General features: G+C 43.8%; 208 protein-coding genes and 3 tRNA genes (2 of these 211 only partly in view). 106 read left to right on the forward strand and 105 right to left on the reverse strand.

Features of this window, described 5'->3' with window-relative positions; all coding sequences use genetic code 11:
* The 3 genes from NIASO_RS05315 to NIASO_RS19890 form a co-directional block, all read right to left on the reverse strand.
* Positions 1 to 153, reverse strand: the start of a protein-coding gene (locus tag NIASO_RS05315) for a glycoside hydrolase family protein (RefSeq protein WP_008582864.1). The gene continues 960 nt to the left of window position 1, outside the view; 153 of the gene's 1,113 nt are visible here — the first part of the coding sequence; its start codon is at positions 151 to 153; its stop codon lies beyond the left edge, outside the window.
* A 438-nt stretch (positions 154 to 591) separates the two neighbouring features.
* Entirely contained in the window at positions 592 to 1,785 is a 1,194-nt protein-coding gene (locus NIASO_RS05320) for an MFS transporter (RefSeq protein WP_008582862.1), read from the reverse strand.
* A 597-nt stretch (positions 1,786 to 2,382) separates the two neighbouring features.
* Entirely contained in the window at positions 2,383 to 3,504 is a 1,122-nt protein-coding gene (locus NIASO_RS19890) for an AbiH family protein (protein WP_008582858.1), read from the reverse strand.
* Positions 3,505 to 3,918: 414 nt separating this feature from the next.
* On the opposite strand from NIASO_RS19890, the gene NIASO_RS05330 reads away from it, so the two are divergent.
* The 12 genes from NIASO_RS05330 (at position 3,919) to NIASO_RS05390 (ending at position 11,881) form a co-directional block, all read left to right on the forward strand.
* Complete coding sequence (locus tag NIASO_RS05330; protein WP_008582856.1) at positions 3,919 to 4,638, forward strand: hypothetical protein; 720 nt, start codon at positions 3,919 to 3,921, stop codon at positions 4,636 to 4,638.
* Between the two features lie 107 nt (positions 4,639 to 4,745).
* Positions 4,746 to 5,081 carry a helix-turn-helix domain-containing protein gene (locus NIASO_RS05335; RefSeq protein ID WP_008582855.1) on the forward strand — a complete coding sequence of 112 codons (336 nt, stop codon included), beginning with the start codon at positions 4,746 to 4,748 and terminating at the stop codon, positions 5,079 to 5,081.
* A 57-nt stretch (positions 5,082 to 5,138) separates the two neighbouring features.
* A complete protein-coding gene (locus NIASO_RS05340) occupies positions 5,139 to 6,077 on the forward strand; it encodes a toprim domain-containing protein (RefSeq protein WP_008582854.1) in 939 nt (312 codons plus the stop codon).
* A gap of 48 nt (positions 6,078 to 6,125) precedes the next feature.
* Positions 6,126 to 6,839: a hypothetical protein gene (locus NIASO_RS05345; RefSeq protein ID WP_008582853.1), complete on the forward strand. Its 714-nt coding sequence runs from the start codon at positions 6,126 to 6,128 to the stop codon at positions 6,837 to 6,839.
* Between the two features lie 4 nt (positions 6,840 to 6,843).
* Complete coding sequence (locus NIASO_RS05350; RefSeq protein WP_008582852.1) at positions 6,844 to 7,287, forward strand: hypothetical protein; 444 nt, start codon at positions 6,844 to 6,846, stop codon at positions 7,285 to 7,287.
* Between the two features lie 8 nt (positions 7,288 to 7,295).
* The gene (locus NIASO_RS05355; protein ID WP_008582851.1) at positions 7,296 to 7,634 is read left to right on the forward strand and encodes a hypothetical protein; all 339 of its coding nucleotides are present in this window, start codon (positions 7,296 to 7,298) and stop codon (positions 7,632 to 7,634) included.
* A 290-nt stretch (positions 7,635 to 7,924) separates the two neighbouring features.
* Positions 7,925 to 8,299: a plasmid mobilization protein gene (locus tag NIASO_RS05365; protein ID WP_008582850.1), complete on the forward strand. Its 375-nt coding sequence runs from the start codon at positions 7,925 to 7,927 to the stop codon at positions 8,297 to 8,299.
* Positions 8,296 to 9,105, forward strand: a complete 810-nt coding sequence (locus tag NIASO_RS05370; protein WP_008582849.1) for a relaxase/mobilization nuclease domain-containing protein — start codon at positions 8,296 to 8,298, stop codon at positions 9,103 to 9,105. Before NIASO_RS05365 ends, NIASO_RS05370 begins: the two co-directional genes overlap by 4 nt.
* Positions 9,106 to 9,272: 167 nt before the next feature.
* Complete coding sequence (locus tag NIASO_RS05375; protein ID WP_008582848.1) at positions 9,273 to 10,382, forward strand: Fic family protein; 1,110 nt, start codon at positions 9,273 to 9,275, stop codon at positions 10,380 to 10,382.
* A 139-nt stretch (positions 10,383 to 10,521) separates the two neighbouring features.
* A complete protein-coding gene (locus NIASO_RS05380; RefSeq protein ID WP_008582846.1) occupies positions 10,522 to 11,211 on the forward strand; it encodes an AbiV family abortive infection protein in 690 nt (229 codons plus the stop codon).
* A gap of 9 nt (positions 11,212 to 11,220) precedes the next feature.
* A complete protein-coding gene (locus tag NIASO_RS05385) occupies positions 11,221 to 11,460 on the forward strand; it encodes a hypothetical protein (protein WP_008582843.1) in 240 nt (79 codons plus the stop codon).
* Between the two features lie 22 nt (positions 11,461 to 11,482).
* Positions 11,483 to 11,881, forward strand: a complete 399-nt coding sequence (locus NIASO_RS05390) for a hypothetical protein (RefSeq protein WP_008582841.1) — start codon at positions 11,483 to 11,485, stop codon at positions 11,879 to 11,881.
* 99 nt (positions 11,882 to 11,980) lie between these two features.
* Here the strand turns inward: NIASO_RS05390 and NIASO_RS05395 are convergent, their stop codons facing one another.
* Positions 11,981 to 12,481, reverse strand: a complete 501-nt coding sequence (locus tag NIASO_RS05395; protein WP_008582840.1) for a hypothetical protein — start codon at positions 12,479 to 12,481, stop codon at positions 11,981 to 11,983.
* Complete coding sequence (locus tag NIASO_RS05400) at positions 12,471 to 12,650, reverse strand: hypothetical protein (RefSeq protein ID WP_008582838.1); 180 nt, start codon at positions 12,648 to 12,650, stop codon at positions 12,471 to 12,473. The genes NIASO_RS05395 and NIASO_RS05400 overlap by 11 nt, the downstream gene beginning before the upstream one ends.
* 304 nt (positions 12,651 to 12,954) lie before the next feature.
* On the opposite strand from NIASO_RS05400, the gene NIASO_RS05405 reads away from it, so the two are divergent.
* From NIASO_RS05405 to NIASO_RS20405, 3 genes are all read left to right on the forward strand, one after another.
* Positions 12,955 to 13,311, forward strand: coding sequence for a hypothetical protein (locus NIASO_RS05405; protein ID WP_008582836.1), 357 nt, complete (start codon positions 12,955 to 12,957; stop codon positions 13,309 to 13,311).
* 267 nt (positions 13,312 to 13,578) lie between these two features.
* Positions 13,579 to 13,797, forward strand: a complete 219-nt coding sequence (locus tag NIASO_RS05410) for a hypothetical protein (RefSeq protein WP_008582834.1) — start codon at positions 13,579 to 13,581, stop codon at positions 13,795 to 13,797.
* Positions 13,798 to 13,931: 134 nt separating this feature from the next.
* Positions 13,932 to 17,696: a YecA family protein gene (locus NIASO_RS20405; RefSeq protein ID WP_008582833.1), complete on the forward strand. Its 3,765-nt coding sequence runs from the start codon at positions 13,932 to 13,934 to the stop codon at positions 17,694 to 17,696.
* Between the two features lie 47 nt (positions 17,697 to 17,743).
* On the opposite strand, the gene NIASO_RS05420 is transcribed toward NIASO_RS20405, so the two are convergent.
* Complete coding sequence (locus tag NIASO_RS05420; protein ID WP_008582831.1) at positions 17,744 to 18,175, reverse strand: helix-turn-helix domain-containing protein; 432 nt, start codon at positions 18,173 to 18,175, stop codon at positions 17,744 to 17,746.
* Between the two features lie 146 nt (positions 18,176 to 18,321).
* On the opposite strand from NIASO_RS05420, the gene NIASO_RS05425 reads away from it, so the two are divergent.
* From NIASO_RS05425 to NIASO_RS05450, 4 genes are all read left to right on the forward strand, one after another.
* Positions 18,322 to 18,768: a hypothetical protein gene (locus NIASO_RS05425; RefSeq protein ID WP_008582829.1), complete on the forward strand. Its 447-nt coding sequence runs from the start codon at positions 18,322 to 18,324 to the stop codon at positions 18,766 to 18,768.
* Between the two features lie 2 nt (positions 18,769 to 18,770).
* Positions 18,771 to 19,655, forward strand: a complete 885-nt coding sequence (locus tag NIASO_RS05430) for a HEPN domain-containing protein (protein ID WP_008582827.1) — start codon at positions 18,771 to 18,773, stop codon at positions 19,653 to 19,655.
* A gap of 133 nt (positions 19,656 to 19,788) precedes the next feature.
* Positions 19,789 to 20,406 carry a DedA family protein gene (locus NIASO_RS05435; RefSeq protein WP_008582825.1) on the forward strand — a complete coding sequence of 206 codons (618 nt, stop codon included), beginning with the start codon at positions 19,789 to 19,791 and terminating at the stop codon, positions 20,404 to 20,406.
* Positions 20,407 to 20,931: 525 nt separating this feature from the next.
* The gene (locus NIASO_RS05450; protein ID WP_008582819.1) at positions 20,932 to 21,180 is read left to right on the forward strand and encodes a hypothetical protein; all 249 of its coding nucleotides are present in this window, start codon (positions 20,932 to 20,934) and stop codon (positions 21,178 to 21,180) included.
* Positions 21,181 to 21,189: 9 nt separating this feature from the next.
* Here NIASO_RS05450 and NIASO_RS05455 read toward each other — a convergent pair whose 3' ends face one another.
* The 3 genes from NIASO_RS05455 to NIASO_RS05465 all read right to left on the reverse strand — a co-directional run bounded on the left by NIASO_RS05455 (position 21,190) and on the right by NIASO_RS05465 (position 23,395).
* Positions 21,190 to 21,489 (reverse strand): hypothetical protein, encoded by a 300-nt coding sequence (locus NIASO_RS05455; RefSeq protein WP_008582816.1) that lies wholly within the window; start codon positions 21,487 to 21,489, stop codon positions 21,190 to 21,192.
* A 405-nt stretch (positions 21,490 to 21,894) separates the two neighbouring features.
* The gene (locus tag NIASO_RS20315) at positions 21,895 to 22,059 is read right to left on the reverse strand and encodes a hypothetical protein (RefSeq protein ID WP_008582815.1); all 165 of its coding nucleotides are present in this window, start codon (positions 22,057 to 22,059) and stop codon (positions 21,895 to 21,897) included.
* A 100-nt stretch (positions 22,060 to 22,159) separates the two neighbouring features.
* Positions 22,160 to 23,395 carry a DEAD/DEAH box helicase gene (locus tag NIASO_RS05465; RefSeq protein WP_008582813.1) on the reverse strand — a complete coding sequence of 412 codons (1,236 nt, stop codon included), beginning with the start codon at positions 23,393 to 23,395 and terminating at the stop codon, positions 22,160 to 22,162.
* 745 nt (positions 23,396 to 24,140) lie between these two features.
* Here NIASO_RS05465 and NIASO_RS05470 point away from each other — a divergent pair.
* From NIASO_RS05470 to NIASO_RS05505, 8 genes are all read left to right on the forward strand, one after another.
* Complete coding sequence (locus NIASO_RS05470) at positions 24,141 to 25,193, forward strand: fatty acid desaturase family protein (protein WP_008582811.1); 1,053 nt, start codon at positions 24,141 to 24,143, stop codon at positions 25,191 to 25,193.
* Between the two features lie 143 nt (positions 25,194 to 25,336).
* Positions 25,337 to 25,897: a helix-turn-helix domain-containing protein gene (locus tag NIASO_RS05475; RefSeq protein ID WP_071842255.1), complete on the forward strand. Its 561-nt coding sequence runs from the start codon at positions 25,337 to 25,339 to the stop codon at positions 25,895 to 25,897.
* 97 nt (positions 25,898 to 25,994) lie between these two features.
* The gene (locus tag NIASO_RS05480) at positions 25,995 to 26,216 is read left to right on the forward strand and encodes a hypothetical protein (protein ID WP_008582797.1); all 222 of its coding nucleotides are present in this window, start codon (positions 25,995 to 25,997) and stop codon (positions 26,214 to 26,216) included.
* A 297-nt stretch (positions 26,217 to 26,513) separates the two neighbouring features.
* The gene (locus NIASO_RS05485; protein WP_008582796.1) at positions 26,514 to 27,296 is read left to right on the forward strand and encodes an acyl-CoA desaturase; all 783 of its coding nucleotides are present in this window, start codon (positions 26,514 to 26,516) and stop codon (positions 27,294 to 27,296) included.
* Between the two features lie 11 nt (positions 27,297 to 27,307).
* A complete protein-coding gene (locus NIASO_RS05490; RefSeq protein ID WP_008582795.1) occupies positions 27,308 to 27,538 on the forward strand; it encodes a hypothetical protein in 231 nt (76 codons plus the stop codon).
* A gap of 250 nt (positions 27,539 to 27,788) precedes the next feature.
* Positions 27,789 to 28,067 carry a hypothetical protein gene (locus NIASO_RS05495; protein ID WP_008582794.1) on the forward strand — a complete coding sequence of 93 codons (279 nt, stop codon included), beginning with the start codon at positions 27,789 to 27,791 and terminating at the stop codon, positions 28,065 to 28,067.
* 223 nt (positions 28,068 to 28,290) lie between these two features.
* Positions 28,291 to 28,557, forward strand: a complete 267-nt coding sequence (locus NIASO_RS05500) for an RNA recognition motif domain-containing protein (protein WP_008582790.1) — start codon at positions 28,291 to 28,293, stop codon at positions 28,555 to 28,557.
* Between the two features lie 89 nt (positions 28,558 to 28,646).
* Positions 28,647 to 28,922, forward strand: coding sequence for a hypothetical protein (locus NIASO_RS05505; protein WP_008582788.1), 276 nt, complete (start codon positions 28,647 to 28,649; stop codon positions 28,920 to 28,922).
* A 34-nt stretch (positions 28,923 to 28,956) separates the two neighbouring features.
* Here NIASO_RS05505 and NIASO_RS05510 read toward each other — a convergent pair whose 3' ends face one another.
* The gene (locus NIASO_RS05510; RefSeq protein ID WP_008582786.1) at positions 28,957 to 29,181 is read right to left on the reverse strand and encodes a hypothetical protein; all 225 of its coding nucleotides are present in this window, start codon (positions 29,179 to 29,181) and stop codon (positions 28,957 to 28,959) included.
* A 103-nt stretch (positions 29,182 to 29,284) separates the two neighbouring features.
* Positions 29,285 to 29,539, reverse strand: a complete 255-nt coding sequence (locus tag NIASO_RS05515; RefSeq protein WP_245605231.1) for a hypothetical protein — start codon at positions 29,537 to 29,539, stop codon at positions 29,285 to 29,287.
* An 813-nt stretch (positions 29,540 to 30,352) separates the two neighbouring features.
* On the opposite strand from NIASO_RS05515, the gene NIASO_RS05525 reads away from it, so the two are divergent.
* Together NIASO_RS05525 and NIASO_RS05530 are read left to right on the forward strand one after the other, a co-directional pair.
* Positions 30,353 to 31,534, forward strand: a complete 1,182-nt coding sequence (locus NIASO_RS05525; protein WP_245605254.1) for a PAS domain-containing sensor histidine kinase — start codon at positions 30,353 to 30,355, stop codon at positions 31,532 to 31,534.
* Between the two features lie 33 nt (positions 31,535 to 31,567).
* A complete protein-coding gene (locus tag NIASO_RS05530) occupies positions 31,568 to 31,918 on the forward strand; it encodes a response regulator transcription factor (protein WP_008582779.1) in 351 nt (116 codons plus the stop codon).
* A 109-nt stretch (positions 31,919 to 32,027) separates the two neighbouring features.
* On the opposite strand, the gene NIASO_RS05535 is transcribed toward NIASO_RS05530, so the two are convergent.
* Positions 32,028 to 32,921 carry a helix-turn-helix domain-containing protein gene (locus NIASO_RS05535; protein WP_008582777.1) on the reverse strand — a complete coding sequence of 298 codons (894 nt, stop codon included), beginning with the start codon at positions 32,919 to 32,921 and terminating at the stop codon, positions 32,028 to 32,030.
* A 156-nt stretch (positions 32,922 to 33,077) separates the two neighbouring features.
* Here NIASO_RS05535 and NIASO_RS05540 point away from each other — a divergent pair, with 156 nt between their 5' ends.
* From NIASO_RS05540 to NIASO_RS05570, 7 genes are all read left to right on the forward strand, one after another.
* A complete protein-coding gene (locus tag NIASO_RS05540; RefSeq protein ID WP_008582775.1) occupies positions 33,078 to 34,061 on the forward strand; it encodes an aldo/keto reductase in 984 nt (327 codons plus the stop codon).
* 24 nt (positions 34,062 to 34,085) lie between these two features.
* Positions 34,086 to 35,183, forward strand: a complete 1,098-nt coding sequence (locus tag NIASO_RS05545) for an alpha/beta hydrolase (protein WP_008582773.1) — start codon at positions 34,086 to 34,088, stop codon at positions 35,181 to 35,183.
* 81 nt (positions 35,184 to 35,264) lie between these two features.
* A complete protein-coding gene (locus NIASO_RS05550) occupies positions 35,265 to 35,888 on the forward strand; it encodes a flavodoxin family protein (RefSeq protein ID WP_008582771.1) in 624 nt (207 codons plus the stop codon).
* Positions 35,889 to 35,957: 69 nt separating this feature from the next.
* Complete coding sequence (locus NIASO_RS05555) at positions 35,958 to 37,019, forward strand: alpha/beta hydrolase (RefSeq protein ID WP_008582770.1); 1,062 nt, start codon at positions 35,958 to 35,960, stop codon at positions 37,017 to 37,019.
* A gap of 13 nt (positions 37,020 to 37,032) precedes the next feature.
* Positions 37,033 to 37,479 carry a nuclear transport factor 2 family protein gene (locus NIASO_RS05560; RefSeq protein ID WP_008582767.1) on the forward strand — a complete coding sequence of 149 codons (447 nt, stop codon included), beginning with the start codon at positions 37,033 to 37,035 and terminating at the stop codon, positions 37,477 to 37,479.
* A 22-nt stretch (positions 37,480 to 37,501) separates the two neighbouring features.
* Positions 37,502 to 38,239 (forward strand): carboxymuconolactone decarboxylase family protein, encoded by a 738-nt coding sequence (locus NIASO_RS05565; RefSeq protein ID WP_008582765.1) that lies wholly within the window; start codon positions 37,502 to 37,504, stop codon positions 38,237 to 38,239.
* A 17-nt stretch (positions 38,240 to 38,256) separates the two neighbouring features.
* Positions 38,257 to 38,751: a cupin domain-containing protein gene (locus NIASO_RS05570; RefSeq protein WP_008582763.1), complete on the forward strand. Its 495-nt coding sequence runs from the start codon at positions 38,257 to 38,259 to the stop codon at positions 38,749 to 38,751.
* Between the two features lie 115 nt (positions 38,752 to 38,866).
* On the opposite strand, the gene NIASO_RS05575 is transcribed toward NIASO_RS05570, so the two are convergent.
* From NIASO_RS05575 to NIASO_RS05590, 4 genes are all read right to left on the reverse strand, one after another.
* Positions 38,867 to 40,240 (reverse strand): site-specific integrase, encoded by a 1,374-nt coding sequence (locus NIASO_RS05575; RefSeq protein ID WP_008582759.1) that lies wholly within the window; start codon positions 40,238 to 40,240, stop codon positions 38,867 to 38,869.
* A 196-nt stretch (positions 40,241 to 40,436) separates the two neighbouring features.
* Positions 40,437 to 40,510, reverse strand: a tRNA-Asp gene (locus NIASO_RS05580).
* Between the two features lie 13 nt (positions 40,511 to 40,523).
* Positions 40,524 to 40,596 (reverse strand) — tRNA-Lys (locus NIASO_RS05585).
* A 67-nt stretch (positions 40,597 to 40,663) separates the two neighbouring features.
* Positions 40,664 to 42,505 (reverse strand): glycoside hydrolase family 9 protein, encoded by a 1,842-nt coding sequence (locus NIASO_RS05590; RefSeq protein ID WP_157547203.1) that lies wholly within the window; start codon positions 42,503 to 42,505, stop codon positions 40,664 to 40,666.
* A 66-nt stretch (positions 42,506 to 42,571) separates the two neighbouring features.
* Between NIASO_RS05590 and NIASO_RS05595 the strand changes: the two genes are divergently transcribed.
* Both NIASO_RS05595 and NIASO_RS05600 read left to right on the forward strand, forming a co-directional pair.
* Positions 42,572 to 43,381, forward strand: coding sequence for an SDR family oxidoreductase (locus NIASO_RS05595; protein ID WP_008582756.1), 810 nt, complete (start codon positions 42,572 to 42,574; stop codon positions 43,379 to 43,381).
* A 60-nt stretch (positions 43,382 to 43,441) separates the two neighbouring features.
* Positions 43,442 to 44,269 (forward strand): SAM hydrolase/SAM-dependent halogenase family protein, encoded by an 828-nt coding sequence (locus tag NIASO_RS05600; RefSeq protein ID WP_008582754.1) that lies wholly within the window; start codon positions 43,442 to 43,444, stop codon positions 44,267 to 44,269.
* 84 nt (positions 44,270 to 44,353) lie between these two features.
* Here NIASO_RS05600 and NIASO_RS05605 read toward each other — a convergent pair whose 3' ends face one another.
* On the reverse strand, positions 44,354 to 44,737 hold the full coding sequence (locus NIASO_RS05605; protein WP_008582751.1) for an SET domain-containing protein: 384 nt from the start codon (positions 44,735 to 44,737) through the stop codon (positions 44,354 to 44,356).
* A gap of 289 nt (positions 44,738 to 45,026) precedes the next feature.
* Here NIASO_RS05605 and mgtE point away from each other — a divergent pair, with 289 nt between their 5' ends.
* Positions 45,027 to 46,424 carry a magnesium transporter gene (gene mgtE, locus NIASO_RS05610; RefSeq protein WP_008582750.1) on the forward strand — a complete coding sequence of 466 codons (1,398 nt, stop codon included), beginning with the start codon at positions 45,027 to 45,029 and terminating at the stop codon, positions 46,422 to 46,424.
* Between the two features lie 90 nt (positions 46,425 to 46,514).
* Here the strand turns inward: mgtE and NIASO_RS05615 are convergent, their stop codons facing one another.
* Positions 46,515 to 46,745, reverse strand: a complete 231-nt coding sequence (locus NIASO_RS05615) for a DeoR family transcriptional regulator (protein ID WP_008582748.1) — start codon at positions 46,743 to 46,745, stop codon at positions 46,515 to 46,517.
* Between the two features lie 255 nt (positions 46,746 to 47,000).
* On the opposite strand from NIASO_RS05615, the gene glmS reads away from it, so the two are divergent.
* Together glmS and NIASO_RS05625 are read left to right on the forward strand one after the other, a co-directional pair.
* Complete coding sequence (glmS, locus tag NIASO_RS05620) at positions 47,001 to 48,839, forward strand: glutamine--fructose-6-phosphate transaminase (isomerizing) (protein WP_008582746.1); 1,839 nt, start codon at positions 47,001 to 47,003, stop codon at positions 48,837 to 48,839.
* 82 nt (positions 48,840 to 48,921) lie between these two features.
* Positions 48,922 to 51,135, forward strand: coding sequence for a DUF4954 family protein (locus tag NIASO_RS05625; RefSeq protein WP_008582745.1), 2,214 nt, complete (start codon positions 48,922 to 48,924; stop codon positions 51,133 to 51,135).
* Between the two features lie 51 nt (positions 51,136 to 51,186).
* Here NIASO_RS05625 and NIASO_RS05630 read toward each other — a convergent pair whose 3' ends face one another.
* The 4 genes from NIASO_RS05630 to NIASO_RS05645 form a co-directional block, all read right to left on the reverse strand.
* Positions 51,187 to 51,399, reverse strand: coding sequence for a hypothetical protein (locus NIASO_RS05630; RefSeq protein WP_008582744.1), 213 nt, complete (start codon positions 51,397 to 51,399; stop codon positions 51,187 to 51,189).
* Positions 51,400 to 51,654: 255 nt separating this feature from the next.
* Positions 51,655 to 51,816, reverse strand: coding sequence for a DUF3175 domain-containing protein (locus NIASO_RS20170; RefSeq protein ID WP_008582743.1), 162 nt, complete (start codon positions 51,814 to 51,816; stop codon positions 51,655 to 51,657).
* Between the two features lie 83 nt (positions 51,817 to 51,899).
* Positions 51,900 to 51,972: transfer RNA gene (locus NIASO_RS05640), tRNA-Lys, on the reverse strand.
* A gap of 8 nt (positions 51,973 to 51,980) precedes the next feature.
* Complete coding sequence (locus NIASO_RS05645) at positions 51,981 to 52,607, reverse strand: DUF3347 domain-containing protein (RefSeq protein WP_008582742.1); 627 nt, start codon at positions 52,605 to 52,607, stop codon at positions 51,981 to 51,983.
* A 121-nt stretch (positions 52,608 to 52,728) separates the two neighbouring features.
* On the opposite strand from NIASO_RS05645, the gene NIASO_RS05650 reads away from it, so the two are divergent.
* The 3 genes from NIASO_RS05650 to NIASO_RS05660 all read left to right on the forward strand — a co-directional run bounded on the left by NIASO_RS05650 (position 52,729) and on the right by NIASO_RS05660 (position 55,862).
* The gene (locus tag NIASO_RS05650; RefSeq protein WP_008582741.1) at positions 52,729 to 54,684 is read left to right on the forward strand and encodes an ABC-F family ATP-binding cassette domain-containing protein; all 1,956 of its coding nucleotides are present in this window, start codon (positions 52,729 to 52,731) and stop codon (positions 54,682 to 54,684) included.
* Positions 54,685 to 54,946: 262 nt separating this feature from the next.
* A complete protein-coding gene (locus tag NIASO_RS05655) occupies positions 54,947 to 55,426 on the forward strand; it encodes a BON domain-containing protein (RefSeq protein WP_008582740.1) in 480 nt (159 codons plus the stop codon).
* A 16-nt stretch (positions 55,427 to 55,442) separates the two neighbouring features.
* Entirely contained in the window at positions 55,443 to 55,862 is a 420-nt protein-coding gene (locus NIASO_RS05660) for an SH3 domain-containing protein (RefSeq protein ID WP_008582739.1), read from the forward strand.
* Between the two features lie 52 nt (positions 55,863 to 55,914).
* Here the strand turns inward: NIASO_RS05660 and tpiA are convergent, their stop codons facing one another.
* The 5 genes from tpiA to NIASO_RS05685 form a co-directional block, all read right to left on the reverse strand.
* Complete coding sequence (gene tpiA / locus NIASO_RS05665) at positions 55,915 to 56,676, reverse strand: triose-phosphate isomerase (protein WP_008582738.1); 762 nt, start codon at positions 56,674 to 56,676, stop codon at positions 55,915 to 55,917.
* Positions 56,673 to 57,797 (reverse strand): putative sugar nucleotidyl transferase, encoded by a 1,125-nt coding sequence (locus tag NIASO_RS05670; protein WP_008582735.1) that lies wholly within the window; start codon positions 57,795 to 57,797, stop codon positions 56,673 to 56,675. The genes tpiA and NIASO_RS05670 overlap by 4 nt, the downstream gene beginning before the upstream one ends.
* 80 nt (positions 57,798 to 57,877) lie before the next feature.
* Positions 57,878 to 58,126, reverse strand: coding sequence for a type B 50S ribosomal protein L31 (locus NIASO_RS05675; RefSeq protein ID WP_008582734.1), 249 nt, complete (start codon positions 58,124 to 58,126; stop codon positions 57,878 to 57,880).
* Positions 58,127 to 58,307: 181 nt separating this feature from the next.
* The gene (locus NIASO_RS05680) at positions 58,308 to 58,799 is read right to left on the reverse strand and encodes a YajQ family cyclic di-GMP-binding protein (RefSeq protein ID WP_008582733.1); all 492 of its coding nucleotides are present in this window, start codon (positions 58,797 to 58,799) and stop codon (positions 58,308 to 58,310) included.
* A gap of 213 nt (positions 58,800 to 59,012) precedes the next feature.
* The gene (locus NIASO_RS05685) at positions 59,013 to 59,591 is read right to left on the reverse strand and encodes a TrmH family RNA methyltransferase (RefSeq protein WP_008582732.1); all 579 of its coding nucleotides are present in this window, start codon (positions 59,589 to 59,591) and stop codon (positions 59,013 to 59,015) included.
* Positions 59,592 to 60,076: 485 nt separating this feature from the next.
* Between NIASO_RS05685 and ppk1 the strand changes: the two genes are divergently transcribed.
* The 3 genes from ppk1 to panB all read left to right on the forward strand — a co-directional run bounded on the left by ppk1 (position 60,077) and on the right by panB (position 63,956).
* Complete coding sequence (gene ppk1, locus NIASO_RS05690) at positions 60,077 to 62,131, forward strand: polyphosphate kinase 1 (protein WP_008582731.1); 2,055 nt, start codon at positions 60,077 to 60,079, stop codon at positions 62,129 to 62,131.
* Entirely contained in the window at positions 62,132 to 63,013 is an 882-nt protein-coding gene (locus NIASO_RS05695) for a Ppx/GppA phosphatase family protein (protein WP_008582730.1), read from the forward strand.
* 127 nt (positions 63,014 to 63,140) lie between these two features.
* On the forward strand, positions 63,141 to 63,956 hold the full coding sequence (gene panB / locus NIASO_RS05700) for a 3-methyl-2-oxobutanoate hydroxymethyltransferase (RefSeq protein ID WP_008582729.1): 816 nt from the start codon (positions 63,141 to 63,143) through the stop codon (positions 63,954 to 63,956).
* A 76-nt stretch (positions 63,957 to 64,032) separates the two neighbouring features.
* On the opposite strand, the gene NIASO_RS05705 is transcribed toward panB, so the two are convergent.
* The gene (locus NIASO_RS05705) at positions 64,033 to 66,723 is read right to left on the reverse strand and encodes a TonB-dependent receptor (RefSeq protein WP_168128484.1); all 2,691 of its coding nucleotides are present in this window, start codon (positions 66,721 to 66,723) and stop codon (positions 64,033 to 64,035) included.
* 1,554 nt (positions 66,724 to 68,277) lie between these two features.
* Positions 68,278 to 69,588: a 30S ribosomal protein S12 methylthiotransferase RimO gene (rimO, locus tag NIASO_RS05715; RefSeq protein ID WP_008582726.1), complete on the reverse strand. Its 1,311-nt coding sequence runs from the start codon at positions 69,586 to 69,588 to the stop codon at positions 68,278 to 68,280.
* A gap of 438 nt (positions 69,589 to 70,026) precedes the next feature.
* Between rimO and NIASO_RS05720 the strand changes: the two genes are divergently transcribed.
* On the forward strand, positions 70,027 to 70,740 hold the full coding sequence (locus NIASO_RS05720; RefSeq protein WP_008582725.1) for a pirin family protein: 714 nt from the start codon (positions 70,027 to 70,029) through the stop codon (positions 70,738 to 70,740).
* 232 nt (positions 70,741 to 70,972) lie between these two features.
* On the opposite strand, the gene NIASO_RS05730 is transcribed toward NIASO_RS05720, so the two are convergent.
* The 5 genes from NIASO_RS05730 to NIASO_RS05750 are packed head-to-tail and all read right to left on the reverse strand — an operon-like array spanning position 70,973 to position 74,899.
* Positions 70,973 to 71,890 carry an SMP-30/gluconolactonase/LRE family protein gene (locus NIASO_RS05730; protein WP_008582724.1) on the reverse strand — a complete coding sequence of 306 codons (918 nt, stop codon included), beginning with the start codon at positions 71,888 to 71,890 and terminating at the stop codon, positions 70,973 to 70,975.
* A 55-nt stretch (positions 71,891 to 71,945) separates the two neighbouring features.
* Positions 71,946 to 72,866, reverse strand: a complete 921-nt coding sequence (locus NIASO_RS05735; RefSeq protein ID WP_008582723.1) for an alpha/beta hydrolase — start codon at positions 72,864 to 72,866, stop codon at positions 71,946 to 71,948.
* Between the two features lie 10 nt (positions 72,867 to 72,876).
* Positions 72,877 to 73,332, reverse strand: a complete 456-nt coding sequence (locus NIASO_RS05740) for a DUF4268 domain-containing protein (RefSeq protein ID WP_008582722.1) — start codon at positions 73,330 to 73,332, stop codon at positions 72,877 to 72,879.
* Between the two features lie 23 nt (positions 73,333 to 73,355).
* A complete protein-coding gene (locus NIASO_RS05745) occupies positions 73,356 to 74,096 on the reverse strand; it encodes a polyprenol monophosphomannose synthase (RefSeq protein ID WP_008582721.1) in 741 nt (246 codons plus the stop codon).
* 35 nt (positions 74,097 to 74,131) lie between these two features.
* The gene (locus NIASO_RS05750) at positions 74,132 to 74,899 is read right to left on the reverse strand and encodes a 3'-5' exonuclease (RefSeq protein ID WP_008582720.1); all 768 of its coding nucleotides are present in this window, start codon (positions 74,897 to 74,899) and stop codon (positions 74,132 to 74,134) included.
* Positions 74,900 to 75,144: 245 nt separating this feature from the next.
* Between NIASO_RS05750 and hisG the strand changes: the two genes are divergently transcribed.
* The 16 genes from hisG (at position 75,145) to NIASO_RS05835 (ending at position 93,586) form a co-directional block, all read left to right on the forward strand.
* On the forward strand, positions 75,145 to 76,005 hold the full coding sequence (gene hisG, locus NIASO_RS05755) for an ATP phosphoribosyltransferase (protein WP_008582719.1): 861 nt from the start codon (positions 75,145 to 75,147) through the stop codon (positions 76,003 to 76,005).
* A 110-nt stretch (positions 76,006 to 76,115) separates the two neighbouring features.
* Positions 76,116 to 77,396: a histidinol dehydrogenase gene (gene hisD, locus NIASO_RS05760; RefSeq protein ID WP_008582718.1), complete on the forward strand. Its 1,281-nt coding sequence runs from the start codon at positions 76,116 to 76,118 to the stop codon at positions 77,394 to 77,396.
* 26 nt (positions 77,397 to 77,422) lie between these two features.
* Positions 77,423 to 78,496: a histidinol-phosphate transaminase gene (gene hisC, locus NIASO_RS05765; RefSeq protein WP_008582716.1), complete on the forward strand. Its 1,074-nt coding sequence runs from the start codon at positions 77,423 to 77,425 to the stop codon at positions 78,494 to 78,496.
* Between the two features lie 52 nt (positions 78,497 to 78,548).
* Positions 78,549 to 79,688, forward strand: a complete 1,140-nt coding sequence (hisB, locus tag NIASO_RS05770; protein ID WP_008582714.1) for a bifunctional histidinol-phosphatase/imidazoleglycerol-phosphate dehydratase HisB — start codon at positions 78,549 to 78,551, stop codon at positions 79,686 to 79,688.
* Positions 79,689 to 79,760: 72 nt separating this feature from the next.
* Positions 79,761 to 80,345: an imidazole glycerol phosphate synthase subunit HisH gene (hisH, locus tag NIASO_RS05775; RefSeq protein ID WP_008582712.1), complete on the forward strand. Its 585-nt coding sequence runs from the start codon at positions 79,761 to 79,763 to the stop codon at positions 80,343 to 80,345.
* Between the two features lie 28 nt (positions 80,346 to 80,373).
* Positions 80,374 to 81,207, forward strand: a complete 834-nt coding sequence (locus tag NIASO_RS05780; protein ID WP_008582710.1) for a KilA-N domain-containing protein — start codon at positions 80,374 to 80,376, stop codon at positions 81,205 to 81,207.
* On the forward strand, positions 81,208 to 81,927 hold the full coding sequence (gene hisA / locus NIASO_RS05785) for a 1-(5-phosphoribosyl)-5-[(5-phosphoribosylamino)methylideneamino]imidazole-4-carboxamide isomerase (protein ID WP_008582709.1): 720 nt from the start codon (positions 81,208 to 81,210) through the stop codon (positions 81,925 to 81,927).
* A 38-nt stretch (positions 81,928 to 81,965) separates the two neighbouring features.
* Positions 81,966 to 82,364 (forward strand): four helix bundle protein, encoded by a 399-nt coding sequence (locus NIASO_RS05790; protein ID WP_008582707.1) that lies wholly within the window; start codon positions 81,966 to 81,968, stop codon positions 82,362 to 82,364.
* 39 nt (positions 82,365 to 82,403) lie between these two features.
* On the forward strand, positions 82,404 to 83,159 hold the full coding sequence (gene hisF / locus NIASO_RS05795; RefSeq protein WP_008582705.1) for an imidazole glycerol phosphate synthase subunit HisF: 756 nt from the start codon (positions 82,404 to 82,406) through the stop codon (positions 83,157 to 83,159).
* A 213-nt stretch (positions 83,160 to 83,372) separates the two neighbouring features.
* On the forward strand, positions 83,373 to 83,963 hold the full coding sequence (gene hisIE, locus NIASO_RS05800) for a bifunctional phosphoribosyl-AMP cyclohydrolase/phosphoribosyl-ATP diphosphatase HisIE (RefSeq protein WP_008582703.1): 591 nt from the start codon (positions 83,373 to 83,375) through the stop codon (positions 83,961 to 83,963).
* Between the two features lie 190 nt (positions 83,964 to 84,153).
* A complete protein-coding gene (locus NIASO_RS05805; protein ID WP_008582702.1) occupies positions 84,154 to 84,864 on the forward strand; it encodes a DUF4294 domain-containing protein in 711 nt (236 codons plus the stop codon).
* Between the two features lie 117 nt (positions 84,865 to 84,981).
* Entirely contained in the window at positions 84,982 to 88,530 is a 3,549-nt protein-coding gene (locus NIASO_RS05810) for a DUF2723 domain-containing protein (RefSeq protein ID WP_008582701.1), read from the forward strand.
* A gap of 1,127 nt (positions 88,531 to 89,657) precedes the next feature.
* Complete coding sequence (locus NIASO_RS05820) at positions 89,658 to 90,752, forward strand: vWA domain-containing protein (RefSeq protein WP_008585273.1); 1,095 nt, start codon at positions 89,658 to 89,660, stop codon at positions 90,750 to 90,752.
* Between the two features lie 208 nt (positions 90,753 to 90,960).
* The gene (locus NIASO_RS05825; RefSeq protein WP_008585271.1) at positions 90,961 to 91,350 is read left to right on the forward strand and encodes a GxxExxY protein; all 390 of its coding nucleotides are present in this window, start codon (positions 90,961 to 90,963) and stop codon (positions 91,348 to 91,350) included.
* Positions 91,338 to 92,924, forward strand: a complete 1,587-nt coding sequence (locus NIASO_RS05830; protein WP_245605232.1) for a sigma 54-interacting transcriptional regulator — start codon at positions 91,338 to 91,340, stop codon at positions 92,922 to 92,924. Before NIASO_RS05825 ends, NIASO_RS05830 begins: the two co-directional genes overlap by 13 nt.
* 179 nt (positions 92,925 to 93,103) lie before the next feature.
* On the forward strand, positions 93,104 to 93,586 hold the full coding sequence (locus tag NIASO_RS05835) for a DUF4822 domain-containing protein (RefSeq protein WP_008585267.1): 483 nt from the start codon (positions 93,104 to 93,106) through the stop codon (positions 93,584 to 93,586).
* 64 nt (positions 93,587 to 93,650) lie between these two features.
* Here the strand turns inward: NIASO_RS05835 and NIASO_RS05840 are convergent, their stop codons facing one another.
* Entirely contained in the window at positions 93,651 to 94,088 is a 438-nt protein-coding gene (locus NIASO_RS05840; protein WP_008585264.1) for an acyl-CoA thioesterase, read from the reverse strand.
* A gap of 97 nt (positions 94,089 to 94,185) precedes the next feature.
* On the opposite strand from NIASO_RS05840, the gene NIASO_RS05845 reads away from it, so the two are divergent.
* Positions 94,186 to 94,929, forward strand: a complete 744-nt coding sequence (locus NIASO_RS05845) for an FKBP-type peptidyl-prolyl cis-trans isomerase (RefSeq protein ID WP_008585262.1) — start codon at positions 94,186 to 94,188, stop codon at positions 94,927 to 94,929.
* Positions 94,930 to 95,013: 84 nt separating this feature from the next.
* Here NIASO_RS05845 and NIASO_RS19600 read toward each other — a convergent pair whose 3' ends face one another.
* Positions 95,014 to 95,520 carry an energy transducer TonB gene (locus tag NIASO_RS19600; protein WP_008585261.1) on the reverse strand — a complete coding sequence of 169 codons (507 nt, stop codon included), beginning with the start codon at positions 95,518 to 95,520 and terminating at the stop codon, positions 95,014 to 95,016.
* 26 nt (positions 95,521 to 95,546) lie between these two features.
* A complete protein-coding gene (locus NIASO_RS05855) occupies positions 95,547 to 96,053 on the reverse strand; it encodes an Lrp/AsnC family transcriptional regulator (protein ID WP_245605233.1) in 507 nt (168 codons plus the stop codon).
* A 115-nt stretch (positions 96,054 to 96,168) separates the two neighbouring features.
* On the opposite strand from NIASO_RS05855, the gene ahcY reads away from it, so the two are divergent.
* The 13 genes from ahcY (at position 96,169) to NIASO_RS05925 (ending at position 108,233) form a co-directional block, all read left to right on the forward strand.
* The gene (gene ahcY / locus NIASO_RS05860; protein WP_008585257.1) at positions 96,169 to 97,497 is read left to right on the forward strand and encodes an adenosylhomocysteinase; all 1,329 of its coding nucleotides are present in this window, start codon (positions 96,169 to 96,171) and stop codon (positions 97,495 to 97,497) included.
* Positions 97,498 to 98,062: 565 nt separating this feature from the next.
* Entirely contained in the window at positions 98,063 to 98,584 is a 522-nt protein-coding gene (locus NIASO_RS05865; protein WP_008585256.1) for a DUF4251 domain-containing protein, read from the forward strand.
* Between the two features lie 45 nt (positions 98,585 to 98,629).
* Entirely contained in the window at positions 98,630 to 99,553 is a 924-nt protein-coding gene (locus NIASO_RS05870) for a hypothetical protein (RefSeq protein WP_008585254.1), read from the forward strand.
* Positions 99,529 to 100,149, forward strand: a complete 621-nt coding sequence (locus tag NIASO_RS05875) for a hypothetical protein (RefSeq protein WP_008585252.1) — start codon at positions 99,529 to 99,531, stop codon at positions 100,147 to 100,149. The genes NIASO_RS05870 and NIASO_RS05875 overlap by 25 nt, the downstream gene beginning before the upstream one ends.
* 76 nt (positions 100,150 to 100,225) lie before the next feature.
* Positions 100,226 to 101,074, forward strand: coding sequence for a type 1 glutamine amidotransferase (locus NIASO_RS05880; RefSeq protein ID WP_008585250.1), 849 nt, complete (start codon positions 100,226 to 100,228; stop codon positions 101,072 to 101,074).
* Between the two features lie 438 nt (positions 101,075 to 101,512).
* On the forward strand, positions 101,513 to 102,370 hold the full coding sequence (locus NIASO_RS05890) for a transglutaminase family protein (RefSeq protein WP_025298742.1): 858 nt from the start codon (positions 101,513 to 101,515) through the stop codon (positions 102,368 to 102,370).
* A 134-nt stretch (positions 102,371 to 102,504) separates the two neighbouring features.
* The gene (locus NIASO_RS05895; RefSeq protein WP_008585247.1) at positions 102,505 to 102,867 is read left to right on the forward strand and encodes a hypothetical protein; all 363 of its coding nucleotides are present in this window, start codon (positions 102,505 to 102,507) and stop codon (positions 102,865 to 102,867) included.
* A 225-nt stretch (positions 102,868 to 103,092) separates the two neighbouring features.
* The gene (locus tag NIASO_RS05900; protein WP_008585244.1) at positions 103,093 to 103,479 is read left to right on the forward strand and encodes a BlaI/MecI/CopY family transcriptional regulator; all 387 of its coding nucleotides are present in this window, start codon (positions 103,093 to 103,095) and stop codon (positions 103,477 to 103,479) included.
* 4 nt (positions 103,480 to 103,483) lie between these two features.
* On the forward strand, positions 103,484 to 105,163 hold the full coding sequence (locus NIASO_RS05905) for a M56 family metallopeptidase (protein WP_008585242.1): 1,680 nt from the start codon (positions 103,484 to 103,486) through the stop codon (positions 105,161 to 105,163).
* 102 nt (positions 105,164 to 105,265) lie between these two features.
* On the forward strand, positions 105,266 to 105,637 hold the full coding sequence (locus NIASO_RS05910; protein WP_008585241.1) for a co-chaperone GroES: 372 nt from the start codon (positions 105,266 to 105,268) through the stop codon (positions 105,635 to 105,637).
* 258 nt (positions 105,638 to 105,895) lie between these two features.
* A complete protein-coding gene (locus NIASO_RS05915; protein WP_025298743.1) occupies positions 105,896 to 106,429 on the forward strand; it encodes an RNA polymerase sigma factor in 534 nt (177 codons plus the stop codon).
* Entirely contained in the window at positions 106,419 to 107,090 is a 672-nt protein-coding gene (locus NIASO_RS05920; RefSeq protein WP_008585238.1) for a hypothetical protein, read from the forward strand. Before NIASO_RS05915 ends, NIASO_RS05920 begins: the two co-directional genes overlap by 11 nt.
* Before the next feature lie 9 nt (positions 107,091 to 107,099).
* Entirely contained in the window at positions 107,100 to 108,233 is a 1,134-nt protein-coding gene (locus tag NIASO_RS05925) for a hypothetical protein (RefSeq protein ID WP_008585237.1), read from the forward strand.
* 1 nt (position 108,234) lies between these two features.
* Here the strand turns inward: NIASO_RS05925 and NIASO_RS05930 are convergent, their stop codons facing one another.
* From NIASO_RS05930 to NIASO_RS05975, 10 genes are all read right to left on the reverse strand, one after another.
* Complete coding sequence (locus NIASO_RS05930; protein WP_025298744.1) at positions 108,235 to 108,942, reverse strand: peptidylprolyl isomerase; 708 nt, start codon at positions 108,940 to 108,942, stop codon at positions 108,235 to 108,237.
* A 202-nt stretch (positions 108,943 to 109,144) separates the two neighbouring features.
* Positions 109,145 to 111,037, reverse strand: a complete 1,893-nt coding sequence (locus NIASO_RS05935; RefSeq protein ID WP_008585233.1) for a beta-N-acetylhexosaminidase — start codon at positions 111,035 to 111,037, stop codon at positions 109,145 to 109,147.
* A 30-nt stretch (positions 111,038 to 111,067) separates the two neighbouring features.
* Entirely contained in the window at positions 111,068 to 112,099 is a 1,032-nt protein-coding gene (locus tag NIASO_RS05940; protein ID WP_008585231.1) for an FAD:protein FMN transferase, read from the reverse strand.
* Between the two features lie 112 nt (positions 112,100 to 112,211).
* Entirely contained in the window at positions 112,212 to 113,402 is a 1,191-nt protein-coding gene (locus NIASO_RS05945; RefSeq protein WP_008585228.1) for an aldose epimerase family protein, read from the reverse strand.
* Positions 113,403 to 113,524: 122 nt separating this feature from the next.
* Positions 113,525 to 114,508: a glycoside hydrolase family 43 protein gene (locus NIASO_RS05950; protein ID WP_008585225.1), complete on the reverse strand. Its 984-nt coding sequence runs from the start codon at positions 114,506 to 114,508 to the stop codon at positions 113,525 to 113,527.
* Position 114,509: 1 nt separating this feature from the next.
* Positions 114,510 to 115,553: a glycoside hydrolase family 43 protein gene (locus NIASO_RS05955; RefSeq protein WP_008585223.1), complete on the reverse strand. Its 1,044-nt coding sequence runs from the start codon at positions 115,551 to 115,553 to the stop codon at positions 114,510 to 114,512.
* Positions 115,550 to 116,488 carry a glycoside hydrolase family 43 protein gene (locus tag NIASO_RS05960; protein WP_008585222.1) on the reverse strand — a complete coding sequence of 313 codons (939 nt, stop codon included), beginning with the start codon at positions 116,486 to 116,488 and terminating at the stop codon, positions 115,550 to 115,552. The genes NIASO_RS05955 and NIASO_RS05960 overlap by 4 nt, the downstream gene beginning before the upstream one ends.
* 117 nt (positions 116,489 to 116,605) lie before the next feature.
* The gene (locus NIASO_RS05965; protein ID WP_008585220.1) at positions 116,606 to 117,769 is read right to left on the reverse strand and encodes a cellulase family glycosylhydrolase; all 1,164 of its coding nucleotides are present in this window, start codon (positions 117,767 to 117,769) and stop codon (positions 116,606 to 116,608) included.
* Positions 117,770 to 117,900: 131 nt separating this feature from the next.
* On the reverse strand, positions 117,901 to 120,369 hold the full coding sequence (locus NIASO_RS05970) for a glutaminase family protein (RefSeq protein ID WP_008585217.1): 2,469 nt from the start codon (positions 120,367 to 120,369) through the stop codon (positions 117,901 to 117,903).
* Positions 120,370 to 120,374: 5 nt separating this feature from the next.
* Complete coding sequence (locus tag NIASO_RS05975) at positions 120,375 to 122,429, reverse strand: beta-L-arabinofuranosidase domain-containing protein (RefSeq protein WP_008585216.1); 2,055 nt, start codon at positions 122,427 to 122,429, stop codon at positions 120,375 to 120,377.
* A 271-nt stretch (positions 122,430 to 122,700) separates the two neighbouring features.
* On the opposite strand from NIASO_RS05975, the gene NIASO_RS05980 reads away from it, so the two are divergent.
* Both NIASO_RS05980 and NIASO_RS19605 read left to right on the forward strand, forming a co-directional pair.
* On the forward strand, positions 122,701 to 125,844 hold the full coding sequence (locus NIASO_RS05980; protein ID WP_008585214.1) for a ligand-binding sensor domain-containing protein: 3,144 nt from the start codon (positions 122,701 to 122,703) through the stop codon (positions 125,842 to 125,844).
* Positions 125,845 to 125,859: 15 nt separating this feature from the next.
* Positions 125,860 to 126,654, forward strand: a complete 795-nt coding sequence (locus tag NIASO_RS19605; RefSeq protein ID WP_008581768.1) for a response regulator transcription factor — start codon at positions 125,860 to 125,862, stop codon at positions 126,652 to 126,654.
* A gap of 495 nt (positions 126,655 to 127,149) precedes the next feature.
* On the opposite strand, the gene NIASO_RS05985 is transcribed toward NIASO_RS19605, so the two are convergent.
* The gene (locus NIASO_RS05985) at positions 127,150 to 128,388 is read right to left on the reverse strand and encodes a BaiN/RdsA family NAD(P)/FAD-dependent oxidoreductase (RefSeq protein ID WP_008585212.1); all 1,239 of its coding nucleotides are present in this window, start codon (positions 128,386 to 128,388) and stop codon (positions 127,150 to 127,152) included.
* A 116-nt stretch (positions 128,389 to 128,504) separates the two neighbouring features.
* Between NIASO_RS05985 and NIASO_RS05990 the strand changes: the two genes are divergently transcribed.
* From NIASO_RS05990 to NIASO_RS06000, 3 genes are all read left to right on the forward strand, one after another.
* A complete protein-coding gene (locus tag NIASO_RS05990) occupies positions 128,505 to 129,227 on the forward strand; it encodes a M15 family metallopeptidase (RefSeq protein WP_008585210.1) in 723 nt (240 codons plus the stop codon).
* A 117-nt stretch (positions 129,228 to 129,344) separates the two neighbouring features.
* A complete protein-coding gene (locus NIASO_RS05995) occupies positions 129,345 to 129,908 on the forward strand; it encodes a DUF5715 family protein (RefSeq protein WP_008585209.1) in 564 nt (187 codons plus the stop codon).
* 46 nt (positions 129,909 to 129,954) lie between these two features.
* A complete protein-coding gene (locus NIASO_RS06000; protein ID WP_025298745.1) occupies positions 129,955 to 130,965 on the forward strand; it encodes a GlxA family transcriptional regulator in 1,011 nt (336 codons plus the stop codon).
* A gap of 68 nt (positions 130,966 to 131,033) precedes the next feature.
* Here NIASO_RS06000 and NIASO_RS06005 read toward each other — a convergent pair whose 3' ends face one another.
* The 4 genes from NIASO_RS06005 to NIASO_RS06020 form a co-directional block, all read right to left on the reverse strand.
* On the reverse strand, positions 131,034 to 131,921 hold the full coding sequence (locus NIASO_RS06005) for an SDR family oxidoreductase (protein ID WP_008585206.1): 888 nt from the start codon (positions 131,919 to 131,921) through the stop codon (positions 131,034 to 131,036).
* A gap of 186 nt (positions 131,922 to 132,107) precedes the next feature.
* On the reverse strand, positions 132,108 to 132,965 hold the full coding sequence (locus tag NIASO_RS06010; RefSeq protein ID WP_008585204.1) for a sigma-70 family RNA polymerase sigma factor: 858 nt from the start codon (positions 132,963 to 132,965) through the stop codon (positions 132,108 to 132,110).
* A gap of 166 nt (positions 132,966 to 133,131) precedes the next feature.
* On the reverse strand, positions 133,132 to 134,418 hold the full coding sequence (locus NIASO_RS06015; RefSeq protein WP_025298746.1) for a prolipoprotein diacylglyceryl transferase: 1,287 nt from the start codon (positions 134,416 to 134,418) through the stop codon (positions 133,132 to 133,134).
* A gap of 226 nt (positions 134,419 to 134,644) precedes the next feature.
* Positions 134,645 to 135,061, reverse strand: coding sequence for a BrxA/BrxB family bacilliredoxin (locus NIASO_RS06020; RefSeq protein WP_008585200.1), 417 nt, complete (start codon positions 135,059 to 135,061; stop codon positions 134,645 to 134,647).
* Between the two features lie 293 nt (positions 135,062 to 135,354).
* On the opposite strand from NIASO_RS06020, the gene NIASO_RS06025 reads away from it, so the two are divergent.
* A complete protein-coding gene (locus NIASO_RS06025) occupies positions 135,355 to 135,801 on the forward strand; it encodes an Hsp20/alpha crystallin family protein (RefSeq protein WP_008585198.1) in 447 nt (148 codons plus the stop codon).
* Between the two features lie 163 nt (positions 135,802 to 135,964).
* Complete coding sequence (locus tag NIASO_RS06030; protein WP_044046286.1) at positions 135,965 to 137,239, forward strand: hypothetical protein; 1,275 nt, start codon at positions 135,965 to 135,967, stop codon at positions 137,237 to 137,239.
* A 213-nt stretch (positions 137,240 to 137,452) separates the two neighbouring features.
* On the opposite strand, the gene pdeM is transcribed toward NIASO_RS06030, so the two are convergent.
* Complete coding sequence (gene pdeM / locus NIASO_RS06035; protein ID WP_008585194.1) at positions 137,453 to 138,109, reverse strand: ligase-associated DNA damage response endonuclease PdeM; 657 nt, start codon at positions 138,107 to 138,109, stop codon at positions 137,453 to 137,455.
* Positions 138,096 to 140,564 carry a ligase-associated DNA damage response DEXH box helicase gene (locus tag NIASO_RS06040; RefSeq protein ID WP_008585193.1) on the reverse strand — a complete coding sequence of 823 codons (2,469 nt, stop codon included), beginning with the start codon at positions 140,562 to 140,564 and terminating at the stop codon, positions 138,096 to 138,098. The genes pdeM and NIASO_RS06040 overlap by 14 nt, the downstream gene beginning before the upstream one ends.
* A gap of 589 nt (positions 140,565 to 141,153) precedes the next feature.
* On the opposite strand from NIASO_RS06040, the gene NIASO_RS06045 reads away from it, so the two are divergent.
* Positions 141,154 to 142,065 carry a glycosyltransferase family 2 protein gene (locus tag NIASO_RS06045; RefSeq protein WP_008585191.1) on the forward strand — a complete coding sequence of 304 codons (912 nt, stop codon included), beginning with the start codon at positions 141,154 to 141,156 and terminating at the stop codon, positions 142,063 to 142,065.
* Positions 142,062 to 143,234 (forward strand): glycosyltransferase family 2 protein, encoded by a 1,173-nt coding sequence (locus NIASO_RS06050; RefSeq protein ID WP_008585190.1) that lies wholly within the window; start codon positions 142,062 to 142,064, stop codon positions 143,232 to 143,234. The genes NIASO_RS06045 and NIASO_RS06050 overlap by 4 nt, the downstream gene beginning before the upstream one ends.
* Here NIASO_RS06050 and NIASO_RS06055 read toward each other — a convergent pair.
* From NIASO_RS06055 to NIASO_RS06065, 3 genes are all read right to left on the reverse strand, one after another.
* Complete coding sequence (locus tag NIASO_RS06055) at positions 143,221 to 143,985, reverse strand: 4'-phosphopantetheinyl transferase family protein (protein WP_008581791.1); 765 nt, start codon at positions 143,983 to 143,985, stop codon at positions 143,221 to 143,223. The two genes, NIASO_RS06050 and NIASO_RS06055, sit on opposite strands and share 14 nt — an antisense overlap.
* Before the next feature lie 478 nt (positions 143,986 to 144,463).
* On the reverse strand, positions 144,464 to 146,863 hold the full coding sequence (locus NIASO_RS06060) for a glycoside hydrolase family 3 N-terminal domain-containing protein (RefSeq protein WP_008585188.1): 2,400 nt from the start codon (positions 146,861 to 146,863) through the stop codon (positions 144,464 to 144,466).
* A gap of 142 nt (positions 146,864 to 147,005) precedes the next feature.
* Positions 147,006 to 148,493, reverse strand: a complete 1,488-nt coding sequence (locus NIASO_RS06065; RefSeq protein WP_008585187.1) for a glycoside hydrolase family protein — start codon at positions 148,491 to 148,493, stop codon at positions 147,006 to 147,008.
* A 141-nt stretch (positions 148,494 to 148,634) separates the two neighbouring features.
* Here NIASO_RS06065 and NIASO_RS06070 point away from each other — a divergent pair, with 141 nt between their 5' ends.
* A complete protein-coding gene (locus NIASO_RS06070) occupies positions 148,635 to 150,824 on the forward strand; it encodes an HAD-IIB family hydrolase (RefSeq protein WP_008585185.1) in 2,190 nt (729 codons plus the stop codon).
* Positions 150,825 to 150,947: 123 nt separating this feature from the next.
* On the forward strand, positions 150,948 to 151,760 hold the full coding sequence (locus tag NIASO_RS06075) for an enoyl-ACP reductase FabI (protein WP_008585183.1): 813 nt from the start codon (positions 150,948 to 150,950) through the stop codon (positions 151,758 to 151,760).
* 312 nt (positions 151,761 to 152,072) lie between these two features.
* Here NIASO_RS06075 and NIASO_RS06080 read toward each other — a convergent pair whose 3' ends face one another.
* Complete coding sequence (locus NIASO_RS06080) at positions 152,073 to 152,474, reverse strand: VOC family protein (RefSeq protein ID WP_008585181.1); 402 nt, start codon at positions 152,472 to 152,474, stop codon at positions 152,073 to 152,075.
* Between the two features lie 314 nt (positions 152,475 to 152,788).
* On the opposite strand from NIASO_RS06080, the gene NIASO_RS06085 reads away from it, so the two are divergent.
* On the forward strand, positions 152,789 to 153,340 hold the full coding sequence (locus tag NIASO_RS06085) for an alpha/beta hydrolase (protein ID WP_008585179.1): 552 nt from the start codon (positions 152,789 to 152,791) through the stop codon (positions 153,338 to 153,340).
* A 114-nt stretch (positions 153,341 to 153,454) separates the two neighbouring features.
* On the opposite strand, the gene NIASO_RS06090 is transcribed toward NIASO_RS06085, so the two are convergent.
* Positions 153,455 to 157,207, reverse strand: coding sequence for a DUF3857 domain-containing protein (locus NIASO_RS06090; RefSeq protein ID WP_008585177.1), 3,753 nt, complete (start codon positions 157,205 to 157,207; stop codon positions 153,455 to 153,457).
* 519 nt (positions 157,208 to 157,726) lie between these two features.
* On the opposite strand from NIASO_RS06090, the gene NIASO_RS06095 reads away from it, so the two are divergent.
* Positions 157,727 to 158,251 (forward strand): helix-turn-helix domain-containing protein, encoded by a 525-nt coding sequence (locus tag NIASO_RS06095; protein ID WP_008585176.1) that lies wholly within the window; start codon positions 157,727 to 157,729, stop codon positions 158,249 to 158,251.
* 97 nt (positions 158,252 to 158,348) lie between these two features.
* Positions 158,349 to 158,762, forward strand: coding sequence for a helix-turn-helix domain-containing protein (locus tag NIASO_RS06100; protein WP_008585174.1), 414 nt, complete (start codon positions 158,349 to 158,351; stop codon positions 158,760 to 158,762).
* A gap of 258 nt (positions 158,763 to 159,020) precedes the next feature.
* Here the strand turns inward: NIASO_RS06100 and NIASO_RS06105 are convergent, their stop codons facing one another.
* The 9 genes from NIASO_RS06105 to NIASO_RS06150 form a co-directional block, all read right to left on the reverse strand.
* On the reverse strand, positions 159,021 to 159,998 hold the full coding sequence (locus NIASO_RS06105) for a PD-(D/E)XK motif protein (protein ID WP_008585173.1): 978 nt from the start codon (positions 159,996 to 159,998) through the stop codon (positions 159,021 to 159,023).
* Complete coding sequence (locus NIASO_RS06110; RefSeq protein ID WP_008585171.1) at positions 159,995 to 162,211, reverse strand: Z1 domain-containing protein; 2,217 nt, start codon at positions 162,209 to 162,211, stop codon at positions 159,995 to 159,997. The genes NIASO_RS06105 and NIASO_RS06110 overlap by 4 nt, the downstream gene beginning before the upstream one ends.
* Before the next feature lie 7 nt (positions 162,212 to 162,218).
* On the reverse strand, positions 162,219 to 163,754 hold the full coding sequence (locus tag NIASO_RS06115) for an ATP-binding protein (RefSeq protein ID WP_025298748.1): 1,536 nt from the start codon (positions 163,752 to 163,754) through the stop codon (positions 162,219 to 162,221).
* A complete protein-coding gene (locus NIASO_RS06120; protein WP_008585167.1) occupies positions 163,738 to 165,090 on the reverse strand; it encodes a DNA cytosine methyltransferase in 1,353 nt (450 codons plus the stop codon). The genes NIASO_RS06115 and NIASO_RS06120 overlap by 17 nt, the downstream gene beginning before the upstream one ends.
* Positions 165,091 to 165,149: 59 nt before the next feature.
* Positions 165,150 to 165,497 carry a type III PLP-dependent enzyme domain-containing protein gene (locus tag NIASO_RS06125; RefSeq protein WP_008581680.1) on the reverse strand — a complete coding sequence of 116 codons (348 nt, stop codon included), beginning with the start codon at positions 165,495 to 165,497 and terminating at the stop codon, positions 165,150 to 165,152.
* Between the two features lie 563 nt (positions 165,498 to 166,060).
* On the reverse strand, positions 166,061 to 166,837 hold the full coding sequence (locus tag NIASO_RS06135) for a DUF4262 domain-containing protein (RefSeq protein ID WP_008585166.1): 777 nt from the start codon (positions 166,835 to 166,837) through the stop codon (positions 166,061 to 166,063).
* A gap of 166 nt (positions 166,838 to 167,003) precedes the next feature.
* The gene (locus tag NIASO_RS06140; RefSeq protein ID WP_008585164.1) at positions 167,004 to 167,315 is read right to left on the reverse strand and encodes a hypothetical protein; all 312 of its coding nucleotides are present in this window, start codon (positions 167,313 to 167,315) and stop codon (positions 167,004 to 167,006) included.
* Positions 167,316 to 167,370: 55 nt separating this feature from the next.
* Complete coding sequence (locus tag NIASO_RS06145) at positions 167,371 to 167,907, reverse strand: hypothetical protein (protein WP_008585163.1); 537 nt, start codon at positions 167,905 to 167,907, stop codon at positions 167,371 to 167,373.
* A gap of 8 nt (positions 167,908 to 167,915) precedes the next feature.
* Positions 167,916 to 168,872, reverse strand: coding sequence for a hypothetical protein (locus NIASO_RS06150; protein WP_008585162.1), 957 nt, complete (start codon positions 168,870 to 168,872; stop codon positions 167,916 to 167,918).
* A 489-nt stretch (positions 168,873 to 169,361) separates the two neighbouring features.
* On the opposite strand from NIASO_RS06150, the gene NIASO_RS06155 reads away from it, so the two are divergent.
* On the forward strand, positions 169,362 to 170,804 hold the full coding sequence (locus tag NIASO_RS06155; protein WP_008585161.1) for an outer membrane protein assembly factor BamB family protein: 1,443 nt from the start codon (positions 169,362 to 169,364) through the stop codon (positions 170,802 to 170,804).
* A gap of 224 nt (positions 170,805 to 171,028) precedes the next feature.
* On the opposite strand, the gene NIASO_RS06160 is transcribed toward NIASO_RS06155, so the two are convergent.
* Positions 171,029 to 171,463, reverse strand: a complete 435-nt coding sequence (locus NIASO_RS06160) for a hypothetical protein (protein WP_044046287.1) — start codon at positions 171,461 to 171,463, stop codon at positions 171,029 to 171,031.
* A 797-nt stretch (positions 171,464 to 172,260) separates the two neighbouring features.
* Here NIASO_RS06160 and NIASO_RS06170 point away from each other — a divergent pair.
* Both NIASO_RS06170 and NIASO_RS06175 read left to right on the forward strand, forming a co-directional pair.
* The gene (locus NIASO_RS06170; RefSeq protein ID WP_008585158.1) at positions 172,261 to 173,268 is read left to right on the forward strand and encodes a S41 family peptidase; all 1,008 of its coding nucleotides are present in this window, start codon (positions 172,261 to 172,263) and stop codon (positions 173,266 to 173,268) included.
* A gap of 129 nt (positions 173,269 to 173,397) precedes the next feature.
* A complete protein-coding gene (locus NIASO_RS06175) occupies positions 173,398 to 174,663 on the forward strand; it encodes a hypothetical protein (RefSeq protein ID WP_008585157.1) in 1,266 nt (421 codons plus the stop codon).
* A 422-nt stretch (positions 174,664 to 175,085) separates the two neighbouring features.
* Here NIASO_RS06175 and NIASO_RS06185 read toward each other — a convergent pair whose 3' ends face one another.
* The 10 genes from NIASO_RS06185 to NIASO_RS06230 all read right to left on the reverse strand — a co-directional run bounded on the left by NIASO_RS06185 (position 175,086) and on the right by NIASO_RS06230 (position 187,351).
* Entirely contained in the window at positions 175,086 to 175,481 is a 396-nt protein-coding gene (locus tag NIASO_RS06185) for a hypothetical protein (RefSeq protein WP_008585156.1), read from the reverse strand.
* A gap of 49 nt (positions 175,482 to 175,530) precedes the next feature.
* Positions 175,531 to 176,382, reverse strand: coding sequence for a ferritin-like domain-containing protein (locus tag NIASO_RS06190; protein WP_008585155.1), 852 nt, complete (start codon positions 176,380 to 176,382; stop codon positions 175,531 to 175,533).
* Between the two features lie 19 nt (positions 176,383 to 176,401).
* A complete protein-coding gene (locus NIASO_RS06195) occupies positions 176,402 to 177,124 on the reverse strand; it encodes a ferritin-like domain-containing protein (RefSeq protein WP_008585154.1) in 723 nt (240 codons plus the stop codon).
* Positions 177,125 to 177,451: 327 nt separating this feature from the next.
* Positions 177,452 to 178,267, reverse strand: a complete 816-nt coding sequence (locus tag NIASO_RS06200) for an anti-sigma factor (RefSeq protein ID WP_008585153.1) — start codon at positions 178,265 to 178,267, stop codon at positions 177,452 to 177,454.
* On the reverse strand, positions 178,264 to 178,806 hold the full coding sequence (locus NIASO_RS06205) for an RNA polymerase sigma factor (RefSeq protein WP_044046288.1): 543 nt from the start codon (positions 178,804 to 178,806) through the stop codon (positions 178,264 to 178,266). The genes NIASO_RS06200 and NIASO_RS06205 overlap by 4 nt, the downstream gene beginning before the upstream one ends.
* 474 nt (positions 178,807 to 179,280) lie before the next feature.
* The gene (locus tag NIASO_RS06210) at positions 179,281 to 180,600 is read right to left on the reverse strand and encodes a hypothetical protein (RefSeq protein ID WP_008585151.1); all 1,320 of its coding nucleotides are present in this window, start codon (positions 180,598 to 180,600) and stop codon (positions 179,281 to 179,283) included.
* 99 nt (positions 180,601 to 180,699) lie between these two features.
* Positions 180,700 to 183,324 carry a DNA gyrase subunit A gene (gyrA, locus tag NIASO_RS06215; protein ID WP_008585150.1) on the reverse strand — a complete coding sequence of 875 codons (2,625 nt, stop codon included), beginning with the start codon at positions 183,322 to 183,324 and terminating at the stop codon, positions 180,700 to 180,702.
* A 205-nt stretch (positions 183,325 to 183,529) separates the two neighbouring features.
* The gene (gene metK, locus NIASO_RS06220) at positions 183,530 to 184,783 is read right to left on the reverse strand and encodes a methionine adenosyltransferase (protein ID WP_008585149.1); all 1,254 of its coding nucleotides are present in this window, start codon (positions 184,781 to 184,783) and stop codon (positions 183,530 to 183,532) included.
* 79 nt (positions 184,784 to 184,862) lie between these two features.
* Positions 184,863 to 186,395 carry a DUF4270 domain-containing protein gene (locus NIASO_RS06225; protein WP_008585148.1) on the reverse strand — a complete coding sequence of 511 codons (1,533 nt, stop codon included), beginning with the start codon at positions 186,393 to 186,395 and terminating at the stop codon, positions 184,863 to 184,865.
* A gap of 143 nt (positions 186,396 to 186,538) precedes the next feature.
* On the reverse strand, positions 186,539 to 187,351 hold the full coding sequence (locus NIASO_RS06230) for a glycogen/starch synthase (protein ID WP_008585146.1): 813 nt from the start codon (positions 187,349 to 187,351) through the stop codon (positions 186,539 to 186,541).
* 85 nt (positions 187,352 to 187,436) lie between these two features.
* Between NIASO_RS06230 and panC the strand changes: the two genes are divergently transcribed.
* From panC to NIASO_RS06245, 3 genes are all read left to right on the forward strand, one after another.
* Positions 187,437 to 188,291 (forward strand): pantoate--beta-alanine ligase, encoded by an 855-nt coding sequence (panC, locus tag NIASO_RS06235; protein ID WP_008585144.1) that lies wholly within the window; start codon positions 187,437 to 187,439, stop codon positions 188,289 to 188,291.
* Positions 188,292 to 188,337: 46 nt separating this feature from the next.
* Complete coding sequence (locus NIASO_RS06240; RefSeq protein ID WP_008585143.1) at positions 188,338 to 188,763, forward strand: OsmC family protein; 426 nt, start codon at positions 188,338 to 188,340, stop codon at positions 188,761 to 188,763.
* Between the two features lie 160 nt (positions 188,764 to 188,923).
* On the forward strand, positions 188,924 to 190,102 hold the full coding sequence (locus NIASO_RS06245) for a trans-sulfuration enzyme family protein (protein ID WP_008585140.1): 1,179 nt from the start codon (positions 188,924 to 188,926) through the stop codon (positions 190,100 to 190,102).
* A 347-nt stretch (positions 190,103 to 190,449) separates the two neighbouring features.
* On the opposite strand, the gene holA is transcribed toward NIASO_RS06245, so the two are convergent.
* Entirely contained in the window at positions 190,450 to 191,445 is a 996-nt protein-coding gene (gene holA / locus NIASO_RS06250) for a DNA polymerase III subunit delta (RefSeq protein WP_008585138.1), read from the reverse strand.
* A 194-nt stretch (positions 191,446 to 191,639) separates the two neighbouring features.
* Here holA and NIASO_RS06255 point away from each other — a divergent pair, with 194 nt between their 5' ends.
* On the forward strand, positions 191,640 to 192,635 hold the full coding sequence (locus tag NIASO_RS06255) for a coiled-coil domain-containing protein (RefSeq protein WP_008585137.1): 996 nt from the start codon (positions 191,640 to 191,642) through the stop codon (positions 192,633 to 192,635).
* A 175-nt stretch (positions 192,636 to 192,810) separates the two neighbouring features.
* Here the strand turns inward: NIASO_RS06255 and NIASO_RS06260 are convergent, their stop codons facing one another.
* On the reverse strand, positions 192,811 to 195,705 hold the full coding sequence (locus tag NIASO_RS06260; protein WP_008585135.1) for a TonB-dependent receptor: 2,895 nt from the start codon (positions 195,703 to 195,705) through the stop codon (positions 192,811 to 192,813).
* A 131-nt stretch (positions 195,706 to 195,836) separates the two neighbouring features.
* Here NIASO_RS06260 and NIASO_RS06265 point away from each other — a divergent pair, with 131 nt between their 5' ends.
* A complete protein-coding gene (locus tag NIASO_RS06265; RefSeq protein ID WP_025298752.1) occupies positions 195,837 to 196,757 on the forward strand; it encodes a phosphoribosylaminoimidazolesuccinocarboxamide synthase in 921 nt (306 codons plus the stop codon).
* A 110-nt stretch (positions 196,758 to 196,867) separates the two neighbouring features.
* Here NIASO_RS06265 and NIASO_RS06270 read toward each other — a convergent pair whose 3' ends face one another.
* The gene (locus NIASO_RS06270; RefSeq protein ID WP_008585132.1) at positions 196,868 to 197,305 is read right to left on the reverse strand and encodes a hypothetical protein; all 438 of its coding nucleotides are present in this window, start codon (positions 197,303 to 197,305) and stop codon (positions 196,868 to 196,870) included.
* 203 nt (positions 197,306 to 197,508) lie between these two features.
* On the opposite strand from NIASO_RS06270, the gene NIASO_RS06275 reads away from it, so the two are divergent.
* On the forward strand, positions 197,509 to 198,615 hold the full coding sequence (locus NIASO_RS06275; RefSeq protein WP_008585130.1) for a lactonase family protein: 1,107 nt from the start codon (positions 197,509 to 197,511) through the stop codon (positions 198,613 to 198,615).
* Between the two features lie 63 nt (positions 198,616 to 198,678).
* Here the strand turns inward: NIASO_RS06275 and NIASO_RS20320 are convergent, their stop codons facing one another.
* The gene (locus NIASO_RS20320) at positions 198,679 to 198,891 is read right to left on the reverse strand and encodes a hypothetical protein (protein ID WP_044046289.1); all 213 of its coding nucleotides are present in this window, start codon (positions 198,889 to 198,891) and stop codon (positions 198,679 to 198,681) included.
* On the opposite strand from NIASO_RS20320, the gene NIASO_RS06285 reads away from it, so the two are divergent.
* The 4 genes from NIASO_RS06285 (at position 198,879) to NIASO_RS06300 (ending at position 201,859) form a co-directional block, all read left to right on the forward strand.
* Positions 198,879 to 199,208, forward strand: coding sequence for an ArsR/SmtB family transcription factor (locus NIASO_RS06285; RefSeq protein WP_008585128.1), 330 nt, complete (start codon positions 198,879 to 198,881; stop codon positions 199,206 to 199,208). The genes NIASO_RS20320 and NIASO_RS06285 overlap by 13 nt on opposite strands.
* Positions 199,209 to 199,265: 57 nt before the next feature.
* Entirely contained in the window at positions 199,266 to 199,739 is a 474-nt protein-coding gene (locus NIASO_RS06290) for a DUF6428 family protein (protein WP_008585125.1), read from the forward strand.
* 186 nt (positions 199,740 to 199,925) lie between these two features.
* Positions 199,926 to 200,345 (forward strand): arsenate reductase ArsC, encoded by a 420-nt coding sequence (locus NIASO_RS06295; RefSeq protein ID WP_025298754.1) that lies wholly within the window; start codon positions 199,926 to 199,928, stop codon positions 200,343 to 200,345.
* A 179-nt stretch (positions 200,346 to 200,524) separates the two neighbouring features.
* Positions 200,525 to 201,859: a saccharopine dehydrogenase C-terminal domain-containing protein gene (locus NIASO_RS06300; RefSeq protein ID WP_008585121.1), complete on the forward strand. Its 1,335-nt coding sequence runs from the start codon at positions 200,525 to 200,527 to the stop codon at positions 201,857 to 201,859.
* Positions 201,860 to 202,000: 141 nt separating this feature from the next.
* Here the strand turns inward: NIASO_RS06300 and NIASO_RS06305 are convergent, their stop codons facing one another.
* From NIASO_RS06305 to hppD, 12 genes are all read right to left on the reverse strand, one after another.
* Positions 202,001 to 202,438 (reverse strand): DUF1801 domain-containing protein, encoded by a 438-nt coding sequence (locus tag NIASO_RS06305; RefSeq protein WP_008585119.1) that lies wholly within the window; start codon positions 202,436 to 202,438, stop codon positions 202,001 to 202,003.
* Positions 202,439 to 202,588: 150 nt separating this feature from the next.
* Entirely contained in the window at positions 202,589 to 203,086 is a 498-nt protein-coding gene (locus NIASO_RS06310; protein WP_008585115.1) for an SRPBCC family protein, read from the reverse strand.
* Positions 203,083 to 203,403 (reverse strand): ArsR/SmtB family transcription factor, encoded by a 321-nt coding sequence (locus NIASO_RS06315; protein WP_008585113.1) that lies wholly within the window; start codon positions 203,401 to 203,403, stop codon positions 203,083 to 203,085. The genes NIASO_RS06310 and NIASO_RS06315 overlap by 4 nt, the downstream gene beginning before the upstream one ends.
* 235 nt (positions 203,404 to 203,638) lie before the next feature.
* Positions 203,639 to 204,211, reverse strand: coding sequence for an SHOCT domain-containing protein (locus NIASO_RS06325; protein ID WP_008585112.1), 573 nt, complete (start codon positions 204,209 to 204,211; stop codon positions 203,639 to 203,641).
* An 80-nt stretch (positions 204,212 to 204,291) separates the two neighbouring features.
* Entirely contained in the window at positions 204,292 to 204,984 is a 693-nt protein-coding gene (locus NIASO_RS06330; RefSeq protein ID WP_008585110.1) for an SIR2 family NAD-dependent protein deacylase, read from the reverse strand.
* A gap of 20 nt (positions 204,985 to 205,004) precedes the next feature.
* Positions 205,005 to 205,856, reverse strand: coding sequence for a DUF4349 domain-containing protein (locus NIASO_RS06335; protein ID WP_025298755.1), 852 nt, complete (start codon positions 205,854 to 205,856; stop codon positions 205,005 to 205,007).
* Positions 205,857 to 206,079: 223 nt separating this feature from the next.
* Positions 206,080 to 206,889 (reverse strand): hypothetical protein, encoded by an 810-nt coding sequence (locus NIASO_RS06340; protein WP_008585106.1) that lies wholly within the window; start codon positions 206,887 to 206,889, stop codon positions 206,080 to 206,082.
* 85 nt (positions 206,890 to 206,974) lie between these two features.
* Positions 206,975 to 207,859: a flavin reductase family protein gene (locus NIASO_RS06345; protein WP_008585105.1), complete on the reverse strand. Its 885-nt coding sequence runs from the start codon at positions 207,857 to 207,859 to the stop codon at positions 206,975 to 206,977.
* A 90-nt stretch (positions 207,860 to 207,949) separates the two neighbouring features.
* A complete protein-coding gene (locus NIASO_RS06350; RefSeq protein ID WP_008585103.1) occupies positions 207,950 to 208,336 on the reverse strand; it encodes a GxxExxY protein in 387 nt (128 codons plus the stop codon).
* Positions 208,337 to 208,389: 53 nt separating this feature from the next.
* Positions 208,390 to 209,388 (reverse strand): fumarylacetoacetate hydrolase family protein, encoded by a 999-nt coding sequence (locus NIASO_RS06355; protein WP_008585102.1) that lies wholly within the window; start codon positions 209,386 to 209,388, stop codon positions 208,390 to 208,392.
* 10 nt (positions 209,389 to 209,398) lie between these two features.
* Complete coding sequence (locus NIASO_RS06360) at positions 209,399 to 210,625, reverse strand: pyridoxal phosphate-dependent aminotransferase (protein WP_008585100.1); 1,227 nt, start codon at positions 210,623 to 210,625, stop codon at positions 209,399 to 209,401.
* Positions 210,626 to 210,710: 85 nt separating this feature from the next.
* A complete protein-coding gene (gene hppD, locus NIASO_RS06365; RefSeq protein WP_008585098.1) occupies positions 210,711 to 211,841 on the reverse strand; it encodes a 4-hydroxyphenylpyruvate dioxygenase in 1,131 nt (376 codons plus the stop codon).
* Positions 211,842 to 212,249: 408 nt separating this feature from the next.
* On the opposite strand from hppD, the gene NIASO_RS06370 reads away from it, so the two are divergent.
* The gene (locus NIASO_RS06370; protein WP_008585096.1) at positions 212,250 to 213,407 is read left to right on the forward strand and encodes a homogentisate 1,2-dioxygenase; all 1,158 of its coding nucleotides are present in this window, start codon (positions 212,250 to 212,252) and stop codon (positions 213,405 to 213,407) included.
* A 195-nt stretch (positions 213,408 to 213,602) separates the two neighbouring features.
* Here the strand turns inward: NIASO_RS06370 and NIASO_RS06375 are convergent, their stop codons facing one another.
* The 10 genes from NIASO_RS06375 to NIASO_RS06420 all read right to left on the reverse strand — a co-directional run.
* Positions 213,603 to 215,708, reverse strand: coding sequence for a prolyl oligopeptidase family serine peptidase (locus tag NIASO_RS06375; protein ID WP_008585093.1), 2,106 nt, complete (start codon positions 215,706 to 215,708; stop codon positions 213,603 to 213,605).
* A gap of 104 nt (positions 215,709 to 215,812) precedes the next feature.
* The gene (locus NIASO_RS06380) at positions 215,813 to 217,756 is read right to left on the reverse strand and encodes a heparinase II/III domain-containing protein (RefSeq protein ID WP_008585091.1); all 1,944 of its coding nucleotides are present in this window, start codon (positions 217,754 to 217,756) and stop codon (positions 215,813 to 215,815) included.
* Positions 217,757 to 217,932: 176 nt separating this feature from the next.
* Entirely contained in the window at positions 217,933 to 219,333 is a 1,401-nt protein-coding gene (locus NIASO_RS06385) for a BNR-4 repeat-containing protein (RefSeq protein ID WP_008585088.1), read from the reverse strand.
* A gap of 12 nt (positions 219,334 to 219,345) precedes the next feature.
* Complete coding sequence (locus NIASO_RS06390) at positions 219,346 to 221,259, reverse strand: heparinase II/III domain-containing protein (protein ID WP_008585087.1); 1,914 nt, start codon at positions 221,257 to 221,259, stop codon at positions 219,346 to 219,348.
* A gap of 32 nt (positions 221,260 to 221,291) precedes the next feature.
* Entirely contained in the window at positions 221,292 to 223,307 is a 2,016-nt protein-coding gene (locus tag NIASO_RS06395) for a right-handed parallel beta-helix repeat-containing protein (RefSeq protein WP_168128485.1), read from the reverse strand.
* 123 nt (positions 223,308 to 223,430) lie between these two features.
* Complete coding sequence (locus NIASO_RS06400; protein WP_245605234.1) at positions 223,431 to 224,438, reverse strand: DUF4466 family protein; 1,008 nt, start codon at positions 224,436 to 224,438, stop codon at positions 223,431 to 223,433.
* 29 nt (positions 224,439 to 224,467) lie between these two features.
* Positions 224,468 to 224,866: a hypothetical protein gene (locus NIASO_RS06405; protein ID WP_008585081.1), complete on the reverse strand. Its 399-nt coding sequence runs from the start codon at positions 224,864 to 224,866 to the stop codon at positions 224,468 to 224,470.
* A 28-nt stretch (positions 224,867 to 224,894) separates the two neighbouring features.
* On the reverse strand, positions 224,895 to 226,745 hold the full coding sequence (locus NIASO_RS06410; RefSeq protein ID WP_008585079.1) for a RagB/SusD family nutrient uptake outer membrane protein: 1,851 nt from the start codon (positions 226,743 to 226,745) through the stop codon (positions 224,895 to 224,897).
* A gap of 11 nt (positions 226,746 to 226,756) precedes the next feature.
* Complete coding sequence (locus tag NIASO_RS06415; protein ID WP_008585077.1) at positions 226,757 to 229,873, reverse strand: SusC/RagA family TonB-linked outer membrane protein; 3,117 nt, start codon at positions 229,871 to 229,873, stop codon at positions 226,757 to 226,759.
* 116 nt (positions 229,874 to 229,989) lie between these two features.
* Positions 229,990 to 230,686: the 3' end of a tetratricopeptide repeat-containing sensor histidine kinase gene (locus NIASO_RS06420; protein WP_008585074.1), read on the reverse strand. 1,238 nt of this gene lie beyond the right edge of the window; the window shows 697 of its 1,935 coding nt (coding positions 1,239-1,935); the start codon falls outside the window, past its right edge — the gene reads right to left on this strand; its stop codon occupies positions 229,990 to 229,992.

Here is a 230,686-nt window from a genome sequence, read left to right on the forward strand (position 1 = left end):
ATTTTCCATCTCAAAGCCGCCGTCTTTTATTGCCGGCTGCAATTTATCAGCGAAGGATTCGCCGGCGTAAGACGACGAAAAAGACAGATTATTCACCAGGGCAGGCAATACCAATCCCGCCGATATATTTTTTATAAACTCTTTTCTTAGCATGCGTCCGCTTTATAGTATCAACAATTGAATAAATCCGGCAATCTATCGATATCCTGCCGGAGTAATATTTCACCTATTATCCGTCAGCAAATTTACCGTTGAAAAAACGAAGCAATAGATTTTATGGCTAAAACAATACTATATTTTATTAAGCGCCGATATGATCTGCAGTATCAACTCCTTGTCAATCACTGCTCGGCCTTCACCGGCCCCACTCAATACCCGAAAGGCGCGCTCATCATCGCGCTCAAAGGTTAGCTCCTTTCCATTTATTACTACGTTATCAAAAATCGAACAGCGCTTTCATTCTTTCCTTTCTAGTTTCAATATCAAAACCGGCCAAATAATTTTGGGTTGTTTATATATCGGAATGGCCGAGGCTTTCAGCAAGGTAAAGGGCCTCGTTGCGCTGTTGAATGCACGGGGAAAAGCATACAATTACGCAGACTCTTGCTGAAGCTCAGGATTAGTTTTGGAAATATACAAGCCGATATATATAATTACAAATATTGTTACAACTGATGCTGCTAAAAAGGCTGCGCCTGCACCAAATTGAAACCAGATCCAGCCGGTTAAAGAGCTCGCCAACATGGCGCAGATACTCTGAAACCCCGAATAGGTGCCAATAGCCGTTGCCGTATCCTTTTTATCAGTGATATTGCTGATCCAGGCTTTGGAAACTCCTTCTGTAGCCGCTGCATAAATACCATAAAGAAAAAACAATGCATAAAAAAGGTAAGGCCGACTGCTAAACCCTACGCCGGCATAAACAACAGAAAAAAGAAACAGTCCGAAAAGAAAAGTTCTTTTTAATCCTAATTTATCTGCAAGGCTGCCAATTGGAAAGGCGGATAAAGCATATACCAAATTATAAAAAATATAAACCTTTATAACACCCGCATCCGTCATGCCCGACTGACGGGCCTTTAGTAACAGGAATACGTCTGAGCTGTTAAATAAAGTAAAGACCAGCAACCCGGCAACCAGTTTTTTATAAGGAGCAGGACTATACTTCCAATAATGAAAAAAAGAAAAGAAAGATACCCGGCCTGGGGCCTCTTTCAGCCTGCGGTTTTTATCTTTTAACAGCAAAGCACATCCAACCGCCAGCAGCCCCGGCACAAGGGCAATAATAAAGAGGTTTTTGTATTGCTCCGGATGAAACTGCAAATAAATTAATGCCAACAGCGGCCCTATCACGGCTCCAAGCGTATCCATCGAGCGATGAAAACCGAACACTTTCCCTTTGGTAGCCGATGTGGCTTCATCAGATAAAATTGCATCTCTTGCTCCGGTGCGTAATCCTTTACCTAACCGGTCAATGGTCCTTGCAAAAAATATCCATACAGGGGTAATAAAGATGGCCATCATCGGTTTGGAAATCGCGCTTAAAAAATAGCCCCATTGCACAAAAGGCATCCTGCGCCCGCTATGGTCCGACAGTTTACCAAAGTATCCCTTGCTTAAGCCCGCAACCGCCTCCGCTACCCCTTCCAGCACTCCGATCAATACGATGGAGAACCCGATGCTTTTTAAATACAGCGGCATAACGGGATAAAGCATTTCGCTGGCGGTGTCTGTTAACAGACTTACCAGGGATAGAATCCAGATGGTGCGGGTAATGGCTTTCAACTATTTTGAGCAATTTATCTTGTAAAAATAAATAATTGCATATGAAATAGGTATCGGCCGCAATATTGAATAATAGTAAGGGTGCCGTATGGAGTACCTCTAAACAAATACTACCGATCTTAATACGAACCGCAGCGATCATTTACGATTAGTGATGTCGGTTTAGCTTAATTGGGAAAGACAATGCTTGAGCAATTTTTAATCGACGCTGGTGGCCTAAATTTTAGTCTACTTTTTGACTCGATCCTATTGAATCCTGAAAGTCAGTCGCTTAAAAGTAAAGTAGGGTAAAAAGCAAAAAGGATCACCATTACTGATGATCCTTTTTGCGGACCGGACGGGATAAGTCACAGGCCCATATTTCATTGATTATCAATTGCGATTCTTTTCTGGTCTACTTTTAGTCTACTTCCAAGCACGAAATCCTTCAAATCTTACTGCACTTTATAACGCTTAACGTTAACAGCATAAAGTTACACTTCTTTTGACACAAACGCTTACATAAAAGTATCTATTACCTATAGATCCTCTATTCTCTTACTACATCAACCACCGGATTTTAATTTTGCCATAAATTTGTTATGCCCAATTAAAAACCTAAGAGACCACTTGTGGCAAAAAGTTATTGACGTCATAAGGGACAACCAAATCCCTCATTCTTTGTTTTTTATTAAAGTGGCGCGATATATTCTGTGTTAGTTCTTTATAGTTAGTCTCATCAAGATGACTCCCCCGGCGACGATGAAATATCTTAATCGACCGGCAGTTGTCATGCTCAAATATACCGTTTAACATCACCCGGTCAGATAGCCCGCATGAATGTCCCATTATCTGAACCTGGTATTCACCTTCCATCAAAAATCGTGACAGTCTACGCAAGTTGTCGGTTCTAAAATAACCAAAGGATTTCATATTGTCGAGAAACCGATTATCGTTCTTTTTCTCTAAGATTTTATAATGATCATCCATCTCATCCCCAAATCCAAAGATCAGCGGATTCTCAACATTATATAGTTCTCCGTGAATATGAATAGAATCAATTAATGGATTGTTCGCAAATTTCGGATTTAGATCATGCATATAAAGATCCGGAGTATATGTATAATTGAAGTTAAGAATAAGAATATGATCACATCTGTCTAGCTCTGAAGGACCTTTTAGAAAGTCCGATTCATTAAATGGCTCTGCAAATACATCATACAAAAATTTATTCCGGGGAGGCTCAGGCAGTTTTTTCAGATAATCATGTAGGTTCTTTTTTATACTTTCAATACCGCTATTTAATGTATTCAGTTTTCTATCGTAGTTATTAGTGTCAGATGATGCAATGCGTATTAATTCGTCATAATATATTTGTTCAATATCCACCCACCCCAATGTCAAACATGAATTTATTGCTTTTTTTAATACTGGATTTAGGCACTGAACATCAAATTGTTGTTGAGACTTTTCGACACTTGTAGTAATCAAAACCTCATCTATCGAAAAGGCATTAAGCACTAATTGCCAATTACCGGGATCATTAATGGCCGTTTTAATATCTCCCGTCTCATAAAAACCGAACCTACTTGTTATCCTAAAATCGGAGCTTGAATGACTTTTTTTATCAAGCGCTTCGTTTGCACACCTTCTCAAAAAATCTATTAAAAAATCCTTATAACTGGTCTTCATCCCATGTGCTAAATCGAAACCATTTCCTATTAGTATTAGTTTATTCATACAGAATTATTGGAATTTCACTACAAATTCTATCCTCAGCTAACAGAATTACTATTTTATAACAGACGGCCAGACGGCTTAATTTATTACTGCCGGGTTTCTGTGCCAAAAAGCCAATCGCTGATAATTTATTGAAAATCAGCATCAATTTTTAAAAGATCTACTTTTAAGAACTAAATTTCACAAATCTTACTTCATTTTATAACTCTTGCTGATGGCTCTATAAAATTACCTCTCTTTTCATTTAATCTTTTTTATTTATTCTTTTCCAACCGAATTTATCCGATTTTGACCAGTTTGTGTTATCGACCCCGCCTTTGAATAAAGAGCGGAAAACTGACTATTTGGAACCTATTGAATATTTCGTAAATTTATATAGCTAATCGAATATTACTTACCTAAAAAACACAGAAAATGAAGCATATGAATATGAGGCGTCTGATTGATCAATTTACATTTGAACTTCCTGAAAGTCCGAGTTACATTTATACCCGGTTCCGTCAAATTCATGAGCGGAGACGTAGCGTTCATCGATATTGGCCTGCTATAGCTACCCGGTGTCAGCTAATAGACGGTTACTGGAGAAACGCTCTATTGCATTTTTGCTCATTAATTATTTTAGGCATTTTAATTACTTCGTTTTTTAGTCGTCCTTTAAATCTGTCTTACATTTTAAGCATTGCAATCTTCACTATTGGCGTTTTCCCACCACTATATTATTTTATTTACCGCCCAATATTTACGGGCAGGTTTCTTCCGAATTTGGAAAACGCTATAGCCACCTATGAACAACGCGAACTTTCACTACTCGAAAAGTGTAAGCAAGATCAGCTATCCAATCGCGCATTGGTATTGCTTTTTTACGTATTTGACAAAGCCAGCAAGGCAAACTACCTTTCTCCTAATGATAAATGCGCCGATCTGCTTCACAAATTCTTTGGCGTTAGCACTAAAGGGATGAAAAATGAACTTGACTTGGTTTTCAAAAAAGCCAAACGCGCAAAACTGGAATCCCGCCACCTTGTAGAAGTTGGCAAAAGTTTTGAAGACGCCTTCAAGGTTCTGGAGACAATGAAGTTCTCAGATGGCATAAAATTGTTAAAGCAATTAGAACAACAGTTTCTCAGGTCCTGATCATAGCAAGAAAAACAACTGAATAAGACTATTTAGCCAAAAACAAGTATACTTAGCCCGTATTTCCCTTTCCATAAATCCACTTTAGCTGTCTAATTCAGCTAATAATGGAAAAAAATGGAAATGGTGTGCATTCAGCAACACCAATGCTGTTCCCGATAGATCCGGAACAGTTTTGGCAGACACTTCGTGTATTGATACGCGAAGAAGTTGAACAGTTAGAAAAACGACCTCCACCGGCTACCAGTTATAACACCACCGGCCTCACCTACAAACCACTTTATAAAATTGGGGAGGTCTGCCAGTTATTCCAGGTTACCAAGCCTACTATTTACGATTGGATCAAACACGGCAAGCTAAAGCCGTACAAGATACGGTCAAGGGTTTATTTTCTTTGGAACGACATCCAGCAATTATTGCAACCTGATTCTGGCACACCCTAAAGCGCTGGCTTGGAAATCACCATCAGCAATTTTATTAACACTCAAACTCATGCAAATATGAATAGTATTAACTGGGAAACAATCAGGCAAATTGACCTTATAGACTACCTTGCCTTCCTGGGGCACCATCCGGACATCAAGATGAGCCGCAATCGGGAATATTGGTACTTATCGCCACTTCCTGGCAGAAATGAAAGAACACCATCTTTTAAGGTGGATCGGCAAAAAAATCTGTGGTATGATCATGGACTGGGAAAAGGCGGCAGTATTATTGATTTCTGTTTACAATATCATAGCTGCAATATTCACGAAGCGTTGGACAAATTACAGGGATTTCTTTCTTTTCACCGGGGCCAATCACAGGCTTTCCCGCTTTTCAGCGCAACACCATCGCCCGATGAAAAGAAAAAGATCAAGATAGTGGCAACCGGCCCTATTCAGGCCCCTGCTCTAATCAGTTACCTGGAACAGCGAAAAATCCCGCTCTCCATCGCGCGGAACTACTGCCGGGAGGTGCAATATGAACTGGGCGATAAAAAATATTACTCCATTGGATTCCCCAATAATGCAGGCGGCTTTGAGTTAAGGAACGCTCATTTTAAGGGCAGCGCTTCCCCCAAAGACATTACTTTTTTTGACAACTGCAAAAAAGATCTTTATGTATTTGAGGGTTTCTTCAATTTTTTGTCGTTCGCAGTTATCCGCCCCCAAACAGGTGCCGGTTTTTCAAATTGCCTGGTGCTAAATTCCCTTGCCTTTTTTGAAAAGAGCCGCTCCCTGATGGAGCAGCATCATAAAATATTCTTGTTTTTAGACAGGGATCTATCCGGCAGGCAGTACACACAAAAAGCACTTTCCTGGAATCAGGAAATGGGATCGGTAAAATACACGGACAGTAGCGAATTATATAAATGCCGTGACGATCTAAACGCCTGGCTGATGGACGGGGCCAAACAACAGGAACAACAAAGGACGCAAAGAGGCAGAGGGTTTTGATCTTTCCCCCTTTGCATCACTATTTATTTATTATAAAAGAATTAAAACATGCAGCAATTTCAATTTAACATTCAGGCTAAGGGCGGCGCCGGTAAATCAATGCTTACTTATTTGCAGGCATTAAAACAGCAAGGGAACGACCGGGCCTATTTTGTGGACTTTGACAGTTCTGTAAAATCAAGTTGTCAACAGTTAAGATTCCTCCAGGGCAAAACGCCGTCGCGTTTTGCGACAATGAGCCTGCTGGACAGCCGCGAAAAACTGGATCGCCAATTGCTTTTTGAAAACCTATACGAACTTTCGCAAAAGGACTACGACTGTTTTTATCTGGACTTTGGCGCTCCGGAAAGTGATCAATTGCCATCCCTTTTTTCAAAAGATTATACTATTGAAGAGTTTAAGGATGTGCAAGACCAATTAAACGCTCAATTTATTTTTAATGTTATTATCGCCGGGGGCAGCGCCTATGAACCCTGTACAAATTACCTGCAAAAGATTACCATATTGAATGGAGGTGTTTTTGAAACTAACATTTATGTTAATGAAAGTACGTTTGCAGGTACACCACAGCTGATTAGGGAATTGATGGCTTTCAGGTCTGCGACCGAAAACCATATAGGCGCTATTAAACTATATGGAGACTTTGATATCACCACAGCCCCGCACAGGAGCATTCTGCAAAAAATCAGCGAAGGGAAAGGGATTGAAGCCTATGCGTTTATCGAAAGGATAAAAATGCTCAAAGAGTTATCAAAAATTTAAGCCCATGCAACAATCGCGGATTGATTTAAAGAAACTTCGGTTACAGATTGCGCTTCAATATGGCATTGAGCTGGATGAAACTACCCTTACCATTCTAGCCATTTTATTACAGGAAGGTAAACACCTGTTTACACCAATGCATACAAAACTGGCTGAAATGGCAGAACAAATGCAGCAATCAAAAAAGACGTTGCAGGTAGACCCTGATCATCCCCGGTGGCAGGCGTTCTGGCACGGCATGGGGCAATGGGGCCTTGGCTTATGCCTGGCAATAATTGCCCTCCTGGTCGTTTTCTCCATCACCCTTAGCAATGACAAAAAGCAGCAGGACATGCAACAGGCGCTTGTGTGGTATAAAGAACATTACGAAGCGGCGCAAAAGCTAATTGATAAGGCGGGCGCGGGCACTGGCACTACTGGAAAAAAATCCAGGCAACGGAATAAATAGCGAAAATCATGTATAAAGAATTTATAAGAAAAGATCTGCTGGATAATGGGTACGGGGTGTACGGTAAAATATTGGATATCTACCGGGAACAAATGGCGTTCTTGGAAACCCCTTCCCGCTTTCGCCGGTGGCTATCTGTTGAACTCGATGTTCCTTTAGAAAAAATAAATCTTAGCAGCCTTAATTCGGCGCTGCAACAACAGCGGAAGAAAGATGCACAGAATAAGCGACGCAACCCACCGGTAGCCTTACCCCAGGCTGATCACTATGTAAACAAAGTGGAAGGATTTCAATTTTCAAAACCCGGATCGGGCGATAAGAAACAGCCACGGATCAATGAACTATAAAACGCAGCACAATAAGCGCACTCCAATTCCCTTTCATGGTATATAGGCGTCAATGAAGAAACTCCGGGCTTGAATAAGCCTCAACACATTTAATTAAGATCAAACAAGCCTGATCCTGCGGATCTAAGCCTGTTTGATCCGGTTTAGTACATCGATTTTTCGGGAGCCAGCTATGTTCTCGTAGGCTCGTAACCTCACCTACTTCGAACATGCTGGCCCATTCATGCCGCTTTGGGGCGGCATTCATGGGGGCGCAAAGCGCGGTTGTCAAACTTTAAAATTAATATAGTATGAATACACCAAATGAAAAAAACAAGGGCGGCAGGCCAAGGAAAGAAGTAAAACGTAGCTATCGGCTACGTGTAGCTTGCAGCGCATTAGAGCTGCAAATCATTGAAGCAAAAGCCAGACAGGTACGGCTTACTGTTTCCGAGTTTTTACGTGAAGCCGCTTTCAATAGTCATATTGATACCAGGCAGAAAACGTTGCCCAAAGAAGTTTTAGATTTCGCCGCCCAACTTAGCCACCTTGCGGCTAATATAAATTCACTGGCGTATAAAAATAATGCGGCGCAGGCTTTTAATGCCTTTGAGCGCACAGAATTAAGGCAACTGGCAGCACAGGTAAAAGAGCTGACTCTGGATATTAAAAACAATTTAAGATGATTGGTAAGGCGATTACAGGAAAGGGATTTGCCGGGTGTATCAAATACTGCCTGGAAGATAAAAAAATGGAGGTGAATAGGGATCAAACCATCGTGCATAACAGAGCGGAAGTTTTACTCTTTAATAAATGTTTCGGGAATAAAAAGGAACTGGTGCGGGACTTTAATGAAGTGAGAAAGCTCAACCCCAAACAATCCAAACCGGTGTTTCATTTTACACTGAGCTTTGCTCCTGGCGAGAAATTGACCAGGGCGCAGCTGATCTATATTGTCCAGGATTGTGCAAAAGAATTCGGGTTTATTGAGAATCAATTTCTGGCAGTAGAACATAAGGATACGCAGCATCAGCATATTCATATAGTAGCTAACCGTATTGGCTTTGCTGGCAAAACAAATGTATCGGATAGTAATAGTTATAAACGTATGGCGGAGTTCTGCCGAAAAATGGAACGCAAATATCAATTGCAGCAAGTGCTAAGCCCCAGGCGCTTTTTAGCAAAGCAGCAACAACTACTCCCGAGGAATGACCAGCGAAAGGAACAACTTAAATTACAGTTGAAGCAAGCATTACGATCCTCAAAAACGATAGAACGTTTTCAGCAAAAAGCAAAGGAATTACGTATTGAAATTATTAAAGGACGCGGTATTGCTTTTATGGATGAAAAAGGCATTAAAATTAAGGGGAGTGACATTGGCCTTTCGTTACAAACTATCGAAAAACAAATAGAAAGCAATAACCGGCAAGCCTTGCAAAAGCAAACAGCATTTATCCAAACCAAACAACGAGAAAATACCCTGGGGTTATAAAACTAAAGAATGCAGAAGCCAGGGAAATACAGAAATCTGTGGCGTGCTATAGCAGTTACATTATGATAGCCTGCGGAGAATAACACTATTATTCTCCGCGTTTTTTTGCGTATAAAAATTGATCATGCGGAGAATATTCGATATATTCGTTGCATAAAACGCGTAGAATGTACATCTATCAATTAGCCCAATGGCCTCATTTTCAATGTAATACGGAAGAAATAGCTTCCTTACTGGCAGGCGTACGCCATCAGCAGGGCCGGCTATTGGGACGGATGGAAAACCTGGGGTTTAGCCTGCGGGAGGAAGCTACCCTGCAAACCCTTACATTAGATGTGCTCAAATCCAGTGAAATAGAGGGTGAGGTATTGGATGCCGAACAGGTGCGCTCTTCTGTAGCCCGGCGTTTGGGAATGGATATAGCCGGTTTAGTTCCTGCCGATCGTAATGTGGAGGGCGTTGTGGAAATGATGCTGGATGCTACCCAGCAATACCAGGACTCACTTACTGAAGACCGGCTTTTTGGCTGGCATGCCTCTTTGTTCCCGGCGGGGCGCAGCGGTATGCACCGGATCGTAACCGGCAAATGGCGGGATAACCTGCCTGATGATCCCATGCAGGTTGTATCCGGCCCTATGGGGCGGGAAACGGTGCATTTCCAGGCACCGGATGCAGACCAGGTTCCCGCAGCAATGAAAGCATTCCTGGATTGGTTTAATGCTCCGGACAAAACAGACCCGGTATTAAGGGCAGCTATTGCCCATTTATGGTTTGTGACGATACATCCGTTTGATGATGGTAATGGTCGTATTGCCCGGGCAATAACAGATATGCAGCTGGCTCGTGCAGATGAAAGCCGCCAGCGGTTTTACAGCATGTCTACCCAAATCCGGGCAGAGCGCAAAGCCTATTATGATATACTGGAGGCAACCCAGAAAGGCCGGATGGATATAACTCCATGGATCCATTGGTTCCTGGGCTGTTTGGAACGATCCATAGATGCAGCAGGCACCACATTAGCCGGGGTAATAAGGAAGGCAACCTTTTGGAAACAGCCGGCTACGCATACTTTAAACGACCGGCAAAAGCTGATGCTGAATAAATTGCTGGATGGGTTTACTGGTAAACTCACCTCCTCCAAATGGGCAAAAATTGCCAAAACCTCACAAGACACTGCTATACGGGATATCCAGGACCTGATAAACCGGCAACTGTTGGTGAAAGAGCCAGCAGGCGGCAGAAGCACCAGTTACCTGTTAAATGATGCTTTGTTTTAGCAGAATCGTTTTCTGTTCAAGCAGTGGAATCACAGGTTTTAACGACCTGTGTATAACTTGTTTTGACCGCTTTCAATAAAACTAAGTATATTGGTAGGAAGAGATTTGCGTTAGAGAAGTTGACATAAATATCAAGGAATTGAAATTACCATACCGAAGATCTTTTTATAGAGAAGGTTACCAACTTGCACTTGAAAATGCAAAAGCCATTTCAAAAATTGCTGAATTGTCTGCAAAAAATGGTGAATATGGAATCGCTTGCTCATTAAATATACTTTCAGCGGAAGAAGCAATAAAAGCAGTTGTAATTCTTCTAAAACACTCATTTCCTAAAATGGATTCAGAACAGTTTAGAGAAGTATTTACTAATCATAAGAGTAAACATCGGCTAATTATAGCTGTTAATATCATTTTTAAAATTTTTATAGATCAGATTCTTAATCTTTACGAAAAGGACAAGTGGCGATTTGATTTTATTGAGAGTTTGCCACAGGAAGAGAACGCAAAATTTAAGGCAAAATTCTCTTTACTTTATAGAGTAATTCTTTGGGCAAAAAAGAAAAAAGAGAATTCAGAAAATTTCAAAAATGCCTTGGATTGGCTGCAACAAGCAAATTTGAAAAAAAATAAAGGCTTTTATGTTGATGTTAATAACAACAAATGGCATACCCCTAAACATTTTACAAAGCAGGATTTTGATAACGAAACAAAATATACACAGACACTAATTTCAAATATCGAAACCTTTAATTCACTATTGTCACCATTTAACCTTTTACGACATTTGGCAATTTTGAAAAATTTCAAACTCTTTAATTTAAAAATTTAATTATCAACTATGGCAATGACAAGTTATTATGAACTGATTTGCGAATGTGGTCATGAGGGTAAAATAAAATTAAGCGAAAATGATACTCCATATAGTAGTAATATGTGGGAAAAATATTCGTTGGAAAATATAGAAGGCAATAGCTTTAGTACGGATCGCTTGTCAGGTATAAAAGAAGCAATAGAAAATATGAAGCCAGTCTGCCCCGAATGTAAAACTCATCTTACGATTGAAAACCTAAAGCAGTAGATAATTTTAATATAAGTTACTTATGGATTATGGATTCTCTGGAAAGACTTTTCCTTTAAATAAGAAAACACCGCAGCACCATGCTGATATAAATGAAGATGATCTTCTTTTTGAATGTACGTTGTTAGCTGGGCACATTCTGGGAGTTGAATGTTGTGACACAGTAACAACCGGAGATAGGGAACTTGGTGTTGATGTTACCTATTTTCAAATTACGCCCGATCCTTATAAGGCGAAATCCGTGGAAGAGAAAAAGAACTATGAAGCGTTTAATAATTATTTCTACGCTAATTATGGTATACACAAGGATCGCTGTTATTTTTATACAGAATATGAAGCTTTCTATAGTATAGTTAAGGCATGGAAAATTTGGAAATATATTTTGTCAGAAGACGAAAAGGAGGAATTCTTTAGATATTAATAACAATTTGAAGAATACTTAAAATGAAAACTGATAGTATTGGATAAACAACCCTCCTAAAGCAAAAGCCATCTTAATATTAAGATGGCTTTTGAATTATTAATTTTTATTCTTTAAATTTTTAAGCTGCTGAACGTCATCCAGATCCTTTTTTCGCCCCAGGGCCTGTTTATCCAGTATAAGATCCGGGTAGCCTATTACATTAATTGAGATGCCTTCAATTTCAATGGTATCTTTTCTTTTATATGCATCAATAAACTTTACCGGTGCCTTAATTTGTGGGATAAGATCCAAAGAAAACTCATCAAATTTTAGTTTGAAAAAAGAAGAATGTGGGTTGGGGCTTTTTTCGTTTTTATATTCAGAAACATCATAGTCCAACTCCTCTATAACCCCGATCAGCTTAAAGTAATTTTCATAAGTAGGATTAAACCAAACGTCTATATCCGGTTTATCAGTTAATTCTCCTGAATCATTTATTGAAAGGCGGAAATACCCGTTTAACGCCACCGCAGTTCCGCCCACCAACAAATACAGCACCTGGTACTTTTGGAGCAATTTACAAACGGTTAATAAACTATCGGAAGTATTATTTGCCATTTAAAGTAGCGGCTTTGGACGCCATGCTTTTACCTGTTTTGGCTATATAGATCTTATTTACAAGCATCTCAAAGCTGGCATGCTTTTTCAAACTCGCTTTGGTATCCGAAGCGGCTTTTTCAGCAGCTTTTAGCTGTTCAAAAGTCGTGTATTTTTCAACTGTCTTCATCTTTGTAAAAGAAAATCTATATGATACAAAGTTAATAAAAATACCAGATGAAACTGATATTCAAAATTTTATCTAAATCCTTTATAGCCAGTACTTAGCATAAAAACTTGTATTCTTTCAGGCCATAGCATCCAATAATATACTTATAGTATAAACTTTTACGGGATCTGTCCCCTCGATAGTTTTTGATTTCTTCTTTTTAAAATTTATCTACGCACAATGGTAGCCTAAATACTACCCCTCGTTTTTTGTCCTTTTTGAAACGTTGGCTTCAAATTATCATTGCAGCAAAATATTTTTACTTATGACACAAAAACAGTATTCAGCAAAGGTGAACTACGAAAATCTTATCCGTATGAGCCTGGTGCAGCCTGATTCAGTAAATAATTTCAAGGCAATCAATGCGTATTACCATTATTGGAATATTATTAATGGTACAGCATTGATTGATAAGAACTCCGCCCAAAAGCAGTTTTTGTATTTAAAAAAGTGCCTTTTCAAGACTGTTTCACGTATCCTAAAGATGCGAAGCTCAAAAGATGTCAGAATAGAGCTGCAAATGTTGAATGAAGATTTAGCCGGGGTAGCTTCTCTCGGGCAAATAGACGGCATTGTCAGCGCTGCCTTGGATTTGATCGCAAACAACAGACAAAATCAATAATCGCCAATTAGAGCTCTTTGTTTCGGTAAAATCACTGTTTGGGGAAATTGATGCGGACAATTCTGCCAGAAATAAATTTTCGGCCTACTCCTGGAGCAGGTTTCAGCGGGCGAAATGGCCTTCGTGTCCGCCCGCTTCTGAAAAAGCTGAAATAGCTTTACACACAAATCCACAAAGGAGAACCATCCTGGTGCAAAAAATGACCATTACGGATGGGGATTTAGAAAAAAGGTTAGATTTTAAATAACTCGGTTAAACATACTGGCTATGCTCCAAAAAAGAAAGCTAAAAATAAAATTCCTGGGGATGGAGTTTGAAAGCACCTACTCAGAAAGGACGACAATATTGATCCTGGCAATGGTATTGAGCTTTTTTCTGGCGCTGGCAATTGTATTACGTAATTCTAATACACAAACAATTGATACTCTTAAAAGTGACAAATTACATCCCTTGAAGATTACTGAGCGGATGCATCATGAAACATAAAATGATATGCCAACTTGTTTTTCTAATCCAACAAAACTAAGTATTTTAGCAAAATGGTCTTGTACACATAGGAGTAATAATGATTTGCTCCATTATAAAAAATAAAAACTGGAAGACTAAAACTTACTGTTATTATGAAAATAGGTAGAAATGCTCCTTGTCCCTGTGGAAGTGGTAAAAAGTATAAAAGGTGCTGTTTAGATAAAAATGCGGAATTAGCTCAAATTCCTATACCAAATTATGAGTTTCCTAACCTCCAAAAATCAGGTGCCACATATACATTTATCAAAAGATATGATAAAATTGAGCTATTAAAACTATTTTCAATTCTTCAACTATATCCTCAAAATCAAGGAAAGTATATTCGAATAGAGTATGCTATAAGCAATATTTTAAAAACAGGAATAACTACAACTATCCAGTCAGACCTAGGAACAGTTAAGGAGGAGATTATTTCAAAATGTAAAAAACATTATTTAGAAGATCCGCCGGAAGATTTCTTTACGGGTAATATAATATTCTATAATGGAAACAATACGGTATTTAATGGGATTGCTGTTAATGGAGTTGAAATTGTTCAAACATTATTAGATGCATCTAATAATGAACATTTATTTTCAAGTCAATTCCGGAGAGAACTTTCTTCAGGAGTCATGTTTCTATTACATATTTTAAATTCAGTCGCAGATAAACTGGAATTGACATATAATGTTTATGAAGAGATTGTGTCAGATGATCTTTACTTTCCAGATGTGGAACAACTTAATATCCACAAAGAATTTTTAAAATTCACAAAACAGGAGTTGGAGCTGATTTGTTTAAAGCTTAATATACCCTATTCCATTATTTCTGAATTTTCTTGTGAACTTCCACTTAAAGATTTAGAATTTGATTCTTTAGATAATCCTTTGTATCGAGCGCCATTCGTAATTATTGAAAATTTTTATTACTTAATTGTCCCATCTGCAGAGTTAATATGTTTAAACGAGTTTATAATCAGAACTGCACAAAAGCACAATTGCTATGAAAAACTTGTTACAGCATGTACAAGAAGAATAGAAATCGAAACTGCTCCAAGATTTGGAAGGATGCATTGGAAAAAAGTCCAACTTGATTTATCTGATGTTAAACATGTTTCCGGTTTTATAGCTTATAATGATTCCCTATATCAATTTGATGAAGATAAGTTTTGCCATGTTTTTTTATGTACACCAAAAGAGGACAAAGAACTCATAGCAGATTCGTCAATGGAACGTAACATAAATGAAAGGTTCAACCAAGTTTCAAAAAAGATAAAGAGTGCTTATCCTCATTCCAAAGTTCTGCTGCTATTTATGTTAAATAAATGCAGAGTTTTATCTCAAATTAGTTTGGGATTTAAAAAGATGCCGAATGATACTGTGTTTTTATCTCTTTCGAGTCAAGAGCTTAAAATAATTTCATCAAATTACAAATTGGAAAGACTTAGCTTATGGAAATATGCCAAATATTATGACAGTGCTATGGATAAAATACACTTTTCACCCTATAATAGCCATATAGCAAAATATTATTGGTTTGAAAGAAATGGAGAATCTTTTTTAGACCCAGATAAAGAGCCATATAATTTTATTGTACTAGATTTAGATATTGAAGGGAACCAAACAAGAGAAGCATTAACCAAGATTGATAAACGTGGGATTAAATATTATTTGGAAGAAGGGAAAATGCTAACTGCCCCTTGCGTAAGAGCAGAGCAACATTATCCTGTCTATATTTCCGAAGAATATCAACAAGGAAAAATAAAAAAATGCCTTTTAAAATATAAATGTCCAATTTGGGTTATAAGTAGCAGATTAATCGATCCTCTTTCAGATGTTTATGTTAATGGTATTTTGTATTGGCTAAATGACATGTATCCAATTCTGTTTAAGTTTGTTAACAGCTTAGGAGCTGCTCCTATAACAATACTTATAGATCTTGAAGAAAAATTTTATGGCAAAAGAGATCTTGATGAATTGGGAGATGAATTGCCTGTATTTCAATCCAATGTTATTGCGGAAGACAGGGTAATGTATCTTTTTATACCCTATCAGATACTTAAGTTTATAGTTTCTCCTGATAATTCCGGCGAAAGAATGATTATCTCGTATTTATTAGATTTAATGGGCCAACTCATTGAGAAACTTAACTTGGGAACTAAACTGACGCTAACAGAAAAAGAAAACATACTAGAGAAAGGCATTCCTCTCGGAAACCGTAAAATGATTATTTCAGTTACAGGAGATCGTGATATAACTATTGCACAAACAGATCTTGTAGACGTAAGATATATTCCTTTGAGCGACTTGTCATTCGTTTTGGAAAATCAACTGAATTGGCTTAAGTCTTCAAAAAAAATACCCACAACCATAAAAACGTCCGAAGAAAAATGTAAGCTTTTTAACGATTTGGTCGGACTGCATTTCAACATAATTATTAACGAACTAAAAAAATATAATGGAGAAAAGTTGTTGATGTTTTTGATGAAAAAACATGAAGCTATTATTCAAAGGCAATCCTTTGGAAAGATTAGTTATCCAATGAAAGTTTCGTGTCTTGACAAATTTTATGATGTTCAAAAGGAATATGCAGAAGAAAATTCAAAGAGTATTGAGGTGGCATTATCCCTTAGAGTGTTGATTGAATTTGCTGCTTGTATTTTGCCACAAGGATCTAAAGAGTGCAATGACGATGATATAGACGTATTACTAGCACATGCAATAGAATTAATTACCTATGGGGCATATTCTGATTCCATTAAATTTGGAATATCAGATCCAGAAATGGGAAAGTTACCGTCTGGTCGACTAGGAATTAGTAGAGAATTTGAAAACGAAACGTTACGGGGATTTAGGGATGATTATAATTCTCAAGAGCTTTATTCGTATTCTGATCGCTTTAGTGAATATTTTGATGTAAAAAGAAAGGCTACTAATTCACGTGTGACGGGCCCATCAATGGAGCGCATTAATAAAATATTTCAAGAGGAATGGGGAGTTGGTTTAACAACAATTGATACAATTTCATACGGTATTGCTACAAGAATGATCCACAATAGTGTTTCTGTCGAAAAAATATCAGAAAAAGAACTGGCTAAATTCTTGTCTGCCAATTCCGATTTTTCAGATAGCGATATAGTGGCTTATTTTGATTTGTTGGCCTTTCCTGATCGAGAAGATATATTGAAAGCTCCCAAAGGATATGAGTCTTGGGAAGTTTACCCTTGGCGATATAATAGACGTCTTTCATATTTATTAAAACCCATTATAAAGTACAAATCTGGGGAGCATTTATATTATTTAATAAGTGCAAGACATCTTTTAATGGCTTCCGAAAACTATTTGTCACTGTTTTTTAAGGGAACCTTAAAAATAAATCGGAAAAATAAGAAATTGCTCGATTTGTTATCTGAAATAAATAATTATAAAGGTAAAAGATTCAGAGACCAGGTTTTAACCTGGCTTAATAGTAATACAAAGTTGCGAACTTTTTCCTATGAAGTTAAGATTAGCCCAAGTGGTTTCTTTCAGGCAGATTCAGACAGAGGGGATATTGATATTTTAGCGATTGATGATGAAAAAAAAATTGTTTACTCCATTGAATGCAAGAACACTTCTATGTCAAAAACCGCGTATGATTTTAAATCTGAAATAGATAATTACCTAGGCACTCCAAAAAAACAAGGGCTAATAAGCCGCCATTTAAAAAGAGATCAATGGCTACAGGATAATAGGAAACTGGTATATGAGAAACTGAAGATTTCCAATTACCAAATAAAATCATTAGTCATTTCAAAAAATATCCTGCCACTGAAATATATGAAGAGAAGTTCAATGCTTATATTATCCTTTCATGATTTGAAATTAAAGGGGTTATAGCAATCATTCCAAGATTTTCCATACATATAAAAACAAATGAAATTATCTTATTTCCCCACCTTCTCCAACAACTTCTGCAAAAGCTCCATCTTCTCCTTTTCAGCCTGCAATAAGCGTTCGTATAGTTTCCGGTTTTCGGCAATTTCCTCAGCCCATTTATCTATGGGATTGAAGGTGCAATGAAAGTTAGCTTGTGAATTTTCTGTAAAAGTGTTAGCTACCGCACTATCATGAAATGTATTGGCAATAATATTCACAGCTTGCTCTTCATCAAAATTCTTAATCGCTTCTACCGGCACTTTTAATAAATCAGCAATTTGTTTTAGCAAAGGTTCTTCAATTTCTTCCTTTTGCTCCAGCAGCGATATTTTACGCTGGTTCCAGTCATCACCTAAATCCAAAGCCAAGGCTTCCTGCTTTATACCCAGCATTTCCCTGAACCGCTTTACATTTCTGCCCTGATGTATTGTTTTCTCCATAAGATTTGATTTTTATGCCTTACAGCGTTTTTCAAAGATAAATAAATCGCCCCGCTAAAATACCTCATTTTTCCAATAAATTATCGCCTTTTCATTTAGGATAGCGGACGTACCGGGTGGAGATTGAGGACATAAATGCAGAAACTATGAAAAAGAAACCCACACCCATGCAAAAACGGCACAAACCCAAGCCGGAACTAAAGTGGCAAACCGGAGCCTACGAGCGCTTTGCTGACTTTAACTTCATTCTTCCATATCAATTTTTGCTGCTCTGCCGCCTGATGGACGTAACGCCCCAGGAGGCCCTAACCGACTTTATGGATAACCTGTCCTGCGGCAGCTGGAAGCGCGAGGGCCGGGACACAGAGAAAGAACACCTGATTAACTATTTTATTGCACACGGCTACGGGCAGGAGCATTATACGGAAGCAGACATCCGGGAAATTTTTAAGGAAATGGATGCCGTTGGCCTGCTATTTCCACGCGAAAGCAATGGTAAAATGGTAGACCGCTACGCCAAATGGAGGGATAAGCACGAAACCTGGTGGTTTAAAAAATGGTTCCGCAAACCCCGGCATATTAAAAACAGTTAACCATGAAAGAAGAAACCGTTGCTAACCATAAGGCGCTTTATCTGACCGAAGAAGATAAAGCCATAGCCACAAAGGTGGTGGCCACTATTACCAAAATTGTACAGGTGGACACCATCTTTGTTTTAGGTAAAAAAGAAGATACCGCTCACAATATATTTATAGAACCTTGTGCTGCCGGGGCGCACACCTCGGCTTTTTGGCTGCTGGTATTGATTACTGGCGATGATAAGCGGCATAAAATGTACCAGGATGAAATTGAGCAAAAGTGTAACCACTTCCATGCTGTTAGCAGCATTGTAATACAAACAAGTACTTTTGTACATTGGCTAAGTGCAAAGGATTCTTTTGGGTTAACTGTTTTATTAAACGCCCCGTTTATTTATAACACCAACCCGGAACTTGAAGAATGGAGCAAGGATATTATTGCGGAAAGCATTCCGGAAAAGATTAAATCGGGTTTCCCAAAATGTTTTAACCTTTTTAATGAATACATTGCCGGGGCAGAGCTTTTTACCGTTCGTAAACAGTATAAGCTGGCGCTTTTCATGTATCACCAAGCTACAGAGCTGCTACTGACGGCCTTTATTAAATCCCAAACCGGGCTGGAGCTGCATATTCATAACATCAACCACCTTAATCAATACTTTGGCTTTTTAGCCCCTGGCATTGCAGCAGATTTTTGCGGAGCAACACAAAAGGAACAAGAAGCATTCCGGCTGCTTCAAAAGTCCTATTGCTCGGCAAGGTATGATGCAGATTTTGAGGTTGGATATGCACAGCTGGAAATCGTGAGGCAGAAAGTGAGTCGGGCGATACAAAAATTAAAAGAGATTGGCTCTCTTATATTTAAAGAGGCAGGTCGCTTTCCGCGGCTAAATATAGTTTAAAATGGATGATTTTACGATTATTGCGCCCTTATATCGTGCTGTTACAATCAAATTTTGCCGTAAACAAAAATTTGTTTTATCCAAAAGAGAATTTTAAGTAGCTTTTCAAAGCAGTTTGTTTAACTAAAATCAAATGTTTAATCCCGAGGCACTAATTCAATATGGCGGGTTACTACTTGTTTGCCTGGCAATTTATGGGCAGGTAGGCCTTTTTTTCTGTTTCTTTCTTCCAAGTGGAGGGCTTCTTTTTATGGCAGGCGTATTGATTGCTACCAATGTGCTGGACCATAGCTTTTTTACGCTGTGCAGCTTAGGAATTTTAGCTTCACTAATGGGAAATATTACGGGTTATATTGTCGGTTATAAGACAGGGACTATTTTATATCGTAGGGAAGATTCAGCTTTTTTTAAAAAGCAGTATTTAACAAAAGCGGAAAACTTTTATAAAAGATATGGCGGCATGGCATTGATTGTTGGTGCATTTCTTCCTTTGATTCGCACTTTCACTCCCATTGTTGGGGGCATCATCCAACAAAAATTCAGCCGTTTTTTGTTATTTGCCTTTATTGGTTCTGTAGGATGGATACTTTGTTTTTCAATTGCCGGTTATGTAATAGGAGCCATGCCCTTTTTACGCCCTTACCTTAATTATGTAGTGATGGCAATTATTGTGCTGGTTACGGTGCCTGTTGTAATTAAAATTATACGAAGATTCAAAAAGGAAAAACAATCTCCTGATGCAGGTATTTAATCTTCTTTTTGTAAAGGGAACCATATTGAAGCAACTCCATCTGATATCTTCTAAATTTATACCTGATTTCCTTTTTTGAGTCCAGGTAATCCGGCAATATATTTTTTTTGTTGTAGTATGTTATTAATAGTGTATCTTCAGCAACGCAATAGCACATAAAGTAATTTAAATTTTCTACGGTTCTTATTTCTCTGACTTTTTGTATTCCTGTCTCTTTCCGCTTTCATTCACGCAGTTTAACCAAAATCAATCATAAATAACGGTTGGGTTTCAATAGGGAAGCCTGATAACAGAATTGGGGGAGTTGGGTATTTCTTCAGTCCTCCGAGTGTTTTGATCACTATTTGAATTTGATACCATGTATTTTTAAAAGACAGCACCGGGCTCACATGCAGTTTAGCTGGATGAATGAAGCCCATATTATCAGGCATAATCGTTGAACAATAATTATGCACTTATAAACCATTGATCATTATAAACAAACCTGTTACGTCACAAACCTTCCCGATAAATATATTTACTTATATGACATCCGAACAAATAGGCAGCGTCATAAAAAAACAAAACCGACCCGTATTCGAGATCTGGTTTAAAAGTCGTTCTTCAATTAAAGGGCTATTTATACAAACAACAGACTATAATGAATTAAAGCTGAAAAATTTTTGGCGGATTGTAGATGAAAGCAGGATTGCTGAATATGACAAGACCGGAAATAAAGATCTGGCCCGCGTTTTTTATGGAGATGGATTTACAAAGCTGGAGATTACCGGCTAATGGCGCCTTCTAAAGGCTACCGGCTTTTCTTTTAAACTCCAACAGGCAATACGTAATATGCTCAGTAAGCGATTGCTGTAACTGTAATATGTCGTTTCGTTTATAAGTGCGTATCAAATCTTTGGCCTCCAGGCCCAATTGGTATTGCAGCCGGCGCTCGTATCTTCCACACAACTGTTGAAATACATTTTCGTCTGTTTGACGGTCTAATTTCCCAGCCTGCTCTTTAAAATCGTGGTAAAGCTCTTCAAACAATCGAAACGCAGTTTTCCGGAAGCTGGTTATTATTAAAACAGGATCTTGTTCCATGTTGTTTCGTTCTGCGGTTAATAAACATAATAGCAAACTGACATCCATACCAACGCTTACCGGCACCAAAACGGACTGTGCCCTGTTGGAGATTTTAAGCCTGTTATTCAGTCCCGTATCCCGGGAAAAAAGCTGCCGAGCTAATCCCCTGGCTTTTCCTGTAATGATACCCAAAAATCCCTAAAAAAGTAGAACAGGTCATGGAAGTAATTTACAGTTCCTGAATATACCGCTTTTTTAGAGCAAACTCGTTAATATATTGCTGAGCTTTTTTAGCGTGTTTACTCTTTATACGAACAGTTCTCAAAGAGCGGCCCCAAAATTGTTAACTAATTTGGCTAAACAACCTGTTTTATAACCCGGTGCCATACAATTCATAAAAAAAATCGTCCCTATTCCTTAAATCTATTGTTTGCCTTTTATACACTTGATATAAATAACCAGGTTTTTGCGCTGCCCAGCCAGGTGCAGGGTAACATAATTACCATTTATTTCTAACACGGTATATTGTCTTTTAGAATCGAACGGAGACTGCAGTGTAACTGTGTCTCCGATTTTTACATTTTCCATTAATACATTTTTATGCCACTGTATTTTATGATGCAGGCTTATCTCCGGAAAGCTTTCACCTAAAATATGGTTAGGAGCTCTGGCACTACTGCATTGTTGATTAAATATGCTGCATAAACGACCGGCCCTTTCTTTTAGCCGGGCGGTTTGTTCGGCGCGGTATCTGCAACGAATCCGCTGCTTTAAAATCATCTCCGTGCATCAAGGGTACATCAAAAGCATGCCCCTTTATAACCGGTATGGTTTTACGGATCAGTTTTTGAATATCGCGTAAATACAATTTCTCCTCATAATCGCAAAAAGAAATGGCAATGCCTTCTGCGCCTGCTCTTCCCGTACGCCCGATACGATGTACATAGGTTTCCGGTTCATTTGGCAGCTCATAGTTGATCACATGTCCCATGTGGTCTACATCAATCCCCCTGGCTGCAATATCCGTGGCCACTAACACTTTTATTGCCCCTTTTTTAAAATTCAGTAGCGCCGTTTGCCTTGCAGACTGCGATTTGTTTCCGTGTATGGCAGCAGCTTTTATACCCGCACCAGTAAGATTTTGGGTGATCTTATCGGCTCCATGTTTTGTTCTCGCAAATACCAGCACTGTCTGAATGCGCTCATCTTTCAGTAACTGCAACAACAACGAAGGCTTAAACCGCTTTTCTGTGTAATACAACGATTGTTGTATACGGTCAACTGTTGTTGCCGGTGGCGTTACTGTTATTTTTATTGGCTGGCTTAACAGCGTACCGGCTAATTGTTGAATTTCCGTAGGCATGGTTGCAGAAAACAGGATTGTTTGTCTTTGCAAAGGTAATCTGGACAGGATCTTTCGCACATCATTCACAAAGCCCATATCCAGCATACGGTCAGCCTCATCCAGTACCAGGTATTGAATATTGCTTAAAGAAAGGCAGCCCTGGTTAAGTAAATCCAGCAAACGGCCGGGAGTTGCAATAAGAACATCAGCCTTTTGCCGCAATGCTTTCACCTGGTTATATTGAGATACGCCTCCAAAAACTGCCAGGTGTTTTAACGAAAGGTACTTTCCGTAAACACCAAAACTTTCCGCCACCTGTAGCGCCAGCTCCCGCGTAGGTACTAAAATTAAAGCCCGGCAATTATTTTGCTTTGTTGCTCCCTGCAGGTGCAACAGTTGCAACAGCGGAAGGGCAAAAGAGGCCGTTTTGCCGGTGCCGGTTTGAGCACAGGCAAGCACATCTCTGTTTTGCAAAATTACCGGGATGGATTGTTCCTGTACAGGAGTGGGTGTAGTATAGCATGTGTCGCTTAGCGCTTTTAGCAAAGGCGCAATGAGCTGTAAATTGTTAAATGACAAAATTAAGTAAATTAAAAAATGATAAAATAGGGCAAGGCTATTCACAAACAGTGCGAAGGCGATGCCTGTCTTACGTTAAGCAATCACTATATTTGAATGGAGGAAGGAAGACAAATCCAGTGTAGGATAACATACAAAGAACCGAAGGTAGTTCATTCAACCGGTATTGATCATTATATTTTCACAGCGGTGACGTTTCGTGCTTTTTCTGAAAAATAGAAATCATTCATTACCGGTGGGTTTTGGCTTTGTTTATAATCAATGTTTTATATAAACCCTGGTAGTCTATAAAAGCAAATCAAAGTCAGGTGCTTGATGAAAATTTCATCTTAAAAAAGGCCTGCATCCATCTCAGCCATTAGAGGTCAGCCAATTATCGAATACCGGCCGCAGCAAACAGGGTAATAAATACGTTGCCTTATTAACCTATTGCAAATAATCAGAACTATTACAATCCCGATAATGGCGATTCTTTAACACCGGCAGAGCCAGTAAATATTAATAATGCCGGTTTAAATAAGTATCTTACGAAAATATTTAACTACATATTTAAAATGTCTGCCTGAAACGGAGCACAATTATTATTCTCCACACAACACAATGTGCGAAATTCAAACCAGCTGCTAAAGTCTTCCATCAACGGCGAACAATAATAGAATATACGGATAAATCCGATGTGAGAGAGCTTTTCGAATCAAAGGTTACTCCAATACATCGGGCGTCTAAAAACAATAAAAATTTACGAATGAAAATTTTATCCGCCTTAACGGATCCCGTTTATACAACTAAAGCCCATTTTAGCCGTTACGAAAATTTCTGGCTCCGCTTTATGAATGACAAACGGGATCTTCCCTTTATGTATCTGCTTACTCGGATCCATATTTTCATATTGCCGGTTGCACTGCTGCTTTTTACCCCCCTGTTAAAAGGATGGGCATGGTGGCTGGTGGGGCTTATCTATTTTTACTTTTCTCAGTTTTATTTTAAGGGCCGCTTCGGGTTAATGTTCCATTGCCTGTGCCACAGGAAAATGTTCAAGCCCGGTCATCAGCAAAAAATTCATGGATACATCAGCTGGATTATTTGCCCGCTGTTTGGACATACTCCCGAAAGTTATTTCAGCCACCACATGGGAATGCATCATGTTGAAAACAATAACGAAGAAGACTCCAGCAGTACGATGCACTACCAAAGGGATAGTTTCAAAAGCTTTTTATCCTATTTTTTTAACTTTCTGTTTTTGGGAGTGATGCAAACCTTTCAGTATTTATATAGCCGCAAAAGGAAGAAATTGTACACTCGGTTAACCGTTGGAGAATGGTCATACATCATTTTTTGTATTGTGCTCTGCTTTGTCAATTTGAAGGCCACATTAATGGTATGTGTTTTTCCGTTGCTGTTTGCCCGGTTTGTAATGATGCTGGGGAACTGGGCACAACATTCGTTTATAGACGGCAGCAATCCTGAAAACATCTATACAAATTCAATTAACTGTATTAATACGCCCTATAATCACACATGCTGGAATGATGGGTACCATATCATACATCACTTGCGGCCGGGTATGCATTATACAGACATGCCGCAGGAGTTTTTAAAGCGGCAGGATGAGTTTGCACGGCAGAAAGCCATTGTATTTGATGGCATCCATTATCTTCATGTTTTTTATTATTTAATGACCCGGCAATATAATAAACTGGCCAGTAATCTGGTTAACATCAATAATACATTTGAAACCAGGGAACAGGCTATTTGCCTGATGAGGGAACGCACACAAAGGATCCCGGGTAAATCCTGATTCATGCCATTGATCTTTTCCTCAAAATGAGTCTTTTGATAACATGCCTCACAATCAGGCCCGGATAACAACTCTGTAAAGTGTGAGTGTGCGTACATGATGAAACCGGCCGGGGAGGAATTCTAGCCAGGTAAAGCGTAGCAATGAGGATATATATAAAATACATGGTAAGCCTCCGATGCAAAATGGTAGTACAGGAGGAATTGAAAAAACTGGGCATTCAGCACGGTTCTGTAGATCTTGGCGTGGTTGATCTTCAGGAAACAATTACCGAAGGCCAGCGCCATCTGCTTGGAATAAACCTGCTTAAATATGGCCTGGAATTACTGGACGACAAAAAGAGTATCCTGATTGAGAAAATAAAAAACGTTGTAACGGAAATGATCCACCATGCGGACGAATTACCTAAAGTAAACTATTCTGATTATATCAGTAAACAGTTAGGATACAGCTACACTTATCTTTCCAACACCTTTTCAGAGGTAAAGGGCATCAACTTGCAGCAATTTATCATTATGCATAAAATTGAAAAAGTAAAGGAATTGTTATTATATGATGAATTGAACCTGACAGAAATTTCTTACAGACTTAATTATAGTAGTGCAGCGCATTTATCTAACCAGTTTAAAAAGATCACAGGACTAACTCCTTCTTTTTATAAGCAATTGAAGCTAAAACGTAAGCAAAACCTCGAAAACCTGTGATATTTGTAAGTTTAATGAGCGCATGTGTAGTAATAGCGCCTCAAAAACACCTGACCTTTGTTGCGTAACAAATCCGTTACAAATTAAATAAAATGTCATGTACACAGGTAAAATCACAAACAATGAAAATTTTAAAATGATAGGAGATTGGACCAGTCAGTCAAAGACACTTAAAGAAAAATATCCACTTTTAGTGGATGCCGATCTGAAATTTGAAAAAGGAAAAGAGAATGACTTACTCACCAGGGTAGGAACCCGGCTTAACAAAAAAAGAGACGAGGTAATTAATATTCTCAGGAAAGTACAACCCAGCGCCTAACCCTTCATCTGTTTTATATACCAGTAAAGAAATCCATCTTATTGAAAACGTGGGGCAGAAAGAAATATTCTGCCTTTTTTTGTTGTTGCATTATAGCCATTAAAAAGGCGAAACGATCCATCGCCCATCGCTACAGCTATTGCATTCTATTTGACCATATGATCAAAAGGTTGTATCTTTAGCTGGTTACAGATACAGCGAAACATCCACGGGTTCCCGCTCCCCTTCTTCTTCTCATTCAAAAGCGGCTCCTTTTTATACCGTTTTCTGCATTCCTGTTTTACGCATCACAGTATTATGACGATTTTAATTTTTTTTGTAGCGTTGTGGTATCTTTCGCTATTCAGTCAGACTTTTTTTCAGCACCGGTATGCGGCGCATGGCTCCTTTACGATGAGCAGGTTCTGGGAGCGCTTCTTTTTCGTGTTTTCCTACCTAACCCAGGGATCTTCTTACATGAGTGCGCGGGCTTATGCAATCATGCACCGGATGCATCATGCTTATACAGATACGGAAAAAGACCCACACTCACCTAATTTTTCTTCCAATATGTTTAGCATGATGTGGCGTACTAAAAAAATCTATTCAGCGATCGTACACCAGCGATATCCTATAGAAAAACGATTTGAAAAGAATCTGCCCCACTGGCACGGTTTTGATCGCTGGGCAAACTCCCCGCTGTCACGTATACTTTGGGTAGTGATCTATATTTCATTTTTTTTGATTTTTGCTTCTTCGTTCTGGTGGTGGCTATTGCTACCTGTTGTTATTACGATGGGCGCTTTTCATGGAGCTTTGGTAAATTGGTTTGCACATAAATACGGATATATAAACTTCAGACTCAGAAATACATCACGCAATTTACTGGTGGTAGATGTGTTAATGCTGGGAGAATCGTATCATAACAATCATCATAAACATCCGTCTTCTGTAAATTTTGGTAACCGCTGGCACGAGGTAGATCCGGTGTACCCGGTTATCCTGTTATTAAAATGGCTACGCATTATACGCTTTGCCAAAAAAACCGGTAATGGCTTAAGGAAACGTATTTTTCTACCCGCTTTATTTACTATAATTTAAAAACAACTTTTATGTCCAAAAATCAATTTCATGCAGGCAACAAACTGAACATCCTGGGTGGGGATAAAGAAAACATATCGACGAATGTCTGTTTTACCGGAAACGCTATTGCATTGTTAAACAATTATGCAGCCACAGGTACGACGATACATTTAGACGATTGGGATGGCTATAATGAATTAAGAAGCGGATCGCTCTACTACATTGTTACCGATATTAAAAAAGTAGCTATTTCAGTTTAAATCGTTTATTCCTGGCTTTAAAGAATATTCAGCTACCAGAAGATTCTCGGAATTAATAAAGAAGCTTTATTCGTCTCAGTAAGGAATATAGTGTGCCTGGTTGCTCAAAAGAAAGCTTCCTTTATGTTTATACTAAGATATTCTTTTCTGCAGATCGTTTTCGGCTGTAGTGTCTTCCCTTTTGTACTACTTCCTTTCCGGTGCCTGCTTCAATCATCATTAAAATTTTTTATCTGCTAAACTGTTTGATATGACCAGCAAAAAGATCTCAACAGCACAGGTTCCGTTATTACGGAAAGGAGATATTATAAAAAGATTTCCTTCCAGCGGAGCTCCTGAAGAACAATTTGATGAGGAACGCAAAAAGGATACGGATGTATTTGAGATCTGTTCTATAAATTCCAAAAACGATATAATAGAACTCATAACACCAGGCAGCGCGCGTGGTATGTTTCCATCTCCAGGCGATGTCACTCATTTGTTTATAAAATCCTGCAACCTTGTGGCACAGGGCATTTGGTGGATATAGGATGCAAATGGCATCCCTACTTTAATTCTCTTAATCCCTTAAAAAGAAAAACTCACATTTGCCTAAAAAGCCTTATCTTTACAAGGATAGGCATAAATACTCCATCACTTCAAGTCAGGATCAGTTACATATCTACTACGCACCAATAGCATTTATTTTTCTCCTTCTTCTTTTTTTGCTGCCGCATTTAGCCTCTATTTTTTAAAAGAAAAATTTATTTACAATGAACATGTATGTTTCAAACCTGGGGTTTCATGCCTCTGACGATGATTTGCGCGAACTTTTTAGCAGCTTCGGACAAGTGTCTTCTGCCAAAGTAATTATGGATAGAACCACCGGGAAGAGCCGGGGCTTTGGTTTCGTAGAAATGGGCTCAGTTTCAGATGCCACACTTGCAATGAAAGAGCTGGACGGTAAGGATGTCGATGGCAGGAGAATTGCTGTTTCGGCTGCAAAAGAACGGGAAGAGCGGTCTAATAGAAAATGGTAATAAATGTTCGAAGGGGCCGTCCGGCCCCTTCTTTTTTAATAGTATAACTGTTGTGAGTACTCAGTGTGCTTCATTTTAAAACATGTACCATGCATTTCCAAAAACAAGATCTGTCGGGCACCCACTATACCTGGAACAACGAACAGCCTGCTTTTAGTGGCCAGCCCAGCCGCAGAAGATTTGATAAAAATAATGGCGATCAGGTGCTTTACCTGATCAACTTTTACGCATCATTGGCCGGGCGGGTAAGCCTCCTGGAAGGCAGGATCATTGAGCAGACCATTACGCGGGATCTGCCGGATGCTGCGAAAAGTGAGGTTTCCGCTTTTAACTGGATCAGGCGCAGCGCTTTCCCAACTCTGTAGAACTCAGGTGCCAAAATAACTGCAGCAATTTTTATCAGTCTTCTCTTTCATCCACATATGGCAATAGCTGCATGGCTATAACCGGAAAGTATCCCTGTTGGGTTGTATATTGCCATCCGAAACGTTCTGTTTTAAAAAATTCCCCCACTTCCCGGTTGTTAATATATAACCGGTAATGTCTGGAATTCATCTTCTTGCTTCTTCTCAGCTCACCAAAGATTTTTTTTCCTTCAAATTCAAATTGAACAGGAATATGCATAATTCCTTTTATTAAACCCTTAACTTTTTTGAAAATGTATTCAGACGCTGATTTTAAACGTCTTTTTTACATCCTCAGGTGAACAGTATGTTAACAACCGGCCTTATGTAAAGGCCCTCTTTTGAATGAATTTGTAGCACCTGCTAAAGGACGTCGTCTTAACGGCTATAAAATGATGGTTGATCCTTTGCTTTGCATTATTACACATTTGGAGTAGTACATCATTTGAAACATCTTCAAAAACAAAATCATCCGGCGCTTCTATTATAAATTGAGCCACTTTTTCGATACGTATAAAATTTACAGCCATTATTTTATACACCGTGCTCAGTTTATCTTTTGTATTAAATAAAGGCATTTTTTGCATAATGCAACCTTTATATAGGAAAAGGGTTATGGTTGACATTTGTTTTTATTAATAACAGATCTTCACCTGTTCAATAAATTTGCTACAGCTGTATGCTTCTTACAAATTTTAGAATCCGCTCACGCATTTTTGAATAGTTAGCTAGTACCCCCCGGGATGATCTCATCTTTTTTTCTTTCGGTTCAAGTATGAACCAGGTTTTTTTCAACCCGATGGTTCCCTTTTCCGTCTGTTTCAGATTTCCTTTTCCGTCCGTTGCCGGTTCAAAAAAGCGATTGCTTTTAGTAGCCATTATGTTCATAATTTGAAAACGCCTAAAATTAGATGCCTGGGAGGTCAATGTTTATAAAGATCTTCAATTTGTCGTTATTTGCGTTACATATTTATATGCCAGACTTACATATATCACAGGTTTGATGTGTATCTGCAATGACCGGTCCCCCACAAATGTTTTTTTATAAAGAGCGCATATAAAGAGCCGCTAACAGGCACTCTTTTTACAAAATCATAGCTCAGATATTATTTTTCATTTTCAAGAGAAAGAAGGGGTAATATTTTCCTCACCAGGAGTCAGCAGGCAGTACTGCGTCAGGGAAGAACAGCATTATAGAAATTAAACTATGCATGAAAAGGCATTACATTTGATTACTATTTCAATAGCTGTTAGGCAGGGCTAAGTACTAAAGAGTTGTTGTTAATATGCATAGAATAGGACTTTCGTTTATAAATTCACGTTCTAACAGGCGTATATTATAGGCACTATAGAGAATTTTTGCACAAAACCTTATTTATGGATTGAAAATTGTGGTTTTGCAAAGATTGTTGGGCTCCCTGGCTCTAAAAGGTTCCCAGCGCTTTACATACATACTTTATAAAATGAATAACCAGAGTTTGGGATTATTAGTAGAAGAGAAACAGGCATTACTGGCAGCGATTGTATCCTCTTCTCAGGATGCAATAATAAGTAAAACCCTGAAGGGTATTATAACAAGTTGGAACCCCGCTGCTGAACGGCTCTTTGGATATTCAGAAAAAGAAGTACTGGGCAAGCACATATCATTGATCATACCAGAAGACCGGATACACGAAGAAGATTTTATCATACAACAAATTTCCAAAGGCTTGCGTTTGGAACATTTTGAAACGATGCGTGTTACCAGCGATGGCAGACAAATCCCTATTTCTCTTACCTTGTCACCGATATTTAATGAGCGCCATGAAATTATTGGAGCATCTAAAATTGTGCGGGATATTTCTGAAAACATTACGGCCAAGCAGGAAAAAGAACAGCTTTATGAGGAGATTAAAATGTTGAACAAAAAAAAAGACGAATTTATCGCACTGGCAACTCATGAACTAAAAACGCCCATCACTTCTTTGCGAGGATTTTTAGAAGTATTACAAAAGAATGTTTCCCCGGAGGGCATTAATTTCAGTTTGCTTGAAAGATGCAGTCGGCAAGTGAATAAATTAATAATGTTACTGAACGATCTTTTGGATGTTTCCCGCGTTCAACTTGGAAAACTTCAGCTTCGTTATGAATACTTTAATATTGTTAGTATGGCAACGGAGGTCCTCTCCAGCTTTATCCACTTTGAAAAACACACCCTCAGCGTTAAAAACAGGGAGCCCATAATCGTTTATGCTGATAGAATTCGACTGGAGCAGGTACTTACAAACCTGGTTAATAATGCAATTAAGTATTCTCCATCAGGAGGAGACGTTGAAATAAAAATATGGGAATCACGTGACAACATTCATTTATCAGTCAGGGACGAAGGCATTGGCATTGATAATGAACATTTGGCTGAAATTTTTAGTCAGTTCTACCGGGCCGTTGATGATCAGTCAAATATTTCCGGGTTAGGAATTGGTTTATATATAAGCAAAGAAATCATTGTTCGACATGGAGGAACAATAGAAGCAAAAAGTCGGAAGGGCGGCGGATCTGTTTTTACCGTTTCACTCCCGCAAAAGAAAGATTAGAAACATTTTATTAAGTAATTTATTTTATTAGGTGTGAAAAAAGATGTTTTAATAATAGAAGATGATGATGATATACGCTATTTGATAGAATATATTCTTAAGGGCGCACTTTATAAGGTTAGAACGGGTACTTCAGCTAAAGACCTGAATGATGCCCTTGCAGTAAAGCTTCCCGATATAATCATACTGGATATTATGCTTCCCGATGGTAATGGTATTGATTTGTGCAAAAAGATAAAAGGAAACGGCTTAACAAACCATATACCAGTGATCATTATGTCGGCATATCAGTTTAGCAATGTAGAAGACGCCTGCGCTGAAGCTTTTATTAATAAACCGTTCGGCATTCATGAAGTTATCACAGCAGTGGAACAGGTTTCTTAAAAATAATGAACTGCTTAATGTCTGATTTTAACAATCTCCTGGAGCCAAACGGTTAGATTTGATACGTAATCATCGTTAATGCTTCAAATAAACGGAAGAACTATCCTCTTCAGTTCATGCTCCTGTATTCATTAGGAGTTACGCCGGTTTTTTGCTTAAATAAGCGAGTAAAATGTTGGGGATATTTAAAGCCCAGCTCATAAGCAATTTGATTAACGGTTTTGCCAGCATCATATATCTTATTCTTTGCTGTATCTATTATTTTATTCTGGATGTATTCCTGGGCCGATTTCCCAGTTTCTTTTTTGATTAAATCTCCAAAGTAGTTGGCAGACAAATGCAGTTCGCCGGCACAATAAGCAACCGAAGGTAACCCGATCAGCTGCGTTTTTTCAGAGACAAAGTAACTGTTTAGCAATTCTTCAAATTTTTCCAGTATGCCCCGGTTAACATTTTCGCGGGTAATAAATTGCCGGTCGTAAAACCGGGTACAATAGTTTAAAAACAGCTCAATGTTGGAAGCGATCAGCGTTTTGCTATGCTTATCGATGGACTGGCTTAATTCATAAGTAATTTTATCAAAACATTCAAGTACAATCTTCTTCTCCCGTTCAGACAGATGAAGTGCTTCATTTGTTTGGTAAGAAAAAAAGCTGAACTCATTCATTCGCTTGCCAAGCGGCGTATTTAGTAGCAGATCCGGGTGGAAGGTCAGCGCTGTTCCTGTAGGCTGATACACTTCGGGGTTCGTTACATCGATTACCTGGCCGGGAGAAAAAAACACCAAAGTTCCTTCCTGGTAGTCATAATAATGATTACCATACCGGATATCTCCGCACTTTATGTTCTTGAGTACAATACAAAAAATATTAAAGGTCATCCGGTGGCCGGACCTGGGGTCTGCCATAGAAAGATCCACAATGTTTACCAGCGGATGTAAGGTGGGGTTATTGTTGAAGACATTATAGTCGTGAACGGTATTAAAGGTGATTGCTCTTTCCATATCCTTGTTTTCTAATGTAAAAGTACAAACTCCCTGATAACAGAAGCTTTTCCTCACTTCCAATCAGTAATAATGGTAGTAAAACCAGTAATCTGTATACCAACTGCCTCATTTTCAGATCGGAACTTTGCACTATTCAATTAAAAAGCACAAAAAATGAAAAAAAGATTTTTGGGAAATAGCGGACTGGAAGTATCTGCATTAGGTTTAGGGTGTATGGGGCTAACATTTGGTTATGGGCCTGCTACAGCAGAAGCTGATGCCCTCTCCCTGATCAGGAAAGCTTACGATCTGGGCGTTACCTTTTTTGATACCGCCGAAGCCTATAGTCAGGGAGGAAATGAAGTTCTTTTAGGGAAAGCGGTGCAATCTTTCAGAGACCAGGTTGTAATTGCCACAAAATTTGGTTTCAAAGACGGGGATTCATCCAAGGGACTGGACAGCCGTCCGGAACGTATACGTCAGGTGGCGGAAAATTCATTGAGGTATTTGAATACGGATTATATCGATCTTTTTTACCAACACAGAGTAGACCCGGATGTGCCCATCGAAGAAGTTGCCGGAACCATCGGAGACTTGATCAAAGAAGGTAAGATTCGGTATTGGGGGCTATCAGAAGCCGGAGTGGAAACCATCCGCAAAGCGCACGCTGTGCAACCGGTTGCCGCCTTACAAAGCGAATATTCATTATTCTACCGTGAACCCGAAACAGCGATCATCCCCACGCTCGAAGAGCTGGGTATTGGTTTTGTACCGTTCAGTCCATTGGGCAAAGGGTTTTTAACTGGGGCTATTGATGAAAACACAAAATTCGATCCATCTGATTTCAGGAACATCGTTCCCCGTTTTTCTGAAGAAAACCGGAAAGCCAACCAGGCCTTGGTAGATCTGTTGAAAGCCATTGCTGCTGAAAAGCAGTCCACACCTGCGCAAATAGCATTAGCATGGTTACTGGCTCAAAAAACCTGGATTGTCCCCATTCCGGGCACAACAAAAATGCACCGGTTGCAGGAAAATGTAGGGGGTGCTGATATTCACTTGAATAATAGCGAATTGGCGGGTATCGGTGAAGCGCTGAAAGATATCGAAATTGTAGGGGCAAGGTATCCTGAACATTTACAAAAACGGGTAGGAAAATAAAATTGTATAGTAACTATTAATAAAATGAAAAGGAAAACAGCAGATTATAAACAAATGGGCAAACAGCGATCTGGTATTTATTTATTGGTAATTCTTGTATTTGGCATTGCATCTTGTGTGTCAACGAAACCACATTCAAGTGGCAATTTGATCATTAAAGAGCAAGGGGCGTTTTCGGCAGGTGGTACGGTGGTTAAAAGTGAAGGTGAATTCGATGCCTTAAAACCGTGGAATGTGCAGCAGGGCGGGCAAACCCGGCATGGCGACCATGCTGATGTTTTTTACCAGATTCCTGAAAATGCAAAACGCTATTCAATGGTATTCCTACACGGCTATGGTCAATCCCGCCGCAGTTGGCAAACTACTGCCGATGGCAGAGAGGGCTTTGCTGATATTTTCTTGCGAAAAGGATATGGAGTTTATCTTGTTGACCAGCCGGGCCGCGGCGATGCAGGACAAACCACAAAGCCGGGACAAATCACAGCAACACCTGATGACCAAACCTGGTTTACGCAATTTCGTATAGGTTTGTATCCCAGTTTTAACGAAGGTGTACAATTTCCAAAAGACGAAAAATCGTTGGATCAGTTTTACCGGATGATGACGCCTAACACCGGAAATGTAGATGAATCAACTATCGTCAATGCCATGTCGGCCGTTTTTGATAGAACGGGTGATGGCATCTTGTTTACCCATTCCGCCGGCGGTTCTCCCGGTTGGAAAACGGCTATCCAAAATAGCCGGGTAAAGGCCATCGTAGCCATAGAGCCGGGCGGATTTACTTTTCCCGAAGGCGAAGTTCCTGAAGGTAATCGTGGTGGTAAAGGTGTGCCGCTTAACGAGTTTTTGAAATTAACCAAAATACCTATCGTGGTTTACTACGGCGACTATATACCCAAAGAAGAAACCAACGCGGCTTCGCTTAACTTTTGGCGTAATGTGCTGGCCACTGCAAGGCAATGGGCAAAAGTTGTAAACGCGCATGGCGGTGACGCTACCATTGTTCATTTGCCGGAAATAGGGATTAGGGGCAATACACATTTCATCATGTCAGATTTGAATAATGGTCAAATCGCCGACCAGTTATCCAAATGGTTACAACAAAAAGGACTGGATAAGTAATATTGGTAGTAATTCCAGTAATCCGTCTACCATAAAACTTCTTTGTCCTTTAGAACTTTGTATCATTAAATGACAGCAGAAATGAAGCGGGTTAAATTATACGGGTTATTACTAAACATTTTTCTTTTAATGCTCACCTCCTGTTCAGGGGCGGAAGCACTGGCATCTGAGAAAGAAAACCCTTTAACTGAAAAAGGCGAATTACCGAAAGATAAAAAAGTGCTGATCGTTTACTTATCAAGAACAAAAAACACCAAAGCCGTAGCCGAAATAATTCATAAAAAAACAGGTAGCGACCTGGTGGCGCTGGAATTAAAAACGCCATACCCCGCCGATTATAAAAAAACGGTAGATCAGGTGGCCAGAGAAAACGAAACGGGGTTTTTGCAGCCACTAAAAACAACTATTGATAGCATTGAAAAATACGATGTAGTTCTTATAGGCTTTCCTACCTGGAGTATGCAATTACCTCCACCTATGAAAAGCTTTTTAAAGCAATATGACCTGAGTGGGAAAACAGTAGTTCCTTTTAATACCAATGCCGGATACGGTGTTGGCAGCAGCTTTGAAACGGTAAAGCAGCTTTGCCCGAAGAGTAAAGTTCTGGAAGGCTTTTCTACCAAAGGCGGTATAGAAAGAGACGGGATTTTATTTGTGATGCAAGGTGACAAAGAAAAGCAGGTACAGGGAGAGGTAAAAAAATAGTTAAGCAAAATAGACTTAGTAAAATGATAAATAATAAATGTGTTAACGCTTCAAAAGGATAAATATAAAATGAAAAAATTAACATCAATAATCGCAATAGCAACGTCACTCGCTGCTACTGATATGGCAAATGCGCAATCTACAGAAAAGAGGTATCAACAAAACCCCTTTACATTGGTATATGAGGGGGCAATAACGAAGAATGAAAAAGGGAAAGTAAATATTCACCCTGTAACCTATAAGCTGAACGGGATCGATATAGCAGCGAATATTTATACACCAGCCAATTATGATACTTCAAAGAAATATCCGGCGGTAGCGGTAGCGCATCCTAACGGAGGTATAAAAGAACAAACTGCCGGGTTATATGCCCAGCGCCTGGCAGAAAACGGATATATCACTATTGCTGCGGATGCTGCGTACCAGGGGGCGAGTGGCGGAGAGCCGCGCCATACAGACAAACCTCAATACCGGACTGAAGATATTCGTGGTATGGCTGACTTTATTGGCCAGTATGCAGGGGTTGATGCCAACCGCCTGGGTGTTTTGGGTATTTGCGGTGGTGGTGGTTATACACTGAAAGCTGCCCAATCGGATAAACGGTTTAAAGCTGTAGCAACATTGAGCATGTTTAATTCCGGTGAGGTGAGACGCAACGGGTTTCAGAATTCGCAATTAGCTACCATACAGGAACGTTTAAAACAAGCTTCAGGTGCGCGTGCGCAGGAGGCAGCCGGGGGTAAAATGCTGTATTCGGGAGTAGCGAGCATTACAGATGAGGACATTGCCAAAACCCCGACCGATCTGTATCGGGAAGGATTTGAATACTATTACAGAACCTATGCACATCCCAATTCAACCTTTTTGTACACCACGAGCAGCTTAATGGACCTGATGAGCTGGGATGCTACCGATCAGATTGAATTAATCAACCAGCCCCTCTTAATGATGGCGGGAAGTAAGGCCGATACAAAATACATGACAGATGAAGCGTTTAAAAAAGCAACAAATGCAAAAAACAAAGAATTATTTCTGATTGATGGCGCTACTCATATACAAACCTATTGGAAGCCGGAATATGTAAATAAGGCAGTTAATAAACTGGTTGATTTTTTTGGCAAGAATCTATAAAATCATTTTCAGTATGAAAAAAATAATACTTGGGCTGTTTTTAGCTATTGCAGGTACACAATGGTCAGCCGCACAAAATTCCACCGCAGACCAGGAAATTATTAAGCTATCCAGGGAAAAGTGGCGGTGGATGGCAGATAAAAATGTTGCCGTTCTGGACAGCCTTTTTGATGAGAAATCTATGTTTGTTCATATGGGCGGCTCCTGGGGAAAGCAGCGGGAACTTGAAACAATTAAAAGCGGCGGCATCTGGTATAAGAAAGCAGATATTCACGAGGTATCCGTGAAAGTAATTAATAATACGGCCATTCTTTTAAATAGAATAGACCTGTTGGCTGTTGTAGGTGGCAATGAAGTAACGAACCCGTTTATGGTCACCGAGATTTATGTAAAACAGAACGGCAATTGGAAATTAGGTGTATTATCGTTTACCAGGCTATTGACTCCCAGCGGCAGATAAAGCCATGGAAAACTTTTGAGGCATGAAAACAATTAAACTATTTATAGCACTGGCAATTGTATTAAGTATTGCTCCCTTTGCGTTAAAAGCACAGGACGATCCGGAAAAAAGAGCAACCTTGCCCCGCAGAGAACAAAGCATTATCAGGATAGCTACGGTTACGGCCAAAGGGGACTTGTTAAAGCTAAAAACTGAACTCAATACCGGCTTAGATGCAGGGTTAACTGTCAATCAGATAAAGGAAGTCCTTGTTCATTTATATGCCTATGCCGGGTTCCCGCGCAGCCTTCGCGGACTACAGACATTTATAGCCGTATTGGATGAACGGAAAGCAAAGGGAATTAATGATATTATAGGTCCGAAAGCATCACCGATCCGTAGTGAGCATAGCAAGTATGAACGGGGAAAAGCAATTCTTGAAAAATTAACCGGCGTACCAGAAGCAGGACCCAAAACAGGTTATGCTGCTTTTGCTCCCGAAATAGAGATCTTCCTCAAAGAACATCTGTTTGCTGATATTTTTGAACGTGATGTACTTACCTATGTCGAGCGGGAATGGGTAACAGTATCAGTGCTTAGCAGTATCGGAGGCGTAGAACCCATGTTGCGCTCACACTTGAATATCTGTCTGAATGTGGGAATAGCACCTGACCAGTTGCAGCAATTCACAGAAGTTATTAAGCAAACGATTGGCAGAAAAGAAGCCAGGAATGCAAAGAAGGTGGTGGACGAGGTGTTGAAGAATAAGAGTAAAGAATAAGTATTTAAACGGTAATAATGAAAAGAATAAATTTTAAAGGACATTTCTTATTGGTGTTTTGCGTTGTTGCGGGTATACTCTCGTGCAGTGAAACCAAAGAAAAATCTCAGGAAAATACAAATGCGTATATCATTTTCCCAAAGGGTGAAAAGATCTCCAATAATAATTTTACCGGGACGGCCTGGCTAAAGACGCTGGTAAACGCGGATAGCGTCAACCAGATAGCAGTGGGCAGTGTTACTTTTGAGCCCGGAGCCAGAACCAAATGGCATTCTCACCCCGCGGGTCAGATAATCCTGGCACTGGACGGAATTGGGTATTACCAGGAAAAGGGTCAGCAAAAGAAAGTGTTACGAAAAGGGGATGTTATAAAATGTTCGCCTGATATTCCGCATTGGCACGGTGCCAGCGTTGATACCGCGTTTGTACAGGTAGCAATAACCGGCAGGGAAAAGGGAGAAACCGTTTGGCTGGAATTTGTAACTGATAAAGAATATAATTCTCGGCTATAAAAACTTAATACACTAAGGCAGCTACCTAAGATTATATTGGAGCAAAGCACATTATAGACCTACGCTGGCCTAAAGTAACCTGCTGTCGAAGAGCTACCTCTTTCGTCCTTAATTTTTAATTATACTGCAATTCCATTTCAGTTACCGACTCTTTTATCAATTTCATATCATTTCGGGCCAACCACAATTCTTTAATTTTATTGGCCGCTTCTTCAGGTGTAATGCGGATATATTTGTAAAAATCCTTTGTTCTTTTGTGACCACTTATTTTCATAATGAGTTCAACAGGTGTGCCGGCTAAAAACTCGTTAGTACAAAAAGAACGGCGTGCAGTATGAGATGTGATCCAGTCATATTTTGGCCTGGTAATCGTTATGGTTTGATTCCCTTTTTTGTAGGAAAATTTTACTATTTGGATAATCCCTGCAAGTTTTCCAATAGTCTTGATATGCCTGTTAAATTCAGGATTTGTCAACTCGGGAATGCGGTCGCGGAATTGACGGGTAAAAATCAATTTAGCCTCGTGCCGTAAAGGAATAATCACCCAATGATCGGATTTCTCCTGCTTTTTATAAAGCATATCCCGTTGCAGATCCTCAGGTCGCAGGGTAGAAAAATCTGAAAATCGCAGTCCAGTTAGGCAGGCTAATACAAACAGATCTCGGTACTCAATAAGATATGGATGCTCTGATAAGTCCGTTTGATAGATCTTGGCGATTTCCTCATAAGTCAGATATATAGCATCACTTTCTTCCTCCGGTATTTTAAAATCAGAAAGATCGATTGGCTTAACAATTTTTCGTTTAGCCCTGTCTTTAATAAACCCCCGGAGATGCTTGATCGTTTTTCCAATGGTGTTTAATTTTAGCCCGGTCTGCACCGTTTTTCTGCGGATATGTATATGTTCAAAGGTCAGGTAGTCTACAAAATCTTCGTAAAAGCTAAAATCGAAGCTATCAAAGGATATTTCCTGCCCCCGGAACGCCTCAAAGGCGAGCAAATGGGACTTTACATTGCCATAAACGGTAAGGGTGGCTTTACTTACTTTCCTTTTCTTGGATTTTATGTACTCATCAAATTGATAGTATACATTTATTCGATTCTTTTTCTCAGTTTCCTGCTGTTCTGCTGCCTCTTTTTCTTTTGTCTCAATATCGTTAAAGTCAAACGTTGGCGAAAAATGCGTCTTTGCAAATTGGGCGCGAGCTTCAAGTGGAATTTTCTTTAACCCTGCATAGGTTACAATGTCTTCGACAATTTTTTTTAGCCTCTTTAGTTCATCATTGAGCTCATTGTAATCTCCATGATTTGCAGGAAGCCGTTCACTAATACAGCGACCTGCTTTATCCCAATAGGTAGGAGGTATTTTAACATCCGTTCCAAACAAAGGTTTCTGGCTTTCATTGCAGCAGTACTGAACAAAAATGGAACAGGTTCCATCAGCATGAACCTGGCCTGTGCGACAAATTAACTTAACTGGGAGTGCCATAGCTTGAACAATTTTATTGACTCCGGTAGCCTAAATTTTTAGTCTACTTTTAGTCTACTTTTTTAAATTGTTAAGCTGTTTTAAAGGTAGTAAGGAATTTTAGAGAGTTCTGTTATTAGAACCTGAAAGTCAGCCTCTTGAAAGTAAAGTGGGGTAAAAAGCAAAAAGGATCATCATTGCTGATAATCCTTTTTTGCGGACCGGACGGGACTCGAACCCGCGACCTCCGCCGTGACAGGGCGGCATTCTAACCAACTGAACTACCGATCCTTTAGCCCTCTAGTGATCCCGCTGGGACTCGAACCCAGGGCCCATACATTAAAAGTGTATTGCTCTACCAACTGAGCTACGGAATCAACTGTGTTCCCGATTTGGGAGTGCAAAAATAGGGTTCTCAATTTATTACGCCAAAAAAAAATCGAACTATTTCTTAAATATTTTTACGGCAGCCGGTCCGTTATATACTCTTTTGACAGTAACGATTGAATCAACGCATCCAGCCTGTAATTTGGATAGATAATAACTGAGACTTGCGGTACCGTCCATCGTGGGCTCATTGCTGGAGTAGTCGCCAAAATCATCATGATAAATGACCAGGGGCGACTGAAAGGCAGCGAAGGCATCTTCCTTATATAATTTTATGCCGATCAGTTTATTCCAGATGCTGCCATAGATCGGCCCGTCTACCAGGCCACCGGAAATTTTATAATGCCCGATATGAGTAAAGGCCGAGTGCGGATCTTTGGGCGCTATACCGCTTTCAGGCAGGTCCACGATCATGCTCGTTCCCCAGGGATTGCAACCAAACAACCAATCGCGCATAGCTGCTTCCAGTTCCTCATACTGCCGGTCGCCGGAGGCTTCCTTATATAAACTTAATTGGGTAAGCAAGCCTACCGTAAGATTGTTTGAGCACCAGATAAAGGGTACCCCCATTAAAAACGGATTGCCGGCTCCCCTTTTTTTCACCCGCTCGATGCCCTGCTGCATAAAAGAGCGGTATTCCGCTGCATGCGCCGGTTGCCGGGAGCCCCAGTAATGTCCCAGGTTCACAAAAGGATACCATTGATAATGGTGAGCTGTATCGGCGCCCATCCAGGGGGTAACCGGCTCCTTACGCGCATACGCCATAGCATCCTCCAGGTATCGGGGTTGCGGGTCTGTTTTATAAAGCGTTTGCGCCGCCAGTTCCATATCATCTACCCAGTTATCTTCTTCATAAAAATAAGGCGCCCCAAAGGGGATCGTTTGCGTAGTGCCGGGATATTTTTGTCCGAAGGCATAGGCCGCTTTTGCTTTGGGAACCAATGAAGCAGCAAACACCGGGTCATAGGCTTTTAATACCTGTGCGCCCAGTGCAAAGGCTGAAGCAAACTTCCCGGCACTTGAAGCAACGCCGGTGGTCCTGTTTTTATATTTGGGTCCCTGCGGTTGGCCGGTAATAAAATAGACGGGACGGCTCAAACCCATATTGGGTGCATATCTCGTGGTATCTTTATTGGGCAACCGCAGGCCTTTGTGATCGCGGTCGTCTGCGATCTGGTTATAATATTCTTCTTTCCCCGGATTCATTTTCACCATCCATTCCAGCCCCCAACGGGCTTCATCGAGCACGTCAGGGATTCCATTCTTTCCTTTACGACCGCTGGCGTCATATTCGTCCGCAAAGCTTCCGGGATTCATCGCATAAGCAAATAATAACTGGTAGGTAGCATTTGCAGACGTAGGCAGGTATTGCAGGTAGTCCGATGCATCGTGCCACCCGCCCGCAACATCTATCCTCGTAGAATCCTTTCGCGGGTTCTTATGATATACGATGAATCCATCCTCCGTATGGCAACTGTCGTCCAGGAACGGGTTGTATTTAGTACGCTGCTGCCGCATGTATTGCAAAATAAAATCGGCAGTACCATCATATATAGTATTACTGATCGCAAATACCGGCGACTGTACTGCTCCTGCCTTTATATAATATTTTCCGGGTTTATGAAATGCTGAAAAGTTGAGCCGGAATCCTTTTTTAAAAGCCGCATAGGCGCCAAATGTGTTAATCCGTGTACCCTTGAAAACCGTTTTTTGGGTAGCCGCCTCCACAACCGAAAACTCCGCTACATTAAGGTCTTCTTTAGTAACCAGCACGGCTACTTTTATATCGCCTTCCGTATAGCCCAGTTGGTTGATACGGATCCAGGCCTGTGCGCGTGCGCAATAAACGCCTGCAAGAAATATTCCTATGCACAGGTTTTTCTTCAAAGAAGCTTTCATAATTGGCATTAAAATCAATTTTTTAATATTTTCTAAGTAGGTTTGTTGAAATATTTCAACAGCAGTATGCAAGAGTATTACAAAGATAAGGTGGTAGTGGTTACGGGGGGAACGGACGGCATTGGCCGGGGTCTTGTTGAGGTGCTTTTAAAATTTGGAGCAAAGGTGGCTACCTGCGGGCGCAATCATGATAAATTATATGCCCTCCAGGCAGCGCATCCCTCCTCCTTCCTGCATACATTGGTTGCCGATGTCAGCATTGAAGCCGAGTGCCAACGTTTTATCGAATCTACTGCTGCTGTTTACGGTCGTATCGATATCCTGATCAATAATGCCGGCATCAGCATGCGGGGGCTTTTTAAGGACCTTGACATCAGCGTTATAAAAAAATTAATGGATGTCAATTTTTATGGTGCGGTCTTTTGCACCAAGGCGGCCCTTCCCTGGCTGATCCAATCCCAGGGCACTATAGTAGGCATTTCTTCCATTGCCGGTTACCGGGGGTTGCCGGGCAGAACGGGTTATTCATCCAGCAAATTTGCGCTGCAGGGATTTTTAGAATGCCTGATGACCGAACTGAAAGACGACAAAGTGCATGTAATGTGGGTGAGCCCCGGATTTACAGCATCCGGCATACGGGATAATGCGCTGGACAGCAATGGGGAGAAACAAAAAGAAAATCCGATGGATGAAGGTAAGATGATGACGGCAGAACAGGCAGCCAACCGGATCCTTAAGGCAGTGAAAGATAAAAAAAGAACAATAGTAATGACAGGAACCGGAAAAGAAACAGTGTTCCTGAATAAATTCCTTCCTTCGCTGGCCGATAAACTGGTGCACCGGTTTTATTTCAAGAATAAACAATTGATAAAATAAGCCCGGATCGTTAATTTGCAACACTCATAATAAAACATAAAGGAATCTATTGGTCAGGCAATGAATTTTGTAACACTAACATCAGATATCGGTTATCAGGATTACCTGGTGGGAGCTATTAAAGCACAGTTGTTACAGATCGGTGCCGATATCAGTCTGGTCGATATCTCCCACAATATCACGCCCTTCAATTTTCCGCAAGCATCCTACGTGTGCCGCGGCGCTTTCAAAAATTTCCCGGAATTTACCTTTCACCTGATCCTGGTAAACCTTTTTGGATCCAAACCCGAAAACCTGCTGGTCGCCTTTCATAAGAACCAATACATTATTTGTGCTGATAACGGATTATTGAATATGATCCTTGAAGAGCGGCCGGATATTATTATCGGCATCCCGCTAAATAAAAAAGCTGTTAAGAATACGTTGTATATTACCGGGATCATCGCCCAAACCGTTGAACGACTAATGAACGGGGAATCCATCCAGAAAATCGGGGTTCCGGATTTTAATTTCCGGGAAAAAAATCCGCTGCAGCCGGTGGTGGACGCGGGTTATATGGAGGGGCAAATCATCTTTATTGATAATTTTGAAAATGTCATTGTAAATATCACACGCAAACAATTTGAAGAACATCGTAACGGGCGTAATTTTCGTATCGTATTTAAACGCGATGAAGTAATTGATAAGATCAGCGAATCGTATGCAGATGTGCGCGAGGGCGATAAACTGGCCCTTTTTAACAGCGCCGATTACCTGGAGATCGCCATCAATAAAGGCAATGCCGCCGGTCTTTTCGGACTGAAAGGTTTTTCAGACAAGGCCAGCCAGTCTTCCAATATTATGCAAAACCAGTTGCTTTACCAGACAGTGCGGATTTATTTTGAATAGGAACGAATCATAGTACATAGCTCATGGTTAATAGTGCCGACTATAAACTATGATCCATCAACTATTGACTATTCACTATTCACTTCACTTCGTTTCAAACCACACCTGCTTATCCGAATCCCAGCTACCGCCATAATTGATAAAAAGCTCCTCTCCTGCGGCAATATCCCTTACCGTTTTTATTTGTATGGAGTTGGTTTCATAGTCCATTTCATATTCGCAGTTACTAAGGAAAGAATGATTATAAACAGGTACCCAACCAAGGGCCATGGCACATCGGTTGCCATCAAATCCCCATTCAAAAATATAATCATGCAACAGTGTTTGGTCCAGGAGTTTGCGTTCCCGGGCCGACATAACAATTGCCGGGGCGATCTCGATGACCGAACCCGCAGTAATGGGAGCGTTGGTAAAAACCCCCTTCCCCATTTGCGCTGTTGCAGCGATGTATAAACAAGGGGCTATCATTAATGCTGTTTTTACAAAAATAACGGACTGAAGACACATAACCGCAAGGATGCAAAGAGAGGGTCGCACAGATTCCGCAGACTTACACAGATTTTAAATGGCTTCTATGCCAATCCCTGCACCGTTGCTCCTTTCCGTCTTTGTAAGAAACGGCAACCGCCGCACCATTGCTCCGCCACATCGCTGCGTGGAACACTACCCGCGAATGCCTCCGTGTATTTTGAGCCATATAAAGATTAATTTTCCGATTCTTTGTCTCCAAAGAAAATGATCTTCGTACTTTTGGCACATGGCTTTTGAAGAGGAAGAAGATAAAGCATTAATTGACTCATTTCAGGAGGTTATTGCCACCGAGGATAAACTGGAAATCAAAAAATTTTTAGATGCCCAGAATATTACCGACGTGGTGGCACTCATTTATGAGCAGCCGGAATATGAGAGCCAGATCATAGCAAATATGTCGGTGCATCGGGCTGCCAGCGTTTTTAAGCTTTTGGAAACCAGCAATCAAAAGAGCATTATACAGGAGCTGCCGCCCAATAAAACGGCAGAGTTGCTTAACGACCTTCCGGCGGATGACCGTACCGACTTCCTGGAGGAATTGCCGGCGAATGCCGTAAGAGAGCTAATCAAACTTTTAGATCCGGAGGAACGCAAAATCACGCTGTCCCTCCTGGGGTACCCGGAAAACAGTATCGGGCGTTTGATGAACCCCGATTATGTTTATGTATACCCCTACAATACCGTTGCCGAAGTCTTTGATACCATACGGAAATACGGTAAAAACAGCGAAGCCATAAACGTGTTGTATGTGATCAACCGTAAAGGCGAATTACTGGACGACATACGTATCGGGGAATTTATTCTGAGTGCGCCGGACACCAAGGTTTCCGAGCTGATGGACGAACGAAAGGTCATCTCCCTGAATGCCTATGACGATCAGGAAACCGCCGCCGAAGTGTTTAAAATGAATAACCGCATCGCCTTGCCGGTTGTTACGGAAGAGGATAAACTGCTGGGTATTGTAACCATTGACGATATCCTGTGGGTAACGACCGAAGAGTATAGTGAGGATATGCAAAAGATGGGGGGTACCCAGGCTTTTGAAGAGCCCTATCTTGACATCGCGCTGTTAAAACTTTATAAAAAAAGGGTCGGCTGGCTGATCATCCTTTTCCTGAGCGAAATGCTTACGGCTACTGCGATGCAGCATTTTGAAGCCGAGATCGAAAAAGCAGCCCTGCTGGCCATATTCATTCCATTGATCATGAGCAGTGGCGGCAACAGCGGCTCCCAGGCTTCCACCCTCATTATACAGGCGATGACCCTGGGAGAAGTGACTATAAAAGACTGGTGGCGCATTATGCGGAGGGAGATACTCTCCGGCCTGATGCTGGGCACCACGCTGGGCACCATCGGGTTTATCCGCATCTCGATCTGGCAGCACCTGCACCTCTATGATTATGGGGAGCACTGGATGCTGGTAGGCTTAACCATCTTTTTTACTTTAATGGGCATCGTTTTATGGGGAAGCCTTATCGGCTCTATGCTCCCGGTTATTTTGAAACGATTGCGGCTGGACCCTGCCACTTCCTCTGCACCTTTTGTAGCCACGCTGGTGGATGTCACCGGCATCATCATTTATTTTTCAGTAGCCTATATAGTTCTCAAAGGAACCTTGCTGTAGGATAGTAAAATATTAAAAGTAAAACGCGAGAAACTCACACCTGCCGCTTCACGTCTCACGATCCTACCTACCTTTACTATTAAAATAATGCTACAATTTTTTCCCATTGCTTTTAATACAACGTTCCAACACTTCATTAAAATCCGCGGGCAAAGCGCCTCCATGTACTTTTACCACTAATTCTTTTTCAGCAAGCTCTTGTAAATCCCTGCGTATAGTATCCGGCGAAACCTGCATCTCTGTTGCCAGTTCAGCCACCAGCACACGGTGTTTATGCTTCAGATCTTTCAAAATATGTGCATGGCGTTCTTCTTTAAACATATGCCCTCACTTTATATATAAAGACGTTGTATTTACAAAATGTTACACTTCTATTCTGGCCGCTTTACCTAAATGGTATTTTTTTTAATCGAATTGCGCAATCGTTTGCACATTTTTTTACTTACTTTGCGTCCCATTAATAAAAACAGGAAAAACAACGCATTCTTTATTGGCTTTGTTCTGACGTGACGACCGATACCGGCAGGAATTTTGATCAGGAAAGATGTTGTACTAATAATTAAAACAATTGATATTATGTGCGGAATTGTTGGATATACAGGGCAAAAACAAGCTTATCCGATTATTGTAAAAGGATTAAAAAGACTGGAATACAGGGGCTACGACAGTGCAGGAGTTGCTATTCTGGACAGCGATCATTTAAAGCTTTACAAAAAGAAAGGAAAGGTTGCCGACCTGGAAGAGGCCATCGGAACAAAAAATGTACAGGGCACCACCGGCATCGGGCATACCCGCTGGGCTACACATGGAGAACCGAGCGACCGGAATGCGCACCCGCATATTTCCCGGAGCGGCACGATAGCCATGATCCACAATGGCATCATTGAAAATTATGCGCAGCTTAAAGGAGAATTGCTAAAAAAGGGTTATACTTTTTCAAGCGATACAGATACCGAAGTGCTTTTAAATTTTATTGATGAAATCAAAACTCAAAACAACTGCACGTTAGAAGAAGCCGTACGCATTGCGTTGAAACGCGTAACCGGCGCTTATGTTATTTTATTGATCGAAACCGCAAACCCGGATACGATCATTGCGGCCCGTAAAGGTAGCCCCCTGGTGATTGGCGTGGGCAAGAACGAGCACTTCCTTGGTTCTGACGCCTCCCCCATGCTGGAATACACTAAAGAGGTGGTTTATATCAACGACTATGAACTGGCCATTGTAAAGCCCGATCAACTGATCCTCAAAAACCTCGGGAATGAAATTATTACACCCTATGTGCAAAAACTGGATATAGAACTTGCGGCTATCGAAAAGGGCGGTTTTGATCATTTTATGCTAAAGGAAATTTTTGAACAACCCCAAACCATATTTGATTGCATGCGCGGACGCCTCAATTCACAGGCGGGTACTATCACCATGGCAGGCATTCAGCAACATGCAGACCAGATCATAAACGCCAGCCGCATTGTGATCATCGCCTGCGGCACCAGTTGGCATGCGGGTTTGGTGGCCGAATATATTTTTGAAGAGCTCTGCCGTATCAATGTTGAAGTGGAATACGCCTCTGAGTTCCGCTACAGGAATCCTGTTATTAACAAAGGGGATGTGATCCTGGCGGTGAGCCAGAGCGGCGAAACGGCCGACACCCTGGTTGCCATAGAAACAGCAAAAGAAAAAGGCGCCTTGATTTTAGGAGTAGTTAATGTAGTAGGCTCCTCCATCTCCCGGACCAGTCATGGCGGCGCCTACACCCACGCCGGTCCGGAGATCGGTGTTGCCTCCACCAAAGCATTTACCGCACAACTAGTAGTGCTTACCCTTATTGCACTAAAAGTGGCCTATATGAAAGGGGCCATCAACGACAGCCGGTATAAAGGCCTGCTGGCCGAATTAGACCTTATCCCTGAAAAAGTAGCGTGGGTATTGAACCACCATGAGCAGATAAAATCAATCGCAGAAAAATATAAAGACGCCCGCGACTTCCTGTATCTGGGCCGCGGCTATAATTTTCCCGTTGCCCTGGAAGGCGCATTAAAGTTGAAAGAAATTTCTTATATCCACGCAGAAGGTTACCCCGCAGCGGAAATGAAACACGGCCCCATCGCCCTGGTAGACGAGCAACTTCCTGTAGTAGTGGTGGCTACCAAAGATCAGTATCACGAAAAAGTGGTGAGCAATATCCAGGAAATTAAAGCCCGAAAAGGAAAAGTGATCGGTATTATTACCGAAGGGGATGAAACCAGTGCGGCACTCTGTGATGATGTGATCAGCGTTCCGGAAGCCGACGAAATTGTGGCGCCGATGTTATCCGTTGTCCCCCTGCAATTGCTCTCTTATTTCATAGGGGTGGCAAAAGGATGCAATGTGGATCAACCAAGAAATCTTGCAAAAAGCGTAACAGTTGAGTAAAGAATGTGAAAATTTGGGAATTTGAAAATATGAAAATTTAACCACGCACACAGCATCCAGTATCCAGTATCAAGCATCCAGTATGAACCAGATAAAAAAACTTCCCGTAGGGGATTTGGGATATAATTTCATTCCGAAGGAATTTTTACCCGAAGGTGAAAACGAATATTATATTCGTTTCAAACAGAATCCTGCTACAGACTACCGGCCGCTGACGCGGCAGGAGATCGCTATACTAAAGTCGAATGGCAACCGGTCCGACAACTGGTCCAATATCCTGGTACGGGAAGGAATCGATGTATTATTGATCGAGGACTGCACTTTTTTTGGGCTGGTCCGCATCGGCAAACTGGAACCTTATTTTTTGGAGTTCAGCCAGTTGCGCACGCCCGTGGGTTTATACCGCAGCCTGATTGTAAGTTGCGATATCGGCAATAATGTAGTCATCAATAATGTGCGGATGCTGAGTCATTATATTATCGATGACGAAGCCATCCTGATCAATGTAAATGAAATGTCCTGCACCTCCCACAGCAAATTCGGGAACGGCATCATCAAAGACGGCGAACCGGAAGATATCCGCATCTGGCTGGAGCTTTGCAATGAAAACGGTGGCAGAAAAGTGGTACCTTTTGATGGTATGCTGCCTGGCGACGCCTGGCTATGGTCAAAATACCGCGCCAATGAAAAACTGCTCAATGCTTTTAAAAATTTTACAGACCAGCAATTTGGCAGGCAACGGGGCACCTACGGTACCGTAGGAAAACGGACTATAATAAAGAATACCCATATTATTAAAGATGCACAAATAGGCAGCGACGCCTATATAAAGGGCGCCAACAAGCTAAAGAACCTTACTATCAACTCCAATGAAACAGCGAAATCCCAAATCGGGGAAGGCTGCGAAATGGTTAACGGTATCATGGGGGCCGGCAGCCGGGCCTTTTATGGTGTAAAAGCGGTCCGCTTTATTTTAGCTCCGTTCTCACAGCTTAAGTATGGTGCCCGGCTGATCAATTCTTACCTGGGGGAGAACGCTACCATTTCCTGTTGCGAAGTATTAAACACCCTCCTCTTTCCGGCGCATGAACAGCACCACAACAATTCCTTTCTTTGTGCATCGCTGGTGATGGGGCAAAGTAATATTGCCGCAGGCGCTACTATAGGATCGAATCATAATTCCCGGGCCGCAGACGGCGAATTGCAGGCGGGACGCGGCTTCTGGCCGGGGCTTTGTGTAAGCCTGAAACACAATTCAAAATTTGCCTCCTTTACCATGATCGCCAAAGGCGATTATCCCGCCGAACTAAATGTCCCGATGCCCTTTTGCCTGATCAGCAACGATGTGCACAAGGATCAATTGGTAGTGATGCCGGGTTATTGGTTTTTATATAATATGTATGCGATCCTGCGTAATGAACGGAAATTTGCAGATCGTGATAAACGAAAAGAGAAAAAACAATTACTGGAGTATGATTTCCTGGCACCAGATACTGTAAACGAAATCTTTACTGCTCTGGACCTCCTCTACCTATATACCGGGAAGGCTTTCTATCAGAAGAATCAAATGGTGGGCTGTGATAAAGAATACAGCCAGAAGGGCCGGGAACTGCTGGAAAGCCAGGCCCCTATTATAGCCCAGCTTGACATTTTCGCCAACGGGATCGAGCATTCGCAGCGCCCGGTACGGATCATAAAAGCGCTGGAAGGCTACGCCGTTTACAAAAAAATGATCTGCTATTACGGTACCTGCCAGCTCATTCATCACTTGAACCAATCCAGCGACAAAACGCTTGCCGCTGTAAAAAATCTTTTTGAAAAAGCCGGGGAGCGCAAATCCTGGTTAAATGTGGGCGGACAACTGATCCCTGAAAAAGAGGTGAAAATACTGATCAATTCCATTGAATCCGGTGCTGTTAAAAAAGGCTGGGATGAGGTGCATGATTTTTATCAACAGCAGGCAAAAGAGTACCCAATAGAAAAGCTATTGCATGGATTGAGTTCCCTGAAAGAAATAAAACGCATGGAGCGCCCAGATCTGGATGCGCACTTATTAGCGGACCTTTTTTATGAAGCAATTGCTACCAGGGAGTGGATCGCACAATCCGTTTACGAATCAAAAGTAAAAGACTATGACAACCCTTTCCGTAAAATGATATATGATACTACGAAAGAAATGGAACAGGTTGTGGGCAAATTAAAAGACAACCCCTTCATCAATGAACAGGCTGAAGAAACGGCTGCTTTTAAAAAAAGTACGGAGCTCCTGATTGAGAAAATAAAACAACATTCCTAGCTTCCCCGCCATGGGAAAAAAAAGCAACAATCTGGATATTTTTTTACACAATCAGGTGTCCCAGGCCGCTTCATTTTTTTGCTCATAATCTGTAAAGGCCTTCTTAAGCCCTTCCAGTACTTCAGCCGCTACTTCAAACAAAGCCTTTGCAGACGGGTCTTCCACCCGCTCCACATCTTTACGAAGGTGATCAATCAACATGTTGAATGCTTCTTTCAGATTCACTGCATGCACTAAAGGATTGTTGGTGTCTACATCTTGCATGATAAATAAATTTTTAACTAATGCTATATGGAGGGCGTAAATTGCGCCAGTTCATAAATGCCCAAACGTTGCTCAATTTCAGCCACCTTATTCACTACGGCCTCAAAGCCATCTTTACCAAATAATTTATATTCATTTTTTTCAAATGTTTCCCCAGGCTATCGTACTCATGTCTGGAAACAATTTTTCTGAATGCAGGAAAGAGCACCGTATCTTCTCTTGCTTCATGCGGGCGGTACATCCGGTTAAATCCGGTCAGTAGCGGAACCAGTAGCCGCGCGGCTGTTTCCGTAGCTCCCGGATGTTTGGCTCGGATTTAAAAATATCGGGCTCCAGATCCAGCGCATTGCTGGTTTTATTCACCCGTTTGGACCATTTTCCTGTACCCCGCTTTGCTGATGTACTTTTTGGTTTCATACACCATTAAATAAAAAAACTGTGCCAGTATCCATCGAAATAAAAAAAGCGGTATGTCAGAAAACATACCGCTTTTTATTTTGTGACCCCTCAGGGACTCGAACCCTGGGCCTACTGATTAAGAGTCAGTAGCTCTACCAACTGAGCTAAGGAGTCGCGATCATTTATTTTACCGGGGCTGAATCCACTTTAGTAAAATCAATGGTCATTTTTGTTTCGCCGCAATTTAACATGGTTTTCCCAAATTTGGGATCTTTATTTCCTAGGTAAGGATTCACAATAGCGGCCTTAGCGCTTAACCAGTTACCGCTTTGTCCCTCACCAAAGGCCATGGGGCATTCCTGCCAGTAAGCGGGCGCTTTATCATATTTCACCGCTAACAATATCGTGCGGAGATTAGCGGATAAATCATTCAGCGCATGGCGCTGCTCTGCCCAATCGTGGCTTCCTTTTATGGTTGCCCCATTCATTTTTGCAAGATCCAGTGTAGAGATCACGGTCTGGTAAATAACCGTATCTTTTTTTAGTTCATCTACTTTTAAATGCGCCAACGTTGTTTCCAGTGTTCCCGCTCCTGCCGTAACAGCGGCGGTATCCCAGTTCACAAAGCCGTCGGTCAGCGCATAATAACTGTTTAAAACCTGCGTTACCGATTCATCAAAGGCTGCGGTTGGCTTCCCTACCGCAACGGGTACCGGCTTTTCGCCGGAATCTTTATTTTTTTTGAAGACAAGTCTATACACAAAAAAAACAAGCACCAGCACCACAATAAAGATCAAAAGTTTTTTCATCAGTCTAATCATTTATACCGCCCGCTCCTGTTTTAGCAATTGCAGCAATAATAAACATTTTACAATGAAATCTATTAGCTAAATTTGCAGGCTTTAAAAAGCGCAAAAGTAATAATAAAAAATGTTAGTTGGTTTACAGAATGTTACGTTCGAGTTTGGTGCAAGAGTAATTGTTGAAGATGCTACCTGGCATATACAGCCCAATGAGCGTATTGGCCTGATAGGATTTAACGGAACCGGCAAATCCACTTTGCTGAAAGTGTTGGTGGGGCAATATGCCCCTTCTGCCGGCACAGTGGAGCGCGGGCGCGAAACAACGATCGGCTACCTGCACCAGGACCTGCTGAGTTTTGATACCAATGAATCGATCCTGCAGGTGGCCCTGAGCGCTTTTGAAAAAGTGTTGCAACTGGAAAAAGAAATTGAAGCCCTGGGACACGAACTGGAAAAAACCGGAGACGAAAAAACATTGATCGCCTATACCGATAAATTGCACGAACTGGAATTGCTCGGCGGTTATAATATTCAGCACAAGACCGAAGAGGTACTGCAGGGGCTGGGATTTTCCAATGCCGACCTGAATCGCCCTTATAAAGAATTCAGCGGGGGCTGGCGTATGCGCGTCTTACTGGCAAAGATGATTCTGGCGCAGCCAGACCTGTTGCTGCTGGATGAGCCCACCAACCACCTGGATCTTCCTTCAATTGAATGGCTGGAAAAATACCTGCAACATTACCAGGGGGCCGTGGTTATCGTAAGCCACGATAAATATTTTCTCAACCGGATGGTGACCAAGATCGTGGAACTCTACCAGCGGCAGTTGCATTTTTACAACGGGAATTACGAGTTCTATGAAAAAGAAAAAGCGGTTCGCATTGAAATGCAGCAAAAGGCCTATGAAAATCAGCAGGACTATATTCGTCAGAATGAACGCCTGGTAGAACGTTTTCGCGCCAAGGCCAGTAAAGCAGCCATGGCGCAAAGCATTATGAAAAAGCTCGACAAGCTGGACCGGATCGAAGATGTAACGGTTGAGCGGCCCGATCTCCGGATCAACTTCCGTGTAGACAAAGTACCAGGGCGTGTCATCGTAGAATTGGACCAACTGTCAAAAGCCTTTGGCGACAATGTGATCCTGAAAAATGCAAAAGCTGAAATTGACCGTGGTGATAAGATTGCCCTGATCGGTGCCAACGGAAAAGGGAAGTCCACTTTATTGAGAATAATCGCCGATGTGGAATCCTTCTCCGGCAACCGCAAATGGGGTCATAATGTAGACGAAAGTTTTTATGCGCAGCATCAGCTCGAAGCCTTGCACCTGAACAATTCCATACTGGAGGAAATGCGTGGATGCGGCAGCCAGATGACCGATCTTGAATTGCGCGCTTTATTGGGTTGCTTCCTTTTCAGCGGCGACGATACCGATAAAAAAATAAAGATCCTCAGCGGAGGTGAAAAAGCGCGTGTGGCATTGGCTAAAACAATTGTAAGCCGCGCTAACTTTTTAATGCTGGATGAACCCACGAACCACCTGGATATGCATAGTGTGGATCTGTTGATTGGTGCGCTAAACAAGTATGAAGGCACTCTGATCCTGGTAAGTCACGACCGGCATTTCATTGCCCGGACGGCCAATAAGATCTGGGAAATTGTGGACGGGGAAATAAAAGAGTTCAAAGGCCCCTACGATGAATGGGTGGCCTGGAATGAGCGTATGAAAAAGAACAGGGACACTAAAAAAACGGAAGAAGGCCCTTCAAAAATAAAACCGGAAGAAAAACCCGTGGTAGCCCCCGCACCGCCGCAGGCCGCTAACATACCCATCAATAAGGAATTAAAAAAAGAGCTGCAGCGCCAGCAGAAGCTTTTTCAGCAAACCGAAGAAGCATTAAACAAGAACAAGGCATTGCTGCAGCAATTGGAAAAAGACCTGGCCAATCCGGATCTCTATTCAGACAAAGATCGTTTCGTAAAAACAGAACAGGCTTACAAAGCCGCCGTTGCCGAAAATCAGCAGCTTGAAAAAAAATACGAGGAGGTCTTTACTAAACTGATGCAGTTGGAGGAACAACAGTAGTTTATCATAGCTGTAGAACCGGCAATCCGGGAAGGTTTAGATTCCTTGCATTGTACAAAACTTGCGTTACTTGTTGCATAGGTCATATGACTCCCACCTATAACCAACGAGTAGGATGTTAATTATCAATAACTTACAACAAAACCCCTTTAATCTTTCTTTGTAAAAAATTAAGAAATAAAAAACTTTCCCTTAATTTATCTGATCCTGAATTAACTTATATTCGTTAAGTAAAAAATTTTTCACATAAATCCCAAATCAAATGAAAAGAATCCTGACCGTGATTGCCTTCGTTGCATTTGTTTTTGCACTTCCTTCCTGTAAGGGTAAAAGCGATGCCGACATCAAACAAGAAGTTGATGCAAAACTTGCCGCTAACCCCGAGTTCTCAAGCCTTTCTTCAGATGTAAAAGACGGCGCTGTTACCATTAGCGGTACCGTAAAAGATGATGCAGTTAAAACCGCCATCGACTCCACTGTTAAAGAAGTAAAAGGTGTTAAATCTGTTGTTAACAACGCAAGCGTTCCTCCTCCGCCGCCCCCTCCTACCATCAATCCTGACGATGTATTAAACAATACCCTCAAGGACGCTATTAAGGATAACGCAGGCGTAAAAGCCGAAGTAAAAGATGGCGTGGTTACCCTTACGGGCGAGATTAAAAAAGCAGACCTGCCGGGCTTAATGCAAAAAGTAATGGGCACACACCCTAAAAAAGTAGAGAATAAATTAACCGTAAAATAAATGGAGGACCCAAATTATGGCATTACAAGATAAATATAAAGCACTGATTGACGCCGCTACTGCTGCGGGCGTAGCTAACCTGGCAGTAAGAGAACAGGATGGCGTTTTATACATAGATGGCGATGCACCCAGCGGTGCGGTAAAAGATCAGCTATGGGCAGTCTATGATCAGATAGACCCCAATTTTACCAGCGCTGATCTGGTGTTGAATGTAAATGCGAAAGCAGACCCGGGTTCTAAAGTAAGAGTAGCTACTCAGGAAACAGCTTTAAATATCCGTAAAGGTCCGGGAACGGATCAGCCGGTTGTTGGAAAAGCGCAAAAGGATGAGATCATCACCCTAATCAGTAAGGCCAATGACCAATGGGCTTCCGTGCGTACTGATGATGGTACGGAAGGATATGCCTATATGCAATACCTGGAACCCGTAGCGTGATCCGGTAAAATAAATTGAAGAAGCCCCGGCCAGCAATGACCGGGGCTTTTTTCTATTTTAATGCCCTGATAATTTCCACAAAGTCCATCGCTACCAGTGAGGCACCCCCAACGAGGCCGCCATCAACATCCGGGCAGGCGAATAATTCTTTTGCATTATTGGCTTTTACGCTTCCTCCGTATAAAATGGGAACCATATCGGCAACTTCGGCGCCATATTGATTTGCAATTACCGAACGGATATACGCATGTATTTCCTGCGCCTGCGCCGTCGTAGCGGTTTTGCCGGTGCCAATAGCCCAGATGGGTTCATAGGCGATCACTACCTTCTTCATATCTTCAGCGGAAAGATGGAATAAGGATTCTTTTAGTTGTTTTTCAACGTAAGCATTCTGGCTGCCTTCTTCCCGGATGCTCAATGGTTCGCCGCAGCAAAATATCGGCTTCATTCCTGCGCCCAACAACAGGTCCAGCTTTTCAGAAAGTTCCAGGTTTGTTTCATTAAAATATTCCCTGCGCTCGCTATGACCGATAATGCAGTATTTCAGGTTTAATGACTTTAACATGCCTACAGAAACTTCTCCGGTATAGGCCCCCGATTTTTTGTTGGAGCAGTTCTGTGCAGCAACATATAAATTTTTCAGCGTATTTACTTTTTCATTGGCCATCATCAGATAGGGAAAGGGAATACCAAAAATAACGGCATGGTTGTCCTTGGGTTCTACATTTTCAGCAAGAATATCATTTAATAATTGTTGCCCTTCTACATACGTTAAATTCATTTTCCAGTTAGCGGCTGCTATTTGCTGTCTCATGATCTTTTTGTTTTTGTTTGATTATAAATATGGGTAATTAACTGTTTTTCTTCGTTGGAGATTTGTTGCTTTTTGGTTTGCATCCAGCGTTCTATATGCTCTAACGCCTGTTCCACTTCATATATTGTTTGGGTAGAATAGCCCCAGGAAAAAGAAGGGATCAATTTTGGTGTAAGCCCGGCTCCGAAAACATTGGAGCAAACGCCGATGACCGTTCCGGAATTAATGGAAGTATTGATGGCTGTTTTGGAATAATCGCCCATAAGCACCCCGCATTTTATCCCTGTCTTATAACTTCCTCCAGGCAAGGTTACCTTAATATTCCCTGCCGTATTTTTTAAATTACTGTTGGAGGTACCTGCCCCCAGGTTGCACCAGCGGCCTATTACCGAATCGCCCAGATAGCCGTCGTGCGCCTTGTTGGAAAAAGGGAATAACACGGAATTTTTGATCTCGCTGCCAACCGTACAGTGTGAGCCGATCGTTGTTCCACCATAAAGCTTCGCTCCCATTTTTACCACGGCATTAGCACCGATAAAAACCGGGCCTCTTATGCAGGTTCCCTCCATGACCAACGCTTCTTTGGATATATAGATCGGCCCTTCCTCGGCATTCAGGCTGCAAAAGCGAACGGTGGCCCCCTCTTCAATAAATATATTCCCTGGCGCCGCAACATAATTTCCTGCCCCTGCCGGTGCGGAAACCCGTCCTTTCGTTAACAGTGCAAAATCAAAATGCAGCAGGTATTGATTGTATTCAAAAATATGCCACCCGAATTCAATCATCCTGAATGCATTGTCGGGCAGAACGGCAACCGGCTCCCCGGAAAAACTACTCCCTCCCGCACTTAGTCCGATTACAGCCCCCGTATCGCCCAGTTGTAAAAACGAACCGTTTTTTAAGTTCCGCAGCCAACGGACCATTTCCTCCGATGGCAGCAGGTTTGCCGGTATGATCCAGCCAGCCCCGGTAGCAGGTGGCAGCTCGTGCTGCACCAACAATTCCCAACGCCTGCGGTTGGTGAGCATGCCCGAAGAAATAGCTTCCACCGAAGTGGTAAGACTGAACGGGAACAACTGCTCCGCCTGGTAATGATTATGGGTAAAAATAACCGGGCTCATAATTTGAGGTGCCTAAGATACTATATAAAAACAAAACCTCCGGGAGATCCGGAGGTTGAAATAAAATTGAGCGCCTGCGCTTATTTTTTTGCGTATTTCTTTTTGAATTTATCAATACGACCGGCAGTATCCACCAGCATATTTTTACCAGTAAAGAAAGGGTGAGAAGTGCTTGAAATTTCCAGTTTTACTACCGGATATTCGTTACCATCTTCCCATTTAATGGTTTCTTTTGAATGAGCAGTAGAGCGGCTTAAAAAGGTTTCACCGTTACTCATGTCTTTGAAAACTACTAAACGATAGCTTTCAGGATGGAGACCTTGTTTCATAATTGAATGATTTTTAAGGTTGTACGGATTTTGCCGTACTGTTATTAATAATTTTAGAAATGCAAAGGTACGAAAAAACGACGAATATTAAATGTAAAATATTAAATGTAAAACCGGCTTCCTAAAGCAATGCCTGTCGCAATCGAAAGTTTTACATTTTACATTTAATATTTTATATTCTTTAGTTGCGCATATTCTCTACCTGCAGGGGCAATCCCAGCTCCCAGGTTTTAGAAGCCTGGATGACAGATTGGAGATCGTCAATTTTTTTCCCGGTCACCCGCACCACTTCATCATTAATAGCCGCCTGCACTTTGAGGCCCGCGTCTTTGATCAGCTTCACGATTTTTTTTGCATCCTCCTGTTTCAAGCCGTTGCGAACCTCGATCTCTTTTTTCCAGGCCTTGCCCACCTGGCTCCCCTCTTTGCTTAAATCAAAAGCCTCCGGAGCAATACCCTGTTTATGCGCCCGGCTTACCAACACGTCCAGCAATTGTTTCATCTTCATATCATCCTCTGTTTCCACGTTAATTTTAAACGCTTTTTTATCCAGGTCAATAACCACATGCGACCCTTTAAAATCAAAACGGTTGGTGATCTCTTTTTTTACAACGTTTACAGCATTATCCAGCGCCTGTGCGTCTACTTTGGAGGCAAAATCAAATGAAGGCATATTTGTACAATTTTGAATTATGAATTTCTGCAAGGGCGAAAGATTTTTCGCTCCAACTATTTAACAACAAATATAAAGCGCAACCCTTTAACACCCGCATCAAAAACCGAAAACCCCTACCTCAACGACTGCACCCCTTTTACATTCCTTATTTGTTATTTCTTATTTCTCATTCCGCCTGCACGGGCAAAAATCTTCCGCCTCAACGGTTTATCATCCTGTTCCCCATAATCCTCTTAATTGATCGTGATAAACTGTATCCCCGGCTCCGGAATAAAGCCCCGCCTTGCTGCGCTGCCGGTAGGCTTCATAAATAGTTACAGCGCAGGCTACACTGATATTGAGCGATTGAATGATGCCCACCTGCGGGATGATAAAATTCCCATCTGCCAGGGCGCGGATCTCTTCGCTTACGCCCGCATGCTCATTGCCAAAGACCAGCGCTATATTCCCGGTAAGGTCCATATCATATAAGCTCACCGCATCGGAACTCAAATGAGTGGTCACTATTGCATCATAGCGGCTTCTTAAAACACCAAAACAATCCACCACATTATCAAATTGCTGAACAGACAACCATTTTGCCGCACTGGAACTGCTTTTAGCCCCCCACTTCTCGTGTCGCGGGATCTTTGTGTTCAATATATATACATCCTGGATGCCCACGGCATCGCAACTGCGCATCACGGCAGAGATATTATGCGGATCAAATACGTTCTCCAGTACGATCCCCAATCCTGGTTGACGGTAACGAATTACATTTTCCAGCTTCTCCTTCCGCTCGTTGGTCATGAAACATATTTCAGGCAAACGTACATAAAATTTCCAATGAATCTTCCGCTGCGCCCTTGCTCCTTTGTCCCGCTGGCTAACGCATGCGCGTCAAGATAAGGAGCACGATTCAGGCGCTGTAAGCGCCGCGTGTTTATAGTATTCATGATCCTCTACGCAACGCATCGGCTCTCCCGCCTCAGCAGGACCGCGTAAACAGCCCGAACAAATACCATTGCGATTGCTATAAACACAACGCTCCTAACGGAGCGGAAATGGCTCAAATACTGGTGTAGTTGCAGTTCCAGCAGATTGAATGCCGCGTTTAGCTTGACGCGCATGCGATGGCTATCGGGATTGCGTGAAATTTGACCACGCGCAAATCCGCAATCTGTGAGCCATAAAAAAACTTAATATAAAAATAAATACTGCCGCGGTCAAACATCGGTAAATAGCGGTAATTCTGCCGATAAAGTCTTATTATTGTGAATATACGAAGAACAACTATGCAGAAGGTCATACCCAGGGATATCAGTTGGCTGGCATTTAACGGGCGCGTGCTTCAGGAAGCGGCGGATCCCACTGTTCCCTTAAATGAACGCATCAAATTCCTGGGAATTTTCTCCAATAACCGCGACGAATTTTTCAGGGTGCGGATCGCTTCCCTAAAACGGATGTTGCGTATTGAATCAAAACTCAATATGCATCCTGAACGCAACCCCAAAAAAATATTAGAGCAGATCCAGCGGCTGATGGATAACCAGCAGGAAGAATTTGAGCGGGTATGGGCCAACGTGCAACGAAGCCTGAATCGCAATAAAATCTACCTGAGAAATGCAACCCAACTAACCATAGGTCAGAAAAAATTTATCAGGGAATTCTACGAAACAGAGATCAGCCCTAATATTATTCCTCTTATGATTGAGAATATCAAAAAATTTCCCAATCTGAGAGATAAGTCTATTTTCCTTGGCGTGGTGATGCGCAAAAGTTACAACCGCCAGGACAAAAAATTTGCGATCATTGAAGTGCCGGTAACAGCAGTCGGACGCTTTATAGAGCTTCCTTCCAAAAGTGGCCAGCATGATATTATGTTGCTGGAAGATGCTATCATCTTTAACCTGCCGGATATTTTTAAATTCCTGGGGTATGATGAATTCCACGCAAATATTTTCAAATTTACCAGGGATGCGGAGCTGGATATAGATACGGCCGATAACACCACGCTGGTGCAAAAGCTGGAAACAGGATTAAAAAACCGGAAACGCGGAACGCCTGTCCGCTTTACTTATGATGAAAAAATGGATCCCGAGCTCCTGGCCTATTTGATCACACGGATGGGGTTTGCCAAACAGGACGCCATAAGCCCGGCAGGAGCCATTCATAATTTCAGGCATTTTATAGACTTCCCTGCGAAAGTGTTCAAAAATGTGAGCAGGCGTAAGGAACCCTTTGATCATCCGCTGCTGATGGAGCAACGCATTTCCGATGTGATCATGCACCGGGATGTATTGTTGAGTTTTCCCTATCACAATTTCACCCCCATCATTGACCTGATCCGCGAAGCGGCCTTCGACCCGGATGTCGTTTCCATAAAGATCACCTGTTACCGTTTGGCAGCCCAATCAAAGATCATCAACGCCCTCGTTAATGCCGTACGCAATGGTAAAGAAGTTACGGTAATGCTGGAATTGAAAGCCCGCTTTGATGAAGAAGCCAATATGGAATGGAAACAACGGCTGGAAGATGTAGGCGCAACGGTGCTTACGGGCTTCTCCAATATGAAAGTGCATGCGAAATTATGCGTTATCAAAAAGAAGAAGGGCGCCAAAACCGAGCATTATGGATTTGTAAGTACCGGCAACCTGAATGAAAAAACGGCCCGGGTGTATGCCGACCATTGTTTACTGACCTCTAATAAAAGAATAATGGCGGACGTCAACCGCATCTTCTCTTATCTTGAAAAACCTAAAATAAACGAACTGGCATTAGCCAAATGCAATGTAGTCATTCCCAGTCCGGTTTATATCCGGACCTTTTTGACCAAACAGATCGATCACGAAATTGCCCTGGCCCGGAAAGGCAAGAAAGCGGAAATGATCATTAAAATGAATTCCCTTTCCGATCTGGATATGATCCAGAAGCTTTATGAAGCAGCACGGGCGGGGGTTGTGGTGAAATTGATCGTAAGAGGCATTTTCTGTATGCTTTCGCAAAATAAAAAATTCAAACATAAGGTTACCGCCATCAGCATTGTGGACGAATACCTGGAGCACGCCAGGGTATTTGTTTTTCATAATGAAGGAAAGCCTAAAGTTTTTCTTTCGTCGGCCGACTGGATGATGCGCAACCTGGAACACCGGGTGGAAGCCACCTGCCCTGTTACCGATTCCAGATTAAAAAATGAATTGATCGATATTTTAAATATCCAGTTAAGTGATAATGTAAAAGCCCGCCTGCTCGACAATGAGTTGAAGAATAAATATGTGCATTCGTCCACAAAAAAGATCCGGTCGCAGGAGGCTATTTACAATTACCTGTTCAACAAAAAATATACATAGTTGAAATTAGCAGCAATTGATATTGGTAGTAATGCGGCCCGCCTGTTGATTACGGATGTGCGGCTGCTTAAAAAGAATAAGCCCGAGTTTATTAAATCGAACCTTATCCGGGTGCCGCTGCGGTTGGGATTCGATGTTTTTGAAACGGGAATGATCTCCGCAAACAAGATCAGCCATATCCTAAGCACGATGAAAGCCTATCGCAATCTGCTGGATGCTTACGAAGTGCAACATATCAAGGCCTGCGCCACATCCGCCATGCGCGATGCCCGTAATGGCGCTGAAATCATAAAACAGGTTAAAGAGACCACCGGCATTGAAATTGAAATTATTTCCGGCGACCGTGAAGCAGCACTCATTTATGAAAGTCACGTGGCCGACAGTCTCACCAGGGATGAGTCTTATTTATATATAGATGTGGGTGGCGGCAGCACCGAGCTGACCTGCTTTACCAACGGAACGATGACCTTTAAACGGTCCTTCAATATCGGCACGATCCGGATCTTGAAACAACAGGTAACAGAAGCCCATTGGGAAGAAATGAAAACCTATATCCGGAGCCAGACAAAAAAAACCAGACCTGTTATCGGGATCGGGTCGGGTGGAAATATCAATAAGATCTTTTCACTGTCCAAAAGAAAAGAAGGAAGGCCCCTTACGCTGGAGCTGTTGCGGGATTACTACAAGGAATTCAGCAGCCGGACGCTTAGTGAGCGGATCAGTTATTATAAGCTGCGCGAGGACCGGGCCGACGTAATTGTGCCTGCTTTATTAATTTACATAAACGTTCTAAAATGGGCCGGCGCAGAAGAAATACTGGTGCCCAAGATCGGACTGGCGGATGGGCTGATCCAGAGCTTGTATGATGAAATAAGTCAATAGTGAATACAGAATGAAGAATACTAAACTAGTAAAACGCGTCATCCCGATACCTGCGTAGCTGGCGAGGGAGCCCGTGCAGGCGGAATGAAAAATTAAAAATCAGCAATAATAAAAAAGAAATTTTGATATGTCTGTAAATAAAGAAGTAAAAAGGGTTACTACCCATACACTGGCGAAAATGAAACAGGCCGGTGAGAAAATAAGCATGCTCACGGCTTATGATTTTTCATTTGCCCGTATCATCGACAGCGCGGGTATCGATGTGCTATTGGTCGGCGATTCCGCTTCTAATGTAATGGCCGGGCACGAAACCACCTTGCCCATTACCCTGGACCAGATGATCTACCATGCGCAATCGGTTATCCGTGCTGCCAAGCGTTGTCTTGTAGTGGTGGATCTGCCGTTTGGTTCTTATCAGTCCAACTCAGAAATAGCATTGGCCTCCGCTGTCCGCATTATGAAAGAAACCGGCGCACATGCGGTGAAGCTGGAGGGTGGCGAGGAAGTAACAGAATCCATAAAAAAGATCACATCGGCAGGCATCCCGGTTATGGGGCATTTAGGGCTTACACCGCAGTCTATCTACCAGTTTGGCACTTATGCGGTACGTGCCAAAGAAGAAACTGAAGCCGCCAAACTTTTGAAAGATGTGGAACTCGTGCAGCAGGCAGGGGCCTTTGCATTAGTATTGGAAAAAATACCCGCGGCCCTTGCCCAACAGGCCACTGAAAAATTACAGATCCCTGTGATCGGCATAGGTGCTGGTCCGCACTGTGATGGCCAGGTGTTGGTGATGCACGATATGCTGGGGATCAACACGGAATTTAAGCCCAAATTCCTGCGGCAGTACCTGAATATTTTCGAACAGGCTACAAAAGCGGTTCAGCAGTATATCTGGGATGTGAAATCAGGAGATTTCCCCAACGAACAGGAACAGTATTAGCATGTAAAATATCCAATGTAGAATTTAAAATTTTACATTCCACATTGGATATTCAATATCTCATATTTCACATTCTTTAAAATTTATACCGGAGCGCCGCTCTAAAGCTTCTTCCCACTAATGGACGTGCTATAAACGAAGTAGCTCCTGCATCGTTACTTTGAAACTCGCCCTGGCGGGGGTTTCCTTCGGTAAGGCCTAAGGAATTACCCAGGTTATCAATAAGTCCGAAGATTGAAATTTTGTCATTCAATTTTACCTGGGCATTTATGTCAATCTTTGTATAGCTGGGCAGCGATACCGAATTTGCAACGTCCACATAGCGTTGCCCTTCATATTCGATAACCGATTGCAAACGCACCCTGTCATTGAAAAAATTAAATCCGGGAATTACTCTCAGCGATGCCGCGGGTACCCTGATGAGCTGGTTGTCATTATAATCGATCTGTTTCCCGGAATTATCAGTATACACGTATCCTTTATACTGGCCACGCTGTAAAGTGGCCGTTGCTGAAATATCGAACCATTTTACGGGATAATACCCCCCTTCCAGTTCCAGTCCAAGGGTTTGGGTATTGGCATACAGGTTTTCCTGCGTCTGGCTTCCGTTTGCATTAAAAACATAGTTGGTAAAACCCACATTATTGTACTTAGTCCAAAAGCCTGTAGCATACAATGAAAGTGCTGCGCTGCTGTATTTATACCCTACTTCCCCCAATTGCATGGTTTGGGTAATAGGTTTTGCAGTAGCGTTGGTTACATAAGAACCCAGCCCCGGGATACGTGCGGCTGAAGTATACCGGGCAAAAGCCCCCATATTGCTGGAAAACTGGTAATTAGCGCCTATTGTCCAGGTAGTGAAATTAAAACCATGGTTATAGTTTTGAAAGATCCCGTTGCCGGTTAAAATATTAGATGTGGCGAAGGTTCCCAGGTTCACGCTCTTACTTTGTTCTACTACGCCTTTTGTTTGCGCGTTTTCCCAACGCAGTCCGGCATCCAAACGAAAAGCAGGGGTTATTTGCCACTCATCGCTGACATACACCGCGTTGGTGGTCTGCTCCCCATGCGCGTCGGCCCATTCATATCCATAGCGGTATATACCATTATCCGTAAATGTCCGCAATACTTTTCCATTAGCGTCCAGCGCTACAAGGTTTAGCAATCGGGCATTGTCCTGAACATCAAGCAAGGCAACAGAGGAGTACCGGCTAAAATCTTCGTCGAAATGCGAATAGTAGTAGCCAAAATTAAAATCGTGCTTTGAAGAGCCTGTAAAAAATACACGTGAAAGGTGCAGATCGTTGGCAATTTCGGTCAGGGGCAATGTAAGCCCCCGGATGCCGCCAAGAATCATAAGGCCATTGCCGTTCTGGGTTGCATTGTTAAAAGCAGCGCCCGTGCTTACATACTGCAATCCTAAGCGCTGTGCACCCGGAACAGTAGCGAGCAGCCCCGATTGGCTCGACAGCATAGAATCCGCCGTAAGTAATGTATTTGGATACACCCCGTTGCGTTGGGTATGGGTGTTATCGTAACGAAGGGTGTTTTTTAAAATCCAGTGGTCAAAAATTTCGGTTTTAAACTTCGCTGTAATCTGGCTTCTTTGTACAGAAGTTCCCACGGTATTATCAAAATGGTATAAACTGCCGTCCCCCTGGATCATATTCATCCTTTGTGTTTCCGGCCCGGCAATAGTACCGTAGTTGCCATTCATTCCCGGAACGGCTACTATTTTTCCGTTCTGACGTGTCATCGGAATACCTAAATAAAAAATTACATCATCATCCAGCCGTTTAAAATCAATATCAAAGGATGATTTTTCCCATTTCTTACCAATAGAAACCCTGAATTGTCCTCCATGATTGCCGCTGAAACCCGGATCGCGTACTCCTGTGCCCGCCCGGTAAAACCCACCGGCCGAAAGCTTCCATCCATCACCAACAGGCGCACCCACCCAAAAATCACCGCGATAAAAATTCTGGCTTCCCAACGACAGTTTAAAAATACCTTCGGTCTTGTCACCAACCGCGCGCGGGATATAGTTCACCGCCCCCGCCGGTGCGTTAGAATAGAACACGGAAGAAGGCCCGCCCCGAACGACTTCAATGGACTGAATGGTTTCATCCAACCGAAAGACCTGATCGGCATTTAAATAACCCAGAGAGGGATCATGTTGTACCGGCACCCCATCTTCAAGTAATTGTATGGATCCATAACCGTCTACCGGCACCCCTCTTGCACGTACATTACCACTTCCCTCTCCTCCTGACGATTCCACCCAAAAACCCGGCACCGACTTTAAAGCCTCGGTGACACTGGTAGGCGCCTGCAAGCTCAACGCATTATACCCGATAGTTGTAACCGAATAGCTCGTTTCCAGTTTGGTCCGGTTTTGCGCACCGGCGCGCCCGGTCACAATCACTTCCTTTAAATCGTTTGGCGTTGATCGCAACTGAAGCAGCAAAGGCCGGTCGGAATTGGCTGTAACGGTATAGCCGGCCAGGGTTTGCGCCTGGTAACCCACATGGGAAACAACGATGGAATACGTGGCTCCGGCTGTTACATCGGTGCAGGTAAATGCACCTGAGGAATCTGTTTGAGCGGCAGTTGTTTGTCCGGTGGCTTTGTTCTTTGCAAAAACCGAAGCGTTGGCAACGGGCCTGCCGTTTTCGTCTGTTACCCGGCCTTTTAGTTCTTTAACATTTTGCGCCTTTCCAATGATCTGAATATGGCAGCATAGGGCTAATAATAAAAAGCAGAGCAAGGGTCTGATTTTAATAGTTGACGGAATCATAAACTAATTTGAAAATGAACGATAGGGTTGAAATTCTTTATTATATGATTTACGAAACGCAAATATCTTAAAACTTCAAAACATCAATATTTCCTTACTATTAATTTTTCATGACAAACTTCTTCGGCAATTACAATCTAAAAATAACCCTACTTAATCGAAAAAGCAAATTTTCAACCCCTGAACGCGCCTTTCGACCTTAACAAGGTATTAAAAACACTTCAGTCTCCTAACAATTTTGTTTCCTCAAGCCAGGGTGCTAATTTCAAACTGCAAAATTGAATGTATATGAATTATCTTTCTATGGCCAAACACTTTTCTAAATGAACCCTGTAATAAAAATCTTACTATTCGTAACGGGCATCCCAGGTCTTTATTTTTCCCTATTTGTTTTGTACATTCTGAAGGAAACGCTTTCAACAGATGGAAAGTTGCCGGAAAATGAATTTCTCAGTGAATTATATAGGCTATCTATAATAAATGTATTATGGGCGCTGCCCTTAATTTGCCTGGTCTCTTTTTTCTTAAGAAAGTATCCTTATGGGCGCCTGATTTTCATTGGCTCAACGGCGGCCTTTGCCCTTTTGGTAATGGTTTTCTTTATATTGCTCCACAAAGGGGAACTGGAATAACATTGAGAAAATATTCAATAATGAACGAAAAATTTTAAATTCTACATTCAATGTTGTTTCCTTAAGCATTGAGACACGCTAAAAGGGTGTAATTCCAGGACGATACATTAAACTGCTAAAAGCTTGCATCGTTCCTGCAACAATCGACCGTTTAATTTTTTCCTACTTTTTGCTCGCCCAAAAAGTAGAGCAAAAAGGGCAGGGTCAAACGAACGCCTCCGGCCGTTCGACCGCCCACGCACACGAAAACCCAAATCGAAAAGGGACTTTAAGGCCTTATTGAAAGGGAAGGTTGAAGCTGCGGTCTCCTCCAAACCATGGATTCTTTACCGCGCTGATTTTTTCCGGGAGTGATTCTGCTAAAAAGAAGTTGTCATTATGTAAAAAATAGGCGCTCCCGAACCGTCTGGCCAGGGTGGTTTCTATTGCATTCAGGAATGGTCGGCATAAAGAGCTGTCCAATGAAAATGAAAAAATTAAACTACAAGAACTCTTTCATAGAAGGTCGTTCGCGAAACAGCAAAAGAAAAATCAAGCAGAATGGCGATTTTGACGCCGAAAAGCGATTCCCGAAGCATAAGAACTGTAGGAAGACGGCATAATCAGGCCTATAGCGCAGATTTTTTCGCTCTTGCCGGATTGACCAAGCCTTGGTTCGATTAGCAGTAATCAGGCAGGATTTGCCTTTTTGCGAACAAGATTTTTTGCTTACCTTTTTATCGACTGAAAAAAGTGAGAGAAGAAATAAAGCTGAGTGAGTTTATCAATAGAACGGAAAAGACTGTATGAACAATCAAATCTTTGCAAGGCCTTATTGACAATGAACGCTATATTATGGGCTATAAACGGAACTATCCTGAAAACTTAAGAAACGACATTGATTCAACATCCATCATTCCATTACCACCCCTTCCAGGTCGTAATCATAAGCTTTTTCGATCTTCACATTATAGAACTCCCCAATCTTTAGTTTTTCGGCGCCGGTAATGATCACTTCATTATCCACTTCTACGCTGTCAAACTCCGTACGGCCAATATAACGACCCGCTTCTTTTTTATCAATAAGCGTTTTAAAGGTTTTTCCTATTTTTTCCTGATTTAGTTCATAGGAAATCTCCTGCTGAAACTCCATTACCTCCTGAGCTCTTTGCTCCTTTTCTTCCTGGGAGATAGTATCCGCCAGTTTATAAGCGCTGGTATCTTCTTCATGAGAATAGGTAAAGATGCCCACCCGGTCGAACCGCTCTTTGGCCAAAAACTGTTTTAGTTCTTCAATATCATCCCGTGTTTCACCGGGGAAGCCGGCAATGAGCGTGGTACGCAAACAAATGCCCGGTACTTTTTCGCGGATCGCGCTTACCAGGTCCTCCATTTCGGCCCGGGTGATCTGGCGCTTCATCGCATTTAGCATATTATCGGAAGCGTGCTGCAGGGGCATATCCAGGTAATTGCAGATATTATCGCGTTGCCGCATTACGTCTAATATCTCCAGCGGAAACTTTGTAGGATAGGCATAATGCAGGCGGATCCACTCCAGCCCCTTTATATCCGCCAGCCGGTTCAGCAGGTCGGGCAGCATCCGTTTTTTATAAATATCCAGGCCGTAATAGGTTAGCTCCTGGGCGATCAGCATTACCTCTTTCACGCCCTTTTTCACCAGCCCTTCCGCTTCGGCCACCAACTCTTCCATGATTTTGCTGACGTGTTTACCCCGCATCAGTGGGATGGCACAAAAAGAACAGGTGCGGTTACAGCCTTCGGATATTTTCATATACGCATAATGCCTGGGGGTGGCCAGCAGCCGCTCGCCCAGCAATTCCGTCTTATAATCCGCCTCAAATTGTTTCAGTATCAGGGGAAGCTCCATGGTACCGAAAAAGGCATCTACTTCCGGTATTTGTTCTTCCAGGTTCAACTTATAGCGCTCGCTCAAACAGCCGGTAACGTAAACCTTGTCCAGCTTGCCGCGCTTTTTAAATTCTACTTGTTCCAGGATGGTGTTGATACTTTCTTCTTTCGCCTTATCAATAAACCCGCAGGTATTCACCACCACTATATTATGATCCAGTTTTTTATTTTCATGCACCACATTGATATCATTGGCTTGTAGCTGTCCGCTCAATACTTCACTATCCACCATGTTCTTGCTGCAGCCCAGCGTAATAATATTTACCTTATCTTTCTTTAACGTTTTTGCTTTCAAACTGATTTTTTTGATTTTAGAAGCTGCAAAGGTACAACAAGCCGGGCAAATGCCCTTGAAATGCGTTTATTCGTGCATTTTGTACAACAACACTGTTGTAACTACAGCCACCGTAGAAATCACAGCATTTAAGACAGATGGGAAAGGCTAAGAAATTTTTTTGGGGGGCCGCAGATTTACGCAGACCCGCGCCGTCGGCGCGGCGCAGATTATAGTTCCTTCTTTTGCGTAAATCTGCGCAGTCTGCGGGAGACCTTTTGGCCCGCTGATCTGCAGGAATGAGTTTCGTTGCATCCTTAAATCGTGCTGCAACACAGAACGATGAAACTTTGTCCGCCTATGGCGGATTCGTGGCTTTCGAAAACGACTTAATCTGGGTTATTTTTAACCTGAATGATCCGGGGGAACTTTGTGTTATTAAAATAAAAAGGAGCATATATGAATACTGTTTTACACAAAGCCAACACCCGGGGCGATGCCAATCATGGCTGGTTGCATAGCCGTCATACTTTTAGTTTTGCCAATTATTACGACCCGCAACGCATGCAGTTCGGCGCTTTGCGCGTATTAAATGACGATAGTGTGGCAGGTGGCATGGGCTTTGGCACCCACCCGCATAACAATATGGAGATCATTTCTATTCCCCTGGAAGGAGACCTGGAGCACAAGGACAGCATGGGCACCAGCGCGGTCATCAAAGCTGGTGATGTCCAATTGATGAGCGCCGGAACCGGTATCCGCCACAGCGAGTACAATAAAAATAAAGACCAGGAAGTAAAATTTTTACAGATCTGGGTGCTGCCCAATAAAATGAATGTTGCCCCCCGGTACGATCAACTGACGTTGAACCCGGCTGACCGCAAGAACCAGATTCAGCAGATTATTTCTCCAAACCCTGACGACGCCGGCTTGTGGATGCACCAGGACGCCTGGTTTTCAGTGGCTGATTTTGATAAGGACTATAGGGAAACCTATACCTTGAAAAAACAGGGAAACGGCGTATATGTATTTGTACTGAAGGGCAGTGTTAAAGTAAATGATACAGAACTGAATGAACGGGATGGTCTGGGCGCATGGGATACGGACGCTATCACGATCAGCGCCACGACTGATGGGTCATTTTTGCTGATGGAAGTACCAATGAACGCTTAACTAATTTCGATAGAAAGCCCCTGACCGTAGTTCCCGCAGAAAAGCGCTGATTTTTTGTGCAGATAGCCGCTGATTACTTCATCTGCGGCTATCTGCGTTGTATTTAAACTGCGAATATCAGCGAGACCCGGCAGGAAAAGTCTCTTCTGATTACACCCGTTCAATATTAGTTTACCGCTGACTATCGCAGAGATACTTCCCGCCTCCACGCCTTCCGGCCAAAAAATACTTTTTACTTGCCCTGAACCGCCTGTTGCCCTTTCACATTCATTGGTACAAAATACACACTGGTTCGCGCCGTAATAAAAAGGATATTCTTTTGAGCGCCGCCAAAGCAGATATTGGAAGTTTCCTCGGGAACCGGGATATAGGCAATTTTCACCCCGGTGGGGTTATAGACGGTTATGCCGCCCTTTGTTAAATAAAGATTGCCTTTTTCATCCAGAACAATGCCGTCTGCACCCTTTGGTACAAATAATTTTTTATTCGATAAACTTCCGTTTGCATTGATAGTGAACTTATAAGTCTTGTTATCTCCAATATCTGCAACAAATAAATGTTTTCCGTCCGCAGAACCTGTGATACCATTTGGCTTCACCAACTCATCCGAAACCACAACCGGCTGGGTGGCACCTTTTGGCAGGTAGTACACATATTGCCCTTTCATATCTGGTTGCTTGCGCGTCCAGTAATCGCGCTGGTAATAAGGGTCTGTAAAATAGATACCGCCTTTTTTATCGATCCACAGGTCATTGGGGCCATTTAATTTTTTACCGTCTACTTTACCTAAAAGCACGGTCACTCTTCCATCAGGGGTAATGGACCATAGCTCATCATTTTCATCGGCGCAGGCAATAATATTTCCCTGGCGGTCGATATCCAACCCATTGGCGCGACCAGATTCCCGCTTAAATTCTGTCAGGCCCCCATCAAGATTATAACGCCAGATACGGTTGTTCGGCTGATCGGTAAAATAAACCCTTCCCTGACGATCAGCCACCGGCCCCTCTGTAAATGCAAACCGGGCATCGATCCGGTTCAAGCCTGCAGTTGAGCTGACAATATGCAGTGAATCAAAAAAAGGCGGCGCCTCTTGCGCTTGCAGGATGTTACACCAAAAGAGCGTACAACCCAGTAAAATATATTTCATTACTATTTCATTTTCAAACGAAAACAAATATCATATCAACATATACTCTTTATAATTATTTCGACAAAAATCCCTCCTGCACTAACCACCCTCGTAAAACATCCATCCATTTTACATCAGAGGTTTTATTATTCAACCCAAAACCATGCCCTCCCTTTTCATAATAATACACTTTGGCTGCAACTCCGTTCTTTTGCAGGGCTTCGTAGTAATCTTCGCTGTTGCGCCAGGGCACTCCCTTATCATCCTTTGCATGTACCAGGAATGCCGGCGGGGTATTTTTAGTCACCTGTAGCTCATTGGAAAAACGCGCTATCATCGCCGGAGAAGGCGCCGGGCCAATAAGTTTATTGCGACTACCCAAATGACCAATGCTGTCGCTAAAGCTGATCACAGGGTACCCCAATACCGAAAAATCAGGACGGAAGGAAATCTTGTGAGGATTATCGACCAGTTGTTCGGCATAATGAGTGGATAGCGTACTGGCCAGGTGTCCGCCAGCGGAAAAGCCCATAATCCCAACTTTATGGGGATCGATATTATACTCTTTTGCATGCTCCCGCACCCATTGTATAGCGCGCTCAGCATCCTGCAGCGGACCGATGGTTTTATCCACCATTGTGCGGTCATCAGGCAAACGGTATTTCAAAACAAAGGCAGTAACACCCCATTCATTTACAACTTTTGCTACTTTGGTTCCTTCATGATCAAAAGCCAGGATAGAATAGCCGCCTCCCGGACAAATAATGATTGCCGTACCCGGTCGTTTATTTTTCTGTTCCGGCTCAAAAACCAATAGCGTTGGATCAGATACATTGCTGATGCGGGTAATGCCGTCTTTCCCGGTATCCGCCTTTTCAATATTCGCAGCGTTTTTACTGTTGGGAACGGTGTTATACAGCCGTATCTCTTTTTGCGCTTTAACCATAGGCGTTATACATATCGATAGAAACAGGCAGAAAGTGAATCGTTTCATGTAACTTTTTTTATACTTCAAAACTATCTTTAACCAATATCCAGAAAGCGTCCAGACCAGTCAGTTGTTCTTTAAGAAAAGAAATGATCCCCGGCCAGTCCGCCTTATTAAAGATATTGAGATTTTCCTTTACGATGATGATCCGGGAAATGGGCTGACCGTTCTCGTCATATACTTCCGGCTGCCAGAACCATTCGCCACTTGTTGTTGCTGCAAACAACGACTGAACCATACTTAATTTTTCAAACAGGGTCGCCCGTTCCTCATTGTCTGAATGTACTATTTCTACGGATACACTGGCCTGCCGCTTGGTGACATCCGCCCGGAAGTACAGATGCTTAATGCCCGTCTTGTAATTAACCCAGTTTATAAATTGGCCGCTGGCGCTGGGGATCGGTTTCATATAGGTTCCAAAAGCTGTCCAAAATTCCTTTTTCAACAAAGAAGCTTCATTTTTACTATACATAAAATTTTATAATAGCAAATAAATCAAACACTTGAAACCTTTTTTCTATACTTTTTAAATAAGCTCTGCCAGCGAAGATTCAATACTCCGAATATACCCTCCTTTAAAATCCCCTTATTCATTTTTGATTGTCCTTTGGTGCGGTCCTGGAAAATGATGGGTACTTCTTTAACGGTAAAACCCAGCTTCCAGGCGGCATATTTCATTTCGATCTGGAAGGCATAACCCACAAAATTGATGTTATCAAAATTGATGGCATTAAGCACTTTTGCAGTGTAGCAAATAAATCCCGCAGTGGGATCTTTAATGGGCATCCAGGTGATCAGCCGCGTATATAAGGACCCGCCCTTCGAAATAAAAATACGGTCCGCCGGCCAGTTCACTACCCCGCCGCCCTTTACATAACGGCTGCCGATAGCAAGGTCCGCTCCGTTTACACAAGCTTCATATAAACGTACTAAATCCTTGGGATTATGGGAAAAGTCGGCATCCATCTCAAATATATATTGATACCCTTGATCCAAACTCCATTTAAATCCATGTATATAAGCGGTACCCAACCCTAACTTTCCTTTCCGTTCTTCCAGGAACAAGCGACCGGCAAATTCCTGTTGCAGCTTTCTGACGATATCTGCCGTTCCATCCGGCGACCCGTCATCCACGATCAATACATGAAAATCACCCGGCAATTCCATTACCGCCCTGATGATCAACTCTGCATTTTCCCGTTCATTATAGGTTGGTATAATTACTATCTTCTCCACTAAACATTTATTCAATTAGAAAATCAAATCAACCGTTAGCTCTTCTTTAGTTTACTCCTGGTAAAAATTTCTGTAAGTTTTTGTTTGGTATGTTGCGGGAAATCGCCTTTCATCATCCAATCGTAGTACTGGGGCTCTGCCTTTAGCACATCTGCCACACCCCGGCCTTTATATTTTCCAAAGTTAAATACTTCCACCCCGTTATCCATTACAAAACGGCGGGCAAAATCAACAATTGGTTCCTCGCCTATCGCTTTATTAATGGTGTCAATGGTAGTTCCCAGTTCGGGATACCGTACCAATTGCGCCAGCAGCACTTCGCAGGTTGCGGTGGCGTCCACTTCCGCAGAATGCGCCCCATCCAGGCTTTTATTGCAATAAAATTTATAGGCAGCGCTTAGGGTACGTTGTTCCATTTTATGAAATACGTTTTGTACATCCACCAGTTTGCGCCCTTTCATATCAAAATCAACCCCCGCACGCATAAATTCTTCAACAAGCAAAGGAATATCGAACCGGTTTGAATTATATCCCGCCAGGTCGCAACCGTCCAGCACCTGCTTCAGCTCCTGCGCCGCCTGTACAAAAGAAGGTGCATCCTTTACCATATCATCCGTAATACCGTGGATTTCTGAATTAGCCGGGGGAATTGGAATGCCCGGGTTGATCAGTTTTCTTTTCACGGACCGGGTTCCATCGGGCAGCAATTTTATTATAGCGATTTCTACGATACGGTCTGCGCCCGGATTTACTCCGGTGGTTTCCAGGTCAATAAATGCAAGGGGCTTGGTAAGTTGTAACATGTATCCTGTTTAAAATTTAAAGATAGGGCATTTTTTTCCTGTGGCTAAATTTCAGCTTCAAAATTTTGCCACAAAAAAACAGATCAATAATATATTTTTATATATTTGCACCGCAATGAAAAATTTAATACATACCCATCATCATTTTACAGACTTACCAAAGTAAGCCCGGTGATGCTATGTATCAATTTATAGGAAAAGGCTTACAGCAGTGTAAGCCTTTTTTATTTTAAAAAAATATAGCTATGCAGGAAAAATTAAGGATCGCAGTTCAAAAATCAGGGAGGCTCAGTGAAGACTCGTTAAAGCTGTTGAAAGAATGTGGCATCGGGGTGCCCAATGGCAACAACCAGCTCAAGATCAATGCGGAAAATTTTGACGCCGAGATTTTGTTTTTGAGGGATGACGACATTCCCGAATACGTACAGGACGGAGTGGCCGACATTGGTTTTGTAGGGGAAAATGTGATGCTCGAGAAAAACAAAGCCACCGATATCGTGGAGCGCCTGGGCTATGGTAAATGCCGCCTTTCCATTGCATTGCCCAAGACCCGGAAAAAATTGGCCATCAAAGACCTGGACGGGATGAAAATTGCCACCAGCTATCCTTTCATTCTTAACAAGTGGTTAAAACAAAATAAAATAAAAGCCGACATTCATGTAATCAGCGGCTCAGTAGAAATTGCCCCCCGCATTGGTCTGGCCGATGCTATCTGCGACCTGGTGAGCTCCGGCAGCACCTTGTTCAGCAATGAACTGTACGAATTTGAAACCATTCTGAAGTCAGAAGCGGTGTTGATCTCGGGTAAAAAATTAAGTCCGGCACGCAAGCAACTGCTGGAGAAATTATTATTCCGTATCCGCGCGGTAAAAAAAGCCAAATACAATAAGTATGTGCTGCTGAACGCGCCCAATAAAAGCATTGAAAAGATCTGCGCCTATTTGCCGGGCATCAACAGCCCTACGATCATTCCCCTGGCCAAGGAAGGCTGGAGCTCGGTGCACTCGGTGATCAGTGAGTCCGACTTCTGGAACGTGATCGAAAAACTGAAAGCGGCCGGCGCCGAAGGGATATTGATCATCCCGATTGAGAAGATGATTGAGTAACGGCAATGGTCAATGATGAATAGTCAATGGGGCATTTAGATTGGACATGAAATTTATGTAATACAACGTGAAACATCAGACGTCAAACGTCAGACATCAAACATAACAAAGTGAAACTTTACAAATATCCATCTTTTGAACTTTGGCCGGAGATCTGCCGCCGTCCGGTGCAGGATGCGCAGCAGATCTTGCCGGTGGTAAGCGGCATTATAAAAGACGTGCAGCAAAAGGGAGACGCGGCATTAAGATCCTTCGCGAAAAAATTTGACGGCGTGGATCTTCCTGAACTTGCCGTAACCGCAGCGGAGATCAAACAAGCCGCCGCCGCAGTACCTCCGCAACTAAAAGCCGCCCTGAAACAGGCGAAGCAAAATATTGAAGCCTTTCACCGTTCTCAAAAAGAGCCGGTACAAAAAATCACTCCGCTAAAGGGCGTCACCTGCTGGCGTGAAAGCCGGCCGGTTGAAAAAGTTGGTTTGTATATTCCGGGAGGATCGGCACCCTTATTTTCAACAGTGTTAATGCTAGGCTTGCCCGCCCGCATCGCAGGGTGTAAAGAGGTGATCCTGTGCACCCCTTGCAACAAAGAGGGCAAAGTGCACCCTGCAGTGCTTTATGCCGCATCCCTTTGTGGAATTACAAAAATCTTTAAGACAGGCGGCGCCCAGGCCATTGCTGCCATGGCCTATGGCACGGAAAGCATTCCCCGGGTATTTAAGATCTTTGGCCCGGGGAACCAGTACGTGACCGTGGCAAAGCAATTGGTGCAAAATAAGGTGGCGATCGACATGCCCGCGGGACCCTCAGAAGTATTAGTTATCGCCGATGAAACAGCCCAGGCGGATTTTGTAGCCGCCGACCTGCTGGCCCAGGCCGAGCATGGCCCCGATTCGCAGGTGATCCTCGTCAGCACTAACGCAGCATTGATCAAAAAGACGGAGCGCGCTATCACCCAACAATTAAAAGTGTTGCCCCGTAATGCCATAGCCGCAAAGGCATTGGCACATGCACGTTTTGTGCTGGTAAAAAACAAGGAGCAGGCGGTAGCGCTTTCCGACTTTTATGCGCCGGAGCACCTGATCCTGGCCTGTAAAACCAGCACCCGCCTGTTAAAAAGCATTACCACTGCAGGATCTGTTTTTATTGGTAATTATTCCCCCGAAAGTGTGGGTGATTATGCCAGCGGCACCAACCATACCCTGCCCACCAATGGCTATGCCGCTGCTTACAGTGGCGTATCGCTGGATAGTTTTTATAAAAAGATCACCTTCCAGCAATTGAGCGTACAGGGCCTGCAGGCAATCGCCGGCACGGTAACCACCATGGCAGAGGCAGAAGGACTGCAGGCGCATGCCAATGCGGTTACTGTTAGAATAAAAAATAAGCAATAAGGAATTAAAAATAATTAACAGGAATCATGGATTTCAACTTAGATTATCTGGTAAGAGACAATATCAGGAACCTCGCCCCCTACTCTACGGCCCGGCACGAATTCAGCGGGGAAGCCAGTGTAATGCTGGATGCCAACGAAAATGCGATCGGTTCTCCAGTAACATTGGATATAAACGGGCAACAGGAACTGCTGAACCGGTACCCCGACCCGGTACAAACAAAGCTCAAACAGCGCATCAGCGAAATAAAAGGAATGCCGGTTGAACATATTTTTACCGGCAATGGCAGCGACGAAGCCATTGATGTGTTGATCCGTATTTTTTGTGAACCGGGGTTCGACAATATCATTACCCTTCCTCCCACCTATGGCATGTATGGTGTGGCTGCCGCTATTAATAATATAAAGGTTAAGGAAGTGCCGCTGAATGCCGGTTTCCAGATGGATATACAGGCCATTGCCGATGCGGTGGATGAATATACCAAGATCCTCTTCATCTGTTCTCCCAACAATCCCAGCGGCAACAGTATTAACCGGCAGGACATTGAGATCATCCTGAACAATTTTGATGGCATCGTGGTGGTGGACGAAGCCTATATTAACTACGCCAGACAAAAAACCTGGTCGCTGCAACTGACAGACCATCCCAACCTGGTAGTGCTGCAGACCCTTTCCAAAGCCTGGGGACTGGCGGCATTGCGCCTGGGACTAGCCTTTGCAAGCAAGGAGATTATCCATTTGATGAACAACGTAAAATATCCTTATAATATAAATATTGCCACGCAGGAACTGGCCTTGCAAGGCTTACAAAATGTAGACCAGGTAAACGCCTGGACCCGCGACTGCATTGAACAACGCGGCTGGCTGGAAAAAGAATTGCAGCAATTGCCTTTCACACAAAAAGTATATCCTTCTGATGCCAATTTCCTGCTGGTAAAAATGACCGGCGCTAATGCGATCTTTAGTTATCTTCAGCAGAAAGGTATCATTGTCCGCAACCGTAGTTCGGTTCCGGGTTGTGCAGACTGTTTGCGGATTACGGTGGGCACGGTTGAGGAAAATAAGGCATTGATGAAAACGTTGAAAGACTATCAGGGGTAAACAAGACCTGTCAGGTTTTTAAAACCTGACAGGTCTGCTCTAAAAACAAACAATGAAAAAAGTATTATTTATAGACAGGGACGGCACGCTGATTTACGAAGCGCCGCCTACTTATCAACTGGACTCGATCGATAAAGTAACCTTTTACCCCGGCATGTTTACCTGGCTGGGTAAAATAGCGCGGGAAATGGATTATGAATTGGTCATGGTTACCAACCAGGATGGCCTGGGTACGGCAAATTTCCCGGAGGAAACCTTCTGGCCTACACAAAACCTGGTAATGCGGAACCTGGAAGCCGACGGCATTCATTTTGCCGAAGTGTTCATTGACAAAACCTACCCGGAAGAAAACGCCCCCACCCGTAAACCAGGCACCGGGATGCTTACAAAATATATCAACAACCCTGACTATGACCTGGACGGTTCCTTTGTGATCGGCGACCGGATCACCGATATTCAACTGGCTAAAAACCTCGGCTGCAAAGGCATCTGGCTGGTACAGGATGAAACGCTGGGGGCTGCTGAAATCGCTGATTCTGTAAAAGAACTTGAATCCATCATTGCATTAAAGACCACCAACTGGCAGGATATTTATGCACTGCTTCAGCTAAAATCGCGGGTAGTGCATCATGTGCGGAATACCAATGAAACTAAGATCACCATCGACATTGACCTGGACGGAACCGGCCAGTGCCATATTGATACCGGCCTTGGATTTTTTGATCATATGCTGCACCAGTTGGGCCGCCACAGCGGGATGAACTTAAGCATTGTGACCAAAGGCGATCTGCATATTGACGAACATCATACCATTGAAGATACGGCCATCGCCCTGGGCGAAGCGCTGCATCTGGCTTTGGGCAACAAGGCCGGCATTGAGCGCTACGGTTTTTACCTGCCCATGGATGATGCACTGGTGCAGGTGGGATTGGATTTTGGCGGCCGTCCCTGGCTGGTATGGGACGCACCCTTTAAACGCGAAAAGATCGGCGAAATGCCTACCGAAATGTTTTATCATTTCTTTAAATCGCTTAGTGATGGTGCACGGATGAACCTGAACATAAAAGCCGAAGGCGAAAATGAGCATCACAAAATCGAAGCTATTTTCAAAGGCCTTGCCAAGGCTATCAAAATGGCTATTAAACGGACACCGGGCAATGATCAGTTGCCCAGCACGAAAGGAATATTGTAGAATCGTTTCTTGTTTGAGGTTTGATGTTTGACGTTGAACCTTAAACGATAAACGTCAAACGATAAACGATAAATGAATACAGTAATCATAAAATATAATGCAGGCAATATCCAATCCGTGTTATTTGCCTTAGAGCGTATCGGTGTGCAGGCCACTGTTACAGACGATTTGGAAGCGATCCGATCGGCCGACAAAATTATTTTTCCCGGCGTGGGTGAAGCCAGCACGGCGATGAATTATCTGAAAGAGCGCAAGCTGGATCAACTGATCCGTGAGGCCCGTCAGCCGTTGTTGGGCATTTGCCTGGGCATGCAATTATTATGTGCGCACAGTGAAGAAAACGATACTTCTTGCCTGGGTATTTTTGATGTGCCGGTTAAAAAATTCGTCAGTGAGGAATTGAAGATCCCCCAAATGGGTTGGAACCGCATTCACACTAAAGAAAATCCCCTTTTCAAAAAAGTACCCGCTGATGCCTGGTGCTATTTCGTGCATAGCTATTATGCTGTATTAAATCCGCACACCATTGCAACAACAAATTATGCAACGGAATTCAGCAGCGCGCTCCATCGGGACAACTTCTATGGTGTGCAATTTCATCCCGAGAAAAGTGCCGACGCCGGGGAGCAGGTACTCAAAAATTTTTTAGAACTTTGAGCCATTGAAGAACACTAAAAAATAAACGATGGCAGCTCAACAAACAAAAGATACCATTCATGCCAACGGGCTTGAAATTGCGATCTACACGGAAGACTTTAAAAACGAGTATATATCGCTTACGGATATTGCCCGGTATAAAAGCGATGAGCCAAATGATGTTATTCGCAATTGGCTCAGAACAAGAGACACGATCGAGTTTCTGGGGCTTTGGGAGCAGTTACACAACCCAAATTTTAAACCCGTCGAATTCGACGGGTTTAGAAAAAAAGCTGGCATGAATGCCTTTGCTTTGTCGCCTCAAAAATGGATAGAAGCTACAAACGCTATTGGAATCACCGCCAGATCAGGTCGTTATGGTGGTACTTTTGCCCATACAGATATCGCTTTTGAATTTGCTTCCTGGATTTCTCCTGAGTTCAAGTTGTATATTATTAAAGACTACAAACGGTTAAAAAATGAAGAGAATAGCCGGCTTTCGTTGAACTGGAACCTGAACAGAACCCTTTCAAAACTCAATTACCGTATTCTTACTGATGCTATTAAGGAAAATATCATCCCAAAAAGCATTACTAAAGAACAGGCCGCCATTATCTACGCCCATGAAGCCGATGTATTAAATATGGCATTATTCGGAGTTACGGCTAAACAATGGAGGGAACAAAACAGAACATTAGAAGGAAACATAAGAGATCAGGCAACGATCGAGCAGTTATTGGTGCTGGCCAACCTCGAAGGACTGAATGCTGAGTTTATCAAAATGGGGTTGCCCCAAAACGATCGGTTAATTAAACTTAACCAGGCCGCGATCAGTCAGTTGACCTCATTATTAAAGAATAATACTATAAAGCAAATAAAATAAATGGAGATTATCCCCGCAATAGATATCATAGAAGGTAAGGCTGTACGACTAAGTAAAGGCGATTACAACCAAAAAAAAGTATATAACGAAAATCCCCTGGAAGTAGCCCTTCAGTTTGAAGATGCCGGTTTAAAAAGACTGCACCTGGTAGACCTCGACGGTGCAAAAGCCGGCGCTGTGCGCAACTGGAACGTATTGGAAACGATTGCCGGAAAAACAAAACTCGCTATCGACTTCAGCGGCGGCATTTCCAGTGAAAAGGATGTACAGATCGCTTTGGATTCCGGTGCTGCTTATGCTGCTATCGGCAGCATGGCTGTTAAAAAGCCGGTAGTGTTCCAGGATTGGCTGACACAATTCGGTGTTGAAAAATTCATTTTAGGCGCCGATGTACTTGATGAAAAAATAATGATCAAGGGCTGGACCGAAGCGACTGATATCAATATCTTCAACTTTCTGAAACATTACCGCACTAAGGGCATCCAACAATTTTTCTGTACCGATATCAGCAAAGACGGGCTTTTGCAAGGCAGCTCCAACGAGCTTTATAAAAAGATACTCAACGAGGTAACCGAGCTAAAGCTGATCGCCAGCGGCGGCGTCAGCAGCATCAAAGACCTGGAAGATCTTAAAGCCATTGGCTGCAGCGGGGCGATTGTAGGGAAAGCCATATATGAAGGACGGATCAGTCTTAAAGAACTAAATCTATTTAATAAATAAGCAAATAATTTCTACTTTTCAATTTCTAATTTGAAATTATGAGCACCATCAAGAAATTTGAAGATCTGGAAATATGGCAGATTGCCGAAAAACTTTCGCTGAAAATCTTTACAGAATCCACTATCGGGGAATTTTATAAGGATTTTCGTTTCAAAGACCAGATCCGCGCAGCCTCTGGTTCAATTATGGACAATATTGCAGAAGGATTTGAACGGTCCTCGAGACTTGAATTCATCAATTTCCTGGGCTTTGCCAAAGGATCGTGTGGGGAAGTGAAATCGCAACTCCACCGGGCAAAGGATCAGCAATATATAACAGAAGATTTTTTCACAGAGCTGTATGAAAGCTACGATAGGCTTTCGGCGAATATAGCGGGGTTCATTGGCTACCTGAATAGAACGTCAATAAAAGGACAAAAGTTTAAGGATCGGAACTAATCAGAAATATCAAATAAAAAATCAGAAATCTAAATTCTCATGCTCGCAAAAAGAATCATCCCCTGCCTCGACATTAAAGACGGACGTACCGTAAAAGGGACCAACTTTTTACAATTGAGAGATGCGGGAGATCCGGTGGAGCTGGCGATGCGCTACTGCACCGAAGGAGCCGACGAGCTCGTGTTCCTGGATATAACCGCCACGGTAGATAAAAGAAAAACGCTTGCCGAACTGGTTCGCAAGATCGCCACACATATCAATATCCCTTTTACCGTAGGCGGAGGTATTAACACGATTGACGATGTATCCGTGTTAATGGAACACGGCGCCGATAAAATCTCGGTAAACACTTCCGCCGTAAGAGATCCGCAGTTGGTAAGCGATCTGGCGAAGAACTTCGGCAGCCAGTGCGTAGTTGTAGCCATCGACATAAAGCTGTTTAACGGCACCTGGAAAGTGGTCACGCACGGCGGCAGAAATGCCACCGATCTGGAAGCAACCGACTGGGCCAAAAAAGTTACCGACCTTGGCGCCGGAGAGATCCTTTTAACATCAATGGAAAACGATGGCACCAAAAAAGGATTTGCCCTGGATATTACCCGCCGGATCAGCGAGGCATTGCCGGTTCCGGTAATCGCCTCCGGAGGCGCCGGCACCCTGGGGCATTTTAAAGCCGTATTTGAGGAAGGCGCGGCAGACGCGGCCCTGGCGGCCAGTATCTTTCATTTCAGGGAAATCGAGATCGGCGCCTTAAAAAATTATTTAAAAGAAAGCAATATTCCCATTAGACTGTAATTTATTTGCTATTGAAGTTATTTGGACTTTCAAATTCCTTTGCATTTCCCGCGGATCACCGCAGATTTTCGCAGAAAATCAATCTGCGGATATCAGCGGTGTATTAGATCTGCTTAAAATCAGCGGGAGCACCGGGTTCAACATTGTTTCTATAAAAGTTTAAACAACTTCATTGTAATATTGCGTCAAATTTCAGACCTTAAATAGTAAAACATGATCGACTTTTCAAAATATACAGACGGGCTGGCTCCCGTAATTATACAGGACGCTGCCACACAACAGGTACTGATGCTGGGATTCATGAATGCCGAAGCATTGGAAAAAACCAAAAAGGAAGGAAAAGTTACTTTTTTCAGCCGGAACAAGCAACGTCTCTGGACAAAAGGCGAAACATCCAATAACTTCCTCCTGGTAAAAGAGATCCTCGAAGATTGCGATGCAGATACCTTACTTATTAAGGCCGAACCACAAGGCCCCACCTGCCATACGGGGGACATCAGTTGTTTTGGAAAAGCCAATGACCGCTTTTCATTACAGGAACTGGAAAAAGTGATCCGGGATCGCAGGAATAATCCTACCGAAAAATCTTATACCGCCTCACTTTTCGCAAAGGGAATCAATAAAATTGCCCAAAAAGTGGGCGAGGAAGCGGTTGAGATCGTTATTGAAGCAAAAGATGATAATAAAGACCTGTTCCTGGGAGAAGCTGCCGATCTGCTATTCCACTACCTGGTATTATTGCAGGCCAAGGGCTTTGAATTGAATGACGTTTTGGAAGTATTGGCCGCCCGGCACAAAAAGTAAATCATTTCGGGCGGAACGTCAATTCTTTGCTGCTGATGTTTGATACTGGATGCCCGATGCTGGATATCCAGGAACCAGAATTCAAGCATCCAGCATTCGTGCTTATAAATTAAGTAAACATTAACAATCTAAAATGCCATTGGGAATGGTTACCTTGTCAAATTGAATGTACCAATAGTAAATTTGAGTATTGAAGAAACAATACCTATACCTGATCATATTGGCAGGATTCTTTTTGTTGCCGGCTGCTTTTGAGAACACGGCTCAGGCGCAAACCGCCGACACCGTGCGCGTTCCTCCCATGCCTACGATGCAGGAGATCATGAAGGATTGGGGACCCCGCGATTCCACTAAAGTTGCCGCGATCTGGTATGGGCCCAATTACGATTCTTTTAAAATGATGCCCTATACGGAAGAGCAAAATATCTGGGTATCGAAACTGCCACCCGACAAGCTGGAAAAAATAAAACAGGAATGGAACCGGTTGCGCAATGCCGTGTACGTTTGCTACCCTTACGCATTAACGGCATCGGCAGTTATTGACAATATCAGCAGGCAATTACAGGGAGTTGCTGATAAAAGCGCACGTAAGGCCATTATAAAATCGCGGGAACAGGAACTGAAAAAGAAATTTGGCGATCCGTTAAGCAATCTTTCCGTTTACCAGGGAAAGGTGTTAATGAAGCTGATCTACCGCCAGACGGGCGCCGACTGCTATGAAATAATAAAAGAATATAAGGGGGGACTCAATGCGCGCCTGTATCAGACCGTGGCCTTCTTTTATGGGGGAAGTCTTAAACAGGATTATGACATCCGGAAGAACAGCTTTGACCGGCAGATCGAGGATTTTGTTCAGGAAATAAATGCCACCTGGTATCACAATCCGTACCGGGTGCGGTAAAGCCTGTTTTTAGCCCGTTATCCGGCTCTTATAAAATAAATGTAATACTCACTGGCAATCAACTAAAATGAACCGTTTATCCCTATTTTTGCGAACATCGAAAAAAGACGCGTTAAAATGAATTTCAAAAAAGTAAACAACCTCACCGGATGGGTGGTTTTTCTTATTGCCACCATTACTTATGCTACCACACGTGAAGCCCGCGGCTCCCTTTGGGATTGTGGAGAATTTGTATCCACTGCTTATAAGCTCCAAATGGCGCACCCGCCCGGCGCTCCCATGTTCAGCCTGTTGGGCCGTTTTTTTATTATACTTTTTGGCGATAAAGCGATAACGGCGGCCAATGCGGTAAACTTTATGAGCGCCTTAATGAGCAGTTGTACGATCCTTTTCCTTTTTTGGACGATCACTCATTTTGCGCGTAAAATGTTTGTAAAAACCGGCACCGGACTTACCGGCCAGCAGATCTTTACCGTAATGACAGCAGGTATCGTTGGGGCGCTTGCCTACACCTTTACCGATTCCTTTTGGTACAGTGCTGTAGAAGGCGAAGTGTATGCCAGCTCCTCCTTTTTTACCGCGCTTGTTTTCTGGTGTATGCTTAAATGGGAATATGCCGATGAAATGGCTGTTGATGAATATGAAAAAGCAAGGGCCGATCGCTGGATCGTATTCCTTTTCTTCATGATGGGGCTGTCGATCGGTGTGCACCTGTTAAACCTGCTCACGATCCCGGCCATTGTGATGATCTATTTCTATCGCCGGTATAAGGTAACCGTTAAAAGCGGCGTCATTGCATTCCTTGTAGGATGTTTGATCACCGGTGTGGTGCAATTAGCGGTGATCCAGTATAGCATGAAAGCGGCCGGGCTTTTTGATATTTTCTTCGTCAACAGTTTTGGATTGCCCTTCTTCTCCGGATTTACTTTCTACTTTATCTTAATTGCTGCTTTGATTGCCTGGGGTATTGGCTTTAAGCCAGACGTTTCCAAAAATAAGATCCTGGTGTGGACGGCTTTATTCTTTACATTGGCCTTTTTACCCTTTGCCTTTGGCAGTGGTACCATGGCCGTGCCCAAGATCGTTTTATTGCTGATCATCGGGGGCGTGCTGGGCTATTTTATTAAGCCTGCTGCCTTAAAGATCTTCAAACTCTTTCTGTGGTGTTTCTCCTTTATGATGCTGGGGTACTTTATGTACTTCACCAACATGATCCGCAGTAATGCGAATCCTGCAATTGACATGAACAATGTCGATAACCCGATCAACCTGGTTTATTACCTCAGCCGCGAGCAATACGGCACTCAACCTTTATTATATGGTGCCCATTATGCCGCAGAGCCGGATGTGGACGAAAATGGAAGTTATCTGGACCTGGGCGAGATGAAATATGTAAAAGGGGACAACAACTATATTCCCATCGGGCGGGATCGCTCTATTCGCTATAAAAGCTCCGACAAACAGCTCTTTGTGCGGGTATGGGATTCCAGCAACGACCAGGGGCATGCTGATTTTTATGCCGATTGGCTGGGGCTGGCCAAGCCCGATCCCAATACGGGGCAGGGTTCTTATGGCGCGCCGAGTTACATGGATAATATCAACTGGTTTATGAGTTATCAAACCAGTTGGATGTATATGCGTTATTTCATGTGGAATTTCGCCGGCAAACAAAACGACCTGGAGGGCTTTGGGAACAAAAGAGATGGTAACTGGATATCCGGTATCTCCATAATGGACAATGCCCGCCTGGGCGACCAAAGCAAACTGCCGGATAGTTTAAAAAATAATAAGGCGCATAATACTTTTTATATGTTGCCTTTCGTATTGGGCATCATCGGCTTTGTTTACCAATACCTGAAAAACAGGAAAGACTGGGTGGTAACCTTCCTGCTGTTTTTCTTCACGGGTATGGCCATTGTGATCTACCTCAACCAGCCGGGCAATCAGCCCCGTGAGCGGGATTATGCTTATGTAGGGTCTTTTTATGCCTTTGCGGTATGGATCGGGTTGGCAGTGGTTGCTTTTATCAGGAGCGTGCTGGAGCCGGAAGACAAGGAAGGTTTCCAGAAGTTATTGATATACGGTAGTTCTGCTGCCTTCCTTATTACAGCGCTCAGCAGTATGTCCAGCTCTTTCTCGGGTGTTATCATTGCCAGCCTCGTAGCTACTATAATTTATATTGCCGTGCTCTACCTTGTTACATTTATTGCACAGGCCGTTTCGGGCAAAGGGACGAATATGAAAATGGCCAATATAGCTACTGCAATTCTTTGTATTATAGCCCCGGCGCTGATGGCACAGCAGGAATGGAATGACCACGACCGCAGTAAAAAAACGCTGGCCCCGGACATTGCAAAAGATTACTTGGAAAGCTGCGCACCCAACGCGATCCTGTTCACCTTTGGTGATAACGATACCTATCCGCTGTGGTATGCCCAGGAAGTGGAAAATGTGCGTCCGGATATCCGCATCATCAATACCAGCCTGCTGGGGATCGATTGGTATATTAACCAGCTCCGGTATAAGATCAACGATGCAGATTCTGTTAACGTGATCCTGACCCCGGAACAAATAGAAGGGCATAACCGGGAATACCTGCGTTTTACCCAGCCACAACCCGGGCAAAATATCGATCCCAATAATTTCTACCCGCTTTATGATGTGATCAAAACCGTTGTGGGTGCACGTGCCGAAGATCCGGAAACCAAACGCGATGTAGGCTCCAACTATCTGCCCATAAGGCGATTCTTTATTCCGGTGGATAAAGCCCTGGTTTTAAAAAATGGTACGGCAACCGCTGGCGACAGCATTTTAGCGCAAGTGCCTTTTGAGATCCCGCAAGGTACCTCCGGCATCCAGCGTAATGACCTGATCATGCTGGCCATCATAGCCTCCAACCAATGGAAGCGGCCCATTTATTTAACAACGCCCATTGGGAACCTGGGCTTTGGTCAATACTTAAGAAAAGACGGCTTATCTTACCGCTTTGTGCCGGTTGTTACAAAAGCCCCTCAGGCCAACTGGGTTACCGACCAGGTATATCGCCAGTTGCATGCAGGAGGCACTTCTATCAGGGATAATAACCTGGATGCTATATACAAAAACCTGCTCACCAAATACGAATTCGGAGGTGCCGACAAATCCGGTGTATATTTTGATGAAGTAAACCGGCAATCCCTGCTGAATATCCGCAGCATTTTTGCTGAAGCCGCCGGCAACCTCGCAGACGCAGGCAGGAAAGAAGAAGCCATTAAATTGTTAAACAAAGCCGAAGCAGGTATTTTGCCGGAAAACCTGCCGTATGGTATGGTGAGCCATTATAACCAACACGATCAGATCGGCCTCATACTGGCGGAAGCCTATTATAAAGCCGGCAAGCTGGATAGGGCAAGAAAAGTGATCGCAGGCGTTAGAAAGGACATCAACGATCAGCAGAATTATTACAATTACCTGAAAGCCGAAAAACCGGATTATTATCAGGGCTTCCAGTCTCTCGATGATCCGCTAAATCAAATTGCAGGCGCAGCGGCTGATGCTATTGAGCAGCATTACGATCCTTTGAAAAAGAATGAAAAATCTCCGGTCCAGGAATTGCCAGGCATTCCGTCAGCCCCGGCCAAAGCTGCCGACAGCGGTAAAACGGCCAAAGATTCCGGAAAAAAATAACAATAGCTTATTTCAATTCAAATCCCCTGTTTTCCGCGGGGGATTTTTTTATGCCTGACATTATCCTTATCCGGTATAAGTTTCCTGTATACCGAAAGCTTTCTGGACGCTGACTGCCGCAGAAGAACAAGCTATAAATGCATCTGCGCCTCGCCATGGCTCCCAATTGCCATCCTGTCGTGTGGACACAAAATGTTGCTTTTATATTTTTCTACTTTTTGCTCGCCCAAAAAGTAGCGCAAAAAGGGCAGGGTCAAACGAACGCCTCCGGCCGTTTGACCGGCCACGCACGCGAACCTACATTACGAAAAGTAGCAACAAGGCCTTTTTGAAGGGGTTGGTCGAAGCCCCGCTGTCTGATTGTTGTTCAGTCTTCATTGCGCTGATTTTTTCCCTGCATAATTTGTCTGAATACAAAACATCCGTTGGGCAAAAAATAGGCGCCCTGGATCCGTTGATTCCCGAAGTTGCAATTACGTAAAAGAAATACCCCCGATGAAAAACAGTTGTTTGTTCCGAACGGATGCGGCTTAGAAGGGGGTTCCGCCGGACAGTGAAAGGACAAATCAAGCGGAATGGCGGTTTTGACGCCGCAAGCGACTTTTCAAAAATAGAACTGCAGGAAGGTGTCATAACCAGGCCTGTAGCGCAGATTGGTTCGGTTCCGCCGCAGCCCGGGCGCGAAACTGGCGGCGGAATTCACCTTTCGGCGGAAAAAGATTTTTTGCTCCACTTTTTTATCGATTGAAAAAAGTGGAAAATATGCAATTAGACAACACTTTATTCATCTGTTTCGATGATTATTGGAAAGCGTGCACATCTAAATATCTCACCAGCGGTCTTGCTCTATTTATAAACTATTAAAATGTGTCCACACGATAGGATCGCCATCGCGATGCACATTCTGCGTGAGACTGCTTTTTAGTAGTTTATAGGGTATCGTCTTTAAGCTTTATTGGCGTACGAACTATTCGGCTACCTACTTGTTATTCTATTTTACGGATTGAATGAACCCGATAAGACACCGAGGCGCAAAGAAGTTCAGGATAATTGCCGATACCTTAAAACACATACGCCTGCGTTTTTACAGGGTTAAACAATTCAAAAATTATTGATACATTTAACATATGAGAGGGATACAATTTTCGGGGTTTGATCCCAAAAGCGAAGGGAAAACGCCTTTTGAAAAAATGCTGGATATTTTCATGCAGCTCCTCACCTATACCAGCGGGGATGTGGCGGAAGCCCTGCAGTGGCTCAATGAGCTGGATAAGGAATACCAATTAGGCAATGATGAATATGGCGTCGGCGATTTCATTGAAGAGCTGAAACAGAAAGGTTATATAAAAGAAGATGAACAAAAAGGTGAGATCAGGATCACTCCCAAAACAGAACAGGGGATCCGCAAAAAAAGCCTGGAAGAAATTTTCGGAAAACTAAAAAAGGCCGGAAAAGGAGACCATAAAACCTTCAAACCCGGCCAGGGCGACGAAATTAATCCCGAAACACGTCCGTTTCAATTCGGCGATATGCTGGAGCAGATTGATTTCACCGAATCTATACGTAACGCACAGATCAATCATGGCATCGATAGTTTTCATATGCAGGAAGATGATCTTACCATCAGGGAATCTGATTTCAAAACGCAGACCTCCACGGTTTTGATGATCGATATCTCCCACTCCATGATCCTTTACGGCGAAGACCGCATCACTCCCGCAAAAAAAGTGGCAATGGCGCTGAGTGAACTGATCACCACACGCTATCCGAAAGACACGCTGGATATTGTGGTATTTGGCAATGATGCGTGGCCGGTTGAAATAAAGGACCTGCCCTATTTACAGGTAGGCCCTTATCATACAAACACGGTTGCCGGGCTGGAACTGGCGATGGACCTGTTGCGGCGACGCAAAAACCCCAACAAGCAGATCTTCATGATCACCGATGGTAAGCCCACTTGTCTTAAAATAGGGAAACGCTATTATAAAAATGCTTTTGGGCTGGATCGTAAAGTGGTCAATCGTTGCATGAACCTTGCGGCCTCCTGTAAAAAACTAAAGATCCCCATCACCACTTTTATGATCGCCACCGACCCTTACCTGCAGCGGTTTGTACAGGAGTTTACCGAAATGAATCACGGCAAAGCCTATTTTGCTTCCTTAGATAATCTGGGCTCGTTTATTTTTAAGGATTTTGAGAGTGGTAAATCAAAAATAGTCTGAACCATGATTTGGGGTGATGCCGGGAAGCCGGGAAAACGGAAAGCTTTTTTGAATCGCCGCAAACTTTACCGCCTTGCCTTCTTATTATTAATACCGAAAAGATAGAATAGTCTTATTTTTACGCTAATATATAGGTCGGGCACCGCTTACCGCTCTACCATTTTACCGCTAATAAACCCCATTTGTAAACACCAAAAATCATTTAACCATGTATCAACTCACTGAAAAAGAACACCACCTTCGCAAAGAAATCGTTGACTGTACATTCAGGGTACACAAATCGCTTGGTCCTCGATTATTGGAGAAAATTTATGAAGTATGTATCTGCCATGAACTGGCAAAAAAAGGAATTAATTATTTACGTCAGGCATACTTACCCATTTGCTATGATGGGCTAAAATTTGATGAAGGGTTAAGGATGGATATTTTTATAGGAGACCTTATAATCTGCGAACTAAAGGCAGTAGATATTGTTAATCCAGTTTGGGAGGCTCAAATCCTCAGTCATTTGAAGTTAGCGGGCAAACATGTCGGTTTTCTTATTAATTTCAATGTTGCAAAAATAAAATATGGAATCAGGCGATATTGCCTCGAATAAATAAAACAGGAAGCGTTTCCGTCTTCCCGACCTTACCGGCCATGAACAATATTGACACTCTGGGTAAATTAAAAGCAAGCGGCTATCAATCGAAAAGCATTAAAGAAGAGATCAGACAAAATCTTATACAACAATTAAAGTCAGGGGCAGCAACCTTTCCGGGCATTGTAGGCTATGAAGATTCCGTGATCCCCGAAACGGAGCGGGCCTTATTAAGCCAGCATAATATTCTTTTCCTGGGCCTGCGCGGACAGGCAAAGACAAGGATGGCCCGGCAGATGACCTCCCTGCTGGATGAATATATCCCGGTAGTAGAAGGAAGCGACATCAACGACGATCCGTTAAATCCGATCTCAAAATACGCTAAAGATCTTATTGCAGAAAAAGGAGACGCCACCCCCATTGCGTGGCTCAGCCGCACACAACGTTATGGCGAAAAGCTGGCCACCCCGGATGTAAGCGTGGCCGACCTTATCGGGGATATCGATCCCATCAAAGCAGCAAACCTTAAATTGAGTTTTGCTGATGAGCGGGTATTGCATTATGGAATTATCCCCCGAAGTAACCGCGGAATTTTTGTGATCAATGAACTGCCCGATCTGCAGGCACGCATCCAGGTATCACTTTTCAACATTCTCGAAGAGGGCGATATCCAGATCAGAGGATTTAAGCTAAGAATGCCCCTGGATATTTTATTTGTGTTTACCGCAAACCCCGAAGACTATACCAACAGGGGCTCCATCGTAACGCCTTTAAAAGACCGGATCCAAAGCCAGATACTGACCCACTATCCCAGAACCCTGGAGCACGCCTTGGAAATCACCGAACAGGAAGCAGGCATCCATGAAGAACAAAAAGAGCTGGTGCGGGTAAGCGATCTCGTAAAACGCCTCATCGAACAGGTGGCTTTTGAAGCACGCAACAGCGAGCTGGTCGATAAAAAAAGCGGCGTCAGCGCCCGCCTTACCATCTCCGCTTTAGAAAACGCCGTAAGCACGGCCGAACGAAGAGCATTGCTCAATAAAGAAAAAAACACACAGATCTGGCTCTCGGACCTGGCGGGGATCATTCCTTCCATTACGGGTAAAGTAGAGCTGGTATATGAAGGAGAACAGGAAGGCCCTTTGCAGGTAGCCATGAACCTGGTGGATAAAGCCATCCGTTCCCAGTTTATACAATATTTTCCCAACCCCGAGCAACTCAATAAAAGGCGCAATACCGGCAAGCCTTCCTCGCAGGCCAAAGCCGATGAAAATCCATACCGGCCCATTATTAACTGGTTTGATAAAGGCAATCACCTGGACGTTGATTTCAACGCAACCGATACCAGCAAAGTACAGCAGCTCTACCAGGTAGAGGGTCTGCATGCATTGGTAAAAAAATATTTTTCCGGCGCCAATGAACTGCAATCCGCGCTGCTAATGGAATTTATCCTATACGGGCTGGCAGCTTATTCGCTGATCAGCAAAAAACTGTTTGAAACAAAGGTCGCCTTCAAAGACCTCTTTGGCAGTATGATGAGCTCCGGTGTATCGGACGAAGACGAAGATTTCGGTTTTGAAGAAGACCAATAAAATTAATCTGGATTAAGATGAAAAAGCAGGCCGCTATTTAAGGCCTGCTTTTTTGATTACCGGCGCTGTTAAAAAAAGCACAATCCCACCCTTGTTATAATTTTTACAACACCTGTGATGCTTCTTGTAAGCCGTTGCAAAAAAGTGAAATTAGCTTTGCAGCAACAAAAATCTATAAAATGAAAAGAACAACTACTTTTAGTTTTTTAATCGCAAGCGCAATGCTGTTAGGCGTTTTCGCCAGTTGTACAAAGGACAACAGTCCTGTTGAGCCGCCAATGACTCCCAGCCAAATTTTATCGTCTACTGCCTGGGAAACCACCAGCGGAAGAGATGCTGAAGGCAAAACCCTTCCCATCACCGACCCGAACGTTACGAACTTTGTTGGGTTTGCTTATTTTAAATCCGACAGTACCTTTACAATGTACAACCTGGATGATTCTCCAAAAATGCACGGCGACTGGTGGCTTTCAGAAGATGGTAAAACAAGGACCATTGTTGCAAAAGACAATAACGGAACAGTGCTCTTCACCCGTGTTGTGGATATGGTAGTATTAACAACAAAAGAGTTTACTTACCGGGTATACCCGGATGCTACCAATAAAGCGGTGTATTACGACATTATTCATACGCCTACCAACCATCCTGAGCCCACGAAATAATTTTATTTCAACTTATTATTAAGGTCTGCGAGCGCAGGCCTTTTTCTTTTTCCACCAGGCAGTATTAATCCGTCCATTTAAAACCTTCGGCTAACGGCATTTCACTAAACACCTTTACCGCTTCCGGTGGCGGAATCGTCAGCTTACGTTTTAACGTATCGATCCAGGCGCCATCCAGCGTCAGCACTGCCGCAAGGACCGCTTCGTTTTTATAAATAAAATGCCGCACGGTCCAACGGGAAAAGTCTCTGCGGGCACTTACCAATTCCAACTGAATAGCGGCAGTGTCTCCCAGTCGTATTTCCCTTTTAAATACACATTCCTCCCTGAAGATAACAGGCCCCACGTGCAACTCCATCATCCGGTCGGGCGACAATCCCTGTTCATTTAAAAAGCTGACCCGCGCGTAGGCGCCCCAATCATAATAAACACTATGCCGCAGATGCCCGTTGGGGTCCAGGTCAGACCAGCGGATCTCCGTTTCTTTTATAAATTGTTTCATGGTATTATTAACAAACTTACACAATCCGCTAACGCTGATTATGAAAAAGCCTGTTTATATTTGCCGCCTTATTAGAATTTGACACAAAATTACCCAAATGAAGTATTTGCTCACAATCGGCTTAATAAGCCTCGGAACCATTTCAATATCCGCCCAGACAAAAAAGCCGGCACCGGTAAAAAAAACAGCGCCCGTTAAGACAACAGCGGCGGCAACTGCTGGCAGCACGGCAATCGTTTTAAAAAACATGGCAGACTCCGCCAGCTACGCCATCGGCGTTAACATAGCCCAGTCTATGAAAAAGGATCTGGGAGATCTGAACACCACTGTGCTGCTCAATGCCATGAAAAGCACTTTCGACGGTAAGGCGCCCCTTATGAATGACGAAGTATCAGAAAAAATAATGATGGCCTATTCTGAAAAAGTAAAAGAGAATCAATCCGCAGCTACTATAAAAGAAGGGAAAGATTTTTTGGAAAAAAATAAAACCGCGGCAGGCGTAAAAGCTACCGCCAGCGGACTGCAATATGTTGTATTAAAAGAAGGAGCTGGTGAAAAGCCAACCGCAGCAGACACTGTTATCTGTCATTATAAAGGTGCCTTGCTGAACGGAACAGAATTCGACAATTCTTACGACCGTGGCGAGCCCTTAACCATTCCGGTGAGTGGCGTGATCAAGGGCTGGACAGAGGGGCTGCAATTAATGAGCAAAGGCTCCAAATACAAGTTCTTTATTCCTTATGACCTGGGCTATGGTTTAAGAGGCGCCCCCCCTACCATCCCCGGTGGCAGTACGCTGGTTTTTGAAGTAGAATTACTGGACGTAAAGAAAGGGAAGTAGCTTATAGTTCATAGCTCATAGTTCATAGAACGTCTATGAACTATGAGCTATGAACCATTTGCTATAAACTAGAATAACAGCAATTCACTTTTTATCTCTGGAGAAAAGATCGGAGAACTTTATTTTTGTCTTTGGTGCCTCGGCAATATTAAAAGTCATGGGCTGTTTTCTATACGCTCTTACATACCTTCCGTTTTGCATAGCAGGCTCCCATTGTTTTGATTTTCTGATAACACGCACCACTTCCCGCTCCATTCCAAAACCGAAGTGGGTTAGCCCCTTCACATGAGTTACCTTTCCATCAGGCTCCACAATAAACTGGATCGCTACCGTATAGGAGCCCGGCTTTGCACCACAAAGGAGAGGAACATCCGCATTAACATGAGAGGATAAAAAATCAAGCCATGCCTGGCAGCCGCCAGGATAAGTGGCATCTTTTTCTACCGTTGTAAACAGCAAGGAATCTTTTGCCGCCCTGAGCGATTCCACGCTGGGAATAGTATCCCGGTTATTAAAATTATTATTTGCATTTCCCTTCTTGCCAATAGCAAACAATGACAAAACAATCATTAAAGCAGTTATACGTTTCATAGCATAAATATATTTACGATCGGCGATCACAACAACAAGTGCGTTTCTTTAATCACTCCCATTACAAAAATACTCTGCACATGCCCCAGATTTTCCACCTGGCTTAGTTTGTTCACATGAAAATCGTAAAACCCCACCATATCTCTTGCCATTACTTTCAGCATAAAATCAAACTCGCCGGAAATACTGTAGCATTCGATTACTTCATGCAAAGCGTTGATGGCCTGGATAAACTTCAATCCCGCTTTTTTATCGTGTTGCTTTAAAGAAACATAACAAAGCACCATCATTCCCTTATTCAGTTTCTGCGGATCCAGTAAGGCCGCATATTGCTTAATGATGCCGCCGTTTTCCATCCGCCGGATGCGCTCATGCACGGGGGTCGGACTTAAATGAATATTTTCAGCAATCTCCTTAACGGGCATCCGTGCATTTTCCTGGAGCAACTTTAAGATCTCCAGATCCTTCTTATCTAATATAACGGGCAACTCCTGAGCCGCCGATTCTGCTGCGGGTAACATTTTTTTAGCCATAAAAAAGCATTATATACTATAAAAATACTTAATGCCAGGATATAATACCTATTAAATATATTTAACATAGTATTTTACACTATACCCTACCTTTGCAGCCTAAACTTATTTAAATATGTCAGCCGTAACAAAATCACAAATTGACTTTGACCTTAAATACAAAGTAGCCGATATCGGCCTTGCCGAATGGGGACGTAAAGAAATCAGATTGGCAGAAGCAGAAATGCCCGGATTGATGAGCATCCGCAGCGAGTATGCCGCTGCGCAACCTTTAAAAGGCGCCCGCATTGCCGGATGCCTGCACATGACCATTCAAACCGCAGTTTTAATTGAAACGCTGGTGGCTTTAGGTGCCGAAGTAAAATGGAGCTCCTGCAATATCTTTTCTACCCAGGATCATGCGGCAGCAGCTATTGCAGCAGCAGGTATTGGGGTGTTTGCGTGGAAAGGACAAACCCAACAGGAGGCAGACTGGTGTATTGAACAAACCCTGTTCTTTGGCGGAGCGGATCGCCCGTTGAATATGATCCTAGATGATGGCGGCGACCTCACCAATATGGTACTGGACACTTATCCTGAACTGGTACAGCATGTAAAAGGCATCAGTGAAGAAACCACTACCGGTGTACACCGTTTATATGAGCGCGTAGCAAAAGGCACCCTGCCCATGCCGGCCATAAACGTAAATGATTCGGTTACCAAATCAAAATTCGACAATAAATACGGTTGTAAAGAATCTCTGGTAGATGCGATACGTCGCGCTACTGATGTAATGCTGGCCGGCAAAGTAGCCGTTGTTGGCGGTTATGGAGATGTGGGAAAAGGTTCCGCTGCTTCACTGAGCGGTGCGGGCTGCCGCGTAATCGTTACTGAAATAGACCCCATCTGTGCCCTGCAGGCAGCAATGGACGGCTACGAAGTAAAGAAAATGATCGACGCCGTTAAAGAAGCGGACATCATCGTTACTGCGAGCGGTTGCCGCGACCTGATCACCGGCGAACATTTTAAAGCCATGAAGGATAAAGCCATCGTTTGTAATATCGGGCACTTCGATATTGAAATAGACGTAGCCTGGCTGAATGAAAATTATGGCAACACAAAAGATACGATCAAACCCCAGGTAGACCTGTATACTATTGACGGAAAAGATATCATACTGCTGGCTGAAGGCCGCCTGGTAAACCTGGGTTGTGCTACAGGCCATCCCAGCTTTGTAATGAGTAATTCTTTCTCGAACCAAACGCTGGCGCAGATTGAGTTGTGGACCAACCCCGGCAAATATGAAAACCTGGTGTATGTATTACCCAAGCACCTGGATGAGAAGGTAGCCCGCCTGCACCTTGCAAAAATTGGTGTGGAACTGGATACCCTAACATCAGCGCAGGCTGATTATTTAGGACTGCCGGTTGCAGGACCTTTCAAACCGGAGTTGTACCGGTATTAATCTTTACAATAGTTCAAATAATAACCGCATCCGCAAGGGGGCGGTTTTTTTGTATGAACTGCAACGGCGCAACGCCGCAGAGGTTTTGGAATCAGCATTAAGTACCCAGCTTCTGCACTTCTATCAGCTTTTCCTGGAGCCGGTCCCGCCGAAAGCGGGATCGCACTCTTGAGCTGCAGCACTGCTATCGTCAATTAAAGGGCTGATTGGTCACTTTATAATTCCGTTCAGCATTGCATTATCCTTAACATCGACTTATAATGAGATGTATGACAAACTTACCATTTGAGCTCCGGCAGGAGCGGTGTGTTTATAGAAAATAACGAGGAAGGAATTTGGCTCCGCAGGTGCCCCGTTTACGCGGCGTCCTACGGAGCCGATGCGATTCATCACGATGACGCTATAAACACAGGGCTCCCTTGGAGCCATAGTCACTCCCCTCTGAATTCACCATTTCCTTACTAAAGGAGAATTTGTCATACGCCCTATAACGGTATTAACAATTTTTATCCATCAAAATTGTGTAAATTACTAGGGTGATTCATCATGAATAAAATTATTATTTATGAAAAAAGCAAATTATCTGATACTCCCTTTACTGGTAGTTATCTTATTCGCCGCCGCCTGTGCTTCGCAAAAAAAAGCCGGCAACTCCACCGCCAGGATGGCCGCAATGATGGATGATCAGCGCTATACATTCGTGGCACAATCGGTACAGCCTACGGAAGATGCCCGCTATAACGTAAGAAATCTTTTCCCCGGCGGCAGTAATCTGTATCAACTCACTTCCCGTTATGATCTTAAGATCACGCGGGATTCCGTAATAGCCTATCTTCCTTTTTTTGGCAGGGCGTACACCGCCCCCGTAGACCCCACCAAAGGCGGCATCCAGTTTACTTCCACAAAATTCAATTATAAAAAAACGATCCGCAAAGGGAATTATGAGATCCAGATCGATCTGAAAGATAACAACGAAGTAAGAAGTTTGTACCTCACCGCGTCACCATCGGGTTATGCCTCCTTACGGATCATTAATCTGAATAAAACGCCTATTGCTTATACCGGGATCATTGAAGATGCCCGGTAAGTGCTTTCGTGTTTTTTTAAAAATCATTATTTTCGGGATTCGATTATGAATAGTTTCCGAAAGGTCAGCACATATGCCCGGTTTATTTTTTCAGGCCTGTTTTTTCTCTCTTCCGTTTCCCTGCATGCAACGCCGGACAGGAACGATACGGCACGGAAAAGCACGGCCGCGGAGGCTTTGGCCTATCTCAACGGCATCGGCAAGCTTTCTCAAAGCAAATGGTGGCCCAATGTGGCCCCCGGCCTGTTGCTACAGAATTTAAAGACTTTTACCACCCAGCCTTTTGCTTTTTATGAGGGGAAAGCAACCAATTTTTGCTCCTACTCCGCCATAACCTATATCCCGCTTACTTATGATCCGCTGGGGTTTGCAACCTTTATGATTGAACTTTACAGAAACGGAAAGGCAAAGATGGGTAAAGAGCAATTGAAACCCTCCCGGCCGGTAAGAACAGAAGCGGGACTTTTAAGATACAAAGGATCATTGGATATTAATGCTGCCGGCCAGATGTGGTTCCTGACACTGGCAGATCATTTTAAAGGGTACATTAACCGGCTGAACTTCCGGTTTCAAAAAGGAGATGAGAACACGTTATGGTCGGCTACCAATTACGCAAAATTTAACCGGATGCTGCGCCGGTTATTTCCCGGCACCGTAAAAGCACGCGGATCCGATCTGTTTAAGCCGCACATCAATAACCTGGCGGATTTTCTTGAAGAGAAGCTTCAAAAAGGGATCGTATTTCTTTACCTGAATAATAAAAAACTGCACCGCATTACCCATGCCCGGTCCCTGGTAAATATGGCAACCCATTATGTACTGCTTACCGGTATCCGCGACCTTCCCAATGAACAAGTAGAATTTATTTACTGGGATTACGGGGCCAAAATAGTACAGCAATTACCTGCCCGGTTTTTAGATAACATTATTTATGGAATAACTTTATGGAGCCCCGGAAAACAGAAATAAAACGGTTTGCTATTGCCTTCGTTTGCCTGGTGGCGCTTTTAAACGCCTGCGGGATCCAAAAAAATTTTCCCGAAAAATTTTACGCACAGAACGAAACAAAACTGGAGCAGATAAAAGATGATTTCAAAAGATTATATAAAGAACATCCCTTTTCTGTTTTGTTTGAAGAAAAAACATTCACGGGCCTCTCCTTCGAGTTTAATGAAGATACCATAAGATATATTTATCATTTTAACATAAACGACCCCCGGTTTACCGACAGCCTGGTAGCCCATCGTTACAACCCGGTTGCCATAAAACAATTGCTCCATAAAATGCAGGCGATCCAATGCACCTGGATCACCCACCTGGATTATTACGAAAATCTTCAACCACGAAGCCTGGTACAAATGACCGTTCGCAACAAAGCATTAAATAATAAGATAAAAGGCGAAAGCTATTGCACGCTTGTCTTTTTTGAAATAGCGCAACCCTTTAATAATAAGGGAGTATTCCTTGACCGGTCCGATAAAAAAAGACGCCGGCAAATAAATGGTCATGTCCTCAGGAAAGTAAATAATTACGTGGGTTATGCTATAACCCCGTATTTCCGCTAGGCAGTTCCCAACCAGGTGTTCGTAAATCATAATCCAAATCAAGCCCTGTTAGCGCTCAAGTTCCTACATTTGCAGGATGGTAAATCCGACAGGTATTGTTCGTTTTGCAATTTTGGACTTGAATGAAGGGCAGCCCAACCAGGGGATGCGGTGCATAAAGGATATTGTGTACAGATGGGCAAACGAAAAAAAAATAAAACTGGTGTACGATGTTTTTGATGTTCGCGTAAAGAACGAGCTCCCGGATATGTCGTACGATATTTATATTTCCAGCGGCGGCCCGGGCGACCCGTTAAGCACGCGTTTTGATGACTGGGATATCAACTGGAACAAATGGTTGAATGAAACCCTGCGCTGGAATGAGAACCCCGGCAATGAACAGAAAAAATTTGTTTTCTTTATTTGCCATTCATTTCAACTGGCCAGCAGGCATTTTAATGCAGGACTGATCTGCAAAAGAAAATCCACCTCCTTCGGCGTCTTCCCTATTCACCTGCTGCCGGAAGGGCGTGATACCGCGGTCTTCAAAGATTTGTCTGACCCCTTTTACGCGGTAGACAGCAGGGACTTTCAGCTTATACAACCCAATTTCGATATTTTAAATGACATAGGTGCCTACATCACCTGTATTGAAAAGGACCGTCCACATGTTCCGTATGAACGGGCTGTTATGGGCATTTCGTTCAGCCCCTATATGATGGGCACCCAATTTCACCCGGAGGCAGATGCTGCAGGGATGCTGTTGCATTTTCAAAATGAAGAAAAGCGGCAAACCGTCATCGATAATCATGGCGAAGAAAAGCTGAACAGCATGATCGATCAGTTAAAAGATCCGGATAAGATTATATGGACCAACCGGCACCTGATCCCGGGCTTTTTAAACGAAGCCTACGAACATATAATGGCCGCCAATACGGTTGCGTAGCGATCCTTCGGGCCAATACACAGCTATTCAACACAGCGCCTTACATATCTTTGATCCATCTGTGCATTCTGTACAACGAAGTTGTTTAAGCTGATTTTAAATTACATAAGCATAGCAGAAGTCATTGCGTTTAAAGCAATATGGATCAGAAATGACTAAATTTTTTTTGGCCCGCAGATTCACGCATCCCGATAAATCGGGAGCCGATGGCGGGGCGCAGATCATACTTCCTTCCTCTGCGAAAGTCTGCTCCCGAAAGCTTTCGGAATGCGGGAAACCCTTTGACCCGCTGATCTGCCGGGATCAGTTTGGTTGTATCCTTAAATCATGCTGCAATGCAGAACGGTGGAATTTGTGGCCATTAAAAATATCTATCTTATTCACCCCTGTGGATTTTAATTTTTGTTCCGCCTTGCGCACACAACTATCTTTGACCGGATGGATGAAAAAAAAGAGATCAACGCATTACTGAACCTGATTGATGATCCCGATGGCGCGGTTTATGAAGCGGTTAGTAATCGCATTATTTCTTATGGCCTCCCGATGATCCCGAACCTGGAACATTTGTGGGAAACAACAGAAGATACTGCCATACAGGAACGCATCGAATTATTGATCCACCGGCTTTATTTTTCGGGTTTATTATCTGATTTTAAACAATGGGATGAAGCGGGTCATCATGAGCTGATGCCGGCCTTACTGCTGTTGGCGAAGTTCTTATACCCCGAAACCCAGGCGGCAAAAGTGCTGCACAACATCGAGCGCCTGCGGAGAAATATATGGCTCGAACTGAATAATTACCTTACCCCCCTGGAGCAGGTAAACGTCATCAATAGTATTATTTATAATTACATCGGTATAAAAGGCGAAACCAATAATGCCGGCAGGCCTAACGAATACCTGATCCCAAAGATCATCGAAACAAAAAAAGGGAACCAAACAGGGATTGGGGCCCTATACCTTTTATTAGTCGAAATGCTGGACATTCCCATACGCCTGCTGCAGGTACCCCGCCAGTTTGTGCTGGGCTATTGTAAGCCAGGTTTGGAAACCAGGGCGGGAAATTATGAAATGGAGTTTTTCCTGGAACCTTCATTGGGGCAGATCTTTACCCATGTAGACCTGCAACATTACCTGAATAAAATAGGCGTTGAAAATGATCCCGCATTTCTTAAACCGCAGTCAAACCGGGAAGTGATCCGCAGGGTGATTAGCGATTTCAGAGAATGCTTCCACAACGGGCACCAACAAACCCAATACGAAGAGCTGAGCACTCTCATCCAGCTACTTTCTTAACAATCAATGTCATATACAGGCCATTCTTTCGGGCATACTTTTTGACCCGATTTTTTTGTTACAAGAGACAACGCCGCTCCCGCCCGTGTAGTCTTATAATTCAAAAAAACACAACGACCCATAAAAATATACACATGAAAAAATATTTAAGATCCATCATACTATTATTAGCCGGAATCGGGATCATTTCTTTTGCACAGGCCCAAACGGCACCGGATACTGCAAAAAAGCCGGTTACCCAACATAATGAGACACCGGCCGACTCGTTAAAAAACGAGCAGGATCTGGAAAAAAGTCTTACCAAAGCCGCCGCTGCCGCGGAAAAGGCCGCCGGTAAAATCAGGGGGATCGTTGAAACCAAAGCAGATAAACTGGCCAAAACAAGCGAACCGTATATTGAAAGCCTGGCTGCCTCTGCCGCCAGTCTTTTTGAAAAACTGGCCAATGAACTGGATAAGATGACCGACGATAAACAAGCAACGAAAAAAACGAAGTAAGGTCGTTCCGTCCCGGCTGAGTAAAAGTATTATTATCTCACAGATTCCTCAGATTTGCACAGATCCCCAAATTCCTTCTGTGATAATCCGCGCAATCCGTGAACCATTTAGCGCCTTACCCGGTCTTTACTAACCCTTTTTCAAATATTTGTTAAATATTTTAATCTGGATCAATCGGTCTGTTTTCATACGAAGAAAATCGTAAATTGCAGGAAATGGTTTTTTATGCAGGATACAAAATCAATCAAACCCACAGAAAGTGAACTGGAGATTTTGCAGGTATTGTGGAATAAAGGCAAGGCAACGGTACGGGAAGTACATGAAACGTTATTAACCGTTAAAGATGTAGGCTATACCACCACGCTCAAACTCATGCAGATCATGAATGAGAAAGGACTGGTAAAACGCAATGACTCATCGCGTACCCATATTTATAAAGCGGCGGTGAACAAAGAGAGCACCCAGCAATTTATGCTGAACAAATTTATCAGTAATTTATTTGGAGGATCTTCTTCCCAGTTAGTATTACAAGCGTTGGGCAATAACAATGTAACCCCGGAGGAGTTGGACCAGATCCAACTGGTGCTTGATCAGTTAAAAAAGAAAGATTAAAATCATGTCACAAGGAATATACCATCTGTTTGCTGCTTTGGGATACGCTTTATTTAACAGTTTCTGGCAAATGGGCGTTATCTGGTTATTGATCATCATTTACCGGCTGTGGCGCCCTGCACATTCCGGTACCTCCAAAAGTTTGATAAACTTTTGGGGATTGGCTACCGGATTTATCGCTTTTGTGAGCACATTCATTCTGGCGCTTTCCACTACACCCAATGGTTTTGGTTATTCGTTATTTACAGGGGCGTGGACGCAGACCGTATTCAATTACGGAGCCGCTTTATACCTGGTGCTGCTAATCGTTCCGCTACGAAATATGTTCAACAGTTCCCGGACGATCTACCGCCTGCGCTCCGGCGGCGAGCGGGCGCCCGGCTTCTTAAAAATTTTTGCATTGGATGCTGCGGATTACCTGGGCATAAAACGAAAAGTGCAGCTTTTCCTTTCATCCCGTGTCACCTCGCCCTTAACCATTGGTTTTTTAAAACCGGTAATCCTTTTGCCTGTGGCAGTGGTGAACCAGTTGTCCGTACGCCAGCTAGAGGCGATTATCCTGCACGAATTGGCACATATCAAAAACAATGATTACCTGATCAATTGGGTCAACCAGGTTATTCTGACCATTTTATATTTTAACCCCTTTGCGCGGCTGCTGGTAAAAATGCAGGAGCTCGACCGCGAACAATCGGCAGACGGATGGGTCACCCGGTTTCAATATGATCCCCATCTGTACGCTTCCACCCTGCTGCAATTGGCCAGGAACCAGGTGTCGCCGAACACGCTGGCCCTGCACGTTTCCGGGAAGGAAAGCCAGTTGGAGCAACGGGTTCGCGCCATTATGGGCTTAGCTGGCAAACCTGCTATCCCGCTGAAGAAGCTAATAATCCTTGGCGTATTCCTTATCTTATCAGGAAGTTATTATTATTCAGGAAATACCAGCGGCGCCCTTGCGGTCCCCGTTCAAACAGCGGCCGTCCCTGCCTACCAGGTTGCAGAATCCACCCCCGTTGCAGTGGTAGCCGGGCATAAAACTGAAAAAAATAAAATAAAGATCGTACCCATACCTGTAATGGAGCAGCCCGAAAGCAATCCGGCAGACAATATGGTGTACCTGAAGATCACCGAAGACCCCGATGGAAAAATTGAAGCCCCGGCAAAGCCCAAGCCGGTTGAAGAGGCAAGCGACGCCAGCCCGTTTTTTGTGGTAAACACAACCGTTGCGGCGCCCGAGCTGGACAGCGCTGCAGAACATACGGTTCAGGAGTCTATGAAAACGTTTAAACAAATTATCACGGAGCTGGCATGGGAAAAAATTGAAAACCATTTAGCAGAAACCGTACCGGAGGCGCAGAAAAAAGCATTAAAAGCGCAGGTAGCCCAGGCATTTGACCGGTTCAACTGGAATGAAAGTGCAGACAGGTTACGTTCTCTTTATAATGAGATCAACTGGGCTAAGGCCGAAGCACAACTGAATGCACAACTGAACCGCCTGGCTGCTTCAAAGGCGGGGACGGATTGCCAGACTGCAGTAAAAAAACTGCAGCGTGCAAAAAACGATCTCCGGCAGCCGCGGGTGAAGGCCGATAGCATTACTGCATCAGTGAATCAATTGAACAAAAATAAAGTAACTGTAGAAGCGATTGTTGAAGACGCTCCTAAGAAGATAGCGGATCTGTAAAGAGAAGTTCATGGTTTATGGTTTATGGTTCATAGCTCTCAAACAAGTTCCGTCAACTTAACAGTATTGTATTAGTTACCTTTATGGTTTATTGATTTGAATATGAGAATTACGGCCGATAATCGTTTTAGAAAATTAATTGTAATTGGGGACCGCCTGCTGATAAAACCCTTGCAGGGGAATGAACGTACTGCAAGTGGCCTTTACCTTCCTCCTGGTGTTCAGGAAAAAGAAAAAGTACAACAAGGTTATGTTATTAAAACCGGCCCGGGCTATGCCATTCCCGTTCCTGTAGAAGAGGAGCCCTGGAAATCGGACGAGGATCAGGTTAAATATGTGCCGCTGCAAGCCAAAGAGGGAGATCTTGCTATATTCCTGCTAAGTGGCGCCACCGAAATTTTATATGAAGGCGAAAAATATTTCATTGTGCCGCAGGGAGCCATTTTAATGCTGGAACGGGAAGAGGATTATTAATTGTATCGCTTTCGGGCAAAGTATTAAAGATTGTTATTGTAGTAAATGCAAGCCTTTAACCACATCCGCGTCATTCCAAATGAAGCGTCCATAAGAATCGGAGCGAAATGAGAAATCCCATTCTAAAACCATAAGATCTCTCCCCTTCCTGACGTCGGGTCCGGGATGACGACAAACGCCTCGATCAAAACAAAATATTTCATGAAAAGCAACCCTTTCATTCCCTCCTGCATTTAATTAAACATAAGCATTCAGCGTTTGGATTCAGAAGAACTGATAAGGCAGTGTAAAAAGCATAACCGGCGGGCCCAGGAGCATATATTTAAACAATATGCACCTTTAATGATGGCTACCTGCATGCGGTATCTGAATCACCGGGAAAATTCGGAAGAATGTATGTTGGCAGGTTTCCAAAAATTTTTTGAAAAAATAGACCAGTTCCAGTTTATGGGAGCAGCCAGTGTAACGGGATACCTGAAGCGGATCATGATCAACGAATGCCTGATGGAGTTAAGAAAAAACAAACCCGTTTTTTTAACAGCAGACACGGTCCTGGAACCGGTATTAAACGAACATTCCGACGGATTGGCCCGTCTATCGGCAAAAGAGATCCTGCTATTGCTGGAAAAGCTTCCCGAAGGATACCGCACCATTTTTAATTTATATGTAATAGAAAATTTATCACATCGTGAAATAGCGGCATTATTAAAGATCAGCGAGGGCACTTCAAAATCTCAATTAAGCAAAGCGCGTTTTTTGCTGCAACAATTAATAGTGGCACATGAAAGATAATGACAAAAAAATACAGGAAAAATTCCTCAACTTTTCAGACGGGGAATACAATACAAGCTCCGGCTGGCAGCGGCTGGAACGCCGGCTGCCGCGTTCAGCCAAAAAAATAAATGCGATCCGGCTCCTGGTTGCAGCCGCATGCTTTATCCTTATTGCGTTACCGGCTTACTTCTTCATTCTCAAAAAACGGAACACCAAACAGAATGCATATACTTACCAGGTATATTCTCCTGCAAAAAAGGCCTTACCAAAAGAAAAAAGCACGCAATTGGATAGCATCAATAGCTATACCTCCGGGAAAGAAAGTCATAAAAAGACACTCGTTGCCCGGATAGAAAAACAAAACCGTAATCCACAGATTGAAAAGAAAGAAATAGCGGGTAATAAAATTCCGGTTAGTACAGCGCTTGCCCCCCCTGCTCCCCGGGCTGAAACCCGGATCATCAGCTCAAATATTCAAAAGGACATCGCTGTACAATCCCCTGCTGTTTCCCGAGCAATGGTAACGATCAGCGCCGAAGAAGCTGATCAATTAATAGCTGAAACCATCGGCACCAACACAAAACGCAAAAGTCCCGGGTTGCATGTGAGCCTGAAAAGCCCTGTGCACAATAACGAAATCGAAAAATCAAGCTCTACTGCCGCCCTGATCAATTTTTAAACATATTATATGAAACGCTTATTATTTATCATCATTATTCTCAACTGCCTGTTCACCAAACAACTGCAGGCCCAAATGTACTGGGAAGTAGCACCCTGGGTTTTCGACTTAAAAAAATCCAATGGCATAGAATTAAAACTGGACAATACCAACCGGCTGTTCATTCACACCTTTAATACAACAACTATAGGAAACGGGGAAGACTTCAGCAAGGTAATAGAAAGTTTTTTTGAAAATTTCAATACCGTTAAAGATAGCCTGAAAGAAGACAGGGCCTACAAGATCTATTTCAGGTATAATGCCCGGGGGAAAAGCGCCTTATCGGTGGTTCCCGATAAGCCGAAAAACAAACGGTTTGTAGTAATAGACCAAAAACCCATGCAGGTGTATGAAAACCAAAACATCATCTATATATTTCCTCAGCAAAAAGAATCCATAACGAATGTTTTTGAATTCCGGCTAAATGAGTTAACAGACCTGCAGCAGTACAGGCAAGGGGATTTGATCAACAACTTTATTGCAAAACTTAACCGGGAAATCAAACAAAAATACCCATCTGCCAAACCAGCAACCAATCAGAAAACATACTATAATAAAGATGATTTTTATCCCACCCGGTTTAATGGCGATTACGTAATAAAAAACGGAAGTATTGATGGGAGCCTGAAGCCCATTAATAAAAAAGTCGGCCGGTATACTTTATCTCCTTCTGTTGCCGCAAATATCCAAAACTACCAGAACCTCTTTGCGCCTTCCTTCAATGCAGGACCCAGCATTTATATTAAAAACGACTATCCGAATTCCGTTCTTCGTTTTGGAGCCTACTGGGAGCCGGTATTTCTTTTTGGTAAAAACGAAAACGGGACTACAAAAGTGTACCGTAACGACTTTGTCGGGCTCGTTTATGAATCACGCAATTATAAAGAAGGCGAAAAATACAACAATAACCTTACCTTATTTGCGCCCATGTCCATTGCCTACCTGGTGCACCGGAGCGGCGATTACTTTGAGAAAAACACGTTTCAACTTGGCGTTGGCGGCGTTAAATACGGTGCTATGACGATGCGCCCCTTTATGTATTTCAACAATTTTTTCAAAGGGGTTTCACCTTCGATACAGCTTTCTATCGGTTTTGGGCGATAGCTCACCGGTGGGCATCGGCACGCCGGATCATTGTTGCTTTACGGATCCTGACATCATAAACCGGGCGGTCCTTATCCGCCCCTTTACTTGTGGGCACAGCAGCTATTTTATCCAACACATCATTCCCTTTAATTAGCTGCCCAAAGACAGTATAATGTTGATCCAGGTGTGGCGTGCCACCAACAGTTGTATATACCGCACGATCGGCAGCCGGAATTTTTCTTCCTTTCAATCTTTTTATTTCCAACGTGTCCAGCCCTCCGTTTGTCCATACCTTGCCCTGCACAATATAGAACTGGCTGCCGCTACTGGCTTGTTTCGGGTTCACATCATCCCCTTCTCTGGCCGCAGCCAGCGCGCCTTTCCGGTGAAACAATTCCGGATTAAATTCCGCCGGGACCGTATATTTCGGGCCGCCTTCTCCCAAAGGCTTTCCCCCGGGTGCATGGCGACTGTCCGGATCACCGGACTGGATCATAAAATTTTTTATCACCCGGTGAAACAATACCCCGTTGTAATACTTCGACTTTACCAGTTTGATAAAATTATCGCGATGCAGCGGCGTAAGATCACTGAGTCGCAAAACCATATTACCATAATTGGTTTCCAGCAGCACATCCTTTTTGTAATCAGCTCGGGTCACTTTGCCGGTTGCGCAACTTCCAAGCAGCAGGGCCGCAGTAAAAACTATTAATAGATTCGTTTTCATTTTGAAAATGTTATAAGCAGTTCTGAAAACGGCCAAGCGCCGTTTAAAACTTTTGATCAATAACTCCAATTATCGCCACAGGCAATAGCATAATACTGCGAGGCGAAGGGCGCTTCGCAGCGCCAGGGCATTATTATTATCGCTAGAAGCGATAAAATAAAACTTCGGGACTCCAAGTCCCGAAGAGCTTTGTCCAACGAGCTTACTTCACCCGCTTCTTCAGGTCTTCCACTTTCACTGACATCTGACGGCCGGTTTGCTGCTTGCCCCGGTACGTTACAATACGCAGCAATTGTGCATCTTTGGGAATCAGCAAGGGCGCGGTATATTTGGGATAGAACCGGTCGGGCGCCGAATTATCAAAACTGGTATAAATATCCAGCCCTTCTATCTCAGGTGTAAGCGTCACATAATAAGCCGTTCCATTTTTTTGCACAGAGATCGCCGGATCATAGATAGCCGGTGAATATTTTATTTCCGCCTCGTCAAACCGTTTAAAGAACTGTTCGGTTTTTGCGGCAAAGTTTTTCCAGTTCTTTTTATCTGCCGGCGACCAAACAGACTCTGCTATTGCCAGCCCCCTGGGCCAGGTCATGTATTCCGCCTGCCGCATGGTGTATACATTCTCCGTCCACAGGTTTGCCTGTCCGCCCAATATATATGCGGCATTAGCCCCCTGCGGGATCGGGTTAAATTCGTAAGCCTTCGACAACCGCAATGAAGCATAGATCGGCACTTCGGTGCTTACATCTCCCTGCATATAATCGATATAGGCATATTGCGTGGGGCTCATTACCACGTAGTGCTTAGACTGAGAGGCTTCTATACCATATTTTTCACCCCGCCAGCTCATAAGCGCCGCAGTGGGTGAAATACCGCCTTCTAATATCTCATCCCAGCCCATCAGTTTTTTCCCTTTTGAATTGACAATTTTTTCCAGCCGCTTTTCAAAATAAGCCTGTACCTGCGGGATGGTTGTTAGTTGCTCTTTCTTCATCAACGCCTGTACCTGCGGGCTTTTCTCCCAGAAATTATGCGGGGCTTCATCCCCTCCTACATGGATATAAGGGAAGGGAAACAATTGCGCCACCTCCGTCATCACCTTATCCATAAAACCATATACTTTTTCATTGGCGGGGCAAAGGGTGTTATCGATCATCGCTATAGGCGGCGCCCCATGCGACCAGTCCATAATGGGCTGCCCAAAGCGCACCTGGTATTTATCGGCCCCTTCTGTACAGGACAATTCAGGGTAAGAGGCAATAGCAGCAAGACTATGGCCCGGCACATCAATTTCCGGAAGGATATTGATAAACCGTTCCTTTGCGTATTGCACCAGGTCTTTAATATCTTCCTGCGTGTAGTAGCCGCCATAGGATTTTTTTTCACCCGGTTCCGCAGGGGAAAAGGTGTTAAACAGACCGGTACGATCAATACGCCAGGCGCCTACTTCTGTCAGTTTGGGAAGACTTTTGATCTGGAGCCGCCAGCCTTCATCATCCGTCAGGTGAAAATGAAACATATTATACTTAAAGCGCGACATGTCATCGATATATTGCTTAACCTCTGCCACGGTAAAGAAGTGACGCGACACATCCAGCATCAGCCCCCGCCATCCCACACGCGGATAATCTGTAATTTCCACTACCGGCGCCTGCCAGGCAATACCGCTTACTTTTTCCTTGCTTTCAATCTGAGGCGGCAGCAACTGCAAAAAGGTCTGAACACCATAAAATAACCCTGCCGGCTTATTGGCCTTAATGTTCACGCTGTTTGCAGTTACAGAAAGCGTATAACCCTCGTCGCCGATCTTTGTATCGCGGCTTTTATTCAGGATCAGATTTATGGTAGCAGTGGCGCTTCCCTCCTGTTTTTGAACAGTTGCACCGGTAAGTTCGATCTTACTTTGCAGCAACCCGATCGTATGTCCCAGATCGGCCTTTGCGGGAATGCCGATCGTTACTTTACCCGGCAAGGTAAAGGTGCCTGTACCGGCAACCAACGAAACGGGCTCCGGTATAACCGCTATTTTTTCCTGTGTATGTCCGGCAAATGCCATAAAAAATGCAAGCAATGCAATCGAAAGTTTTTTCATTTTGATTTTGGATTTCAATGATTCATAAAATTATTGATGCAGTAAAGCGTTAAATCCTGCGGAAGCCGTATCCGCAGCCATTCCGTTCTCTTTTGTATAGATAAAATAACATTCCAGCTCCGGATGTTTTTTTAAAAAGGCAAACGCCTCCTTCAGGTGCATGCCCATAAAAACATTATCATAGCCATCGGCAGTGATCCCATCTTTTGCAAGTACCGTAACACTGATCATTTCATTTTGAATAGAATAGCCGGTCCTGGGATCCATCAAATGCGAGATCTTCTTATTCCCGTTCTTATAAAAATTGCGATACTTGCCCGAGGTGGTCACGGCTCCTTCTTTTACATAAATCGATTTTATTAATACAGGATCAGCGTCATTCTCTTCTTCGGAAGGGCTTTCTACTCCTATTTTCATAACAGCGCCTGACGGCTGTTTCCGCCCTTTTACTCTTATCTCCCCGCCTACCTCAACCAAATAATTTTTTATCCCCTTCGCTTCCAGGAAGGCTGCGATCACATCTACCGTATATCCCTGTGCAATTCCGTTCACATCAATGGTAATGCGGGGATCTTTTTTCAAAAGGCTGTCTCCTTTAAAATAAAGTTTCCGGTACCCCACAAAGGACAGCGCTGCTTTTACCTGCTGCTCCGACGGGTCTGTTTTTGATTTTCCATCAGGGCCAAAACCCCAAAGCTTTACCAGGGGCATAACGGTAATATCAAAAATGCCGCCCGAGGCTTCAGACACTTCTCCGGCCTTTTTCACAACTGCTTTCAGGTGTTTGTCTGCAAGTACGCCCCTGCGCTCCCGGTTGAATTTTGAAATGAGCGAATAGTTTTTATAAACGGACAACGAGCTATCAAGCGAATGAAAGATACTATCTGCCTGGAACTTTTTAAGCGCGCTGTCTTCAGCATAATAAGTAATATGGTAGGTAGTTCCCTGTGCAAACCCGCTTAGATGAAAAGGATTGAGGTTGGAAGCAGCTCTGAAAAAAGAGAACAATACAACAAGCAACAAAAGCAAACCAACCGATCCGTGTTTGAAAAATCGAGACATAACTGCCAAATATAAGTAATAAATGGATGCCGGCAGTAGCACAATAATATTCAAAAAAGCACCCTGTCCTATTGGATGGGACAGGGTGACTATGACGATTATAATCCCAAGCTTATTTTGCTGAGAATTTGTAATAACTAACTGTATGATAGGTTTGTCCGGGCTTTAACTCCGTGCTGGGAAAGGCCGGCTGGTTGGGCGAATCGGGGAAATGTTGTGTCTCTGCACAAAAAGCACCGCGGTGAATATCTTTTGCTCCTGACTTCAAGGTATTTTTCCCTTCATTAAAATTACCGCTATAAAACTGCAGCCCCGGTTCCTGGGTATAAATATCCATTACAATCCCCGACTGATCTCCCGTAAAGGTTGCGGCATGTGTAAGGCCATAAGCTCCTTTTGTGCCGTTCAGTACAAAGTTGTGATCATAGCCTTTACCAAATTTCAATTGCTCATTATCAGCCCCGATGCGTGCACCGATGGCAGTGGCTTTTGTAAAATCAAAGGGCGTACCGGCAACGGGTTCCAGTTTGCCCGTTGGGATCAACGTAGAATCCACCGGGGTATATTTATCCGCATAGATCTGGGCGCTCTGCCCTAATATATCGCCGCTGCCTTCTCCATTTAAATTAAAATAAGCGTGGTTGGTAAGATTTACAATAGTAGGTTTATCGGTAGTAGCTGTGTAATCGATCTTTAAAGCATTATCGCTGGTAACGCTGTACGTCACTTTTACTTTAAGTGCGCCGGGAAAGCCTTCTTCCATATCCGGACTGGTATAACTTAATTCCAGCGTGCTGTCGTTAGGCTGCACCGCGTCCCACACCACATACTGAAAACCTTTCTTACCCCCATGCAGGCTGTTAGGGCCGTTGTTAGCCGCCAGGGTATATTCTTTGCCATCCAGTTTAAATTTCGCTTTTGCTATACGATTCCCGTAACGGCCTATAGTTGCGCCTAAATAAGCTTCCGTAGCCTCCTGGTATCCTTTTGCACTGTTAATACCAATCACCACATCCGTAGCATTCCCGCTTTTATCCGGCACCCATAATCCTACAATACGGCCTCCGTAATTAGTCATCGCCACCGTCATGCCTTTATGATTCGTCAGTTTATAAAGGGCAGTTTTTTTACCATCGATGGTTCCGTTAAATCCGGAGCTATCCAGGCTTTCAGGACTATCCGTTTTTTTTACTGAGGTTGAATCACCGGCCGCAGGCGTTGTTTTTTCTGTCGTGCTGCTATTGCAGGCAAGAAGGCTAATGGCCAGCGACACCGCCGATAACAATTTGAATGATTGGTTCATATTTTTTGAAGCTTTATTTTAGTAAATGTCGGGGGTACAATAAATCAGTCAAGTTAATCGATTTTCTTAATTCTCCCAAACTGAATCTTTGTATCCGCCGACCGTGCATAATATAGTTCTATTTATTCAGGTTTGATTGAAACCGTCGTTTCCTTTATTACAACAGGCCAACCGTTTTTATATACCAACCGGTTCAGGTACATAAAGCGATGATAACTCCCCTTCTTAAAATCTTCCCGGGGAATAGCATGATAGGCGATCCATTTATTGCCTGCTCCATCACCGAAAACAGCATTATGCCCCGGCGCTACAAAGAAAGAGTCCTGTTCCAATATGACACTGCTTTTATTGGCAGCAACGGATCCCAACCGGGTATAGGGCCCGGTAATCTTTTTTGCACGGGCCACCATCACAGCATAATGCGCTTTGATGCCACAGCAATTATCTCCCGAATAATACAGGTAATAAAAGCCGTGATCATAATCGATCCAGGCGCCCTCTATCAATCTTCCATAGGGCTTATCGGCACCCGCCTGAACCAGTGCTACGGCTTTTGACTGACCGGCAAAACCCGCCATGTCAGGCCTCAGTTCGCGAATGCGGATGGGCTGAAAGGCAGAGCCCCAGGCCATATAATATTTCCCGGTTTGCGGATCTTTAAAGGTCATGGGATCTATGGCTTCAAAGCCCGGGCGCACCAGCAATGGCCGCCCTGAATCCGTAAAAGGCCCTTCCGGTTTTTCCGAAAAAGCTACCCCTATTGCTTTTCCTTCTTTATCATCCGTGGTTTCAGCAGCATAAAAAAGTACAAACTTCTTTAACTGATCATTATACAAAACATGAGGGGCCCAGAAATCCCGGTTTGCCCACACCGGTCGCAAGGGCAATGCATCCCCTACTATCTTCCAGTTTTTCAGATCTCCGGAAACAGCCACTTGTATGTTCGACCATTTCCCGGCACTGCCGGAATTGGTGGCATACGCATAGTACTTTCCATTTGCACGGATAACAGCAGGATCAGGAAAATCAGAGCGGATCGCTGGTTGCTGTTGTGCACAACCACCGGCCGAATAAAAAGTTGCTAAAACAATAAGCAGGACTTTCATATTATTTTTTTTGCCCGGGTTCTAAAAGCGGTAGACCCGCGGCCACAGGTGTTCCGAAATCGGGCGTGCCGTCTTTATTCCAACGGAATGGCTGCGCGCGCGGTGAGCGATGTCCGCCGCAACCCTGTCCCGGTGCTGAATTGGCGTGATAAAGGATCCAGTCTTCCTTGCCATCCGGCGATTTAAAAAACGAGTTATGCCCGGGCGCAAAAACACCTTTTTCCGGCGCTGCTTTAAAAACAGGCTTTTTGTTTTTCACCCAGTTGGCCGGGTCTAAAAGGTCTTTATCATTTTTCGCCGACAGCATTCCCAAACAATAAAAATCGGTCCAGCAGCCGCTGGCGGAATAGATGATAAAGATGCGGTTATTATGTACCAGGAACTGCGGCCCCTCATTTACATTTACCTGCTCCGGAGTCTCTCCTTTTAAATGCCCGTGCCGCTCCCAGTCATACTCCGGTTGCGAGATCAGGGCCCGTTCGCCTTCAATGGTCCAGGGATTGCTCATTTTAGCAATATAAATATTCTGCTGCCCATTTTTATCACCGGCCCAGCCGGACCAGATCATATACAACTGTTTTTTGTATTCCAGCACGTCCCCATCAATAGCCCATTTATCGCCCGGGGCAGCCACCTTCCCCTTAAACACCCATTCTCCCTTCATGGGATCAGCAGCACTGTTTTCAATAACGTACATGCGGTGATTGCGGTTGTGGCCATCATCTGCTGCAAAATACAGATACCATTTGCCTCCCAGGAACAGGATCTCAGGCGCCCATAGTTCTTTGGACCAGGAAGTATTGGGCGGCGGTACCCAGACCGTCTTTTGCTCGGCGTCCTTCAAATCGGCCAATGTTTTTGTTTTCCACAAAACCAATCTGGAACCTGTTGTATGGGTATAATAATAATACCCGTCCTTATAAAAACTATAAGGATCCGCTCCATATGGCAATAAGGGATTAGTAAACCTGTTTGCCACAGGTTGTGCCGGCACCATACAGCTCCCTGCCCATAATAGTATTATTGTTAAAAAACACCGGATCATTCCTTGCTGTTTAGAAAACGAAAAGTTTTAGGATCAGCGCTTAGCTCGTTATTTTTTTTATTAAAATGAAGCTCAATCAAAGCCGTTTTGCGCGGGGCCACTTTTTCATTCGAATTATGGGTATGGAATACATACCACCATTTGCCGGCTTTATCTTCAAACAGATCCCCGTGCCCGCTGCCGTTCGCCCCGGTCAAAGTGCGCGAAATAACCGGATTACCCGCAAACTTCATCCAGGGGCCCAGTGGCGAATGACTTAGCGCATATCCAACGGCATAATCGGGGTTACGAAAATCATTAGCCGAATAAAGCATATAATAAACGGCGCCCCGTTTAAAGACCGTTGGCCCCTCCGTTACACTCCATTGGGCAGCAGCCGTATTTTCCCATCCGGTTCCGGCATGAATGCATTCTTTTGCGGTAGCTTCCACAATAGTATCCAGCGCCCTGTTCAGTTCCGCCACAAAGATCCGGTTTCCTTCCTGCAGCCGTACATGATACAGATACACTTTGCCTCCGTCAAAAAACACAAAGGGATCAATCATTCTTGTCGCTGCATCCAATGGTTTTATTGCTTTCTGCCGGAACGGTCCCAAAGGACTATCCGCGGTTGCAATAGCAATATGTTCATTGGCCGTATATGCCATATAGAACCGTCCTTTGTAACGGAACACCTGGGGCGCCCAAAAACCTTTGGTTCCAAAAGACTGGCCCGGCAGCAATACTTTTCCTGCCGGCTTCCAATTGGTAAGGTCTTTTGAAGTATAAGCGGTAAAACCATTATTACTGTTAGCGCCATTCGTTCCATACAAATAATATACTCCGTCATAATATAAGATCGTCGGGTCAGCGAACAAAGGATTCTCACCCTGAGCTTTAACAATAAAAGGCAGCAGTAGCAGATAAATCCCTATTTGTAAAAAACGTTTGTTCATATCTTTTATTAACCCGGCTGCAGTATTACTATGAAACTCCCTTGCGTCGCACTCTTGTGCTGTGGGACAGACTTCGGCTTTTTGAAGACCTGTGAGGTTTTCAAAACCTCACAGGTCTTACCGGCCCGTCATCATTTTTATAAACGCTGTTTCCTCCGGTTTATATGGTGTACCGTCTTTATGAAAAATATCATGGAACCAAAGCGGTGGCTCGCCGGTGTATTTTTTTGTCCAGCTATCCCAGGGATAAATCGTCTGGGACTTCCCATCCACAAATCCCCAGTTGATCATTGCCACCTTATCCGGTTTACCTATGGGCAGCGAACTCTGGAAGGTGCTTTTATTAGGACGAGCCATATATTCGGTGCACCAAATAGGGCGATTATACCTTTTTAATTCGTTTATTTTTTTATGCAGTATAGCGGAGTCATCATAGGAATGAAAAGAAATAATATCTGATTCTTCCAACTGCAATTTTTCAATCGGCTTCAACGTGCTGTCGGATTGCCAGTTACCCGCCCATAAACCGGAAGTCAGCGGCTGGGAAGGATTTACAGACCGTGCCCATTCAAATGTTTTCTTTAATAACGGAAGCACAAGGGCTACTTTATTGGGCAGCTCTGTTTTTTGATAAGCGGCTCCCGTCATATTATCCGGTTCGTTCCATACATCCCAACCGATAATACGCGGATCCTGCGCAAACTTACCCACAATGGATTTTACATATTTTTCCAGGCGCGGGTATTGTGTGGAATCTTTTAATGCCAGTTGCCCCGGACTTTGCACCCAACCGGAATTATGTACAAATGGCCGGGGAGCCCGCTGCTGACCTGCTTTTGGAAAGGGATCCCAGCAGGAATCGAAAATAGTAAACAGGATTTTTATGTGATGCCTGTCTGCAATTTCCAGGAACCTGTTGATGCGATCATAAAACCCTGTAGCATCGTTTTCAAAAACAAGGTCGTGTAAAAAAACACGCATTACATTCATACCGATCTTTTCGGCCCACCCCAATTCCCTGTCAATAGTTGTGGTATCAAATGTTGCAGCCTGCCACATTTCTAACTGATTGATGGCCGTACTGGGCAGAAAATTAGCCCCTACATACCAGGGTTGTTTCGCATACCAGTCGTTGGCCTGCAGAGCCGTCCATACCGCTCTGCCGGCGGCACTATCGCCCTGGTCTTTTTTTGTCTCCGGCGCTTTACAGGATGTAAAGAACATGCCTGTGGCAAGAATGCCGATTGCTGCAATTGTGCTTTTAAAAAAAACAGATCTCATATGTATAAATAAAAAATGTGGCTTATATATTTCAAAAATTATTGCGTTTATTTATGCAGGCCGCCGCTACGCGGCTTGATATATTCCGTATTGCCGGCTACCGGCCTATCGCCCCCATGGGGCTAAACAATTTATTTATTCAGCTTTTTATCCAGCACTTTCATAAAATAACCTCCCACCACGCTGCGCGCCTGGAAGCCCACCTGGCGCCCGTTGGTGGTTTCATGCCAATCACTGAGTGGCACGCGGGTGGGCGTTTCAGTGGCATAAGTATACACCGGCTTTACCAGTGCTTTAAAATCATTGATATTGGAAGCAAGCGTCGCCGTCCACAGGATCCAGTCAGATTTTGTGTAGGTCTTCCGGCTATCCAGCGGAAGGCCGTATTTATTCTGCTTTTTCAGATAATACGCTATTTCTTTCTGATAAACGGTTTTAGGGAAAATGTTGAACCGCAGCACCTTGTCCCAGATCAAATTATATTTCTGACTCCAGGTTCCTTTTTTCTCAAATACCAATCCATAGTGGTCTCCATCAGCCGCCAGTTGCATCCACCGGGGCACCATGCCCGTTGCAATGCCATGATACTTCGCGTACAGATCGTTCTTACCCAGCATCCGGGCCAGTTGGGCATAACTTTCAATGCCCATAATGGCTTTGATCGAGAGATTGGCGTTGCGCGCCAGGTGCCCGGCAAAATCATCCGTGCATAGTTGATTGGCCGGATCAAATCCATCTTTTACCAGGTAATCTACCCAGGTTGACAAAGTGCTCCAATGCTTTTCTGCGTAGCGGGCATTGCCTTCCACCCTTGCAATAGCGGCGGTGAGGCATAACATATTTCCTCCTTCCTCCACCGGCATATCTTCACCGTAGGTCTGTCCGTTTGCCAATGGGTAGGTACCCAGATCGTGTGCGGCAAAGGGCTTGGTCCATTTCCCCGATTCACTGTAATAAAAAATTCCATTCATCATACCTTTTAGCAGCTCAGGATTATAGGTCAAATACAATGGAGCCGACGGATAAGTTATATCCACTGTATTGATCGAGCCATTACTGAAATTTTCTTTCGACAAAAACAATAATGTGCCTTCCGGGCTTTGCACCAGCTTATGTGCGGCAATGCTTTGCCGGTAGGCCATTTCACACAGCCGGGCATATTCTGTTCCCCCCGCATTAAAGGCGTCTGTATAGATCTTTTTATCAACAGCCGCACATTTATCCAGGACGGAAGTGTATTCTTTATTTGCTTGTTCCAGTTGCTGCTCAATAGTATTTTTCCCATCCCTGTTCCACCAGGGGCGCAGGTTTTGGCCGAAGTACTGGATGGAATAAAGATCATCATAGCCAATCATTACCATGGCTGCATTCGATTTTGTTCTTCCCAGGTCAAAAAGCGTATTCAAACAAAGCTGTTTGCCTTTTTGATCCAATAGCGGTGAGAACTTGTCGGTACTTTTCAATACTTTCAAAGAAGCCCCTTCCGATTCAGCAATATACTGATAGGTATTTTTGGCTGTCGGGGCCGCAACGTACAAATAGCCCCAATCGATCCGCAGGTTATCGCCTTTTTTCTGTAATACCGGCTGGGCCAGGGTTCCGGCTTTCAGCAAGCTCAGCCCGCCCGCCGACAGCTTGGTTGCCTGCACTTCCTGACCCGGCGTGTTTACCGCAAGATCCGTTGATGTATTCAATAATATTTCAACAGCATGTGCCATACCGTCTTTACTGGTCGTGGCAAAGGTTATATAAGAAACCGGGCGCGCCAATAAGTCCAGGTCGTTCAATAGTAAGGGAGAAACAAAGGCCACCTTTAACGCCACAGGCCCGCAGTCGAAAGTATAAACTGTTTGCGTGGCTTTCAGTTCCACATTCTTTTGCACGGCCTTTTCGGCAGGGTCTGCATTATTAAAACGAGACTCATACACCAATCCAAAATCAAGGAACTGGCCGCCTGCGGTATTTTTAATATGGGCGGTAATAATATTTTTTCCTTTCTTCAATAACGAAGCATCTTTTATCGGGATATAAAGATATTTCTCGTTCCAGCAATTACAACTGTACACCGCCGCCCCATTCAGGTACACTTCAATATTATCGTCGTGCTTGATTTTTAAATACACCTCACCGGGCGGCATATCATCCAGGTCAAAGCTCCGGCGCACCCAAAGATCGTCCGACTTCCATTCTGTACGCGCCAGGGTATTATTATCCCCAAAAGGCGCCGTACCGGTTTTCCAGCTATTATCTTTAAAGTCTCTTTCGCTCCACCCAAGCCCCGGATCTTTTTCGGTATACTTTACCCGGTAATTCCGTTCTTCTGAACTCGGCAATACCGGTTGATATCGCGCTGCTTCTTTTCCCAAAAAACGGTAAATATGACCGTCTACCTTTATATACCCCGTAAGCGACTGGTCGGCGCCCGTCCAGTGCCGGGTGGTAGCATCATTCAGGTTATCCGTAAAAGACCAAACACTAAAATAAGGGTCGTGCGTCAGCAAGGGATAGGCCGGCGCTTTTTGCGTTTGCGCATTCGTTTGAAAACCCGTTAGCAACAAAAAAAATAAATAAAAAATGTGTCGTTGTTTCGTCATAACCATTGAGTTTATTTTACTACCGGGAACGCCGATATCCTTAAGCGGGCAGCGCCCATTGGTATTAATTCCACCATTTCATCTTTTGTTGTCACTGCTACCGGGCTTTGTGGCAAAATGCCCGTAAGCCCATTCTCATCGATCTTCCATTCCGGTATGCTGCGGGCTTTCGCAGTAATCAATACCGGAACTTTGTCCGGCTCAAAAGGAAAATCATCTTTGGGCCAGGAGCGTTTCACTACTTTAAAATCCGTGGCAGTAACCGGTTGGGTATAGACCAATCCATAGTTCCAGGCCGACCCCGGAAGAATTTCATACGAAGGCCACTTCCCCGGATCCGCGGTTTCCTGCCACTTCGAATCACCGATCGCGGAAGCCTTGCTGTCTGCTTTTATATATTGCTCTTTTATTTTCAGCGAATAGGTAAGCGGGCCGCGGTTGATGCTAATGCTGTTTTTATTTTTCACCCATTGATGCACGGTAATTTGCATAGGCAGCGTCAGTTCAATTTTATCTCTGTCGGACCATGTTCTGTTTATTTTAATATAGGACCCCGGCGTAAAACGTTGGGGTTCCGCCACGCCATTAATTTTTAACCGGGCGTTGTTGCACCATTGCGGAACGCGGAGATAAAAAGGAAAGCGTATTTTATTTTGTGAATGAACAATAAACGAGATTGTTTCGTCAAAAGGATAGTGCCCGCGGCTTTCCACACGCACTTCGCCGCCATTCCCCACTCTTGCGCTTACCTCTGCCTCGCTGTACAACAGCGCGGCCAGCCCGTTGTCCGGGGTAGCCATAAATACATGCTCTGCATAATACGGCCATCCCTGCGCATGGTTATGCTGGCAACACCGGGAACTAAAGGGATTCATCATCAGAAAAGGGCCGCTGTTGTCGATGCCCGGGTGATGATTCTTGCTGTCGCTGATTGACATATTCGGGCTGGTAATATAGCGCAGCGCCTTAAAATCGGGCATAACGGCCGCCGGGTAGGTATTAAAGGCAACATCCTCTGCATTATCGGCCCAAAAAGGATCGCCGGTGATCCCCATTAAAATTTCATCTGACGCCATCTGTTCCACCATACCACAGGTCTCCACGCCCTGGCGCGGATCCGCATATCCGTTACGCGCATTTTCATCTGCGCCAAACATTCCGCCGGGAACGTTGCCAAACCGGTCTCTTATAATCCTGAAATCCCTATACGTTGCGTCCAGGTCGGCCGCTGCTTTGCTCTGCTGATAATAGGTGGCCGGCTCGCGGAACGACTGTGCTATATTAACATTATGCCAGTTCGGAAGGTTGTGCTGCTGACGCCAGTCGGCGGTATTACGGTCGATCTTCTTTGCCAGGTCCAGCAGCCAGTTGGCCCCTTTTGTGCGGTTATACAGCCAGTATACGCTTACCAGGTTATCACCGCCGCGGCTATGCTCCCAATAATCTTTCAGAAACATACTGTCCGGAAGATTATATTCCCACCGGAAATATTTTTCCATAAAAGGCAGTATCCGCTTGTCGCGGCTGTATTCATACCAGGATTGCAGGCACCAAAGCATGATCATATTCCCCCACAGGTCGGGCTTTCCTTTTTTTAATAATAACGGGCCAAAATAACCATCTGCCCGCTGGCTGGCCAAAACCGCATCAATCCAGGTTTTTGCTTCTGTTATTATTTTTTTGTCTTTCAGAATATAGCCAAGATCACCATAACCTTTCAGCCAGTAAGGAACTTCCTCCCAACCATGATCGCCCTTTCCATCGGGACTTAGCCATGCATTATTTTTTTTTGCCAGCCAGGCGCTTATTTCTCCCAAATGCCCGGTAAGCCCATCCCGCTGCAGTTCAAGATATTTCAATAACCATCCTTTTGGCATAACAGCGCCAACAGGTAATTTGATAAAATACAAAGGTTGCAATGGCTTTTGATTCCCTGTATAATATAGATTGCAGACGGCGTTATCCGGCCGGCTCACATTGGTAACACCAGCCCCGGCCTGCGCATAACCGCTTTGAAGAGCAGTGCCCGCAAAAGAAAAGAGGAAGATCAATAAATATCTGAACATAATAGCAACATCCATTTAAAAGAAGACTTCATATAGCTGAATTATTAACAATCGTTACCCGTAAAAATACTGTTTGGGCCGGCTTTCGCGATTCTTTTTTGTATCAAGTTTTGATCAATTTGTCTCAATCTAAAATTAAGAATAATTTATATCATATCCCATTATTGATCGCGGCGGACAGCGCCCGGAAGAAACAGATTGTTTAAGGAACGGGGAAAGGCCCGGTACTTTATGGATGAAAAATTTAATGTACGTTTGAAAAAACTTTTATTTGAGCGCTCATCGTATACACACGTTTATTGCCTTATTATTATTGCCATTTTTCAGCTATTCGCAGGATTATTATTTCCGGCACTTCCAGGTTGAAGACGGCTTGTCGAATAATACCGCCACCTGTTTAATACAGGACAAAAACGGGTTTATGTGGATCGGTACCAAGGATGGGTTGGACCGCTTTGACGGCTACAACTTTAAAGTGTACCGGAACAAGCCGGACGACAGTACCAGCCTGGGTAACAATTCTATCTGGAAACTTTATGAAGCACGCAACGGAATTATATGGGTGGGCACAGAGCGCGGGATCTATCAATTTGATCCGTTAAGCGGGAAATTTTCTTTTTTAAAGCATACGCCCCAAACACAGGTGCGCACCATCGCCGAAGATGACAAAGGCAATATTTGGATGATCCTGGGAACGGGGCTGTATCAATACCTGTCTAAAACGCAACAGGTACGGCATTACACCGATCCTGCGCTGCAGCAGTGCGCCACACTCACCATTTGTAAAAATAACCAGTTGTGGATCGCTACCCAATTTGGGCAGTTGGGGCTTTATGATCCTCCTAATGATCATTTTACATTCTATTCCGTTTTTTCCCATTCAAAACCAGCCGTATCCAACTGGGTAGAGCGGATCTATGATCCGGGCAACGGCGTTTTATTAATCGGCACCTCAAGCCAGGGGGTGAAACAATTCGATACCCGAACGCATACCTATAAAGATCTGCTCACGTACAATGAAGACAAAACAGAGATCTTTGCCCGCGACTTTATCGAGAGCGCCCCCGGCGAATACTGGATCGCGACAGAGAAAGGACTTTACATCTACCATACAAAAGACAACAGCTTCACCCATCTTCAGAAAAACTACCACGATCCCTATTCGATTAGCGACAATGCGCTTTATTCTTTTTACAGGGACCAGGAAGGCGGCATATGGATCGGCACGTATTTCGGAGGTATTAACTATTTCCCGAAATCAAAACCGCTGTTTGAAAAATTTATGCCGGGGGTTTCCCCGCAATCGATACGGGGCAATGCGGTGAGGGAAATAACGGCCGATGCCCGCGGGTATCTGTGGATCGGTACGGAAGATGCAGGCTTAAACAAATTTGATCCGCGAACAAAGATCTTTAAAAACTTCATGCCCAACGGAACCAGCAAAGGCATTACGTATACCAATATTCATGGGTTGCTGTACGATGGCAACCGGCTTTGGATCGGGACCTTTGAACACGGACTCGACATCATGGACCTGAAAACCGAAACCGTTATCCGGCATTTTACGGTAGGCCCCGGATCGGGCGCGCTCCGCAGTAATTTTATCCATAGCATTTATAAAACAAAAAGCGGGCAGGTATGGATCGGCACTTCCAGCGGTATTTATTTTTATGACTCCGTAAAAAAATTTATCTCCCCGGATTTTTTTCCAAAATCAAGTTTTTATTCCACTATCCTGGAAACCTCCGACGGAACCCTCTGGGCAGGCACCTTCCAGGATGGCGTGCATTATTATAATCCCCGGCAAAATATATACGGGCAATTGCGCCTGCTCCGGAAGCAGCGCGACCTGCTGGGCGAAAACCGGATCACTTTTTTGCGGGAATCAAAAAAAGGCGGCTTATGGATCGCTACCGAAAATGGCCTTTTTTACCTGCGGCTAAAAGACAAATCCATAACCAGCTACTCCCTGGCGAACGGGCTGCCCTCCAATTTGATTTATACCCTGACCGAAGACGACCAGGGCCGGGTATGGGTTACCACATCCAAAGGGCTTGCGCTGATAGAAAAAGACCTTAAAACCATCCGGACCTTTACCCGGTCGACGGGGTTGCCGGGTGAGCAATTCAACTATTCATCGGTTTTTAAAGCCGCCGATGGCAGTATGTATATGGGAACAGTAAAGGGGTTGATACGGTTTCATCCGGATGAGGTCCGGAGTGATAATTATGTTCCACCACTCTATATTACCAATTTCTCCATCTTCAACACGCCTTTAAATATTGATCCGGGGCACGGTCCCTTAAAAAAATCATTACAGGTTACGGATACCCTGCAGTTGCCTTATAATGCGTCTACGTTTAATATCGATTTTGCAGCGATCAATTATACATCGCCCGATAATGTGAAATACGCCTATAAACTGGAGGGACTTGATAAAGACTGGAACTATATAAAAACCAACCGGAGCGTTTATTTCACCAACCTGTCTCATGGCAGCTACCTGTTTAAAGTACGATCCACGAACAGCAGCGACAGGTGGCAGCATAATGAACGGACCCTTACCATCATCATTACGCCGCCCCTCTGGAAGACCACCGGGGCCTACCTGTTGTACATCGTGTTACTACTACTGCTGCTGACCGGCACCATATTATTTTACCGGAATTATATGCACGAAAAGCAACTGCAAAAAATGCAGCTTTATGCCATTCAAAAAGAAAAAGAATTGATTGAGTCCAAAATAGATTTTTTCACCAAGGTGGCGCATGAGATCCGCACCCCGCTGACCCTGATAAAAGCGCCGCTTGAAAAGATCACAAAACTGGTCGTCAAAACACCGCAAACAGAAAAGTACCTGACGAGTATGAACCGGAATACCGAACGCTTACTGGAGCTCACCAACCAACTGCTCGATTTCAGAAAGATCGAATCGCAGCAGCTTTCGCTGAATTTTGCAGAAACAGCCGTCCCGCAACTGGTAACCGATATCTGGAACCGGTTTCAGGCAACCGCTGAAAATAAAAATATCGAATTCAGGTTAAAGGTTCCTGAGCTGCCATTTCTTGCGTTTATTGACAAAGACGCATTTACAAAAATCATCAGCAACCTGCTGGACAATGCGATCAAATATTGCACCAGCCGGGTTAGCGTCGATCTATCCGGACCCGACGCCTCCGGTCATTTTAAATTGCATATTTCCAATGATGGCGCTCCTATACCACCCGAAGAACAGCAGCGGATCTTTGAATTGTTTTTCCGTTCAAAGTTTACGGAATCTGTTTCGGGAACCGGTATCGGCCTGGCACTAGCCCGCTCCCTCACGGACCTGCACCAGGGTAAGCTATCCTTGGTATCAAGCGAAAATTTAATTAGTTTTGAATTGCGCTTCCCCACCAGGGTTCCGCAGCCTTAAACAAGAACTTTAATTTTGGAAAATACAATCCCCGAAAATATACCCAACGAAAAATTTACGTTACTGCTTGTTGACGATAATGAAGAGATCCTTGATTTTCTGGCAGACGAGCTGAGCGAAAAATATACCGTTATAACAGCGGCAAACGCTGCCGCCGCCCTCGGGCTTTTGGAGACCCATACGGTACACCTCATCATCAGCGACATCATGATGCCCGGAATGGATGGCCTGGAATTTTGCGACCGGGTAAAATCCGATTTTAACCTGAGCCATGTGCCAATCATTTTATTAACAGCGAAAAATACGCTGCAGGCAAAGATCGAGGGCCTGGATGCAGGTGCTGATGCCTATATAGAAAAACCTTTCTCCCCCGAGCATCTGAACGCTCAGGTGGCCAGTTTGCTTACCAACCGGGTGAAAATAAAAGACTATTTTGCCAAATCGCCCCTCGCACATATCAAAACAATGGCCCATACCCGGGTAGACGAACAGTTCCTGGAGCAATTACAGCAAACCATCGAGGACAACCTGGCAAACACCCTGCTGGATGTGGAATTCCTGGCCCACCGGCTCAATATGAGCCGCCCCACCCTGTACCGGAAAATAAAATCCATCTCCGATCTTTCCCCTAACGAAATGATCAATCTTACCCGGTTAAAAAAAGCCGCAGAGCTGATCAGTATCGGCAACCACCATATGAATGAAATAGCAGAAACCGTTGGCTATAACTCCCTCACACAATTCGGAAGAAATTTTCAGCGACAGTTCGAAATGACACCATCGGATTATGTAAAGAAAATAAACTCTTAGCCCCGGCAAAACCAATCATTAATGTTGTCGTCGTTTCGACTAGAGAAATTCCGACAAAGGTCCTATTGTGTGAACACATTTTTTGAAATCGATAAGGATGAGCATTGATACCCGATCAACCTGCAGGATAAAGTTGATGTGATTTTTGACCTGCAAAGAGGCCTGAAAGGGCCTCAATCTGAGTAACCTCCAACTGTAGTTGGAGGTCAATAGAGCGTAAAGTACTCAACCCCGAAGGGGTTGAACCTGCTATGCTGCCAAGCCCCTCCGCAGTGCGGAGGGTTATTCATATTTGAGCCCTTCGGGCTAGATTGAAAAGTAAGATGTTATTACAATACTATATGGGCTTCAACATGTATTTTTTGTATCCACATGATAGGGCGAAAGTCGGGAGAACGAGCGGAGAAATCCCGTTCTTTAATGGTGAGATTTCTCTTCATCCAACTTTGGCGGACTCATCGAAATAACGGTAAAACCCTGGATACTATTTGCGGGCTATTGCACCGAACGAGCTGCAGCCGCTATTGCCTTTGCCGCCACAAACCCCGTGCTCCAGGCATTCTGAAAATTATATCCTCCCGTTATACCATCCACGTCAATTACCTCCCCGGCAAAAAATAAACCCGGCATTTTTTTGCTCATCAATGTATGCGGCTCAATTTCCGAAAGGGTTATTCCACCCGCAGTAACAAACTCATCCTTGTAAGTTGTCTTTCCTTTAACCGCCAGTTCAAATGCCGTCAGGTTATTGATGAGCCGGTTTTGACTTTTTGACGGAAGGTCGGCCCAGCGGGTATTTTCATTAATTTCCGATCGCAACAATAAAAATTGCCAAAGGCGATGCGGCAATTCGGTGAAATATTTGCCCGCAATTTTTTGCGCCGCTTTCTGTGTGCGCCATTGCTGAAACAGGCTTCTTAACGCCTCTTCGTGCCTTCCGGGGAGCCAATTGATCAGCGCGGTGAACTGCCACTGCAGGGCAGCCAGCTCGCGCGCCGCCCAGGCGCTCAGGCGCAGCACCGCCGGTCCGCTTACGCCCCAGTGGGTAATTAAAAGCGGCCCCTGCTGCTGCAGTTTTGTACCGGCAATCGCGATCCGCGCCTCTGCAGTGCTTACGCCCATTAATTGTATGAGCGGGCTTTGCGGGCTGTTAAATGTAAATAAAGACGGTACCGGCGCGGCAATGGAATGTCCCAGTTCTTCCAGCCATTGAAACATTGCTGACTTTGGAAAGCCCCCGGAGGCAATGCAGATATAATCGCCCTTAAAACTACCGCCATTGGCTGTTAAGATTGAAAACTGCTCCCCGTCACGGGAAATTTTCGTTACCCCACATTGCATTTTTATATTAACACCGTACTGTTGGGCTTCCTGCAACAGGCAGTTGATAATGGTTTGGGAAGTATCGGTTACCGGGAACATTCTTCCATCCGCCTCTGTTTTTAGCAACACCCCTCTTTCCTTAAACCAGGCAATGCTATCCGTTGTAAAAAACTGGTGAAATACTTTTTTTACAAAATGCTGCCCGCGCGGATAGCGCTTTGCCATTTCGGCAATCTCAAAACAGGCATGCGTTGTATTGCAGCGTCCGCCACCACTGATCCGCACTTTAGAAAGCAACTTATTTGTTTTCTCCAATATTGTTACTTCCAGCTCCGGGTTCATTCGCGCCGCATTTACTGCACAAAAAAAACCCGCAGCGCCCCCACCTATTACATATAATTTTTTTGCCATTCTGTATGCTGCTTACCGCTGCCAAAAATAACGTTTAAACGACAACGATGGCCGTATTATATCGTCACCACATAATATTTCCTTTCGCCCCGGACATTGTGTAAATTTGGTTTTATGTGATTTATTATCGGCTGGGTTTTATGCATATTTCAGGAAAAATATCGCTGCTATTGTGGTTCGTTGTACCGTCCTTCCTGCGGGCGCAGGAAACGCCGTTTGCAGTACAGCATACCCTCGCCCAATATAAACAGGCCATCAAAGCCGATGACCGCAACCGCATGACCGAATTAAAATCCATCCTACCCGGCGTTGTTTATGACCTGCGTTATGCTACGACCAACAACTTTATGCACCGCGCCATGTACCCTTCCAATACACATCATACCTTTCTCAGAATGCCTGCAGCCCGGGCATTGCAGCGGGTGCAGGCAGCATTAGCCCGGCAGGGCTTTGGATTAAAGATCTTTGACGCCTACCGCCCTTTTAGTGTTACACAACATTTTTGGGAGCTGGTGAAAGATGAACGCTATGTTGCCAACCCCGCAAGGGGAAGCAACCATAACCGGGGAACCGCCGTTGACCTGACGATCATCGATCTTAAAACCGGGGAGGAACTACCGATGGGCACGGGCTTTGACAATTTTACGGATTCCGCCCATCAGGATTTTAAACAGTTACCGCCCGAAATGCTGCGCAACCGGCTTCTTTTGAAGACGCTTATGGGACAACAGGGTTTTAAGCCGCTGAACACAGAATGGTGGCATTATACTTTCTCCGACAATAACAGTTATGAAGTGCTTGATCTTTCATTTAAACAGTTGAAAAAATTGCAGCATTAAACGGCTTTACCGTACAGAAGGCGCCAATAAGTTCAACTATCATTCGTGCATTTGTGGCTGTTTTTAGGTTTATACACAGCCCTCTTTCCCTATCTTTGCTCCCTTCAGGCTATTTTTATGAAGCGACTTTTGGTATATTCCCTTACACTATTACTCACCTCATACGCGCATTTCTCCGTTGCCGCACAAAGCGCCCGCTATCGTGCCCAATTAAATATCGCACGTCAGCATGGTGTTCCTGTATTAAAAAGTAACGCGCAACTGAAAACCTACGTTAGTAAAAAGAAATTAACCCGGGTAAGTTCGGGCAAAGGTTACAGGGTCAGGGGGCTCGATTATAGTCAGCCTTACCTGGTACCCCGGGCAAAAACAGTGCTCAGCCAACTGGCGAAAGCTTTTTACGCAAAAACAGGAAGCACCTTTACAGTGACGTCGCTCACCAGGACCACGGGATCGCAGAACCGGCTGCGGAGGGTAAATGGCAATGCGGTTTCGGGGGTAAGTTCTCATAACTACGGTAGCTCTTTTGACATTTCCTATGTGCGTTTTAACGGGCGCAAAGCGCCTAACAGCCGGCTGGAGCGGGCCCTGCATGCCGTACTGGCCGACTTCCAGGCACGGGGGCAACTGCTTTATATAAAAGAATATCATGTAAGCTGTTTTCATGTTACCGCACGCTAACAGGCTGCCGGCCGGCAAAAACGTTATCTTTACCAAAATTGCACTAATGAAAAAAATCTTTGTTTATGTTCCCATAAACGGTGTCATTGAGGCCATTACACCCGCAGTGCGGATCTTTCAGACCGCTAATGATTTTCTTGCCGCTAATGGATTACCGCCTAAATTCAAAGTGGAATTAACGGGCCTGAAGAAAACCATCACTTTATCAGAAGGACCTTATACTATAACCGTAGACCGTTTGTTGAAAGATGTCAGCGAGGCGGATCTATTTATTGTTCCGGCCTTACTTCATCCTTCTATGGCAACTGCCGTTGAAGCTAACAGCGCCGCTTTTCCGCAGCTTACCGCTTTACATGCAAAAGGCACAGAGATGGCATCCTTATGCCTGGGCGCTTTTTTACTGGCGGCCACAGGAGTGCTGGATGGAAAAAAATGTTCCACCCATTGGGCCTATTATAATGAGTTCATGCAGCTATACCCGCAGGTAACCATCGCTTCGGGATCGGTAATAACCGATGAAGCAGGGGTTTATTCCAGCGGCGGCGCCAATTCTATCTGGAACCTGTTGCTTTACCTGGTAGAGAAATATACCAATCGTGAAATGGCGATCCTGCTGGCAAAATTTTTCGCAATCGATATTGACCGTAACAGCCAGAATGCCTTCTCCATTTTTAAAGGCCAGAAAGATCATCCTGACGAGGACATCATAAAAGCGCAGGATTTCATCGAAAAGAACATAAGCGAGCGCATCGCAATCGACCAACTGGCTTCCATGATCGCCGTGAGCCGGAGAAGCTTTGAGCGCCGGTTCAAGCAGGCCACTAACAACACCGTTTTGGAATATATTCAGCGCGTCCGGATCGAAGCCGCAAAACGGAAATTTGAATCCCGCCGCCTCAACATCAACGAAGTAATGTATGATGTAGGTTATACGGACACCAAGGCTTTCCGGGATGTGTTTAAAAAAGTTACGGGGTTAACGCCCATTGAGTACCGCAACAAATACTATAAGCCGAACCTGGATATTTCGTTTACCCCGGGCTATGGGCTTTCGTGAACAAATTGCCCATTTCTTATTTCTGATTTCTTATTTGCTTTAGCAGCCGCCATCATTGCCGGCAACAACTATTCCCCCAGTGTTTTCCGCAGCCCTTCTTCAAAAGAAACCGGTTCGTACCCCAGTACCGCTCTCGCTTTTGAAATATCCAGCCCGCTTTTTAACGGACGCCGGGCCAATTCATTCAGTTCCGCACTGCTTACCGGTTCTAACCGGTGTTGCGCTATACCCATAAATTTGGCTACCTGCATGGCCATCTGGTAAGGGGTGAATACGTCACTGCCACTTAGATGAAAAATACCGGTGGCGCGTTTTTCTATAATTGCAATAACTCCCTTAGCAAGATCTGCCACATAGGTAGGCGTTCGTTCCTGGTCGTTCACCACACGGAACGGTTCGTTTTTACGCAGTTTACCCGCGAGCATGGTTAGAAAGCAGTTCCGCCCGTACAAGGGCTTCCCATAAACGAAAACAGTGCGCACTATCGACCAGTCGTGCCCATACTCCCGCACCGCTTCCTCCGCTTCCTGTTTGGTTCTGCCATAGTAGCTTAACGGACTTGTTGCGTCTTCTTCTTTATGCATGCCTGTTTCCCCGTTAAAAATAAAATCGGTAGACAGAAAAATGAAAAAACTTTTATGATCCGCAGCATTCAACAATAGCTGCACCGTTCCCGCAACATTCGTTTCATAAGCATCCGCCTGGTTGCGCTCACAATCATCCGGTTTGCTCATAGCGCCGGAATGTACTACCACCTCCGGCCGAATGCTTTCAAATACTTCCAGCACTGCATACGGGTCGATAAAATCCATTTGCCGGAAATGGTAGCGTTCTCCCGCAAAGGAAGAAAGATCCGCATTTTTAGAAGAGGCGTACACTTCATACCCCGCTTCCAGTAATTGCTTTATTACATAACTGCCCACCAGGCCATTGGCGCCCGTTACTAAAACTTTCATGCTGCAATATTAAGGATTAGATGCCGGATGCTCGATTCTGGATACGGGATACTCGGTTCTCGTTACAGGATGCCCAGCATCAAGTATCAAGAACCAAGTATCAAGTACCCATAAAAAAACGCCCCGGAAAAACCGGAGCGTTATATTTTTTTAGCTATTGTTTATTCACCGTTGCCCATTCACTACCTATCCCAGGTAAGACTTCAGCGCACTGCTATAGCGCGCCTTTTGCAGGCGTTTAATAGCCCGTTCTTTGATCTGGCGTATACGTTCTTTGGTCAAATCGTATTTCTGACCGATCTGCTCAATAGTAACGCCATTTTCGCCATCCAGGCCAAAATATGCATTTACTATTTCAGCCTCTCTTGGGGAAAGCGATTTCAGCACCCGACGGATCTCATTGCGCAGCGAATCTTTCATCACATCATCATCCGTATCAGAACCGCCTTCCAGCAGATCACCCATGGCCACATCTTCCGCTTCGTGCACGGGTGCATCCAGTGAAGTATGGCGGGTATTGCTCTGGAAAATATTGTTGATCTCTGTTTCGCTCATTTCCAGCAGTTCAGATAACTCCTCTGTAGAAGGCTCTCTTTCGTGCTCCTGCTCAAAGGCCATATAGGCCTTGTTGGCTTTATTGTAGGTACCGATCTTATTCTGTGGCAAACGCACCAAACGTCCCTGCTCGGCCAAAGCCTGCAAAATAGACTGGCGGATCCACCAAACCGCATAGGAAATGAATTTAAAGCCCTTGGTTTCATCAAAACGCTGAGCCGCTTTTATCAACCCCAGGTTCCCTTCATTAATCAGGTCACTCAGCGAAAGCCCCTGGTGCTGGTATTGCTTGGCTACCGATACCACAAAACGCAGGTTCGCCTGCACCAGTTTATCCAGCGCACGCTGATCCCCCATTTTAATTTTTTGGGCCAGAGTGGTTTCTTCTTCAGGAGTGATCATCGAGATCTTTGAAATCTCCTGGAGGTATTTTTCCACCGCCTGGGAATCACGGTTGGTGATTTGTGTAGCAATTTTTAGCTGACGCATAATAGAATTAAATTATAATAACACCCCGAAAGCTAAGGGATTTACCCATAGCAATATTAACAAATTTTTAGAAACATACAAAGATACGACAGATTTTAATAAAAACCATGCGCTATCAAGAACTTACTATATTATAACAGTTTTTTTTAACGTTGGTTTTCCTTAACTAAGACGTCTTTATGGGCTCCCTTCCTGTTTTGTTACGCTGATTTAAGATAATAATCATCACCAGTCCGAACAATACCAGCAGTACTGAAATCAGTTCTGCCTGCGTAGGATGCATCCCGAGAATATCCATTTTTACGTTCACCCGTATTTTTTCAATAAAAAACCGTTCCAAACCGGTAAAAATAAGATAGATCCCAAATAGCACGCCCGGCACTTTGAAGCGTTTTCTTATGGCCCAGAGAATCCCGAAAATAGCAAGCGCCATTATGATCTCGTAAAGCGAGGTGGGAAAAACCGGAACCGGCAGGTGCGCGCAGAACTTGCCCGCACAGTTAGCTAACGGCACCCCTGCCTCATTTACATTGTGCGGAAAGTCATAAGCAAAAAACCAGTCCGGCAAAAAACTAAGCATTCCTGGCTTGGGAAAAAAAGCATGGTGATCCGAATTATGCATAAAAAATGTAGCCTGCTGCATAACCGTATTTTTAAAATCATCCGCCGTTGCCGGAAATATACCGCCGTTGGGGGTTGTTTTAAAAGCGGAGTTGTAAATACCCCAATCCCCGTCACCTGATACCTGGCAGCCGATGCGCCCCAGTCCGTAGGCCAGCATCATTACCGGGCCCATGACATCAATAAAATGAAGAAAATTAATATTGTGCTTCCTGGTGTACCACCAAAGTGCGATGCCGGCGCAGATGAGCCCGCCGTAATACGTAAGGCCCGACATTGAAAAAAAGGACGATGGATCCCTGAGGAAGGCGCTCCAGTTTTCAAAAGTATCAAACAGTTTAGCACCCAGTAATCCAAAAACAATGGCGAGCATAGTAATTTCCCCTACGCGGTCGTGCGGCCAAACCCGGATGATACGGGTTTCGGGTTGTGCAAGCTTTTGTTTGTTCTTATCGCGCCATTTAATAAAAGTAAAAAGAGCGCCTAATGCCAAACCGGTAAGCACATTTCCCCGGGCGGAGAAAATGTATTCCTGGGGGTTCATATTTTCGGCATTGGTCAAAAAAAGCCCCAGGATCTTATATCCTAAAATAAATCCGAGCCCGAAATTGCTAAGGAGCTCCGTAACACTGGCCGGCTTCCCCACGATCACTTTTACTTCGGTAGGGCCAAATGCTCCTTCTTTGCTTTTGCGTTTCAGCTCTTTGGTAAGAACAACGGAACAGATGATAAAAGCCAGTGCTACAAAAAAACCAAATGAATTAACAAAATGTAAGAAATTCCACTCTACCCCAAAGGCGTCTTTAAAAAAGTAATACAGATTAGGATACATGCATAAAAATTGTGCACAAACGTACATGAAATTTTCCATTCATAAAATACACAAAGGATGAAGGGAAAATTTCAGGGAACCAAAAAATAATAAAATTTACAAGAGAATATTACAAAGATATTGCGCAGCAGATAATACAATAAATCAAACGAAGCGGGATCTATACATAGCTCCCGCTTCGTTGAATCTGTTTTCTAAAACCTGTTACAATAGCTGTAACCGCAACTTAATTACAATAATCATCAAATGCTGCCATCAGGTTTTGAGCGATCATTTCTGCGGAACGTCCCTCAATTTGGTGGCGTTCAATAAAATGCACCAGTTCACCGTCTTTAAACAAGGCAATTGACGGAGAAGAAGGCGGGTAAGGCAGCAGGTGCTCCCGAACTTTGCTTACCGCGGCAATATCAAAACCCGCAAAACTGGTAGTCAGATGGTCTGGTTTTTTTTCTGCATTTGCTACCGCTATCAGTACGCCCGGCCGTGCCGTTCCTGCTGAACATCCACATACCGAGTTAATAACCAGTAAATTAGTTCCTTTTTGAGCCAATGCCGATTCAACCTGCTCCGGGGTGGAAAGATTCTCGAAACCATTGTCTGTCAACTCTTCCATCATCGGAATTACTATTTCTTGTGGATACATATATATTTATTGTGTTTAAAAAATGATAACGCAAAAGTAGCTAAAAGGTTCAATGAAAAGCCATAGCAGCACTGAAACACAGAGATTCAGCAGCTTCTGTGTTTCAGTGGTTAAAAAAGCTGCAGAGAACCAGCCCGCATTACCTGCCACTATTATCAGGCACAACTAACAATATATGACAACTTGTCTTTAATAAAAACAAAATTAAGACAAAATGTCGTTTAAATTTCAATTGGTTTTTAATTTGATCCTGCCAATTCAATCAAATTTTTAAAAAATTAAAATCCATAAGAATGACAAACGTAAAATTTAACGGAACTCCTTTTGAAAGAACGCTTACCAGTTTTGTAGATGATTTCGTTACTGAAATGCCCGCGCTGTTTAAAACGGAGGTAAAAAACCCCAATATTAAAGGATTTGCTCCCATCAATATTCTTGAAAAAGAGAATGAATACCAGATTGAAGTAGTTGCCCCTGGTTTTGAAAAAACTGATTTCAAAATAAACCTTGAGCAAAATCTGCTGTCCATTGCAGTAGACAAAAAAGAAGAAGCAACTGCGGAGGGCGGCAAATCTATCCGGAAGGAGTTTTATCAAAGATCTTTCAAAAGAACGTTTACAGTTGATGACAAGGTAGATACAGATAAAATAGAAGCTAAATATGTTAACGGAATCTTAATAGTTACGATTCAGAAAAAGGAAAATGTAAAACCGGCGTCAAAGGATATAGAAGTTCTCTAATAATAAGTAAAAAAAGCATATAAATTTTTCTCATAAGCAGTTAGTTTTGGTTTAGAGCCTGTTGTTTCTACAGCGGGCTTTTTTTATGTGCCGCCCAAGCAAACGGAATCCCCTGCTGGTTCGTCATAATGCAGTAAATTCGCGGTTCTATTAACCGAACATTATGAATATGCTTAGAAAATTAATGCTTCTTATTGGCTTTACGTGTGCGATTGGAACTGTCTTAAATGCCCAGGTTATTACCGACTCCACTCACCAGACAACCATTATCCCCAATGTGTACGGCGTGGACACCTCATTGAGGATCATCAACCTCTATCCCTTTTTCTCCCTTCATGTAGATTCAAGCCTTTCTTACCGGCTGCAGATCAACAAACCCTTAAAAAATTATTACTGGTTTTTAAGAGATGCGCCTACCGGCTTAAAAATAGACAAGGACAACGGACTGCTCAGTTTTAAGGCCAACAAATCGTTGTTCATGTCCGGCCGGTTAAAATACGACAAAAAATACGAGGTCCAGATCGGCGTGCAAAATCTTTCGAACCCCAAGGAGCATGTAGACACTTCTTTCACCATTTCATTTTATAGCACTGATATACAATACCCCCGGGTAAAACCATCGGTGGTTAGCCCCGTTTACATTGAAGAAGGCAATAAATTAAGTTTTAATGTGCTTTGCGACAATGGCAACTTCCCGATTGAAAGAATATTAGTTTCAAGCAATATTTCCATAGGCAATTTTAAACTGCCTAAGACCTGTGATGATACTTTTGAATGGACGCCCGGCTATGATTTCGTAAACGAAAAAGATTCGGGACAGGTAAAGATCGTGAACCTGCTGTTTATGGGTACTACCCAGTTTAATTTCATAGATACGGCACGTATAAAAGTTATTGTAAAAAATGCTTTAAACTTTGACATAGCAACAAAAGATTATAATGACGCCGTGGATAATATAAACAAATGGATGCTTCGTTATAAATATACTTTTTATCAGTTAGACAAAAAGGTCCGGAATATAAAGGGCACACGTTCCGGGTTTGATATTACTACCGCCACCACCACTACCACCGGCACCATACTGGCCACATCTGCCACTACAAAAAACAGTGATTTTTCAAAAATATTACCGGGTATTGGTGTAGTGGGCATTCCTGTTAAAGAGGCCGTGGCTCCCAACAAAACGGTGGAACAGAACCAGGCTACTTTGTTAAGAGCTACGATCAAAAGACTTGAATATATTCTTTTTGACAATAAACTTTTTGGTGACAGGGACCCTAACATTGCAACCAAAACAGAAACACTAAAAAAAGAACTGAGACAGGCGCAAACGCAACTGGCGGAAGTGCCTACTGAAATGGCAGAAAGCATGTCGGAAGAACAGATCAACAAATATTTTGAAAGTCCGAAAGTGCGTAAGAAATACCGGTTGCGGTAATTCGCCCTCGTTGGTGTTGCGCATAGCCTGGTGATGCCGGCAAAAACACCAACAAGGGAATTCGCAATGTCGTTGGTGTTCTCCCCTCGCTCCTTCTCTGCTCAACACGCAACGACGGTGTAAAAATGACCAGCCGGGAAGCCGGAACAATTATTTTTCAGTTGCTATTAATTTACCGTTTTATTGCCTCCCCGGCTGTTTTATGCCCTTGTTTCAAAAAGAAAACAGTTTGTCATTATTGATCACAAAGTAAGCCGTATTTGCAGGCGCTTCATACCCGGTAAATAATCCTGTAAAAGCGCTGAATGCCGGAAGCACCATGTAGTCTTCGGTTTTTATAAAACAGGGCAGGCAGATCCTTTGCCGGGCCTTTCCGGCTATTGTATAGCCCGGATGCAGGTGGCCTGAAAAAGAGAAACGATCATTGCAAACTGATTGCCTATCGTGGATGATGCGAAAATTACCCATCAAATATTCTTCAGCCGTTACCTCAATACCCAGATCCGTGTACCCGGCCGTTTCATACCGGTCATGATTCCCTGGCACCAGCGTCAGCGCAAGGGTTTTATAGCGATTCCTCCATTGCTGAAAAATTAAAATATCTTTATTGAACTGATGATGGAACAGGTCTCCTGCGATCAATAGCTGTTCGGGCTGAAATCCTTCTATAAGACAGGTCAGGCGCTTCAGATCATCCTCCAGCACGCCGGACGATACCGGGATCCCATGCCTGCGGAAATAACCCGTTTTACCCAAATGCAGATCAGCCACAATGAGTGCCTTCCCGGCCGGCCAGTACACCGCCCGCAGCGCCGATAAAATCACCGGTTCCTCTTTTATAAATATCGTTGCGGTACTAGTTCCCGGCATTGTTTCCTGTTGTTTTTTTAAAAGTTTCCTCCTGCATTTTTCTGATCTGTACATCCAGTTCCTCACTGCTCAGGTTTTGCCGCAGGCTGTCTACCTTTATCGGGAAACTCAGCGGTGTAAAACCCTTTGCCTGCACGATCACGATCCTGCTTTTTACGATCCGCTGAAAGGCCGCCATTAAACGCGGTTCTTCCAGTTGCTGATAAAACACTTCGTCAAACGCCTGCCTCAATAACAAATTGGAAGCGTCATATTGTTCAAAAATGCGAAAAATTAATCCTGAGGAAGACTGGAGGTTTTTATTGGTCTTTAGCTTGCCGGCATAGTTGCGCATTACGAGTCCTGCAATTACGGCAATGTCCCTGAACTTGCGCCCCGCCATCTCAGCGGCATTGATACTTTTACCAATGTCGGACGTAAGCCCCGTTACGGAAAACAATTCTTCAATGATCTTTTTTGTGAGCTGCACCGGCTGGTCGCTCAGCAGCTCAAACCCATAGTCATTCATGGCCATAGAAAAACTGATCGGCTGAATCCTGCTCAGCCGCCAGGCGATCAGTGCGGCCATCACCTCGTGCACCAGCCTGCCTTCAAAGGGGTACATATAAATATGATGGCCATCCTTTGTTTCGATCTGCTCAATCAAAAAATCGTCTTCCCTGGGTACATGGGACACTTCCTGCTGCTGGCGGAAAAGCGGCTGCAATGCCCTTAACTCCCTGTCCATCCGGCCGGGCAACAATGCCTGTGTATACTTATGGCGCAACAAGGCGCTAAGGTTGGAGGACAGGGGCAGCCGCCCGCCCATCCAACTGGGCGTAATAGCGCGTTTTGCTTTGCTGTGCCGCACTAACACGGTCATATCTTTGATCATTACAAACTCAACGATCTTTCCTGCCAGTCCGAACTTATCCCCCGGCGACAGCCGGGAAACAAAATATTCCTCCACCATTCCGATATAGCCGCCGCTCATATACTTTACTTTCAGCATCGGGTCGCTTACGATAACCCCCAGGTTCATCCGGTGCATCATAGCTATTTTCCGGCTCTTTACCACATACAAGCCCTCTTCAACAATAACTTTTTGAAACTCCTCGTACGACTGCAGCAGCTCGCCTCCCTGTGTCACAAACCGCAATAACCATTGCCATTCCCCCGGCTCCAGCTCGCGAAAACAATAGGTCTGTTTTACTTCAGCAAACAATTCTTCCTGCCTGAAACCCTCTCCCACAGCCAGTGTTACCAGGTACTGCACCAGCACATCAAATGTCAACAACAAGGGCGGCCTGCTTTCGATGATCTTTTGTTTTGCCGCTTCCTTTAAAGCGGCCGCCTCCACCAGCTCCAGCGAATGGGTGGGTAAAAAATAGATCCTCGAGGTTTCAAAGGGCGAATGCCCGCTTCGGCCGGCACGCTGTAAAAACCGCGCTACCCCTTTGGGAGAGCCGATCTGGATCACGGTATCCACCGGCTTAAAATCAACGCCCAGGTCTAACGAAGAAGTACAGATCACCACTTTCAGTAATCCCGTATGCAGGCGTTCCTCGATCCATTGCCGGAGCTCCGCATCTACAGAACCATGGTGCAGGGCCAACTGCCCCGCAAGATCCGGGCATACGCTCAGCAGTACCTGGTACCATAATTCAGATTGACCGCGGGTATTGGTAAAGATCAGTGTAGTGCGGCTTTCGTTAATAACGGGGATCAGCCGGGCGGCCAGTTTGGTACCCAGGTGCCCCGCCCAGGGCAGCAGCTCGATCTCTTCCGGAATAATGGAGATGATCTCCGTTTTCTTTTCCTCTTTGGTCTGGATTTTTATTTTCTTTTGCTCTCCCGGCAGCAATACGTTCATGGCATCATCCATATTACCGATAGTGGCCGATATGCCCCAGACACGCATGCCCGGCGCCAGCTTCCCCAGGCGGGCAATAGCCAGCTCGGTAAGCACACCCCGTTTGCTGCCGAGCAATTCATGCCATTCGTCTACGGCTATACATCGCAGCGAAGTGAACAACGGTCCGTTTTTTTTCTGGGCAAATAACAGGTGCAGACTTTCGGGCGTGATCACCAATACATCCGGCATTTTTCTTTTTTGTTGCTGCCGCTCTGCAGGCGTGGTATCGCCATTGCGGACCCCTACCTCCCAGTCTAACCCCATTTCCTGCAAAGCCGTTTGCATGGCCCTTGCCAGGTCTTTTGCCAACGAGCGCAACGGGGTGATCCAGAGCAATTTTACGCCCGCGCTATAGGCTTGCGGATTATTTAAATAATGTATTAAAAGCGCCAGGAAAACGGAAAAGGTTTTGCCAAAACCGGTGGGCGCCACCACGATACCGGAGTACCCTTCATCAAATTTTTTCCAGGTCTCCCTTTGAAATGAAAAGGGCGTCCTGGAGGAGGCCTTCATCCAGTTCTCAACAATTTCATATCCCGGTGTCGATTCAAAACGCCTCATTACAATCTCCTGTTTGGATCCCGAGCGGATCCGTGTAAATATATAGGAAAAATCAATTACACTTTTCGTCATGCCGGGCGCTCTCCCGGCCGTCGCCGCGAGAGCCGAGGTATCCCTGTGATGCCGAACTGCAACTACACCAGTATTTGAGCCATTTCCGCTCCGTTAGGAGCGTTGTGTTTATAGCAATCGCAATGGTATTTGTTCGGGCTGTTTACGCGGTCCTGCTGAGGCGGGAGAGCCGATGCTTTGCGTAGATGATCATGAATACTATAAACACGCGGCGCCTACAGCGCCCGAATCGTGTTCCTGATTTTGACGCGCATGCGAAAGCCTTCGGGTCTGCGATCAGGATAACGAAAGAATACTATGTCATTGCCTCATTGTTTTTGCCCGCCTGAATAATTGCAGATCGGCAGGCAGTACAAATAAATAACCCGGAGAACCACAGCGCTTTTTTTTATACGATTTATTCAGTGTCTTCAGATTCGTGCGGAGACAGCTCCCACTACTATTGGCAACCCGTTTTTTGTAAATAGTTGCAAAAACAATAGTTTTAACAGCAAAAGCTGACTATTTTCGTAACTCCATGAGCCTCATTTCCATTATAACTGTAAATTATAATCAGCCGGAAGTAACTGTAGCGTTTTTACAATCGATCCGCAGGCATGCCGGGGATCTTCCTGTTGAAGTTATTTTGGTAGACAATGCGCCGCAGGGATCCTATGAATCGCAGTTTACGGATGTGTACCCGGAACTAATCTATATCTTATCGGAACAAAATACCGGTTTCGCCGGGGGCAATAACATGGGTATCCGGCACTCCGGGGGCGATTATCTTTTACTGCTCAACAATGATACGGAAATCACGGAAGGATTTTTAACCGCCCTGCTTGATGAAATGGATGCCAACCCGCAGATCGGTTTATTATCCCCGCTTATTAAATATTTCGATGAAAAGGACCGCATACAGTATGCCGGTTTTACGCCGATGAATTATTATACGGCACGTAATAATGGGATCGGTAATTATGAAATTGACAGAGGGCAATACCACAAAAGCTATGAAACAGGGTTCTGCCATGGTGCGGCAATGCTGTGCCGCCGCAAGGACCTTGAAGCCGCAGGACTAATGGAAACGCTCTATTTTCTTTATTATGAGGAACTGGACTGGTGCGAGAAATTCAAACGCATTGGAAAGAAGATCTGGTTTACCGGTAAGGCTGTAATCTATCATAAAGAATCTGTCAGTGTGGGTAAAATGAGCCCGCTGAAAATTTTTTTTATGACCCGTAACCGCTTGTTGTATATCCGCAGAAATGCGTCTTTCCTGCAAAAAATTGCTTTTTCCGTTTATTACACTTTTTTTGTATGCCCTTTAAAAATAGTGCAGTTGCTGGGAAAACGGCGGCCCGGTTTAGCACGGCAGGTGTTCAGGGGAATACAATGGAATTTTACTCATTCAAAAAACAGTACCGATCTGGGGTATAAAGGCATATGACAATCGTATTTTGGATCCTTTTAATCGTTATCTTTTATTCTTTTTTTGGATATGGCATCCTGCTGTATTTGATTGTGCGTTTAAAGCGGTTATTGAGGGGCAAAAAAACAATTGACGCGGCTGTCAGCGGGCTTCCTTCAGTAACGCTGCTGATCGCAGCCTATAATGAAGAAGATTATATTGAAGAAAAAATACAGAACTGCCTGGAGCTGGAGTATCCTTCGGAATTATTGTCCCTGTTATTTGTCACCGATGGTTCTACCGACAGTACGCCCGATAAAATTTCCCGGCATCCGGAAATAACCTTGTTCCATACCCCTGAGCGTTCGGGAAAAATGGCGGCTATAAAAAGGGTAATGCCTTTTATAAAAAGCGAGATCGTTGTATTTACCGACGCCAATACTTTTTTAAATAAGGAGGCGATCCGGAAACTGGTAGCCCCTTATCAAAACCCTAAAGTAGGCGCTGTGGCCGGTGAAAAAAGGATCCTGGTTGAAGCCAGCGCTGATGCCAGTTCCGCAGGAGAAGGCTTTTACTGGAAATACGAATCGGCATTGAAGCAATGGGATTATGAATTGTACAGTAACGTAGGCGCCGCAGGCGAATTGTTCAGCATTCGCAGAACACTCTATCAGCCCGTGGAATCAGATACCATTATCGACGATCATATGATCGCCATGCGCATAGCAGAAAAGGGATTTATTATTGCCTACGAGCCGGGCGCCTATGCCCTGGAAACGGCTTCTGCCAATACCAAAGAAGAGCTGAAGCGAAAAATAAGGATCGCCGCAGGGGGGCTGCAATCCATCCTGCGTTTAAAAAAAGCCGCAAACCCTTTTAACAACCCTGTACTCACCTTCCAGTACATCAGCCACCGGGTGCTGCGCTGGACGGTTACACCCTTCTTTATGATCTTGTTGCTGCTGGTAAATGGTTATATGGTTTACACCCAGCAGTATCCTGATTACTATACTTATTTTTTATATGCGCAGGTGCTGTTTTATGCGCTGGCATTTTCAGGCCTGCTGTTTGAACGGAGCAATATAAAGATCAAGGCCTTCTTTATTCCTTATTATTTTGTGCTGATGAACTATGCCGTAATGGCCGGCATTTTCCGGTATTTCCGGAAAAAACAAAGCGCCGCCTGGGAAAAGTCTAAGCGGAAATAAGCAATTGTTCGGGCAACAAAGAAAAATAGTGTTGTGGTACCGGCCGGGCTGCAGCGTAGCAAACACTGATGCTATATTCCCCCTCCACCAACAGGCTGGTATTTTGTAAAATAAGGCCATCGGCCGCTTCCGTATCGTTCAGATCGTTTCGTCCGTCTAAAACCGGGAATAATCGCAGTTCTTCATTCAGTCCGAAACCAGCCGCTTTTACGGCAGCTTCCTTGCGTGTCCAGAGCCGGAAAAAATCCTCGGAGTTCCTTTCTGATGCGTTTAGGAATTTCTGCTCCGCTTTATTGAATGTCATTTCAGCAATGGCCTCCATATCAAAATCCCTTACCTGCTCCACATCTACCCCCAACTCGGCATTCCCAAAAGCGATCACAAGCATATTCTGCGCATGCGACCAGTTAAAAAAAGGCATGGCAACTTCCTGTTCCTGCTTTATATAGGGCTTGTCAAAACGCCCTTTCAGAAATTCAATATCCTGTGGCCGCTGTGCATTGTATTTTGCCAGGAGCAGCCGGCAAAGGATCCTTGAAAGCAAATAGCGCTGCGCATCTTCCCGGTGATAGAACCGGTTGCTTTTTTCGGCCTCATCGGCTCTGATCAATGCGGCATATTGCTCTGTTAAATGTGTAAATTCATTAATGGTGAACCGGTGAATATGCACCCCCGGAACTGTGGGCGTAAAATCCGTTTTCCATGTTGTTCCCGTTTCCTGGTAACAATGTATTTCTGAAATTGGTTTCAATTTTTAATCATTTATTCAACAATAAAAAAGACAACGCCTATTGTATTGCTCATAGATTTCACGGATTCACACAGAAGGCATTTTAAATCTGTGCAAGCCTGCGGAATCTGTGAGAAAAACAAAACGAATATAAAAACAACATTTATTATATGGCTCACGGATTATCACAGAAGGCATTTTAAATCTGTGCAAGTCTGCGAAAATCTGTGAGAAAAACAAAACGAATATAAAAACAACATTTAGTATGTGGCTCACGGATTACACGGATTATCACAGAAGGCATTTTAAATCTATGCAAGTCTGCGAAAATCTGTGAGAAAAACAAAACGAATATAAAAACAACATTTAGTATGTGGCTCATGGATTACACGGATTATCACAGAAGGCATTTTAAATCTGTGCAAGTCTGCGTAATCTGTGAGCAATACGACGGTATCCAAAAACTTATACAATTTCAAAAGATAACAAACCCTATTCCTTATTGCTCCAGTATGATCTGTTTTTTTAAACGGATATCTACGGATGAGCTGCCCACCATAATATCAAAAGCCCCGGGCTCCACCACAAAATTCATATTCTTATCCAGGATGGAAAGGTCATCCGGCGTTAATTTAAAATGCACCGTTTTTGTTTCCCCGGGGCTCAGCGATACCCGTTCAAAACCACGTAAAATAGATTCATAGGTTGTTACACTACTCACCAGTTGCTTTACATACAACTGCACCACTTCATCACCTTTTACCTTCCCGGTATTTTTTACATCAACCGCCACTGATATGTCTGCCTGTGTTCTTGCCTTTTCGGGATCTACCTTCAGGTTTGCATATTCAAAGGTAGTATAGCTCAGCCCATAGCCAAAAGGGTACAGGGGGCCTACCACCGCCGTTTTGCCATAGCCATTCGGCCCATCGCCCGGCTGCCCGGCATGGGATGCGGGCTTGAACGGAAAATTCATTTCAATTTGCCCGGTGGTTTTTGGAAAGGTGGTCGTCAGCTTACCGCCGGGGTTATAGGCTCCGAAGATCGCTTCTGCAACCGCAGTGCCGCCGGCCGGGCCGGGGAACCAGGTTTCGAGTATGGCATCCAGGTAACGGTTCTCCCAGTTGATGGTTAAGGGTTGCCCGTTGATCAGGATCAGCACCATGGGTTTACCGGTCTTTTTTAATTCTTCCAATAAACGCAGTTGCCGGCCGGGTAAATTCAAGCCCGTGCGCGATAAACTTTCGCCCACCTGTTTATCATTCTCGCCCATTACGGCAATGATAATATCGTTTTGTTTGGCGGCCTCCACCGCTTTATTCATCTCAGCAATTTCCTGCGGGGTCGGCGGCGTATCGATGATCTCGCTTTCCGGCCAGGTAGCGTCGGCCGCTTCGCAGCCTTTTATATAATTGATGGTTGCTTTCTTAGCAGCAAAATGCCGAATACCTTCTAAAACAGAGATCACTTTTTTATTGGAAGGCCCATAGCGGCTGATCGCATGCTCCTTCTCATCCGCCAGCGGACCGGTAACCAAAATATTCCTGTATTGGCCCAGGGACAGCGGCAAAATATTTTTGTCATTCTTAAGCAATACCAATGATTCGCGGTTCATCTGCAGCGCTACAGCTTCCGATGCTTCGGTAGCCACTATCTTATCGGCAGCCTTCGGATCTTTCACATAGGGGGCATCAAAAAGCCCCAGCCTGAATTTTACGCTCAGCACCTCTCCCACGCGCTGGTTCAGCGTTTCCATGGAAAGGCCTCCTTCTTTTATCAATTGTCTCAACGGCAGGATAAAATTTGAAGGAGCATTAAATTCTGTGCGCACATTTAATCCTGCTTCCATTACCATCTTTACTGCTTCTTTGTAATCCTTTGCTACGTGGTGTTTTTCATACACAAATTCCACGGCACGGCTATCAGATACCACATAGCCGTCAAACCCAAACTGCTGGCGCAATAACTGCGTTAAAAAATAATTACTGGCGGTTACCGGCATGCCGTCCCAATCGTTATAACTGCTCATTACCCCCAGCGGGTGCACGTTCTGGATCACTTTCCGGAACGGGTATAAAAAAAGCTGTTGCATTTCCCTGGGCGCAACATGCGGGTCCGTACGGGCATTACCATCCCGCCCTCCTTTGGGCACGCTGTACACGGCAAAATGTTTTAAGGTGGAGGCTACCCCATTTTCCTGTATGCCCCCTGCCAGCGCGGTTCCCAACCCCGCCACCAAAAAAGGATCTTCGCCGTAGGTTTCCACCACCCGCCCCCAGCGCTGATCCCGCGCCACATCCAGGATGGGCGCGTATACATTGGTATAACCCAGCGCCTTTGCCTCGCGTCCAATGATCTGCCCCATTTGGTGCACCAGTTCCTTATTCCAGGTAGAACCGATACCAATGGGCGCCGGGAATGCCGTGGCATGATCCTGGTTCAGCCCGTGAATGCCTTCATTGGTAAAATCAACAGGAATACCCAGGCGGGTTTCTTCAATAAACCATTTTTGAATTTTATTGATGGCCTCTGCGTGGTTGCTAAAGGGATAAGAATACTTTGTTTGCGCCTTTTTATTGCGTGCCAGCCCGTTCAGTTCTTCGTCAATATTGGCAATACCATCTTTCCAGATCTCCTGTTTCCATCCCGGCGTTGGCAGTTCATCTTTAAGCACCCGCCCAAACCCGTAAAGGGTTGCCGTCTGGCAGGTTTTTTCTTCTACCGTCATTTGCGAAAGCAGGTCCTTTACCCGGTTAGCTACAGGCGCAACGGGATCTTCGTAAACGTCTTTCTTCCCGTTTTTATTAAGATCGATCCACCCCTGGTGATAAATGGTTTTCTGACCCTGGGCGCTGCATACCGTTAACAACGCAGTAAATGATGCAAGCAAATATTTCATTCCCGTATTTTGAGCCCGCAAGATAAATAATAGAAAGGGGAATTTTTAAACTATCCTTGCAAATAGCTGCGGGTATTATTCAAGCTTGCGCTGAATAACCGCCTATCGTGCCTGTTAATAAACAGGTGTATCCGGCTAAATCCTAGGAAGCACCGGTATCGCCGCTATACTCACTTTCCGGAACCGGCAGGTTTTTCACCGTAGAACGGCTTAAAGAAACAGAAGAAGAGGAGGAATATAAACCGATGCCGTTACCAAAATACCGGTAATCAATAAGCGATAGCTTCACCACGCCATCAATAGCCAGCTCAATATAATTGCCGTAGCGGATAAGGCGAAAGTGGAACTCCTTTTGTTCTTTCAGGTGAAACACATTGTCCTGCAGCACCTCAAAAATAAAATCGGAACGGGGATCTACCGGGTTATAACCCCAGCTTTTTACAGTAACCACGCTGTTGATCACATCAAAAGAATAATAATACCCCGACCCTTCTTCGTCGATGTCGCTCACCAATCCTAATTTCCCCATGCCTTCTACCGTCAATATACCTTCCCAGATAAAACAAGGCGCGGTTTTTTGTATTACAAAGACCTCATAGCCGCTTCGCGCGGAGCAGATCCAACTCCCCTCCTCCTCATAAGTGACAGCCGTCGGGTTTTTAAAAAGCATGATCATCTTTCCCATCTGCGACTGTTCAACCGTGTTCAGCACCATCTGGTCCCAGCGGTAATAGCTTTTCAACACCAGCCGTCCCTTATCGTCGGTTATCAGTTGCTTTGGTGGTGGAAAGATGCGGTGCGCATTTACATTGCCATTAGCATAAAAAAAATTGTACACCAGCAAATGCTCACCGTCCTGTATAATGCGCGCGGCATAGTTGCCCCGGGGCAGCAGTACATTATTATGAAAGCAATGGTATTCGCCCAGGAAGGCCGGCGCAAACCAGTAGCGCACGGTTACATCTTCTCTTATAGAGCCCAAAAGATAATGCCGTCCGTCCAACTCAAACACACAGGGGCATTCCACATCATCATAAACCATCGGGTAGTGCATGGGTGGATGAAAGATGAGCTCTTTACTCTGCAGCTCCACCAATCCCACGCAGCCCCTCCTGGAAACGGGACCTGCAGCGGCCCTGGTACAAATGAGAAAAAAAGTTTTTCCGTCATAGTCATAGCGGAAGGGATCGCGGAAGCTGATCCAGAAGCGGGGATTATTTTCATAGGTTTCATAAAAAGGCGCCCGCGGGCCAAAGGGAAACACTTCATCCATCACTTTTTCCCAGTTGAACAAATCATCCGACAGGGCCAGCCCTATCTTTGATACCACGCCCCGGTCCTTTCGCTGCAGGCCGGTATAGTACATTTCAAAGCGGCCTTTGTTTTCATATACCTGCATCGTCCACAGCATATCATCATCCCAATCACCGGGGTCGCCAACAAACAGGGCGTTCTTTACCCGGCGCCAGGTCAATCCGTCTTTTGAAACCGCATGGGCTATATAATCATGATTGGGGATAATCAGGTGAAAGAGATGATAGATGCCTTTATGCAACAGCATGGTAACATCGCCTATCTCCCATTCGCTAAAACCGGAGCCGGAATACAGGTTGTCGGGCATTCGATCCATTCCAAAAAAATTTATTTACTTTTAACGCGATTTATCTACAATCATTCCACTGGCAGATGTAAGGCCCAGCACTTTTACCTTCGCATCTTCATTTTCTGAAACCGTTGATCATACACGGCTTCGCCTTTAAAACCGCTCAATATGCAACAATATTACATACAATTGTTTAGTCCGCATGGTTTAATCCGTTATTATAAACCTGAAATTGGACGGGATAAAGATACCGGAGGACAAGTTAAATATATCTTAGAATTATTGGAAGCATTGGCGCTGCACCCACAGGTACGCAAGGTAGACCTGTTTACCCGGCGCATTGCAGACAAGCGCGTCTCTGAAACCTACAGCCATGAAACAGAGACCGTTGCCCCCAATGCCCGCATTGTACGGATCACCTGCGGCGGCAATTTATATAAGCCGAAAGAAAGCCTCTGGGACAACCTGGATGAGTTTGTAGATAAAGTGATCCGCTTTATTGAGCAGCAGGACGATTATCCTGATATCGTGCACGGTCATTATGCCGATGGCAATTATATCGCAGGCGAGGTCAGTAAAATATTCGAGATCCCTTTTATTGCCACCAGCCATTCATTAGGCAGGAATAAAAAAGAGCTGTTATTAAAAGAAGGGCTTCCGGAGGCCGTGATCAATCAAAAATTTAATATGGAGCGCCGCATTGCGGAAGAAGAAAAAACACTGCAACTGGCCAGCCTGGTTATTGTAAGCACTGCTCATGAAATAGCCGCGCAATACAAAACCTATAAATACCGCGATGAAGCCCGGTTCAAAATTATTCCGCCCGGCATCAACACCGCCGTGTTCTATCCCTTTTACCGGATGAACATGCCTTCCTTTACTATGCCGCTGGAACAGGAACAGGCGCAATACCGTGTCAATTCAGAGATTGAGCGATTTCTTTTCGCTCCTTCCAAGCCCCTGATCTTATCCATCGGCCGTGCCGACAAGCGTAAAAATTTTGAAACGATCATTGACTGTTATGGCCAGGATAAAGAGCTGCAAAGCATGGCCAACCTTGCCTTATTTGCAGGTGTAAGAAAAGATATCACCCAAATGCCGGCCGATGAACAGGAAATCCTTACCGGGCTGTTATTGTTGCTGGACAAATATGATCTTTACGGCAAGTTGGCATTACCCAAAAAAAATGACCCTTCGCTGGAAGTACCGGAGATCTATCGCATCGCAGCCCAAAAAAAAGGCGTTTTTGTAAACGCAACGCCCGGGGAAAATTTCGGCCTCACGTTGGTTGAAGCCGCCGCCTGCGGCCTGCCCGTAATAGCATCGCCTACCGGCGGCCCAAAGGAAATTATCGGCAACGCCCGTAATGGCCTGCTGGTGGACGTACAGGACACCAAAGCCATTGCAGCCGCATTAAAAAAGATCATTGCAGATACTTCATTATGGGAGCAGTTCTCTGCCAACGGCATAAAAGCCGGGCAGGAAAGCTATTCCTGGGAAGCCCATGTACAAAGTTATATTGCCGGCATCAATGAAATTTATGCGCAGCGGAATATTGCGGTGGCCCCCGATGGCGCCGCGCTGCCCTATGGAAAAAAATTAATGAAAGCGGGATTGTTTTTCATTTCGGACCTGGACGGCACTTTGATCGAGGGGGATGATGTTACCGGCCTGGACGCGATCAATAGCTGGGTCATTGAAAACAAAAATACGGTAGCCTTTGGCATTGCTTCCGGCCGGAACAAAGCGCTAACCGTTGAAGCGCTGGAAAAATATAACATCGCCGCGCCTGATATATTGATCTGTTCTGCCGGTACTGAGATCTATTATACAAATAAATGCATCCCCGATCCCGGCTGGGAAAGTCATATCAATCATCAATGGAAGCGCAGCGAGCTGGTAAAAACATTGGAACGCTATCCCGGGCTGCGGCTGCAGGAAGCCGATGCCCAATGGAAGTACAAACTAAGTTATTATGTTGACGACCATTTTAGCGAAGGCCAACTGGCCGACCTGTACAAGTTCCTGGACGACCGGAAACTGCGGGCGCGCATCCTGCTTACGGACAACCGGTTCCTGGATATACTTCCCGTGCGGGCGGGGAAGGGAAATGCCGTGCGGTACCTGAGTTATAAATGGCAACTGCCGTTGGATCACTTTATTACTTCCGGGAACGGCGGCAACGATATCGACATGCTCCGCGGCCGCACCAGGGGCATCGTGGTGGCCAACCACAGCCCGGAGCTGGCATCCCTGCGCAAAAGCCGCTATGTTTATTTTGCCCGCAGCCGGCAGGCAACGGGGGTAATGGAAGGCATCCGTCATTACCTGTCAAAAAACGAAAAACCGGGAGCATAAATGGTCGGCTCACAGATTTCACCGATTTTCACAGAAGGCTTTTAAAATCTGTGGCATCCGTGAGAAAACAAAAAGATGATACTTTAGAAATTATCTTATTTTTACCGCATATAATTCAACTGTATGGCATATAATCTTTTAAAAGGAAAAAAAGGAATCATTTTCGGAGCGCTGGATGAAAAATCCATCGCCTGGAAAACGGCGCAGCAATGTTACAATGAGGGCGCTCAAATTGTGCTCACCAATGCGCCTGTGGCATTGCGCATGGGCGAGATCAACAAACTGGCGGAAGCCTGCGGCAATGCGCCGGTTATTGGCGCCGATGTTACCAATATGGACGACCTGAAAGCCTTATTTGAAAAATCGATGGAGCACTTCGGCGGCAAGGTTGATTTTGTACTGCATTCCGTGGGCATGGGTTTAAATGTGCGCAAGGGAAAAGATTATACCGATCTTAATTACGACTGGAACCACAAGACCTTCGATATTTCTTCCATGAGCCTGCACCGTGTGTTAAAAACCGCGTGGGACCTGGATGCGCTCAATGAACATGCCAGCGTTATTGCCCTTACCTATATTGCCGCACAGCGCGTATTTCCGGATTACAGCGAAATGGCAGATGCCAAATCGCTGCTGGAAAGTATTTCGCGTATGTTCGGTTATTACTATGGCGTAAAACGGAAAGTGCGCATCAATACCATTTCCCAGTCGCCCACCAAAACAACTGCGGGCAGTGGTGTAAAGGGTTTTGAGAATTTTATGAGCTATGCAGAAAAGATGAGCCCGCTGGGCAATGCGCCGGCGGAGGATTGCGCCAATTATATTTCGGTTATGTTCAGTGACCTGACGCGCTATGTAACCATGCAAAACCTGTTCCACGACGGGGGCTTCAGCTTTACCGGCGTTACACCGGAAGTGTTGGAATCCATGGGCTAAGTCAATAATATTCTCTTTTAAAAGCAGCATGCAGAAGGAACTCTTTTTACATGCTGCTTTTTTTACGCATGTTGAACTCCGGCGCTGCATGCTGCAGGAGGTGAACAGGCAATAGTGAATAGTCGATGGGCGATATTTAGTTTGATATTTTGCACCGGACGATTCACCATTGACTGAGGTTTGGCGTTGCGCAGCCAGGAATTATTCACTATTCACCACTGGCTATTTACTGATGTCTGATCTCTGATTTCTGATATCTACCATTTCGCGTTTGGCATTATGCGTTGTGCCTTCAGCATTGCGCGTTCAGCATTAAGTGTTACCCGTCCGCTGCTGCAACTGCCAGTAATGCCCAAAGGGATCTTTAACCGTTCCCTGGCGGTAGCCGTAGTCATAATCCTGTGCCGGGCTTATTTCAATAGCGCCAGCATTGATCGCGTTCTTTATAGTGGCATCCACATCCGGCACAAAGAGGCCGATGCAAACGGTAGTGCCGTTATGCGCACCGGGTGAAAAATAATACGATTTGGCAGTAACCTCATGCAGGTGAAATAAAGCCCCCTCAATACTTAGTTCGGATACATGAATACTTCCGTCATCATTGGAAAAACGCCGGAGCTCCGTAGCCCCGAATGCTTTTTCATAAAAGGAAATATCCCGCACGCCGTTGGGGATAAAAAGCTCGGGAGCGAAGAAGATTTTATTATCATTCATTGCTATTGGGTTTAATCATTTTTCCCGCTGATTTGCGCGGATTCTTTTCGCTGATCTTCGCAGATGGTTCTTTTCTGCGCTTCATCTGTGGGAGCCTTTTCCCGCAGATTCTTTTTCGTATGACCGTATTCTTTGATCCCTGCTAAGTTAGTTAATTACAGGGAGGTATATGTTTGTTAACCCGGCAATATCAACACCGGTTTGCGGGAGGCTATTTTGCCTATCTTTATAACCCGGTAATTATTGTTATCTTAACAAGGCAACCCTGCCAGACACATAAACCTTCATTTTATTTAACCACATTATAAACTTATATGAACAAACAGGTGCTTTTTATACAGGGTGGCGGCAATGGCGGCTACCAAACCGATGCTTCGTTGGCAGCCTCGTTACAAACTGCGTTGGGCAGTGGTTACCAGGTGCATTACCCGCAAATGCAGGCCGATGAAACCGTACCCGGTTTTGCTTCTCAATGGCTCCGCCAGATTGGCGAGCAAATTGCTGCGGCTAAAGATGGACTGATACTGGCAGGTCACTCTCTTGGTGCTTCTCTGTTGGTAAAATACCTTTCAGAAAATACCGATCAAACAAGCATCGTCGGGTTATTCCTGGTGGCCCCACCCTTTTGGAATGGTGACCGTGACTGGGTACAGCCTTTGAAGCTACGGGAGGGGTTTGCAAACCAGTTGCCCAAAGAGCTCCCCATTTTCTTTTATCAATGCAGGGATGATGAGGTGGTGCCCTTTGATCATTTTATACATTACCAGCACCAACTCTCCCGGGCTGTTTTTCGTGCACCGACAAGCGGCGGTCATCAGTTCAATAACGACCTGTCAATAGTAGCAGCCGACATAAAGAGCCTGTAAAAGCGATAGTCCCCCGTTAAATTAAGAATGACAAGAACGATTCTCTCATATTATGCATAACCAAAGGGTTGCTTTTGGAGCAGAGATTACTTCGCTGTCTAACAACTCTGGTTCTCACTGGTACCCGATAAACTTCAGTTCTGCTTTTACAATTTTCTCAAAAAAAGAACGTAGTTCTTCATAATCTTCCGGTGCATAAAATTGCTGCCGGCTATTGGAGAATTTACGGGTAACCTGCAATTTGGCTGGTGCAACCAATTGAAACTGTAGACTATATTCCAGGTCTTTAAATTTCAAAGCAACCGGGGCCGGCGGTGCTGAAAATTTCATTCCAGCCGGTGCAAAAATGGTCACCCTTGTTTCGTAGGCATCCGTATTCTCATAGCTCCAGTATTCCACCGGTTGCGTTCTTTTTTCCGCAGGGAATTTATCCATCGTTGCCACCAGGTCATGATAATTAATTTTAAACGCACTCATTGGCCCCACTTCCGAAACCTGGTCGTTGGCAATATAGGAAAACTGGTACTGTACGGAATCGGTCAAATTATCCAACCCCGAAAACCGGAGGTCGCCCAGCTTCACTGCGGTGGAATACCCGCGGGCAACGGATTCCTCCATATCGCGGAACCGTTTCTGTTCGTCACTATGCCGGAAGTCTGCGCGCGTATCTGCCGCCAGGTGCCCGGTTTTGATCACCTTGTTATTGTACAACAAATTTGCTCCCTGGGGGCGGATCTCAATAATCCGGGTTACTTTGTCTTTAGACCTGCTGCCTGTATACAAGTGCGTTAGCCCCGTAAACGACAACGTTCGGCGCACAGGAATATCAAGCATCAAGGCCCCGCTAAGGCTATTGGGTAATGCCGCAAAAGGAAGGTTATTATCCGTCAATTCAATAAAATATTCTTTATTATCCAGGGTAGCTTTAGCTATGCAATGGTTAAAGTCCATTGCCGGCAGCAGCATATCTTTGGTTCCATTGTTGCGGGTGTCGATCAACACCATATTGGCCGCTATGCCCGCTTTATGACATAAAGCCACAAAGAGCCGTGACAGGTCCTTACAATCGCCCAGCTGCGTATTAAGCGTTACAGAAGGCTTTTGCGGAATATACCCGCTTTGGCGGAAGGCGACGGAACTATAGTGAATGGTATTCTCAATATAATTATAGATACGCCTGGCTTTGGCGAACTGGCTTTCTGCTTTTGCCGCTGCCGGAAATAACGTATGGTATGCTGCTGCCACTTCGGGTTCCACTTCATTATAGTTTACGACGTCTGCGTACCAGTCCGCTATTTTATTCCAATCGCTTATAGTAGAAACATAGAGTACGTTAGCTACGTCCACCAGATCCGGCGTCTGCGGCTCGTCCTTTTCCGCCGGTGCATGAAGCTGTTCCCAGGAATATTTTGTAAAATCTTCCACCCTGCTCATTTGCGGGCGGATGCTGTCCCTGCTAAACTGGTACCGGAACGCTGCATCTGCAGGCACCAGCAGCGTATACCTGGAGGCATTACAATAAACATTGCCTGTAAAGAAATACCGGTCCGTAAAATCTTTTGCAAAATGCCCGTTTGCAAATTGCTGCAGCCGGTACCGGATAAAAATAACGTCGCCAGGCTCCAGGTTGGTAAATACAATATCGCTCTCTTTTTTATCGCCCTGTATCCGTTTGTCCTTTTTGATCACTTCAGCTTTTTCAATCAGCAGGGATTGGGTATTGTCAAAATTCAGCGATACCTCCTTATACCGCTCAATGCCTTTTTCATTTACAATTTTTATCAGCAAGGTGCTGTATTGTTCCTGGCCTCCGTCGGCGTACAGGATCAAGTCCCGCTGGTCCAGTAAAAAATAGTAGCCGGCTTTTTGCTTATCTGTCCCATCGTAATCATCACTATTAATAATTTTATTTTCATCAACAGCGGGCAATAATTTATAAGCTTCACTTTTTTCTTCCAGTTTTCTTACCGTATTGATCAGCTTATATTGACTGGCATTGTATTTCAGGGACGTGTGATAGGCTTCCAGGGCCGCCGGTATTGCATTTTTTTGTTTCCGGATATCGCCCAGCAATTTCCAATAAGTATCTGTATAAGGGTTTATGGACAGCGCTGTAAGCGTATATTTTTCCGCCTTGTCGTATTCCTTTTCCAAAACGAAGAATTCAGCCAGGGTGATATAATACTGGGGGACATTCGGAAACACTTTTATTTGTTTTTCCAACAGGGCCTGGTATTCCTTTTTTTTACCATTATCCAAAAGTGCCGCCAGGTACTGATAAAATACATTATCGTTATAATTATTCTTAAAAAAATCCTGGTATACCATCAGGGCACTGTCGGAACTCTTCCCGGTAGTTTTTCTTAACTTATAAATGCCTGCCTGGATCTCAGGCTCATCCGGGTAACGCCGGTATATCTTTTCAGCAATGCTGGTGATCTCATCTATCTTTTGGTCTTTCGACTTTAGCAACATATAGTACCCGTCGGTATATTCGTTCTCGCCAAATAATTTTATATACTGGTTCCGTTTATGTTCCAGTTCAGTATATTTTTCGTTTTTACTCAGTTGCTGCATAGACAGGTGCATGGCGTATTCGCTGGTGCTGTCCAGTCGCATCACCCGTTCATTCTCGGTTTCAACCAATGCATTATTGCCTTCATCGGAAAGCACATCGATGTACACAGATCGCAACAGCGAATTACCAGGCGCTTTTGCCAGGGCCCGGTTGATTACCTGTTTAGCTCCTTCCGTTTTCTTGCTGCGCAAATAACTCTTCGCCAATAGTACGTAGTTGAGCAGGTCTGCCGAATCCTTTGCCAGCCGGTTCTCAAAATACTGTTCTGCAAAATGTGGTAACAATACGGGCAGCGGCGCCGCGGCATCCGGTTTAGGATAAGCTTTATACACCGGCGAGCCCTCCAGGTTCACCGGCTTTCCATCTGCATCCAGGAACCGGAGTACAAAATTGGGATAGTAATTACTGGTATACCCCAGCTGTACCAATATCCGGTTGGTTCCCTTTTTCAGCACGGCTTTTACCCGGTAGGCGTCAAAATCAGTAAACCGTTCCCGCGGCTCGGAGAGCATCAGCTCATCATTCAGCCAGCACTTCAGGTTTCCTGAAAATCCCATATTTAACAGAACGGTCTTTTCTTCCGGTACCTCAACAAAGGTTTGCGTATATACAATGCCCGTAGCGCCGGGTATTGAAAAGCCGGTGGGGATCCAGCCATCACTGGTCTCAAAAGCGGGGGTAAACCATTTTATGGCATTGCCGGATGCATTCTTAAAAGTGTATTCCGGTTCCGGGTGCTTCAGCGGGCCATAATCATTATAAAACCCGCTGCCGGAGAGGTTTTCAAAAGGCCCTGCATATTGCCAGTGCCGTACGGTGGGGATTGTCTGCACATAAGGCCCGTTAGCAGGGGGCTTACCGCACATGATCTCGTTAGCGGTCTGCAGGTAGCTGGCGGATGTCCGTAATAAAGCCGGGGCCTTGGTATCCGTAGCAAGTTTTTGCAGCAATGCCAGTTGGTGCGGTTTTCTTTTAGCGCGGTACGGTCCCGCAACGACCTTGTTAAACCACAGCGCATATATATAAGGATAAGGGTCTTCCAGCTGCCCGTAAACGGAATCGGCAAACCGTGTCATTCCGGCCTCACTGCCGTCAAAGGTTTGCAGTAGCAGGTTGGCAATAAATGCCTGCCCGTGGGTCTGTGGGTCTTTTTGCGCCTCTTTTAAGAGCGCGGCGGCCGTGGCCCGGTCATTATTGTTTAATGCGGTCCATGCTTTTGTATAGCTGTTCTGGCAAAAGGCAGTTATTCCCATTAGCAGGCCCACAATAAGCAGTGTAAGGTTTCTCATTAGTCTCTCTTTTAAAAACAGGTTTTGGATCTATGTTTTACAGGTTATTTCCTCCTCAAAAACAGGAACAATATAGGAAATTATTTGATTGATTCCTTACTATGGTGCAAATCTTCCTGCACGGCACCCATGCAAATGTTTCGCATTTTGACACTATTGGTAATAAGCGGGTAAAATGCATGCCCAAAACAGTATTCAGGTTCCAATCCATACGTTTATGCCCTTTGCAAGCTATTTTAGCTATCTTTATACCAATTGCTACTGACCGTGAAAGCCCAACATTTCAGCCATTGATGAATACCGGACAGTGAATAAAAAAATACAGGAACACCGCTTTCACTGGAAACAATTTTAAAAAATAAATTCGGAATAAAACCGAACTTTTATTATTTTTTGCAATGCGTATAACCGGCATAAAAATATTATATGGGCCGGATCGCACGATGATTACGAGCAAACTTTTAAAAACAATAAACGGTCCATTGAAAAATGGCTCAGGAGCAAAGGATATATTGAGTAATGCAAAAAGCATTTGATATAGAACAGTTGGTAGAAGCAGGCGCCATTACCAATGAGCTGGATTACGAGCGGGCCATGATAGCCGATCGTAAGCTGCGCCTGCTGGCAAAAGAAAGCGTGCATTTTAAAAAAATGCGAAGCCGGTTACGCAATTTAATTGCGGCGTATGAAAAAAAGGAATGGAACAAACAGACCGTAGCCGATACCGCTAAACTGGCCGAATCAGAAAGGATCTTTATTGAAAACAGGAAGACCCGCATTAAAAAGGAACTAAAAGCACTCGATCTTACACAAGAGCAGCTGGCTGCCATTTTGGGTCATAAAAGCAAAACCCATATGTCGGAGCTGATCAATGGCGTTAAACCATTTCAGTTGACCGACCTGCTGGTGATCAGCAAGTTGCTGAAGATCGATATGAAAACGCTCATCCCTCCTTTTTTATCCGCTGCAGACAGAACCAAAGTACTGTCGGCGCTACAGCAATTAAATAACCCCAAGTTAGAAAAAAGGGCCTGGGCCTTTTAACAGGCCCGTACAAACAGATAACAACAATGTAAAACACACGTCAGTTACCGTATTTTACGTATCTTCAAAGTCGTTATTAACGCTTAAATTTGAACCTATGATAAATGACAAAAGAATACATCAGGGCCGAAATGTAAAACGCTTCCGTGAAATGCTGGGTATAAAGCAGGATGCCCTTGCCTATGAGCTTGGGGATGATTGGAACCAGCAAAAAATTTCCCTGCTGGAACAAAAAGAAACCATTGATGCACCCCTGCTTCAACAGATCTCCGATGCACTAAAAATACCGGTGGAAGCGATACAGAATTTTGATGAGGAACAAGCGGTGAATGTAATAGCAAATACATTTGGTGATAATGCTTGCGTAGGAAATCCTAATTCTACTTTTAACTTCAATCCTATTGAAGAATTAAAAAAATTACATGAAGAAAAAATCGCTTTGTTTGAACGAATGCTAGAAGAAAAAGATGAGATGATGGCCGAGTTAAAAAAACTAATACCGGCAAAGTAATTTTTTATTAGGGCGTGCCCCGGCCCGGCCAGCACACAAAAGCAACACACAGCCGGGGTCGGGCTATCCGCTATATCTTTTGCTCCGTTGCACTCCACAAAAGGATGCTGCTGCTATCCCTCACGCGGGGGGAAAAGTAATTAGAGGGCAAATGTTTAGGGAGCTTATATCCCCACCAAAGAGAACTCCAGTTTTTTCAATTTGCAGATAACCGATTCGGAGATTTCGATAAGGATTTCATGTGGGTAAGTTCCTTTTTTAACTGTTGCAAAATAATATTGAATCGCGAAAATGAATGGTGTTAACAGGAGTAATTTCTGATAAATCTGATTTATAGTGGACGTCAAAGACGTTATTCGGAATATGAATTTGTTCAATTTTTTCAATATCCTGATGCCTGTAAAATCGTAATGATTGTTTGGCAATTTCATAATCAAATTTTATTCCAATAGAGTGTTCTAAGGAATTTGCAAGCGTTTTACATACAAGACCATTTAATTTATCTATTTGCTTACAGTCATTGCCGATTTTCTCTGAAATACTGTTTATTAATTGCTGAATATCTATACCTAAGTTATGTTGCCTTACAAATATGGAGGCAATCAAAACTTGAGAATCCGGTGGCGGATTTAGCTGTTCGGACGAGAAAGAATGCTTGCGTTCAAAAATAGAACTACTTTTAACTTCTATTCTTTCTCTTCCCGCATTGAAATCAAATTTTTCTTCGGGCATGCTGTGCCAATAATTTAAAAGCGTTTGCGGACTCTTTGCATTATCAATCAAAAACAACTCCGCCCAAAGCCCGTTCACGGTGTTTGTTGGTATATCTGCTAATGTTTTAAATATTTCAACAAATCTTTTCAAAGAATCAACAACTTGCTGTTGCGTAGGGCTTTTACCAATAGCCTTCACAAGAGTTTCCGATATTCTTAAAAAGTACTCCAGCAAATTTCTGTCAGCACTTCTAAAAGTAATTACTGTAAAAGTCTGTAGTCTGCTTCTGCCATTTTCTGAAATTTTACACTCAATATTTTGTTCAAGCTGTAAGTATTTCAGACGGAAATTTTTCAGACTACTATCTTTTATTCGTTTAGTAACAGACAGCAATAAAACTGCATTGCCCTCAACGTCTATAGCAATTCTAAATTCTGGATATTCGGGAATGGCAATAGCATTGAAAACTTTGTTGTCGCTTTCGGGAATTGAAAGGGCATCGTATAGCTCAATTAAATTCATACTTGCCTGATTATGTCTGTGCCGATATGTTCAGGAATCCAAATTGCAAGTGTAGGAACTCTTGTAAATTCTGTATCTCTTATATTCAGCAAGTGAATTTGAATAGTCAATAAATCATCTTCCCTAATTTCTGAATCGCCCGGGTAGATTACTTCGCCTGTTCTTGGGTTTCGTCCTTGAAAAAGCTGCTGTATTTCTTGGTTTCTGTCAAGCCTACGAGTTCTTCCTGTCCAATTATCAATGGAGTTAGCACTCATCAAATAAACCAAACATTCATCGTCTGGATGTTCTTCAATATATCCTTTTAAAATACCACGCAAACTTGAATAGGTTGCGGAATCACTTTCTCTTGTGTAACGTAGCTTATTTAGCAAATGCTCCAAACAGTCTTTGATCGTAATTCTTGCAACCAAATGCTTTTGTTCCTCAGTTCGGTTTGCGTGTCCCACATCTTGTGTAAAGTTTGCAGAAATTGATTGTAGAAATGCAAAAAGAGCTTCTCTGTTTATGTCAATAAGTTCTTCTGTGTCGTGTGGTGCGTTTATTCTAAACCAGTCGTTACCAAACGTATCTCTGTCCAAATCATCATAAATAACTGCCCGTCTTGTTAGATTGAGCATTTGGTCTAATACTGCTTCTCTGTGCCAATTATTCAAGTGCTTGTTGTTAAGGTCAAACTCTAAAAGTCTGTTTCTTACATCTTCTTCGTGCTCAACAATGAAATTGTAAAAATCAATTGTTACTTGGCCAAGATAAACACGACAAAAACCCAAGTAATTTCTTTTGTATCCAAAAAACCTTGCTCGCTGTTGAATAGCATCAACATTTCCTGCTCCGATATTTCTCGGCATATAAGTAACGGTCAATCCGTTAACTGTAAATCCTCTATCCATTGATTGCCCGCCTACTAAAATCCAAGAATATGAATCATTCCAAGGAATCTGCGGTGTTTCACCGTTTCGTGAGTTCACCTCTACAAGTTGCGTGTATTTTATTGCGTGAATCAAATTAGTTCCTGTCAAATCTTGAAACGGTTGTAAGTTTGAAACCGTTTGACGTAATTGATTGTATGAAGTTTGGAACTCGTTTAATAATTCTTGTTTTTCATCGTTGCCATTTCCGGACAACAGCCTTTGCCAACTATTACAAGTGTTACGAATCCAATTTGTAAAATCGCTATGATCGCCCTGTAATCTTGAAGGGTGAACAAGCATTGTTCTGTTTCTTTGACCTTTATTTATTTTCCCTGCAACAACGCCTAGAAAGAAAATTCGCAAAGCACTTTTCAGGCTTTCTGGAATTTCAAACAACTGATTATTATTTGTTGAAATTTCGTTGGCTGGAATTTCTGCAACTAAGTTCGGATTATTCCTAAAAAACTCAATTCCGCCTATGTATTCTTGCCCGGGCGTTAATAACCGAATGAAATTTGGCGAAAGTCTATCCATAATATTAATGAATAGATTTGCTTGCGGTGTTGCCGTATATTGTAAAAATGTATGATGTGGAAAAATAGAACGTAAAGCCGTTATTCTTCTATAAATTGTTGAAACTTGGTTTTCGGTTAAATTTTCAATATCAATTCCTTGTCTTGCTGCCCACCTTGCTCTTGTGTTCAAACTTGCTTGGTCGCCCTCGTCATCTATTATTAAAGTTGGAACGCCTTGTAATTTTTGTCCGTGTAGAACGTTTGCCAAATTATTTAAGTGAGCTTGATTTTTCATTACGGTAATGAGCAAGGTTCTATGTTCATCTTCGGGAAATGTGTCGTCAGCCCATTGTGCCAAAACCATTTCAATAGTTTCAAAATCTTGCGTTCTACTTGGATTTTGAAGCAAAGTCCATTTTCTATCAAAACGTTTCTCAAGGTTTAAATCTTCTGATAAACGTTGTGTTGTTTGATTAACCAAGTTGTTTGAAACACCCGCAATTACAACGACGATTTGATAATTGTTATCTTTTGCCAATGCTGTAAGCGTAGTAAAAGAAAGCGTTTTGCCACTCTGAACGTAACCAATTACAATTCCTGTTTCGTTGTTAGTTACATCATTTGGATTACCACAAGCTTGCATTATACGAAGCGTCTCATTTAAAACCCGTTCATCGTTTTCAAAACCTTTTCTTTGAAGCAAGCCCAATGTTTCTTCTCCCACAAACGGTTGCCATTCGCCGTTTGTATTATTATTATCTTGTATTTCAATTATTTCTGTCATAAGTAACTTATTTTGATAAGTTGGCAATTAGTTCATTGAAGTTTCTACGTACTTCGCCTTGATTTTTGTAACTGTCTTTTGCAATGATTTCAGAAAGTCCAAAAGCTGCAGCAATACGAAGTATAGGCTCAATTTTGTTTGTATCTGCTCCTGCAAATTCAACCATAAAGGGGTGGGTAAGTGAAAGTCTAATGCCAATTTGTCTAACAGAAGAATTTCTTACTTTTTCTTTTATGAAGCTGTCGCCAACTTCTATTAGCTCAGTTAATGACGGGTCGTAAGACAATTCTATGGAAACTTTCCAATCCGTCTTATTAAATCGTAAATCAAATTCCCGATGTAGCGTTTGTTCTGTTTTCGTCAAACCTTCTTTTTCGGGTGTTTCAACAGCAGAAACGTTATTGACAACATCTGCAACTGCTTGCGGTGCTTTCTTTTCAAAATCATTAACCGTTTCATCAAGAGCTTTAACGGCTGCTTTGTATTCTTTTTCGGTTGCCCTTACTCTGTACTGTTCCGCTTGTTGTAAAAGTGGAAATTCTTTTGAGCTAATATCATCTTTTAAAAGACGTAAGAAAATATCAAGGTTTTCGTCCCATTGAATACCCTTTTTGGTGAAGTTCACACTAAATCCATCCAGGTGCAACTCTCCAAAAACCCTTTGATACCGATAACTATTTGGTGCTCCAAAAATAAAATCAGGTCTAAATCCTTCGTCAAAACTTCCTTCAATTACACGTCCTCTTCGGAATAAAGCAAATCCCGCTTCTGCTGTCGATGCTTTTTCTCGAATGGCTACAAATCCATGGACACTTAATACTTCTGCAATATCAAAATCAATTTCTTTACGCCAAAGAATAGGTTCTCCGCTAGGCTCATCGTGTTTTGGAACATTTAAAACGTTGGGATCATTAAATATTAGTTCTTCGCCATTCAAGGTAAGTTTCAATATCCCCTTGCGAATAAATTCGCGATAAATGCTCCGTAAATGGTCTTTTACTTTTGCAACTCCTTTACGTTTTGGAATACGGTTTACATTATATAACTCTACTACTGTGTAATGGTGTTTTTTATCGCAAGGTTTCGCCTCGACATCTAATTCCTCCAATTTATCCTCAAATATTTTTTGCATATCAAAGACAACTTTTTTCACATTGTCTTCTCGTAATGCGGTTGTTGTTACACACCAATTATCTGCAAACCAACAAGCAGCAGACTTCATTCCCATTCCAAATTCTGATAAGCCAGAATTATCAGGTGGGACTTCTGCAGCTCTAAATGCTCGTGCGTAGTCGGCTTGGCCAATTCCGCCTGCATTATCCCGGATAGTGATTCTATTTTCAGGTTCATTGATTTCCACCCTTACTTCCAGTTGGAAATTTTCTCCTTCAACTTCTTTGATAGCCTTTTCGTTTTTCAAATAGCTATCAATCGCATTGTCAATAAATTCAGCCAATGCAAACCATGTCTGATACTCTATGTGTTTTAAAACAGAGAGCATAGTAACCTGCGGACGGATGTTTACTTTATTTTGCTGTTTCATTTTGCAACATTGAAAATTGCTGTACCTCTTTAGGAGCAGTACCATTCAATTTTTTGGGCTCTTGTTTTTCATACAAAAGTTGTTCAGCTATCAATTTCACAATTTTCGAATTTACTGCATTACCCAAAGCCTTGAATGCCGTAGTGTCGTTTGAAGGCAATTCCAAACCCTCTAATGATTGCAGTTTCAAGGCTTCGTCTTTTGTGATGTATCGTTTTTGCCAACCGATAATGGGAATTTGTGTATTAGTGCAAACAAGTGAGGGGAAAAAATCAACTTTTTTTATCCTTATTCCTGACGCTCTGAACTGTAAAATATAATCATTAATTTTTCTTTTACCGTCACCAACATTCCATTCCAATTTTTGCCAACTCTGTGAATCATACTTTGCAATTTCTTTCACAACATCTTGTACATATTTTTTATTGTCTTGGTAAAATCCCCTACTGTGTCTGATATAACTACGTTTCCAATTGGGAAATGCCTTTTCAACTCTTGAATAACTTGGCATATTAATTCGCTGTTGATCTTTGGTCATGCCTTTCAAAGCAATTCCGAAATTGCCTTTGAACTCACCTAACTCAATTGCAGAAAGTTTGAAAGGATAGGAAGTCTCAAAGGGATATGTCGCTCCGAATTCCATACCCCAAACAGGAAACCCCGGTAATTTTGTGTCTTTCGGAATTTGTTCAATGAAACGTTGCCACAGTTTTATACACTCTTGGTTTGCTTTTGGAAGTGCTTTAAATTTAGCAGGATGTTCTTCAACGAATTGGTGAATATCAATCAAAGAAGTCTTTTGTTCGTCAATTTCTTTGAATGAAAAATGCTCAAGACCTACCAGAGAACCAACAATGAAAATTCTTTTACGATGTTGTGGAATTCCAAAATCTTGTGGCGAATAAACTTCATGCTCAACTTCATACCCCAACTTCGTAAGTTCGGAATGCATATAGTTCCATGTTGCTTCGTTATCATGCTGTCGAATGAACGGAACATTTTCAAGAATGAAAAATTTTGGCTTACGGTGTGCAAGAATTTTTACAATCTCATCAAATAAAGTCCCTCTCTCTTCGTCTTCTCTGCCTTTTTGCTTTCCCGCTTTACTAAATGGCTGACACGGAAAACCTGCGCAAAGGATATCGTGTTCAGGAATGCTGTCAATGTCGTGATCAACTATTTTTCTAATATCACCTTTCGGTTCAATTCCCCAGTTTGTTTTATAAACCTCACGTAATGTCTGGCTAAGTTCACTTGCAAAAACGCACTCATGTCCAAGTTCGTGTAACGCCTTATGAAAGCCTCCAAGCCCTGCAAATAAATCTATAAATTTCATTAATTCTATTTAATAATCAATTTTCATCAAAATCCAATAGCGAGTCGTTCGATGAGGTGTTAAAGAGTTTTTATAGACTGTTTTATATGGTTCGCCATTTCTTTCAAGCGTCGTTTATCATCTACAAATTCCTCAAATATTTCTTTATCTAATTTGCTATAAGAGCTCATTCCCCTCCCGTTATGTGTTGGATCAATCGCCAAAAAATTAGAGAGTTTTAAACTTACTCCGTTGGGATTCCTAAATTTTTCAGTGTCTGGTCTGTCCATAAATAATGGTAAAGCATTAAGCACCTCTGAAAGTTCAATGATCTTAGGATTTTTTGCATCGATAGAACCTCTATTGGAATCAAAATAAAGTTCTAATGCTAATATAATTTCGGTTCTATGCCACTTTGGATTTTTCATAAAATAAAATCAAATTAATGATACTTGCATATTCATACAGCTCATTGGTTATTAATGCAAATAGCGCTAGCAGCAGCAGGGCTAAAATATAACATTTTTTGCACATTTTCATTCTTCCGCTAACCTACAAATGCCTATTAATGATTTTTTATATCAAATTTTATATTTTCCTCTGGATTCTGCTTACGGAAAACCATAATCGACCAATATTTCCTATTCTTAAGTTTGCCCTGCCACACTGACAATTACAAAATAAAAAAGCCGGGTTGGTTTCAATTTTGTTGTTAACGGGTGCCCGCGTGAGGGATAGCAGCGGATACCCCGCTGAAGCTCTTGTGCGGTGGGTACCGCGGCTGAGTATAAGCGGATAGCCCGGCCGTGTCCTGGCCTGGTGTAGCGGGCTGGGGGCACGCCAAAAAAATTACCGCCCTGCCAAACTGCGCAGCAGCGCCTATGATAAACCAGGTGTTGCCAACAAGGAAACCATCAAAAACCTGTCTATAGAAAACCACGCATATTTGGAGCGGCATAGCAATGAGATACAGTAAGCGATACTTTAATGATTAATGGGTATCATCTTCTATTTCCTCATCATCGTATTTAAATTTATTCCGGATCCATTTATCGCCTATAAATCCCCGTTCGGCCTGTTCACCAAATTCCAGATCAAAAACCCCGTTCAAGGTACTGTCTCTTAAAATAATTTCCTCCAGGGCCACAATCTTTATGTTTTCGACTGAATGTTCGTCATCCGTTAAAAATTGCCAGTCGCCGTCTGCATCATGAATCACATGGATAACAGGCTTGTTCTGCTCTATCCATTGTTTTGTAGTAAATACTGCAAGATTTTTAGCCTCCCGGAATTTAAAGTCAGCATTCCTGTCCAGCAACGGTTGCCGGTATCTGAACTCCTTTTCAAAATCTTTTTCCCAGGGGAATTTATCATTACGGTCTGTCCAAACAAATTGTAACGCGGGAAAATTATCTGTATCGTAAATATCAATTGCAGTACCAAAATAATCATCTAAATTTCTTTTATCAACAGGAATGAACTGAACCCTGCCCTTTTCAAAGAAATCGTCATAATCCCTGTTTATTTCGATGGTTTGTCCATTCTTCACCAGGTCGGCCACATCATTTATAAGTCCGCCCAATGTCTTTGTGGTTAAGCCAAAACAAATAATTTCCGGGTGTTGAAAGGTACGCCACAAGCCAATGCTATAAGCAAATGACGGCAAATAATCCGTTGCCTCCAGCAGGATAACTGCGAGTCCGTATTTTTCAATATCTGCAATTATTTTATCGTCATCCCTGCAATTATGGTCCTTTTCTGAAGTCATGGCAGGTTGGTTGGGTTTACCTGGTGAATATACAAAACTTCCCTGTTTTAAATTTTAGATTCCCCTGCGGTTATACAACCGAAGGGGCATTTTCGTCTTAGTTGCTGCCGGCACCAGCTTTGCAGGCAACAATTATTAACATAAGTGCATTACCCGTTAATCGTTTTTATTTCTTTAAAGCCAGGCCGGCCCCGGATCTGTGTCCAATATTCCTCCCGTACATCATCATCAATATAAACCGGCAGCCGCTCACCATACAACCTGTCTGAGCCATCCTTTTTGCAACCGGAGATCCAATAGTGTTCCCCGTAGCTGTATCAAAATAATTAGCCTTATAACCCCGCCCGTTCAGGGTTTGAAAAGTTTTACCGTTATAATGAATTGATTTGCCGGTTTTGGAAAAGGTTACCCGCCCGATCCTGGCAGCGCCGGCAAGGCCCGCTCCTTTATATTCCATGTACATTATTCTCGCTTTCATGGTCAAAATCAATAGTTATTCATTTTATGCAAAAATTCGTTATCCAGGACTTTGCTTATATCTCCTGAATTTTTGTAAAAACAATACCACTTGGGCTATTAGGTGTTGGCCCTGTTTTAATACTAAACAGGTAAATATCACGACCATATACAAATATTTTAACACCAGCTCTGCGCCCATATTTCGCATTATCAAACGTATACTCCCAGGAAGTTTGTCCCGCCGGCCTGAGTTTCGCGATGAATGCTGAAGATGTTGTAACATAATAGTCTGCCACACTTCCTGCTATGTAATAAGCATCTACGCTTTTCTCATACAGCGACCTTGGATAAGTTACGCCGGATGTCCCATACCTTAGGTTTGAGTACACTACCTGCCAAACCATAGCTCCGGTTTGGGCGTCCACCTGAAATAACCACGCGCTTGGTTTTGTCAATCCGAAGGAGCTGGAATAGCCAAGCAGATTCCAGTTCTTATTTGCCGAAGAGCTAATTTGAATAACATATTCATCGGCCGTTCCACCATACTTTTTCTCCCACAATAGCCTGTTATCAAAACTTATTTTTTTTACTGTTATATCGTAAAGTACCACAGATTGATTTACGTTGAACCAACTATAAGCAGCAGCATATCCGAGATCATTGGAGTCATTAAAAGTGTACGGGGGGGGGAACCCTCAGCAAGACCATTGTCCGCACTATAAGTAGTCGAAGAAAGAAGATTTCCATTTAAATCAATCAGATAATTGGTTAGCACGCAATTTTCCCGAATACCGTTCTTCATATCATCATATTCACGCAAAGTAATTATTAAACTATTATTCTTATTGTCTAAAACCCTCATCAGGTCTTTGTTTCTTTTTGTCCCATACTTTTTTTCCCACAAAACATTCCCGCTATTATCAAGCCTTGTAAAAATATGTCCAAAATTTACAGTTGTGTAATCAGTAGTAACCAATAAAAAGCCACCTTCAATTTCAAAAATATTTACAGGGTATTGCGATTCATATTGTGGGTATTCTTTACTCCACATTACATCCCCAGACTTATTAAAAAGAATAAGTTCCGGCCAATAAGTTGAATAGAGCCCTGATGAGCTGACTAAAGCGATAAATGCACCATCCATCGTCTCTTTTACATCAATAATATTTCTGCTTCTACCATTATTATATTCTTTATCAATCAAAACATTTAATCCTCCGGTGGAAATGCTTTTACTTTCACTATATATCGTTTTATCAGCAGTTTGAATATATGCCCGGAAGTAATAGGTATCATTCTCCCCTATTTTATTTATGATAGTGGAATAAGGTGATGAAAGACTCCGGGAGCTATCTGTTATTGTTGGCATGGAAGACTTACTCCAGCAAATACCAACTTTTTTTATCTCATTTGATCCCTTCGCTTTCATTGACACTAAAATATGAATGTCATCGAATTGCTCAACACTTATACTATCGATATTAACTTCCGGCTTAGCGGCATTTTCTACATTGCTCTTTGAACAAGAAAAAAAAATTGATATAAGTATTAAAACCAGGACAATAGCGTTTTTCATATTACAAAAGGATGTTCTTGAATGTATCAAAATAGATATTACAGCAACTTTATTACAACCAGGTTATGCATGCCGCGTAACACACGTATTGCCCTTGTTATAATAACTATTATCGTTTATAGCCATCCTTAGCTGATGCTTACATGAACAGAATAAATCGCAAAGACGTTTTATCATCAAGGCGCGCGCAGTTACTGGTCGTCTCATTAGTAATCAATTTTAGTTAGTTAAATGTAATAAAAAAACCACAATCAAAGAAATTGCATTCTGTATTAAAATTTGAAATTTTGGTTATATTTTGTAACGTCACTTTGGTATTTTTCATCCGCATATTCTTTTATCTGTCCACCGTCTGCGGACTTTTTTTATTGGCTCCCGCCCTGGCGGGAGAACTCCGGGTGCTATGGCTTATGAAACAATAAAATCTACTTTTTATTGTACATTTGGTAACGAAATTCTCTGCTTCACTGAAACGCGCAAAATTAAACTATGAGAAAAATAATACAATGGGCTTTTATTTTAGCCGGCACCTTACTTTTTGCCTGTTCCAAAAAGACAGATGTACGACCCGAAGAGCCGTCCCAAAAAACGGAACCGAATAATCCACCTGCCCAATTCGCCATTTCACTATCAGCTGTAGCCGGAGACACGGCTCAAATAAAATGGACAAAAGCCGTTGACCCTGATGGTGACCTGGTTGGCTACACCATTTACCTGAACAATGAAGTCAAATATTCAAATTATAAAGATTCTGTACTGACATTTAAAAATCTGAAAGAACTAACCGAATACCAGGTTAAAATAGTGGCAGCAGACAAAAAAAAGAACGAAACGATAGCAACATTTACATTTAATACTCCTAAGTACTGGCTCCGGTTTTTAAAAAAACTTACGTACGGAAAAATTATCATCTGCGCAGGGATGGTAAAGGCCAATGACGGCGGCGGTTATGTGCTTTCCGGGTTATCACGAATTAACGGTGTTGAAGAATTCTTCGCCATGAAGATAGATTCGCTGGGCAACCCCGTATGGCAAAACTATTACGGAGAAGTACTGGAGGATTATTTTCACCGCAAGTTGGTAAGTTACAAAAACGGCTACGTTATGCTGGGCAACCATTATATTGTAAAATTTGACAATGACGGCAACCTGCTGTGGCAAAAGAAACCGGAAAGTTTTGGCGAAGTGTATGGTATAACCGTGAGTGATGACGGCGAAGTGTATGTAGCCGGTTGCTCAAGGTGGATCTCCGGAGTAGGCGTTAAAGGTGTGTTAGCCCGGTTGGACAAAGACGGGAACGAGATTTGGAAATCGGAGCTCAATTCCACCGGGGCAGACTATTTATGTGACGTGGCAATTGGGGCCGACAAGCAACTCCGCGTGGTAGGCACTTACGGGCTTGCCCCCTATCCCAGCTACTGGCTGCTTAAATATAATGCTGAAACAGGGAGAATAATCTGGAGTAAAGTTTATGCCAGCGTTGGCATTCCCACACCCAACCGGTTGATTGAAACGAGTGAAGGGAATATTGTATTTACCGGGTGGCTGGGGTTAGTCAGAAGCATGTCTGGCGTGGTGCTTAAAATGGCGGACCCCAACGGGAACATACTATGGGACTTCTCAAGTCAGGATCTTTGGGGATGGCCCAGGGGCGTAGTGCAAGGGCATGATAACTCCTTAATTGTATATGGCTCCACCATTACGGGTGACTATTACCAGGACTTTGGCTTATTCCAGTTCGACAAGAAAGGAAATCTCCTTTGGCAAAAAAAATACTATGAGGATTTTGCCGCCATAATAAATGACGCAGTAATACCTACAGATGACGGCGGTTATATTATTGCAGCTACCAGGGGCGACAGAACCAGCTATTCCGGCACCGAAACACAGGTTTATATTTTCAAAACTGACGACAAAGGCAATTTCAACTAAAGCACAGCACTCTTTTATAAAAGGTCCGGTCTTAATTTGCAGAGAACCCATTTAAAGAGCATTGATACTGCTTTTACAAATTATAAACAGGAAATAAGCTTTAAAATGCCTTAATCTTGTTAACAACCTTACAATATTTTTACGGTAACACCCGTCTTTCCTTTACATGTACGCCTATTTCAGGGAATAGGGATCGAGCAAACATTCTTAACGATGAAACCGCCCTATTCATCACTGCCTGTATAATTCAGTTGCTTTGCTTTTTTATCTAATTGAATAAAAAAATGAAAAGTGCCGTTGTCCATCTTTTTATTTGAAAAGTATTCACGGGTAAGAACATTACCCATTTCAAACTCAACAGTATCATATTTTATAGCGCTGGCAGAAGGCCGGTTTTTATAATCAGCAAACACGCCTTTAAAATTCTTTGAAGCCCTGATTTCCTGGGCAATCCGGCTATAATCGGAGTCTGATATTTTCAATGCAAATGTTTCATAATAATCCCTGAGCCCGCCGCTCTCGTTTTCCAATATCTTAAAACTGTTTTTTAATTCCAACCCGTGAAACGAAAGAATCTTTGCTACATCTTGCTTATCAAATGTCCAATCAGCGATCCAGGGTTGCATTATAATTAAAAGAGAAATGACCGTTAAAATCATTGCAGTTATTTTTCCCGTCTGTCTCCTTCCAAAAACTCTAAATACCCAATACACTATAAATAAGATCTGAAATATAAGGATGGCCAGCCAGATAAAAACCAACCCAAAACCTAAATCCCCGATCAGCGTTAGGGTAATTATTGCGCTTAGAAGCAACCCCGTAACCCAACCTGTTTTTTTTCACCACTTTTATACGGCACAAAAAAGCACAAAGCTGCTAATCCATATAAAATCAAACCGGGTATTAGTGCAAGCAAATCCATTTAGCTTTTAAAAATTTATACTCATTTATAAATACTTAGCTTAAGCGGCAGGCTATACCGGATTACGGGTCGTTTCATCAGCAATCAATTTTGGTGGAATAAATATAGCAAAAAAACACAACTAAGAAGATAGCATCTGTTTGAAATTTGTAATTTAAGTTTCGTTATACTTTGTAACTCCACCCAGGTGTTTTTCATCCGTATATTTTTCTATCTGTCTGCCTTCAGCAAACTTTTTTATTGGCTCCCGTCCTGAGGGGAGCACTCCACAAATAAATATACTTCTATAAAACAATACAACATTTGCTCCGTTTCATAGGTTAGCAACGCCCGCCTTTTCCAGGGCGGGCTTATTTGTTCAAAGGGAAAAGAAACACCTGCATACCAACCTGCCCCTTAATAACGATCTGCCATTTTTAACTATTGCTTTTAGCAATCCGTAGCCCGGTACCCTTCCTGTGCAGCAGGTTTTCCCGAAAACAGCTTTTAAATAAATGTTTTGTGGTTATATTTAACAAACCATCAATTCTCTTTATGAAGAAGCCGTTATTGTTTTTTGCTATTTTATATTTTTCGTTCAGCCTAAACCAGGAGATAAGCGCCCAGGTAAACGATTATGCTTTTTTGATTGACACCGCAATAACTGTCATGAAAAGCAAATCGTATATGAAAGACAAGGTAAACTGGGAAGCCTTAAGAACCGCTCTCGTAAACAGGGCAAAGGCAGCAACCAATATTAATGAATTTGGTGGGGTAGCAAAAGATTTGCTTGGCACGGCTAACGATTTCCATGGTGCTTTCTTTTATAGGGACAGCGTGTTTAAATATAAACAAAAGATCGAACGTCCTTTTCCGGGGGCTGTAACTGAAGAATGGAAAAAAGGGGTGTATCTAAAATCACTTCTCCTGGAGAGGCAAACGGGTTATTTGCGAATACCATATATAACTGTTGGATCAAAAGAAGAAATGAGCAAAAAAGCGCAGCAACTGAATGACAGCTTATGTTCCTTACTGGAAAAAGGAGTAAAAGGACTAATAATTGATTTGCGGTTAAATGGCGGCGGGGCAATGTACCCGATGATGTTAGGGCTTGAGCAGGTGCTTGGCAATGGCAAGCTCGGCTCTTTTACAGCTGCTCCTAAAGAACAGTGGATTATAAAACAGCACAGCTTTTTAATGGATGCACGCGTTCTATGCACGATACAGCCAAAGTGCACTATTTCCGCAACTGAAATGCCTGTAGTTGTTTTGATTGGCGGCGGCACGGGCAGTTCCGGTGAGTTCCTGGCGATGTCTTTTAAAGGGCGAAAGCACACACTTTTTTTGGGTAGTCCAACGGTGGGGTATGTTACTTCTATAGAGGGCCTTCCTATTGGCAAAGCCTATTTATATCTTTCAACCGGGTATGGAATGGACCGTAATGGCATTATCTATACCGATGCCATTACCCCCGATATAATCGATGACAGCATAGATCAGTTTAACAATATAGCTAACGACCCAAAAGTAAAAAAAGCAATGCAGTGGATTTTAAAACAATGATTCATAGATTGGTAATACCTTCTTCTTCCTCGGCTGGCTTATTTGTTCACGGGAAAAGAAACATCTGGATACCGACCTTGCTATGGAAATTAATGTAATTTTATGGGCGGGTCTTCAAAATAAAATATTATGACAATCAGCACTTTTAACGATCTCGTTTCAGCTATTCAAAACGGACAAAAGGAAATAACCATTACAAGAAGCATCTTGTGCAACTACAGTATTTTCTTACCCGAAGGAGTAAACCTGAGTGGCAAACCACAGGAAAATGGTCAATTGCCCCTGCTTTCCTTTCAGCATTCTGACGGGATTGGCGTAAGCGCTAACAATGCTGTCAAAAATTTAAATATAGATGCGCCGGTAAATCATAAGGCCATTTTTAATACCGCTGTGCAGCAAGACCTCGGGATTTTTACTTTTGAAAACTTATTGGTAAAAGGACAAATCTCCATCATTACAAGGGTGGGTGTTGAGAAAGCAAGCGTAGTAATCGACAATGTAGATATTCATTCGGCAGACACCCGGCATTATTTGGAGCAACCGCAGAAATATGGGGTTAACGTACTCCAGGGTGCTCTGACGATCTACAACATAAATCCAGGTAGCGACAGTCTTTTATCAGTGACTGTAGCCAATTTAAGTATTGGCAGAAAAAACGCACCTGTTTCGGGTTCGGGTGTTTTTATTTCCGGGTTTGGTGACCAGGGCGGCAAAACAATAATTTCAAAACTGCATACAAAAGCTGTTTACTCTAACGGAAAAATTCCTTTAGGGGTAGCAGATTATATTACGGCTGGTGTATTTGTACTTTATGGCGCACATGCCAATGAAGTGGTAACCGATGGGGAAGTAATAACTTATGGCGTAAATGACATGGTGTTGGACGTTTGGGGAAGTGTTGACAACTGGACAAGTAATGCGCCGGTAATCTCCTATGGGCCAAGTGGTGTCGGCTTTGTAAATTTTGGCATTGTAAAAAATTTCACGGTAAATGCCCCGTTGCAAACATATGGACTTGGGGCAAGAGGTTATAACCAGTACGACGGAACAGTTGATAATATTTTATTCCAATCTATTGAGACATTCGGAGATGGCTCCGTAGGCATACAAATAAGTAAAAAAATAGGAACGCTTACTGTAAATGGAGATGTTACCACTCACGGTTCCATTGGCAGTTCATTAGTAAAAGGAGTATATGTTGATTTACCCGCCTATGCGGTAAGCATAAAAAACGGTGGCGAAGCAAATCGTATTATTATTAAAGGCAGCATTGTTACGTATGGCAACAATGTAACTTCTTATATAGTAGAGCGGGGAGGCAGCCCCGGAGCATTAACCGTGGGAGGGCAAATAACTGCTAACGGACAAAATGCCCAAGTCAAAAAAACAGACTAAAATAAGGTAGTAGCTATTCCATATTATACTTACACCAGGGCGGGCTTATTTGTTAAGGAACAAGAAATACAAAAAAGCATATCACGCAGCGCGGCGCACCAGCACTGGCAGGCCATCCCGGAGCATTTTCCGGATACGGCGTTGTACGAATACATTGTTATGCCTGCCCGAACGAAACGGGCGGGCCGAATCATATTCATGGGATTATTGAAATAAAAAACGGGGACGTTGTACCGCGTGCAGGGGTTGAAAATTTTCAACCCCTGCACGCGGTACCCGGAAACCGGTTCCAAAATATTATTCCCGATCCATTGGCAGAAAAGAATTCAGCCGCTTCTTCTATAAAATGTTTTTTATTATAATTATTTTGAGAACCGAATCTTTCAGAGAAGCAATAACGATTATAATTTATTGGTTGCGCATTATTTGTTTACCCACAAAGTCCATTTACTATCGAACTTATACCATTTACCATCACTACCCTCCCACTTCCATTCCGGCACTTCCGTCCATTCTTTACCATCAGCGCTCCAAACCAATTTGCCTTCGTGGATTTTTAGCCATTTGCCATCTTTGTCGGCCCAGGCACCACTTTTAACTGCTGCCCACTTTTTCCCATCGGCGCTCCACCAAAGTTTTGCCGCTTTATCCAGTTTGTACCAATACGTTTTACCTTCAACATCTCCGGCCCATGTTTGTGTTTTGGATTTTGTCCAATCAATTGTAATAGAACAAGCCAAAGGATTTGTAAGAATTGTTGCATTTGAAAATAAAGCAGTACCGGCAAAGAGGGCAATTGTTACTAATAATTGTTTCATGTGTGTTATTTTTTGTTTGTTATTTATTCATTGAGCTGCAATAAACTTATTAAAGTTTATACCCTGTTTTAAGAAATAAATTGGCAATTGCAACTACCTGTGCTTTAGTTAAAAATTCATCAAAGCTTTCGGCCGCCGCCGCCTGTGTTACACCCGCAGCAATATTAGTAATTTCGATACCTGCGTGCATAGTGTTTTGCTCACCGGCATAAACCGGATCGGCTGCGCTTACACCTGTGTCGTTACCATTAGCAGTATAAGTGATCCACGGTTTTAAATTTACCCCTAATGCAGCAGCAGTCATTTGACGTAAATGCGAGGCATGACGGGCTTCCACAGCATGTATTTGTAAAGCCGTTGTTAAAACTGTATTGCCTTTTAAAAAAGGAGCTTGCCCTTTATAAGCTCTTACTCCTGTATCTTCAAATGCTGTAGCAACTTTTAAAAATGTTTGGTAATTTGTGTACACATCTCCAAAAGTGCCGCTGGCAGTAAAATCAAAATTTGCATATACAAGTTCTGTGCGGGCCGCACTGCCCAAAGCACTTTTTAATAAATCAACATGTGCTTTTTCATGATCGCGAATAGTAGTAATAGCCCCTTTTGCTGCCGGGGATGGATAGGAGAACGTAACATCAGTACCCAGTAAGGAATGATTGTAAAAATGATACTCCAGGTATTCCAATGTGAGCGCAAAATTCAATACATCGGTTACTGCTGTTGTTGAAGCCTGGCCATAAGCTTTGCTGAACATGGAACTTAAAGCCAGCGGCAGGGCTGCCAGTGAAAGTTTTTTACCCTTGTTGTAAAAATCTTTCATAACACTTCTGCGGGGACTTATCCGGTCGTAAATATCGGCGTCTGTTTTTTCTATTTCGTTTAATATATTCAGGATATTCATGATAGTAATTTTAAAATGATTAAAGGTTAATTACATTAATCTTTGTTTTGATATACTTCTGCGCAATCGGCAACACTTTATCCGGAGTTAAAGCACCGTCCAATCCGCCGCTATTATTAGCGTCTAAAGCAACCAAATCATTTAAGTCAGCGAAGCTGCCGTTTGATATCTGATCGTGTACCCATGCAGCATGACGTGCTTCTACCGAAACAATTTGCCCGGCAACTACCAGGTAAGCATCCGTTTTTATCCTTACCCCTGCGCCGTTATAAGCTGCAACACCTAAATCCTCAAAGGCTTTTGCAGCAGCCCAAACGCTTGCTGCATCTGTAAAATTGATGGAAGAAAAATCAACTTCCAAAGCAGGAATAGCATTTGATCCTAGTGCTTTCTTAAAAAACTCGCGGTGCGCTATTTCATGATACTGCACATCCTGAAAATAATTTTTTTGCGTAGCTGTAAAAGCGTTTGGTGGAGCAGCCGCCACCTTTATGTAAAAAGCTGCTTCTAATTGTTCTAACGCATAAGCATAATTTAACACGCCTGTATCGTCTTTAAAATCGAGGGTGGCGCCACCCATATTCGGAATCATCATGTAATCATCTGTTGAACAGGCTGCTAAGCCAACGGCACTGGCAGCGCCTAAGCCCAAAACAGATAAGAAAAAACTTCTGCTGCAGGGGGATGTGTTCAAACCCGGTTCCAGCAGAGCTTCCGGCGTGTTGGTAGTTTCTTTTTTCATATCATTCATTTTTTTTGATTTGTAAATTTGAAAACGTATCATCTGAACTACTTGTATTTTATTTACGAGATGTTGTCGCAAATGGATTTGACGAATAGCTATATTTTTTTTTAAAAAGCCTGGCTCAGATCATGTCCAAGAAAAAACAATGTAGAATTCTATTGCCGGCAGTGATGGAACTAACGCTATTTCGCCGCTAAAAGCGCCGGCGCTTGTTACATAGAAAAAGGGGCTGTAAAAATTTACAACCCCGACTACTGACACGCCACATTAACCGCGGCAGTATATTTATTTACGTAATTTTTAAAACAATGGTTTTTTAGGAAATTAAATTTTTCCCATCACATACATTTGGGCCAGCGTAGGCGTAGGACTGCCCCCGGCGTTTTCGAGCGTAATGGCAAATGCCTGGGCATTTTCAATATCTTTCAATTTGCAAACGGTGCTGCACTCGCCCAACATACCTGCATCAATAGGTTTGCCGTCCATTAAGGCCCATAATTGGTATTGTTTACCTGGCGGTGCAGCAGGCAGGTTCTTAATAGAAACATACACGCTTTTGGTGGCTTTGTTCCAATATACTACAACTTCGTTGCCCTGTTTACCGGGCACACCCGCCAGGGTTATTTTCAGCGCATCGTTGCCTGTAATGTTTTTAATGCTATTATCCGCTTCCTGCAATTTTGTTTGCAGGGTGCTATTGTGTGCATACAGTTGATTGCGCTGCAAAGCCAGTTGCTCATTTTCAGCTACCAGTTTTTTATATTTTGAATACGTGTACAGGTTTAACGCTGCACTGGCTATCAGCAAGGCCACGGAAGCCGCCGCAATATATTTTGCAAAACCACCTTTATATACTTTACCTGCGGGTTGAATATTTTCTTCCGCCACAGTTGCGGTTGTGTTTTGACCAGGATCTTCTAATTGAAGTTGCTTAAAAAGCTCCGTTTTTAATAAAGGAGACACGGGAACGGCATGGTGCATAGCCGATGCTTCCAACGACGCTTCAAAGTCTTGTATCGCTTGCTCTACCTCCGGATATTGTTGGCGCATTTGTTCCAGCTCCAGCACTTCGTCCTTATCGGCCAGGCCTAATACATAACTTTGGATTATGCCGTTTTGTATGTACTCCTGTATATTCATTTATTATTTATCCAACTTCTTAATTCAATTAATGCATTGCGCAACCGCGTTTTTACCGTCCCTAGCGGGATGCCGGTAATTGCTGCAATTTCACTTTGGCTGAACCCTTCAAAATAACACATTTCCACAAGAAATTTGTATTCATCACGCAGGTTGTGTACCATTTTCCTAAGCCCGATCATATCCGTTAAAACAGTATCTGCTGCAATGTTGTTATTGTTATCCGTTAACGCCACGTTCTGACATGAATTTTTCCACTCTTTACTCCTTAAAAAATCTATGGCAGTATTGCGCGTAACAGATGACATCCATGTAAACAAACGGCCTTTCTGCTCATCGAACGAAGTTATTTGTTTCCAGATTTTTACAAAACTGTCCTGCAAAATGCTATAAGCCGCCTGCTCATCCTGTACAAAGCTATGCACAATGCCATTCAGCGCTGAAGCATAATTGTCATACAAGCAACTGAATGCGGTCGCGTCCTGTCGCTTTAGCAGGCTAACCAGCTCCTGTTCGGTATATTTTTGCGTGGTTTTCAACAAAAAAAGTTCATGTCAGTAACCAATATACGGCAATTAGGTAAAACTGGATTTGCAAAGTGTAAATTTTTGACCAATTAACTTAAAACAGGGAGTGTCTAAACTCTTTGCCCTGTCAAAATTCAATAGTTTAATTTCCCTGGATTATGAAAGAACTCCGCAATACCCGGTAAATAATTATCGGCCCAGCTAAAAATAGAGCAACACACCCAGCCCTGAGGCCTGGTAACGATAGTCATCGGAAGGGGCACGCCCCAAAAAAGAAAAGCATTCCTTTACTAAACAGCATGCGGGCGCCTATCATAAAGTAAGAATAAGAGGCCGGGAAACCATCAAAATCTGTTAGTAGAAAGCCATGCGTACCTTACCCGGTGAATATATGCCACTTCCCTGAATTACACATTTTCAGGAAGGCCCTGCATTAAAAAAGCGGTTGAAAATTCAACCGCTTTTTTTTACAAATCCCTGTTCAATTTATTTCAGGCTCTTATACAATGTGTCGTATTTCTTTTCCAGCGCGCTATATTTTGCTTTATCGGCACCCTTTGCATCCTGCCCAACAAAGAAATAGTACTGCGCCAGGTTACCCGCTATAATATAATACTGGCGTTTCTGAACATTATCCAAAGGATTTACCTTACTTAACATATCAGCGGCTTTTTCAAAACTTTCTGAAGAAAGTGCGTACTGTGCTATATAGGCTTTCTTTGCATCAGCATATTTTTGCTTATCAGCAGCCGTAGCCTTCGCTCCTTTCGCATCCATATCTTTTTCAGCGGCACGCATCACATCTTCCAGCGCATCGGCTTTCGCTTTATAATGGTCTCCCATCAGTAAAAGAGGCTGCATATCGGTCGGTTTCAGGGTGGAGGCCTTTTTTAAAGTAGCGATCATTTTTGTTTCCAGCTCGGCTGCATTTGCCGGTTTGGGCTCCCCCTCTTTCGCCTGATCCAGCTTCTGGAAAATAGCTTCAGCCAGCGCCAGGTTGGCATTATAATCATCAGGCGATGAAGCTACGATCTTCTCCAGATTGGCAATCTTTTCTTCAAAATTACTACTTCCGCCGATGGCAAAGTCCAGCTTGCTGTAGCTAAAGAAAGGACTTTGCGGGTACAATTGCTTTCCTAATGCTTTGTACTTTTCAAAATTTGCATCATCGTTTTTCCCTGCATAGTAACGTACCAGGCTCTGGTAAACGGTACTATCCTTGGGTTCATGCACTTTCAGATCCGCCAGCCGCGCGTTATATTTGGCAGCTTCATCAACCTTTTTTACGGTTTCGGCCAGGATACCTGCATAGTAATTGGCATTGGTATCAATGGGCCCCGGCAGGTTGATCTTTTTTGCGATCAGCACATCAGACAAATCCACCACATTTTTGAACTTATCGTAAGCAGACTCATAGTTTTTAGTATTGATATCTGCAACGCCGCTGTTAAAATAGGCTGCATATAACTGGTAGGGAGCGTTTTTGTAAATAGGATCTTCCAATAACTTCATCCCGGGATCTGCTTCTTTGTATTTATTGAACGCCTCCATAGCGGTTGCCCTGTTTTTATCAGCCTCAGCAGCCTTGGCACTATCCAAAGAAAGACCGGCATACAAAGCTGCCTTGATTATATAGCCTTCAGGTTTGGAATAGAATTTATCATTTGCCGATTCTTTTTCAAAAGCCTTCATCGCTTCATCATGCTTATTCAACATTAAAGCGTTCTTAACAGCCTCATACTTTTGCGCAAAAGCAACTGTTCCTAGGAACAGGACCGATGCAAAAAGAGTAACTTTCTTAATCATGATTTAATTTTTTAATTTTCAATACGTTTTGAGGAAATATTATTATTTAACCATCACTTTCTCTGGCAATTTTCATTCCGAAATTACCATCTTTCTCATTTAATTTTCACTTTTTTCACCGTTATTTTCTCCTGCCTCATTTTCAGAAGATGCTGCGTCACCGCTTTCCGTTGCGTTGGATAGTTGTTCGTCAGTTGAGCCGTCGGGGGCATCGGTTCCCGCAGTTGCTTCCGGCTCATCGGCGCCTTCCTGTTCATCCACTTTACTGATTGCCGCTATCTGATCATCTTCCTCAATACGGATCAATTTTACGCCCTGGGTAGCCCTGCCCAATTCGCTGATGCCGCTAATGGGCATACGTATGGTAATGCCGCTCTTGCAGGTAATCAGCAGATCCTGCGTGGCATCCACATCCAGCAGCCCTACCAATGAACCTGTTTTTTCGGTTACGTTAATGGTTTTCACCCCTTTTCCGCCCCGGTTGGTGAACCGGTATTCTTCCACCTTTGTCCGCTTTCCATATCCTTTTTCGCTCACTACCAAAACGGATTTATCCGTATCTGCAGCCAAACAAATTAACCCGATCACTTCATCCTGCTCATCGTCTACTTCTATACCCCCCACGCCAATGGCGCCGCGGCCGGTAGGTCTTACTTTTTCTTCAGAGAAGCGGATTGCGCGCCCGCTTTTGACCGCCATCATGATCTCCGATTTACCGTCGGTCATTTTTGCTTCCAGTAACTGATCGCCTTCGTTAATGGTAATAGCATTCACTCCCGTTTGCCGCGGTCTGCTGAAGTCTGCCAGCGCGGTTTTCTTAATGATCCCTTTCTTAGTGCAAAGCACAATATTGTGCGAAGCAACGAACTCCTCATTTTTAAGGTCCTGTACGTCTATAATGGCGCGGATCTTATCATCCGGAGGCAACTGCATTAAATTTTGTATCGCCCTTCCCTTGCCGGTTTTTTCTCCTTCGGGTATCTGGTAGGCGTTCAGCCAGTAACAACGGCCCTTTTCGGTAAAGAACAGTAAGGTATGATGCGTTGAGGCAACAAACAGGTGTTCAATATAGTCTTCGTCGCGCGTTTTGCCGCCCATTACCCCGCGGCCGCCCCTGCGTTGTGCACGGTATTCATCCGCCGGTGTACGTTTTATATATCCAAGATGTGATATGGTGATGATCACATCCTCCTCTTTGATCAGGTCTTTTATCGAAACTTCATTATCCAGGAAGGTGATCTCCGATTTCCGCGCATCACCAAACTTATCTTTTATTTCGATCAGCTCTTTTTTGATGATGTCGAAGCGCATTCCTTCATTCGCAAGCACTTCTTTCAGATGGGTAATCAAGGCCATCAACTCATCATACTCTGCTTTTATTTTCTCACGCTCCATTCCGGTAAGGCGCTGCAAACGCAGTTCCAGTATGGCTTTCGCCTGGATCTCGTCAATACCCCAACCCGCGTTGATCAAATTATCCTTTGCCACATCCGGCGTAGGTGAATTGCGGATCAGCCGGATCACTTCATCCAGGTGGTCCAGGGCAATAAGGTAGCCTTGTAAAATATGCGCCCGCTTCTCCGCTTCTTTTAACTCGTATTTTGTGCGGCGCACCACCACTTCATGACGGAATTCGACAAACTCTGATATCAGGTCCTTCAGGTTCATTACCCTGGGCCTTCCTTTGGTGATGGCTACGTTATTGATACCATAGGAAGTCTGCAGATCCGTGTTCTTATACAACTGGTTAATGACAACGCTTGCGATTGCATCCCGCTTCAGGTCAATAACTACGCGGGTCCCTTCTTTATTATTTGATTCGTTATTGACATGCGCAATACCGTCAATCACTTTATTATTTACCAATTCGCCGATGCGGTTGGTCAGCGCATCGCGGTTTACCTGGTAGGGCACTTCCGAAATAACGATCTGCTCTCTTCCGCTGGGTTTGGTATCTACACGGACCTTACCCCTCAATACCACACGGCCCCTTCCGGTATGCATTCCTGCCTTGATGCCTTCCATCCCGTAAATAATACCACCAGTGGGAAAATCGGGCGCTTTTACGTGCTCCATGAGCTCGTCGATGGTGATTTCATTATTGTTGATATAGGCCACACATCCATCAATAACTTCGGAGAGATTATGCGGCATCACATTAGTGGCCATCCCCACGGCAATCCCGCTGGAGCCATTGATCAGCAATTGCGGAATACGGGAGGGTAATACCACCGGCTCTTTTTCTGAATCATCAAAGTTTAACTGAAAGTCTACCGTATCTTTTTCGATATCGTCCAGCATATGCTCTGCAAGCTTGTGCAAGCGCACCTCGGTATAACGCATGGCCGCCGGCCCGTCACCATCCTGGTTACCAAAGTTTCCCTGTCCGTCCACCATCATGTAACGCATGCTCCAGTCCTGGGCCATCCGCACCATCGCATCATAAACGGAGCTATCGCCGTGGGGATGGTATTTACCTAATACTTCCCCTACCACACGGGCAGATTTCTTGTACGGCTTATGGGCGTTCAGCCCCAATTCGTTCATCGCAAACAGGATGCGGCGATGCACCGGCTTCAACCCATCCCGCACATCGGGAAGCGCCCGGCCAACAATTACCGACATGGAGTAGTCGATATAGGCCGTTTTCATTTGTTCTTCTATGTTAACGGGTATAATTCGATTGTTGTCCTGTGTGCCTTGTGGTTCTAAATTTTCTTCCATCTAAATTATTCTAAATCATTCGGTATAGCGCAAAATGCACTAGTTGCAAATTTAACTTTTTCAGGCCGTATTTCCGATGCTGGAGCCTGCTTTTTTTCGATAATTATCCACTTCTTAAAAACCTTTATTAACAAAGTTTCCGGCAGAAAAAAGACATAAAAAAAACGGCCCTTACAGCCGTTTTTATCTTAATATATCTTTTCCGTTATTTCAGGCCAAAGGCCTTTTTCACCTTGGTTACATAATCCAGTTTTTCCCAGGTAAACAACTCCACTTTCTTAGATACCTTTTTTCCGTCGGGCGCTACAAACACTTTTTCCACAACCTGGGGTTCCTTGCCCATGTGTCCGTATGCGGCTGTTTCACTGTAAATAGGATTCCGCAGTTTCAGGCGTTGCTCAATAAAATAAGGACGCATATCAAACAGGCCTTCCACTATTTTACTGATGGCGCCGTCGGTCAACGAAACCTTGGCGGTACCATAAGTATTTACATTAATGCTGGTGGGCTGCGCTACGCCAATGGCATAGGAAACCTGCACCAATACCTCGTCGCACAACCCGGCCGCAACCAGGTTTTTGGCAATATGCCGGGTAGCGTACGCTGCAGAGCGGTCTACCTTGCTGGGATCTTTTCCACTGAAAGCGCCTCCGCCATGGGCTCCTTTTCCGCCATAAGTATCTACAATAATTTTTCTTCCGGTTAATCCGGTATCGCCATGGGGTCCGCCGATCACAAAATTCCCCGTAGGGTTAATGTGGTACTTGATCTTATTATTGAAGAAATGCTTGTATTGCGGATATTTTTTGATCACCCGGGGGATCAGGATCTCCTTTACATCGTTGGTGATCTTGGCCTGCATTTTTGCTTCACTATCAAAATCATCGTGCTGGGTAGAAATTACGATCGCTTCGATACGGACCGGCTTGTTATTATCATCATATTCCAGTGTCACCTGGCTTTTGGAGTCGGGGCGCAAATAAGTGATCTTTTTATTCTCGCGACGCAATGCCGCCAGTTCAATCAACAGGGTATGCGCCAGGTCCAGTGCCAGCGGCATATAGTTAGCGGTTTCATTAGTAGCATACCCAAACATCATTCCCTGGTCGCCTGCGCCCTGATCTTCTTTTTTCTTGCGATCAACCCCCTGGTTGATATCGCTTGATTGCTCATGAATTGCCGAAAGCACCCCGCAAGAGTTGGCTTCAAACATATATTCGCTCTTCGTGTACCCGATCTTACTTACCACTTTGCGGGCAATATCCTGAACATCCAGATAAGCTTTTGATTTTACTTCACCCGCCAGGATCACCTGCCCGGTGGTAACCAATGTTTCGCAGGCCACTTTTGATTGAGGGTCAAATGCTAAAAAATTATCGATAAGCGCATCAGAGATCTGGTCAGCTACTTTATCCGGGTGCCCTTCAGACACGCTTTCAGAAGTAAATAAATACGGCATAAACTATTGGGTTATTAAAATGATACTAAAATTAACGGGTGCAAATATAGCACCCGTACTGTTTTAAATAAAATATTGCTTAAAGTTTTGAATACACAAGGCGCAGTTTCATTCGTTGTGTGGGGTGGTTGCCTCCACCCAACCGCACCCTGCCCACAGCAGGTGTATAGGTGGTGGTTCCCGCGGGGAATATCAACGGCTGTGTACCCGAAAGGGCATTTACATCTCCGGCGGGCAATCTCGTGTATGCCGGCGCATACAGGCGCATGCTATAGAGCGGTATAATACCGTTCACATACTTCTGTACATAAGGCGTTAAATTAAACCGCCATTGTTTCACCAGATTTCCGGATGGATCTTTTTTATAATAATAGGTTTGTCCGGTGGTGTTAGTGCTGTAAAAACCACTGGAACTGGAAATAGAGAAATAATAGGTTTTACCATCGGATTGCAATTGCGATGTGATCGGGAATGCATACGGCATCAACTTAAAGGCCATGGCCGTGGAATCAAATACGTCCACCAGCATATTCTGCGGAGCGCCGAACAGGGAGTCCGAAACATCATAAACCGATTCCATTTGCAACTCAGCCAGATGCACCACACAATTGGGGAATCCTTTCAAACCGGGGATCTTTAAATTGGCATAGCTACCCGGCGTTGCCTGAATATACAGAAGGGATGCCGGTGTTGCGCTGGCAAAGGCCGCTGCGGCAGGGCTTCCTGAATAATCGCGCTGAATATTGCTCGCAACTGCATCGTTGGCGCCCAGCGTAATGCTCGCAAAACTGGTATCGATCTTACCCGCTGTAGTGGGGTCATCATACTTGTAATAAACCACCAGCGATGTTAGGGAGCTGTCGCTCGCATCGCCGGAAGGCCGCACCACCATCAACCCATTTCCGCCACCGGTCGATTTTATAGCAAAGCCTTTAAAAAAGGTTCTGAAGGTAGAATCATTATGGTAAGGAGCGCTGGCGCCAGCGGAATCATAAGCCAAAAGCCGCTGGCCAAAGCTGTTGTCCAACTTTATTCTTATCTCATTCGCCGTTGTGTGTGTATTAGGATAGCTTACTACCTGGAAACTATCTTTAAGATGCGCCGGTATCACTGTTGCCGTTCCTAAAACACCCGCTGTGGGAAAAGTTTGGGACAGCAGGTAGCTGGAATCCACCCTGAATTGGGCAGATTGATCTATTTCTGAAACCTGCAGGGTTTGCGGGATCGTGGTATCGCCATAAGTACCGGCATGCTTTAAAACAAGCACTACGGAATCCAGGTATAATTTACCCGGCACATTTTTAAAAGGGTAAGCGGTGGGCGACAATTGCAGATACATCTGGGCATCTGTTTTGCCAAAAAGCGGGTCGCTTGAGATTTTACCAATCATCTGATAAAACGCCAGTCCCGTCCGGAACGAATCCGCATCCAGGGCAAACTGGCCATTTGTGGTAGTTACATCAATAGTTGTATCAAACGTGTGCACATTATCTATAGGAGGCAAAACATTCTGGCCCAAATCCGTGGCCACATTTATTTTACTGCAGGAAAATAAAAAAAGCGCGGCAACTAGTGTGGTAATGCTAACGGAAAGAATAAGCGTTCTTTTCACAAAAAAAATTGAATTTAATTAGCTAAGCTATTTAAACATTTAATAAACCACATAGTTTTTGATCCTAGTATTGCTTCACTAAAGTAACTTCTATGAACCTATGCGATTATAATGCGTCTAAACAATTCAGGGTTATGATAAAATCAGCTCGCAAGATCGTGATAGAGTTGTAAATACTCTGTTAAATCGGAATCTTCCTTAAACAACAGCGTTTTTTTCCCTCTCACCTTCGAAAATTCGGTCACCAGTTTCTTATCCGTATCGGCCGAGCCAAAAGTAATAGCATCCGAAAAAGTTGCGCCGCCACGCATCAGAGCCACATTGGTTCCATCTTTATACACTTCCAGGTCTTTTTCCTTTAATGAAGGATGAATCAGCGCTTTGGAAATAAATCCCTTGCCCAGTTTTTCTTTAAAAGTGGTTTCGCCAATGGTGTAAACAATTTTGCTGTGCGCAAATACCGGCTCCTTGCGGTATACGGTTTTAAGATAGAAAGGGATCAGCCCTGTCATCCAGCCGCTGCAATGGATCACATCCGGCGACCAGCCGAATTTCTTCACAGTCTCCAGGGCGCCTTTGCTGTAAAAAACAGTTCTCAGGTCATTGTCCTCGAACCATTTATCATTTTCATCGTGAAACAGCGACTTTCTTTTGAACAGCTCCTCGTTTTCCAGGAAATACACCTGTAAACGGGCGCTGGGCAAAGAAGCTACCTTTATCTGCAAAGGCAGGTCGTCATTGTCAACGGTAACATTAATCCCTGAAAGTCTTACCACCTCATGTAACCGATGCCGCCGCTCATTAATGCTCCCAAAACGAGGCATAATGCAACGCACTTCAAAATTGTTATCATTGGCTTTGATGGCAAGTTTATTAACGGTTTCAGAGAATTCTGTCAATTCAAGGTAGGGTGACATTTCATTGGCTATAAATAAGATTCTTTTCTTTGCTGACATGTCTTAGAAACTTTTAAAGGGTGCAAAGTTACATTATTATAGCCAAACAGGCGTATAAATTGATGCGAATATTCTAATTTGCAGGATGGTTCTGTTTAAAAAGAAGGATGATATTCAGCGTTTTATTGCCCAATTACGTCAAAAAAACAACAAAATAGGCTTTGTTCCCACCATGGGGGCGCTGCACGAGGGGCATATAAGCCTGGTGCGGGCGGCCCGGGAAAAATGCACCATCGTGGTATGCAGCATTTTTGTAAACCCTACCCAATTCAACGATAAAAAAGATCTTGAAAAATACCCCCGCACGATAGAACAGGACATTGCCCTGCTGATCAAAAATGAATGCGATATTATATTTTGCCCGGAGGTTGCTGAGCTGTATCCCGATGGGACCGAGCAGCAACCGCACTTTGAGCTGGGCCCGGTTGAATTTATCCTGGAAGGAAAATACCGGCCGGGGCATTTCCAGGGGGTGGCAACGGTTGTTAGTAAATTATTTTCTATCGTAAAGCCCGACGAAGTGTTTTTTGGTCAAAAGGACCTGCAGCAAACCAAAGTTATCGAACGCCTGATCAAAAATACACCTGCTTTTGGGAGCATACATTTGAACATCGTTCCTACCCTGCGTACCGAAAGCATGCTGGCCCTAAGCAGCCGCAACACAAGACTGACCACTGAACAATTGACCATAGCGCCTGTTATTTATGAAACACTACGGTTCCTGAAGCAGCATCTTGCTAAAGGTGATCTTTCCCCGGTTATTGAAAGAGCCACGGCAATGCTGGAACATAGAGGTCTGAAAACGGACTATGTTACCATAGCCGATAAGGAAACATTGGAAGCTGTAAAGGAATGGGATGGTCATACAAAACTTGCGGGGCTGGTTGCGGCTTTTTTGGGTGAAGTGCGGCTGATCGACAACTTAATACTGACTGATTAGGAAACCTGATACAATTCAAATAATTTTGCAGCTAAATTTACCTGGAATGGCAAAAGTTATATTAAAAAGAGTGAGTGGGGATTACGGGTTTGATACCGTAAATGAAAATGGCACGGTTGTAAAAATGGACTCTAATCCCGAGATGGGCGGAACAGAATATGGCGCCCGCCCAATGCAATTATTATTAAATGCCCTGGCGGGATGCGCCAGTATTGATGTGATCAGTATTTTAAAGAAGCAGCGCCAGGAGATAAAAGATTATTCGGTTACCGTAACCGGCGAAAGAGAAGCAGGTGTTGAACCTTCCCTTTGGAAGGAAATTCAAATGGTTTTTGAAATTACCGGCAATGTGGAGGAAGGAAAAGCCCAGCGCGCGGTAGAAATATCTTTAAATAAATATTGCTCTGTGGCGGTTACTCTTGTAAAAGCCGGAGCAACTATTCAAACAAACGTGATTGTTCGCAACGCATGAAGTGAATAGTCAATAGGGAGTAGTGAATAGGGAACCTTACGCTTTTCAGGCATTTCATATGTTACCCGTTCCTTTTCACGTTTGACCTGTCCCCTCTCACGTTTTAATGTTGCAGATCTTCCCAATAAAATTTAGTTTAGTTTACTACAGTATTACTTGAATGAGCAATAGAAAATTACACCCCTCCACAATCGCCGTACGGGCGCAGGTGGAACGTACGAATCAAATGGAGCACTCGGCTCCTCTGTTCTTAACCAGCAGTTTCGCTTTTAACACAGCTGAAGATATGCGCGCGGCTTTTGCTGATGAAGTGGAAGCCAATATTTACAGCCGGTACAGCAATCCAAATGTGGATGAGTTTGCCAATAAAATGGCTTTGTTAGAAGGCGCCGAAGCGGGCTTTGCCGTAGCAAGCGGTATGGCGGCGGTATCGATGTCTTTTTTTGCATTACTGAAAGCCGGCGATCATTTGCTGTGTAGCCGCTCTATGTTTGGAGGCACCAACACCGTAGTTACAAAATTCCTGCCCCGGTTTGGCATTGAATATACATTGGTGCCGGCAGACGATATTGCGGCCTGGGAAGCCGCCGTGCGGCCCAATACAAAAATGATCTACCTGGAAACCCCTACCAATCCCCAGTTAGAGCTGATCGACCTGGAAGCCGTAGGCCGGCTGGCCAAAAAACACAACATCATTTACAATGTTGACAATTGTTTTGCTACGCCTGCATTGCAAACCCCCATTGATTTTGGGGCGGATCTGGTTATTCATTCCGCCACCAAATGGCTGGACGGGCAGGGCCGTGTTTTAGGCGGCGTGGTTGTGGGTAAAAAGGAACTCATTCACGACATTTATCTTTTCTGCCGGAATACGGGACCTTCCCTTTCTCCGTTTAACGCCTGGGTACTTTCAAAGAGCCTGGAAACACTGGACGTGCGTATACAGCGTCATTCAGAAAACGCCCTGGCAATAGCGAAACATTTTGAGAATCATCCCAAATTAAAATGGGTTAAATATCCTTTTCTACCCTCCCATCCGCAATATGCGATTGCACAAAAACAAATGAAGGCCGGCGGCGGCATTGTTTGTTTAGAGCTGGCCGGCGGTTTGGAAAGCGGGCGCCGGTTTATGGATGCGCTGCAAATTTTATCGCTGACGCCCAACCTGGGCGACTCCAGGAGTATTGCCTCCCACCCGGCAAGCACCACCCACTCCAAAGTGCCTCCTGCCGATCAGCTGGCCGTGGGCATTACCCCGGGATTGATCCGCATTTCCGTGGGACTGGAGCATGTGGACGATATTATTTATGATATAGAACAGGCACTGGAACAGGCATAACGTCTGATGTTTCGATGTCTGATATCTGACGTTTCAAGTTTACCGACACACACGCACAATGCTCCATGCATAAGGCTTAATGCTAAACGTTAACCAAAGCATTATGCGTTTTGCATTGCGCGTTCAGCGTTCAAAGCATTATTTTCTTCAGCAGGCCTACATTGATATGACCGTTTTGATGTATGACGTTTGACGTTTGTCAACAATGGATTATTTCATTTAAGAAAATGTTGCAGGTTACAGGTTTCTGGTTACAGGATGAATACGCCAAACGCTCAATGCATAAGGCTTAACGCAAAACGTTGATCAAAGCATTATGCGTTTTGCGTTAAGCATTGCGCATTCGTTCAAAGCATCATCTTCACCACCATTTCCTTCAGGAGGTCGGCGTCGGCAATCCGGGTGGCATTGATCCCCAAACTTTTCAGGTTATATTGGTGCAATAATAATAACACCCGTTCCACCCCATCGTAATTATACATTTTGGCGGCCTGGGCATAGCTCTTATAAAAAAAGGAGTTCACCCCTATCTGTTTTGCAATAGCATCGTCCCCTCCGGAGGCTCCGTAAATCATAAATACTTTACTAAAAAAAGCATAAAGCGAAGGCAGTACCAGTTGAATGGGCGCGGCTTTGGGATTATCACCAAAATATTGGATCACCCGGATGGCTTTTGGAAAGTCTTTCACCGCGATGGCAGTTTGCAGTTCAAAGATGTTAAAGTCCTTGCTGATGCCCACGAAATTTTCGATATCCTCTTCCGTTATCGATTTCCGGTCTTTTAAATTGATGAGTATTTTCTGTACTTCATTTTCGATGCGGGCCAGATCATTCCCGATATGATCCACCAGGAGCATTACCGCTTTGGGGGTTATGGTATGTCCCAGTGCGGTGACCAGGTTATTCACCCATTCGGGCAGCGCGTTGTCGTATATCTTTTTGGTGCTTAAAAATTCGGATTTTTCTTTAACCAGTTTCGCAAACTTGGTGCGGGCGTCCAGCTTTTTATCTTTATACGCTACAATAAAAATAGTAGATCCTAATGGTTGCTGAAAATAGGCTTCCAGCTTGTCCAGTTCTTTTAGTTGCTGGGCCTCTTTTAAAATAACGACCTGGCGGTCAGAAAACATCGGGTACTTCCGGCAGGCGTTTATGATATCTGCCCAGTTCGCATCCCGTCCATAAAAAATAGTCAGATTAAAAGAAGCTTCACTTTCTGATAAAATTTTTTCTTCCGCATAATTGACCAGTTGATCAATATAATAGTCCTCCTCTCCTTCGAGCCAATAAATTGGTTTGTAAGTCTTTTTACCCCATTCATTCAGAATTTTATCGACGCTCATACAGCGCAAGATACTATTTTTAACAAACTATAAATATTAGATAAAAGCACATATGTAGCCGGTAAAAAAGTGCTTTGGCATAATTTGTGTTTCCTAATGATTATTGGTGTTCAACATATATTTATATTTCTTATATATTGACCGCTCACATCTTTAACGTGTAAAATTATTATTATTTAAAATTTTGATGAATTATGGCAAACACGAATTATCCGTCAGCTTCTTCCCAACAAACAGGCGCGCCGCGTACTCCCGGTAACAACACGGGCAGGAACGTGTTAATTGGTTTACTGGTTGCAGCGCTTTTAGGTACCTGGGGTTATATCCTATGGAGCAAAAATGCACCTTCCGGAACAGGCACTACCGCCAGTACTAATCCCGAAGTGGCTACAGCAATGTCTGAGTCCGATTCATTGAGACAAATGTTCAACCTGGCAGAGATGCGCCTGGATTCCATTACCGGTGCGAACAACAACCTGCAGGGTGAAAAGACCACGCTTCAAAAAGAAATCGATGATCGCAAAGCTGAGATCACCAAAATCCTGAACGACAAAAAAGCCACCGCAGGCGATTTGCAAAAGGCGCGTCATCTGATTGGCGAATTAAATGGTCAGATCGGCAAACTGGAAGCCCAGGTAACACAGTTGAGAGGTGAAAACCAGGAACTGACCGCCCGCAACACACATCTGAGCCAGGAAAAAGATGTATTGAATCAGAACCTGGATACAAGAACAAAGGAAAATGATGCTTTAGCCAGCACCGTTGACGTGGGTAGCACGCTGGCCGCTTCAGGTATGAGCATTACTCCGTTAAAAGAAAAAAGAAACGGTAAAGAAAAGCAAACCAACTTTGCCCGTAAGGTAGATTTGCTGCGCGTTGCATTCAATGTGGAAAACCGCATCACGACCTCTGGTCCGGCCGATCTGTATGTGATCGTTACCGATCCTAAGGGCACTGTGGTTCAAAACACGCAATTATCTTCCGGTTCTATGACTACCCGCCAGGATGGCGACAGAAACTTTACTGCAAAAGTTCCCGTTGAATATGAGCAGGGTACCCGCAAAGGAGTAGCTTTCCCTATTCAGAATCCAGACGGTTTTGTGCCCGGCGACTACAAAATTGAAGTATATCACAACGGGTTTAAAATTGGCGAAGGGATCCGCAGTTTAAGAAAAGGCATATTTGGCTAATACCAAATACCAATTTTAGTTAGATAAATTTTAACAGCGCCGTTCATAAAATGAACGGCGCTGTTTTATTTGTTTTACCCACCATAAAGCGCATGCCCGTTTTACACCACATAACCAGTAAAATGACAAACGCATAATGCCCCAATCAGATCGTAAAAAAACACCGCCATCCCGGTTAAAGATTATAGCCAAGACTAATGTAGTACAAACCTCCTACCATTGGATTGCCGAACGCGCTGGAATAATATTTATTTAATAAGTTGGAGGCCCCCAATTTAATGCTTGTATTAATGTGCGTAAATTTATACGATACCTGCCCATCCAATGTGCCATAAGCAGGTATGGGTCCGGAGCCAAAAGTGCCTTCCCAGTTTACTTTATCCTGCCAGCGGTAAACCAGGTTAAACCCTAAGTTTTTTGTTATCGCTTCATTAGCGATACTTACATTGAAGCGGTATTTGGGTGTATTAAAAAAGGAAATAAAGCCGGTGGGCACATTATTTAACCGGTCGCTGGAAAGGTTTCCACCTAAAACATACCCCCTGTTAAACCGGTATTCTACTCCTATACCCCAACCATAGGAGGTAACACCAACATCTGTATTGGTTACAAATGAATAGTTGGTGGTGGTAAACGGACTTGCCAGATCCACTGCTGCATTTGCCGGATTGCCACTGCTGCCCCTGGCAACAGCCACCCTGGCAATAAAATCTTTAAACTGGCTCCTGTAACCATAAACATCTATCAGCAGTTCTTTGGTCACCAGCCCGCGGTAACCCAACTCAAAGGAATTCATCCGTTCCGGCTTTACTGAGGTAAACTGCGCCTGTTTTAACAAAGTTGGATTGGGCGTACCCGAAACTATAGAGCCACGGTAGGCAGCAACACTCTCTGAAGTATAAACGGGGTTGGTATTAAATCCAAAATAATTAATAAAACTGGGATCCCCGCCTATGAGACGGCTGCCCGGGGTATTCAGGTTGATCCATTGATCCTGCGTGGAAGGAAACCGGTAGGCTGTTTGAAACGAGAAACGGATATTATTATCCTGCGCCACCCGAACAACGGCACTGGCTCTTGGTGTAAAGTGTTCCTTGTATCCATCCCGCTTGTCGAACCGAACCGAACCCGTCAGTTTTAGTATATCATCAAACAATCGTTTTTGCAATTGCACATAACTACCGTATTCATTTATTTTTATCCGGCCTGTGGTATCGGCAAAAATAGTTCCGCCGGAGTTCAGCGAATACACCCGGTAAGATGCGCCCAATATGGTTTCCACAAATTTTATCTGATCCGAAAGATTTAATTGCCCTTCATAATGATACAAACTTGACCGGTCAGCAAATTTTGCGCCGCCATCTTTAATGGAGGTGTTTTTTGCCCTGGCCAATGCACTGTCGTAAGCCGGTGTTCCGGGCAGGTACCTGCCGGCATCTGCAGCCGCCCTTGCCGCCGCATGCGCTGCATCATCAGTAGCGCCCTGCAGTTTTGCCCCGGCATAGGTCCCGGAATATAATCCAAACCAATCTGCATCAGAACGCCACTGCCGGTTAATGTACAAAGCCGCAGTCGTTGCGGTATAGGAATCTCCCGAGTTTTCCTGCGTTGTATAGCCTCTCAGGAACCAATTCTTTCCCTTTAATTCTGCCTTAAATTGACCAATCCTGAAATTCAGGAGCGAATAACGGTCTGCTCCCGTATAAACACTTGTTCCCTTACCCCAGTATCCTACCAGCGATGCCTCAATATTATCGGTGATCTTATAATACAAACCGCCCGATGTTTTAAGACTATAGGCATCATAATTCACCAGGTCCTTTTCATTATACCCGGTGCGGCTAACCAATTGCCCGCCATACACACCATTACGCAAACCAAAGTAAAAGGGCACCAGGTTGGTAGCGCTGGGGCGCAACGGTGCAGGAAGCCCTGCAATCAAAGCTCCTATTTGCGCTTGTGTAGCGTTCGGAGGAAGGGTGTTAAACAGGTTCACAATATCAAGAGCGCCACCTGTAGCCTGCAATATACCGGCTCTTGTCTGTGCCTGGTAAGCCTGGGCGATGCTGGCCATACTGGCGCTGGCTTCATCACCGAAAACATTTACACCATCATAATTAGGATCATTCTGCCGGGTGCCGCCGGGTTTTAGGGAACTGATCACGTTATTACGGTTAAGATCACGGGTATCATTTGCAACCCAGTCGTTGGCTTTCATATAAGATACGGCCAGTTTATACGCAAATCGCTCGCCCACCTTTTGCCCCCATCGCATAGACCAGTCATAAAACGGCTTGGCTTTACTTTCGGGGTCAGACAAATGCATCACGCCCTGTTTAATATTCACGCTCAATCCCTGGTATTTAAACGGATTTTTACTGGTCATCAGCAAGGTGCCGTTCATTCCTCCCGAACCATACAGTGCGGAAGAAGCGCCAGACAATAATTCTACATTATCCACGTCCATTTCCGTCATTCCCACCACATTTCCCACTGAAAAATTCAGGGCCGGGGCCTGGTTATCCATACCGTCCACCAACTGATTGAACCGCAGGTTCCCGCTGCCATTAAATCCCCGGGTGCTCAGGGTTCTGAAGGTAAGACTGGATGTGGTAAGATCGACCCCTTTAATATTTGACAGCGCTTCGTAAAAATTAGGGGCCGCCATATTTTTAATAGCGGTACTGTTGACCCGGTCAATCGTAACCGGCGACTCCAGTATCCGCTCTGCCATCCTACTTGCGGAAACCACTACTTCCTGTCCCAATACACTTTTTGGCACCAGGCTTACCTGCACGGTAGCGGCTGTTGCTGTTATTTCCTGTGTTTCAAACCCTACAGATGAAATAACCAGTTTGGCCGGCAGGGCGCCTACTTTTAATTCAAAACTCCCATTGGGTTTGGAATAAGTGCCGGTGGTAGTGCCGGCAATCGTAACCGAGGCGGCATTAATGCCTTCGCCCGTTTCGCTGTTTTTTATCGTTCCGGTTAGGTTTGACTGCGCCTGCGCAGCCGCTGAAAAAATAAAGAAGAGATTCAACAGGGCAAATAATTGTTTCAGAGGTCTCATAAATTTCAAGGGTTTTGTAATTCGAATGTTAAAATAACATTTGTTAGCATAAATCAGAAATTTATTTTTCTTTCTTAATCCTGATCAAAATTTTTTATAGCGTATTGATTCAAGCTGATTATTTTCGCAGCATGTCTGATTTTCAATTCCCCGGCCAAACCGCTTTTTATAAGGGTAAAGTAAGAGATGTTTATACGATCAATAATGACCGGCTAGTCATGATCGCCTCCGATCGTATTTCCGCCTTTGACGTTATTTTACCGTGGCCCATTCCGTTTAAAGGACAGGTGTTAAACCAGATCGCCGCCTATATGCTGACCGCTACGACCGATATTTGCCCAAACTGGCTGCAATCCGTTCCGGCGCCCAATGCATCTATCGGCATCAAATGTGAGCCTTTTAAAATTGAAATGGTGGTGCGCGGACATTTGACCGGACATGCCTGGCGCACCTATCAATCGGGTAAACGAACCCTGTGTGGGGTGCCGCTGCCGGAAGGGATGAAAGAAAATGAGGCCTTCGCTTCCCCCATCATCACCCCAAGCACCAAGGCTTCCGAAGGGCATGATGAAGACATCAGCAAGGAAGAAATTATTGTGCAAGGTTTGGCCAGCGCCGATGAATGGGAGCAACTGGAGCAACGGGCCCTGGCCTTGTTTAAACGCGGCCAGGAGCTGGCGGCAAAGCAGGGATTGATATTGGTAGACACCAAATACGAGTTTGGAAAAAAGGACGGAGCCATTATACTGATGGATGAGATCCATACGCCGGACAGCTCGCGCTATTTTTATGCCGATGGTTTTGAAGAACGGTTACAAGCAAACGAGAAACAAAAACAACTGAGCAAGGAGTTTGTGCGGGAATGGCTGATCGCGAATGATTTTATGGGAAAAGAAGGACAGCAGGTTCCTGAAATGAGCGATGAATGGATCAGCACGATCTCGAACCGGTACATTGAGCTTTATGAAAAAGTGATCGGAACTGCTTTTCAGCCCGAAGCATTAACGAACGAGGAATTGTACAAGAGGATTGTTGAGGGGCTGGATGCCTGATATTTTCGATAGACGATAAACGTCAGACGAGAAACCAGTAACCTGTAACCAGCAACCAAAAAAAGAGCCGCTCTTGCGAAACGGCTCTGTATAGGAAACGGAGTAAAACATTATTTTATGGTTCGACTTGAACTGGTGGAATCTGCGGTTTGAAGCTGCTGTTGTTTGGCGTAGCCATTCTTGGCATAATAAGATTCTAACGCATTATCGGCATCAGTTTCCGTGTTGTAAAAACCATGCACCCGAACGGTTGTCCAAAACTGACCGGTTTGGTTGTATACACTGTTGTCCTGGGTATCGTAAAAAGTACCCCGTAAATTATCGTATCTAATCGGCCATTTGTTGGAACTATTATCCATGGTTTCGATAAAGGCATAGGAATCGAACAACTGAACAACTGCGTAATAATTGTACCCTGCGGGGGCATAAACCACTTTGCCGTTTTCAATATCCGGATTATTATTGTCGATATAATCATGCTTGGAACAACTGGCAAAAATGAAAGTCGCCAGAACGGCTAAAAGCGAAAAGGTTAGAATCCGTTTCATAGTAGTTGATTTTAATTTTTATTTAATATACCCTTCAGTCCTGTTGTACTATAGAAGATACAGATATAAAGAAAATTGCATGCCAATTGTTAAAAAACAGATAAATGCGGAAACGCAGGTTGCAGGTTACAAGTTTCAGGCTCCAGATACCTGCAACCTGAAACTTGTAACAACATCTGTATCTTCGTTGCACAAACCACTATATGAAGAAAATTATTTTACTCATTGTTATAGGTATCATCGCGTGCACCGGCAGCAGTTTTGCCCAATATCTTGTTGTGGGCACGTATACCAATAATAACAGCACCAGTGAAGGTATTTATATTTACGATTTTGATAAAACCAACGGCAGTCTTAGCAAAGTAAGCGTGGCTGCTACCGTTAATCCCTCCTACCAGGTAGTGGCGCCTGATCAAAAGAATATATATTCTGTCAATGAAACCGATTCAGGAAAAATAAGCGCCTTTGGATTCAATAAAAAAACAGGTGCGCTGTCTTTACATAATACGGTTTCCAGCATGGGGGATAATCCCTGTTACCTGGAGCTGGACAAAAGCGGCAAGTGGTTGTTCTGCTCAAATTATTCCAGCGGCAGTTTTTGCATCTATCCTGTACTGCCCAATGGATCATTAGGTGCATTGTCTCAATTTGTAAAACATGAAGGCAGCGGGCCGGATACCAGCCGGCAGCAAAGTCCGCATGTGCACAGCACCACCATCTCACCCGACAATAAATTTTTATTTGTATGCGACCTGGGAACCGATAAAATTGTTACCTATCCCTTCAACGCAAAAACAGGGAAGGTAGATGAAGCGCACGCATTTTATACTACTACCGCACCCGGCGCAGGTCCGCGGCATATGATCATTTCGAAAAACGGAAAATTTGTTTATAATATTACAGAAATGGGCGGAACGGTAAGCGCCTATCGTCTTTCCAACGGCAAACTGCAATTGCTTCAAACAGCGGATGCATTGAAAGCAGAGAAAGGCAAGGCCGCAGGGGCGGATATTCATCTCAGCCCCGACGGGAATTTCTTATATGTTTCGCAGCGCAGTAACAGCACCATTGAAATCTTCAAAGTGAACCGTAATGACGGGGAGATCACTTTTGTTGGCAGTCAGTCAACCAATGGAAATTTCCCCCGCAATTTCACTATTGATCCATCCGGATCCTACCTCCTGGCGGCCAATCAGAAAAGCGATAATGTTACCATCTTTAAAATAAACAAGGCAACGGGCTTGCTGACGCCTACGGGGGCAGACGTTAAGGTTGGGATCCCGGTGTCTTTAAAATGGATTGCCAGATAAAGACTTTATTACATGATCTTTTCCCGCAGACCTACGCGGATCTCTTTTCGCAGATTTACGCTGCTATTTCTTTTTTGCACCTTTTGCGGACCATTTCTTCCATTGACTTACACAGATCTTTTTCGCTAATGCCCGCAGATTAATTTTCTCTAATTTAAACCGATGCCCCTCCCGCTGCACTTCCTTCGCGTGCTCCGGGGGCGATCCCAAAAAGTTTTTCTTTTCTGTTATATTATCGTAATATTGCAATGAAACGATAAATAATGGGAGTAACAAAATCAGAAATATTTACGGCTAAGCAGAACCACTTAGCATCAGAATTTAAGGCGCTGGCCCATCCTGCCCGTATTGCCATACTGCAATATATCATTAAGCAGGATACCTGTATTTGCAATGATCTGGTGGAAGAACTTGGACTGGCACAAGCTACCATATCCCAGCATTTGAAAGAGCTGAAACAGTTAGACATCATTAAGGGCAATATAGAAGGCACCAGCGTTTGCTATTGCATTGATGAAAAAGTATGGCTGAAATTTAAAACGGAACTGAACGAATTTTTCACAGAAAAAGTAACAGCAAATAAGTGCTGCTGATTTTTTTACATTCATCCATCGCAATATTGCGTTATAACAATAAATAAATTATTTAAAATGAAATTATCTGCATTTAAAGCACTGCTCCCGGCATTGGAACAGGTTATATTTCGTTTGGAGGATGGCCCTTTTGTTCCCGGGCATTTTCATGTAACGGAAGTAGGTATTGTAACCAAACACTTTATTGATTGCGGCGGTACGATCCGCAACGAGAAAACGGCGAGCTTCCAGCTTTGGCATGCCAATGATCTTACGCACCGGTTGCCGGCGGCAAAATTATTACACATCATCCAATTATCGGAAGAAAAGTTGGGCATCGGGAATCTGGACATTGAAGTGGAATATCAAAATGATACTATTGGTAAATATGACCTGGAGTTTGATGGCAGCACTTTTATTTTAATAACAAAGAAAACGGCTTGCCTGGCCGAGGACAAATGTGGCGCTCCTTCGCAAAAAACCAAAACCAGGTTATCAGAATTACCAACGGCTCAAACGGCCTGTTGTACCCCGGGCAGTAATTGCTGCTAGGATGAAACAGTTATTTTTGAAATATAAAAGATCAATGCGGGGAACCCGGAAATGCGGGAAGATATAATTTTTTTAATTGCCTTTGACTTACGCCGCGTATAGTTTATGAGACAATCTCTTTCAATTTATTTTTGGCTTTGATGCAAAATGCTGCATCATCAATATTATTTGGTTATTGGTATAAAAATGAAAACAAAAAAAATATTAGTGTTGTGCACCGGAAACAGTTGCCGGAGCCAGATTGCAGAAGCTTACCTGCGGCATTTTGCAGGCGATAAGGCTGAAGTATACAGCGCGGGTGTGGAAACACATGGGCTCAACCCGAAGGCCATTGAAACGATGCGGGAAGATGGCATTGATATTTCGCACCACTCCTCCAATAATGTGGCCGAATACCGGGATATTGGTTTCGATTTTGTGATCACCGTTTGCGATAATGCCAAAGAGCGTTGTCCAGTTTTACCGGGAGCTGCAAAGCAATTTCATTATAATTTTCCTGACCCCGCCAAAGCAACCGGAACTGCCGATGCAATTAAAGAACAGTTCCGGCACACCCGGGCGCTTATAAAGGAATATTGCCGTGAGTTTGTGAAGAATAATCTTTAGAGCCGGCTCGCTGCTGATAGTAGTCCTTCTCTTTTCCCTGCTTTTTCTGTCTCTACCAGGTTATAAACACTTTTAGCCGCCGTTTACCAACATAGGATGGCAAGGCCTTTTGAGAATACTACTAAAAATGTTACATGGCCGCCTGTGCTGCATTGCCTGTTATTATCTAACTTGCTGTTATGAAAAATATTCTTTTGTTTGGCGCGGGTAAGTCTGCCACGGTATTGATCCATTACCTGTTGGAACATGCCGATACAGAACAATGGACGTTGACCCTGGCGGATATAAATTTTGAACTGGCACAACGCAAGCTCAACCACCACCCGGCAGGAACCGCCGTTGGTATCGATCTTTCCAAAGAGACCGAACGCCAGGCACTGATCCAAAAAGCCGATATTGTAATTTCCATGCTGCCTCCCGCATTGCATATCCTGGTTGCCAAAGATTGTCTTCACTTAAAAAAGGACCTGCTGACGGCCTCCTATATTGATGACGAATTGCTGCAATTAAAAGAACAAATAGAAAAAAACAACCTGTTATTTCTTTGTGAAATGGGCCTGGATCCGGGCATTGATCATATGAGCGCTATGCGTATTTTTGATCGCATCAGAAGCAATGGCGGCACCATTACGAGCTTCCGGTCGCACTGTGGGGGATTGATCGCTCCCGAAAGCGATAACAATCCCTGGCATTATAAAATAAGCTGGAACCCGCGCAATATAACATTGGCCGGACAAGCGGGTGCTATTTATAAAGAAGACAATACCGTCAGAACAATCTCCTATCCCGATATATTCAGAAACTGCCCAGCCATTGAAGCCCCCGTGCCCGGACAATGGGCCTGTTATCCCAATCGGGATTCGTTGCACTATATCCCGGTTTATAAATTAGAATCGGCTGAAACCGTTATCCGCGCTACGTTACGTCACAATGACTTTTGTACCGGCTGGCAATTTATCGTTTTAGCAGAGCTGACAAATCCTTTGGACATTGAAATGATTGATAGCCTGAAAGATAAATCTATCGGGGAATGGTTTGTCGCCTGTCTGAATTTTTATACAAAGTCAGCAACCTTCCCGGCCTTTTTAAACCGGTATGTGGCGGCTCAAGAGCGCCAATTGATTACGCAGCTTTTCGAATATCTTGGTTTGTTCAGTGATGAAAAAATCCCGCTGGAGGCGAAAAGCTCCGCCGACATTTTGCAATATCTCCTGGAAACAAGGCTGGCCCTGGCTTCTACCGACAAAGACATGATCCTTATGATCCATGAAATTGAATTTATGAACCGCGATCAGCAGCCGGGGCGCCTATCCAGTTCATTGGTCGTAAAAGGCGAAAACGCGCTCCAAACTGCCATGGCAAAAACAGTGGGCCTCCCACTGGCTATTGCAACGAAGCTGATCCTGAGCGGCACTATTACAACCAAAGGATTGCAAATACCCATTCTCAAAGAGATCTATGAACCGGTGCTTGCGGAGCTGGGAAAAAAGGGTATCCGGTTTGTGGAGCAGTGAGATTCTCGTTCCGCCGCCACTGTTGGTGGGCAGCGCACCCGGCACAACCAGTAAGTATAACCAACTTGTTGGTGTACTGCCATCGCCGAAGGCAGTACGCAACACCAGCAAGGGCAGGAACTATGTGCAGCTCCCCGGTTTTTATTTGATATCAGGTGCCGTCTTTTTAACCCCGTCTTGTATGGCTCGTTCAAGTATAGCCATATTTATATCTGTTAAACTTTTGAATCGGATACAATAACCCGTTACACTGGCCTTACCAATTGTTTTTCCGTAGGTCCCGGGTAAATACTTTTTGTCTTCAATACCCATAATATAAACTGAAATCCCGTTGGTGTTTGCGCTGATGCCCAACTGGTAAAACGCTTTGGTTTTTCCGTCAGCATATTTTAACACCTGGGATCCATATCCAACATTAGGATTTGAAACAACCCTCCCTTGCCCGTCTTTACCGTCCAGAAACCATAATTTACATTTTGGCATTAGCTGAAGGATGCGTTTATGCAATGTTTCAAGGTCGGCCCGTTTTGGATGAGGCTGACCGTTGATATACTGTTTGATCTGTTCCTGTAGGGTCATTTTAATCGTTTTCGATCTTTTCCGTCGCCGTTGGTGTTGAGCAGCATATGCAGCGGGGCAGCACACCACGGTGCAACCGAAAGGTATAACGCCCTTGTTGGTGTCACTCCCTCGTCGAAGGCAGCACGCAACACCAACAAGGGCATAATTTTATTTTTTTGATAAGGTTGCCAACAGTTCTTCCAGGTTGCTCAATGACATTTTCATTCCCTGGGTGAAGCCGTCCAATATCCTTTCCAGCCTTTCGAGCGATTCATTATAAATGCTGATGCTGACTTTTGTTGTCCCGTTTTCTTCGCTGAAATTGTGATCCCATTCGGAACCCGGCAATTCAGGGTTTTCATTTTCGTCAGCAAAAGCATTATACATTTTAAAATTAGTTTTAGGCGTAATGGAAGTATATTCCTGAATGCCCCAACGCGCCTGCCCTTCGGGACTTACCATTGCATAAAATCTTTTGCCGCCCACTTTAAAATCCATGTACTTCGTGCGGGACGTGAAGGGTTTAGGCGCCACCCATTGGTCTAGCAATTCCTTCTTTGTAAAAGCATCCCATACCAGCGAAAGTTCCGCATCAAATTCCCTGTTTATCAATACTGTCTTTGTTGACTTATCAACAGTAAAATCAAATTGTAGATTGTTGCTCATTTTTTTTGTTTTTTTATTGTTGCTAATATATTATCCAATTGATTAAACCGGGTTTCCCAGATCTTCCGGTATTGCTCCAACCAGTTATCTATTTCTTTCATTTTGTCGATTTCAAGAGTGTAATAAATTTCCCTTCCCTGGCAGGTTTGTTTTACCAGCTCGCATTCCGTCAGGATGCGCAAATGTTTTGATACAGCCTGCCGGGTCGTGTTAAAGTTCTCTGCAATAGCGTTGGGCGTCATCGCCTGCAAGGCAATTAAAGCGATAATAGCCCGGCGTGTTGGGTCCGCTATAGCTTGAAATATATCTCGTCTCATTTGTTTAAACAGGTTCATTTAAGAAACCTTTCGGTTGCAAATATACGCGCAACCTTTCGGTTTCTCAAATTTTTTTTAAAATTTTTTATTTCCCGTAGGCGTTTGAGCCGCATATGCAGCGAGGCAACACATCGCGGCACAATCAGGAAGTATAATGAATTTGTTGGTGTTATGCTATCGCCGCATGCAGGACGCAACACCAACAAGGGCTGAGAGTAAAATGAGGAATAGTTTGTTAATGATTAAAACCTATAGAACCTTTACTTTCTCTTCCCAAAAGTTGGTCCTTAAGATTTTCGAATTCGTCATCCGTTAAAACATCACGATCTCGTAAAAATTCAAGCTTGCTAAGCTGCCCGTCCATCGGAAGAGCTTTATCTATTTTTCCATATTTGTTTAATAGAAATTGGTTAGACGCTTCAATTACTTCGATTGAAAAATCCAATACTTCTGGCTTATTTCTGGAATTAAATGGAAATTCAATAGAACTTCCGTCATAAGTTAAAATAGTAATACTCTTTTTTCGGGTAGCAAGCGCTAATACTAAGAAAAACATTCCTCCAATAAAAGCAACGGTCGACGCCTCAGTGCCCGACCCCAATAAAAAGAGCCCTCCTATAACAACCATAGAAAAGGATATTACTAAGAAATTATCATTCGTTTTTGTTTGTATCCTTTTCTTATTACTTATATTCTCAAATGGCACCTCGTATTCAAGAGAATCCAAGAGCGAAGCACTCTCAATTTTCAGGCCTGTCCGTAGAATATCCACTTTTTGTCTTTTAAAATACCGTCTGGTTGATAACATTATGAATGAATACGTTTAAGTGATAGCCTACGTTAGTCTTTACCTATCAATTATTTTCGGCGGCTGAATATACAAAGAAATCAAAAATCAGCAATAAGCAATCGCCTTAACTCCGCTACCCCTGTCGTTGCCGGCATTTCAATGGTAACCAGGCCGGGAATATTTCTTATTTGAGGAATTGTTTTATCAATAATATACTTCGGAACAGATGCGGGCACTTCCTCAATTAATCCGGCCGCGGGGTAAACGACTAATGAAGTACCGATCACCACAAAAATATCTGCATCTGCCGCCAGGCGTGCAGCGGGACCGATCATTGGCACCGGTTCGCCAAACCAAACAATATCCGGGCGCAACTGCCCGCCATCCGGGGCCTTATCGCCTAAATGAATAGCGTTTTTTATTTCATAAGAAGGCTTTACGGAGCGATCGCTGCGCATTTTAAAAATTTCACCATGCAAATGCAGCACATTGGCAGAACCGGCCCGCTCGTGCAGGTCATCGATATTTTGAGTAACGATCTGCACTTCAAAATACTTTTCCAGTTCCGCCAACCCCAGGTGCGCTGCGTTGGGCTGTGCATCCGCTACGTTTTTACGGCGCATATTATAAAAATCAAGCACCAAAGCCGGGTCATGCCGCCAGCCTTCCGGAGAAGCAACCTCGGTAACGTCATAGCCTTCCCAAAGCCCGTCGCTGTCGCGAAAGGTTCGCAACCCGCTTTCAGCGCTGATGCCAGCGCCGGTTAAGACCACTAACTTTTTCAATTTCATCCGCTAATTTATAAAACAATTTACCCATTTTTCAATTTCCGGTGCTCTTGCATTCTTCTAATCAAGATCCCCAACCCTATTCCACCCAACCACAATGGCCATATGGAAAGCAGGCCAATAAATATATCTGCGCACCAGGAAGCCCCGTTCGCTAATGCATTGATCATTTTTATGCCAAAGCCAGGCTTATCATTATAACTGTAGCCGTTCTTGGGGGCAATAACAGCAAGATTGATCGTACTGTATCGGGTTTGATTAGCAAGATAACCCAGCCGGCTTTCAGCAGATTCTATCTCTTCCTGCAGATCGTTCACCTCGCGTTGGATCTTTAAGGCATCTTCAGTCGTCTTTGCCTGCTTTAAGAATTCGAGGTATTTATCCCGTGTTTGCTTTTTGGTCAACAGCCGGGCTTTTGTATCAACGATCTGTCCGCTTACTTCTTCTGAAGTGATACTTCGCTCCAGTTGCTTTGCATCCGTTCCCGGCAATTCATTCAGCAGGTCCTCAAAGTAAACCACCGGTACTTTTATTAACAATAACGCTTCCTGCTCTTCATCGGTTTCGGTATTTTCTTCTTTTGCAATATAGGCGCCGTACTTTTTTGTAAGGTTCCCGATCTTCTGACTATAGGCAACCAGGTTATTGGTTTCAATTTTCACTTCGGCATCCTTGATGATCTTCTTATCGGCATCCGCCGGAACTGTTGCCATACCCGGGCTGACCGGGGACGCTCCTTGTGTAGTTGAATCACTGACCGCAACCGCTGCTGTTTTTTGTTCGTCTACGGCGAGCTTATCTTCGTGTTCATTTCCATTATTACAGGCAAATAATACCAGGGGTAATGCAAGCATTACCAAAAATCGGCGCATCATAAATATAGTTTTAAAAGTTTTTGTAATGAGTTACCAATGGCTGAAAGCACTAGCAGTACAGGTTTCCGGATATCCTGCTCCCCAATCCTTCCAATAAAACAATTGTTCTTTTAAGGCTTAATACATCATTGCAAAAAAGGTAACCGGGCTGGTTTTGTTAATAAAAAAACAAAAGCCCCTGTTAAAAAACGAGGGGCCATTTGCATCAAGCGTTGACCGCTAACTAAACTACTACTGTTGTTATTTCTTCGGAAACGGGAGTTGCCTCTTCCATAAAATAATGTTTATAATGCTCACTTACTTTATCAGATTGCTGCACCCCATTAATAAATAATTTACCATCGATATACTGGATCTTATTGTCGCGTCCTTTATCAATAAGCCCTTCCCGCTGCATCTGGAGACTGGCGTCTTTTAACCGCAGCAATTGCCGTTTGGTTTTCAGTAACTCATCATTAACGTGCGGCGCCCATTTTTTAAAATGAAAATTCATATTAATCTTTTGTTCCAGCAATTTCTTCTGCGCATCCTCTATCTGTATTTTTATGGCTTCCTGGTTTATATTCCGCATGGCCGCTTCTACCTGGTTTTTTATTTTTTCCTGATCAACCGGCGGTACGGACCGCCGCATGGCGTCAGCTATCTTTTTCTCCATTGCGGCCGTATTGATCCGGGCGGTAGCCGTTTTTATATCCCGGTTAATTTTATCCCAGTCTACTTTTTTTACGGCTTCTATCGCCTGCAATTTTACTTTTGCAAGATCTAACTGGGCCATTGCCGCATCTACCTGACGTCGTACATTTTCCCTTGTGGCTTCCGTCCAGCCGGTATTAAAATTGTTCATCTGCTCATCCAAATATTTGAGGGCATCATCCAATCGGCCTGTTTCGAACTCTGTTTTGGGTATTGTGTCCCTGTTAGCCGGCTGCTCCGGCTGACGATACCTCACCGGTTGTTGCAGCAACACAAACGACGAGCAGGCTATGGCAATAATAGCAATTACAACCGGGGTTAAAATACATCTCTTTTTCATCAGTTGGTTTTTTTGAGTTTAAAATAACGAAATGGTTCGTAGTCAAAGTACGAACAAATACGTAATTTATGGAGTTAAGAGAATGTTATAATAAGGAATCCGCCGCTAGTAATATTTGCCAGGCCTTATCAACGGCCCCGTCAATGATCATTTTTTTGGCATACAGATGTAGTAATTCCAAGGCAGTAGTTTTAGGGTGCTTCGCTTTTAATACATCTAAATAATCATCGCTGAATGTCGCATCTTTCTGAGGGATCACTGTTACATTAGCGAGCATGCCCAGGTCGTTACCCGAAAGGATAAAACTGTTTTTTATTGAGGCCGGCAGTGCGTCCACTCCTACCCCAAGGTGAATATTAGGCTTAGGCACTTTAAAAAGATTTTGTTCATCTACTTTACAATACCAATCGCCGCCCAACCGCGCTACCTGGTTGATCTTTTGCTGATCGACTCTTTTATCCGCGTCGAGGATCGCATCATCCAAATGCAGCAGCAACACTTCGCAAATCACGAGGTTGCCCGCACCGCCTTCGCTGCCTAATGTTTTTACTTCCAATACCCGGCATTCCATTTTTGCTTTGCTCTCTTTAACCAGCGGCGGCTTGATAATGGAGGAGGGCTGCATGGTAAAGCCGGCTTTTTGAAATTCATTTACCCCTTTATCATATTCGCAACTGGCCAGGGATGTTTGTTGCACCATCGCATAATCCACAATATTGATGGCCACTTCCGGCACTTCCAGCACATTTTCAAGTGTATGCTTGGTAGTATTATTACGCACCCGGCGCGCCGGACTGAAAATCACCACCGGTGGATTTGTTGAAAACAAATTAAAAAAACTGAACGGGCTCAGGTTCACAATATCTTCCCTGTTTACGGTGCTGGCAAAACAAACAGGGCGCGGCGCAATGATGTGCTGCAGGTAATGCTGTTTGTCGAAGCCATTAAGGCTATTTAAATCAATTATCATAGTTTCTTTTACCGCAGAGAAATGAGAACGCAGCGTTTACGCAGGAGTATATTTAATATTCTTTCATTACTCATCGTTGTGCAAATAGAATCAAAAGTTATATACAATTCGTTGAAATCCGTTTTTAAGTAACCCCACATTAAAATTTATCAGATAGCCAAGTTTTTTATCAGCCAATTTTAAATAGGTGATTAATTGTGCTTTAAACACAGGCTCCATGGTAATTACAGACTTCACTTCAATGATAATTTGACCTTCTACCAAAATATCAATTACATATATCTTACCAAGAGGAACCTGCTTATAAGTCATTTCAACAGGCACCTGAGCCACTGCATTCATACATCGCAACTCAAACTCTCGCATTAGTGCAATAACATAGGCAGACTCCAGTAATCCGGGGCCTAATTCCCTATGAACTGTTATGCTGGCATCTAAAATTATACCTCCTATTCGGTTTAATTCATCGTTAGTCATAAGAAAGTGTTTATTTCAAAAGTTGCAAAAACCGCTGCGAAATCTCCCTGTCCTCACTTCTCTGCGGTTAACTTTTTCTGAGCTAAGATACTAAACTCCTTATCTTCTCTTTCAATCTTATTCTCCAATCTGCCCAGCCCTTCAATTTCCATCACCACGGTATCGCCCTCCTGCAGCCATTGTTCTTTATAATCCGGATCATTCAGCTTACCGGTCCCGTTCAGCTCCAGGAAGCAACCGGTGCCCACGGTGCCGCTGCCGATAACATCCCCAGGGTAAAGGTCTGCACCATAGGAAGCCCGTTCAATGAGCTCTGCAAAGGTCCAGTCCATATCTGCCAGGTTCCCCGCACTCACCTGCTTTTCGTTCACCCAACAGCGCATTGCCAGGTTCCAGCTTTTGCCTATATGCCCCGGCTTTGGTGCTGTTTCGTGTTGCTGCAACTCATCCAAAGTCACCAGCCAGGGACCAATAACCGTTGCAAAATCCTTTCCTTTTGCCGGGCCCAGGTTCAGCAACATTTCTTCCATTTGCAGGGTGCGGGCGCTCATATCATTCATGATCATTAACCCGCCGATATATTGATCCGCCTCCGCGGCTTTTATATTGCGCCCTTTTTTGCAGATAACGATGGCTGCTTCCAACTCAAAATCCAGCTTGTGAAAATGATCGGGCATGCATTTGATTGCTCCCGGCCCGATAATGCTATTGTGATTGGTAAAATAAAAAACAGGGTATTGATCAAATTCAGGGGTCATAGGCACTTTGCGGTTACGTCTTGCAGATGCCACATGCTGACGAAAAGCATATCCATCCCTGCAGGAAGTGGGATGCGGAACGGGCGCCAGTAATGGAACGGCATGTACCGGAATGCCGCTAACCCTTCCGGATGCACCCATTTCTGCTACTGTTTTGATTGCCGCAATACTTTCATCCCAATTATCGAGAATGTATTGCATCGTAACCGGCGTGGCCGAAAGCTCATATATATTGTCTCCCATCAGCAATCCGGCCTGCCCTTTATCTCTGTTTAAAAACGATACCAGTTTCATTGTTTTATTTTTAATGGATGGTTGCCAAGCTGTTTTCTAATACATGCCTTAGTTTTTCCAACAACGGCGTTATGTCTTCCTCCTTACAGGTACCCACACTTAAACGGTACCAGTTAGCTGCATTTACCGCACCAAAAACCGAAAACGGCAACACGGCGATCCCTGCTTCGTTCAATAATAGCGGAGTAAAATCTCCCGGTATATCGATCTTCAGAGAAAGATATATGGATGCCTGGGGTGCTATTGCCTCAACCGGCAATCCCTCCTTTTTAAATTTCATAATAGCGTTATAAATCAGTTCCAGCCGCAATTGCAGCTTCTCTTTAAATGAAATCAGAAAATCCTTTACGCTATCCTGATGCCGTAAAAAGTTTGCAAGCGCCACCTGCTCCGGATTGGGCGCCCAGGCCCCCATGTGGCTCAATACTGCTTTCATTTTTGCAATTACCGGTTCCGGTCCGTAGCACCAACCCACACGCACGCCCGTTGCCGCAAAGCCTTTACTGATGGCATCGATATAAATGGTGTACGGTCGTACTTCCGGGCAAACAGCAACCGGATCAGCGGCACCATCGTTATACGTAAGCAGGTTATAAATATTATCGAAAAGAATATACAGCTTCTTTCTATTAGCGCCACGCCGTTCATTTTCCTGTACTACCAGCTCGCAGACCGCTTTTAGTTGTTCGGCAGAAAAAAAAGTGCCCGTAGGATTTTGCGGCGAACATAAAGCCAGCAACACTGCATCCCTGATAAAGGGTTTTATTTCGGCCGCCGTGGGCATAAAATTATTTTCGGCCTTTGTGTGGATCACACAGGGTGTTGCCCGCGTAAGCTCCGCATAATACTCGTTGTTCCAGGAAGGCACGGGGTAAATGATCACATCTCCCGGATCTACAATTACCTGGTAAGTGGTATAGATCAGGGGCCGCCCGCCCGCGGCTACGAGTATTTCCGAAGGTTTGTAATGATGCCGCTGAAAGGTTTGAAGATAATCCGAAAGTACCTTTCTTAGTTCGGGGTTCCCCTCTGCAATCGGATAATTGGTTTGTTTCTGCTGATAAGCCCTGATAATTTCCTTTTCCAGCAATACGGGGATCGGGAAAATGGAAGGGTCAAAATCCCCTACAGTATAATTATGTATGATTTCGCCGTTGCGCACCCGCTCTTTAACGGCATTGCTGATCGCCAGGATCTTTGATGCGGAAAGGGTTTCGGCTAAATGTGATAGCTTCATTGGAAATGTAAAATATTAAATGTGAATGGTGAAAGGTTAATAGTGAATTGCAATTGCCCATTGACTATTCACTATTGACTATTGACTAAAGATTCCCCCTCAATTCCTGCTCCCGTTCCAGCGCTTCAAACAGGGCTTTAAAGTTTCCTTTTCCGAAACTCCTGGCGCCTTTGCGCTGAATGATCTCGAAGAACAAAGTGGGCCGGTCCTCTACCGGTTTGGAAAAGATCTGCAACAAGTAACCCTCTTCATCCCGGTCAATCAGGATCCCTAATTCTTTTAACGGCTCAAGATGTTCATCAATTGTACCTACCCTGTCCAAAACCGTTTCATAATAAGAAGCCGGTATTTTCAGAAACTCCACTCCCCGGTTTTGTAAGTCGGTAACCGTTTCTATAATATTATGCGTAGCCAGCGCCACATGCTGTACGCCTTCTCCATTATAAAAATCGAGGTATTCTTCTACCTGTGATTTCTTTTTGCCTTCTGCCGGCTCATTGATCGGAAATTTTACGTAGCCGTTACCATTGCTCATTACCTTGCTCATCAACGCTGAATATTCCGTAGAGATGTCTTTATCATCGAATGACAAAATATTACGGAAGCCCATTACCTCTTCATAAAACTGCACCCATTTATTCATTTGGTTCCAGCCCACATTGCCTACACAATGATCCACATATAACAACCCGGTTGGCGGCGGGTTATAATGTGTTACCCATTCCTTGTAACCCGGTAAAAAGGCGCCGCTATAATTTTTGCGCTCGATAAAAAGATGCACCGTATCTCCGTAAGTATGAATGCCGCTCATGACCACCTCGCCGTCTTTGTCTGTCATTTTTGTGGGGCTCATATAGCTTTTGGCCCCACGATCCGTTGTTTGCTGCCAGGCATCGGTTGCGTCCTCTACCCGCAACGCCAGTATCTTTACTCCATCGCCGTGTTTGGCAATATGCGCTTCAATTGCATCACACTCTTTCAACGGTGTTGTAAACACAAAGGTGAGCTTGTTCTGACGAACAGCATAACTGGCTTTTTCCTTTATCCCTGTTTCCGGCCCGGAATATGCCAGGGATTGAAAGCCGAAAGCGCTCTTATAATAATGGGCCGCCTGTTTGGCATTGCCAACATAAAATTCAATATAATCAGTTCCCTGCAAGGGCAGGAAATCAACAGCCATTGGTGCAGCCGCTGCTACATGATTCGTCTCGTTCATGATCAAAAAGTTTAACAGTAAAAAAATTCCGTAATGGGAAATATAGAAACCTGAAGAAGTGATTTATCCTCGGTCTATGGCAAGCGACTCCACCAGTAGCACGTAGTTCACGCGCTTGTCTGAAAAAACTTTGTATGGATAATCGGGTCGCATCTGTAAAATCAATAACAAATGTACGTTAATTATTTTAAAATGGAATAACTTTACACTGCAATTTTTGGTATGCTTTACTTCAGGAACTTTACCTACTGGATCGATAAACGTCGCTGGAAATACTGTTTCCTGCTGACCAGCCTGGCGATGCACTCGGGAAAATGATAAATAGTAAATATTGAATTCAAAATTTTGAATTCAATATTGCCCTGTCTGTTTTACATTCTACATTTTACATTCATAATTCTACACTTCATGGCTCATTATTATACCTTAGGAAACATTCCACACAAACGCCATACCCAGTTCCGGAAACCGGATGGCGGATTATACAGCGAACAACTTTTTTCTACCGAGGGGTTCAGTAACGACTATGCTCTTTTATACCATTGCCATCCCCCCACACAAATTATAAAAACCGAACCGCATCATGATGTAAGCCCGCGGATCGCAGAAGAGAAGATGCTGCAGCACCGTTGCTTTGAGGGTTTCCGCATTCCCCCAATAAAAGATTTCCTGGAAAGTCGTGTCCCGGTTTTGGTAAACAATGATTGTCATATTGTTTTGGCAGCTCCGCAGCAAAGCATGCAGGATTATTTTTATAAAAATACGGATGGCGACGAACTGATCTTTGTGCACGAAGGCTCCGGTACCGTAAAAACGCAATACGGCACACTTCCTTTTAGTTATGGCGATTATATTGTACTGCCCCGCGGAACCATCTACCAGATCGAATTTGACGGGGAAAACAACCGTCTTTTTATTGTGGAATCTTTCACACCACTCCGTTTCCCCAAAAGGTACCTGAGCCAATACGGACAACTGATGGAGCATGCGCCGTACTGTGATCGGGATATACGCCCGCCCCAGGACCTGCAAACCATCGATGAAAAAGGTGATTTTTTAATTAAAGCGAAAAAGAAAGGGGTGTTATACGGGCTGCATTATGGCACGCATCCTTTTGATGTCGTGGGCTGGGATGGCTGTTGTTATCCGTTCATCTTTTCCATTCATGATTTTGAGCCGATCACCGGCCGCGTACATCAGCCCCCGCCCGTGCACCAGACTTTTGAGACCAATGCTTTTGTTGTTTGTTCTTTTGTTCCCCGCTTGTTTGATTATCACCCACAGGCCATCCCGGCACCGTACAACCACAGCAATATCGACAGTGATGAAGTGATCTATTACGTGGACGGAGATTTTATGAGCCGTAAAAATGTGACCAGGGGCATGATCACCCTGCACCCTGCAGGCATCCCGCACGGGCCGCACCCCGGTGCCGTTGAAAAAAGCATTGGCGCAAAGGAAACACGGGAGCTGGCGGTGATGGTAGACACCTTTCATCCGCTGATGATCACGCAACAGGCGTTGGATTTGGAAAATCCGGATTATGTGATGAGCTGGGCGGAGTAGGAACGTGAGCCGTGAAACGTGAAACGAACCATCACCCCGTGTACTTTACTTTTTACTTCGTAATTTGGGTACCACGCGAGCTTTGACGTTTATCGTTTATCGTCTGACGAAAAATGCCGAACGCTGTTAGTCATAGCCAGCCAGCGTATGGTGTATGGCATTTTGCATTAAGCGTTAAGCATTCAGCATTCGTTACTATTTAAATTTCATTCCCAGATTATACATCGTAAACGCCCAGATATCCGCGGCTTCTTCAATTACTTTATTTGTCGGTTTCCCTGCGCCATGCCCCGCATTGGTTTCGATGCGGATCAAAACAGGATTTGTTCCCTTATTGTATTCCTGCAGGCGTGCGGCGAATTTAAAAGAATGCGCGGGCACCACGCGGTCGTCATGATCTCCGGTAGTGATCAATGTAGCCGGATAAGCAACCCCTTTTTTCAGGTTATGATACGGCGAATATTTGTACAGGTAAGGAAAATAGTTGGCAGAATCGGAGCTTCCGTATTCCACCGTCCATCCCCAGCCAACCGTAAACTTCTGGAAGCGCAGCATATCCATAACCCCAACCTGCGGTATCGCTACTTTAAACAGATCCGGACGTTGTGTCATTACTGCGCCCACCAATAATCCGCCGTTACTGCCGCCACGAACGGCAATCTTATTTTTGTTGGTATAGTTAGCTGCTATCAGATGCTCCGCTGCAGCAATAAAATCATTAAATACATTTTGTTTCTTCAGCAGCATTCCGGCCTTATGCCAGGCCTCCCCATATTCGCTGCCACCCCGCAGGTTTACCACAACATAAATGCCTCCCTGCTCTACAAAGAAGGCATTGCTGATGCTGAAGCCTGGCGTCATTGGGATGTTAAAGCCGCCGTAACCATATAACAACACCGGATTGTTTCCATCTTTCTTTAAACCTTTTTTGTAGGTAAGGAACATTGGAACGTTTGCGCCGTCCTTGCTTTTAAAAAACACCTGTTCTGTAATGATATCATCCGTATTTAAACTCAGTTCTGTTTTTTTATATAAAACCGAGTTTCCGGAACCAATATCGTATTTGTAAATCGCCGGGGGTGTTGCAAAGGAGGAGTAGGTATAATAAAATTCGTGATCCTCTTTTTCCGCGCCAAAACCGCCTGCCGTACCAATTCCGGGTAATGTTATATCACGTACCTGCCTGCCATTAAAATCATACTGAACTATTTTTGAAGCTGCGTCTTTCAGATAATTGGCAAACAGCGCCCCACCTCCGGTACCCACACCCTGCAACGCTTCTTTTTGTTCGGGTATTACTGTTTTCCAGTGCTCCCTGGCGGGATTTTTGGGATCAATTTCCACCACACGGTAATTGGGCGCCTGATAGTTGGTGCGCACTAAAACCCCATCGCCATTGTTTTCAATCACGGATGATTCCGTATCAAATCCCTTTACCAATAATATAAAGGCTTTTTGTTGCGGGTCTTTCAGATCTCTTATCCAAAGTTCGCTTCCACTGGTGCCTTCCGTTACATATAAGATCAAAAACCGCTCATCTTCCGTTAGCCCGGCGCCAAAATAGCGCAACGGGTGCACTTTATCTTCATAAACAATAGGGTCTTGTTTTTGAGGAGTTCCCAATTTATGATAAAACACTTTCTGGAATTCATTCTTCTTGCTCAGTTTTGATTTCTCGTCTGGTTCATCATAAGCACTGTAATAAAAGCCCTCATCTCCCTTCCAGGCAACACCGCCGAATTTTGTCCAGTTTATTTTATCAGCAAGCAGTTCTTTTGTTGCGGTGTTCATAACAAATATCTCCGTCCAGTCGCTGCCGGCCCTGGCAACGGAATACGCGCAAAGGCTTCCGTCCTTTGAAAAAGAAACGCTGCTTAACGCGGCAATGCCTTCGCTGCTTAATGTATTCGGGTCTATAAATACTTCCTGTTCTCCCTGCAAATTTTTACTCCGGTATAATACTGCCTGGTTTTGCAATCCATCGTTTTTATAAAAATAATACCAACTGCCTTTTTTAAAGGGAGCGCCGTATTTGGGGTAATTCCACAGGGCCTCGAGGCGTTTTGCTATCTTATCTCTGTAGGGAATGGTTTTCAAATAAGCATTGGTAACGCCGTTCTCTTCTTTGACCCAGGCTTTGGTTGCTGCGCTGTTATCATCTTCCAGCCAGCGATAAGGGTCTTCTACTTTTGTTCCAAAATAATCATCCGTAACCGGTTGTTTTGCCGTTGCGGGGTAGCTGATCTGTGCCGTGCTATTCATAGTGATAAATACAAATGACGTGAAAATAAGTTTCCTCATATACTAAGCTTAATCCGATAAATATAGGAATTGGCCGCAAATTAGCAAAAATGCCGTTTTGCGGAGGAGACAATCATTTATTGCCGTGTACGTCCGGGAGCTTATTATTCAGGCCTGATCACAAATTTTATCGCATGCGTTATTGCCGGATTGGCTGAAAAGCTGATGCGGTAAATAGTGTCGCCCCATTTTTCTTTAATGCCTTTATCTTCCATTGCTACAAGCGGTATTTTCTCTACTACCGCCTTCATCTGTTTGGGGTCGTATTGCACTAAAAAGTTTTTACGCGCTCCGTTTTCCTGTTTATAGTAAATCACCATTTCGCCTTCTTTTTTCAGCGCGGCAGGATAACAGGTCATCAAATGTTCCGTAACCGTTCCGGTCGCCTGCAGCGATAGCTTGTCTGTTACTTCCACATTTTTTGTTCTGTTGAGCCGGACAGTACGCCGCAACTGATGGATCCCGGCGCTGGCAGGATAAGCATTTGCAATATTTAAAGCCAGTTCCGAAAATTCCTTCTTTTTCATATAAACGACATCAGTAGCCCGGAAACCGGCTCCGGGGGGCTGCGTACTGCTATTAACTGTTGGTAAATTATGATAGTCTGAACAGTTGGACCATATATCATACCGTTGCGGACTAAAAGTTTTCCGGGTATAGGTACCACGCCCAACATCAATGATCACCGGCAAACCGTCATAATACACCACGTAACTGCCCACATCGTTATGGTTATGGCTTTCGTCATTATTGCCTCCTTTTGCAGCCACAAAAAAGCCTTTGGAACTACCCGCCCTGTCTCTTGCAATCATTACCTGTATCCCCGGCAGCCATACATCTGCAGGGAGGGGCAGTGATTGCGGGGCCGCCCGGTAGGCTTCCTGGATAAACAATTCAAAAAAATTTCTGAAATATTGAAAACGACCTATTTCACCATCTTTAGGTTTGCGGTAAAATGCGCCAAAACGCATCATATCTTCATCGCCAATATCCTTCCCAAACCGGTAAATCATGCTGGCCGCCATTCCGGGTTTGGGATCAGCATCAGCAAAATTGATAAAGTAGTCTTTGCTGATCTGCGCCCGGTAAATAAAGCGCGCCATATTTTTTATTTTCTCATTGGCATATACATAGCGGAAGGCATCTTTGGATGCAAGGTTCAGCATCGCAATATTGTCGTAGAGTGATGCAGCCGCCGCGCCCCAATACCCCGGCCCTTCATCGCATCCACCATCTTGCGGGTAGGGGTTAAGAAACTGGTCCAGCACCTGTAAAATTTTGTGAACCATATCCGTGCGCTTCTTTTCATCTTTTTCCAGCAATAACGCTGTATTTAACCAATTGGAGCAGATCCAGGGATTCCAGTTATTAGGAGGCCTGCCATTGGCGTTGGCGGCCATCCATCCGTGCGGTTTTGTCATCAAGGGTTCAAATATCCTTTTGTTGACTTCATAATAGATCCTCTTACGGATCTGCGGCGATACTGCATCTAATTTATCGCCCAACAAATAATCAACCCATGCCAGGTAGGTAGCTGTTTCGGCACTAAATAATTCAACAAAGGGCTTTGATACATCTATGAGGCCCGAATATTCTTTTGTTTGCGGCAAATGCGCGGAGGCGCCCCAAAAGGATTCTTCACAAATGGACCACACTCCATTAATGATGGGGTCAATAAACCTTCCCTTGTTTTCATACACCTCTGCCAGTAACAATGTTCCCAGTACCTGCCTTTTCTGAAAGCTTATTTTCTCATAGGAGGCCCTGTCTCCGGTGCGCTCTATCAGCAAAGAAGTTGTGGCCGGTATAGCCGGCCATTCGTAATGGATATAGGACTCCGCTTTTTGCAGATATGCTTTCATCAGGGTAGCATCTGCCCGGCTCCAGGCAGCCCTGTCGGTTAACCGGGGGAAAGGCGTCCAATCCTTTCGTGGCACCAGTTGTTGCTGCAATTGATCGCGGGAATATTTGCTGCTTAATAAATTCGTTTCCTGTGCCTTGCCCTGAATAAGGAGCATCAACATAAAAGCGGAGACAATTATTTTCATATACTTTCTATTATTGTTCATAATAAATACTCAACTGATAATTTCCCTTTACAGAAGGAACAACAAAACCAATACCGCCAACAGTTCATTCAATCAGGAGCTTTTTTATTAAAAGTCGCTTCAAAATGAATGTTCCAAATAAAAACGGGAATATATTGCGCAGATTTACCCCCTGTTCATTTATGCTTTAAAAGCAACTCAGGCTTTTCCCGGAGATGCTGCATCGTATAGGGCAGCCGCCATACTTTGGTTCCCTTTTTATTACAGAAATACAGGCGGGACGCAGATAAACTATCCGGGTTACCATCGGCCCAAAATGCATAAAAATCATGGTGGGCATTCAATGGTCTTCTTGCGTAAGAATGGTTGCGGGGGCTGTTTGCCGTCAGGTCTGTTTTCTTCACCCAGGTTTTCCCATCATTCGTGCTCTCCCAAAGTGCCATTTCCCCGCCGGTTCCGTAGTGTTGCGGTCCTGTTTCCGTAGGGCCTATAATCTTCCATCTGTGCTTTTCAATATAAAGGGAGCCCATATCATAATTATGCGTTGAAGTACAAACCGAATCGAAGCTCCAGTTTTTACCGGTCCAGTGTATGATGGTCCATGTACGCGGATTACCCGAAGGTCCTGGCAGATACCCTTTACTTATTACTGCAAGGATCACGGGATGGCCCTTTTTATCAAAATTCAGGTCATTCAGGTATACCAATTTTCCTTCAGCCTGATAGTCCCTGATGAGTGCATCATTTTTGGGGTCACTTAAAGGAGTTGCAATCATTTTGTTATCAACCGTAGTCCAGGTTTTCCCCATGTCCGGTGTCTGAACCAGATAAATATTTGTTCTCTTATCAACATTCCCCCCGGGATGATAATTAAACACAGTCATTAACTTCCCATCCCGAAAATTGGATACCTGGTAATGCCCGCCCATACCTGCCAGTTTTTGATCGGCAGTCCAGTTGTATCCATCAGCGCTTGTTTTCCAGTATAGCTCCCTCCCTTTTGTATATTTTGTAAAGAGGTATAAAAAACCTTTTCCTTTAACCCACCAGGGTTGCGGATAGGTCATCTCTCCCTGCAACACCACATCAAAGCCTTCAATGCTATAGGGTGCGCGACTTTTCAAAATAATGCCGGGACGGGTAGTGTTCCGCCCACTGACAAACACCCACAGATACCCTTTTTCATCTATTGCCAGCGATGCATTATCATGAGGGTCGTTCACTCCTTTCTTATCGTATACAATGACCGGCCTGGGCACGGTTTTATTTTTATGATCAAAAAAAGAAATCATAATTAACAGATGCCTCTCATTCTGCGCTGTTGTACCACCATATACAAAAAAGGTTTTCTTAGCTTGTTTGGAATAAATGGCAACAGGAACATGGCTTGATGTATAGGTACCAAGCCCTCCTGAATATTTATCGCCATACTCGGAAAACTGACCTAAGGTGAACCAGATGCCCCTGTAGCCATCTGCCCGTGAATATTGTGCAGCCGCAGTATTATGTAAAAAACATACCCCATAACAACATATCGCTGCGATCCTGGCTAATTTATATACTATTTCCTTTTTCATAAAGTGCACAGGCTATTTGGCTGAAGGCCATTTGCTCAAAGGAGACACCACTGCCGTTACGGAATCATTTCCCGGCAGCAAGCTTACTACAGTAAATGCTTTCGTATGCGCAGGCACCGCAAGCTCAAAACCCACCAGCACGGTACCGGGATTCGCCGCATCATACTCATGCGGCGGTGCAGTGGGCCAGGTTTTCATTACAACCTTCCCCGATGCCGCCACCTTCAATAATAGCTTTCTACCTTTCTGGGTAAGCTCTATGGTATGCTCCCCGGTAATCTTTGCATCAGCGGGCGTTAGCATTGTCCATCGTATCGTTACAGGAGTATCTGCCGTCTCCATTTCATCACGGACGGCCACATATTTCCCCTCTACTATTGCCACGCCCCTCAGGGCTTTCACCAGCGTTCCTTTATAGATCTCACCAAGATCAACAGTCGCATTAAGGAAGGAGGGCTGCCGCGAGTAGCCGGTTATGGGCGCATATCCTTTTACTAACTGCTGCTGCCCATTTACGGTGAGCGTATTATGCACCTGGTTAATATAACGGAATACCGTCCATCGCTGTGCATCCTGTGTTCTGCCAAATATCTGCAACCCTTTTGATTCGAGCGATTCATAATCCTGCGCTCCAAAATCCATCGCCCAGCGAACGCCCTGCGCGTCCATAACAAAAGAACCGATGTCCATGTGCGCATGATTAACCGATGCAGAGCCGCCTTTCATCCCTACAAAAATCGCTGAGGTGTCCGTCCAGGACGTTCGCATCAATGCAACGGGCGTTCTACCCCGGCCTACCCATATCAGGTCTTTGGGGGCTGTAATGGCATTTATTTTAATACCATCATTCCATAACATCACTCCGGGAAGCAATCGCTCGTTCATAAATGCTGCAAAGTCATCTTTAAGCAACCGGTCGCGCGCTACCCACAACAGCGCCGGATCATGCAGCGAGGAAGCAAACCAAAACAAAGCCGGTTGTAAGCTGCCGCCACGCTCACCTGCATCTGAAAAGTTAAATGGTTTTCCTGTTGGGCCGGTCATATTTTCCAGGAAAGATGCCGTCTTTAAAAATCCCTGGCGCTTGCTAAGCCCAAAATCAGTTCCAAAGCATTTATTCAATGCCTGTAAAAAAAGCACATTAAAACTTGTACCATAACCCCAATACCCATATCCTTCAGGATATGCGCCATCCGGAGCATATTCCTCCATGGGCCTTACAATCGATTTTATCGCACGATTAATAATACCGCGGGAAGAAGCAGGATCGCCTTCATAAACCGCCAGAGCGCCGTAGGTCATGCCGGCGTTACATACCTGGTTCCAGTTGTGCTCCACCTTTAACCAGCCATTATTTTTAGGATCAAGCGAAGGATTCAGCCCCTTTTCAATGATCGCTGTTTTGATAACTGCCCTTGAGCCTGCCGGCAACTTTTTATATAACCAGTCGTACCCGATCGATAAGGCCATTGTCATTTCAGCAACATCCAGAAAGTGAGAAGGGTTCCAGTCGCTAAAAGCCGAAATCGCCAGCATTTCTTTTTCTGCGCGATCCAGATACTTTTTATCCTGTGTCATACGATATGCATAAGACAGGAAAAACAGGCGTCTTAATGCTTCTCTCGATTTCCCCAATAATCTGCGCCCGATCTTTATGCGTTCAACCGGTGGCACTGGTATCATTTTATCGCACTCCTCCAGAATGGCTTTATGCATACGCTGCCATACAGGATCTGCAGCAATATTAGCCCTGATATTCTTTTCCTCATTCTCCCGCAGCAGGAGCCTTGGATGATCACCCACCACCGCAGTTGCCGTTACAGAATCAGCCTGGGAAAACAATTTACTAACAACGCCGGTCTGTAACAGCATTACAAGAAACAGCGGAAGTGCGGCCCCCCGCCACCATCGTATTAAATGATCCATATAGCGCTATTTATGATAAATGATACTTTTGATCAATGCATCAGTACGGTTTTCTCATCGGATATTTTTTCCTGCTGTGCCCCCTTTCCATTCCCTTCATATATATTTTTCACATACCTGCTGTTCTTTGCAGCGTAAGATTCTACGCCGTAGCCACCATTGTAATGAATAAGATTGCTATCCATTATCACGCCGTCTGATCCTTTGTATAAAAAAGCAATCAGCGCCCCGCTACGGTCATTCCCCTCGATAAGATTCTGACGGACAAGAATATCTTTGCTCTCGCTGATCAAGATGCCATAGTAACCGTTTCTAGCTACTTCACAACGGGCCAGCAAGGCTTGCCTGCAATGCTCCAGGGCAATACCACTTCCATAGGGCGAAGTAACCAACCGCGAGTGCTCGACTTTTATTTTCCGGCAATGCGTCAATAACAGGTTATGCTGTAACGAAGGCCCGGGAATAACATTGCCGCCATTCTCACTAAGATCACAACCCGATACCGTTACCGAATCCGCCCCGCTGATCAACACTCCGTTAAATGTACAGTTCCTTACGGTGATATTTTCAAGCATAATATTGCGCATTCCACCTTCTTTTGATGAACGGAATATGATACCCCCTCTGTTGTAACGTCCTTTAAAGGAACGATTAGAGTTGGGATCCGTTCCGGGATCAACACTAACGGAGCCTTCGATCACTAAATTTTTTATGGCCACGTCGTGCATAGCTTCTTCATTATTCACAATCGCGTCTCTTGCCCCTGACGCCGGATCCAAAAACAGGATCGAAGCGATTCCCTCTCCAACGATTTGTACCCCCGAGGGTAACCGGAGGGTTGCCGGCAAGGTATGTACCCCTGCTTTTATTAATACCTGTCCACCGGACCCGGCGGCTTTATCAACCGCCTCCTGTACAGACTGGCCGGGCAACACGGAAATAACAGCCGCCGGGTAAGGCTTTTGCTGTATAGCACCGGCGCCTGCCACGGATTGCAGGGGGTATTGCCGGTGTGGCTTTGATTGTGTTATTATTTTCCCGTTGAGCTGCCTTACAGCGGTCAACACATTGCGGGCAGCCTTTGGCCTTACCGCGTCTGCCGCTGTTTTCACAAACGGCAATTCAACACCCATCGCTTTATAATGACGATAAACATATTCATAATTGCCGCCCAGGTTTTTTGCACGTTCTGATATAACACAATAGCATTGTTGGGTGTGCCCCAATAAAAAACCCGCAGTATATTCAAAGCCCATGCCTAACCGGTTATTACCAATGGAAAACAGATCGACGCCTTGTGTGTAGGCCACCTGCGCAGCGCCTGCAAATTCGCCGAGGCCCAATTGCACATGCCCCTGGTCGCGCGGACTTTCCTGGCACTGGCCATTGGGATAAATGTATTTAAAAACACTACCGTTTACCGGACCATGCAGGAAGTGGTCAACAGCATTCTCAAACATAGGCCGGTTATCTGTAAACACCGCTATAGCCATTATGCTGTGAATGATCGCCCCGTCCCAATTACCATTTGCTTCGGGGAAATAATACCGTAATAACGGATAATAGGCCGTCATCAGCATATGCTGAAAGGCATCGATATCTTTGGGCTCCCAACCGGCATTTGTATATTTCAGCAGTTCTGCAGCATTGCAAAGTGCATGCCCCGTCCATGCCGCGAGCAATTTTGCGTCATTGTAATCAAAATCCCAAAGCACCGGCGACCAGGCATTTAGTATTGCTATCGCCTTGCGGGCATATTTCCTGTCTGAAGTTATATACCATACCAATGCACAGTTATACGCCATTTCGGCGCTCGCCGACAATTCATTACCTCCTATATTCGGTCGTCCATATGGTCCCCGAAGCACATGAGCGAACGGCTTGGCAACAAAGGGGGCATCCGTCATTGCTTTAAGCTGATTAAAAGCCGTTTTCCAGGGCTCCTGGCCGCTCAATACCTTATGTTTCATTTCGGCAAGGTCGGCAGCATTTTGATTAATCCCCGGATGCTGCATCTTTTGTGCATTCAATGATTGGATTAATAGCATAACCGCACACAGGAGTATTACAGATAACCATCTGTTACCTTTTATGTATATCATTTATAATAGGTTTATCTTAAATAAAGGGCTTCTTATGAGAAGACAATCCGGTATGCTCTTTCATCAAATTTACTGAGCGTTCATTGTATACCGTTTCATACTGATCACCGCACTTTTGCCAGTATTGTTCACAGAATTAAAATAAATATACGCCCGGTATTTGCCGTCACTGGTTTCTACCCAGGCCCCGGCCTCTGCTTTCAGATTGATGGCAAAATTGGGAGCATTGGACAGATCGAGCTTTTTAAAATCAAGATCATCGATATAGATACCATACTGGGATTGTGCCAGGTTATAATCCTGCAGGTTGAACACTTTTTCTATTTTAGTGCTTTTGTTTACACCAGCAGGCAAGGTTACTCCCGGCCGGTATTGTGCATCCGCGGCAGGAGAAACCAGCGCATGGTTAAAGGCAACTGCCGGATCTGCATAATATACATATACCAGATCTATCTTATCGGGGTTGGCAGCAGCGTCCGTGCTATTATATACTTTCATGTCAGCAATAGAAATATATGCAGATGCCCCGTTGCTTACATTAAGGTTGCGTACCATGTCCATAGTGGCAACGGTGTAAGGCCCCATTTTATAGGAAACAGTTTGACCATTACTGCTTTTTGCAGAGAAAGTAAACGAAACCTGCTTGCCACGGGCTTCTTCCGGGATTACATAGTAGTAGCGGAGCGTAGCAGCGGCGGTATCTACATTATAGGTAACAGACGTCACATTACCAGAGGTTACCGATGGCGCGCCCACGGTAACGCCCACATCCTGTCCACTTCCGTTAGTGTAAAAAGAACGGTTTTCAAGATAGGTGCCGGAGGCACCTGCAATGGACGCTTCTACCTGTGCTGAAGACAATTTACCCTTCTCCGGCAAAATAGCCATTGCATACGCAAATTCTATTTGCTGCCCAACAATATTAGGACCAAGGGTTCGCTTAATTACATCATTTTGCAAAACATCCTTTGGAACGGGAAGCGCATATTCCTTTTTTTTACACCCGGTAAAAAAAAGCATCATTGCCAGTACAGCTATTGCTGTTTTGCCAAATACTTTTATACAATGTAACATCATAGTAATTTTTGAATGATTTTGCTATTACTTTATCTGGACTGCACGGTCAGGTAAACGGTATAAGGTTTTCTTACTTTACGGTCACCCGAAACAACTGTATACACTTTAGGATTGGCAAGATCTGAAAAATCAACTTTCCCGGTGATCTTCGGATCCAGCTTTGCATCAGTAACCAACGTAAACTGCGGGTAAAGGTTTTTGAGATCGGCACCATACACCACCTGGGCATTTATGGTTTGTGCTACGGTATCTATTACAGGCGCCTTACTTAACACCGTTACAAAGTCGGTGCCCAGTAATTCAAAATTACTCACATAACACTCCGCACGGGTAGTGATCAATAAGCCATCTTCATCAACGGGATAATCTTTTTTACAACCTGCAAACGCAATTAAACTAATGACGAGTACCACTATATACGTTTTCATTATTTTCATCTTTTAGTAATGTTGGGTTTTATCTCCAGGGAATATTTTGTGTAAGGTTCGGGTTCTTATCCCGCTCGCTGGGCGGAATTCTGAATATATAGTCCTGCTGGTACTCCCGTGCGGAAGTGTTCTGGAAATAGCGCTGCTGATTGGCGCCCCAGGTATCAATGCGCCAAACCCCCGCACTACCGGGAGGGCCCCATACCCTTTCCAATGCTCTCCAGCGGCGCAAATCGAACCCCCTCATACCCTCGCCGGCCAATTCGACAATCCGCTCTTGTTCTATAGCGCTAAAAAAATGCTCCTTAGTATCCGTTTTATCAGCGGTAAGCGGCGGAAGATTACCGCGATGACGAATGCGGTTCACCAGCGCAATGGCATCTGCCTGCGGCCCGTTCACTTCATTGGTTGCTTCTGCATACATCAGAAACACATCGGCCAGGCGCATCACCGGCCAGGCTAAGTCGCCATCGCTTCTGCCCTGTCCGGCATAATCCCGCACAAATTTGCGAAACACATAACCTGAATTGGAACCATCCGTATTATAAGTGGTGTAGGAAACACCATCAATTTTAACCGGCTGTGCCCAGGTTTTATAAATGAAGGGCACGAACCCGGTGGACTTAAGAGAAACCATACCCACACTCATCTCGTAATCCCATTCGATCGTGGCTTTCATCCGGTAATCGCGGTTGGCATAGCTCTGCGGATTTACCGCCGAGTTAAGCGTGGTACGTGCAGCCGTATTGGTAGACGGGTTCATCGGTATCATTGGCGGCGCAAAATCGCCTGTGGTCAGCAACTGGTAACGATCGGCAATTTCATAGCGGGGCGATACCCAGCATTGTGATCCTTCATGCGAGCGGCCGGCAAAATCACGCATCAGTTCTTCTCCTTGCCCGGTGCCGGTTCCGCCATGTGTAAACACCATGATCATTTCTGAATTGCCATTCGCCTTTGGAGTAAAAAGATAATAATAGTTAGGCAGCTTATCCGCTTTTCCCGGCGGAGAAATATCCCCCGGATCGCCGGCCATATACAGATCGAGCTTATAATCATTGATCACTTTTTTAAAATCTTCCGCGGCGGCGGCATAGGCCGTTTTTGCTTCCTGGGCGTCCTGCGTAAACCCTTCCAGCTCCGGCCAGCCAAAGTTCTTCCAGGAGGCCCAGTATAATTGCAGCTTTCCTCTAAAAGCCAGCGCTGCCGGTTTGGACGCCCTGCCCAGTTCACCGGAATTATCCGGCAACTTCTCGTAAGCATAGGTAAAATCAGCCATAATCGAATCCTTTACCTGGGCTATTGGCATCCGGGATAAACCGGCTACCTCGGAATTATCTTTTATCTCATGCCCGATATAAGGCACATCGCCCCACATGGAGATCAGCTTAAAATAGGCCATACCCCGCAACAGGCGGGCTTCTCCCACTACCCGCTCCAGCCCTGCTACAGATGTAGCACTGGCCGTTGTCAGCATGCGGTTTACATTATCAATAACATAATTGGTACGATTTACTGCCCCGTAGAGATAGCGAAACATTTTATCAAAGCTGCCGCCATAGCCGGTGGGGTTATAATTGCCGCCATTATAGGCATCGCCCAGTGTAAGATTACCACTGGTGGTACTGGTGCCCCGGGCGCGCACGTATTCCGACTGGCCGTCCAGGTAATAATCCCGGTCAAAACAAGGGCGCGTGGCAGCATACGCTCCCATTAATGCGGTTGTGGCATCCGCCTCCGAGTTCCAGAAACTCGCCGATGCCAGTTCCGTAGTCGGCTCCCTGTTCAGCAAATCCTTCCTGCAGGAAATTTGCAGCAATAGCAGCAATAACATTGCAGGCACTAATAAAGTATTCTTTTTCAATTTTGTTTTCATCATGGCTAAACGTTTTAGAAACCCAGTTGAATAACGAGTGAATAAGATTTTACAATAGGATACATGTTATTATTGTTACCAGCCTTCTCAGGATCCAGCCCCCTGTAAGAAGTAATAGTAGCAATGTTTTCAGCCGATCCTGCTATGCGTAAACTGGCTACATGTACTCTTTGTAATAAAGACTGAGGAAGCGAATAGCCTATCTGTAAATTTTTTACCCGCAGGTAGCTCATATCATCGAGCCAGAAAGAAGAGGTGGTGGTATTATTGCCGCTTCCCCCCAGCCTTGGCCATATACCGTCGCGGTTTCCCACCGACCAGGGGTTGTTCCAGTGATCCCAGGTAGATGCATAGCGGGAGGTATTAAAATTAACATTATTAAACGCGTTCAGCCAGAAGTCCTTCCTGCCGGACGCCCCTTGCAGCATGCAGGAAAGATCGATCCCTTTCCAGGAAATGTAACCTGTTAATGATCCGTTTAGTGAAGGTATATTCTCGTTGCTCTTGGGATCAGCGATCTGGTCGTTCCCATCGATCCTTCCATCGCCGTTTACATCCCTGCGCAAAATATCACCGGGCTGTGCACCCTGTGGTGTGGCATTATACACATCCTGCCAGGTTTGGGCAATGCCAATGGCATCATAATAATACAGGTAGCCATAAGGCATATTTATGAAAGCATTATAACCGCCGCTGGAGGCCCCCCGCGTCAGGAGCTGGTTCCAGGATTCCAGCCGGTTCCTGTTGTAGCTTGCATTCAGATTAATGCCATAATTAATGTTTTTTCCGATATTATCCTTCCAGGCAATATTCGCTTCCACCCCCCTGTTGCGCATATTACCTATATTTCTGCTGGGAGCAGGGCTATAGGCACCCGTAAGAAATATAGACAGATCGGAAGGGCGAAGCATTCCTGTAGTAAGGCGATCATAATAATCCAGTTCCGCTGTTAACCGGTTGTTCAGGAAACCCAGGTCCAGCCCGATGTTCAGCACATTTGTTTTTTCCCAGGTCAACTCCTGGTTGGTCATTTTTGAGTTTACAAAGCCCGTCCGGATGCTGTTGGCTATGATGTAGTTCATCGTTGTTAACGTGGGTTGTTGCTGATAGCGGCCGATGCCGCTGTTGTTGCCTAACCCTCCATAGGACACCCGGAGCTTGCCTTGTGAAAGAAACTTATCCGTAAAATTACTAATAAAGCTTTCCTCCGTAAACTTCCATCCCAGCGCCAGGGAAGGGAAAAATCCATAACGGTGGCCCGGTAAAAATTTGGAGGAACCATCTACCCGGAAATTGCCTTCCAGCAAATATTTGTTATAGGCCGTATAATTTACCCGGCCGATGTAGGAGCGTAATCCTTCGGTGCTTGAGTTACCGCTGGTACCCTGTATATCCGTAAGTGCCGCATCTATCTCATGCAAAGTAGGATACAGCCGGTCGTTTCTTGAGCTGCCCTGGCTACGGTCGTACCAAAACTCTTCAGCATACACAAACAGGCCGCTGATATCATGATTTTTTGCAATAACCGTATGATAATTTAACCGCCCGTTCAGGATCGTTTTATATCCCGTGTTGGTATTGTTGGATATTCCTGCGTTCTGTCCTACATATACACGGCTGCCATAGTTATTCAATTGAAAATTGAAGGCCTGGTTGGGCGTATTGGCAACGTATGAAAACTGGTTGTAATAATTTAATGAATAATCAACCCTTGCCGTTAATCCCTTAATGGGCGTCCAGTCCCAATACATAGAAGTATACGCCTCCTGCCGGTTACGCCGGTTCAGTTGGTTCTGGTAAAGCGTATAAGGATTATAAGCCTGCGGATCTTCTCCGTAAGCCATCACCCCTCCGTAATGACCCGATACAGGGTCATAGGGCGTAATACCTGCAATGGCATACTGCATATCGAACCCGGCGGTATTTGTGGAAGATGGATCCGTGAACCCTTCTGCCAGCGCATAAGTATAATCAGACCAGTTGCCGCTAAAGCGGACCCCCGTGTTCATGTTGGACTTTAATTTATAATCGAAATTAAACCGCGCGTTATATTGCCGGTAACTATTGTTGATCTGCATTCCCATTTCATCCAGCATTCCTACAGACGAAAAGAAGTTCGACTTGTCGTTGCCTCCTGAAGCAGATACATTATAGTTTTGATACGCGCCGTTTTGCAGTATAATATTCCACCAGTCCGTATTAGGATACCGGAGCGGATCTATCATCCCCAGGGCCATCCATTGGTCAATAGTCCCATTTTTAAAGAGTTGGTTCCCCGGTAATGTATTGGTAGCGGCTCTTACCTGCTCCAGGGTAAGCGCCCGGGGATAATCTGCCATAAACGCGTAAGCCTTCCTAGGCACTTCAAGCGTCATATTGCTGGAAGCATTAAAGGCTGTTTTATTGTTCCCTTTGCCGGATTTTGTGGTGATCAATATAACACCGTTGGCCGCCCGCGATCCATATACCGAAGCGGAAGTGGCATCTTTTAAAACAGAGATGCTTTCAATATCATTAAGGTTCACCCGGTTAATGTCCACATCCGGCATACCATCCACCACCACCAGTGGCGAGGAGTTGTTGGCCGTGCCCAGGCCACGGATAATGAGCTGTGCTCCGTTGGCACCGGCCATTCCTGAGTTTTGTACGGCAGACAGGCCGGGAACCAGGCCGGTAAGGGCGGAAGACACATTCGGCAACGCACGACCGGTGGTCTTATCATCAATCTTTACCATGGATACCGCCCCAACGAGGTTTACTTTTTTCTGTTTTCCATACCCCACTACCACTACATCGGACAGATCACTGTTGAGCAGCTTCAGCGTTATATCATAGCTTGTTGCCTTACCCACCACCAAGGTATAGGTTGCATAGCTGACCGAGGAAAAGACCAACCCGGAACCTTGCTCTGCTGCAATACGAAAATGCCCGGAAGCATCTGTTTTAGTACCCGCATTGGTTTTGGAAGCCACTACGGAGACATCCGGCAGCGGGTTGCCAGACTCATCTTTAACCACACCCGAAACCGTTTTCAGTTGTGCAAAAGAACAAACGGAGGATAAAAGTAGCGGCAGGACCAGACAAAGAATGCACCAACCATTCTTTATCCGAGGATTTAATACCTGAGACATAGGCAATCAATCGTTTTGATAAAAGTAATCGTTATAGCAGGTAAAAGATATGAAAACACTTTCATAGTCTGGCAAAAAGAAAACGAAAACGTTTTCGGGCAAAAACCTTACCTGCCTTATGCTGCATCCGCGCCGGCCCGTTCTTTTTTTATCCAGAACTGTACTTGCGTACCGCTGCCGTTTGCCGCTGTTATTTTAATCTCAGCGTTCATGCTCCGGGCTCTTGCCTGCATATTTTTTACCCCGTTACGGGAGGTTAGTTGTTCGGGATCAAAGCCAATACCATTGTCCCATATTGAAAAAGAGATCACATCCGGTTCATCGTGCGCAGTGATCGTCGCTTCGGTACATTTTGAATATTTGACCAGGTTGTTAACACTTTCCTTGATGATCAGGAATATATTCCGGCGCACATCCATCGGTAATGGTATTTCCGAAATGGATTCGGGAAAATCGATAAAAAAACAAATATCCCGCGACTCAAACATGGGCACAGAGTATTCCCTGACGTGCTGCCAGAGATTTGCAAATTTATCATTAGACGGCTTCACCAGCCATATAATATCATCCAGTGCATCCAGCGTGTCGCGCGCATTGGCTTCTATTTTGGTTAGCAGTTCTTCTTTGTTATCTCCCGACTTTCGCAGCAGTTCGCTGAAAATATGAATACTGCTCAATGTTGAGCCCATATCATCATGCAGGTCCGTGGCGATCTGGGTACGAATATCCAGTTCCTGCTGTAAACGTTTGTTATGTTCCATCAACCGGTAACGGAGGTAGTAAAGGATCCCGGAAGTAAGCACCAGCAGGAAC

Source organism: Niabella soli DSM 19437 (genome assembly GCF_000243115.2).
Taxonomy (GTDB): Bacteria; Bacteroidota; Bacteroidia; order Chitinophagales; family Chitinophagaceae; genus Niabella; species Niabella soli.

Coding starts and splice junctions, on each gene's coding strand:
- NIASO_RS05670 (WP_008582735.1), bottom strand. CDS start 57,797: ATGAGCCCGGTTATTTTTACCCATAATCATTACCAGGCGGAGCAGTTG.
- NIASO_RS05450 (WP_008582819.1), top strand. CDS start 20,932: ATGACATCCGAACAAATAGGCAGCGTCATAAAAAAACAAAACCGACCC.
- hisC (WP_008582716.1), top strand. CDS start 77,423: ATGGATTTCAACTTAGATTATCTGGTAAGAGACAATATCAGGAACCTC.
- NIASO_RS06155 (WP_008585161.1), top strand. CDS start 169,362: ATGAGAAAAATAATACAATGGGCTTTTATTTTAGCCGGCACCTTACTT.
- hisH (WP_008582712.1), top strand. CDS start 79,761: ATGAATACAGTAATCATAAAATATAATGCAGGCAATATCCAATCCGTG.
- NIASO_RS05680 (WP_008582733.1), bottom strand. CDS start 58,799: ATGCCTTCATTTGATTTTGCCTCCAAAGTAGACGCACAGGCGCTGGAT.
- NIASO_RS06150 (WP_008585162.1), bottom strand. CDS start 168,872: ATGAAAAACGCTATTGTCCTGGTTTTAATACTTATATCAATTTTTTTT.
- NIASO_RS05495 (WP_008582794.1), top strand. CDS start 27,789: ATGACCAGCAAAAAGATCTCAACAGCACAGGTTCCGTTATTACGGAAA.
- gyrA (WP_008585150.1), bottom strand. CDS start 183,324: ATGGAAGAAAATTTAGAACCACAAGGCACACAGGACAACAATCGAATT.
- NIASO_RS05490 (WP_008582795.1), top strand. CDS start 27,308: ATGTCCAAAAATCAATTTCATGCAGGCAACAAACTGAACATCCTGGGT.
- hppD (WP_008585098.1), bottom strand. CDS start 211,841: ATGAACGAGACGAATCATGTAGCAGCGGCTGCACCAATGGCTGTTGAT.
- NIASO_RS20315 (WP_008582815.1), bottom strand. CDS start 22,059: ATGGAAAATGTAAAAATCGGAGACACAGTTACACTGCAGTCTCCGTTC.
- NIASO_RS05390 (WP_008582841.1), top strand. CDS start 11,483: ATGGATTATGGATTCTCTGGAAAGACTTTTCCTTTAAATAAGAAAACA.
- NIASO_RS06060 (WP_008585188.1), bottom strand. CDS start 146,863: ATGAAATATTTGCTTGCATCATTTACTGCGTTGTTAACGGTATGCAGC.
- NIASO_RS05645 (WP_008582742.1), bottom strand. CDS start 52,607: ATGAAAAAACTTTTGATCTTTATTGTGGTGCTGGTGCTTGTTTTTTTT.
- NIASO_RS06340 (WP_008585106.1), bottom strand. CDS start 206,889: ATGAAAAAGAGATGTATTTTAACCCCGGTTGTAATTGCTATTATTGCC.
- NIASO_RS06185 (WP_008585156.1), bottom strand. CDS start 175,481: ATGAAACAATTATTAGTAACAATTGCCCTCTTTGCCGGTACTGCTTTA.
- NIASO_RS05625 (WP_008582745.1), top strand. CDS start 48,922: ATGAACCAGATAAAAAAACTTCCCGTAGGGGATTTGGGATATAATTTC.
- NIASO_RS06000 (WP_025298745.1), top strand. CDS start 129,955: ATGAAAAAAATCTTTGTTTATGTTCCCATAAACGGTGTCATTGAGGCC.
- NIASO_RS05965 (WP_008585220.1), bottom strand. CDS start 117,769: ATGAGATCTGTTTTTTTTAAAAGCACAATTGCAGCAATCGGCATTCTT.
- NIASO_RS06345 (WP_008585105.1), bottom strand. CDS start 207,859: ATGATAATTGATTTAAATAGCCTTAATGGCTTCGACAAACAGCATTAC.
- NIASO_RS06245 (WP_008585140.1), top strand. CDS start 188,924: ATGAGCAATAGAAAATTACACCCCTCCACAATCGCCGTACGGGCGCAG.
- NIASO_RS05985 (WP_008585212.1), bottom strand. CDS start 128,388: ATGGCAAAAAAATTATATGTAATAGGTGGGGGCGCTGCGGGTTTTTTT.
- mgtE (WP_008582750.1), top strand. CDS start 45,027: ATGGCTTTTGAAGAGGAAGAAGATAAAGCATTAATTGACTCATTTCAG.
- NIASO_RS05340 (WP_008582854.1), top strand. CDS start 5,139: ATGAATAGTATTAACTGGGAAACAATCAGGCAAATTGACCTTATAGAC.
- NIASO_RS05925 (WP_008585237.1), top strand. CDS start 107,100: ATGAAACGCTTATTATTTATCATCATTATTCTCAACTGCCTGTTCACC.
- NIASO_RS05365 (WP_008582850.1), top strand. CDS start 7,925: ATGAATACACCAAATGAAAAAAACAAGGGCGGCAGGCCAAGGAAAGAA.
- NIASO_RS06285 (WP_008585128.1), top strand. CDS start 198,879: ATGGGAGTAACAAAATCAGAAATATTTACGGCTAAGCAGAACCACTTA.
- NIASO_RS06065 (WP_008585187.1), bottom strand. CDS start 148,493: ATGGATCGAATGCCCGACAACCTGTATTCCGGCTCCGGTTTTAGCGAA.
- NIASO_RS06020 (WP_008585200.1), bottom strand. CDS start 135,061: ATGTATCCACAAGAAATAGTAATTCCGATGATGGAAGAGTTGACAGAC.
- NIASO_RS06110 (WP_008585171.1), bottom strand. CDS start 162,211: ATGACAGAAATAATTGAAATACAAGATAATAATAATACAAACGGCGAA.
- NIASO_RS06270 (WP_008585132.1), bottom strand. CDS start 197,305: ATGAAACGGATTCTAACCTTTTCGCTTTTAGCCGTTCTGGCGACTTTC.
- NIASO_RS05740 (WP_008582722.1), bottom strand. CDS start 73,332: ATGTATAGTAAAAATGAAGCTTCTTTGTTGAAAAAGGAATTTTGGACA.
- NIASO_RS06085 (WP_008585179.1), top strand. CDS start 152,789: ATGAACAAACAGGTGCTTTTTATACAGGGTGGCGGCAATGGCGGCTAC.
- NIASO_RS05590 (WP_157547203.1), bottom strand. CDS start 42,505: ATGAAAGCTTCTTTGAAGAAAAACCTGTGCATAGGAATATTTCTTGCA.
- NIASO_RS05350 (WP_008582852.1), top strand. CDS start 6,844: ATGCAACAATCGCGGATTGATTTAAAGAAACTTCGGTTACAGATTGCG.
- NIASO_RS05480 (WP_008582797.1), top strand. CDS start 25,995: ATGTACACAGGTAAAATCACAAACAATGAAAATTTTAAAATGATAGGA.
- NIASO_RS06070 (WP_008585185.1), top strand. CDS start 148,635: ATGCAACAATATTACATACAATTGTTTAGTCCGCATGGTTTAATCCGT.
- NIASO_RS05575 (WP_008582759.1), bottom strand. CDS start 40,240: ATGGCACTCCCAGTTAAGTTAATTTGTCGCACAGGCCAGGTTCATGCT.
- NIASO_RS06355 (WP_008585102.1), bottom strand. CDS start 209,388: ATGAAACTGGTATCGTTTTTAAACAGAGATAAAGGGCAGGCCGGATTG.
- NIASO_RS05820 (WP_008585273.1), top strand. CDS start 89,658: ATGAGAGGGATACAATTTTCGGGGTTTGATCCCAAAAGCGAAGGGAAA.
- NIASO_RS06050 (WP_008585190.1), top strand. CDS start 142,062: ATGACAATCGTATTTTGGATCCTTTTAATCGTTATCTTTTATTCTTTT.
- NIASO_RS05510 (WP_008582786.1), bottom strand. CDS start 29,181: ATGCATATTCCTGTTCAATTTGAATTTGAAGGAAAAAAAATCTTTGGT.
- NIASO_RS06100 (WP_008585174.1), top strand. CDS start 158,349: ATGATAAATGACAAAAGAATACATCAGGGCCGAAATGTAAAACGCTTC.
- NIASO_RS05685 (WP_008582732.1), bottom strand. CDS start 59,591: ATGACCAACGAGCGGAAGGAGAAGCTGGAAAATGTAATTCGTTACCGT.
- NIASO_RS05840 (WP_008585264.1), bottom strand. CDS start 94,088: ATGAAACAATTTATAAAAGAAACGGAGATCCGCTGGTCTGACCTGGAC.
- panC (WP_008585144.1), top strand. CDS start 187,437: ATGGTTCTGTTTAAAAAGAAGGATGATATTCAGCGTTTTATTGCCCAA.
- NIASO_RS06190 (WP_008585155.1), bottom strand. CDS start 176,382: ATGAATATCCTGAATATATTAAACGAAATAGAAAAAACAGACGCCGAT.
- NIASO_RS06330 (WP_008585110.1), bottom strand. CDS start 204,984: ATGAAATTGAAAAAGTTAGTGGTCTTAACCGGCGCTGGCATCAGCGCT.
- NIASO_RS05780 (WP_008582710.1), top strand. CDS start 80,374: ATGGCAGCTCAACAAACAAAAGATACCATTCATGCCAACGGGCTTGAA.
- NIASO_RS05650 (WP_008582741.1), top strand. CDS start 52,729: ATGTTAGTTGGTTTACAGAATGTTACGTTCGAGTTTGGTGCAAGAGTA.
- NIASO_RS05895 (WP_008585247.1), top strand. CDS start 102,505: ATGAAAAAATATTTAAGATCCATCATACTATTATTAGCCGGAATCGGG.
- NIASO_RS06125 (WP_008581680.1), bottom strand. CDS start 165,497: ATGAAAAATCCAAAGTGGCATAGAACCGAAATTATATTAGCATTAGAA.
- hisA (WP_008582709.1), top strand. CDS start 81,208: ATGGAGATTATCCCCGCAATAGATATCATAGAAGGTAAGGCTGTACGA.
- NIASO_RS06385 (WP_008585088.1), bottom strand. CDS start 219,333: ATGAAAAAGGAAATAGTATATAAATTAGCCAGGATCGCAGCGATATGT.
- NIASO_RS05405 (WP_008582836.1), top strand. CDS start 12,955: ATGACACAAAAACAGTATTCAGCAAAGGTGAACTACGAAAATCTTATC.
- NIASO_RS06415 (WP_008585077.1), bottom strand. CDS start 229,873: ATGTCTCAGGTATTAAATCCTCGGATAAAGAATGGTTGGTGCATTCTT.
- NIASO_RS05540 (WP_008582775.1), top strand. CDS start 33,078: ATGAAAAAAAGATTTTTGGGAAATAGCGGACTGGAAGTATCTGCATTA.
- NIASO_RS06095 (WP_008585176.1), top strand. CDS start 157,727: ATGCAAAAAGCATTTGATATAGAACAGTTGGTAGAAGCAGGCGCCATT.
- metK (WP_008585149.1), bottom strand. CDS start 184,783: ATGCCGTATTTATTTACTTCTGAAAGCGTGTCTGAAGGGCACCCGGAT.
- NIASO_RS06025 (WP_008585198.1), top strand. CDS start 135,355: ATGACAAACGTAAAATTTAACGGAACTCCTTTTGAAAGAACGCTTACC.
- NIASO_RS05920 (WP_008585238.1), top strand. CDS start 106,419: ATGAAAGATAATGACAAAAAAATACAGGAAAAATTCCTCAACTTTTCA.
- NIASO_RS05435 (WP_008582825.1), top strand. CDS start 19,789: ATGTTTAATCCCGAGGCACTAATTCAATATGGCGGGTTACTACTTGTT.
- NIASO_RS06325 (WP_008585112.1), bottom strand. CDS start 204,211: ATGTTATCAACCAGACGGTATTTTAAAAGACAAAAAGTGGATATTCTA.
- NIASO_RS05810 (WP_008582701.1), top strand. CDS start 84,982: ATGAATTTCAAAAAAGTAAACAACCTCACCGGATGGGTGGTTTTTCTT.
- NIASO_RS05855 (WP_245605233.1), bottom strand. CDS start 96,053: ATGGCTAAAAAAATGTTACCCGCAGCAGAATCGGCGGCTCAGGAGTTG.
- NIASO_RS06305 (WP_008585119.1), bottom strand. CDS start 202,438: ATGACCCTACAGGAACAGATCAAACAGTATATCAACGGTCAGCCTCAT.
- NIASO_RS05505 (WP_008582788.1), top strand. CDS start 28,647: ATGCATTTCCAAAAACAAGATCTGTCGGGCACCCACTATACCTGGAAC.
- NIASO_RS06230 (WP_008585146.1), bottom strand. CDS start 187,351: ATGTCAGCAAAGAAAAGAATCTTATTTATAGCCAATGAAATGTCACCC.
- NIASO_RS06390 (WP_008585087.1), bottom strand. CDS start 221,259: ATGGATCATTTAATACGATGGTGGCGGGGGGCCGCACTTCCGCTGTTT.
- NIASO_RS06255 (WP_008585137.1), top strand. CDS start 191,640: ATGGCAAACACGAATTATCCGTCAGCTTCTTCCCAACAAACAGGCGCG.
- NIASO_RS06140 (WP_008585164.1), bottom strand. CDS start 167,315: ATGAAAGCGAGAATAATGTACATGGAATATAAAGGAGCGGGCCTTGCC.
- NIASO_RS06075 (WP_008585183.1), top strand. CDS start 150,948: ATGGCATATAATCTTTTAAAAGGAAAAAAAGGAATCATTTTCGGAGCG.
- NIASO_RS05535 (WP_008582777.1), bottom strand. CDS start 32,921: ATGGAAAGAGCAATCACCTTTAATACCGTTCACGACTATAATGTCTTC.
- NIASO_RS06240 (WP_008585143.1), top strand. CDS start 188,338: ATGGCAAAAGTTATATTAAAAAGAGTGAGTGGGGATTACGGGTTTGAT.
- NIASO_RS05790 (WP_008582707.1), top strand. CDS start 81,966: ATGAGCACCATCAAGAAATTTGAAGATCTGGAAATATGGCAGATTGCC.
- NIASO_RS05900 (WP_008585244.1), top strand. CDS start 103,093: ATGCAGGATACAAAATCAATCAAACCCACAGAAAGTGAACTGGAGATT.
- NIASO_RS05865 (WP_008585256.1), top strand. CDS start 98,063: ATGAAAAAAGCAAATTATCTGATACTCCCTTTACTGGTAGTTATCTTA.
- NIASO_RS05385 (WP_008582843.1), top strand. CDS start 11,221: ATGGCAATGACAAGTTATTATGAACTGATTTGCGAATGTGGTCATGAG.
- NIASO_RS20405 (WP_008582833.1), top strand. CDS start 13,932: ATGAAAATAGGTAGAAATGCTCCTTGTCCCTGTGGAAGTGGTAAAAAG.
- NIASO_RS05600 (WP_008582754.1), top strand. CDS start 43,442: ATGAATTTTGTAACACTAACATCAGATATCGGTTATCAGGATTACCTG.
- NIASO_RS05550 (WP_008582771.1), top strand. CDS start 35,265: ATGAAGCGGGTTAAATTATACGGGTTATTACTAAACATTTTTCTTTTA.
- NIASO_RS05515 (WP_245605231.1), bottom strand. CDS start 29,539: ATGCCTTTATTTAATACAAAAGATAAACTGAGCACGGTGTATAAAATA.
- NIASO_RS05500 (WP_008582790.1), top strand. CDS start 28,291: ATGAACATGTATGTTTCAAACCTGGGGTTTCATGCCTCTGACGATGAT.
- NIASO_RS06380 (WP_008585091.1), bottom strand. CDS start 217,756: ATGAAAATAATTGTCTCCGCTTTTATGTTGATGCTCCTTATTCAGGGC.
- NIASO_RS05945 (WP_008585228.1), bottom strand. CDS start 113,402: ATGAACCAATCATTCAAATTGTTATCGGCGGTGTCGCTGGCCATTAGC.
- NIASO_RS05720 (WP_008582725.1), top strand. CDS start 70,027: ATGAATACTGTTTTACACAAAGCCAACACCCGGGGCGATGCCAATCAT.
- NIASO_RS06090 (WP_008585177.1), bottom strand. CDS start 157,207: ATGAGAAACCTTACACTGCTTATTGTGGGCCTGCTAATGGGAATAACT.
- NIASO_RS06405 (WP_008585081.1), bottom strand. CDS start 224,866: ATGAAAACGTATATAGTGGTACTCGTCATTAGTTTAATTGCGTTTGCA.
- NIASO_RS06115 (WP_025298748.1), bottom strand. CDS start 163,754: ATGAAACAGCAAAATAAAGTAAACATCCGTCCGCAGGTTACTATGCTC.
- NIASO_RS06335 (WP_025298755.1), bottom strand. CDS start 205,856: ATGATGCGCCGATTTTTGGTAATGCTTGCATTACCCCTGGTATTATTT.
- NIASO_RS05730 (WP_008582724.1), bottom strand. CDS start 71,890: ATGAAATATATTTTACTGGGTTGTACGCTCTTTTGGTGTAACATCCTG.
- NIASO_RS05835 (WP_008585267.1), top strand. CDS start 93,104: ATGAAAAGAACAACTACTTTTAGTTTTTTAATCGCAAGCGCAATGCTG.
- NIASO_RS06350 (WP_008585103.1), bottom strand. CDS start 208,336: ATGACTAACGATGAATTAAACCGAATAGGAGGTATAATTTTAGATGCC.
- NIASO_RS06135 (WP_008585166.1), bottom strand. CDS start 166,837: ATGACTTCAGAAAAGGACCATAATTGCAGGGATGACGATAAAATAATT.
- NIASO_RS05430 (WP_008582827.1), top strand. CDS start 18,771: ATGAAAGAAGAAACCGTTGCTAACCATAAGGCGCTTTATCTGACCGAA.
- NIASO_RS05825 (WP_008585271.1), top strand. CDS start 90,961: ATGTATCAACTCACTGAAAAAGAACACCACCTTCGCAAAGAAATCGTT.
- NIASO_RS05905 (WP_008585242.1), top strand. CDS start 103,484: ATGTCACAAGGAATATACCATCTGTTTGCTGCTTTGGGATACGCTTTA.
- NIASO_RS06010 (WP_008585204.1), bottom strand. CDS start 132,965: ATGCGTCAGCTAAAAATTGCTACACAAATCACCAACCGTGATTCCCAG.
- NIASO_RS05995 (WP_008585209.1), top strand. CDS start 129,345: ATGAAGCGACTTTTGGTATATTCCCTTACACTATTACTCACCTCATAC.
- NIASO_RS05880 (WP_008585250.1), top strand. CDS start 100,226: ATGGTAAATCCGACAGGTATTGTTCGTTTTGCAATTTTGGACTTGAAT.
- NIASO_RS05870 (WP_008585254.1), top strand. CDS start 98,630: ATGAATAGTTTCCGAAAGGTCAGCACATATGCCCGGTTTATTTTTTCA.
- NIASO_RS05750 (WP_008582720.1), bottom strand. CDS start 74,899: ATGTTACAACTTACCAAGCCCCTTGCATTTATTGACCTGGAAACCACC.
- NIASO_RS06275 (WP_008585130.1), top strand. CDS start 197,509: ATGAAGAAAATTATTTTACTCATTGTTATAGGTATCATCGCGTGCACC.
- NIASO_RS06015 (WP_025298746.1), bottom strand. CDS start 134,418: ATGTATCCTAATCTGTATTACTTTTTTAAAGACGCCTTTGGGGTAGAG.
- NIASO_RS05395 (WP_008582840.1), bottom strand. CDS start 12,481: ATGGCAAATAATACTTCCGATAGTTTATTAACCGTTTGTAAATTGCTC.
- NIASO_RS05565 (WP_008582765.1), top strand. CDS start 37,502: ATGAAAACAATTAAACTATTTATAGCACTGGCAATTGTATTAAGTATT.
- tpiA (WP_008582738.1), bottom strand. CDS start 56,676: ATGAGACAGCAAATAGCAGCCGCTAACTGGAAAATGAATTTAACGTAT.
- NIASO_RS05330 (WP_008582856.1), top strand. CDS start 3,919: ATGAAGCATATGAATATGAGGCGTCTGATTGATCAATTTACATTTGAA.
- NIASO_RS05960 (WP_008585222.1), bottom strand. CDS start 116,488: ATGAACAAACGTTTTTTACAAATAGGGATTTATCTGCTACTGCTGCCT.
- NIASO_RS06080 (WP_008585181.1), bottom strand. CDS start 152,474: ATGAATGATAATAAAATCTTCTTCGCTCCCGAGCTTTTTATCCCCAAC.
- NIASO_RS06120 (WP_008585167.1), bottom strand. CDS start 165,090: ATGAAATTTATAGATTTATTTGCAGGGCTTGGAGGCTTTCATAAGGCG.
- NIASO_RS20170 (WP_008582743.1), bottom strand. CDS start 51,816: ATGAAACCAAAAAGTACATCAGCAAAGCGGGGTACAGGAAAATGGTCC.
- NIASO_RS05560 (WP_008582767.1), top strand. CDS start 37,033: ATGAAAAAAATAATACTTGGGCTGTTTTTAGCTATTGCAGGTACACAA.
- NIASO_RS05735 (WP_008582723.1), bottom strand. CDS start 72,866: ATGAAACGATTCACTTTCTGCCTGTTTCTATCGATATGTATAACGCCT.
- NIASO_RS05455 (WP_008582816.1), bottom strand. CDS start 21,489: ATGGAACAAGATCCTGTTTTAATAATAACCAGCTTCCGGAAAACTGCG.
- NIASO_RS06290 (WP_008585125.1), top strand. CDS start 199,266: ATGAAATTATCTGCATTTAAAGCACTGCTCCCGGCATTGGAACAGGTT.
- ahcY (WP_008585257.1), top strand. CDS start 96,169: ATGTCAGCCGTAACAAAATCACAAATTGACTTTGACCTTAAATACAAA.
- NIASO_RS05930 (WP_025298744.1), bottom strand. CDS start 108,942: ATGAAAACGAATCTATTAATAGTTTTTACTGCGGCCCTGCTGCTTGGA.
- NIASO_RS06360 (WP_008585100.1), bottom strand. CDS start 210,625: ATGAAGCTATCACATTTAGCCGAAACCCTTTCCGCATCAAAGATCCTG.
- NIASO_RS05660 (WP_008582739.1), top strand. CDS start 55,443: ATGGCATTACAAGATAAATATAAAGCACTGATTGACGCCGCTACTGCT.
- NIASO_RS05875 (WP_008585252.1), top strand. CDS start 99,529: ATGGAGCCCCGGAAAACAGAAATAAAACGGTTTGCTATTGCCTTCGTT.
- hisF (WP_008582705.1), top strand. CDS start 82,404: ATGCTCGCAAAAAGAATCATCCCCTGCCTCGACATTAAAGACGGACGT.
- NIASO_RS06375 (WP_008585093.1), bottom strand. CDS start 215,708: ATGAGGAAACTTATTTTCACGTCATTTGTATTTATCACTATGAATAGC.
- NIASO_RS05425 (WP_008582829.1), top strand. CDS start 18,322: ATGAAAAAGAAACCCACACCCATGCAAAAACGGCACAAACCCAAGCCG.
- panB (WP_008582729.1), top strand. CDS start 63,141: ATGTCTGTAAATAAAGAAGTAAAAAGGGTTACTACCCATACACTGGCG.
- NIASO_RS05375 (WP_008582848.1), top strand. CDS start 9,273: ATGTACATCTATCAATTAGCCCAATGGCCTCATTTTCAATGTAATACG.
- hisG (WP_008582719.1), top strand. CDS start 75,145: ATGCAGGAAAAATTAAGGATCGCAGTTCAAAAATCAGGGAGGCTCAGT.
- NIASO_RS05470 (WP_008582811.1), top strand. CDS start 24,141: ATGAAAATTTTATCCGCCTTAACGGATCCCGTTTATACAACTAAAGCC.
- NIASO_RS06170 (WP_008585158.1), top strand. CDS start 172,261: ATGAAGAAGCCGTTATTGTTTTTTGCTATTTTATATTTTTCGTTCAGC.
- NIASO_RS05335 (WP_008582855.1), top strand. CDS start 4,746: ATGGAAAAAAATGGAAATGGTGTGCATTCAGCAACACCAATGCTGTTC.
- glmS (WP_008582746.1), top strand. CDS start 47,001: ATGTGCGGAATTGTTGGATATACAGGGCAAAAACAAGCTTATCCGATT.
- NIASO_RS05975 (WP_008585216.1), bottom strand. CDS start 122,429: ATGTTCAGATATTTATTGATCTTCCTCTTTTCTTTTGCGGGCACTGCT.
- pdeM (WP_008585194.1), bottom strand. CDS start 138,109: ATGCCGGGAACTAGTACCGCAACGATATTTATAAAAGAGGAACCGGTG.
- NIASO_RS05370 (WP_008582849.1), top strand. CDS start 8,296: ATGATTGGTAAGGCGATTACAGGAAAGGGATTTGCCGGGTGTATCAAA.
- NIASO_RS06370 (WP_008585096.1), top strand. CDS start 212,250: ATGGCTCATTATTATACCTTAGGAAACATTCCACACAAACGCCATACC.
- NIASO_RS06395 (WP_168128485.1), bottom strand. CDS start 223,307: ATGCTATTAATCCAATCATTGAATGCACAAAAGATGCAGCATCCGGGG.
- NIASO_RS06045 (WP_008585191.1), top strand. CDS start 141,154: ATGAGCCTCATTTCCATTATAACTGTAAATTATAATCAGCCGGAAGTA.
- NIASO_RS05485 (WP_008582796.1), top strand. CDS start 26,514: ATGACGATTTTAATTTTTTTTGTAGCGTTGTGGTATCTTTCGCTATTC.
- NIASO_RS06040 (WP_008585193.1), bottom strand. CDS start 140,564: ATGAGGCGTTTTGAATCGACACCGGGATATGAAATTGTTGAGAACTGG.
- NIASO_RS05655 (WP_008582740.1), top strand. CDS start 54,947: ATGAAAAGAATCCTGACCGTGATTGCCTTCGTTGCATTTGTTTTTGCA.
- NIASO_RS05970 (WP_008585217.1), bottom strand. CDS start 120,369: ATGGTTATGACGAAACAACGACACATTTTTTATTTATTTTTTTTGTTG.
- NIASO_RS05910 (WP_008585241.1), top strand. CDS start 105,266: ATGAGAATTACGGCCGATAATCGTTTTAGAAAATTAATTGTAATTGGG.
- NIASO_RS06300 (WP_008585121.1), top strand. CDS start 200,525: ATGAAAAATATTCTTTTGTTTGGCGCGGGTAAGTCTGCCACGGTATTG.
- ppk1 (WP_008582731.1), top strand. CDS start 60,077: ATGCAGAAGGTCATACCCAGGGATATCAGTTGGCTGGCATTTAACGGG.
- NIASO_RS06005 (WP_008585206.1), bottom strand. CDS start 131,921: ATGAAAGTTTTAGTAACGGGCGCCAATGGCCTGGTGGGCAGTTATGTA.
- NIASO_RS06265 (WP_025298752.1), top strand. CDS start 195,837: ATGTCTGATTTTCAATTCCCCGGCCAAACCGCTTTTTATAAGGGTAAA.
- NIASO_RS05845 (WP_008585262.1), top strand. CDS start 94,186: ATGAAGTATTTGCTCACAATCGGCTTAATAAGCCTCGGAACCATTTCA.
- NIASO_RS06400 (WP_245605234.1), bottom strand. CDS start 224,438: ATGATGTTACATTGTATAAAAGTATTTGGCAAAACAGCAATAGCTGTA.
- NIASO_RS06410 (WP_008585079.1), bottom strand. CDS start 226,745: ATGATGAAAACAAAATTGAAAAAGAATACTTTATTAGTGCCTGCAATG.
- NIASO_RS05675 (WP_008582734.1), bottom strand. CDS start 58,126: ATGAAACAAGGTCTCCATCCTGAAAGCTATCGTTTAGTAGTTTTCAAA.
- NIASO_RS05605 (WP_008582751.1), bottom strand. CDS start 44,737: ATGATAGCCCCTTGTTTATACATCGCTGCAACAGCGCAAATGGGGAAG.
- NIASO_RS05410 (WP_008582834.1), top strand. CDS start 13,579: ATGCTCCAAAAAAGAAAGCTAAAAATAAAATTCCTGGGGATGGAGTTT.
- NIASO_RS06310 (WP_008585115.1), bottom strand. CDS start 203,086: ATGAGCAACAATCTACAATTTGATTTTACTGTTGATAAGTCAACAAAG.
- NIASO_RS06295 (WP_025298754.1), top strand. CDS start 199,926: ATGAAAACAAAAAAAATATTAGTGTTGTGCACCGGAAACAGTTGCCGG.
- NIASO_RS05950 (WP_008585225.1), bottom strand. CDS start 114,508: ATGAAAGTCCTGCTTATTGTTTTAGCAACTTTTTATTCGGCCGGTGGT.
- NIASO_RS05595 (WP_008582756.1), top strand. CDS start 42,572: ATGCAAGAGTATTACAAAGATAAGGTGGTAGTGGTTACGGGGGGAACG.
- NIASO_RS05400 (WP_008582838.1), bottom strand. CDS start 12,650: ATGAAGACAGTTGAAAAATACACGACTTTTGAACAGCTAAAAGCTGCT.
- hisIE (WP_008582703.1), top strand. CDS start 83,373: ATGATCGACTTTTCAAAATATACAGACGGGCTGGCTCCCGTAATTATA.
- NIASO_RS05615 (WP_008582748.1), bottom strand. CDS start 46,745: ATGTTTAAAGAAGAACGCCATGCACATATTTTGAAAGATCTGAAGCAT.
- NIASO_RS05420 (WP_008582831.1), bottom strand. CDS start 18,175: ATGGAGAAAACAATACATCAGGGCAGAAATGTAAAGCGGTTCAGGGAA.
- hisB (WP_008582714.1), top strand. CDS start 78,549: ATGAAAAAAGTATTATTTATAGACAGGGACGGCACGCTGATTTACGAA.
- NIASO_RS05940 (WP_008585231.1), bottom strand. CDS start 112,099: ATGTCTCGATTTTTCAAACACGGATCGGTTGGTTTGCTTTTGTTGCTT.
- NIASO_RS06260 (WP_008585135.1), bottom strand. CDS start 195,705: ATGAGACCTCTGAAACAATTATTTGCCCTGTTGAATCTCTTCTTTATT.
- NIASO_RS06160 (WP_044046287.1), bottom strand. CDS start 171,463: ATGATTTTAACGGTCATTTCTCTTTTAATTATAATGCAACCCTGGATC.
- NIASO_RS06200 (WP_008585153.1), bottom strand. CDS start 178,267: ATGAATATACAGGAGTACATACAAAACGGCATAATCCAAAGTTATGTA.
- NIASO_RS06315 (WP_008585113.1), bottom strand. CDS start 203,403: ATGAGACGAGATATATTTCAAGCTATAGCGGACCCAACACGCCGGGCT.
- NIASO_RS05475 (WP_071842255.1), top strand. CDS start 25,337: ATGAGGATATATATAAAATACATGGTAAGCCTCCGATGCAAAATGGTA.
- NIASO_RS19600 (WP_008585261.1), bottom strand. CDS start 95,520: ATGAAACGTATAACTGCTTTAATGATTGTTTTGTCATTGTTTGCTATT.
- NIASO_RS06175 (WP_008585157.1), top strand. CDS start 173,398: ATGACAATCAGCACTTTTAACGATCTCGTTTCAGCTATTCAAAACGGA.
- NIASO_RS05935 (WP_008585233.1), bottom strand. CDS start 111,037: ATGAAAAAACTTTCGATTGCATTGCTTGCATTTTTTATGGCATTTGCC.
- NIASO_RS05955 (WP_008585223.1), bottom strand. CDS start 115,553: ATGATCCGGTGTTTTTTAACAATAATACTATTATGGGCAGGGAGCTGT.
- NIASO_RS05570 (WP_008582763.1), top strand. CDS start 38,257: ATGAAAAGAATAAATTTTAAAGGACATTTCTTATTGGTGTTTTGCGTT.
- NIASO_RS06210 (WP_008585151.1), bottom strand. CDS start 180,600: ATGATTAAGAAAGTTACTCTTTTTGCATCGGTCCTGTTCCTAGGAACA.
- NIASO_RS06105 (WP_008585173.1), bottom strand. CDS start 159,998: ATGAATTTAATTGAGCTATACGATGCCCTTTCAATTCCCGAAAGCGAC.
- NIASO_RS05630 (WP_008582744.1), bottom strand. CDS start 51,399: ATGCAAGATGTAGACACCAACAATCCTTTAGTGCATGCAGTGAATCTG.
- NIASO_RS06030 (WP_044046286.1), top strand. CDS start 135,965: ATGAATATGCTTAGAAAATTAATGCTTCTTATTGGCTTTACGTGTGCG.
- NIASO_RS05555 (WP_008582770.1), top strand. CDS start 35,958: ATGAAAAAATTAACATCAATAATCGCAATAGCAACGTCACTCGCTGCT.
- NIASO_RS06195 (WP_008585154.1), bottom strand. CDS start 177,124: ATGAAAAAAGAAACTACCAACACGCCGGAAGCTCTGCTGGAACCGGGT.
- NIASO_RS05545 (WP_008582773.1), top strand. CDS start 34,086: ATGAAAAGGAAAACAGCAGATTATAAACAAATGGGCAAACAGCGATCT.
- NIASO_RS05345 (WP_008582853.1), top strand. CDS start 6,126: ATGCAGCAATTTCAATTTAACATTCAGGCTAAGGGCGGCGCCGGTAAA.
- NIASO_RS05890 (WP_025298742.1), top strand. CDS start 101,513: ATGGATGAAAAAAAAGAGATCAACGCATTACTGAACCTGATTGATGAT.
- NIASO_RS05355 (WP_008582851.1), top strand. CDS start 7,296: ATGTATAAAGAATTTATAAGAAAAGATCTGCTGGATAATGGGTACGGG.
- holA (WP_008585138.1), bottom strand. CDS start 191,445: ATGAGCGTCGATAAAATTCTGAATGAATGGGGTAAAAAGACTTACAAA.
- NIASO_RS19890 (WP_008582858.1), bottom strand. CDS start 3,504: ATGAATAAACTAATACTAATAGGAAATGGTTTCGATTTAGCACATGGG.